The following is a 223099-nucleotide window of genomic DNA, read 5'->3' on the forward strand; positions in this document are numbered from 1 at the left end:
GCCCTTCCAGGCGCAGCCGCTGGCAGGCGACTACCCGCCGCGGCTGCAACGCGAAACCCGTTTGGCCCTGCGGGTGCTGGCGGCGCCTGGCGAAACGCCGGAAGACAGCAACCCGGTTTTGCTGAGATTGGAGGCCAAGCTGGATTTGGCGCTGGAGGTGTCGCTGCTGGAGCGCCATCCGGAACGGCCGCCTTGCTCCCCGTGCCGGCTGGGGCTGAACGCCGTGGCATGGCAAGACGACATGGCCTGGCAGCCAGGCCAGCCGCTGCTGCTGTCTCTGTATCCGAATCCGGACTCGGCGCTCAGCCTGTGCCTGCATGGACGGGTGATCGAATGCCATGCTCGGCAAGGACAGCCCAATCTGCTGAGCGCGGACATCCACGGCAGCTTCGATCTGGACACGCACCTGATGTGGGAAAAATGGGTGTTCCGGCGCCATCGCCGGGCGATACTGGAACGCTGACGCGCGCGCCCGCCGGCTAGCCGCCGGTCATCGACATGAAGCGGACCAGCTTCTGCGGCTGCTCGCGGAACTCATGCCGCTCCGGCTTCAACTCTATCGCCGCGCGCAGCGCCGCCTCCAGGCCGGCGTCGTCGATGCCGGCTCGCAGCAGCGGCCGCAGCTCCAGCTTCTCCTCCTGTCCCAGGCACATGTACAGCGTGCCGTCCACCGACAACCGCACCCGATTGCAGCTGGCGCAGAAGTGCTGCGAGATCGGCGTGATCATGCCCAGCGAGAAGCGGCCGTCGCGGCTGCTCCAGTAGCGGGCGGGTCCGCCGCCCAGCGTCTTGGCCTGCTCGACCAGATCGAACTGCTCGCACAGCCGCCGCAGCACCGGCTGCAGGTCCAGATAATGCGCGGCGCGGCCAGTGTCGCCCATCGGCATCGCCTCGATCAGGCGCAGAATGAAGCCATGCGCGATGCAGAAAGCGGTCATGGACTCGATATCCTGCTCGTTGACGCCGCGCATCGCCACCATATTGATCTTGATCGGCGCAAAGCCTGCGTCCTTGGCCGCCATCAGGCCTTCCAGCACCTTGGGCAGGCTGTCGCTGCCGGTGATGTCCTCCACGCAGTCGCGCCGCAGCGAATCCAGGCTCAAGTTGAGGCGCCGCACCCCCGCGGCGCGGAGCGCCTCCGCGTGCCGGCGCAGTTGGGTGCCGTTGGTGGTCAGCGACAAATCCTCCAGGCCGGGCAATGCCGCCAGCCTGGCGGCCAACTGCGGCAGATTGCGGCGCAGCAACGGCTCGCCGCCGGTCAGCCGCACCCGGCGAGTGCCCAGCCGAGCGAACATCGCCACCACGCGCTCGATTTCATCGAAGGTAAGCCAGTTGTCCGGCTCCTCGAAATGCTTGAAGCCCTTGGGCAGGCAGTAGCTGCAGCGCAGGTCGCAGCGGTCGGTGACGGACAGGCGCAGGTACTCGATGGCCCGGCCAAAACGATCAATCAGCATCCAACCTCCGCTACGCGCTGTCCATGTGTCTTTTAGTCGAATCCGCGCGGGCAATCTGACATCGTCCGTCGGGGCATTCGTCTCTCCATCTGCATTGTACTGCACCGTCCATGTTCCGACCGGATTGGCTGATCGATAGCCGCTGGAATCCAAACCAGCAGCCGCTCTCGCCTGCTGGTGTCAACCGCCTCTCCCATCTCTGGCGGCCCATCGCAACGCCGCCTCATCCGATTCAATTGCAAGCACTAGCTATTTCGATTCGCCGCCAATGCCGAAACATGACAAAAAGATGGAATTGACACACGCAACGTTACAAAAACGCTCAACCCGTCACATGAGGCGATCCCTATACTGGCCTTCCAATTATTCCGATTGGATATCCGGATGCCACCATCCGGACCGGAGCCGCAGCACAGAACCGCAGCCCGGAATCTACATATGGAGCAAACAATATGGCATTCAAGATGAAAATGCTGGCGGCCGCCCTGGCCGCCACCGCGGCTTCCGGTTCGATGGCCGCAAGCCCCCAGGATCTGGGTAAAGTGGAACAGGCCGCCCCGGCGCAAAAGCTGACGGTCACCATCGCGCTCAGCCTGCGCGACCGCGATGCCGCCGCGCGCTATCTGCAGGAAGCGCATACCCCATCCAGCCCCAATTACCATAAATTCCTGACGCCGTCGGAATTCCGCGCCCGCTTCGCGCCCAGCGAGGCCAGCATCGCCAAGGTAGCAGCCCGCATGCAGGTGGCCGGCCTCAGCGTGAAGCGCATCGGCAGCACGCTGCTGCAAGTCAGCGGGCCCGCCGCCACCGTGCAAAAAGCCTTCGGAGCCGAAGTGCATGTATTCCAGAACAAATCCGTTATCCAAGGTTCCGCGGCTCGCTACACCGCGCCCGTCCGCGCCTCGTCCCCCGGTGTCGACCTGAGCGACGTGCAGGCGGTGATAGGCCTGGACAGCCGCCCTCACTTCCGTCCCCATCTGCGCCAGTTGCCCAACCACTTGCAACCGGCGATGGACAAGAGCGCCGGCGGCGTGACCAGCGGCAATGCGCCAGGCAAGTGGACCGTGACCGACCTGGCCCGCCACTACAACATCACGCCGCTTTACAACAAAGGCATCCACGGCAAAGGCGCCACCATAGGCATCGTCACCCTGGCCAGTTTCACCCCGTCCGACGCCTTCCAATACTGGAGTTCGATCGGCCTCGCCGCCGATCCGAACCGCCTCACCGTGGTCGACATCGACGGCGGCCCCGGCGCGCCAGACGACGATGCCGGCTCCAGCGAAACCACCCTGGATGTCGAGCAGTCTGGCGGCATCGCGCCGGAAGCCAAGATCATCGTCTACCAGGCGCCCAACACTACTCAGGGCTTCGTCGACGCCTTCGCCAAGGCGATAGAGTCCAACGCCGCCGACACGCTGTCGGTCAGCTGGGGCGAATGGGAATGGTTCGATCAGCAGGCGCAGACGGTGAATCCGGTGGGAGGCAAGAGCGCCAATGTGCTGCAAACCTACCATGACCTGTTCCTGCAAGCCGCCCTGCAAGGCCAGACCATGTTCGCGGCCTCCGGCGATTCCGGCGCTTACGATGTGAACCGCGCCGCGCCGCTGCCGCAATACAACAAGGTGCTGTCGGTGGATAGCCCGGCCAATCAGCAATTCATCACCGCCGCAGGCGCCACCACCGTGCCGACCACGCTGACCTTCCACCCCAACGGCAAGGAAATGAAGGTCAAGATTCCGTCCGAACGCGCCTGGGGCTGGGACTACCTGAACGGCTTGTGCAAGGCGCTGGGCAAGGACCCGGTTGCCTGCGGCACGTTCCCAGTCGGAGACGGCGGCGGCGTCAGCAGCTTCATCAGCCGTCCGTTCTACCAGAACTGGCTGCCCGGCATGCGAAACAGCCCGGCTGGCCAGCAACTGGTGGACAGCAGCCAGAACCCGCCCCAGGTGGTCGCCACCCTGCCCGCCAATTTCCAGGGCCGCAATGTGCCGGACATCTCGATGAACGGCGACCCGGAAACCGGCTACGTGGTGTACTACACCTCCAGCAAGACGGGCTTCTCGATCCAAACCAATAACGGCGGCACCAGTTTCGTCGCGCCGCAATTGGCCGGCATCACCGCGCTGCTGAACCAGTCGCTGGGCGGCCGCCTGGGCCTGCTGAACTTCTCCTTGTACGGCTTGGCTGCCACTGGCCACGGCTATCATGGATTCGGCCGCCACGGCGCGCCGCTGCGCGACATCGTGGCCGGCAACAACTGGGGCTACAACTCGCATCGCGGGTATGATCAAGCCACCGGTGTCGGCGCGCCCGACGTGGCCAATCTCGACGCGGCGCTGAGACGCTACTTCTGGTTCTGATCCCGCGTCAATGGGAAACGGCCCTGTTCAGGGCCGTTTTCTTTATTCATCGCGAATGCTCGTGACCACGACGCCGACTACTGTTGCAGGTAGTCAAAGGCCACCGTTCCCAAATCCAGCGTCAGATCGCAGATGAAATGCCTGGCGGACAGCACCTCCAGCACCGGCAGCTCCGCCACCGGCGCCAAGGCATGCGGATGCAGCTCCAGCGCGCCCGGCGCGCTCCATGCGCCTTTGATCGTCACATCGGTGGTGTGATAGCGGACCAGCTCGCAAATGCGCGGCGTGCCGTCCACATGCGGAATGATCTTCAACAGGAAATTGGGCTCTGCCAGACTGGACAGCAAGGCCGTCCGGTCCAGCGACTGATACTTGTAGCCCATGGTGCCGGTAGCGATGCGCACCGGCCCGAAATCCAGGCTGCCCACCAGGGTATCCTGATGCACCTCCAGCCTGGGGCGTCCCGCCTTCTTCGGGAATCCCCACAATTCTCGCCCGCCGGCCAGCGGCGGCTGATCATCCAGAAACATGGAATGCACATAACTACCGCGTTCCCCGCGAAAACTCACCGGTATCACCTGCCCGCTTTCTGAATAATCGCCAAAACCGGTGGAGTCCGGCATGCGGATGAACTCATACTTCACCACCGGCTCCAGCGCCTGCAGCGGCTCCGGCAGTACGGCCTGGATGGCATCGGGATCCGTGCGGTAAGTGATGACCAAGTATTCCCGATTGACGAAGCGATACGGTCCAGGCGGAAAGGCCGGACTGGTCAAAGGCATGGCGAAAGCGCGGTGGCGGACTTCCTGCTGCTTCATGGCAAGCTCCTGATGTTGGGTGAGCTATGAACAGTCCGCAATATGAAACAGATACCGCGCTGCAACATTTTTCCCTGTCCATAGGATCAGGCCAGCTGCGGAAACTTAGCGAGGTTGACGCGCGCGGCGCACTGCCAGCATCATTGCCTATCCATTTGCGCCAACATCGCCTGCGCCAGGCAAGGACCCGCTATATGAACGCAGCCAAGAAGATTCGCCGTTTCATTGAGGAAGGCCACGATCCGCAACAAATGCAGGTGCTGAAGGAATTGGCAGCCGCGCTGGAGATGGGACGCTCCTTTGACCTGAGCCAGCTCTACGATATCGATATGCGGTATTTCGACGTCGCCATCGACTTGTTGAAAGATTGGCGCTTCGACCACCACATCAGTTCCCGCAGCAAGCTGCTGGAACAGCTGTTGACCGAAATCGCGCCCGAGCAGAAAGCGGCAACCAGCGCCGAGGCGGCCTCCGCTGCCCAGCAGAGCGGCGACAGCGGCAGCAAAAAGAAGAAAGGGTAAGCCTGCGAGCTCGCCTGCAGGCCAAAGAGTGACGGCGGCGACGTTCAGCTTGCCTGCGTCTGCAGGCCATCGGGCACGGGTTGCCAGCACTGCAGCATGGCGCTGCGCTTGCCCAGTTCCAGCAGGGACATCACCTGCCACGCCTCCTCGGCAGTCACCGGATTGCCTTTCCCGCTCAGAATCGCATCGCGGATGGCCGCGTAATAGCGGACATAGTCCCCCGCCGGACCAGTGAATGGCTGACTGACGCCATCCAGCAATACGCAGCCAGGCCGCGAGTCCCGCCCCCACCCCAGGCCGCCCGGCCGCTCTCCCGACTTCAGCGCGTCCTCCTGCGGGTCCAGGCCATGCTTGGTGAAACTGCCGCGGGTCCCGTGGATGGTGAAACGCGGCGCCGCGGCGGCTGCCAGCGCGCTGCCATGCAGAACGACCCTCTTATCCGGATAACGCAACATGGCATGAAACCAGTCATCGCTCTGCGCGTCATCGCGCAAAGCCGCCAACTCCAAACTGATCGCCTGCGGCAAGCCGAACAACTGCAATGTTTGATCAAGCAGATGCGGCCCCAGATCGAACCACAGCCCGGCCCCCGGCCCTGGCGATTCACGCCAGCGTTGTCGCACCTGCGGCCGGTAGCGATCAAAATGCGACTCGAAATGAACCACTCTTCCAAGCGAGTCGTCCTCCAGCAATTGCCGCACCGCCAGAAAATCGGCATCCCAGCGCCGGTTATGGAAAACCGACAACATCGTGCCGGCCAGGGCGGCCTCTTCGATCAACTGCCTTGCCTGCGCGGCATCCAAGGTGAATGGCTTGTCCACCACCACATGCTTGCCAGCGCGCAATGCCGCCTGCGCCAATGGAAAGTGGCTGTCGTTCGGCGTGGCGATCACGACCACATCGATATCGCTCTCATCCAGCAATGCCTCAGCGTTCGGCCAGACCCGAACTCCGGGCCAATCCTGCGCCACATGCTCCGGCTTGCTGGAAGAAACCGCGACCAATTCCAACCCCTCGGTCGCATTCAATAAAGGCGCATGAAAGGTCGCGCCAGCATAGCCATAACCCAACAATCCGGCTTTGAGTCGTCTCGTCATCTTGCATCCTCTCGAAGTCCACATGATACGGCCCCGGGAGCAGACACCCAACCCTATCAACAAAGCAAGCATGCCTAGGCGTTCGAAACGTAAGTCCTGCAGGATTGAGCGGACTGGCAGACCAGAAGGCGGAACAGGGGTTTGCCCCACGAAAAGGCCCGGCGGATGCCGGTCGCAGAAACAAGCGAACCAACACAAAAAAACCAGCTCATCGAGCTGGGGTGTGGGGTTCGCCTGAGAATCTTCGAGTCGCTCACCGGAGAGCGCAAAGCACAAAGCCCAGCTCGATAGAGCTGGGCTTGTGTATGAGGCGTCTGGCGGTGTCCTACTTTCACATGGCGAATGCCACACTATCATCGGCGCTAAGATGTTTCACGGTCCTGTTCGGGATGGGAAGGCGTGGGACCATCTCGCTATGGCCACCAGACATAAACTGGCACAAACTGAAAGAAGCCTGAATCAGAGCTTGTCTCTGATCCTGAATATTCGGTATCTGATCGTGTCGCACACACTCTATCTTCGTCACTTAGTTCTCTAAGTCACTCAAATGATAGGATCAAGCCTCACGAGCAATTAGTATCGGTTAGCTTCACGCCTCACAGCGCTTCCACACCCGACCTATCAACGTCCTGGTCTCGAACGACTCTTCAGGGAGGTCAAGCCTCCAGGGAAGTCTCATCTTCAGGCAAGTTTCCCGCTTAGATGCTTTCAGCGGTTATCTCTTCCGAACTTAGCTACCCGGCAATGCGACTGGCGTCACAACCGGTACACCAGAGGTTCGTCCACTCCGGTCCTCTCGTACTAGGAGCAGCCCCCGTCAAACTTCCAACGCCCACTGCAGATAGGGACCAAACTGTCTCACGACGTTTTGAACCCAGCTCACGTACCACTTTAAATGGCGAACAGCCATACCCTTGGGACCGGCTACAGCCCCAGGATGTGATGAGCCGACATCGAGGTGCCAAACACCGCCGTCGATGTGAACTCTTGGGCGGTATCAGCCTGTTATCCCCGGAGTACCTTTTATCCGTTGAGCGATGGCCCTTCCATTCAGAACCACCGGATCACTATGTCCTGCTTTCGCACCTGCTCGACTTGTCGGTCTCGCAGTTAAGCTACCTTTTGCCATTGCACTATCAGCACGATTTCCGACCGTACCTAGGTAACCTTCGAACTCCTCCGTTACACTTTGGGAGGAGACCGCCCCAGTCAAACTGCCTACCATGCACTGTCCCCAATCCGGATCACGGACCAAGGTTAGAACCTCAAACACACCAGGGTGGTATTTCAAGGACGGCTCCACCAGAACTAGCGTCCTGGCTTCAAAGCCTCCCACCTATCCTACACAAGTCTGTTCAAAGTCCAATGCAAAGCTACAGTAAAGGTTCACGGGGTCTTTCCGTCTAGCAGCGGGGAGATTGCATCTTCACAAACACTTCAACTTCGCTGAGTCTCAGGAGGAGACAGTGTGGCCATCGTTACGCCATTCGTGCGGGTCGGAACTTACCCGACAAGGAATTTCGCTACCTTAGGACCGTTATAGTTACGGCCGCCGTTTACCGGGGCTTCGATCAAGAGCTTGCACCCCATCACTTAACCTTCCGGCACCGGGCAGGCGTCACACCGTATACGTCCACTTTCGTGTTGGCACAGTGCTGTGTTTTTGTTAAACAGTCGCAGCCACCGATTCTCTGCGACCTGTCAAAGCTTCATCCGCAAGGGACTACACCTCAACAGGCATACCTTCTCCCGAAGTTACGGTATCAATTTGCCGAGTTCCTTCTCCTGAGTTCTCTCAAGCGCCTTAGAATTCTCATCCTGCCCACCTGTGTCGGTTTGCGGTACGGTTCTTGTGTAGCTGAAGCTTAGTGGCTTTTCCTGGAAGCGTGGTATCAGTCACTTCAGGTCCGTAGACCCTCGTCATCACTTCTCGGCGTTAAAGAAGAGCGGATTTGCCTACCCTTCACGCCTACCGGCTTAAACAGACTATTCCAACAGTCTGATGACCTAACCTTCTCCGTCCCCACATCGCACTACACAAAAGTACGGGAATTTTAACCCGTTTCCCATCGACTACGCTTTTCAGCCTCGCCTTAGGGGCCGACTCACCCTACGCCGATGAACGTTGCGTAGGAAACCTTGGGCTTTCGGCGAGCGGGCTTTTCACCCGCTTTATCGCTACTCATGTCAGCATTCGCACTTCTGATATCTCCAGCATCCCTTACGAGACACCTTCACAGACCTACAGAACGCTCCCCTACCACGCACAGTAAACTGTGCATCCGCAGCTTCGGTTATCAGTTTGAGCCCCGTTACATCTTCCGCGCAGGACGACTCGACCAGTGAGCTATTACGCTTTCTTTAAATGATGGCTGCTTCTAAGCCAACATCCTGGCTGTCTAGGCCTTCCCACTTCGTTTACCACTTAACTGATCATTTGGGACCTTAGCTGGCGGTCTGGGTTGTTTCCCTCTTGACAATGGACGTTAGCACCCACTGTCTGTCTGCCAAGCTCGCACTTTCCGGTATTCAGAGTTTGCCATGGTTTGGTAAATCGCAATGACCCCCTAGCCATAACAGTGCTTTACCCCCGGAAGTGATACTTGACGCACTACCTAAATAGTTTTCGGGGAGAACCAGCTATCTCCGAGTTTGTTTAGCCTTTCACCCCTATCCACAGCTCATCCCCTAGTTTTGCAACACTAGTGGGTTCGGACCTCCAGTGCGTGTTACCGCACCTTCATCCTGGCCATGGATAGATCACTCGGTTTCGGGTCTACGCCCAGCAACTAAAGCGCCCTATTCGGACTCGGTTTCCCTACGCCTCCCCTATTCGGTTAAGCTTGCTACTGAACGTAAGTCGCTGACCCATTATACAAAAGGTACGCAGTCACGGAACAAGTCCGCTCCCACTGTTTGTATGCATCCGGTTTCAGGTTCTATTTCACTCCCCTCCCGGGGTTCTTTTCGCCTTTCCCTCACGGTACTGGTTCACTATCGGTCGATCATGAGTATTTAGCCTTGGAGGATGGTCCCCCCATCTTCAGACAGGATTTCTCGTGTCCCGCCCTACTTGTCGACTGCCTAGTTCTTGCGATGCGTTTTCGTGTACGGGGCTATCACCCACTATGGCGGTCCTTTCCATGAACCTTCCACTAACGCAACTCATAACACAGTCAGGCTGTTCCGCGTTCGCTCGCCACTACTTACGGAATCTCGGTTGATTTCTTTTCCTTCAGCTACTTAGATGTTTCAGTTCGCTGAGTTCGCCTCCTCTGACCTATGGATTCAGTCAGGGATCTCCTTGCGGAGGGGTTTCCCCATTCGGACATCGCGGGATCAAAGCTCTATTGCCAGCTCCCCCGCGCTTTTCGCAGGCTTACACGTCCTTCATCGCCTATGATCGCCAAGGCATCCACCAGATGCACTTAGTCGCTTGACCCTATCATTTCAGTAACCTAAATTACCGCAACAACAGAGAGTGTTTGTGCGACGACTGCACCGCCCCTTTTGATATGGCGACGCAGCCTTAGATACAATCAAATACCCAAGATGACGATTCATTCAACATGCAGAATTAACTCCATGTCGTTTGTCTTGCCGTCTTTATATATTCGGCTTCTTCAGTTTGTTAAAGATCGGGCGTTTATACAACGCAAACAGAATCCAACTCTTCCGAATTCGATTTTGTTTGCGATGGTGGAGGATGACGGGATCGAACCGACGACCCCCTGCTTGCAAAGCAGGTGCTCTCCCAACTGAGCTAATCCCCCTCTTTTTGGGTGATGCTGCGTTGCTCAGTCGCTCATGTGCATAAGCACATGCCGCTCCTTCGCGCCTTGCCTGACCCAAAAAATACTGGTGGGTCTGGTAGGACTCGAACCTACGACCCCTGCGTTATCAACACAGTGCTCTAACCAGCTGAGCTACAAACCCAGTAGTCGTTTGATACCACATCCTTTTCGATCAAAATCCAGCAGATCCAAGCGAAAGCTGACGACGTGTACATCGAGTACACGAGGAAGCTTTCAACGCAGAGCTGCGCCGATTTTCATCGAAAATGCCCTTAACTTGAATAACCGATAGGCTGTAAGTACTTGGCAATCGCCATTCTCTAGAAAGGAGGTGATCCAGCCGCAGGTTCCCCTACGGCTACCTTGTTACGACTTCACCCCAGTCATGAATCCCACCGTGGTAAGCGGCCTCCTTACGGTTAGCCTACCCACTTCTGGTGAAACTCACTCCCATGGTGTGACGGGCGGTGTGTACAAGACCCGGGAACGTATTCACCGCAGCATGCTGATCTGCGATTACTAGCGATTCCGACTTCACGCACTCGAGTTGCAGAGTGCGATCCGGACTACGATCGGTTTTCTGAGATTAGCTCCACCTCGCGGCTTGGCAACCCTCTGTACCGACCATTGTATGACGTGTGAAGCCCTGCTCATAAGGGCCATGAGGACTTGACGTCATCCCCACCTTCCTCCGGTTTGTCACCGGCAGTCTCATTAGAGTGCCCAACTTAATGATGGCAACTAATGACAAGGGTTGCGCTCGTTGCGGGACTTAACCCAACATCTCACGACACGAGCTGACGACAGCCATGCAGCACCTGTGTTACGGCTCCCTTTCGGGCACCAAGATATCTCTACCAAGTTCCGTACATGTCAAGAGCAGGTAAGGTTTTTCGCGTTGCATCGAATTAATCCACATCATCCACCGCTTGTGCGGGTCCCCGTCAATTCCTTTGAGTTTTAACCTTGCGGCCGTACTCCCCAGGCGGTCAACTTCACGCGTTAGCTACGCTACCAAGGATTCAAACCCCCAACAGCTAGTTGACATCGTTTAGGGCGTGGACTACCAGGGTATCTAATCCTGTTTGCTCCCCACGCTTTCGTGCATGAGCGTCAGTGTCATCCCAGGGGGCTGCCTTCGCCATCGGTATTCCTCCACATCTCTACGCATTTCACTGCTACACGTGGAATTCTACCCCCCTCTGACGCACTCTAGTCGTGCAGTCTCCAATGCCGTTCCCAGGTTGAGCCCGGGGCTTTCACATCAGACTTGCACAACCGCCTGCGCACGCTTTACGCCCAGTAATTCCGATTAACGCTTGCACCCTACGTATTACCGCGGCTGCTGGCACGTAGTTAGCCGGTGCTTATTCTTCAGGTACTGTCATCCCCGCCAGGTATTAACCAGCGGGATTTCCTCCCTGACAAAAGTCCTTTACAACCCGAAGGCCTTCTTCAGACACGCGGCATGGCTGGATCAGGCTTGCGCCCATTGTCCAAAATTCCCCACTGCTGCCTCCCGTAGGAGTCTGGGCCGTGTCTCAGTCCCAGTGTGGCGGATCATCCTCTCAGACCCGCTACTGATCGTCGCCTTGGTGGGCTCTTACCCCACCAACTAGCTAATCAGACATCGGCTGCTCGTATAACGCGAGGTCTTTCGATCCCCCGCTTTCCCCCTCAGGGCGTATGCGGTATTAATCCGGCTTTCGCCGAGCTATCCCCCATTACACGGTACATTCCGATGCATTACTCACCCGTTCGCCACTCGCCACCAGGAGCAAGCTCCCGTGCTGCCGTTCGACTTGCATGTGTAAAGCATGCCGCCAGCGTTCAATCTGAGCCAGGATCAAACTCTTCAGTTCAATCTCAAGCAAATTTTCTGGCACGCAAGTTCAAAGAAATAAACAAGTATCTCTTGTCTCTTGCAGTGCAAGTATTTGGCTTTCACCAAGCACTTACACCTATCGGTTATTCGTTCTGTTAAAGAGCAGTGCTTTCGCTGCCTTCGTCACACCGGAGAACCGTTTCGTTCCCGCTGTTTCGTTCGCTGCGTCAGCTGAGGAGGCGAACTATACGCCCGGGCCCCGAACCCGTCAACACCTTTTGCGAGAAAAAACGAACTTTCTTCGACCCGCCCACGCAAGGCATTGATTTGCAAGAAAAGCGGCCGAAAGGGATATTCATGAAAACGCAAAACACCTACCCTTGGACCGTATCCAAGACGGTCTCCGTCAAACAAAAACCGGCTCGAATCATGGATTCGAGCCGGTTCGTTTATACCTATTAATATAGATAGCCGTTGACTACTCCTCGCCCGCGCGCTTCTTCACATTGCCACTGCCGCGCTTGCGCGCCGCCGGCTGCGTTTGCGATGGCTCTTGAGTCGGCGCGACCGCTGGCGGAACATCCTGGCTGCCCTTGGCCGCTTGCCGACGGACCGGCGGCTTGGCAGCAGCCGGAGAAGCCTTTGGAGCCGCAGCGCCAGCCGGCTTTTCTTCGCCCGGCTTCGCCGAACGGACTGCCCCCTTCGGCGCGGCCTGCGCGCCTCCAGGCTTGGAGACCGCCTCTACGGACTTTATTGCCGGAGCCTTGCTCTGCGCCGGTTTGGGCTTGGCTGTCTGCCGGACTGCGGGAGTGGGCGCCTTCCCTACCTCGCCGACAGCCGGCTTGGACGATCGGCCCCGTCCTTTCGGCGCGGCCGGCAGATCAGCAGGCTTGGCAGCCGGAATGCTGGCATCAGGCGCCACACTCTCGGCTTTTGAAGCCGGCGTCTTGCCTTCCGCAGGCTTGGCCGCCTGACCTGCCGCAGGCACCGAAGCCGCTCCGCTCCCTCCGGCCGACTGGGCGGGACGCCTGCGCCCCGACGGCGCCCGCGGCAAGCCTACCGGCTTCGTTTCAAGCTGCCCACTGCTCGCCGGGACCTCCGCAGGAACACGCGCCCCTACGCCTCCCTCGGTTTTTCCACCGCGACGGCGGCGGCTGGAGCGGCTGGCGCCCCGCTTCTCGGCAGCGCCCTCCGCAAGCTCTTGAGCTACCGGCGTGTCCTTGACCAATGCGAAGTCCACCTGCGAGCTTTCCAGATTGGCCGCCATCACCTTGACAGTCAAGACATCGCCCAAGCGGTATTGGATGCCGCTCTTCTCGCCGACGATGGCCTGCACATCCTTCTTGAAATGGAAGTAATCCTTCCCCAGCTCGGAGATATGCACCAGTCCTTCCGCGTATACCTCATCCAACAGCACGAATACGCCGAAGCTGGTAACCGCACTGATCTTGCCCTGGAATATCTCGCCTATCTTGTCGCGCATATAGTAGGTCTTGAGCCAGGACTCGACGTCGCGGCTGGCGTCATCGGCGCGCCGCTCGGTCATTGAGCAGTGCACGCCCAGCTGGGCCCACTTCCCGGGCTTGTACTTGCCGCCCTTCAATACCGCCTTGATCGCGCGATGGACCAACAGGTCCGGGTAGCGGCGGATCGGAGAGGTGAAGTGGGTATAGGCTTCGTACGCCAGGCCGAAGTGGCCGTGGTTGTCCGGCGTGTAGACCGCCTGCTGCATCGAACGCAGCAGCATGGTTTGCAACACCGGCGCATCCGGACGGCCATGAATCTGCTCGGCCAGCTTGCCGTAATCCTTGGCGCTGGGCTTGTCTCCCCCCCCCAGCGTCAGGCCGACCAGCCGAAGATAGGTGCGCAGGTTTTCCAGCTTTTCCTCGGTCGGCCCCTCATGGACGCGGTACAACGCCTTGTGGCCGTTCTTCTGCAGGAAATCGGCGGAGCAGACGTTGGCCGCCAGCATGCACTCCTCGATCAAGCGGTGCGCGTCGTTGCGCACAATGGGCACGATGCGCTCGATCTTGCCCTGGTCGTTGAAGATCATCTGCGTCTCCACCGAGTCGAACTCGATGGCGCCGCGCTTGGAGCGGGCGGCCAGCAGGATCTTGAACAGCGCGTACAGGTCCTTCACCTGCGGCAGCATGGCGTGATCGGTGCCGTTCTGCAGCCAGTCCCACACCTGGTTGTAGGTGAGGCGGGCCTTGGACTGCATCACCGCCGGATAGAACTTATACTTCTTGACCTCGCCCTTGGCATTGATCTGCATGTCGCAGACCATGCACATGCGCTCGACGTCGGGATTCAGCGAGCAGATGCCGTTAGATAATGCCTCCGGCAGCATCGGGATCACCCTGCGCGGGAAATAGACCGAAGTGCCTCGGTTCAGCGCCTCCGCATCCAGCGCGTCGCCCGGCTGCACATAAAAGCTGACGTCGGCGATCGCCACCACCAGACGATAGCCCTTGCCCTGTTTCTCGGCGTATACCGCGTCGTCGAAATCGCGCGCGGTCTCGCCGTCTATCGTCACCAGCGGCAGATCGCGCAGATCGACGCGGTCCTTGGTCCAGTCTTTCTTGCGCACTTTCTTCGGCGTTTCCTTGGCCTGAGCCAACGCCTCATCCGGGAAACGGTGCGGCAGCGCGTGCTTGCGCAGCGCGATCTCGATCTCCATGCCTGGATCGGCGTAGTTGCCCAGCACCTCGGCCACCTTGCCGACCGGCTGATGATGGGCGTCCGGCTGCTGCAGGATGTCCACCATCACCACCTGGCCATCGGTAGCGCCGGCTTCGCCGCCCGGTTCGATCAGGATGTCGTGGTTGATGCGGCGGTCTTCCGGCCGCACCACCCATACGCCGCGCTCGTGCTGGATGCGGCCGACCAGTTTGCTCACCGCGTGCTCCAGCACTTCGACGATCTTGCCCTCCTGCCGTCCGCGGCGGTCGACGCCGGACGGCCGCACCATCACGCGGTCGCCGTGCATCACTTTCCTCATTTCGCGCTCGGGCAGGAAGATGTCGACGCCGCCGCCCTCGCCCTCATCGGGCATGGCGAAACCGAAACCGTCGCGATGGCCGGATACCTTGCAGCGGATCAGATCGAGTTTCTGGGCGACGCAGACCGCGCCTTTGCGATTGATGATGATTTCGCCGTCGCGCTCCATCGCGCGCAACCGACGTTCAAAGAAAGCATGCTCGTCGCGGCGAATCGACAACATCTGGGCCAATTCATCCGGAAACAGCGGCACCCCCTGCTCGGCGAGAATCTGCATGATGAACTCGCGGCTGGGCAAGGGATTGGAATATTTGAGCTTTTCCCTCTCGAGGAACGGGTCCTGCTCGCGGAGGGAGGAGGTTTTTTGCTTTTTTGAGGTTTGAGCCATTGACACCCTCAGAATTATGTCTATAATTCGCTTCTCGTTGCAGCGATGCAACAGAATGATACCGCAAAGCGACGCCCAGGTGGCGGAATTGGTAGACGCACTAGGTTCAGGTCCTAGCGCCCGCAAGGGTGTGGAAGTTCGAGTCTTCTCTTGGGCACCAATCTTACTATTGTAAGCCCGTCGCTAAGCTGGCATCATGAAAATCTGGTTGGCCCAGGTGGCGGAATTGGTAGACGCACTAGGTTCAGGTCCTAGCGCCCGCAAGGGTGTGGAAGTTCGAGTCTTCTCTTGGGCACCAACGCAGATTATTTGAAGCATCGCATGACAGTTTGCCCAGGTGGCGGAATTGGTAGACGCACTAGGTTCAGGTCCTAGCGCCCGCAAGGGTGTGGAAGTTCGAGTCTTCTCCTGGGCACCAGATATATGAATCTGGCGCTTTCAGTTCCAGGTTTCGGCAGCATACAATTCAGAGTTTTGCCCAGGTGGCGGAATTGGTAGACGCACTAGGTTCAGGTCCTAGCGCCCGCAAGGGTGTGGAAGTTCGAGTCTTCTCTTGGGCACCAAATTCGACGAAAACCCCATTGCTCCGGCAATGGGGTTTTCGTTTTCACGCCGCCGGGAAACGCAATCCCACCTTCAACCCGCCTTCCTCTGCCCGCCCCAGCGACAAGCGCGCGCCATGCCGCCCTGCGATCTCCCTGACGATGGCCAGCCCCAGGCCACTCCCCTCCTGCCGTTCGCCAGCCAGCCGGTAGAACCGCAGCAATACCTTTTCCCGCTCCGCCTCGGGAATGCCAGGACCGCTGTCCCGGACTTCCAGACAAGGCTGCGGACCATCGATGGCGGCGACGGTCACCACGGCTCCGTCGCCAGCGTAACGCAAGGCATTGTCCAGCAAATTGTTCAGCAGTTCGCGCAATAGGGCCCGGTTGCCGCTGACCGGCATCGCCTCCGCCCCCTCATAACCCAGATCGGCGCCGCGCTCATGCGCTGCCGCGGCCCACTCCAGCGCCACCTCTCGCGCCAGCGCCGCCGCGTCCACTTTCTCCAGCGCGATGGGCTGGCCATTGTCCGGCTCCAGCCGCGACATCTGCAGCAACTGCGCGACCATGTGCCCGGCCTGGCGCATGCCGTCCAGCAATCGACGAAGTTGCCGCTGTTGTTCGGCTGGCGCCTCCTCGCGCAAAGCCAGTTCCGCTTGGCTCTGCATCACCGCCAGCGGCGTCTTCAACTGATGGGCGGCATCGTCGATGAAGCGGCGGCGGGCAGCGAACAAACGCTGCAGCCGCTCGCCGTGCAGATTGAGCGCATCCACCAGCGGCGTCAGCTCATTCGGCAGGCCTGCCGTGGGCAGAGGCGCCAGCTCTCCTTCCTTCCTGGACGCCACCTCGGCGGACAAGCGCCGCAAAGGCCGCAGGCCGCGGCTTACCGCCAGCCAGACGATCAACAGCAGCGTCGCCACCAGCAGGACCTCCTGCAGCAACGATCCCAGCAACAGGCCGCGCGCCAGCTCCTGTCTCGATTCCGGCGTTTCCGCCACCTGCACCCAGACATCTTGGTCCCGCAGCGTGAGCATGTCCCGCACCGTTTGCCGCAGGCTGACCAGGCGCACCTCCTCGCCCAGATAATCGGCGTCGGCAAACTGCAGCGCCGGCGCGTCGGCCCGCTTTATCGCCGGCGGCGGCAAGTCCTCATAACCGGTCAGCGCCTTGCCCCGCGCGTCGCTGACCCGGTAAAACACCTTGCCGGCGGCATTGCTCTCGAACATCTGCAAGGCGAAATACGGAATGTCCACCCGAACCTCGCCGCCATGGCTGCTGATGCCGTTGGCGATGGCGCGCGCCGAGGTGTGCAGCATGCGATCGAACGCCGCGTTGGCGCCGGCCAGGCTGCGTTGATAAGTCAGATAGGCGTCCAGCGACAGCAGCAGCAGCAAGGGCAGCGACAAGCCCCACAGCAAACGCAGCCTCAGGCTGTCCGGCCGCCGCCAGCTCTGGCGATCAGCCATCTCCGCCCTCCGTCCGCGCCAGCAGATAGCCCAGGCCGCGCAAGGTGACGATGCCGACGTCGCCGTGCGCCAGCTTCTTGCGCAGCCGGTGCACATAGATTTCCATGGAGTCGGCGCTGCCGGATTCGTCCAGGCCGAAAATGCGCTCGGACAGCGCGTCCTTGCTGATGGCCTTGCCGCCCTGCAGCATCAGCAGCTCCAGCACCGCGTGCTCGCGCGGCGTCAGCTTCAAGGCCTCTCCCGCCAGCGTGAACACGCGGCTGCCGCCATCATAGCTCAGCCCGCCCACCGCCAGCAGATTGTGGTCATGGCCGTGGCTGCGGCGTATCAGCGCCCTCACCCTGGCCTCCAGCTCGCCCAGGTCAAATGGCTTGGACAAGTAGTCGTCCGCCCCCATGTCCAGCCCCCGCACCCGGTCCTCCACCGATCCGTGCGCGGTCAGGATCAGCACCGGCACCGACTTGCGGCGGGCCCGCAGCCGCCTGAGCACCTCCCAGCCGTCCAGCCTGGGCAGCGCCAGGTCCAGGATCACCAACGCATAGTCCTGGGTATGCAACACATGGTCGGCGTCCTGGCCGTCGTGCATCGCGTCGACGGCGAAACCCGCCTGCGTCAGGGCTTTGAGCAGGGATTCGGCCAGGGCCGGATTGTCTTCCACCAGGAGAATGCGCATGACTTGCCGAGCTGAAAGCGGATTGAAAGGTTTACTCTAATACCATGCTTGCCAGACCGCAGCCAATAGAGCGGCGGAAACAAGACGAGCCCGGACAGGGCTCCTACAGGAGAAGGCATCATGCAAGGCAAGCTGAAACTATCCCTCTGCGCCGCGCTGCTCGGCGGCTCGGCCTGGGCCGCCCCGGCGCACTATCCGTCCAGCTATCAGAATCTGGAAACCGCCGCGGCCAAGGAAGGCAAGCTGATCATCTATTCCGCCACCGACAGCGCCATCGCCCGGCCGCTGCTCAAGGACTTCCAGTCGCTGTACCCGGCGGTGAAGGTGGAATACCACGACATGAACACCACCGAGATCTACAACCGCTTCATCAGCGAAAACGCGGCCAACAGCGCCAGCGCCGATCTGGTGTGGAGCTCGGCGATGGATCTGCAGGTGAAACTGGTCAACGACGGCTACGCAGCCAGCTATGCCTCGCCCGAGACGCCCAATCTGCCCAAATGGGCCCACTACCAGCAGCAAGCCTACGCCACCACCTACGAACCGGTGGCCATCGTCTACAACAAGCGCCTGCTCAAGCCTGAAGAAATCCCACAGACCCGCGCCGACCTGATCCGCATCCTGAAGGCCAATCCCTCGCGCTTCAAAGGCAAGGTCACCACCTACGACATCGAGCGCTCCGGCGTCGGCTTCAACTTCCTGACCCAGGACTACCGCTACAGCCAGCAAGGCGTATGGGACCTGGTGCGCGCGCTGGGCCGATCCGGCGTCAAGCTGCAAACGTCTACCGGCGCGATGATGGAGCGCATCTCCTCCGGCGAGAATCTGATCGGCTACAACATCCTCGGCTCCTACGCCTTCGCCAAGGCCAAGAAGGACCCGTCCATCGGCTACGTCTATCCCAAGGACTACACCCAGGTCGCCAGCCGGCTGGCCATCGTGTCCAAGAAAGCCAAGAATCCCAACGCCGCCCGCCTGTGGCTGGACTACCTGCTGTCCAAGCGCGGCCAGGACATTCTGGCCAACCAGGCCGACCTGTTCTCGCTGCGCGCCGACGTTGCCGGTCCGGCCACCCTGTCCGCGCTGAACCAGCAGCTGGGCAGCAGCATCAAACCCATCCAGATCGGCCCCGGCCTGCTGGTCTACCTCGACCAGGCCAAGCGGCTGGACTTCATGCGCAATTGGCAGCAGGCGCTGAAAAACTGAGCGCCGCCTCTCGTCCGGCGCGCCGCATCGCCTCCGCGCCGGACGCCCATACTCCGGAGTCCACGCAATGCACACTTCCTCCACCGCCGCGGCATCGCCGCCGGCGCCGCCAGCCGCGCCCGGCCGCCCGCTGACTCGCCACTTCCGCTGGCGCAACCTGACCATCGCCTGCGTCGCGCTGGCAGTCATGACGCCGCTGTCGCTGGTGCTGTACCAGAGCCTGCTCAATCAACCCTTTTTCATGGCGGACAAAAGCCTGGGGCTGGACGCCTACCGCTTCATTTTCGCCGACCCCGACTTCTGGTCCGCGCTGAAGAACTCGGTGGCCATCGCCGTCGGCATGGCGCTGATCGCCATCCCGCTGGGCGGCGTGCTCGCCTTCCTGATGGTCCGCACCGACCTGCCCGGCCGCCGCTGGCTAGAGCCGCTGCTGCTGACGCCGGTCTTCGTCTCGCCGATGGTGCTGGCCTTCGGCTACGTGGTGGCCGCCGGCCCGGTGGGTTTCTACTCGCTGTGGCTCAAACAGCTGTTCGGCTGGGACGAACTGCCGTGGAGCATCTATTCGCTGACCAGCATCGCCGTCATCGCCGGCCTCACCCACGTGCCGCACATCTATCTTTACGCCTCCGCCGCCCTGCGCAATCTGGGATCGGACGTGGAAGAAGCAGCGCGCGTGGCCGGGGCCAGCCCGTTCCGGGTGGCGCGCGATGTCAGCCTGCCGATGATCCTGCCCTCGCTGCTGTTTTCCGGCGTGCTGGTGCTGTTTCTCGGCTTTGAGATCTTCGGCCTGCCGCTGGTGCTGGGCGACCCGGAAGGCCATCTGGTGCTGGCCACCTACCTCTACAAACTCACCAACAAGCTGGGCATTCCCTCCTATCACCTGATGGCCGCGGTGGCGGTCTGCCTGATCGCCATCACCTTTCCGCTGGTGCTGCTGCAGCGGCGCCTGCTGCGCAGCGCCAACCGCTTCGTCACGGTGAAGGGCAAGGCCGGCCGCCAGCACGCGCTGTCGCTGGGCGCCTGGCGCTATCCCGCCGTCGCCATCGTGCTGCTGTGGCTGCTGCTGACCGTGGCGGTGCCCATTTCCGGCATCGCGCTGCGCTCGGTGGTCAGCCACTGGGGGGAAGGCGTATCCCTGGCCGAGGCGCTGACGCTGGAACACTTCTCGCTGCTGCTCGAGGAAGACAGCATCGTGCGCGCCATCGTCAACACCCTGGGCGTGGGCGTGATAGGCGGCGCGCTGGCGGTGGGCTTCTACACGCTGGTGGGCTTCGCCGGCCATCGCCGCCACGATTGGGGCACCCGCCTGCTGGACTATCTGGTGCTGCTGCCGCGCGCGGTGCCTGGCATCCTGGCCGGCCTCGCCTTTCTATGGGTGTTCTTGTTCGTCCCCGGCCTGCAGGGCGCGAAGAACAGCATGTTCTCGATCTGGCTGGCCTACACCGTGGTCTGGCTGGCATACGGCATGCGGCTGGTGCAAAGCGCGCTGCTGCAGGTGGGGCCGGAATTGGAAGAAGCCGCCCGCAGCGTCGGCGCCAGCCCGCGCCGCGCCAGCCTGGACGTCACCCTGCCGCTGATCCGCTTCGGCCTGATTTCCAGCTGGCTGCTGATCTTCATGATTTTCGAGCGCGAATACTCCACCGCCGTCTACCTGCTGTCCCCCGGCACTGAAGTCATCGGTTCGCTGCTGGTATCGCTGTGGGCCACAGGCGCGGTGGACCAGGTGGCCGCGCTGTCCGTGATCAATATTCTGATGGTGGGCGCCGGCTTGGCCGTGGCGCTGCGCCTGGGAGTGAAACTGCATGACTAAGCTCGTCGTCGACAATCTGTTTCTCAGTTATGACGCCACGCCCATCCTCAAAGGCGTGTCCTTCACCCTCAATGCCGGAGAAGTCGTCTCGCTGCTGGGCGCTTCCGGCAGCGGCAAGACCACGCTGCTGCGGGCCATCGCCGGACTGGAGCAGCCCTCCGCCGGCGCCATCCGCCTCAACGAGCAAACCCTGTACGACGGCGACGCCGGCCGCAACCTGCCGGTGGAGAACCGCTCGCTGGGCCTGGTGTTCCAGTCTTACGCGCTGTGGCCGCACCGCACGGTGGCGGAAAACGTCGGCTACGGCCTCAAGCTGCGCAAGACCGGGCAAAAAGAGATAGCCGACCGCGTGGGACAGGTGCTGGAACAATTGGGCCTGGGCGCGCTGGGCCAGCGCTACCCCCATCAGCTATCCGGCGGCCAGCAGCAGCGGGTGGCCATCGCCCGCGCCCTGGTGTACAACCCGCCGGTCATCCTGCTGGACGAGCCGCTGTCCAATCTGGACGCCAAGCTGCGCGAGGAAGCCCGCGCCTGGCTGCGCGAACTGATCATAGAGCTGAAACTGTCCGCGCTGTGCGTCACCCATGACCAGGGCGAGGCGATGGCGATGTCCGACCGCATCCTGCTGCTCAAGCACGGCCGCATCGAACAGGCCGGCACGCCGACCGAGCTCTATGCTCAACCCGCCAGCCTGTACGCCGCCCAGTTCATGGGCGCCAACAACACCCTGAGCGCGACGGTCGCCGCCAGCGAGGGCGACAGCGTCCTCCTCAACGGCGACGGCTGGCAATTGCGCGCCCAGGCCCGCCAGCCGCTGGCGGTGGGGGGAGCGGCGCAGGCGGTGATCCGGCTGGAGCGGCTGCGCGTGCGCGACGAGCCCGGCCACAACCGCCTGCCGGCCAGGCTGCTCGCCGCGATGTATCTGGGCGACCGCTGGGAATACCTGCTGCAACAGGGGGAAAGCCGGCTGCGCGCCTACGGCCAGGAACCCAGGGCCGCCGGCGCATGCTGGCTGGAATTCGGCGAGCGCGACACCTGGGCATTCGCCGATGAGGCATCCCGCCCGGCCTAGCCTCCGGCAAGCAGCCGCTCCGGGTGAGAATCCAGAACGGCTGTCCTCAATGCCCGGCCGACACCTGCTGCCCCGCGTCCCGCTCCAACCGCAGAAACAGCAGGCTGGACAGCATGGTCAGGCTGCCCATGATCAGGAAGGCATGGCCGAAGTCCATCGCCGTCAACTGCTCATGCCCCTGCCACCAGGCCACGCTTTGCAGCGCGAACGCCCCCACGGTCACGCCGAAGCCGGCGGCCAGTTGCTGAGCCACGCTGGACAAGCTGGTGGCATGGCTGAGCCTGTCCTTGTCGACATCCGCGAACGTGATCGCGTTCAGGCTGGTGAACTGCAGCGAACGCAGGCAGCCTCCCAGCACGAACACCAGCAGCAGCAGCCAATGCGGGGTATCCGCCCGGAACAGCGCGTACACCGCCACCGAGCAGCCGGCCAGAATGCTGTTCAACACCAGAATGCGGCGGAAGCCGTAGCGCTGCAGCACCTTGGCGACCACGGTCTTCATTCCTATCGCCCCCATCGCGGTGGAGCAGGTCAGCAGGCCAGACTCGAACGGCGAGAAGCCGAAGCCCAGCTGCAGCATCAAGGGCAGCAAAAAGGGGATGGTGCCGATGCCGACGCGGAACATGAATCCCCCGACCACGCCGGCGTTGAAAGTGGGCAGACGCAACAACGACAGATCCAGCAACGGGTGCGACTGCCGGCGGTAATGCCGCAGGTAGACCAGCAACAGCGCCGCGCCGACCAGGCTGAGCCAGATCGATGCCTCTGCCGACAGCATGTGCTTGCCTTCGGTGGCCAGGCCCAGCATCAACATGGACAAGCCCGCGCCGGTGAGCGCGAAGCCCCACCAATCCAGCCTGGGCACCTCGTCCTCTTTCAGATTGGCGATGAAGCGGCCGGCCAGGGCCAGGCCCAACAGGCCGATGGGGATATTGATCAGGAAAATCCAGCGCCAGTGGAAATAGGTGCTGATGAAGCCGCCCAGCGGCGGGCCGATCACCGGCCCCAGCAGCGCCGGCACGGTCAGATAGCTGAGCGCCCGCACCAGATCCGTCTTGTCTATGGTGCGCAGAATCACCAGCCGTCCCACCGGCACCATCATCGCCCCGCCTATGCCCTGCAGAAAGCGCGCCAGCACGAAGCCATGCAGGCTGCTTGTGGCCGCGCACAACAGCGAGCCCAGCATGAACACCAGGATGGCCGAACGGAAGATGCGGCGGGCGCCGAAGCGGTCGGCCATCCAGCCGCTGATGGGGATGAACACCGCCAGGCTGACCAGGTAGGAGGTCAGCGCCAGCTTCAGCGAGATCGGATCCACGCCCAGTTCCTGCGCGATGACCGGCAGCGAGGTGGAGATCACGGTGGCGTCCATGTTTTCCATGAACAGCGCCGTGGCGACGATGAGCGGCGTCAGCATGCCGGGATCGATTTTCAACTGCATGACAGGAAACTAAAACGGGGGAGCTCACCAGTGTACCACCGGCTCGCCCTCGATATGACGATTGTCATGAATGCTAACAAAAAGCCGCCCGGCGACGCGGGCGGCCCGTCTCAAGCCGAACGCGGGACTCAGCGGAACGTCAGCGCCGAAGCAAAATCGCCCATCGGCTTGCCGCCGTTCTTCACCAGCGCCGCGTCGCGCGCCGCCACCCCCGGCAATGCCTGCAGATCAAAGCGGCGGGTCAGGAAACGCAGGATGGACGCGGTATCGTACTGGGTATGGTCGACATAGCCCTTTTTCGCGAACGGCGAGATCAGGATGGCCGGGATGCGGGTGCCCGGCCCCCAGCGGTCGCCCTTGGGCACCGCCGCGTGGTCGTAGAAACCGCCGTTCTCGTCATAGGTCACCACCACCAGCATGTTCTTCCACTGCGGGCTCTGCTGCAGTTGGGCGATCACCGACGCGATGTGGGCGTCGCCGTCCGCCACGCTGGCGTAGCCGGCATGCTGGTTCAAGTTGCCCTGCGGCTTGTAGAACGCCACTTGCGGCAGCGCGCCGGCCGCGGCATCGGCCAGGAAGTCGCGGTCGAAGTCCTTCAGGTGCTGGCCGCGATAAGCCGCCTGCTTGGCCGGATCGAAACTGGCGAAATAGTTGAAGGGCTGATGGTGCGGCTGGAAATTGGGCACCGAGCCGTTGTAGATCTTCTTCGGGTCCGCCGCCACCGCGCTCCAGGCGCCGGCATACCAGGCCCAACTCACCTTCTTGGCGTCCAGCCGGTCGGCGATGGTGGCCTGGGTCTGGGCCGGCAAGGTGGTCGCCTTGGCCGGATCGGCGTACTGGCCAGAAGCGTCGCCGGCGGCCGGCGCGTTGCCGCTGGGCTGGAACGGCGGCTGCATGGTATTCACCGCGTAATACATGCCGGCGGCGTCCTTGGGCGTCAGGTTGCCGTCGTTCTGGTATACCGCCTTGCCGTTCAGCACCGAGGCCGGCGCGTTGGCCGCCGGCGTCAGCCGCAGGAAATTGCCCTGGCTGTCGACATCCACCGCCGAAATGCCGCCCTTGGCCGGCGAGCTGTCCGCGTTGGGATATTGCGGCGCGCAGGCGCAAATCAGGTATTGATGGTTGAGGAAGGAACCGCCGAAGGCGCCCATGAAGAAATTGTCCGCCAGCGTGTACTGCTGGGCCAGCTTCCACATCGCCATCTTGCTGCCGTCGTAATAGCCCATGGACAGGCCGCCGGCGTCGGAATAGGCGGCGAACTTGTCGTTGGCGCCGCCATGGATCTGCATCTGGTTGTTGTAGAAGCGGTGCACCAGGTCGCGGGTCACCACCGATTGCGGCACCACCACGCCGGTGCCGTTCAGACCGCTGGGATCGTCGATCTGGAACGGCTTGTTGGCGAAGCCCATGCTCTGCGCCTGGGTCAGCGTCACGCTCTGGCCGGCGGCGGTGAGCCCGCCCCAGGTCGGCGGCAGCGTCGGCAGCGTGGCGTTGTCGAAGTCCTTCTGCGCGACATAGCCGCCCTTGGAAGACGGATTGACGCCGGGCACGCCGTCGGCGCCGGGGAACAGGCCGTACAGATTGTCGAAACCGCGGTTTTCGGCGTAGATCACTACCACGTTCTGGATATCAGTCAGCGCCATCCGCTTGTGCAGGCTGCCCTTGACGTCGCCGCCCGCGCCCGCCTCCTTCACCGCGCCGGCGATGGCGTCGATGTTCTGGTTGATCGCCGCCTTCAACGCGGCTTTGACATCCGGGTCGCTTTCCTTGTTGTGGTCGGCCAGCAGCTTGTCCGCCGACACGCCCACGCGCGCGGCCACCGCGCTACGCGCGGCGGCGAGATCCATGCCGCCATCCATCAGGTCCGCCACTTCGGTGGACAGCGAACTAACCACGCCATTGGCGGCGGCCGGCGCGCGGAACACCAGCTGATCGGTCACTGGCGCGGCAGTCTTGGTGTCCGGGTCGTAGCGGACGGCGCCGGTGCCCACTTCCGCCACTACGTCGCCTTGGCCGCTCAGGCTGAAGGCGCCGTTGTCGTCGGTATAGGTCGAGAGTTCGGCGGCATCGCAGCGGCCATTGCCGTTGCGGTCCAGACAGACTTTGGCGTGGCGGAAATAACTGCCGGTCACCACCCCGCTGGTGGAGGCAGAGCCGCCGCCTCCGCAGGCGCTCAGCACGGCCGCGCCGACCAGGGTCAGCGCCAGCCCACAGGCCAATCTTTGCATCACGGATTTCCTTGCGATTTGACGGAAAACGCGCAGTATCGCGTTGACACGTTACATTGCATTTACATTCTGTATTTATTTTTGATGCCCACAGTTCATCACGCCGGATTCATTTTTCTGTCATGTCCACGCAGTAAAGTCCCGCCACCGCCATCACTGCCGTCGCCATGACACGTCCGCTTCTCCTGCTCACCCTGCTCGCCGCTTGCTCAGTCTTCGCCGCGCCGCCCGCCTATCAGGGGGCCAACTACGCGCCCGGTCTGCGTCCAGTCAGCGCCAAACAGCTGGAGGCGCTGGGCAGGCAGCTGTTCTTCGACCGTTCGCTGTCCGCCTCCGGCCAAGCGTCCTGCGCCAGTTGCCACAGTCCCGGCCATGCCTATGGTCCGCCCAACGCGCTCTCCGCCCAGATGGGCGGCAAAGATGGCAAGCAAATGGGCACCCGCGCGGCGCCTTCGCTGCGCTATCTGCAAAGCGTGCCGCCATTCAGCGAACACTTTCACGACAACGACGGCAACGACAGCGAGGACGCCGGCCCCACCGGCGGCTACACTTGGGACGGCCGGGCCGACTCAGCCCATGCCCAGGCCGCGCTGCCGCTGCTGGCGGCCAACGAAATGGCCAACGGCACGCCGGCCCTGGCGGCAAAGAGGCTCGGTGCCTCCGCCGCCGCCCCTCGATTCAGGGCTTTGTTCGGCCGAGACATCTTCGCCCATCCGGAGCAAGCCTTCGCCAAGGCCGCGCTGGCGCTGGAGGTGTTCCAGCAGAACCCGCGCGAATTCGCCCCCTACAACAGCAAATACGATGCCTACCTGCGCGGCCAGGCCACGCTCAGCGCCAAGGAAATGCGCGGGCTGAACGCGTTCAACGATCCGGCCAAAGGCAACTGCGCGTCCTGCCACATCAGCTAGCGCAGCGAAGGCGGCGCCTTCCCCGCCTTCACCGACTATGGACACATCGCCATCGGCGCGCCGCGCAATCTGGAACTGACAGCCAACCGCGACGGCCATTACTTCGACCTGGGCCTGTGCGGCCCGGCGCGCACCGATTTCAAGAACCGCGCCGACTACTGCGGCCTGTTCCGCACGCCGTCCCTACGCAACGTCGCCACCCGCAAGACGTTTTTCCATAACGGCGCCTTCCACGACCTGCGCCAAGTGCTGCGCTTCTACGCCGAGCGCGATACTCGCCCGGAAAAGTGGTATCCGAAAGGCAAGGATGGCAAAACGGCCAAGTTCGATGATCTCCCCATCCGCTACCAGGCCAACGTCAACATGGAGGCGCCGTTCGGCGGCAAGGCTGGCGGCAAACCCATGTTCAGCGAGCGCGACATCGATGACATGCTGGCCTTCCTGAAAACGCTGAGCGACGGCTACAAGCCGGCGGGCCGCGACAAAAGCTGAGCCGCGGCGACGGAGCTGCGGCTATGCTGAAGGGTCTATTCCATGCCGCTGGAGAGCTCGATGAAAGTGCAGCGCATCGTCGCCAATATCGCCGCCGCCGATCCCGCGGCAGTCGATGGTTTCTACCGTGACGTGCTCGGCCTGGAAATGGTGATGGACCATGGCTGGATCCGCATTTACGCCTCCGACGCCGCCATGCAGCCGCAGATCAGCTTCGCCCGCGCAGGCGGCGCCGGCACCCCGGTGCCGGCGCTGTCGGTGGAGGTGGACGATGTGGAACAGGCGCTCGCCAACGTCCGCGCCTCCGGCATCGCCGTCGAATACGGCCCCGTCAGCGAGCCTTGGGGCGTGCGCCGCTTCTTCGTCCGCGATCCGCTGGGCCATTTGATCAATATCCTCCAGCATCAAGACTGAACCTTCCCCGAAGCCAGCTCCGTACATCCACCTAATCCGATCAAACATCCTCCCGCCGCGTCCTCTCCCGGCATATGTTTCAAACACGGACGGACAATGCGCCATCCGGGCGAACCATAACGACAGCCATACCCACGCACCCGCAACAGGAAAGGGGCGGCGCGTCCGCGTCAGGCCCCAGGAGTTCTCATGAGCAAGCTCAGGCCCGCCCAGCTCGGCCCCATCGTCGGCCATGCCACCTCGACCAGCGCGCGCATCTGGATACGCGGCTCCGCCGGAGACGAAGGCCCCGACATCGACGGCGAATGCCGCACCATAGGCGTGATCGCAATCACCTGGGAAAACGGCCGCCGTCCGCGCCGCCGCCGCGTCTATTATTTTCGGCTGCGACGGGAGTACGACCGCACCGGCACCTTCACCCTGGGCGAGGAGTTGGGCCTGAAAGCAGTGGATAGCGCCCCGCTTCCCCTGCTTCCCGATACCGGCTATGTCGTCCGCGTCGGCACGCTGCTGCTGGACGACCCCTCGCCGGAGGACGACAGCCTGTCCCATGGCGAGCTGGCCAAGCGCCTGCCCGCCGCCGAAGTCTGGTTCGACGATCTGGAAGCGCTTCCCGCCGAGGAGTCCGAAGCCCGTTTTCGCACCTTCCCCGCCGAGGACGGCTCCGTCGGCCGCCTGAGCTTCATCGTCGGCTCTTGCCGCTATCCCGGCCTGTTGTGGAAGACCAAACAATCCGACGCCATCTTCGAGCCGCTGCTGCGCGAAGCCATGGGGCAGGATGGCCGCGATGCGGTGAGGCTGCTGCTGATGGTGGGTGACCAGATCTACGCCGACATGCTCAACCGCCACGTGCCGCTGGGACTGGCGGACACTTTCGAGGAGTTTCAGCAGCGTTACCACGCCGCCTTCGGCTCCCGCCACATGCGCCGGCTGCTGCGCCAATTGCCCGCCTACATGATCCTTGACGACCACGAAATTGAAGACAACTGGTGCCAGGACCGCGTCCGCCGCGCGGAAAGCCGGCGCGTGTTCAACCTGGCCATCTCCGCTTACCGCAGCTACCAATGGGTGCACGGTCCCGGCGGCTATGGCCAGCGGCTGTTCTACCGGTTCAACTGCGGACGCTACCCCTTCTTCGCGATGGATTCCCGCACTCAACGCTATATGGACGACGTGCCGGACTGCCTGGACGACAACCACCTGCTGGGCCGCCCCAGCCTGGCCGGCGAGGAACCCAGCCAGCTCGACCTGCTGCTGGCCTGGCTGGGAGAGTGCCAGCAGAAACTGGGCGATACGCCCAAATTCATCGTCAGCCCCAGCGTGTTCGCGCCGAATCCCATGGATGCCCGCAGCGGCCGACCGGGATCGGCGACCGACAGGGCCCGGCGTTGCGAAGCCTCCGATTCCTGGCCGGCCTTCCCCGCCACCCGCGCCTCCCTGCTACGCCATATCGTGGAAAGCCGCGTACAGAACGTGGTGTTCCTGTCCGGCGACATCCATTGCAGCAACGTCGCCGAACTGCTCTTCCGCGGTTCGGACGCGGCCAGCAAGCTGCGCGCCTTTTCGATCACTTCTTCGGCCTTTTATTGGCCTTTCCCCTTCGCCGACGGCGACCCGTCCGGCTTCGTCCACGATTCGCAAGCTCAAGGACAGGAAGACGGCTTTGATTTCTCCGCCGACAGCAAGCCGCACACAATGGACTATCTCGCCTGGAATTTCACTCAGGAAGACAATTTCTGCCGCGTGGACATCGACCCCGAGACCGCGAAACTGACCGTCACGGCCTTCGGCAGCCAGGGACAGGTGCTGGAGAGCGGCGGCTGGTTCGGCCAAAGCGGCAAACCGCTGCGCGCCGAGCTGGCGCTGGCGCCGTGGACTGAGACTTGAGTCGAGCGCATCCAGGCAAACAAAAAACCCACCGCGAACGGTGGGCTTTTCACTGGCAGAAACCGAAGGCTTAAAGGCCGAACGGGTGGCGCAGCACGATGGTTTCTTCGCGGTCCGGACCAGTGGAGACGATGTCGACCGGGGCGCCGCACACCTCTTCGATGCGCTTCAGGTAAGCCTGGGCGTTGGCCGGCAAGTCTTCCCAGCGCTTGGCGCCGACGGTGGAGTCGGTCCAGCCCGGCAAGGTTTCGTATACCGGCTCGCACTTGGTCACGGCATCCGAGCCGAACGGCAGGATGTCGACCTTTTCGCCGTTCAGCATGTAGCCGGTGCACAGCTGGATCTCTTCCAGGCCGTCCATCACGTCCAGCTTCATCACGCACAGGCCGGACACGCCGTTGATCTGGATGGAGCGCTTCAGCGCGGCGGCGTCGAACCAGCCGCAGCGGCGCGGACGGCCGGTGACGGAGCCGAACTCGTTGCCGCGCTTGGCCAGGAACATGCCGATTTCGTTTTCCTGTTCGGTCGGGAACGGGCCGGAACCCACGCGGGTGCAGTAGCCCTTCACGATGCCCAGCACATAGTTGAGCATCTGCGGCGGTACGCCCGCGCCCGGTGCGGCGGCGCCGGCCACGCAGTTGGACGAGGTGACGAAGGGATAGGTGCCGTGGTCGATGTCCAGAAGCGTGCCTTGCGCGCCTTCGAACAGGATGGGCACGTCGGCCTTGTCCAGATCGTACAAGGTGCGGGACACGTCGGCCACCATCGGCTTGATGCGCTCGGCCATCTTCATGGTGTCGGCCAGGATCGCGTCAAAGCTCACCGGCTCGGCCTTGAACAGATTGGTCAGCAGGAAGTTGTAGTAGTCTACGTTTTCCTTGAGCTTGGCGGCGAAGCGTTCCGGATTGAACAGGTCGATCACCTTCAGCGCGCGGCGAGCCACCTTGTCTTCGTAGCAGGGGCCGATGCCGCGGCCGGTGGTGCCGATCTTGCCGGCGCCCAGCGAGGCTTCGCGCGCCTGGTCCAGCGCGATGTGATACGGCAGGATCAGCGGGCAGCCTTCGGCGATCTTCAGACGGGCCGAGGCGTTGACGCCGGCGGCTTCCAGCTCGTCGATTTCCTTCAGCAGCGCCTCGGGCGACAGCACCACGCCGTTGCCGATGAAGCAGTCTACGTCCGGGCGCAGGATGCCGGACGGCACCAGGCGCACGATGGTTTTCTTGCCGTTGACCCACAGGGTGTGGCCAGCGTTGTGGCCACCCTGGAAGCGCACCACGGCGCGCGCGTGGTCGGTCAGCCAGTCAACGATTTTGCCCTTGCCTTCATCACCCCACTGGGTGCCGATCACGACAACATTCTTGGACATTGGAAAAAACCTCTTCGTCAGTCAGATTCAAACAAAAAAATCAGTTAAACGGCGCCAGCTGCCAACCATCGGCAGCGGGAGCCAGCTCTCGGTCGCAATTCAACGCGGCGGCGGATTCGCCCAGGTAATCCACCACCACCATCTCGCCTTCGGCGCGCAAGCGAGCCACTTCGGCGGCGGCAGCGGGCAAATGGCGGGCCGCCACACGGATGCCGCGGCTGGAGTCCCGCTGCGGCAGAATACGCAGCAAATCGCGCAAGTCCAGGCTGAAGCCGGTAGCCGGACGCGCGCGGCCGAAACGGCGGCCGACATTGTCGTAGCGGCCGCCGCGGGCGATGGCGTCGGACCAGCCCGGCGCGTAAGCCGCGAACATCAGACCAGTGTGGTAGAAATCGCCGCGCAGCTCGGCCAAATCGAAGCTCAACTCCACGCGGCCTTCCATCGCGCGGGCGATGGCCGACAGCTGCATCAGGCCCAGCTCCACCTCCGGCAGCGACGGCAAGCGGGTGCGCGCCTTGTCCAGCACGGCCGCCGGACCGTACAGCTCCGGCAACGCCAGGAAAGCGCTCCTGTAGGGCTCGGCCACGCCGGCCACCCGCGCGGCGATGCCGGCGGCGTCCTTGTTCTGCAGCAGGCTGAACAGCTCGCGGCTCACTTCGGGCGATAAGCCTGCCGCGGCCGCGAGGCCGCGGTAGATGGCGATATGGCCGACGTCCAGCCGCAGCTTCTTCACGCCGGTTTTCTCCAGCGTGGACAGCATCAGTTCGATGATCTCGAGGTCGGCCTCGATGCCGGCGTAGCCGTACAGCTCGGCGCCCACCTGCAGCGGCTCGCGCGAACTGGTCAGGCCGGACGGACGGCTGTGCACCACGCTGCCGGCGTAGCACAGGCGGGTGACGCCGGTGCGCTCGCCCAGCAAGTGGGCGTCTATGCGCGCCACCTGCGGCGTGATGTCGGCGCGCAGCCCCAGCTGGCGGCCGGACAGCTGGTCGTCCAGCTTGAAGGTTTTCAGGTCCAGCGTGTCGTCGCCCTCGCTGACCAGCGAGTCGATGTACTCGATCAGCGGCGGCAATACCAGCTCGTAACCTGCCACGCGAAAGCCTTCCAGCATCGCGGCCTTGGCCGACTCCACCTGGCGGGCGGTAGCCGGCAGGATGTCAGCGATATATTCGGGTAACAGCCAATTGCGCATTTCGTTTCAACAGAATAAAAGGCGGGGAAAGACCCGCCTTGTCATCAGCAAACTGGCCAGGTCGCCCCGGCCAGTCTTCTTTATATCAAATTGTCGATCACTTGCTCTTGCCCTGCCCCGCCTGCGGATTCTTCAAGTACTTGAAGAAGTCGCTGCTCGGGTCCAGCACCATCACGTCGCTCTTGCTCTTGAACGACTCTTTGTACGCGTCCATGCTGCGCCAGAAGGCGTAGAACTCCGGATTCTTGCCGTAGGCTTCGGAATAGATCGCCGCAGCCTTGGCGTCGCCCGCGCCCTTCAGCGTTTGAGCCTTGCGGTAAGCTTCGGCCAGGATCACGTCGCGCTGCTTGTCGGCGTCCGCCCGAATCCGCTCTGCGTCGGCCGAGCCTTCGCTTCGCAGCTGGCTGGCCACTGTGCGGCGCTCGGATTGCATGCGGTCGTAGACGGAACTGCTTATTTTATCCGGAAAATCGACTCTTTTTAAGCGCACGTCGAGAATTTCCACGCCTATTTTACGCGCATCCGCGTCCGCGCGCTTGCGAACCGTCTCCATCACTTGGTCGCGCTGGCCGGAAATGACGTCGGCGACGGTCTTCTGGCCGAACTCCGCGCGCAGGCCGTCATTGATGGTTTGCTTGAGACGAGCCACCGCGGCGGCCTCGGAGCCGACGCTCTTGTAGAACTGTGCCACATCTACCACACGCCATTTCACGAAGCTGTCCACCAGCACGTTTTTCTTCTCGCGGGTGTTGAACAGCTCCGGTGTCTCGGCGTCTATGGTCTGCACCCGGCGGTCGAAGTAACGGACATTCTGCAGCAGCGGAATCTTGAACTGGATGCCCGGCTCGGATATCACCTTCACCACTTCGCCGAACTGGAATACCAGCGCGTACTGGCGCTGATCTACGGTAAACAGCGACAGACTGGCGACGAACAGCGCGCCGACAACCGCCACCACGGTGGGAATCAGTCTTTCAGTCATCGCTCCGCTCCAAAGAAATCGCGACTACGCGACGAGTCGCGTCCGTTCTTGGCTGCCGGCGCGGCGGCCGGCTGAGCCGGGGCCGCGGGGGCCTGGCTCGCGGAGGGTGCCGCGGGAGCGGGCGCGGCGGCGCCCGGCGCCGTCATCTGCGTCAGCTTGTCCAGCGGCAGGTAGAGCAGGCTGTTGCCTCCCTTCTGATCCACCAACACCTTGCTGCTGTTGTTCATGATCTGCTGCATCATGTCCAGGTACATCCGGTCGCGGGTAACCTTGGGCGCCTTGTTGTATTCAGGCAACACCTGCTTGAAACGCTCGGCATCGCCCTGGGCGCGCTCCACCACCTGCTGCTGGTAGCCTTCCGCTTCCTGCACCAGGCGCGAGGCCATGCCCTTGGCCTTGGGCACCACCTCGTTGGCGTAAGCCATGCCCTCGTTGCGCAGCTTGTCTTTGTCCTGACCGGCTTTCACCGCGTCGTCGAAGGCGGCCAGCACCGGCTGCGGCGGCTGCACGTCGTTGATGTTGACCTTGGCGATGCGGATGCCTGCCTTGTAGCGGTCCAGGATGTCCTGAATCAGCTTGCGGGCGTCCGACGCGATCTGGGCGCGCCCCTCGTTCAACACGAAGTCCACTTTGTTGCGGCCCACCACCTCGCGGATCGCGGTCTCGGCGGCCTGCTTGACCAGGTCCTTGCCGTCGCGCTCGCGCGCGGCGTTGTTGAACAGGTAAGCGCGGGCGTCCTTGATGTCGTACTGCACCGACAGCTGCACGTCGATGATGTTCTGGTCCTCGGTCAGCATCAGCGACTCTTCCGGCACGCGGTTCTGCGCGCTGCCGCGATAGCCGACTTCGACGCTGCGCAGCTCGGTCAGGTTGACGATTTCCGCTCTCTCGAACGGATACGGCGCGTGCCATTGCAGGCCCGGCTCGGTCACGCGGTTGAAACTGCCCAGGCGCAGCACCACGCCCTCTTCGCGGGCGTCCACGATATACAAGCCGCTGGCCAGCCATAGGGCTGCCAGCACGCCGACCACGACGGCGGCGCCGCCCTTGTACGACGGCGGCGTGAACGACGCGCCGGGGCGACCGCCCTGGTTGCCGCCCTGGCCGCCGTTGTTAGGCTTGCCGCCCAGCAGGCGGGAGAGTTTTCGGTTCAGATCACGGAACACTTCATCGAGGTCCGGTGGCCCACTCTGGCCGTTGCGGCCACGGTTCGGGTCATTCTGCGACATGCTCGTATGGTTCTTTATGGTTGTTTGCGAAAGGTTGCACCCGTTCGGCAATCGCCTCGCGCAAGAGTTCCAGTCCCTCGCCTTTCAAGGCTGACACGCGCACCGCGACGATCTCGCCGTTTTCCCCGCGCTCGATCTCCGGCGGCAGCTCGCGCAGGTCGCATTTGTTCCATACGATCAGTTGCGGGATGCCGTCGGCGTCAATCTCGGCCAACACCTTGTTGACTTCATCGATCTGCGCGTCGCGCATCTCGTTGGCGCAATCCACCACATGCAGCAGCAGGTTGGCCTGCACCGTTTCCTCCAGCGTGGCGCGGAAGGCCGCCACCAGCGTGTGAGGCAGATCGCGGATGAAGCCGACTGTGTCGGACAGCACCACCGAGCACGCGTGATTGAGGAACAGCTTGCGGCTGGTGGTGTCCAGCGTGGCGAACAGTTGGTCGGCGGCGTAGATGTTGGCCTTGGTCAGCGCGTTGAACAGCGTGGACTTGCCGGCGTTGGTGTAGCCGACGATGGACACCGAGGCGACGCCGGCGCGGTTGCGGCTCTTGCGCTGGGTGTTGCGCTGCTTCTGCACCTGAGCCAGCCGATCCTTCAATGCCTTGACGCGGATGCCCAGCAAGCGGCGGTCGGTTTCCAGCTGGGTTTCGCCTGGGCCGCGCAGGCCAACACCGCCCTTCTGCCGCTCCAAATGGGTCCAGCCTCGCACCAGGCGGGTGGACAGATGGGACAACTGCGCCAGTTCCACCTGCAGCTTGCCTTCGTGGCTGCGCGCGCGCTGAGCGAAGATATCCAGGATCAAGCTGTTGCGGTCGATCACGCGGCACTGCAGCGCGCGCTCCAGGTTGCGTTCCTGGCCAGGCGACAGCGCGTGGTTGAAGATCACCACGTTGGCGCCGGTGGCGCGCGCCATGGAGGCGATCTCCTCCACTTTGCCCTTGCCGGCGAACAGCGCGGCGTCCGGGCGCTGGCGCTTGCCCTGCACCATGCCCAGGATTTCCACCTTGCTGCCTCGCACCAGCTCGGCGCACTCCGCGACACTTTCCTGGTAGTCGGCATCACCAAAATCCAGGCTGACCAGGATGGCCTGGTCGCCCAAGTCGGGACGGTCAAACATGCTTTAGCAATCTTTGCGGCGATAAATGACAAAGGCCGAATGGCCGCATCTGACGATGCGGCCAATCGGCCCGAACGGTTGCGGCAAAAGCGTCTCAGGCGTCCTGCGCCTGCTCTTGCTTCTGCGCCGGATGCTCGTGCGGAATATTGACCGGGCGGGCCGGAACCACGGTGGAGATGGCGTGCTTGTAAACCATCTGGGTCACCGTATTCTTCAGCAGAACGACGTATTGGTCGAAAGATTCAACCTGACCTTGCAATTTGATGCCGTTGACCAGATAAATGGAAACCGGCACGTGTTCCTTGCGCAGGATGTTCAGGAAGGGGTCTTGTAACATTTGCCCTTTAGAGCTCATTCGTTTTTCTCCGAATCGTTGATTGTTGTATTAACTGTCCAGCGAACAGCGCGGCGGCCTGCTTATTTTTAGCAGAAAACATTCCGCCGTACTATTTCTTGCTGTTTTTGCCGTATCGAACTTCTTTTTCCCTGCCCCGCATCTTGGACATCGGCTTGGGCTTGGCCCGCGGCTTGTCCTTTTCGTCGTTGTCGAACGGGTTCTCCGACGACTTGTACTGCACTCGCAACGGCGTGCCCTGCAACTTGAACACTTTACGGAAAGTGTGCTCGAGATAGCGGGTGTAACTGGCCGGAATGCTGTCCAGCGCGTTGCCGTGCACCACGATGATGGGCGGATTCTGCCCGCCCTGGTGCGCATAGCGCATCTTGGGACGGATCAGGCCGGAGCGCGGCGGCTGCTGACGCTCCAACGCCACCTGCAGCACACGGGTGAGCGTGGGCGTCGCCAGCTTGATCATCGCGGCGCGGTAAGCCTCGTCGATGGACTTGAACAAGTCTGCCACACCACGGCCTTCGATGGCCGAGATGTAATGAAACTTTGCGAAATCCAGGAAATTCAGCTTGCGGGCGATCTCACGGCGCACGTTTTCCTTCTGCTCGCCGTCCAGGTTGTCCCACTTGTTCACCGCCACCACCAGCGCGCGGCCCGCTTCCAGCGCGAAGCCGGCGATGGTGGCGTCCTGCTCGGAGATGTCCAGCTGCGCGTCCAGCACCAGCACCGCGACGTTGGCGTCCTCGATCGCCTTCATGGTCTTGATGACGGAAAACTTCTCCAGCATCTCGTTGACCTTGGCGCGGCGGCGCACGCCGGCAGTGTCGATGATGGTATAAGTATGGCCTTCGCGCTCAAAATCAATATAGATGCTGTCGCGCGTAGTCCCGGCCTGGTCGAAGGCGATGACCCGCTCTTCACCGAGAATGGCATTCACCAGCGTGGACTTGCCGACATTGGGACGGCCGATCACCGCGAACTTCGGATGGCGGCTGTCTTCTTCCTCCACCTCGTCGGGAAAGCCTTCCAGCACCAGCTCCATCAGCTCGCGCACGCCGTCGCCGTGGGCGGCGGAGATCACCAGCGGCTCGCCCAGCGCCAGTTCGTGGAACTCGGCGCCGGCGATGGCGTGCTTCATGCCCTCGGCCTTGTTGACCGCCAGGAACACCGGGCGGTCCAGCTGACGCAAGCGGTTGGCGATGATCTTGTCCTGCGGCGTCAGGCCGGAGCGGCCATCCACCAGAAAGACCACGGCGTCCGCCTCGTCGACGGCCTGCAGTGTTTGCTTGGCCATTTCGAACAGAATGCCTTCGTCCACCACCGGCTCGAAGCCGCCGGTATCGACCACCAGATACGGCTTCTCGCCCACCCGGCCTTGGCCGTAGTGGCGGTCACGCGTCAGGCCCGGCTGGTCGGCGACCAGCGCGTCGCGGCTGCGTGTCAGCCGATTGAAAAGGGTCGACTTGCCCACATTGGGGCGGCCGACCAGCGCTACGGTAGGTTTCATCTAAAACAGCTTATCCCAGATTCAGCATCGCCAGGCGGCCGTCACGTCCCTGTACCAGGGCGGAGGAGCCAAGCGACACCGGTTGATTGACCGGCCCGGTGGTGCCGATCTTGTTGCGTCCGACGATGCCTCCGCTCTCGTTGGACAGCAAATGGGCATAGCCCTCGCCATCCACCACCAGCACGAAGCGCCCGATCATCGCGGGACCGGACACGTCGCGGTATTTGAGGTCGTCGTTTTTCCAGACATTGCGGCCGCTCTGGCGATCATACGCCCAGATCGAGCCGTCCTCCGCCGTCACGTAGACATTGCGGGCATCCACCGCCACGCCGCGGCTGGAAGATACTTCCCGCGCCCACTGCAGGCTGCCGCTGCGAGCGTCGAAGCAGGCCACTCGGCCCTGGTAGGCCACCGCGCACACCTGGCCGCCGTCGAAAACCGGGCGGCTGGTGACGTCGGTGACGCGCTCCAGTTCGGTGGCACCGCGCGGCGTCGCCACCGCGCCTTGCCAGATGGTGTTGCCGGTGAGCGGATTGACGATGTCGACTCGGCCGCCGGCCTGCCCCACCATCACCGCTTCGCGGCCCACCGCGCGCATCGAACCATCGTTGCGCACAGTCAGTTGCGGCAGCACGTTGACTACCGACCATTGCTGCTTGCCGTCGGCCAGGCTGAAGCCGGTCAGACGCGCATCATTGGTGCGGACCACAGCGATGTCGCCGGCGATCTGCGGCGGCTCGAGCATCAGGCTGGTCAGCGGCTGCTCCCACAGCATCTTGCCGCTGACGCGGTCGACTGCCAGCAGTTTGGCGTCCTGGCTACCCACCAGCACGGTATCGCCACTGACGGCGACGCCGCTGCTCAGCCCGCGCTTCAGCGCCACATCGGCCTGCGCGCGTCCAGACAACGCGTCTACGCTGCGGATGCGGCCTTCGGCGTCGGCGGCCACCACATTGCCGTTGGCATAGACTGGCAGAAAGCTGGCGGCCGGCGCGGCCTGCTTCAATGTCCATTTGACGTCCAGCGCCTGCAATGGCTTGATGGCGGCGAGCGGCGTCGGCTGGAACTGGGTGGAGCCCTCGAACCAGCTGGCGCAGCCGGCCAGCAACAGAGAAGACATCAGGGCGGTAAGCAATAGTTGGCGGCGCATGCGGTCAGCCTCCCAACGCGTCAAGCTTGGTTTGCACCAACTGGCGGCTCGGGCTTTCCTCCCCCTGCTTGGCCAAGGCGGCCTTGTAGGCGTCGCGCGCCGCGCCGTTGTCGCCCTTGGCGACGAAGACGTCGCCCTTCAGCTCCAGATATTCAGCGTCGAACGCGGCCGGATGCGCCTGGTTCAGCTCTCCGATCGCGCCATCGTATTTCTTCTGGTCCAGCAACAGCGAGGCGAGACGGATGCGGGCGATGGCCTGCAACTCCTCGTCCTTGCCGTTCTTCAGTACCCATTCCAACTGGCTGCTCGCCAGCGCGGGATCATTCTTGTCGAAAGCGGCTTTGGCCAGCACCAGCGCCGCGCGGCTAGCGTAGATGGTACCGCCGAACTCGCCCTGCAGCTGCTGGGCGGCGGTCTTCAGCTTGGAAATGTCCTTGGCGGCCGCCGCGTTGTCGACAGCCTCGTACGCTGCGGCGGCTTTTTCCGCCTGCCCGCGCTCGTACATGCCGTAAGCCTTGTAGCCCAGGTAGCCCAGGCTGACCGCCAGCACCGCGCCGCCGATCAGCTTGCCCCACTGTTGCCAGAAGGCCTTCATCGAGTCGATCTGTTCCTGTTCCTGCAAGTCGAACGCCATCGCGTTCCCCTTTCTATCAAGCTTTCAGAGAGGCAAGGGTGGCCACAACCGCATCGGCCGCCACGGTCTGCTGGGCGACGTCGGCGCGCAGCGCCTTCACCACAGCCTGACCGGCCTGGATTTCGTTTTCGCCGACGATCAGCGCGAACTCCGCGCCGCTGGCGTCAGCCTTTTTCATTTGCGACTTGAAGCTGGCCTCGCCCAGATGCTGCACCACCGAGTAGCCGGCGGCGCGCAGGCTCTGCGCCAGTTTCATCGAATACAGCCCCGCGCCTTCGCCCTGGTTGACCAGAAACACGTCGACGCTGCGCTGCGCCGGCAGCAGGTCCTTGTCCTGCAGCAGCAGCAGCACGCGCTCCATGCCCATGCCGAAGCCGATGCCCGGCGCACCCTTGCCGCCCAGTTGCTCGATCAGGCCGTCGTAACGGCCGCCGGCGCAGATGGTGCCCTGGGCGCCCAGCTCGGTGGTCACCCATTCGAACACCGAGCGGTTGTAGTAGTCCAGGCCGCGCACCAGGCGCGGGTTCTCGATGTACTCGATGCCCAGCGCGGCGATCATAGTCTTCCAGCCCTCGTAGTGGGCGCGGGACTCCTCGCCCAGGTAGTCGGACAGCTTGGGCGCGGCGTTGGCCATTTCCTGCAGCGCCGGATTCTTGGTGTCCAGCACCCGCAACGGATTGCTGTGCATCCGGCGCTTGCCGTCTTCATCCAGGATGTCGACGTGGCGCTCCAGATAGGCGATCAGCGCCTCGCGGTGGGCGGCGCGCTCTTCTGCGTTGCCCAGCGAATTGATCTCCAGCTTCACGTACTGGCTGATGCCCAGGCGGCGCCACAGGTCGGCGGTCATCGCGATGATCTCGGCGTCGATGTCCGGACCGGCGAAGCCCAGCGCTTCCACGCCCACCTGGTGGAACTGGCGGTAACGCCCCTTCTGCGGCCGCTCATGGCGGTACATCGGGCCCATGTACCACACCTTCTGCGTGGCGTTGTACAGCAGGTTGTGCTCCACCACCGCGCGCAGCGTGCCGGCGGTGCCTTCCGGGCGCAGCGTCAGGCTGTCGCCGTTGAGGCTGTCGACGAAAGTGTACATTTCCTTTTCGACGATGTCGGTCACTTCGCCGATGGAGCGCACGAACAGCGGCGTGCCTTCGACGATGGGGGTGCGGATGTTCTGATAGCCGTAATCGGCCAGCAGCTTGCGCAGCGCCTCTTCAAAGTATTCCCACTGATAGGATTCGGCCGGCAGCACATCGTTCATGCCTTTGACCGCTTGGTATTTCTGAGCCATCGTTATCTTCTTGTATCAGCTGAATTAGGTTTCCGTCAGACCTTCACCGGCTGGATCGGAATGGTGCGGCTGGCGCTTTCGCGGCGCTTGGCCCCGCCCTCGCCGTAGCGGGTCTTGACGTACTCGTCGACGATGGCGGTAAACTCCGCCGGGATGTTGTCGCCCTTCAGCGTCACATCCTTCCGGCCATCCACGTACACTGGAGCCACCGGCACTTCGCCGGTGCCGGGCAGCGAGATGCCGATGTCGGCCAGCTTGGATTCGCCCGGCCCGTTGACCACGCAGCCCATCACCGCCACCTTCATGTCCTCGACTCCCGGATACTGCAGCCTCCATACCGGCATCTGCTCGCGCAGATAACTCTGGATATGGTCGGCCAGCTCCTGGAAAAAGGTGCTGGTGGTGCGGCCGCAGCCCGGACAGGCTGTGACCAGCGGCGTGAAGCTGCGCAGGCCCATGGTTTGCAGCAGCTCCTGCGCCACCACCACCTCTTTGGTGCGCGCCTCGCCCGGTTGCGGCGTCAGGGAGATGCGGATGGTGTCGCCTATGCCTTCCTGCAACAGCACCGCCAGCGCGGCGCTGGAGGCGACGATGCCCTTGCTGCCCATGCCGGCCTCGGTCAGGCCCAGGTGCAGCGGATAGTCGCAACGGCTGCCCAGTTCGCGGTAGACGCTGATCAGGTCCTGCACATTGCTGACCTTGCACGACAGAATGATGTTGTCCGGCGACAGGCCGATTTCCACCGCCTTCTCCGCCGACTCCAGCGCCGATACGATCAGCGCTTCCTGCATCAGCTTGGGCAGCGTCAAGGGATGCGCGGCCCGGCTGTTGGCATCCATCATCCGCGCCAGCAGTGCCTGGTCCAGACTGCCCCAGTTGACGCCGATGCGCACGGCCTTGTCGTGCTCCATCGCCTCCTGGATCATGAAGGCGAACTTGTCGTCGCCCTTGACGCCCTTGCCGACGTTGCCCGGATTGATCCGGTATTTGGCCAGCGCCTTCGCGCAATCCGGAAACTCCTTCAGCAGCCGGTCGCCGTTGAAGTGGAAATCGCCGACCAGCGGCACGTCGCAACCCAGATCGTCCAGCCGCTGGCGGATTTCCGCCACCCGAGCCGCCGCTTCCGGCGAGTTGACGGTGATGCGCACCACTTCGGAGCCGGCCTGCGCCAGCTGGTACACCTGCTCGGCCGTGCCCGCCGCGTCGGCGGTGTCGGTGTTGGTCATCGACTGCACCATCACCGGCGCGCTCGAACCCACCAAAACATGCCCCACCCGCACCAGGCGGGTGGGACGGCGCGCGATATTCACGCTATCCATTCGCTACCCTGCATCACTTGAGTTGAATCTTGGCGGTGGTGCCCTTGATCTTGTCGGACAAATCCACCGGCTTGCCGTTGTAGCTCAGCTCCACTTGGCTGGCGTTGCCTATCACCACTTTGAACGGCGCGCTGCCGGTCACTTCCGCCGGGTCGCCCGGCTGCATCACCTTGTATATCAGCCTGCGGCCGTCGGCGTCCTGCACCGACACCCAGGCCGCGTCCTTGACGTTGATGCTGACCTTGTCCGAGCCGGATGCCGCAGGCGCGCTGGCTTGGGACTTGGCCGCGGCCAGCTTGGCCACCACCGCCAATGCTGCCGACGCTGCGGGCTTGGCAGCGACCGGTACGCTGGCGGCCTGGGCCGCTTGCTTCGCTGCGGGCACGGAAGCCGCGCCCGCGGGCGAAGACGGCTGCTCGGTCAGCATCGGCGCCAATTCATTCGCCGCATGCTCGGACGGTTTTTCCGGCGAGCTCTCCCGATTGGCGTACCAGTATCCGCCGCCGGCCAGCGCCGCGGCCACCAGCAGCAAGGCCACCCACTTGCCCGCGCCGCCCTGCGCCGCGTCCTCAACCGTTTCCTCGGGCTCCGGCGCCAGCTCGCGCGCCGTCGTGCCCTTGACCAGATTGGCCACATCGTTGACCGCGGACGGGAAGTGCTGTTCCAGCGCCTTCATCAGCGGTTCGGGATCCACTTCCAGAAAGCGGGCGTAATTGCGGACGAAACCGCGGACGAAGGTGGCGCCGGGCAACGAGTCGAAATCGTCGCGCTCAATCGCATCCAGTTGCCTGAGCGACAGCTTCAATCTGTCCGCCACCTCTCCCAGGCCGAGGCCGGCCGCTTCGCGGGCGGCCTTCAGGGCGGCGCCGATGCCGCTGGGCTTCGGCGCGTCATGATATTCGTTCTTTTCTTCCATCCTCAGCTTCCACTCAACAGCAGTTGTGTTTCCCTAGAGTCCGGAAACCGGGTCTTTAGTTCATTCGCGCAGGCTTTTTCCTGCGCGCCGTCCCCGGTTTTGCGGGCGATCCTGGCGCCCAGCCACAGGTCGGCGGCGCTCATGCCATCCAGCCCGCCGCCTCCGCGCAAACGTTCGAAATAGAACGCCGCCAGCTTGGCGTTGCCCAGGCCCAGATGCATGTCGGCCAGCACGCTCAGCGCCGGCCCGTAATTGGGCGCGATCCGCAGCGCGCTCAGCAAATAATCATTGGCCTGATCGGTCCGCCCCAGCTTGGCGCTGCAGCGGCCCAGGTTCAAATAGGCCGATTGCGGCGAATCATACAACGGATTGGCCAGCGCCTTCTGGAACAGCGCCAGCGAGTCCTGCTCCCGTCCATGCTCGCACAGGAACAGTCCGTAATTGTTGTTGGCCTGCGGATTGGATGGCTCCAGCTTCAGAGCCTGCAGGTAATCTTGCTCCGCCCTCGCGTCCATCTGCAGCAGGCCCAGCACGTAGGCGCGGCCCAAATAGGCGGTCACGAAGGCCGGATCGGCCCGCACCGCCTGGTCGGCATTGTCCAGCGCCGCCTTGAGGTTGCCTATTCTCGCGTACTCGACCGACAGCTGGCTGCGTATCCTCGCCAGCTCATTCGGATTTCCATCCGCCGCGGCGGGGGCGATCATGCCAAATGCCAACAGCCATCCAGCCCATCTCCCCCGCCATGGCGTCATGATTTCCTGTCCTCTATGATCTGCGTCCACTTGGCCTGGCGCCGCGTCTTGTCCTGCACCTGGCCGGCCAGCTGGCCGCAGGCCGCGTCGATATCGTCGCCGCGGGTCTTGCGCACGGTCACCACGTATCCTTGTTCTTGCAGAATTTCACGGAAAATGCGAATCGCGTTGTTGCTGGAGCGATCATAACCCGAGTTCGGGAACGGGTTGAACGGGATCAGATTGAACTTGCAAGGCACGTCCCGCACCAGCTCCAGCAGCTGGCGAGCATGTTCCGGCCTATCGTTGACCCCGTCAAGCATCACATATTCAAAGGTGATGAAATCGCGCGGCGCCTTTTCCAGATAGCGGCTACAGGCGGCCATCAGCTCGGACAGCGGATATTTCTTGTTGATCGGCACGATCACGTCGCGGATCGCGTCGTTGGGCGCGTGCAGGGACACGGCCAGCGCCACCGGGCATTCCTCGCGCAGCCGGTCCATCTGCGGCACCAGGCCGGAGGTGGACAGCGTCACCCGGCGGCGCGACAGGCCGTAGCCATGGTCGTCCAGCATGATCTGCATCGCGCTGACCACGTTGTCGAAGTTGGCCAGCGGCTCGCCCATGCCCATCATCACCACGTTGGACACCACGCGCTCGTTCTTGGGCGTCACGCCCATCGCCTTGTTCGCCCACCACAGCTGGCCGATGATCTCGGCGGTGGACAAGTTGCGGTTGAATCCCTGGCGGCCGGTGGAGCAGAACGTGCACTCCAGCGCGCAACCCACCTGGGATGACACGCACAAGGTGCCGCGATCGTCTTCCGGAATGAACACGGTTTCCACACCGTTGCCGGTGCCGACATCGAGCAGCCACTTGCGGGTGCCATCACTGGACTCCTGCCCTGTCATCAGCGACGGCACGCCCACCTCGGCGCGCTCGTGCAGCTTGGCGCGCAGGCTCTTGGCGAGGTCGGTCATCGCGTCGAAATCGTCTTCGGCCATCTGGTGCATCCAGCGCATCACTTGCTTGGCGCGGAACGGCTTCTCGCCCATCTCGGCGAAATGCCGGGTAAGCTGGTCCAGATTGAAGTCGAGCAGGTTGGTTTTCATGCAATCCTCAGCAGGCAAAAGAGGCCGCCGGCAGCGGCGACCTCCGGTCATTCAACTACTTTTGAATCAGCGGGAGCTGATTTCGGAAGCGGCGAAGAAGTAAGCCACTTCGATGGCAGCGTTTTCCACGCTGTCGGAGCCGTGAACGGCGTTGGCGTCGATCGACTCGGCGAAATCGGCGCGGATGGTGCCGGCTTCAGCCTTCTTCGGATCGGTGGCGCCCATCAACTCGCGGTTCTTCAGCACGGCGTTCTCGCCCTCCAGCGCCTGGATCATCACCGGGCCGGAAACCATGAAGTCGACCAGATCCTTGAAGAACGGACGCTCTTTGTGCACGGCGTAGAAGCCTTCGGCTTCGGCGCGGGACAGTTGCTTCATCTTGGCGGCCACAATCTTCAGACCGGCGGATTCAAAGCGGTCGTAGATTTTGCCGATCACGTTTTTAGCGACGGCATCCGGCTTAACGATGGACAAGGTACGTTCGATTGCCATATAAATTCTCCCTAACGACAAGACAACTGGCTAAACTTAAGTATTATGACGCCAGTCGGGTTACCCAATTCTGACGAACCCGTTATTTTAGCAGCGTTTTCAATCACGTGCTGCACATTCCATTCAGGCACCATGCGCGAACAAAACCAACAGCAGACGCCGTATGACGGCGAAGACGAATCCAACCTCAACGGCAAGCTGAAAAAACGGCTATGGATCGCCGGCGGCCTGGTCGCTGTGGCACTGGCGGCCATCCCGCTGATGGACGCGCTGACCAAGCAAAAAGTGGAAATGAACAGCGACGCGCAAAGCCCGAGCTCCGGCAAGATCATCAAGCCGGCCTCCTCGCCGGAAACCGGGGCCATCATCCAGCCCAAACCCGCCAGCGCGCCGACCGAACAAAGCAGCGCGCCGATAACGGAAACCGCCAACAGCGCGCCGGCCGCGCCGGCGGAAAGCGCGCCCGCCACCCCCGACCTGAGCAAAACACCAGCCATCGCCAATCAGCAAGCGCCGCGACACGCGCCCTCGCAGGCCACCCCCCACCCCGCAGCAGGCCCGAAAAACGCCCCCGCCGCCGCGCGCGAGACGCCGCCGCCAGCCAAGGCGCCCACGCAGCACGCCGCCGCCCACTCCGAAAGCATCCCGACGCCACCCCCGCCGCAAAACGCGGCGCAGGCCGCGCAGGAACCCGCGGCCAAAGCCGCGGCGCCCGCCAAGGCCGAGCCCGCCGGCAGCTCAGTCGGCTACCAGGTCCAGCTGGGACTCTTCTCCAGCATCAACAACGCGCAAAAATTAGTGCGCGAGCTGCAAAAACACGGAATTTCCGCCCACACAGTCACCCGCGTCCAACTCGGCCCATTCAAAAACCGCGCCGAAGCGGAGGAGGCGATGAAAAAACTCAAGGAACTGGGTTACGCCCCCCTGCTGGCCGCCGGAAGCCAGTAAGAAACGCCCGCGGCAGCGGGCGTTTTCCCGCCCGCCGCGAACGCGCAGCGCAAAAAGCCCCAGGCATGCGCCTGGGGCTTTTTGCAGAATCTGGCAGGCAGTACAGGGCTCGAACCTGTGACCCTCGGAATCAAAATCCGATGCTCTACCAACTGAGCTAACTGCCAACACTTCCCGAAGCGCGCTGCGTTTCGAGAGAGAAGAACTATACCTGCGCCAAACCAATCTGACAAGCATTTTCGAAAAATTTTCGCCCGCCCCGCAGCCATGGCCATCGCCAAGCCGCTCCAGCCAAAGCCCAGCCATCCCCGGCAAGCGACCGTTCGTCACCCTCATGCCGAAGCGAAGCGTTTTCATTATGCTTTATGTCATAATAATCAGGACAATATTAATGACTATATCATACAATTGATTGCGCATTGAATGCCCGCTCATCTCCATGGCTGGCGCCCGAAGCCTGCTGCGGCAAATCACCGTCAGGCTCGTCCAGTCGCAATCGCATTCAGCGCCAATACGCGACGGCCGGCATCCGGCCATCGCAAAATATAAATGATTCCTGTTCATTTGATGAGCGGGAACGCGCCTTCGGAGTCGACACGCCATGCTGCTCAACAACCGCGTCCGTAAACTGGATTTCCAGGATTTGGTGATTTTCCAGCTGATCTACAAACACAGAAGCGTCACCGAGGTGGCGGAACAACTGAGCGTCAGCCAATCCACCATCAGCTACTGCCTGAAGCGCTTGCGCGACTGCTTCGACGACGAACTTTTCATCAACTCACGGCTCGGCATGAGTCCGACCCAGCGCGCGGAGGCCTTGACGCCTCGCATTCAAAGCATTCTGAACCAAATGGCGGAATGCGCGCAGGAGGATGCCGACTTCAACCCCAACGGCGAATCCTCATCCTTCACCATTTACGCTCCCGAATATTTCGAAATCCTGGTGATGCCGGAACTGATGAAAAGCATTCTGGAGGCCGGCTACAAAGTATCGATCAACATCAAGAAGCCGGAGAAGGACCTACCCTACGACGACATCGTCAGCGGACAGATAGACTTAGCCATCTTTTTTGGCCCGGGTTTCTATCGCACCTACCCCGGCCTCGCTACCCAAACGCTGTTTCGCGATCACCTGCTGGCGGCGTACGACGGCGATGATCAGCCCCAGGCGCTGGGCCTGGAAGAGATGATGCGCCGCCGGCACGTCTTCCCCACGCCCTGGGTCTCGGACAGCAATATGGTGGACGGCTGGCTGCGTTCGCAAGGCAAGCGCCGCACTATCGCAGCCAAGGCCAACAGCTATTACTCCGCGATAGAGCTGCTGGCCGGCAGCGACTTGCTGCTGATGCTGCCCAAACGCATCCATGAGCGGGTAAGGCGGCAACAGCCCAATATCGGCGCCCGGCCCGGCCCGGAGGGCCTGCCGGACTTCACCCTGGACATGGTGTGGAGCGCGGCACTGGCCAACAACCAAGCCAATGTCTGGCTGCGCCAGCAACTGATCCGCGCCTGCGCCAGCATCTAACGGCGCTCAAGCGCGTCCGGCTTGAACGGCGAAGTGCCTCGGATACTCGGCGGGGCGGAAGCGGACCACCATCCCCAGCATGCCGGCGGACACCAGCGCCAGCAGCAGCCAAGCCTGAGTGAAGCTGGAGGAAATGTCCTTGATGTAGCCGGCGATCAACGGCGACATCGCGGCGATCAGATAGCCCACCCCCTGCACGAAGGCAGTCAACTGGCCGGCGCGGCGCGGCGCATCCATATGGTCCATCGCCACGATCAGGCTCATCGGGAACAATCCGCCGATGCCGAAGCCCAGCAAGCCGGCCCAGACGATGGGATAGGCAATCGGCGCCAGGATCAACCCTGTGAAGCCCAGAATCACCGAAGCCAGCACCAGCAGCAATACCGGCCGCCGATCCAGGCTGCGGCTGGCCAGCGCCGGGGTCACCAACCCGGACACCACCTCCATGCTGGTCAAGTAAGCCAGCAGCAAGCCGGCGTGAGTGTCCTGCCAGCCTTGCTCCACATAAAAAGGCGGCAACCAGGCCAGCACGCAAGTATAGGAAGCGGTGCCAAGTCCGAAGAAAATGCCCAGCAGCCACGCGCGCGGCCGGCTGGAAAACGACTCGCTCGGCGCCCGCGCGGCCTGCTCACCGGCGGAGAAAGAGACGATGTCGCCGCGTATCGCGTACCAGGCGGCCAACGCTACCGCCGCCAGCGCCGCCCATGCCGCCAGCGCATGCTGCCAGCCGCCCAGCCAAGCGCCGATGAAGGGGGAAACCGAGGCCGACAGCGCCGCGCCGCCCATGATCGCGGTCACGTACACCCCCATCAGCAACGCCACCGCATCCGGGAAACGGCTCTTGATGATGCCCGGCATCACCGACTGGATCACCGCGATGCCCGCTCCAGCCACCACCGCGCTCAGGATCAGATCCAAAGCCGAGGATGCGCACAGCCGAGCCAGGCTGGCCAGGCCGATCACCAGCAGAGAAACCGCGATGGCGCGGTGCTCGCCCCAACGCGCCGCCAGTCGCGCGCCGCGGAACATCGCGAAGCCCATCGCAAGCACCGGCAGCATGGTCAGCAGCGAAACCAGCGTGTAGCTCAACGGAATGCTGCCCCGGATGGACGTCAGCAACGGGCCGATGGCGGCCATCGATGGCCGAAGATTGAGTCCCACCAGCACCAGCGCCAGGATCAGCGGCGCGCGGCTGGATGTTTGTGAGGTTCGGGTCATGTTCCCACTCCATGCATTTTGAAATGACTCGGTCATTTAATAGATCAAACCAATTGAGTGCAATTCAAAGTTTCGAATCCGCTATCGGTTTTTTTGCAATCCACCACCCAGCCCTCCGCCTACACTGCGTGGCGCATGCTTGGCATCTGTCAACGATGCTTGGCCAAGAATCCCCCCCCCGATTCTGCGTTGCGTCGATTGTTCGCACCGCCAGCGCCGGCTCGCCTTGCCTTGGATGCTTCGATGAGTTCGTCCGCGGCCAGAACCACCCGCCACGAAAACGCTATGCCTCACGCGAGGAGAGCATGCTCCCCGCGGATAATCCTTATTTAATACCTGAGCTGCCTAGCGATTTTAATCTTTGATTTTTTACATAAGAAATACATGTAAAAGAATATCTAACTTATTACTCAACTATTTAAAAGATTCGAGAATTTAAATGTGCAAATCTAATTAATACTGAATGACAATGTCACAAACAATCCATCATAAGCCCGTCCACACTTGGAAAACCAACGGGAGATGTGATGAAGATCCGAGTCGCAAAGCATGGAACTGCTTTATGGAATCTTGCCGCAACCGCCGTGCAAGAAAAGTATCAAAATGCGTACGAAGCTCAAGTTGAGCCCAATCCTGAAAATTTCGTCGTAGCAATGGACGACAATCAGAATACGCTGGCTTGCGCGGGCATTACATTCGCCGAGCACATATCATTATTCTCAGAACAGTACCTGGAAAAACCAATTGAATTATTGGTCAGAGAGATGTGGCAGCGCGAATACTATCGCAGCGATATCGCCGAGATCGGAAATCTGATTTCCAACGATAAGAATGCCTCGCTCAGCATCATAAAACTGGTGCCGCTGCTGGCCTGGTGCATGGGAGCCAAGGCGCTGCTGTGCACTGTCACCCCCAAAGTGGCCAGCTTGCTGAAAGCCTGCGACATCGAATTCGAACCGATCTGCGCCGCCGACCCGGCCAAAGTCGCCGGCGGCGCCAGAGCGTGGGGCAGCTACTACGACAGCCATCCCGTCACCGGACTGATCCATGTCGCCAATCACCGCGCCCTGTTCCACCGCCTGACCACATCCATGGACTTCGTCCGCAGCAACCACGCCAGCCAGCTGGAGACCGTGTCGTGAGCCTGAGCCATCAATTGCACCAGCAACTCCTCAGCCAGCCGGAACAAACCGCCTGCGTGGACCATGATGCGGACGGCGGCTTCCGCCGCCGCCTCAGCCGCGGCGAGTTGGCCGCGGCCGCCCATGGACTGGCTGACAGCCTACGCGCCGCACTGCCGCCCCAAAGCATCGCGCAGCGCCCGGTGGTGGGCATCGTGATACGCAACAGCGGCGATTGGGTGATCGCCGACCTCGCCTGCCTGTTCGCCAACCTGACCAGCCTGCCTTTGCCGCAAGCCTTCACCCGGGCCCAGGCCGAACACCTGGCGGCCAAGTGCGACTTCTTCCTGCTGGACGAAGCCGGCGAAGCCATACTGGAGCGGCGCTGGGGCATCCAACCCGCCGCCGGGCGCAAACTGCGGGTGGACCAATTGGCGCCCCCGTCAGACGCGGCGCCGGATGCGCCGCCATCCGCTCCCGATGGCGGCTGGATCTGCAAAACCATTCACACCTCAGGCACCACCAGCCGCCCCAAGGGCGTCTGCCTGAGCGAAAACGCCATCGCCGCCACGCTGGCCAGCCTACGCGAAGCGCTGCCAGCCCATTGCCACCGCAGCTACCTGTCCTTGGTGCCGCTGAGCCTGCTGCTGGAGCAAATCACCGCGGTCTACCTGCCGCTGCTGTCAGGCGGAGCGGTCCACTTCCTGCCGGAAAGCGTGCCGCTGCTGGGCGAGCCCGGCGGCAGCGCCGACCGGATGCTCGATTGGCTGGCGCGGGTCCGGCCCGGCGCCTGCACGGTTCCTCCGGTGGTGGCGAGCCGGCTGCTGGCCCGCTTGGAGCAAAACGACGCCGAACTGGCGGACTACCTGGCTTCCGACGCCGCCCCGCACATCACCTGCGGCGGAGCGGCGGTCAGCGCAGAAACGCTGAGCCGGCTGGCCGAGCGCGGGGTGCCCGTATTCCAGGGCTATGGCCTCAGCGAAAACGCCTCGGTCGTCAGCGTCAACACGCCCGCCGCCAACCGGCACGGCAGCGTCGGCCGCCCGCTGCCCCATGTCCGCGTGCGCATCGCCGCAGACGGCGGCATCCAGATCCGCAGCGCCTCCCTGTTCAGCCACTATTCCGGCGAGGACCCGAGCGCCTGCGCCCAAACCGCCGACGGCTGGCTGGATACCGGCGATCTGGGCGAACTGGACGCCGATGGCTATCTGTTCATCAGCGGCCGCAAAAAGAACGTGATCTGCCTGCCCAACGGCCGCAACGTCAGCCCAGAGCAAGTGGAGCTGGAGCTCCGCCAGTTGAGCGGCATCCACGACGCAGCAGTCTTCCTTGACGACGAAGATGGCCTGGTCGCGCTGCTGCACACCGCCGAAACGCCCGACCCCGCGCCATGGCTACGCTGGATGGCTGACAACCTGTCCGACATCGAGCGCCCTGCCCGGCTCTGGCTTCTGCCGCGCGGCAATGAATTGCTCAACCGCCTGTACACCGTCACCGGCCGCCCCCAGCGCGGCGATATCGCCCAAGCTTACGCCGCCCGTCGCGGCGCCCATTCCACCCATGAGGAGAATTCCAATGAACACGGCCGTCTTGTCGCAATCTGAAACCGTCGTCAAATATCTGTCGGCCACCGACATGCGCCAGCTCAACACCGAGGAACTGCTGACCGAGCTTGCGGAAACCGGAGTGCTGCTGTTCCGCCAAGGCGCGGAAACCGTCGATGAATTCTGCGATTTCGTCAAACGTCACAGCTCGCGGCTCAGCCTGGATCCGGCGCGGACCATGGAGGGCGGCGCCGCCCAACTGGTGGATGCCGGCACGGATGCCGTGGGCCTGCATTGCGAGAACGGCAACTCGCCATTCTGGCCGGACCTGACCTGGTTCTATTGCAAGGAAGCCCCGCGCATGGGCTCGCAAACCACCGCCTGCGACGGCGCAGCCGTACTGGAGCGCCTGTCCGAGCGCACCCGCGACTTCTTCCTGAGGAACGAAATCCGCTACTCGCGCAATGTGCAGGCAGACAAGTGGAAACGGCTGGTCGCCCACTACACGCCTGGCCTGGACAATCTCGATCAAGTGAGCTTCGAGCATCTGCAGCGCGTCATCGGCGACGACCCCAACACCCAGATCACCTACAACCCGGCCGACGAATCCATCGGCTACGACTTCACCGTGTCCGCGGTCCTGGTCTCCGCCATCAGCCGCCAGCCGGCCTTCGCCAACAGCATCCTCGGGCCCTCGTACAACTACGAGAAGCCGCGCATCACCGTCGCCGCCAGCGGCGAGCCGATTCCGGCGGCGATGATGGAAGAAGTCGTCCGCATCACCGACGCCGCCACCATCCCGATCAACTGGGACGACAACGACTTCGTGATGATAGACAACCGCCGCGTGATGCACGGCCGGCGCGCAATCATCGACACCCGGCGCAAGATCTTCAACGCGCTCAGCTACTTGTAAGGAGACAGCCATGACCGCACGCGATCCCTTGCCGGCCTTCGCCGGACAGATCATCAGCGCGCAGGGCGATACCCTGATCGACGCCAGCGGCCGCCGCATCGTCGACCTAGCCAGCGGCGGCCTGGGCTTCGGCCTGCCGGACATCATCGGCAAAGTCCGCGAACAAGCCTCGGTGATGGGGCTGTCCAACCGGGTAATGATGTCCGAACCGCTGCTCACACTGTGCCGCGAATTGGCCGGCATGCTGCCGCCCGCGCTGTCCAACGCCTATGTCTGCAGTTCCGGCGACGAAGCCTTCGAAGGCGCGCTGAAGCTGTGCAAGGGCCTGCGGCCGCAACTGCGGCGGCTGGCCCACATCCGCGGCAGCGAATTCGGCTCCCTCAGTTACGGCCGCTGCCTGGAGGAGCCGGAAGGCTACGGCCAGCTGCGCCGCTTCCTGGGGCTGGAGACGCTGACAGTGGAGCGCGACGGCGCGCTGCCGTCCATCGCCGAGCTGTCCCAGTGCTATGCGCTGTGCTACTCGCCGCTGGTCCGCCAGAACGACGGTTCGCTGGCCGCCCTGCCGCCGGAACGCCTGCTCGCCGTCGCGGCGCTGGCCCGCTCGGCCGGCGTGCCCCTGGTCTGCCAGGCCAGCGAAACCTGCCTGGGCGCCGCCGGAACGATGTTCGGCCACGAACTTTCCGGCGTGGTGCCCGACATTTTGGTGCTGGGCGGCGCATTGGGCGGCGGCGCAGTGCCGATAGGCTGCTACTTCACCTCGGCGGAGCGCGCCTACCAGGTGTACGGCTGCAGCTCCCCCGCCAAGCATGGCAGCACCACCGGCGGCAATCCGCTGTCCTGCACCGCCGCGCTGGCGGCGCTGGAGCACGCCGCGCGGCACAAGGCCCCTGAACGCTTCCAGGCGCTGGGCAAACAGATCGCCGGCGCGCTGCCGGAGTACGTGTCCGGCGTGGTCGGCGGCATCGCCAACCTGCGCCTGCCGGACGGACTGGACGCCGCCGGACTGCCCGACCGGCTGCTGGCCGCCGGCGTGCTGACCCGCCCGCCGCGCGGCCGCACACTCACCCTGCACCCCTCGGCCGCCACCCGCCCCCAGGCGCTGGATGCCGCTCTCGACATCATCAGGAGGACATTCGATGACCACCGCCGCCATTGACCGCCGGCAATTGCTGGATGACTGCGAAAAACACTGGGGCGCGTCCGCCGCCAAGCTGTACCGGATCGCCGGCAGCCAGGTGGAGGCGGAAGCCTCCGGCTGCGAGGTGCGCGACCATACCGGCCGCCGCTACCTGGACTTCGCCTGCAGCTACGGCGTCTTCATCGTCGGCCACCGCCACCCCGCCGTGCAGCGCCGCGTCGACGCCCAGCTGGCTCAGCTGGCCTGGACGCCGCGCGGCGCGGCCCACCCGGTCCAGCAGGAGCTGACCGAACGCCTGAAAGCGCTGGCGCCCGGCGACTGGGCCGACGTCCGCTACATGCTGTCCGGCGCCGAGGCGGTGGAGCACTCGCTGCGCTACGCGCTGGCCGCCAACGCGCCGCGCCGGCGCATCGTCATCACCGCCGGCGCCTACCACGGCAAGACGCTGGCGGCGATGAGCATACTCGGCCAGCGCCAGCACGAGGCCAGCTTCGGCAAGCTGTCGGCCGACGTGGTCATCGTGCCCTACGGCGACATGGCCGCGATGCGCGAGGCCGTCGGCGACGGCGCCTGCGCCGTCTACCTGGAGCCGATACTGGGCGGCGCCCACCTGCGCATGCCGCCACTGGGCTATATGGAAGACATCCGCGCGCTGTGCGACCGCACCGGCACCCTGCTGGTGGCCGACGAGATTCAAACCGCCTTCGGCCGTTGCGGCAAGATGTTCGCGGTGGAATACGCCAACATCGAGCCCGACATCCTGATCCTGTCCAAGGGACTGACCGGCGGTTACGCCTCCATCGCCTGCGCGATGTACCGCAAGCAAACGCTGGAGCGGCTGCCCGCCCCGCCGGACGACCACGACAGTTGCGGCGGCCATCCCTTCGCCTGCGCCGCCGCGCTGGCCGCGCTGGACGTGATCGAGGAGGAAAACCTGTTGCAGGCGTCGGTGGAGCGTGGCCAGCAACTGCGCCAGGGCCTGATGCAACTGGCCCGCCGCTTCCCCGACATCATCGAAGACGTGCCCGGCATCGGCCTGATGACCGGCCTGCGGCTGAAGGGCGCGGTGTACGAATCGCTGCTGTCGATGGAGCTAGGCAAGCGCAACGTGCACACCGGCCACTCGATGAACGAACGCGCCGAGCGCCCAGTGCTGCGTTACTACCCGCCGCTGACCGTCAGCGCCGAGACCATAGACGAGGCGCTGAAACGCACCCGCGAGGCGCTGGAAGCCGTGGCCGCCCTGCCGGCGTGGAAGATCTCGGTGATGCGCCGCGTCACCCGCTCCATGTACCGCCTGCCCAACGCGCTGTTGCGCAAGATGTGAGGATGCCATGACAGACATCGACACCCTGAGCCTGAGGGAGATGGCCGACCTGCAGCAGCGCGGCCGCTTGGCCAGCCGCGACCTGGCCGAGCACTACCTGGCGCGCATCGCCGAGCGCAATCCCCAGCTGAACGCAATCATCGAGCAGGCGCCCCCGCAACGCGTGCTGGCCGAGGCTGACGCCGCCGACGCCGCGCTGCGGCGCGGCCGCCCCCAGGGACCGTTGCACGGCGTGCCGCTCAGCTTGAAGGATGCCTGCCACGTCCGCGGCTTCCACCCCAGCCGCGGCGTGCGCGAGCTCCACGGCGCGGCCAGCGAAGCCAACGCCACCGTGGTCCAGCGATTATTCGACGCCGGCGCCATCGCCCTCGGCCTCAGCAATGTGCCGGAAATGTGCATGGCCTTCGATACCGACAACCTGCTGTACGGCCGCACGCTCAATCCGCACGATCCAGAGCGCTCCGCCGGCGGAAGCAGCGGCGGCGAGGCCTCGGCCATCGCCGCCGGCATGAGCCCGGGCGGGCTGGCGTCCGACGCCTGCGGCAGCGTGCGCGTGCCCGCCCACTTCAACGGCGTGTGCGGGCTGAAGCTGACGCAATGGCGCGCGCCGCTGACCGGCCAGTTCCCGCACGACCGCTCCGGCCTGTTCCACCTCAGCTCCTCGTTCGCGGTGATGGGGCGCGGCGTCGACGACATCGCGCTGCTGGGCCAGCTGATCAGCGGCCCGGACGGCAAGGACCCGGACACCGTGCCGGCGCCGTTCCGCGACTACCGCGAGCAGCCGCTGTCCGCGCTGCGCATCGGCGTCTGGCAGGAAAGCGCCGGCCCGGCCCGGCCCTCCGCGGCCACGTCCGCGCTGCTGCAGCATGCTGCGGCGCTGCTGGACGGCGCCGCAGCGTCAGTGGCTGAAGTCGTCCCGCCGATGGTTGACGAGGCTTTTGATGCTTTATGGAAAGTGCTGGTGCTGGGCGGCGACGGCGGCCGCGGCTGGAAGCAACTCTTCAGCCGGATGGGAAAAACCGCGTTCTCCGCGCCCATCGCCCAACTGCTGGAGTGGAGCGGCGAACTGGAAATGAGCGTGGACGAGCTGCGCGCGTCGCTGGTGATGCGGGACACGGTTCGCCACCGGCTGGCCATGATGTTCCGCGACATCGACGTGCTGATCTGCCCGGTCTATCCGGACATCGCCTTCCGCCACGGCGAATCGCTGCGCGAGCCGGGCGCCTACCGCTACGTCTTCCCGTTCAGCCTCAGCGGTTCGCCGGCGGCGGTGATTCCGGCCGGCCGCTGCCCGGACAGCGGCATGCCGATCGGGCTGCAACTGGTGGGACGCCATTGGGACGAGCACCAGTTGCTGGCCGCGGCGGCTCACCTGGAGCGACTGCTGCCGGCCTGGCGTCCGGTTTAGGCAAATCATTCCCGCCAATAAAACAACGGGCCCGTTTTGAATTCCAGATCCAATATCCGGCGATTCAAAATGGGCCCTGTTTATATTTGGGCAAAAAAGCGGGCAATAAAGAAAGGGCTTAGTCTTGCGACTAAGCCCTTGATCTTTATGGTGCCGGTAAGAGGAGTCGAACCCCCGACCTTCGCATTACGAATCACACGACCAAAACATAAGTATTTGTTTTTAATGCCGTTATTCGCATTCGCAATGCAGTTTCCGGCAAGAAATATCCCCCATTTGACACGGCTGCGGCACAGTGCGCGGCACAAATGCGTCACATCCACACAGCTTCATCGCCCTCCTCACCCCCAGACAGGCAACAGACTGTAGCCCAGACCATTGGCCAGCAGACTAGACCTATCCCCTGTGGCAACATCCTTAGATTGCCCTTCTCTCATCCCCGACAAATGAAACCAGTTATACGGATAGGCGATCCGACCGACCACGGCGGAAATGTTACCAGCGCATCCAGCACAACAACCGCATTCGGTAAGCCTATCGCGCTAGTTGGCGACAGCGTAAGCTGCCCCCGACAAGGACACACGAACTGCACAATCGTTGAAGGTGACTCGTCTTGGACCGTAAACGGCAAAGCCGTTGCCCTGGAAGGTCACGCAGTCAGTTGCGGAGCCAAGCTCATCAGCACGCTAGGGCAGGTCAAAAGCGGCTGATAGCACTTCACCTCTAGCAATGATGGGCATTGGGTACAAAGAATGTTCTAGCAAAATCACTAGCCTGAAAGTACATGTGAAAGCTCTCGCTAATTTGCTCATTGCCCTGGTGCTGAAGCAAGTAAATTTCCACAAACCGCGCCGCATAAAAATTAACCCACTTGGCAGGCGTAGAAAAACTTTCTTTGGCATTGATAGATGCGTTCAAACTACTTATTGCATTTGAAGAAACCGAAAAGAAATCGTAGTCCAGAGGAAAGAAAATTAGTAACTCTCCGGGAGTTACCTGCTCAACAGACTGGCTGCTGACGATGTAGAGCCTAGGACCATGCTCCGTTGGAGCAGACACGATCAACTGTGTAATATCAATCTGGTCACATCTACCTACCTCTCGCCGCCTAAACTCCTTTTCTTTTTCCAATAACGACGGAAGCAAGAGTATATCGATTCCATTGCGCAAATACTTCAGCATCCGATAGATAACGCAGTACTCACCGGTTCCAGTGAGTACCCCGCCATCCCAATAGTGAATTTTTTCGGCATGCACGCTTTTATCGAAAACATCTTGAGCGCTATTTGATATAAGTATCTTGTTATCAGCAGACACGACAACGCTATCACGGGCCTGCATTGCAATAAGGAAGGTCATATCAGCCAAGCCATAAAATGCATATATTGACAATCAATTTCAAAATAATCTAATCTTGGAGAGAAAAATGGCAGGTGGGGGCTACATAAGAATATCCGGCGGCAACATTGAAATACATTGCCCTGGAACAGTAAGCATTCGCGGGCAGAATATCGCACTCTCAGGCCCAGCGCAAATCGGAATGAATATGAACAAAATGCCATCCGCAGATTTGCACAGCCTTTCATTTGTTGTGCAGGATGCTAAAGGCAACATTCAAAAGAACATGCCCTACATCATTAAGGATGGGAAGGGAAAAACCCTCAAGGGTATTACCGACAAATACGGCCGAACGCAGCGAATACACACAAGCAATCCAAATGATCTATCAGTGCAGCTAGATCACGGCGCAATGGGAAATCATTTGGAAGATTAGTTATCATGGCACAACCAAAACAAACTACGGCAACAACAAAGCCGAAGGATAAGAATGCAACTGCGGAACATAAGGAGGATGTTTACGTTCTCGTTATTGGCTTTGAAGTCAATAATCCGCAAGTATACCGTGACGTTGACGTAGGCAAAGGGGTAAAACGGAAAGTCCATCATGTCCTTGAGGACCCAGGCCACACATTCATGTATCTGACGAAGAACTTAAAAATTACATTCTTCTACAGTCTTGGCCCTCAGCCCGGAGCATCGACAATGCAGCGCGCCTATGGAAAAGGAACTCCAGAGTATCACATTCCAGGAAAGACTCGCCTTTACAGGCTAATCATCAACGAGTCACAATATGAGAAAATGCTAGCAAAAGGAAAGGCATACCGCGCTGACGTATTAGCCGGAGACCGAAACTACAATATCCTTCTAAACTTCACCTGCGCACGCAGTGCTAGAGATATCATTGCCGTCGGGTGGTCTGGCGTTCCAAAAGGGGAAAGTCTTGTTGGAAAGAGTGCGACTTTGTCATTCGATGAAGTAGTAAATCCATATGCATTCTACGAAGACATTCACAACAAATATCCCGATGACGAAATTACATTAGAGCCAGACGAAGCTCAATGGCAAAAAATCATGGCCGATGGAAATAATCCATCAAAAGAAACGCCAGACCCGACACTTAATCCTTCATCCTTCAAGGGCAAATAAAGCAATGCTTAAAAGAAAAGCCATCCCGCTTTCACTGCTCGCGATTATCGCCATTATCATCTCTGGAGTTATCATCATGAACATAAATGATGAAGAAAAATCCCCCAAAACAAAAGACCACATCCTCGACAAAGATGGACTAATAACAAAATACGACAGCTTTATTAGCGAACGAATGAATAAAAAGAAACTAACACCAATAGACAAGACTCAGCTAGAGAGTTTTTTAAAGTTAAACTTGGACATTTTATCGGGATTAATCACACCAGAGGAAGTTGATCGAACCAATATTAATGTTGACGTAAAATTATGGGCACCCAAATTACTTACCGCACCAATCATCTCTGCCACCATGACCAACACCTATATCATTAAGGAGCCAACGTCATCGACAAAGGGTGTATATGGTGAATTTTCCAGCTCCATCTTAAGAAAAGATGATAAAGCCCCCTGGGAATATAGCAGCTTGTCCATGCTAAATCTGTACAAATTCCCGATACTTACCGACTTCGAGCCTACCGACTATGCAAAACTTAACTTAAAGCTAGTAGATAAATTTCTACTTTCCAATTTGGAAAATCAAGCCCAAAGAATCGACTTCTCTCCGACAAGCAATTACAAAGAGTTCGCATCATCAAATAGAAATGGACTGAATTATGCTTTTTACAAGTTCATTTCCACCAAGAGCGCGGTCCCTCTTACAGTTGTTTTTGGTGTGCAGGAAGATCAATACAATGAACACGAAATCTATCCCAAGAATTGGTATTACGTATACATGAAGCGAGGCAGTTAATCCTTTCTTGATGCCACCTAAATATGTGCTCAGGCATTGAGTTCAACGGGCAGGCTATCCGCTGGACCGACTCACAGCCACGCCTGCCAGTACTCATGCGCGACGGCTCCGTTGAATGGTGTCAGTGGGGCAGACCCGGCACCTCATGGACTCCAGACGCGCCCGGCGGTGGCCTCCTCCGGCTTGAGGGGCTTTGTTGCACAAATCAGCCGCAGGTCGAACTACCCCAATCCCCAGACGGATTTATCCCATGCGGACCGTTTGCGGCGTGCCCAGTGCTGTGAAGCGATTTAGAATCGCTGCACAGATTTGAAGCTCCGCCACCTGCCGGTCAAAGTCCCGTGACTTAACCCGGTCTGCCAGCAATTTGAAACAGTGCGTCTTCGTTTCGACCAGACTGCGGCGATGGTAGCCACTCCACTTTTCCCAGAGCGTGCGTCCCAGATACTTCACCGAGCGTAGCGACTCATTGCGAGCCTGATTGCCCCGTGAATTCCCTTGCCAGAATTGGCCGTTTCGATGTGGGGGAATGATGGCCGCAGCTCCGCGCTCCACAATCGCGGCATGACATAGACGGGTGTCGTACGCCCCATCCGTGGTCACTGTCACGAGTCCCTCTGTCGCCGGAATTTGCCGCCGGAATTTGCGATAGCCGCTCTGGCAGCATCGTGGCATCTCCAGTGCGATTGTCGGTCACTTCCATTGCCTGGATTTCCAGCGTTTGCGCATCAATTCCCAGATGCAGCTTGCGCCATTGGCGGCGGTAGTCAGCACCATACTTTTTCACCTTCCACTCGCCTTCACCCAACATCTTGATGCCGGTGCTATCCACCAAGAGATGCAGATAATCTTGCTTTTTCTGTACCGGGATGCGGACCTGCAGGTCTTTCTGCCTGCGGGAAAGCGTGCTGAAGTCGGGAACGGCCCAGTCAAGTCCAGCCAGGCGCAACATGCTTTCGACCATGCCTGTGGCTTGCCGTAGCGCCAGGCCAAACAGGCATTTGATGGTGAGACAAAACTGGATGGCAGCATCGGCGAAAGTGGACTGCCGTCCCCGTTTGCCGGTAGCCGGAGCCAACCAGTTCATGCCTTTGTCGAGCCAGAGAAGGAGCTGCCCTCGTTGCTTGAGGGACTGGTTGTAGGACTGCCAGTTGATGGTTTGGTACTTGGGAGGAAGGGGCTTGCTCATGCTGTCATTCTACCGGACGGACGCAAGCCCTGATTTGTGCAACAAAGCCCTACTTCACTTCCAAGGCTGGCCACTCGCCAAAATAACAGAGGAGGAAATTACACGCGCCGTCAGCAAGATGGAGAATCGCCGCCATCTGCTCAATTGGCAAAAAATGTGCAATCGGCTTATGAGGGAAGGCAAGCCAGTTCCTGAATATGAACCCAAGCCGGTAGCTGTTGCAACAAGAGCAACCCACCTTGCTTTTATTCGGGCATTGCTGAATGCAGCGCATGAATGGAAATGGCTTGAAACGGTTCCCAAAATAAGAACCCCCAAAGCTAAAAATAAGCGGATACGGTGGATTACAAAAGATGAAGCACAACGACTTATTGACGTGCTCGAAGACCCGCTAAAAAGCGTCGTAGTATTTTCCCTGGCAACAGGACTGCGCCGCTCAAATATTGTTCATCTGGAATGGTCACAGATCGACATGGCGCAAAAAATTGCATGGATACATCCAGAGGACGCCAAGGCCGGCAAAGCAATTGGCGTCGCTCTGAATGACACAGCTTGCAACATACTACGGAAACAAATCGGCAAACACCCGCGTTGGGTGTTTGTCTACACAACGGAGGCTACCAGATCAAACGGCACTCGGACAGAAAAAGTTCGGAAAATGCGCGTTGATGCAAATAAGGGCTTTAAAACTGCACTACGCGCGGCTGGGATCGAAAACTTTACGTTTCACGACCTCCGCCATACTCGGGCCTCTTGGCTTGTTCAAGCCGGCGTCCCTCTCCCCGTCCTAAAAGAAATGGGCGGATGGGAAACGCTCGAAATGGTGATGCGTTATGCGCACTTGGCACCGTCTCACCTCAGCGCCCACGCCAAGCAGATAGATATCATTCTGAACAGTCGTGACACAAATACGGCACAAATAGAAAAGGGGCTAGACGACATAGCCGCCTAACCCCTTGATTTCTATGGTGCCGGTAAGAGGAGTCGAACCCCCGACCTTCGCATTACGAATGCGCTGCTCTACCAACTGAGCTATACCGGCGAACCAATCTGTAAAAAAAGCCCTGATTCTCTGAATTTGAAAATCAAGGCTTTTTTTGAATCCTGGTCGGAGTGAGAGGATTCGAACCTCCGGCCTCTACGTCCCGAACGTAGCGCTCTACCAGGCTAAGCTACACTCCGATTCTACTGCTTTTCGACTTGCGTCGAGAGAAGCTACTTTACCTCAGACTTCATTTTCTGACAAGCAATTTGTTAACTGGTCGGAGTGAGAGGATTCGAACCTCCGGCCTCTACGTCCCGAACGTAGCGCTCTACCAGGCTAAGCTACACTCCGACGACCGCTTACAAACTGCTTGTCTGAAAAACTGCTGCTGCATCGCTTGCTGCGGTACAATCAGCGGCTTCAGAGGACGCGCATTATGGAACAAATATGTGGTTTAGGCAACTATCTTTTTATCGTTTGAGCGGCGAAAGCCTGGTGGACGCCGATAAGCTGTTGCAGGCATTGGAAAAACGTCCGTTTCAACCCTGCATGGGCCTGGATTGGTTCAGCGAAGGCTGGGTGCCGCCCGCCGGACACCTGGAAGCGCCGGTCTACGCCGCCCGCGGCAGCCTGATGGTTTCCATGCGCCGCGAAGACAAGGTTTTGCCGGCTTCGGTGATCCGCGACTTCGTCGAAATGAAGGTGCAGGAGATCGAAGACAAGGAGCTGCGCAAGGTCGGCCGCAAGGAAAAGCTGGCGCTGAAAGAGCAGATCACAGACGACCTGCTGCCGCGCGCCTTCGTGCGCAGCGGCCGCACCAGCGCCTACCTCGACATCGCCCGCGGCTGGCTGATGGTGGACTCCGGCTCGTCCAGCAAGGCCGAGGCGCTGGTCTCCAAGCTGCGCGAGGCGCTGCCGCCCTTCCCGGCCGCGCTGCCGCGCACCCAGATCGCGCCGCACACCGCGATGACCGACTGGCTGGCCGCCGGCGAGGCGCCGGGCGGCTTCGAGCTGGACGCCGATTGCGAACTGAAGGACGGCAGCGAAAACGGCGCGGTGGTGCGCTGCAGCCGCATCGACCTGACCAGCGACGAGATTCGCCAGCATATCGCCACCGGCAAGCAGGCCACCAAACTGGGCCTGATCTGGAACGAGAAAATCCGCTTCCAGCTGACCGATACCCTGCAACTGAAGCGCATCCAGTTCCTGGACATGCTGCAAGACGAAGCCAGCCAGGCCGGCGACGACCGCGAAAGCCTGTTCGAAGCCACCTTCATCCTGATGAGCGAAGAACTGGGCGAACTGGTGGAAGCGCTGGTGGAGGCGCTGGGCGGCGTGGAAGACAGCCAGGCGCAGCCGGCGGCCCCCGCGCCGGCGCAAGCGTCGCAACCGGCTCCCTCCGACGCGGGCGGCGCCGTCGACGTGCCCTGGGACTGATCCCTCATTCCCCCGCGAACAGCCCGGCCCCGCCGGGTTTTTTTGCGCCCGCGCGCGGCCCATTTTCCGTCATTAAGAAAAACTAACTATCAACTTAAAATAATTGATTTAACAAAACTATCAAACTTGCGGATACTGCGAGCGTCAACTATCGGGAGAGAGTCATGAAACAGAACTGGCGTCACACCTTGCTGGACATGTGGTCGGGCTTCGCCTGGCTGCAATGAGTCCTTCCCGAAGATTCCCCACTCAAGGAGAAAGCAGGATGAGCAAGCACAACCTCACCACCGCCGCCGGCGCCCCGGTCGTCGACAACCAGAACGCGCAGACCGCCGGCCCGCGCGGCCCAATGCTGCTGCAGGACGTGTGGTATCTGGAAAAACTGGCCCACTTCGACCGCGAAGTGATTCCGGAGCGGCGGATGCACGCCAAGGGTTCCGGCGCCTTCGGCACCTTCACCGTCACCCATGACATCAGCCGCTACACCCGCGCCGCGCTGTTCTCCGACATCGGCAAGAAGACCGACCTGTTCCTGCGCTTCTCCACCGTGGCCGGCGAGCGCGGCGCGGCCGACGCCGAGCGCGACATCCGCGGCTTCGCCGTCAAGTTCTACACCGAGGAAGGCAACTGGGACCTGGTGGGCAACAACACGCCGGTGTTCTTCCTGCGCGATCCGCTGAAATTCCCCGATCTCAACCGCGCGGTGAAGCGCAATCCGTACACCAATATGCGCGACGCCAACGCCAACTGGGACTTCTGGACCCTGCTGCCGGAAGCGCTGCACCAGGTCACCATCGTGATGAGCGACCGCGGCATCCCGGCCAGCTACCGCCACATGCACGGTTTCGGCAGCCACACCTTCAGCTTGATCAGCGCCAAGGGCGAGCGCCACTGGGTCAAGTTCCACTTCCACACCCAGCAGGGCATCCAGAACCTGAGCGACGCCGAGGCGGAAAAGCTGGTGGGCCAGGACCGAGAGAGCGCGCAGCGCGATCTGCTGGAAAGCATAGACCGCGGCGATTTCCCGCGCTGGACCCTGTACATCCAGGTGATGACCGAAGCCCAGGCCGACGCTTGTCCCTTCAATCCCTTCGACCTGACCAAGGTATGGTCGCACAAGGACTACCCGCTGATCGAGGTCGGCGTCCTGGAGCTGAACCGCAACCCGCAGAACTACTTCGCCGACGTGGAGCAGGCCGCGTTCAACCCCGCCAATGTGGTGCCTGGCATCGGCTTCTCGCCCGACCGCATGCTGCAAGGCCGCTTGTTCGCCTACGGCGACGCCGAGCGCTACCGGCTGGGCGTCAACCACCACCTGATCCCGGTCAACGCGCCGCGCTGCCCCTTCCACAACAGCTATCACCGCGACGGCGCGATGCGGGTGGACAGCAATGCCGGCGCGACCATCGGCTACGAGCCGAACAGCCAGGGCAAGTGGCAGCAGCAGCCGGCGTTCGACGAGCCGCCGCTCGCGCTGCAAGGCAACGCCTACCACTACGACTTCCGCGCAGACGATGACGACTACTACAGCCAGCCCGGCGCGCTGTTCCGGCTGATGACGCCAGCCCAGCAACAAGTGCTGTTCGACAACACCGCCCGCGCGATGGGCGGCGTCGACGAGGCGATCAAGCGCCGCCACATCGCCAACTGCGCCAAGGCCGATCCCGCCTACGGCGCCGGCGTGGCCAAGGCGCTCGGCCTGAAGATCTGACGCAGAGCTGAACGGCCGGCCGGGCGAAAGCTCCGCCGGCTTTTTCTTCCCTCTTGATTTAAATGATAATCATTATCATTATTGTGGAAAGCCATTCACGTGAGAACCGCCATGCAAACCGTCAGCCCCTTCCCATCCCGCCACAAGGCCAACAAACCCGCCCCTGCGCCGCGCCGCCGCTGGCGGCGTTGGCTGGGCCTGGCCATCTTCTGCGCCGGCTGCCTGCTGTGGCTGCAACACGGCGTAGCGCCAGCGCCGCGCCCCGCGGCGGCGTCTACCGCGCGTTGAGCCGATATTTATTGAACCAAAGTAAACAATTAAGTGAGAAAACCGGCGTTTTTTTAACCGCCACGCCGGCGTAAGCTGTTGCCATACCCTCATTGCAGGCAACAGATCATGACCACCCGACAACCCTCGCTGTTCATTTCCCACGGCGCGCCTACGCTGCCGATAGAAGACAGCCCCACCCGCCACTTCCTGGAACAATTGGGCCGCGACTGGCCGCGCCCGCGCGCCATCGTCATCGTGTCCGCCCACTGGGAGACGCGCGCCCTCACCGTCAATCTGCAGCCCAGGCCCGACACCCTGTACGACTTCGGCGGCTTTCCGCCGGTGCTGCGCACGCTGCGCTACCCGGCCGCCACCGACGCGGCGCTGGCCGAACGCGTGATCGGCCTGTTGGATGCTGCCGGCCTGCCGGTGGCCGCCACCGCCGAACGGCCGCTGGACCACGGCATGTGGACGCCGCTGCTGCTGATGTTCCCCCAGGCCGACATCCCGCTGGTGATGATCTCGCTGCACCACAAGGCAGGCGCCGCCGAGCATTATGCGCTGGGCCGGGCGCTCAAGCCGCTGCGCGACGAAAACGTGCTGGTGATGGGCAGCGGCAGCTACACGCATAATCTGTGGGAGCTCAGCCCGGAAGGCAGCGAACCCGCGCCCTGGGCGGCGGGCTTCGCCGACTGGATGGACCAGGCGCTGCTGGCAAACCGCCGCGACGACATCGTCCGCTGGCAACAGCGCGCGCCCTACCCGAACGAGAACCACCCCAGCGACGAGCACTTCCAGCCGCTATTGGTGGCGCTGGGCGCGTCGGACGACGACGCGGTTCCGGTCAAGCTGCACGACGACTGGCGGATGGGTTCGCTGTCGATGGCGTGCTGGCGCTTCGATTGAGGAAAACCGCCTACAGGGTGCGCAGCCTGCCGCGGAACGCGTCCAAGCTGCGGTAGCCCTTGGCGCGCATCAGCACCGCCAGTTCCGAGGAGATGCGGGCGAAGGCGCCCGGCCCCTCGTGATAGAGGCAAGTGCCCACCTGCACCGCGCGCGCGCCGGCCAGGATGTGCATGAAGGCTTCGCGGCCGCTCTTCACCCCGCCGCAGCCCACCACATCCTTGCCCGGCAGCAGCCGGTAAAACTCCCGCACATTGGCCAGCGCGGTCGGCAGCACGTAATCGCCGCCCAGCCCGCCCAAACCGTCCTTGGGCTTGATCACCACCGCCTCGCTGTCGATGTCCACCACCAGTCCGTTGCCTATCGAATTGATGCAAGTGACGAAGGCCAGCCGCGGGTGGCGATTCAATATCTCCGCCATCGCGGCGAAATGGGCGGGATCGAAATACGGCGGCAGCTTGACGCCGTACAAGCCGGGATAGGCGGCGTCGAAGGCGTCCAGCGCCTCCGCCGTCGCGGCGAAATCGTAGCCCAACTGCGGTTTGCCCGGCACGTTGGGACAGGACAGATTGACTTCCGGCACCGCCGGCAGGCCCTCCTCCGCCAACGCGCGCAACATCGCGCAATTGTCGTCCAGCGACAGGCCGGACAAGGACAGGAACAGCGGTTTGCCGCTGCCGTAGCGATAGCGGCGCGCATAATCCAGGTAGTAGTCGAAGCCGCGGTTGGGCAGGCCCATCGAGTTGATGCTGCCTAGCGGCGTCTGGCAGTAGCGCGGCTCGGGATTGCCGTCGCGCGGGGCCAGCGTGGCGCTCTTGCTGACCACCGCGGCGGCGGCGGAGGCGCGCACCGCCTCCAGCTCCTCCTCTTCCCGGCACCACACGCCCGAGGCGTTGTACAGGCAGCCCGGCATGGCCTGGCCCAGCCAGGTGACGGAGAGGTCGATCGCGTAATCGTCGGACATCGGAAACTTTCTTCGCTGAGTGCTGGAGATGTCCTTGATTTTGCTGGAGATCGAAAACCGGCGCGCTGAGCGGGGTCAAACACCGCGGCGGCCGGACAAAGAAAATGCCCGGCCAAGGCCGGGCATGCCGTCGAACGCGGCGAACGCTTACATCTGCGCCTGCTGGTAGTTCTCCACGCCCATCAGCTCGATCAGCTTCAGTTGCTGCTCCAGCCAGTGCGCGTGGTCGTTTTCGGTTTCTTCCAGCAGCACCATCAGCGCGTCGCGGGTCACGTAGTCGCGCACGCTCTCGCAGTGGGCGATCACCTCCTTCAGCAAGGCGCCGACTCGGTACTCCACTTCCAGGTCGGCCTTCAGCATCGCCGGCACGTCCTCGCCCACCTTGATCGGCACGCGGCGGGCCACGTCGGGGCGGCCCTGCAAGAACAGGGTGCGGGCGATCAGCGTGCGCGCATGCTCCAGTTCATCCTCGCGCTCGTGGTCGATGCGCTCGAACAGCTTGTTCAGCCCCATGTCCTTGTACATCTCGGCATGGATGAAATACTGGTCGGCGGCGGACAGCTCTTCGGCCAGCAGATCGTTGAGCAGCGCTATGGTCTTGGAATCGCCCTTCATGTTCTTGTCCTGTCTTTCTGGGTCATGCAAACCGTCATTCTAGGCTTTCAGCGCAGCAGATGCACGCCTTGGTAGAAGACGAAGGACAGCGTCCAGGCCAGCAGCACCGACCAGGCCACCGACATCGCGGCGAAGCGCCAGCTCTTGGATTCGCGGTGCATCGCCGCCACCGTGGACAGGCAGGGCACGTACACCAGCGTGAAGATCAGGAAGCTCATCGCCGACACCCAGTCCAGATGCTGGACCAGCACGCCGCCCAGCCCCGCCTCGGACACGCCGTAGATCACCGCCAGGCTGCCCAGCAGGATCTCCTTGGCGATGAAGCCGAACAGCAGCGCCACCGCCAGCTCGGCGCGTATGCCTATCGGGTTCAGCACCGGCGACATGGCCTCGCCCAGCGCGTAGGCCAGCGTTTTGCCGCCGCCCGCCGGGATATGGGTCAGCAGCCACACCATCACCACCCCGGCCAGGATGAAGGTGGAGGCGAGGCGCAGAAAGGCGCTCACCTCTCCCGCCGCCCGCGTCAGCATGTGGCGCGCGCCGGGCAAGCGGTACGGCGGCACCTCCAGCAGAAAGGCCTCGTCGCCGCGATAGCGATGCTTGAACACCCAGGCGGTGATGATGGCGGCGACGAAGGTCATCAGATAAAGGCCGGACACCACCCACGGCGCCTGCGTCTTGCTGAACAGGATGCCGGCGAAGAACACCACCACCTGCAACCGCGCCGAGCACAGCGAGAACGGGATCACCAGCATGGTCAGCAGCCGCTGCTTGCGCTCGCGCATCACCCGCGTGCCCATGATGGCCGGCACATTGCAGCCGAATCCCATCAGCTGCATCACGAAGCCGCGGCCATCCAGCCCCAGCCGCGCCATCATCGCGTCGGTGAGGAAGGCCGCGCGCGCCAGGTAGCCGCTGTCTTCCACCATCGCCATCAGCACGAAAAACACGAACAGAATCGGCGCGAAGGTCAGCACCGTGGCCACGCCCTGCCACACGCCGTCCAGCAACAAACTTTGCAGAATGGCGGGCAAGGACGCTATCGCCGGCGCCAGCGCGCCATCCTTCACCCAGTCGAGCAAGCCGCCCACCGCCTCCTGCAGCGGCGTGCCGATCTGGTAAGTCAGATTGAACAGCAGCGCCATGAAGGCGAAGAACAGCGGCAAACCCAGCCACGGGTGCAGCAGCCAGCGGTCCACCTTCTCGGTCAGCAGCGTCGGCAGCACCGGCGGCAAGCGCCAGCAGCCTTCCAGCTTGCGGCGGGACAGGTCGATCGCCCGCTGCGACTCCGGCACCTTCTCCAGCTGCGCGTGCGCGGCCGGCCCGGCGCCAGCAGCCAGCCGATTCAAGCCGTCCATCAGCCTGGGCCAGCCCTCCATCCGCTTGGCGGACGCCAGCACAACCGGCGTCCGCAGCCGCTCGGCCAACCCGTCTACATCCACGGTCACGCCGAGCAGCTTGGCCTCGTCGGCCATGTTCAGCACCACCAGGCTGGGCAGCCCGCTGGCGATCACCTGCAGCGCCAGCGGCAACTGGCGGTCCAGCTGGCTGGCGTTGAGCACCAGCACCGCGCCGTCGAACGGCGTGGACAGCAGCACGTCCCGCACCACCGCCTCGTCATCGCTGTAGCCGGTGAGGTCGTTGACGCCGGGCAGATCGATCAGCTCCACCATCTTGCCGCCCAAGAGCAGACGCGAGCTGATCAGCTCCACGGTCAGGCCGGGCCAGTTGCCCACCCGCTGCGACATGCCGGTCAGGCGGTTGAACAGGGTGGACTTGCCGGTATTGGGCAGGCCTATCAGGGCGAAGCGCTTCATGCCGCGGCCCTCACCTGGATCTTGCGCGCCAGGCTGCGGCGCAGCAGGAAGCGGGTGGCGCCCACCTCCAGCAGCAGCGGCCCGCCCAGCGGCGCGGCGCGGCGCAGATGAAAACGGCTGCCCGGCACCAGGCCGAAGGCAGCCACGCGGCGAAACGCCTCGTCGCTCAGATCCAGCCGGTCCACCACGCCGTGGGCGCCGGCCGGGAAGCCATCCAGTGACTGCATAGGAAATCCCGATGTAATGCGAATAGTTTGCATTAGTATATCGAAGGCCAATCGCGCCGGATGCGGCATATTGCCGCAATCCCGCGAGCGCTTGACTTCGGTCAAGCCCGCCATGATGCCGCAAACCGGCCCTTCAGGCGACCCTCCATGCCGGCGGCGCGGATTTCAGCCACCCGACATGGCGCGAAGCGGGTAAAATCGGCAGCCATCGCATACATCGACACAACGGGCCCACGACTATGAGCATCAAATCGGACAAGTGGATACGCCGGATGGCCGCCGAGCACGGCATGATCGAGCCGTTCGAGGCCAACCAGGTGAAAGCGGCCGCCGACGGCCAGAAGCTGATTTCCTACGGCACCTCCAGCTACGGCTACGATATCCGCTGCGCCGACGAATTCAAGGTGTTCACCAACATCAACAGCACCATCGTCGACCCGAAGAGCTTCGACCCCAACTCCTTCGTCGAAGTCTCCGGCAAGGGCTATTGCATCATCCCGCCCAACAGCTTCGCGCTGGCCCGCACGGTGGAATACTTCCGCATCCCGCGCTCGGTGCTGACCGTCTGCCTGGGCAAATCCACCTACGCCCGCTGCGGCATCATCGTCAACGTCACCCCGTTCGAGCCGGAATGGGAAGGCTACGTGACGCTGGAGTTCTCCAACACCACGCCGCTGCCGGCCAAGATCTACGCCAACGAGGGCGTGGCGCAGGTGCTGTTCTTCGAATCCGACGAAGTCTGCGACGTGTCCTACAAAGACCGCGCCGGCAAGTATCAGGGCCAGGTGGGCGTCACGCTGCCGCGTCCGTAAGCGCCGCGATTTTCGCGACAAGGGATGGCCAGGCGGCCATCCCTTTTTCTTTGCCCCGCGCGCAAAAGCCGCTCGCATTTTTCGGCATCTGTTCTAGGCTAAACAAAGGGTTAGCTGACATCCCGGTTGTGCCGACCCTTTGCACAGCAAGCTGTTTCTTCTTGGGGCGTCGCGGTTCCCCCTTGCCGCTGCGCCCCCTTTTTATGCCTTCGCGCTTGCCAGGCCGCCGCCGCGCCGCCATCATCTTTTTTTGTCCCCATTTTCTCCGCGCATGAGCATCTACGATTACGCCTTCCGCCGGCTGGACGGCGGCGAACAGCCGCTGGCCGCCTACCGCGGCCGCGTGCTGCTGCTGGTCAATACCGCCAGCCGCTGCGGCTTCACGCCGCAATACGATGGCCTGCAAAAACTGCACGCAGCCTACTCGGAGCAGGGCCTGACGGTGATAGGCTTTCCCTGCAACCAGTTCGGCGCGCAGGAACCCGGCTCCGCCGGCGACATCGCCTCCTTTTGCCGGAAAAACTATGGCGTGGATTTCCTGATGGCGGACAAGGTGGACGTCAACGGCGCCGGCGCCCATCCGCTGTGGCAATACCTGAAGCGGCAGAAGCGCGGCTTGCTGGGACGGCCTGTCCGCTGGAACTTCAGCAAATTCCTGGTGGACCGCGACGGCCGGGTGGTCGCGCGCTTCGCCCCGTTCACCCGGCCGGACAAGTTGGCCGCCAGAATTGAAGCGCTGCTGGCATGAAAAGAGCCGGGCAAGGCCCGGCTCTGTCGCCGCCTTCTTGGCGGCCCTGCGGGGACGCGCCCCGCTCACGCGCATGAGTCGATATTGCGCCTGGCGCTCATCGCCAACAGGTCCAAGTCGTCGTCCAGATGCTCCTGGATGTCGACCAAGGCCGCTCGCAACACCGCGGCGGCCAGCACGGTTTGGTCGCCGTTGAACACATGGGCCAGCACTCTCAATTCGCGACACGCGGTGATGTCCAACGGCACCTCCAGACTGCGCACCGTCGTCAGCGTCACCTCCGCCATCGCGTCGGGTCTGCCCGCCCGCTGCGCCTCCAGCTCCGCCAACAAGGTTTTCAAGGCCAGTCCCATCTCTGCCTCCCTGCTCTCGTTTTCCCACGCCGGGCGTGGCCCGGCCCCCGCGGCCTGTCTCATCCCGCGCCCGCCGGCCGCCAGCCGGGCGTGGTCATCGCCGTTTCGTCAGTCGTCTCCGTCCAACAGCCGCCGGCAAGCCCGGGTGGCGCGCAGCATCTGGCCATCGTCCAGCGCCTCCCAAGCGTCGGCTATCGCCGCGCCCAGCAGCTTGCCCGCCATATCCTCGCTGCTGCTCCCGAACGCCGCAGCCAACGCCCGCAACTCCAGCGCCAGCTCGCCCGGCAACGCGGCCTCCAACCGCCGCGCGGCCTCAGGAGCGCCCGGCCACGCGCCAGACTCGCCCAAGCCGGAGACCAGCCTCTCCATGCTATTGCCCATCGCCCTTCTCCGTTTCCGCTTCCGCGCCAGCGGCACCCGCCGTCCTGGCGGCGAAAGACTCTTTGAACATAGGTCAGCACAGCTCAAAAATCTGTATCAGCCCCGCGCCTCGAAGCCCGCCAGCACATTGACGACATGGGTGCCGACCGGCTCCACCGCGTAGCCGCCCTCCAGGCAGAACAGGGTCGGCAGTTTCAGCCCCGCCAGTCGCGCGCCCAGTGTGACGAAGTCGGGGGAGTCGAGCTGGAAGCGCGAGATCGGATCGCCCTGATAGGTGTCCACGCCCAGCGACACCACCAACGCCTCGGCGCCGAAGCGGGCGATCTGCTCCAACGCGCAATCCAGCGCCACGAACCAAGTGCTGACGCAGGAGCCGGCCGGCAACGGAAAGTTGAAGTTGTAGCCCAGACCCTCGCCCTCCCCCTTCTCGTCGGCGAAGCCGAGGAAAAACGGGTACTCGGTGCGGGGGTCGCCGTGTATGGACAGGAACAGCACGTCGGCGCGCGGATAAAAGATGTCCTGAGTGCCGTTGCCGTGGTGATAATCGACGTCCAGCACTGCCACCTTGCGCAGGCCGCGGTCGCGCAGCGACTGGGCGGCGATGGCGGCGTTGTTGAAGAAGCAATAGCCGCCGCAGTAGTCGCGCGCCGCGTGGTGGCCGGGCGGCCGGGTCAGCGCGAATACCGCCCGTTCGCCGCCCATCAGCCGGTCGGCAGCGGTCAGCGCGGTGTCGGCGGCGGCGGTCGCCGCCTGCCAGGTGCCGGCGGTGATCGGCGTGCCGCAATCCATCGAGTAATAGCAGAGCTGGCCTTCCACATGCTCGGGAACAGCCTCGCGCAGGCGGCGGACCTGCCACATCTTGGGCAGCGCGTCGTAGTCGCGGCCCAGCGCGCTCCAGCGCGGCCAGGCGGTTTCCAGGAAACGGACGTAGCCGGCGTCATGCACGCGCAGGATAGGGTCCGCGCCGTGGCGGCTCGGGTGGATGACATCGCCCAGCTCTCGCTCGCGCACGGCGGCCAACACCATGTCGGCGCGGGACGGGGTTTCAAAACAGGGCTTGAGAGTGCCGTCTATCAGCTCGGCCTGGCCATGCTGCAGACGGTGGGAATCGGAATAGACGGTGAGCATGATGTTTTCCAGCACGGAAAACCTTATGCTCCCGCCATCCTCTCATCGGGGTCAAACAGAGATGGGCGCAAACTTGCGCCAGGACAAGCGCGGGTCAGGCCAGTTGGCCGGAAACGTAATACCAGCGGCCATCCTCACGCACGAAGCGGCTGGCCTCATGCATGCGCTCGGCCTTGCCGCCCACCTTGCAGCGGGCGACGAACTCCACCACGCCTTCGCTGTCGCCTTCCCGTCCCGCTTCGCAGCGAAGGATTTCCAGGGCGATCCATTTCACTACGCCGGCGTCTTCTTCCAGGCCCAGCGTTTCCGGCCGGGTAGAAGAGTGCCAGGTCGCGAGCAGATAGTCCTCCAGCCCCAGCGCGAAAGCGCTGTAGCGCGAGCGCATCAGGGCTTCGGCGGTCGGGGCAGGCGGCGCGCCGGGAGGATGGTAACGGCCGCAACAGGCGGCCAGGCTCTCTCCGCCGCAAGGACAGGCGGCGGCTTGTTTCTTCGGCTTCATCAGTATCCCAGCGGCGGCAAACCGTATAGCTTGAGCAGGAAATTGGTGAACGCCGGGTCGGCAGGCTTGGGGGAATACTTGGGCCAGCGGCGCATCCATTCGCGCAGATGCGCCTCCAGCTTGGCGCGGAAGGCGTCGGAGTCGATGCGGCCGTTGTCGCGGTCGGCAGTCAGCTGGCGGTAAACGGCGAAGTTGTCGTTGTCCACCGCGTTGGCGCCGGCGATGCGCAGCCGGGCGGCGCCCAGCTGATCGGCCGCGGCGGTGCGGGTCAGTTCGCCGGACTTGACCTTGTCGGCCAGCCGGTTGGCCTCGGCCAGCAGCAGGTCAACCTTGCCGGTTGCGCGCGGCGGCGCGGATTGCGCGGGTCGGGACGCGCCGCCGGCGCCGGAATGGATGGGCGCGCCGAGCTGCTGCAGCGCGCTGCACGCAGTCAGCGAGCCCAGCAGGGAGAAAGCGAAGAGCTGTCTTTTCATGGCGGCCATTGTAGCCCGCCCTGCCCGCGCGCCGTCAACGGCAAACGTATTGCGATCGTTTGCGCGAACGCCGAGGCCCGCGCGCCGAACGCCGCGATCAGCCCAGATGCTCGAACAGCGCGGTGGACAGATAACGCTCGCCGAAGGACGGAATCACCACCACGATCAGCTTGCCGGCGTTTTCCGGACGCTTGGCCAGTTGCAGCGCCGACCATACCGCCGCGCCCGAGGAAATGCCCACCAGGATGCCCTCCTGGGTGGCTACATCGCGCGCGGTTTGCAGCGCATCCTCGTTTTTGACGCGGATGATCTCGTCGTAGATGCCGGTATTGAGGATGGCCGGCACGAAGCCCGCGCCGATGCCCTGGATGGGGTGCGGCCCCTTGGCCCCGCCCGACAGCACCGGCGACGCGTCCGGCTCCACCGCCACGACTTGCACGCCGGGCTTGCGCGCCTTCAGCACTTCGCCGACGCCGGTGATGGTGCCGCCGGTGCCCACGCCGGCCACGAAGATGTCCACTTGGCCGTCGGTATCGTTCCACACCTCTTCCGCGGTGGTGTGGCGGTGGATCTCGGGATTGGCCGGATTTTCGAATTGCTGCGGCATGAAGTAGGTGTCCGGGTACTCGTCGACCAGCGCCTTGGCTTTGGCGATGGCGCCGCCCATGCCATCCGGCCCCGGCGTCAGGATCAGCTCCGCGCCGTAGGCTTTCAGCAACTGGCGGCGCTCCTTGCTCATCGTTTCCGGCATGGTGATCACCAGCTTGTAGCCGCGGGCGGCGCACACCATGGCCAGCCCGATGCCGGTGTTGCCGGAGGTGGGCTCCACGATCACGGTGTCAGGCTGGATCTTGCCGGCCTTCTCCGCCGCGTCCAGCATCGCCACCGCGATGCGGTCCTTGACGCTGTGAGCCGGATTGTAGAATTCCAGCTTGGCGACGACGGTGGCGCCCGCGCCCTCGGCGACGCGGTTGAGCCTGACCAGCGGAGTGTTGCCGATCAAATCGGTGATGGTATTGGCGATGCGCATGATCTTATTCCTCATCCTGCTAAAATGACGATGCCGATATTCCACGGCATCATAATCAATCCGGCGCGGCCGCCCTAATATTGTTTGCTTCTATCCAGCAAACCAAACTCGGGCGGCCCCCTCTAAACCGCTTTGTTATAGTCAATGCAAACACAGGCAAGGTTCATATGCCCACACAGGAAACCCTGATCCCGCTGTCCGGCTGGCGCCGCAAGCTCTATATCATCATCTACGAGGCCGATACCCGCGCCGGACGGATTTTCGACATGGCGCTGATCATCGCCATCCTGATCTCCGTCGCCTGCGTGATGCTGGAAAGCGTGTCGTCGATACGCCAGCGCTACGGCACGCTGCTGACCGCGCTGGACTGGACCTTCACCATCCTGTTCACCATCGAATACGCGCTGCGGCTGATCTGCGTGCACAAGCCGTTGCGGTACGTGAAAAGCTTCTTCGGCATCATCGACCTGCTGTCCATCCTGCCGCTGTACCTAGGCCTGTTCATCCCGGAAAGCCGCTTCCTGGCCGACGTCCGCATCCTGCGGCTGCTCAGGATGTTCCGCATCCTCAAGCTCAGCCGCCATCTGGGCGAAGCCGCGCAGCTGCAGAAAGCCTTGATGGCCAGCCGCCGGAAAATCACCGTGTTTCTGGTCACCGTGGTGCTGCTGGTCATCATCCAGGGCACCCTGATGTATGTGATAGAAGGCCCCGAGCACGGCTTCACCAGCATTCCGGTCAGCATCTACTGGGCCATCGTCACCCTGACCACCGTCGGCTTCGGCGACATCACGCCCAAAACGCCGATGGGCCAGGCGCTGGCCAGCCTGGTGATGATCACCGGCTACGGCATCATCGCGGTGCCCACCGGCATCGTCAGCGCCGAGATCGCCCGCAGCACCGCGAACGAGCCTTCCGACAACCGCTCCGCCACCCGGCTGTGCCCGCACTGCTTCAGCGAGGGCCATGACTGGGACGCGCGCCACTGCAAGCACTGCGGCGGCCAGCTGCCGCGGCCCGCCAAAGGCGAGGTCAGCTGAGCGCCCGGCGGTACGCCGCCAGCGCCCGCGCGTCGTAGGCCACCAGCCACGCCTCGCGCAGCGAATGGCCGCCGCCGGCCAGCCAGCCGCGCAGCTCGCGCACCGCCAGCGCGCAGGCCTCTTCCAGCGGATAGCCATATACGCCGCAGCTGATCGCCGGAAAGGCGATGCTCTCCACCCCGTGGCGCGCGGCCAGCTCCAGACTGCTGCGGTAGCAGGCCGCCAGCAAGGCCGGCTCGCCCCGCTGCCCGCCCTGCCATATCGGCCCAACGGTATGGATCACATAGCGGGCCGGCAGGGCGAAACCCGGCGTCAGCCTCGCCTCCCCGGTCGGGCAGCCGCCTATGCCGCGGCAAGCCTCCAGCAGCGCCGGCCCCGCCGCGCGGTGGATCGCGCCGTCCACTCCTCCCCCGCCCAACAAGCTGCTGTTGGCGGCGTTCACGATGGCGTCCACCGCCAGCGTGGTGATGTCGTCCAGCCTGCACTTGAGCAAATCGTCCATGATGCCTCCTCCGCGTCCAGCTTACGCCCGATGCCGGGCCGGCAGAAGCCTAGCGGTGATATCATGACGAACCGGCGCGAAACGGCGGCGCTCGGCATGCCTCCAGCATCGCTGCGGCGCAGCGGACACCGCCGCAATGCCGCACATAGCAAGCGATTACTCAAGCGATGCCGCAGGCGCAACATGCCGACGTCAATTCCATTCGGTTAATCCTGCCTGCAGGCGGCTCTCGGCCGCGCCGCCAGCCCGCCTGTGGATAACTTTGTTGACAAGTCTGTGCGCAGATCGCGTAAACCCTTGTCCAAGCAGGCTTGCGGCGATTTTTCACGCCGGGGATTGATTTTTGCAAACCATTGATTTCATTGCGTTTAGATTCAGATATCGAACGCTACGCAAGCGGAGCCTCGACTGCGCCGCTCGAATCTTTGCTCTAGCGAGACACTGTGGATCACTTGACAAGACAAAATTTCCCTGATCGCCAGGACGTGATCAGCGTTTCCTCGCTGAACCGGATGGCCCGCGATCTGCTGGAAGCCGGCATTCCGCCGGCATGGATAGGCGGGGAGATTTCCAACCTGACGCTGGCGGCCTCCGGCCACGCTTATTTCTCGCTGAAGGATGGCGGCGCCCAGGTGCGCTGCGTGATGTTCCGCCATAAATTGTCCATGTTGCCTTTCCGGCCGCAGGAAGGGATGCAAGTGGAGCTGCGCGGCCAGGTGACCCTGTACGAGGCGCGCGGCGAGTTTCAGATCAGCGTCGGCGAAATGCGCTCGGCCGGCCTGGGCAGATTGTACGAAGCCTTCGAGCGACTGAAGGCCAAGCTGCAGGCCGAAGGTCTGTTCGACAATGCGCGCAAGCGCGAACTGCCTGCCCATCCGGCAGCCATCGGCATCGTCACCTCCCCCGCCGCCGCCGCGCTGCGCGACGTGGTCAGCACGCTGCGCCGCCGCATGCCCGGCATTCCGGTGGTGCTCTATCCCGCGCAAGTCCAGGGCGAAAGCTCCGCCAAGCAAATCGCCGAGGCCATCCGCGCCGCCGGCGAGCGCAAAGAGGTCGACGCGCTGATCATCTGCCGAGGCGGCGGCAGCATCGAGGACTTGTGGTCGTTCAACGAGGAAATCGTCGCCCGCGCGGTGGCGGACTGCCCCATTCCCACCATCAGCGGGGTCGGCCACGAAACCGATTTCACCATCTGCGACTTCGTCGCCGACCGCCGCGCGCCGACGCCGACCGCCGCCGCGGAGCTGGTATCGCCCAACCGCGAGCATCTGGCCCTCCAGCTGGAACAAACCAAACGCGCGCTGGAACGGGCGCTGGGCCGTCTGTTGATGGACAAGACCCAACAGTTGGACTTTCTCGGCCGCCGCCTGCTCCATCCCGGCGCCAAGCTGCGCGCCCAAAGCGAGCGGCTGGGCGCGCTATCGCAGACGCTGAGGCAACGCGTGCAAACTGCCTTCGAACAAGGCCGCTGGCGGCTGCAGCTGGCCGGCACCCGCCTGGCCCGCCACCAGCCAGACCTGGCCGGACAGCGCCAGTCGCTGCAGCAAAGACAGGCCGCGTTGCTGCGCGCGCGCGACCGGCTGCTGGAGCGGCGCGCCCAGCGCCTGGCGCAACTGGCGTCCACGCTGACCGCGCTCAACCCGGAAGCGGTGCTGGCCCGAGGCTACGCCATCGTGCAAAAGCAGGATGGCCGCGCGGTGAAAAATCCGGCCGAGCTCGCCGACCATGAAAAGGTGACGCTGACGCTGGCTGAAGGCCGCGCCGAAGCCCGCATCGAACGCCCGCAAGGCGCACAGGCGCAGTTGCCGTTTTAAGCGCCGTCAAGCGGCATCTTCCGGCGCGGCTTTTACGCCCCCGCCTCGGCTCCGGGGCGGGAACCCATTCTTCGCGCCAAGACCCGACAGGCCCCGCTCCGTCCAGCCCGCCGCAAAGTAGCCGTATCCGCCCGCAGTCCTCGTCCCTCCTCTCCGCCTTGTACGCATTTTTTGATGCCCGCGGGAATACGCCATCCTCCGCCATTCCATATCAAGGCCCGGCGTTTTCATTGCATCTATTCAATATCAACTTATTTCCATAAAAATAATCATATTCAATCCAATTTAAATTCAGGATTTATTTCCGTTCGGCATTTTCTTTTTCGCGCCGCTTTTTTACTAAAACACTCGATTATTGACCTGGGTTAAGACTTCCAGATTGACGTTGTCATCACTCTTTGCCATCATTCGCAGCGACAAAATAAATTAAAAATTGCCAAAAATTTTAATTTTCTAGCATTAATTTATTGAACTTAGGCCGGAATGAAAATGTTTTATACAAAACAGCAGGCTGCAAACCGTCCACGCCCGACTTTGCCGCTTCCCGTTTCGCCATCAAATACAGCAGTTTATAAAACATCAAACCAGGAGCATGAAAAATGAAACCGCATAACATTCACGCCATCGCCGAATTTGAAAAACAGCTGCAAGAAAGCTTGGAGTTGGCTCAAATCATCAAACTGAGCGCCGAGGAAATTGAAACCGTCAGCGGCGGCTCGCAAGAAAACCCTCCGCGCCTGACAGGGAAAATCGTGCTGCCGCCGGCAGGAAAATAAGCGCTCGCATCATTTCACCCGACAACCGTTCGCTTATTTGAATATCCGGCAGGCACATCATGAAACACGATCAATCCAAACTTTGTCCCAGCTCTACTTTCGAAGGCGAAGGCAATATGGTGTTCGGCATCGTAGGCGGCAGCGCGCAAAACCGCCGCGTGATCTATCTGAAACAGATGATGCCTGCCGCGCAAGTCGACAGAGCCCGCCTGGGCGACATCGCGCCCGAGGAAATATTCCGCACCGCCGGCCCCTGCGCGCAAACCGAATGCGCCCACCACGACAACGCCGGCTCGCGCTGCACGCTGGCCCAGCGCGTGGTGGCCCAAACCGCCGAAGTGGTGGACAAGCTGGCTTACTGCGCGATACGCCCTCGCTGCATGTGGTGGAGCCAGCATGGCCAGGATGCCTGCGCCCGCTGCCCGCAAGTGGTGTCGATGGACCGGCTTCCGAGCGACGCCATCGCCCAAGCCCGCATTCCCCCGCAACCCGCCGCCGCGGGCTGCTGAATCTGACATTCAACGTTTAAAAGGAAATCGCCATGAAAAGCCAGACCATCCAAACCTCGGAATGGGATAGCCAACTGGAGCAAAGCCTGGAGATCGCGCAGATGGTGCGCCTGAGCAGCGAAGAGATAGAATGCGTGTCCGGCGGGCAAGCCAACAACGGCCCCACCACCGGCTTCGTGCCGCGCAAGCCGCCGGTCACCGGCTTCGTGCCGCAGCCATGATGCGCCGATGGCGCGGACCATGAAAAAGGCCGCTCTCTCGAGCGGCCTCGCCGTTTCCGCGGCAAGCGGCGTCAGGCTTGCGGACGCAGCGCCGGCGGCAACGCGAACACCGTGCTCTCCTCCACGCCGGGCAGCTCGGTCACCTGGGTGACATCGAAAGCCTTGATGCGGTCGATCACCGCCTGCACCAGCACCTCCGGCGCGCTGGCGCCGGCGGTGACGCCGACGCGGCGTTTGCCGGCAAACCATTCCGGCTCCAGCAGGCTGGCATTGTCCACCATGTAAGCGTCCACACCCTTCAGCGCCGCCACTTCGCGCAGGCGGTTGGAATTCGAGCTGTTGGGCGAGCCTACCACCACCACGATGTCGCACTGGTCGGCCAACTGCTTCACCGCGTCCTGGCGGTTTTGCGTGGCGTAACAGATGTCGTCCTTCTTCGGACTGTGGATGCTTGGGAAGCGGGCCTTCAGCGCGGCAATGATGTCTCGGGTCTCGTCCACCGACAGCGTGGTCTGGCTGACGTAGGACAGCGCATCCTCGCGCTTGACCTGCAGCGCGGCGACATCTTCGACCGTTTGCACCAGATACATGCCGGAATCCACCTGGCCCATCGTGCCTTCCACTTCCGGATGGCCGGCATGGCCGATCATGATGATTTCCATCTCGGCCTTGTGCATCCGCTTCACTTCGACATGCACCTTGGTCACCAGCGGACAGGTGGCGTCGAACACCGTCAGCCCCAGCGCCTCGGCCTCCGCCCGCACCGACAGCGGCACGCCGTGGGCGGAATAGATCAGCGTGCTGCCCGGCGGCACGTCCTTCAATTCCTCGATGAACACCGCGCCCTTGCTCCGCAGATCATCCACCACGAAACGGTTGTGCACCACCTCGTGGCGCACGTAGATGGGCGCGCCGTAGAGCTCGATCGCGCGCTCGACGATGGCGATGGCCCGGTCCACCCCGGCGCAGAACCCGCGCGGGTTGGCGAGCATGATGGTCTTCGTCATCCGTATGTCCTCAATCAGGCCAGGGTCTTGCCCGGCGAATGCGCGAATGGCCCGCGCCGCGGGCCATCGCTTCGATCAATCGCCGCCTCGCTTAGCGCGACGGCTTCTTCATGCTGTCCAGCACCATCAGCGCCGCGCCGACGCAGATGAAGGAGTCGGCCAGGTTGAACGCCGGGTAGTACCACTGGTTGTAGTAGTGGATCATGATGAAATCGATCACGTGGCCGTAGGCCAGGCGGTCGATCACATTGCCCAGCGCGCCGCCCATGATGAGGGCCGCCGCCAAATTCATCATGCCGGAGAAACGCCGTTTGACGATGTTCCAGCCCAACCAGCCGGATACGGAAAAAGCGAGCGCGGTGAACAGATATTTCTGCCAGCCGCCGGCGTCGTGCAGAAAACTGAATGCCGCGCCGGGATTGTAGACCAGAGTAAAGTTGAAGAAACCTTCCACTACCGGCCGGATTTCACCGTACTGGAAACGGCTGTTGAAATACAGCTTGCTGATCTGGTCCAGTACGATCACCAGGGCCGCCAGCGCGAACCACTTGGGCCAGCTGCGGGCGCCAGGCATAGTCATTGCGGAATCCATCTGTCGGTATCCATGGGCAGGCGGGGCCGCCTGGGCGGCCCCGTCGGATGATCAGGCGTGGCGACGCGGCTCGCCTTGGCCATCCAGGTTGTCGACGCAACGGCCGCAGACGGCGCCGTGCCCGGCGTGGCTGCCCACGTCGGCGCGGTAATGCCAGCAGCGGTCGCACTTGTCGTGCGCGGACGGCGTGACCCGGATCGCCAGTTCGCCCGCTTCGCGCACATTCGCCTTGGACACGATCAATACGAACTTGAGTTCCTCGCCCAGGCTGGCCAAATGGCGGGCCAGCTCTGCCGGCGCGTCGATTTCCACTTCAGCCTGCAGCGAGGAGCCCAGCTTGTCGGCGCTGCGCAGCGCCTCGATCTCCTTGTTGACCACCGCGCGCAGCTCGCGGATGGACTGCCACTTGGCGGACAGCGCGGCCTCGCGCTCTGCCGCCTGGGCCGGGAACTCGTGCCAGATATGGTACAGCGTGGATTCTTCCTCGCTGTCCACCAACACGTTCCAAGCCTCGTCGGCGGTGAAGCACAGAATCGGCGCCACCATCAGCAGCAGGCTGCGGGTGATGTGGTACAAGGCGGTCTGCGCGCTGCGGCGGGCGTGGCTGTCGGCCTGAGTGGTGTACAAGCGGTCCTTGATCACGTCCAGGTAGAACGCGCCCAGATCTTCCGAACAGTAGCCAACCACTTCCTGCACCACGTGGTGGAAGGCATAACGCGAGTACAGCTCGCCCACCACTTTTTCCTGCACCTCGCGCGCGCGCAGCAGCGCGTACTGATCCATTTCCACCATGGCGCCCAGCGGCATGGCGTTTTCCAACGGATCGAAGTCCGACAGGTTGGACAGCAGGAAGCGAATGGTGTTGCGCAGGCGGCGGTAGCTTTCCGTGGTGCGCTTCAGAATCTCCTGCGACAGCGACATGTCGCCGGAGTAGTCGGCGCTGGCCACCCACAGCCGCAGGATGTCAGCGCCCAGGGTGCCGCAGATCTCTTCCGGCGCGATGCCGTTGCCCTTGGACTTGGACATCTTGTAACCCTTGTCGTCCACGGTGAAGCCGTGGGTCAAGAGCTGCTTGTACGGCGCGCGGCCGATGGTGGCGCAGCCGGTCTTCAGCGACGACTGGAACCAGCCGCGGTGCTGGTCGGAGCCTTCCAGGTACAGGTCGGCCGGCCAGGCCAGCTCCGGGCGCTGCTTCAGCACCGCGAAATGGGTGGCGCCGGAGTCGAACCACACATCCAGCGTGTCGGTCAGCTTGCGGTATTGCTCGGCCTCGTCGCCCAGCAATTCCTTGGCGTCCAGGCTGAACCAGGCTTCGATGCCCTGCTGCTCGATGCGCAGCGCCACTTCCTCCAACAGCTGGGCGGAACGCGGATGCAGCTCGCCCGACTCCTTGTGGATGAAGAAGGTCATCGGCACGCCCCAGTTGCGCTGGCGCGACACGCACCAGTCGGGGCTGTTCTTGATCATCGCGTCCAGACGCGCGCGGCCCCAGGCAGGGAAGAACTCGGTGGCGTCGACGGCGCGCTGGCTGATCTCGCGCAGCGTCTCGCCGCCATTAGCCTGGCGGTCCATGCTGATGAACCATTGCGGCGTGGCGCGGAAGATGATCGGCGTCTTGTGGCGCCAGCAGTGCGGGTAGCTATGCTCCAGCTTGGCCTTGTGCACCAGCGCGCCATGCGCTTCCAACGTCTCGATCACGCGCGGATTGGCGTCCCATACCAGCATGCCGGCGAACAGCTCGGTGGTGCTCTTGTAGCGGCCGTCGTCGGCAACCGGATTGGCGATGGGCAGCTTGTACTGCAGGCCGGCCTGGAAGTCTTCCAGGCCATGGGCCGGCGCGGTATGCACCAAGCCGGTGCCGGCATCGGTGGTGACGTGGTCGCCCAGAATCACCGGCACCTGGCGGTCATAGAAAGGGTGTTGCAGCAGGATCAGGTCCAGCGCCTCGCCCTTGGACTCGCCCAGCACGCGATATTCTTCCACGCCGTAGCGCTTCATCGCCGACTCGACCAGATCCTTGCCCAGAATCAGCTTGCCCTTGGGGGTATCGATCAGCTGGTAATCCAGATTGGGGCCGGCGGCGACGGCCTGGTTGGCCGGCAGCGTCCACGGCGTGGTGGTCCAGATCACGGCCATGGCGCCGGAGGCGTCGGCGTCGAAGACGGCGGAGGCCTTGTCGGCGTCGACCACCTTGAAGCCGACGTCGATCGCCGGCGACACCTTGTCTTCGTATTCCACTTCGGCTTCGGCCAGCGACGAGCCGCACTCGATGCACCAGTGCACCGGCTTCTCGCCCTTGGTCAGGTAGCCGTTTTCATGGATCTTGCCGAGCGTGCGGACGATGTCGGCCTCGGTCTTGAAATCCATGGTCAGATAGGGATTGTCCCAATCGCCCAGCACGCCCAGGCGGATGAAGCCCTTTTTCTGGCGCGCCACCTGCTCCTTGGCGTATTCGCGGCACAGCTCTCGGAACTTGGCGGCGGGAATGTCCTTGCCGTGCAGCTTTTCCACCATCAGCTCGATAGGCAGGCCGTGGCAGTCCCAGCCCGGAACATAGGGCGCGTCGAAGCCGGCCAGGGTCTTGGAGCGGACGATGATGTCCTTCAGCACCTTGTTGACCGCGTGGCCCAGGTGAATGTCGTTGTTGGCGTACGGCGGGCCGTCATGCAGGATGAACTTGGGACGGCCGGCCGCCAGCTTGCGCAGCTTGTCGTAGCGCCTCTCTTCTTGCCAGCGCTTGACCCAGGCCGGTTCACGTTTCGCCAGATCCCCGCGCATGGCGAAGGGTGTATCCAGCAGGTTTACGGTTTTACGATAATCGATGCTCATGCCTGCTCTCGCTGCAAACTTGTCAAATAGGTCTTGGCGCTGGCCGCGTCGCGCTCGATCTGGGCCACCAAAGTCGCCAGATCATCATAGCGCGCTTCGTCGCGCAGTTTCTTCAGGAAGCGTACCGTCAGCCGCTGGCCGTACAGATCGCCCGAGAAATCGAACAGATGCACTTCCAGCTTGTAATCCGGGGTGTCGCTGACCGTCGGGTTCAGGCCCAGGCTGGCCACCCCGCCCAAACGGCCATGCGGCGTATCCGCCTCGACCACGAACACGCCCTGCAAGGCCGGCTTCAGGTGCGGCAGATGAATGTTGGCGGTGGGAAAGCCTATCGTTCGCCCCAGCTTCTTGCCATGCATCACCTTGCCTGAAATCCGGTACACCTCGCCCAGCAGCGCGTTGGCCGAGTCCAGATCGCCGGCCCCAAGGCGCTCGCGCACCAACGTGCTGGATGCCCTCTCGCCCTTGATCAGCACCGACGGCATCGCCTCGGTGGCGAAATGCGGACAGGAGGCCAGCAATTCGAAATTGCCCTGGCGGCCGGAGCCGAACTGGAAATCGTCGCCTATCAACAGATAACGGGTCTTCAACTCGCTGACCAGCACCTGATCGACAAAGTCCTTGCCCGTCATGTTGGAAAAGCTGTGATTGAAACGGTAGACGAACACGTAATCGACCAGGCCGAGCTCTTCCAGCAAAGCAAACTTGTCCCTCAGCGTGGATAAACGGGCCGGCGGATTGGCGCGGGCGAAAAACTCGCGCGGATGCGGCTCGAAAGTCAGCAAAGCCGTAGGCAATTCGCGGGCGCGGGCTTCCGCGCGCAAACGTTCGAGCATGCGCCGATGCCCCTGGTGCACGCCATCGAAATTGCCGATGGTCAACGCGCATCCTGGCAGGGCGAAACGACGCGGATCCCCCAGAAATACCTGCATTCGCTGTCTTTACATACGTCCCGAAACCTTCGATTGTAGCCGCCAGTCATCGAAAGCGTCCAGCCATGATCCATTTCCGAGAAAAACAAAAAGCCCCGCATGCGGCGGGGCTTTTCGATTCTGGCGAGAGAATTACTTGCCAGTTTTTTCTACCACGGACTCTTTAACAGCGTCGATGGTCACTTCTACGCGGCGATCAGACTCGATGCAAGCCTTAATTTCAGCGTTTTGCTTCTTGTTCTTCGCGTATTTCGGGAACTTGGCCTTGCACTCTTCCGTCATTTTGGCTTCAGCCTTGCCCTTGCCTACGGCTGCAACCTTCTCGGCCGGCACGCCGGCGTTCACGAAGTAAGCCTTGACTGCGTCGGCGCGATGCTGGGACAGAGCGTTGTTCAGCTTGTCGGAGCCCATGAAGTCGGTGTAACCATCGATTTCAACACCGTTCAGGTAACCCTTGCCAGCGTGAGCCTTCAGCTTGGCGACCAGCGGATCCAGTTCGTTCTTGGCGTCGGCGCGCAGGGTGGACTTGTTGAAGTCGAACAGCACCTTGGCGGACAGGGTCACTTTTTCCTTCATGGAAACCATGGTCGGCTTCGGAGCTTCAGCTACCGGCTTGGCGGCTTCGCGGTCGCCGCATTCAACCAGACCGTCCTTGGCCTTGTCGAAAGAGGAGGTGCGCCAGCATTCGCCGTAGCTGTTGCGAGTCACAGAGTCGGTAGCCTGGTCAACGGCGTAACCCGGTTTAGCGGCGAAAGCGCTAGCAGAAACCAACAGGGCGGCAACCAGTGCGCTCAGTTTCAGCTGTTTAGTCATGTTATTCCCTCTTTAATCTATAAAATGGGTAGCAATGCGGGCTGACGCAAAGACCACGCGAACTAAGTTGACTGCAAACATCAGGGATGGCTACATGCTGTGTTGATGCAGTTAACCCGCACTATAGGAATGCTGCAACCCCATGTCAACACAGCGCCGGGCGCATATTCGCGGCAGCGTTGCATAAATGCATCACTTTTGACTGATTATACCCCAACCTGTCGCCGCCATGCGACACATTACTGTCTTGTGACGCGTCGGCGAAACAGTGGCAGCGGTTGCCTGTAATTCACTTGATAGCTATCGCTGAAAGTATTGTAATAGTCAACATCATCCAACACCTTGCCGTCCTTGATCAGGAAGGCATCGAAGCCCACTTGCCACAGCGGCCGGATCAAATCCGCCCACACGTCGCCAATCGCCCGCAACTCACCGGCATAATCATAGCGCTCGCGCAGCAGCCTGGCGAGGCTGTAACCCCGCCCGTCGGTGAAGGCGGGGAAATCCACCGCCACAAGGGCCAGTTCGGCAAGATATGGCTGCAACAGCGACGGGTCATCGTCCGGCGACAGATAGACTCCGACAGCGCCGGAACGCATGCGCCACCCCTCCACGCCGGCAAGCCAGCTCGCCAGAGGCACGATCACGCTCTGGCCTTCCGCCACGCCGGGCAGGGGCAAAGCACCGCTTTCATCCGGACGCAGCAGCAGCCAGCTATCGGCCTGCAGCCGGCCATCCTTAATGAACTGGGGCATACACCCTCTCCTTGAACGGTTCCGCGCCGATGCGGCGCAGGGTTTCGATGAAGCGCTCGCCGTCCTGCCGTTTTTCCACATAAACCTGCATGATTTTGGCGAAGGCGGTCGGCACGTCGGCCTGGGCGAACGATGGCCCTATCACCTTGCCGATGGCGGTATCGCTGCCCTGGCTGCCGCCCAACGTGATCTGGTACCACTCCTCGCCGTTCTTGTCGACGCCGAGTATGCCGATGTTGCCGATATGGTGGTGGCCGCAGGCGTTCATGCAGCCGGAGAAATTACAGGCGATCTCGCCTAGGTCGTACAAGTAGTCCAGATCGTCGAAGGTCTGCTGGATCGCCTTGGCCACCGGGATGGAACGGGCATTGGCCAGCGAGCAGAAATCGCCGCCCGGGCAACTGATGATGTCGGTCAGCAGGCCGATGTTCGGCGTCGCCATCCGCAGTTGCCGCGCCTCGAGCCATAGCGTGTACAGATCCTTCTGTTCGACGTCCGGCAACACCAGATTCTGCTCGTGGGCGACGCGCAGCTCGCCGAAGCCGAAACGCTCGGCCCAATCGGCGGCAGCCTCCATCTGCTCAGCCGTGATGTCTCCCGGCGGCGCGCCGGTTTCCTTCAACGACAGCACCACCGAGCGGTAACCGGACAAGCGGTGGCCACGCGTGTTGCGCTCATACCAGCGGGCGAAGGCCTTGTCCTCGGCCAGCGGTCCGGCAAGCTCGGCCGGGTTGTCTGCCAACATCTTATACGCCGGATCGCCGAAGAAGCTGGCGTAATGGACGACATCCTCATCGCGCAGGGTGGCCGGGCCATCCTTCAGGTGGCGCCATTCGTCTTCCACCTTGGCGGCGAAGCCGTCCCGTGTCAGCGCCTTGACCAAGATCTTGATGCGGGCCTTGTACTTGTTGTCGCGGCGGCCAAAACGGTTGTACACCCGCAGCACCGCGTCCAGATACGTCAACAAATGCTGGCGCGGCAGAAACTCGCGCACCACCTCGCCCACCATCGGCGTGCGCCCCAGGCCGCCGCCGACTATCACCTTGAACCCCGCCTCGCCGGCCTCGTTGCGGCTGACATGCAAGCCGATGTCGTGGACCATGGTCGCGGCTCGATCCTCCACGCTGCCGGAAACGGCGATCTTGAACTTGCGCGGCAGAAAGCTGAACTCCGGGTGCATCGTGCTCCACTGCCGGATGATCTCGCAGTAAGGCCGCGGGTCGAACAACTCGTCGTCGGCCACGCCGGCGAAGGCGTCGGTGGTGGTGTTGCGCACGCAGTTGCCTGAAGTCTGGATCGCATGCATTTCCACAGTGGACAGCTCTTCCAGAATGTCGGGCACGCTCTCCAGCGCCGGCCAGTTGAACTGGATGTTTTGCCGGGTGGTGAAGTGGCCGTAGCCCTTGTCGTAGCGGCGGGCGATGTCGGCCAGCTTGCGCATTTGCTCGCTGCGAAGATGGCCATAGGGAATGGCGACCCGAAGCATCGGCGCATGGCGCTGGACATAGAGCCCGTTCATCAGGCGCAAGGGCCGGAATTCGTCCTCGGACAGCTCGCCAGCCAAGAAGCGGCGGGTCTGGTCGCGGAACTGTGCCACTCGCTCTCGCACCAGGCGATGATCTACTTCATCGTATCGATACATGTTTGGATTCCAGCGGGAAATGCCGATGCCTGCAGGCCGGCGGTGTCAGACGGGGCGCTTCAGCGGGCTGGCTTTCGCGTGCAGCCCGCACTCCTTGGTTTCCGGGTTTTCCCACCACCATCGGCCGGCGCGGATATCTTCGCCCACGCTGATGGCGCGGGTACAGGGCGCGCAGCCTATCGACGGATAGTGCCTGTCGTGCAGCGCGTTGTAGGGCACCTGGTTTTCCTTCAGATACTGCCAGACCTCGGCCTCGGTCCAATCCAGCAGCGGGCTGAACTTCAACAAGCCGTTGTCGGCGTCGAACGCCTTGTCGACCAGATCCTGCCGCGTCGGCGACTGCTGTCGGCGCAGGCCGGTGATCCAGGCTGAACGGCCGTCCAGCGCGCGCCGGAGAGGCTCTAGCTTGCGGACCGCGCAACAGGATTTGCGCAGTTCCACGCTTTGGTAAAAGCCATTGACGCCATGGAGATTCACGTATTGCTCGGTGGCGGCGGTGTCGGGGAAGTACACCTTGACCGGATGGCCAGGATAGCGCTCCGCCACCTGCTGCATCAGTTCATAAGTCTCTGCGGGCAAACGTCCGGTATCCAGGCTGAAGCTGGCGAGCGGCAGGCCGAGCCGGGCGATCAGATCGGTCAGCACCATGTCTTCGGCGCCGTAGCTATTGGCCAGCACCGCGTCCGGGTGCTCGGCGGCAATCGTTTGCAACAGGGCCGAGGTGGCGGCCAGTTTGGACTCCAGGCTCATCTAGCGCTCCGAGAATGGTTCGAGGCTATCCTAACCAAAGCGCTTATAAACCTAAAAGAATATTGTGTTAGTATTTAATGACTACAGGTTGTATAGAGGATAGACTGACCCAATGAAACTACAACAATTGCGCTATCTGGTAGAAGTGGCGAAACAGGGCCTTAACGTTTCCGAGGCCGCGGAGAAGCTGCATACCTCGCAACCGGGCATTTCCAAACAGATCCGGCTGCTGGAGGACGAACTGGGCATCCAGGTGTTCATCCGCAATGGCAAGCGCGTAGTATCGGTGTCCGAGCCGGGCAAGGAAGTGCTGCGCATCTCCGAGCGCATCCTGCGCGAAGCGCAGAACCTGAAACGCGTCGGCGACGAATTCTCCCGCGAATCGGAAGGCGCGCTGACCATCGCCACCACCCACACCCAGGCCCGTTACGCGCTGCCGCAGGCCATCGCCGAATTCGTCCGCCGCTACCCCAAGGTGCGGCTGTCGCTGAAGCAGGGCAGCCCGACGCAGATCTGCGACATGGTGGTGTCCGGCGAAGCCGACCTCGCCGTCGCCACCGAAGGCATCGCGCTGTACAAGGAGCTGGCCACGCTGCCCTGTTACGAATGGAACCGCTCGCTGGTGGTGCCAAAGGACCACCCGCTGGCCGCGCTGGAGCGCGCGATCACGCTGGCCGACATCGCCCAGCATCCCATCGTCACTTACGATTTCGCCTTCGCCGGGCGCTCCAAGATCAACAAGTCTTTCGCCGACCAAGGCCTGACGCCCAACGTGGTGCTGACCGCGATCGACACCGACGTGATCAAGACCTACGTCTCGCTGGGCCTGGGCATCGGCATCATCGCCACCATGGCCTACGAGCCGGAGCGCGACGCCAACCTGGTGGCGATAGACGCCAGCCACCTGTTCGAACCGTCCACCACCAAGATAGGCATCCGCAAGGACGCCTACCTGCGCGGCTTCGCCTACACCTTCATCGAGCTGTTCGCGCCGCACCTGCACCGCCGCGAAGTGGATTCGGCGTTGCTGGCGCACGACGTCGACCATGACGACGAATGAGCTCCTCTAACGACAACGCCCCGGTCCTGCCGGGGCGTTTTCTTTGGGGAGAGGGGCTCGCGCTTACAGCGTCAGGCCGCCGGTCACCTCGATGGCTGCGCCATTGATGTAGCTGGCCTCGTCCGACGCCAGGAAGGCGTAGACGTTGGCGATCTCGGCCGGATCGGCCATGCGGCGCATCGGCACTTTCTCTTCCATCGCCTGCAACACCTTTTCCGGCATCGCCTTCAGAATCGGCGTGGCGACGAAGCCCGGACATACGGCGTTGGCGCGGATGCCCTTCTTGCCCAGCTCCTTGGCCCAGGTCTTGACGAATCCGATCACGCCGAACTTGGCCGCCGCGTAGTTGGTCTGGCCGAAGTTGCCGTACACGCCGACCACCGACGATGCGTTCAGGATCACGCCGCCGCCCTGCTCCACCATGGTGTCCACCACGGCGCGGGCGCAGTTGTAGACGCCCTTCAGGTTGATGTCGATGACACGGTCGAACTGTTCTTCCGTCATCTTGATCAGCTGCGCGTCCTGCACGATGCCGGCGTTGTTCACCAGCACGTCGATGCGGCCGCACCGGTTTTTCAGATCGGCGACCATCTCGGCGATCTGCCCCTTGTTGGTCACATCCACCTTGTAGCCGTAGGCCTCGCCGCCCAACGCCTTCAGTTCGTCGACGACGGCATTGACCGCCTCCAGGTTCAGATCGCACACCGCGACGATGGCGCCCTCCTTGACGAACTTCTCTGCGGTAGCCTTGCCGATGCCGCTGGCGGAACCGGTGATGATGGATACTTTCCCTTTCAAACGCATGATATTTCCTTCTATTTCTCTGGCTTGCAGATATCATCGGGCCGCCAGGACGGAAAGCCCCCGGATGTCTCCTGCACCGGCCCTCCAGGCCTCGTCCCCGATTATTGTTGTCGCGCCGCGAGCGGCGGATATGAAAAACGGGAGTTTGTGCGCTGCAATATAGCGCACGCCCTCCCGTCGGTAAAGCTACGGCCTGTGACAGGCCGTAACCGTATTATTCCAGGCCCTTGCTGGCCAGGTAATCCTCGTAGTTGCCTGCGTAGTAGTCGTAGCCGCCCTTGCCGTCCAGCTCCAGCACGTGGGTAGCCAGCGAGCTGACGAACTGGCGGTCGTGCGACACGAAGATCAGCGTGCCCTTGTACTTCTCCAGCGCCATGTTCAGCGACTCGATCGACTCCATGTCCATGTGGTTGGTCGGCTCGTCCATGATCATCACGTTCGGCTTTTGCAGGATCAGCTTGCCGTACAGCATCCGGCCCTTCTCGCCGCCGGACAACACGCGCACCGGCTTGCCCACTTCGTCGCCGCCGAACAAGAGGCGGCCCAGCGTGCCGCGGATCACCTGCTCGTCGTCGCCTTCCTGGCCCCACTCGCGCATCCACTCGGTCAGGGTCCAATCGCTGTCGAAGTCGGCTTCATGATCCTGGGCGAAGTAGCCGATCTGGGCTTTCTCAGCCCACTTGATCGAACCGCGGTCGGCGGTCAGGCCTTCGGCGTAAGCGCTCTGGAACGCGCCGGCCAGCAATTTGACCAGCGAGGTCTTGCCCGCGCCGTTGGGACCGATGATGGCCAGACGGGCGCCGGCTTCCAGAATCAGGTTCAGATCCTTGAACAGCACCTTGTTGTCGTAGGCTTTGTTCAGGCCTTCCACTTCCACCGCCTGGCGGTGCAGCTTGAACTTGTCGTCCATTTCGAAGCGGATGAACGGGTTCTGGCGGCTGGACGGCTTCACTTCCACCATCTCGGACTTCAGCTTGTCCACCTGCTTCAGGCGGGAAGTCGCCTGACGGGCCTTGGACTTGTTGGCGGAGAAGCGGGCCACGAACTCCTGCAGTTCCTGGATGCGCTCCTTGGCCTTGCTGTTCGACGACAGCTGGCGTTCGCGAGCCTGGGCCGACGCGATCATGTAATCGTCGTAGTTGCCCGGGTAGATGCGGATGGTGTTGTAGTCCAGATCTGCCATGTGGGTGCAGACCGAGTTCAGGAAGTGGCGGTCGTGCGAGATGATGATCATGGTGGCGTTGCGCTCGTTCAGCACATGCTCCAGCCAGCGGATGGTGTTGATGTCCAGGTTGTTGGTCGGTTCGTCTAGCAGCAGGATGTCCGGGTTGGAGAACAGCGCCTGCGCCAGCAGCACCCGCAGCTTCCAGCCCGGGGCCACTTCGCTCATCGGGCCGAAGTGCTGTTCGACCGGAATGCCCACGCCCATCAGCAGCTCGCCGGCGCGCGCCTCGGCGGTGTAGCCGTCGTACTCGGCGAACTTGGCTTCCAGATCGGCCGCGCGCATGTAATCGTCTTCGGTGGCTTCCAGATTGGCGTAGATGGCGTCGCGTTCGCTCATCGCCGCCCACATCTCGGTGTGGCCCATCATCACCACGTCGATCACGCGCTGGTCTTCATAGCCGAACTGGTCCTGACGCAGCTTGCCCAGACGCAGGCCGTTCTCGATGGCGACCTCGCCCGCGGTCTGCTCCAGATCGCCGCCCAGGATTTTCATGAAGGTGGACTTGCCGGAGCCGTTGGCGCCGATCAGGCCGTAACGGTTGCCTTCGCCGAATTTGACGGTAACCTTCTCGAACAGAGGTTTCACGCCAAACTGCATCGTAATATTGCTTGTGGTAATCACGCTTGAAGATCCTTCAGCCAGAGCCGTAAGTATCGGAAAAACGTAGGATTCTATCACAGCGCAGACCATTCACCGAAACCTCGCGCGCGCCGGTTTCATGAACTTTTGCCAGCCAGACGAATTCCGATACAATCGTAAACCTTGTAAATCCTTATTCCAGATAGGCAAAACTATGCTTACCGGCAGCTTGGTAGCGCTCGTAACACCGATGTCGAACGATGGGGCGGTGGACTTTGCGGCGTTGCAACGATTGGTTGAGTTCCACATCGAAAACGGCACCGCCGGCATCGTCGCCGTCGGCACCACCGGAGAATCGGCCACCCTGTCGGTGGAAGAGCACATCGCGGTGGTGAAAGCGGTCGTCGAGTACGCCAAGGGCCGGGTCAAAGTGATAGCGGGCGCCGGCGGCAACGCCACCAGCGAGGCGATCGAACTGGGCAGCCTGTCGGCCAAAGTCGGCGCCGACATGGTGCTGTCGGTGGTCCCCTACTATAACAAGCCCACCCAGGAAGGCATCTATCAGCACTTCAAGGCCATCGCCGACGCCAGCCCGCTGCCTGTCATCCTCTACAACGTTCCCGGCCGCACCGTGGCCGACATGAGCAACGATACCGCGCTGCGCCTGGCTTCCCATCCGAATATCGTCGGCCTGAAAGACGCCACCGGCGACATCGGCCGCGCCTGCGACCTGGCGCTGCGCGCGCCGGAAGGCTTCGCGCTGTACTCCGGCGACGACGCCACCGGCATGGCATTCATGCTCTGCGGCGGCCACGGCGTGATCTCGGTCACCGCCAACATCGCGCCACGGCAGATGAGCGAACTGTGCAAGGCCGCCATCGCCGGCGACGCCCGCCGGGCCCGCTCGCTCAACGACAAACTGCAAGGCCTGCACAAGCAGCTGTTCATCGAACCCAACCCTATCCCGGCCAAGTGGGCGCTGGAGAGGATGCAACGCATCCCCGCCGGCATCCGCCTGCCGCTGACGCCGCTGAGCGCTTCCGCCCAGCCGGCCGTCGAGGCGGCGCTGCAACAGGCCGAGGTCATTTGATTCACCCCCGAAAGATGGGAGTAAGCATGAAACGAAGCGCGACCGTCGCGATTCTGCTGGCAAGCGGCGTTCTGGCAGCCTGCAGCACTCAGCAACCGCTCAGCAAGCCGCTGGACTACAAGTCCGACGCCCCCAAGACCAGCAACAGCCTGGAAGTGCCGCCGGACTTGACCACGCCGCAAGTCCAGAACAAATACAATCTGCCCGGCGGCGCCACCGCTGCCAATGTCGACGCCGGCGAGCCGACGGTAGGCTCCCCGGTCGCCGTCAACCAGCTGGACAACATCAAGATGGAACGCGCCGGCACCCAACGCTGGCTGCTGGTCGGCAACAAGAAGGCCGCCGAGCTGTGGCCGGTGCTGAAGGCGTTCTGGCAGGAAAACGGCTTCGTGATCAAGTCCGAAGATCCGAGCCTGGGCATCATGGAGACCGACTGGGCCGAGAACCGCGCCAAACTGCCGAACGATGGCCTGCGCAAACTGCTGGAAACCGTCGGTCTGGGCAGCGTGTACTCCACCGGCGAGCGCGACAAGTTCCGCATCCGCCTGGAAAACACGCCGCAGGGCACCGAGGTATATTTCTCGCACCGCGGCATGGAAGAGGTCTACGCCGACAATAGCAAGACCAATACCGTGTGGCAGCCCCGCGCCACCGATCCCAACCTGGAGGCGGAACTGCTGGGCCGCTTCATGATGCGACTGGGCATGAATGAGGATAAGGCGCGGGATCAGGTCAAACAGACGCTGGCCAAGCCGGCCAAGCCGCAGGACCCCATCGTAGACGGCCAGCTCCAGCTGTCCGACGGCTTCGACCGCTCCTGGCGCCGTGTCGGCCTGGCTCTGGACCGCGTCGGCCTGGTGGTCACCGACCGCGACCGCTCCCAAGGCCTGTACTATGTGAAGCCAGCCAAGAGCGATACCGACAGCAAAGATGGCTCCGGCGGCTTCTGGTCCAGCCTGGCATTCTGGAAGAGCAAGGATGGACAGGCGCTCAAGCCGAGCGAGCCCGAGTATCGGATCAAACTCCTCGAGCAGAACGGCACCACCACCACCTTGCAGATTCAGGACAAACAGGGCAAGCCGCTGTCCGACGATTTCGTCAAGGCGGCGCTGGGCAAGCTGCAAACCGAGCTGCAATAAAGCGACAGACTCCACCAGAAACACAACAGCCCGCGAAAGCGGGCTTTTTTCATGTCATATTCATTTAATTGCCAAAGGCTCCGACTGTAAATCTTAGGAAAACCCTTTAAACGATAATCGCCGCAATATGTAACGCTTTGTATTCAACAGCAATAACTGTGGTTTTTCCACCAAACATTTACAAATTACGCTAGCAACCGCCAAACCGCGGGCACAAAAAAACCGGCCGAAGCCGGTTTTCTTGGTGTTGCTCGCCGCTGAATTACTTGGCAGCGGAAGCAGCCGGAGCGGAAGCTTCAGCAGCCGGAGCGGAAGCGGCCGGAGCGGAAGCCTCAGCAGCCGGAGCGGAAGCGGCCGGAGCGGAAGCCTCAACTGCCGGAGCGGAGGTTTCAGCGGTGGCTTCTTTCTTACCGCAAGCGGACAGGGCTACGGCCAGCAGGGCAGCAACGAGGAGCGACTGTTTCATTTTTTCTTTACCTTTGAGGATAAGTTGAACAAGACGTCAGTTATCGCACGGTCTCAACAATAAGCCGGGCGACTGAAAATCCATCAGTGAGCAAATTGTATCACGAAAAAAATAGCTGTATAGAGGGCAAAAATCTAAAAAAACAACGGGAGCCGGCGTAACTCGGCATGCCTGCTCTCTGGCACTAAAACGGGCGTTTGCCCTCAAAACTCCCCCATCCATCGCGTTGTTTTCACGATACAAGCAAGAAAACTGTTGTTATTCTGCGACATCCATCGAAAAATGCCAATAACCTGACAGATAACCTTCGTACAGCGCGTCCATCATATCGGCCGAATACTCGCCCGCCGCGAGCTTGCGCTGGTTGCCGAAACCGCGCCAATCGGCAAAATCACCATCCGCGGCCGCCAGTTTTTCCCCATTGCAGTAGACGCAAGCGTCGCAAAACAATATCTGGCTCTTGCGGTCCAGCTCCAACGAGCAGGATGACAGGGCCTCGGCGAACTCATCCTCGTCCAGCTCGTTCTCGGGCGCGTCGTAGAACACGTGCGCCTTGGGCTCGGTCAGGTAGTGGCCGAGGAAGTCGCACACCGTGCTCTTGTCCCAATGGATGCCGGACAGCAGCCGGGACACCTGCTCCACCATCTCGCCGCCAATCCGCGCCGGATCGGCTTGCAGTTTCAGGTCGGGGTCGGCGTACACGCCCTCCAGGCAGACGCGGTCCTGCAGATACACCAGGAATTGCGTGGCCAGCTCCTGGGCCGGCGGCGCGCGGAAACCGATCGAGTAGGTCATGCCCGGCTCCAGCGCCACGCCGTAATGCGCGCAATGCGGCGGCAGGTAGAGCATGTCGCCGTGCTCCAGCACGAACTCCTGCTCCATGCGGAAATCCTTCAGCACCCGGATGGGAGCATCCTCGATGAAATCGTCATCGCGTTGCGACGAAATCTGCCAACGCTTCCTGCCGCCCACTTGCAGCAGGAACACATCGTAGGCGTCGAAGTGCGGCCCCACCGTGCCGCCAGGGGGAGCATAGCTGATCATCAGATCGTCCAGCCTGGCATAAGGGATGAAATTGAAGCGCCACAGGATGTCGTCGATATGCGGCAAGTGGTGATTGACGCCTTGCACCAGCAAGGTCCAGTCGGCGTCCGCCAGCCGGCGGAAGCGCGAGGCGCGGAACGGGCCGCGCTCCAGATGCCATTTGCCCTTTTTGTATTCGATCAGCCGCGACTCGGCCTCTTCGCGCTGCGCCAGCTCCGACAGCACGGCAAAATCGACATGCGGACCGACATCAGTCAGCGCGCCTTTGATCAGCAGCGGCTTCTTGTGCCAGTACTCGGCCAGGAATTGTTCGGGCGGCATGCCGCCCAGCAAGTTTTTGGTATTCATCGGTTTTTCGCGGGCCGGAACGCCCGTCTATGGTTTACAATACGCGCCAGACGCTGGAGCGTCCTATCTTGCGGTGGAAGGAACACCCTCGGGACCGTCCCTGTCAAGTTTTTTCACCATCCATCCACGGATATCCAACTCATGCAAATCGCCAAAAACACCATCGTCACCATCCACTACGAAATGTTCGATGTCGACAACAATCTGCTCGACAAGACTGAAGAGCCGATCAGCTACCTGCACGGTGGCTACGACGGCATCTTCCCGTTGGTGGAAGAGGCTCTGGAAGGCAAGAACGTGGGCGATTCCGTCGACGTCAAGCTGACCGCCGACGACGCTTTCGGCGATCCGGAAGAAGAGCTGGTCCGCGTGGAAGATCTGGAAGTCTTCCCGGCCGACGTGGAAGTCGGCATGGTCTTCGAGGCCGACGATCCGGAAACCGGCGAACTGCTGCTGTTCCGCGTCACCGACATCGCTGACGGCAAAGCCGTGGTCGACGCCAACCACCCGCTGGCCGGCATGAGCCTGCGCTTCTCCGCCAAGGTGGTGGAAGTGCGCGAAGCCAGCGCCGACGAGATCAGCCACGGCCACGCCCACGGCGAGCACGGCCACCACCACTGATCCGGCGACGGCGGCGACGGCCGCCCCTGCCAGCGAAGGGCGGCTCCTGGAGCCGCCCTTTTGCTTTGTCCTCAGCGCCCGCTGCGGGCGACGCGCCAAAATCCCGTCGCCAGCACGGCGGAGGCGATCGCGACGCGCAGCCAGTATTCGGCGAATAGTCCATTGCGGCCCAGCAGCCAGGCCAGGGAACCGGCCAGCCCTACTAGCAGAATCAGCTCGGCGGTGCGGGCGACGTCTCGCGGCCAGCCATCCGGCCAGGCCCATGCCAACGCCAGCCTCATCGTCCCCCAGCCCAGCAGAGAGCCCGCGGCCAGATCCAAGGGCCAATGCACGCCAATGGCGATCCGGGACAGCATCACCAGTCCGACCAGCGGCAGCCACGCGCCCGCCTTGCCCCAGCCTATGCCGCGCCAGGCGAACGTCGCCAGCGCGGCCGAAGCCATCGCGTGCCCGGATGGAAAGGAGCCGTTGCCCGGCAAGCGGTCCAGCAAATCCACCACGCCATGCGGCAACACCAGCGGCGGCCTGGGCACGGCGAAGCCCGCTTTCAACAGCACCGCCAGCGCGATGGCGGCCGCGCCGCCGACGATCAGCGCCGGCAAACGCCGCGGCTCGCGCCAGCACAGCGCCAGCATCAGGGCGAGAACCGTCGGCCAATCGCCGAACACGCTGAAAAAGCGCCACCATGGCGCCGGCAGATGATGCAGCAGCGGGTGCAGGAACACAAACAACTGGCGGTTCGCCTGCGGCCAGGCGATCAGCGCCGCGCCCAGCGCCGCCAGCAGGACGGCCGGCCAGAATCGTCGAAGCCAGGCCATCGCTCAGCCCGCCTTGCGCCCGACTGTGACGCGGTCCTGGCCAGCCAGGTCGCGGATGGTTTCCACCTGGCCCAAGCCGGCGACGGAAAACAGCCCTCTCACCGCCTCGCCCTGATCATAGCCATGCTCGACCATCAGCCAGCCGCCGGCGGCCAGCCTCGCCGGCGCGCCGGCGGCGATTTCTCGCAGACAAGCCAGGCCATCCGCCTCGTCGGTCAATGCGCCGCGCGGCTCGAAGCGCAGATCGCCTTCGGACAAGTGGCGATCGCCGCGCTCGATGTACGGCGGGTTGGACGCGATCAACTGATAACGGGCCACCTCGTCCAGCGGATCGAACCAGCTGCCCTGGCGGAAATCCACCGTCGCGCCCAGACGCCGGGCATTGTCGGCGGCCACCGCCAGCGCGGCGGCGGACACGTCCACCGCGGCGACGCGCCATTGCGGAGCCTCCAGCGCCAGGGTAACGGCGATGATGCCGCTGCCAGTGCCCAAATCCACAATATCCGCCGGCGCCAGGCGATCGACGCGCGACAGCGCCAGCTCCACCAGATGCTCGGTTTCGGGCCGCGGGATCAGCACCGCCGGGCTGACCCGGAAATCTCGGCCATAGAACTCGCGCTCACCCAGCAGATAGGCGATCGGCTCGCCGGCCAGCCGCCGCGCGGCCAGCGCGCCGAAAGCTGCAGCGGCGTCGTCGGGCAGCTCGCGCTCAGGATGGCCGATGATGGCGGCGTGGGTCAGGCCGGGCCAGGCCTGCATCAGCAGCATTCTGGCTTCCAGGCGGGGCAGTTCGTGGCGGCGCAGCGCCTGTTCAATGGTGAGCATGATTCTTTACAGCAGAAACAGGGTGGCCAGCCCCAGAAAAATGAAAAAACCGCCGGAATCGGTGCAGGCGGTGATCAACACGCTGGAACCCAGCGCTGGGTCCTTGCCCAGCTTCTGCATCAGCGTCGGGATCATCACTCCCATGGTGGCGGCCAGCATCAGGTTCAGCGTCATCGCCGCCAGCATCACCAGGCCCAGCGACATGCTGCCGTACAGCAGCCAGGCGATGGAGCCGATCACCCCGCCCCAGACCATGCCGTTGATGATGCTGACGCCTAGCTCCTTGCGCCACAGCCGGCCGGCCTGGCCAAGCTGCATCTGGCCCATGGCCAGCGCGCGGACAATCATGGTGATGGTCTGATTGCCTGAGTTGCCGCCGATGCCGGCGACGATGGGCATCAGCGTGGCCAGCGCCACCAGTTGGGCGATGGAGTGCTCGAAAGCGCCGATCACGCGGGAGGCGAAAAAAGCGGTGCACAGATTGATGGCCAGCCAGGACCAGCGGTTCTTCACCGAGTCGATCACCGGCGCGAACAGGTCTTCCTCTTCCTTCAGGCCGGCCAGGTTCAGCACCTCGCTGTCCGACTCCTCCCGGATCACGTCCACCATCGCGTCCACCGTCAGCCTGCCCAGCAGCGCGCCGCGCTCGTCCACCACCGGCGCGCTGACCAGGTCATAGCGCTCGAAGGCCTGGGCGGCGTCCAGCGCCGGCTCGTCCGGATGGAAACTGACCACTTCGGTGGCCATCACGTCGACCACCTCCGCCTCCGGATCGGACACCAGCAGCTTGCGCACCGACAGCACGCCCTTGAGCAGGCCGGCTTCGTCGGTGACGAAAATCTTGTCGGTCTGGCTGGGCAGCTCGTCAAAGCGGCGCAAATAGCGCAATACCACCTCGCAGCTGACGTCGGCGCGGATTTTCACCAGTTCGAAATCCATCAGCGCGCCGACGCGGTCGTCGTCGTAAGACAGCACCGACTGCAGTTGGCCGCGCTCTTCCTCGTCCAGCCGGCCCATCGCCTCGTACACCACCTGCCGCGGCAGATCCGGCGCGAGTTCGGCCAGCTCGTCCGCGTCCAGCTCGTCCAGCGACGCCAGCAGCTCGTCGTGGCCCATCACTTCGATCAGCGATTCGCGGACCGCGTCGGACACCTCCAGCAGCACCGCGCCGTCGCGCGTGGGGTCGGTCAGGTCCCAGGCCAGCAGCCGGTCTTCCAGCGGCAGCGCCTCCAGCACATGGGCGATGTCGGCCGGGTGAAGCTGGCCCAATTTCTGGCCCAGCTCCTGCAAATTGTGCTGCGCCGCCAGCGGATCGGCGGCGGCATCGCTCGCCTCCGGGCGGGTAGCAAGATGTTCGAGCTGGCGCTGGCGCTCTATCAGGCGCTGCACCAGGCCCAGGCTTTCCTGCAGACGATCGGCGGATTGTTGCTTGAAGGCAACCGTCATGCACGTCTCCTTCCGCCCACAGGGCGCGCGCGAAGGGCCGACGGTGTGAGGCGGGACTTTATAGAATGATACGGGATTGGATTAAGGGGTAACTGGGTAAGTCCATTGCGTGGGCCGCGGCTTGCCCGCGGCGCGCGAAAAGAAAGTCGCGATTGTAACATACCGTCACAAGCGGCTTCCAGCCGGCGACGCGCATCGCCGCCGGCAAAGGGACGCGCTCAGGGCAACTCGACGTAGCCCATCCGGCGCTGGATGATGCGGGTCTTGCGCGCCAGGCCCGGCGCGTTGCGGTGCTCGTCGTAATAGCGAGGATTGGGCACCATCGCGGCCAGCTTGGCGGCCTGGAACGACGACAGGCGCGCCGCGCCGGTGCGGAAGTAATAACGGGAGGCGGCCTCGGCGCCGAATACGCCGTTGCCCCACTCGATCACGTTGAGATAGATCTCGTAGATGCGGCGCTTGTCCAGCACCGCCTCCAGCATCACCGTGATCAGCGCCTCCTCCAGCTTGCGCCACGGCGTCTTGCCGCTGGACAGGAACAGATTCTTGGCCAATTGCTGGCTGATGGTGGAGCCGCCGGCGACGATCTTGCCCTTCTGCAGGTTTTTTTCGAACGCCGCCTCGATGCCGTCCCAGTCGAAGCCCTCGTGGTCGACGAACTTGGCGTCCTCGGACGCGATCAGCGCCCGCTTCAGATTGGGCGAGATCTTGTCATACGACACCCATTTGTGGCGCAACTCGGCCTCGGGGTCATCCTGCTGCAGCTTGGCCAGTTGTTCGTTCATGAACGAGCTGGCCCCTGGGTCGTGGTCGCGCCAGTAGACGATATGGCCGAGCACCCACAGGTTATACAGCAGAAAGGCGGCCACCAGGGCCGCCAGAATCTTGAAGAGTATGCGAGACATGCTCAGGCCAGCACTTCCCTCAGCATATTGGTCACCTTGCGCGTTTCCGGCTGCACTCCGCGCCAAATGGAGAACGACTCCGCCGCCTGCTCCACCAGCATGCCCAGGCCGTCTGCCAGCATGCCGGCGTTTTCGCCCTGGGCGCGTTGCAGGAACGGCGTCAGGCCGGCGCTGTACACCATGTCGTAGGCCAGCGTGCGCGGCGTGAACACGCCGCGCGGCAGCGGCGGCATCTCGTTGTTCAGGCTGGTGGACGTCGCGTTGATGATGATGTCGAAGCTGCGGCCCTCCAGCGCGTCGTAGCCTACCGCCTCCACCTTGCCGTAAGCCGCGAAATGGTGGGCCAGCGCCTCGGCCTTGATCACGGTGCGATTGACGATGGTCAGGCTGGCCGGCTTTTGCTCCAGAATGGGCTCCAGCACGCCGCGCACCGCGCCGCCGGCGCCCAGAATCAGCACGCGTTGGCCTTGAATCGGATAGTCCAGGTTCTCGACGATGTCGCGCACCAGGCCGACGCCGTCGGTGTTGTCGCCATACACCTTGCCGTCGCGGAAGGTCAGCGTATTGACCGCCTCTGCCGCGCGGGCGCGCTCGGTCAGCTCGGAGGCGTAGCGGAAGGCGTCGCCTTTGAACGGCAGCGTGATGTTCAGGCCCTTGCCGCCGGCGGCGACGAACTCGCCCACCACCTCGTTGAAGCGGCCGATATCGGCGAACAGGCGCTCGTAGCCGATGTCTTGCCCGGTGGCGCGGGCAAATTCCTCGTGGATGAACGGCGACTGGCTGTGGGAGATCGGGTTGCCGATGACGGCGTAACGGTCGGTCATGTCCGGTTTTCCAAAATGCGATATGTTTTCTGCGTTCCTTGGCCGCCGGCGAAGACCATGGCTTTCCGGCGGATTCGGGCAACGGGTTCATCCCCCACTTTGCCGCGTAACGCCGCAAACATCAACCACCGCGGCGATCCGCTAGCCCTGCACCCACGGCAGGCCGCGCCAGCGCCAGCCGCCGACCGAGTTGCGATGGCCGTCGGCGTCGCGGTCGCCCTCGAAGCCTTCCAGCACGTTGTAGACCTCGCTGTAGCCGTGGGCCGCGGCCAGCCGCGCCACCTGGTCGGAGCGGGCGCCGGAGCGGCAGATCACCAGCAGCACGGCCTCCGGGTCCACCTGATGGGTCAGCTGGGCCAGGAAATGGGGATTCGGCTCCATGCCCGGATAGCTGCGCCATTCGATGTTGACCGCCTCCGGCACCGTGCCGACGAACTGCCATTCGGCGTGGCTGCGCACATCCAGCAGCACCGCCTTGGGCAGGCCCTGCATCAGTTCGTAGGCCTCATCGGGCAGCACCGCCCCGCTATAGGGCAGGCTCAATTGCTCGGCGCGCTGGTGCGCGGCCTGCAGAATCTGGCTGACTTTGCTCATGATGTTTTTCTCCTGCAACACGCTTGGCTTATGTTGCCGATTATCGACCCGCCCGGCATGGCTGGCAAATAGCACCATCATGGTGCATGCCATGGATCAAGGCACCAGATTGGTTCAAACCCAATCATTCCAGCCGGCTGGATATGCCAAAGCGCCTATGACACAATGCAGCAGCAGCGATTTTGGAGCTGGCACGCTTCCTGCTTACCGGGGACGTACCAAAATTTTCACGCACTTGCCCTTGGGTGCACGTTGCCTTTCAGGAGATAAAACATGGCAGTAGCCGACGTAGTCAAACTGATCCAAGAAAACGACGTCAAATTTGTCGATCTGCGCTTCACCGACACCCGCGGCAAAGAGCAGCACGTCTCCATCCCGGCCCACGTGCTGCTGGAAGACGCCGACGAATGGTTCGAGCGCGGCCACGCCTTCGACGGCTCCTCCATCGCCGGCTGGAAAGGCATCCAGGCTTCCGACATGCTGCTGATGGCCGACCCGGCCACCGCCCGCATCGACCCGTTCTTCGACGAGCCGACCGTGTTCATGCACTGCGACGTGATCGATCCGGCCGACGGCAAGGGCTACGACCGCGACCCGCGCTCCATCGCCAAGCGCGCCGAAGCCTACCTGAAGGCGTCCGGCCTGGGCGACACCGCCTACTTCGGCCCGGAGCCGGAATTCTTCATCTTCGACGGCGTGACATGGGGCACCGACATGTCCGGCTGCTTCGTCAAGATCAAGGCCGAAGAAGCGGCCTGGGCGTCGGCCGAAGAGTTCGAAGGCGGCAATATGGGCCACCGTCCAGGCATCAAGGGCGGCTATTTCCCGGTGCCGCCGGTAGATTCCTCGCAGGACATCCGCTCCGCGATGGTGCTGCTGCTGGAAGAGCTGGGCGTGCCGGTTGAGGTGCACCACCATGAAGTGGCCACCGCCGGCCAGAACGAGATCGGCACCAAGTTCAGCACGCTGACCCAGCGCGCCGACTGGACCCAGATCCTGAAGTACGTGGTGCACAACGTGGCCCACAGCTACGGCAAGACCGCCACCTTCATGCCTAAGCCCATCGTCGGCGACAACGGCTCCGGCATGCACGTCCACCAGTCCATCTGGAAAGACGGCAAGAACCTGTTCGCGGGCGAAGGCTACGCCGGCCTGTCCGACACCGCGTTGTACTACATCGGCGGCATCATCAAGCACGCCAAGGCGCTGAACGCGATCACCAACCCGGGCACCAACTCCTACAAGCGCCTGGTGCCGCACTACGAAGCGCCGGTGAAGCTGGCCTACTCCGCCAAGAACCGCTCGGCCTCCATCCGCATTCCGCACGTGGCCAGCCAGAAGGGCCGCCGCATCGAAGCCCGCTTCCCGGATCCGCTGGCCAACCCGTACCTGTGCTTCTCCGCGCTGCTGATGGCCGGCCTGGACGGCATCCAGAACAAGATCCACCCGGGCGACGCCGCGGACAAGAACCTGTACGACCTGCCGCCGGAAGAAGACAAGCTGATCCCGACCGTATGCGCCAGCCTGGATGAAGCCCTGGCCGCGCTGGACAAGGACCGCGAGTTCCTGACCCGCGGCGGCGTGTTCTCCAACGAGTGGATCGACGCCTACATCGAGCTGAAGATGCAGGAAGTGAACCTGACCCGCATGACCACCCACCCGGTGGAATTCGCGATGTACTACTCGCTGTGATCGCCGGAAACGGTTGAACAGCGCCGTCCCCGCTCCGGCGGGGATGGTTTTTGCCCGATGAGAAAAGCGGCCCTGCGGCCGCTTTTCTCATGCCTGCGCGCCAGGGCCTCCGAATCAGGCCGCCTCTCGCTTGCGCATCATGATCTGCAGAATCTGGACATCCGTCTGCGCCATGCCCTGGGTGGCCAGCCGGCCCAGGTTGGCGATGGAGGCGTCCACGCCGCGCTCGACGATGCCCTCGTCGCCGCTGACGCAGGCGCCGTCCAGCGCCATCAGCACCGCCTTGTACGCGGCCGCTGCCGAGGTCGACACTTTCATCGCGCAGCTGTTGGAGGCGCCGTCGCAGATCATCCCCGCCACGTCGCCTATCATGCTGGAGATCGCCATGCCGGCGGCCTTGTAGCCGCCGCCCAGCAGCAACGCCATCCCCGCCGCCGCGCCCATCGACGCGGTGGTCACCGCGCACAGCGCGGACAGCTTGGGCAGCCGGGAGTGGATGTACACCGCCATCAGATGCGACAACATCAGCGCCCGCGTCAATTGCTCGCGGCTGGCGTGGACGTGGCCGGCCACCACCACGACCGGCATGGTGGCGGCGATGCCCTGGTTGCCGGAGCCGGAGTTGCTCATCGCCGGCAGCGTCGCGCCGCCCATCCGGGCGTCGGACGCGGCGGCGGTGCGGGTGAGGATGCGGGTGAGCAGACCGTCGGACAATAGCCCGGCGCGCATTTGCCGCTCAAGCGTCGCGCCGATGTGCAAGCCGTACTCGCCGCGCATTCCCTCCCGCGACAGCGCCTCGTTGAGCGTGGCGGCCTCGTGGATGAAGTCCAGCTTCTCCAGCGGCGCCTGGGTGGCGAAGTCGTAGATGTCGCGCGCCGAGGCGTCGGCGAAATCGTAATCGCCGCCCTCCTCGCCCGCCGACGGGCTGCCGGCGTGGAAAACAGTTTCGCCGTTGCGTTCGATCAGGACCACGTTGGCGTGCGCGTCGGCGATGCAGACTCGGGCCTGCTCGCCGCCGGCAAAAACCCGCGCTTCCGAGTACAGGATGTTGGGCACGTCGGCGATGGCCAGCGCCACCCGCCGCTCGGCGACCATGCGCTTGCCGGCCGCCACCGCCTCGCCGCTCAAGCCTTTGAGCACTTCCAGCTTGCCATCCGGATCGCCGCCCAGCGCGCCGACAGCGGCGGCGATCCGCAATCCTACGGCGCCGGTGCCGGGCACGGTGACGCCCATGCCGTTCTTCATCAGGTTGGCCGATACCCGCGCCTCGATGCGTTCCGGCGCGCGGCCCAGCTCGCGGACAGCGATGGCTGCCGCCAGCGCCAGCGAGATGGGCTCGGTACAGCCCAGCGCCGGCACGACTTCCTTGCGCGCCGCCTTGACGAAACCGGGCCACAGGCCGATTTTAGGATGGGATTGAGTCATGGGATTCCACACTTTCATTCACGCCCGCCGGCAAGCGGCGCGGCTGGGTACCGGTTTCTCGCCGGCGACGGTCAGGAAAAGGCCAGGAACGGCGATACGCACAGCAATGCGCCTGTGGCGATGATGATCTTCAGCGCCGCTCCCTTGTACTGGTGCAGGAAAGGAACGCGGTAGACCAGGTAGGCCGGGATCAGACACCCCACCAGGCCGAACACCGGGCTGCAGATGGAGGTGAAGCTCAGCACCGGCGCATTCAGCACGATGGCGCCCCAGGACAGCAGCACGGTGAACAGCATGATGCCCTTGCCCACCCAGTCCGGCCGGATGCGCTCCTCCGGCAGCACCCGGCGCAACAGGTTCATCGCCAGCCCCTGACAGGCCTCTCTGAACCCCAGGTACACGCCGAAATAGGCTGTCATCACCGCGAAGATATTGAGGATCAGGCTGAACAGCTTCACCATGTCGCCCGGCATGCTGCTGGCCACCATCGCCAGCGCCGAGATGTTTTCCCGCGAAGCCCGCACCGCCTGTTCATGCCCCATCGCCAGCGTGAACGACACCGCGTAGAAGAAAACCGTGACGAATAGGATGCCGAAGGCGATGTTCATCGCCCGCATCGCCTTGAAGCGCGCCACCTCGCGCGATTGCTCCCGCGCCCGGTAGGAAATCACCATCGGGCTCAGACTCTGGATGAACAGGATGGAGGTCAGCGTGAACGGCAGCATGATCACCGCGTCCCGCAGCAGATGGCCCAGCGATGGAAACGCGCCCACATTCACCAGATTCCACTCCGACACCATGGACAGGCCCAGCACCGCCACGACGCCCAGCTTGGTCAGCACCATGCCGGTGGAGATGCGGAACAGCACTCTCTCCCCGCGCGAGGCCAGCGCCACCAGCAAGCACATCAGCGCCAGCCCGTAAAACGGATTGGCCGACAGCAAGCCTTGGGTCACGCCGAAGCTGTGCAGGAAGGAGGCGCTGTCGTTGGTGATGGCCGTGGAATAGACGAAGACCCAGATCACCAGCATGACGAAGTACAGCGCGCCCAGCAAAATGCCCCAGTTCCGGCCCAGATAGCCGCTGATCACGCTGGGGTAGTCCTTGCATTCCGGCGATGCGGCCAAGGTGTTGATGAACAGCCGCTGAAACAGATACATCGCCGGATAGCCGATGATGGACGACAGCAGAAACACCCACAGCCCCATCAGCCCCACCTGCACCGGCAGGAAGACGATGCCGGCGCCGATGGCCATGCCTATGCTCATGATGACCCAACCGCGGTCCGTGCTGTCGAAACGTATGGCCTGCCGCCATTCCTCTTCGCTCATTCCCGCGCGCTGGGCTGCGCTCTCTCTGGGCTGGACGCCCGCCAGGCTGATGCTCATACCGAGTTCCCCTCTAATGATTTCACATGTCGAATCATGATTCCCGCCCCCAGCCGGGGGCGCGGCTTCTCCGCCCGCGCCGTGCTTGCGGCCCGCGCTTTGTTTCCTGGCGTCCTCAGTCCGCCCTCATTCCCGGCACTGCTTCAGGTAGCGGTAAAGCGTGGGCTCCGAGATATCCAGCGCCAGCGCCGCCTTGCCGATGAAGCCCTTGATCGAGAACAACCCCCGCTTGTCCAGTTCGCGCACCGCCAGCATCTTCTCCTCGCCCGACAAGCGCGCCGGGTCCAGCGGGTACTGGCCCAGCACGCTGCGCATGATTTCCTCGCCGACCTCGTCCACGCCCGCCGACAACACCTCCTGGTGTTGCTCGTCGGACAAATCCGCGGGCAGCAGGGACAGGAACGCCTCCTTGGCTCGCTGATAGCGGCTGTCGTCCGAATTGACGCAGAACATCGCCACCGCACGGCCCTCATCGTCCTTCAGCACCAGCGTGGACGAGCGCAGCAAAGCACCGTTCCGCGTCTTGCTGCGGTAGTTGAGACGGAAGTTTTCCCGGTTCTTGCCCGAGCATTCCTGCGCCATGCGCAGGGCCAGGTCCGTCGCCGGCGCGCCGACGCTGCGGCCGGACAGATGCCCGTTGCGGATGACCTTGAGGGAAGCGTTCAGATCGGACAGGTCGTGCACGGCCACCTCGCTGTCCGGCCCCAGCAGGGCCGCCACGAAGTCGGCGAGGATGTCGGCGTCGATATGCAGTTTCATAGGCGTGATAAAAAATTATTTTTCGGAGAGTCTATCTATCACGCTTCGGCCATGTCACTTGCAACCACGGCGGCGATTGATGCATGTCAATACCATTCTTATCGTCCGCCCATCGCGCGCCAGCCCGAAAAAGCCCCGCCGGCATCCGGCTGTGACGGCGGCAACAGATTTGCTTATCATTCACGAGCCTCCTCTGAATTCCATCGGCCATGAAAACACTCGCGTTCAGTCTTTTATTCGCCTGCGGCCTCGCCCAGGCGGCCACGATCTACAAATACGTGGACCCGCAAGGCAACGTCACCTACACCAACGTGCCCATCCGCGGCGCGCAACCCATCAAGCTGAACCCGCTATCGTCCTATCCCGGCCAAAAAGCCAAGCCGCGCGGCGGCTCCGCCTCCGCCGACAAGCCGGCCGCGTCCGGCGGCTACCCCAGCGTGGACGCCGATACCCAGAAGCAGCGCGATGGCGGCCGCAAGAAAATCCTGGAGCAGGAGCTGGCCAACGAGGCCAAGGCTCTGGACGCCGCGAAGAAGGCGCTGGCCGACGGCAAGGCGGTGCGGCTGGGAGACGAGGCCCGCAACTACCAGAAATACCTGGACCGGGTGCAGAAGCTGCAGAACGAAGTCACTGACCGCGAGAAGAATGTCGCCGCGCTGAAGAAGGAATTGGGTCTGCCATAGCCATTTGCACCAGATTGGTGCAAACTGATATCGATACTCGCGTCCCGCCCCCGGCCGAACGGCCCGGCGGCTGGCGCGTTTATTGCTGAGACCTGCCCGACGCCACCACCAAGCCCCTACCCATGACGATACCCAGCTTTGCCGGCCTGGAGCTGCTGGACACCCCGGTGCTGATCTGCGACGCCGACGCGGCGCTGCGCTTCGTCAATCCCGCCTGCGAAAATCTGCTGGCCCTGGGCAGCCGCGAGCTGCTGCGCCACGCGCTGCCGGATCTGTTCCAGCCCTGCCCGGCGCTGAGCCAGGCGCTCGCCACCGCGCTCGGCCAGGGCGCCAGCTACATCGAGCACGACCTGGAGCTGAAGCCGCTGCACAACGACGCCGCGCTGCACGTGATGCTGTCGATCACGCCGATAGACGCGGAGGGCTGCCAGGCGCTGATCGAGCTCAGGCCGCTGGACCAGCAGCTGAAGATCGCCAACGAGGAGCGCTCGCTGCTGCAGCACCAGGCCAACCGCGAGCTGATCCGCAACCTGGCGCACGAGATCAAGAACCCGCTGGGCGGCATCCGCGGCGCGGCGCAGTTGCTGGAGCACGAACTGGCCGACCGGCCGGAGCTGAAGGAATACACCGAGGTCATCACCGAAGAGGCCTTGCGGCTGCAGACGCTGGTGGACCGGCTGCTGGCCCCGCACCGCAGCCACAATCGCAGCCAGGTCAACATCCACGAGGTGCTGGAGCGGGTGCGCAGCATCGCGCTGGCCCAATATCCGCAGGGCCTCGCCATCGTCCGCGACTACGACACCAGCCTGCCGCTGCTGACCGCGGACAAGGAGCAGTTGATCCAGGTGGCGCTCAACATCGTCAACAACGCGGTGCAGGCGCTGCGCGGCCAAGGCCGGGTCACGCTGCGCACCAGGGTGGCCCGGCAGATCACGCTGGCGCGCAAACGCCACCAGCTGGCATTGAAATTGCAAATCGTCGACGACGGTCCCGGCATACCCGACGACATCCGCGACCATATTTTCTACCCGCTGGTCACCGGCCGCGCCGAAGGCACCGGCCTGGGGCTGACGCTGGCCCAGGCCTTCGTCCACCAGCACGGCGGCAGCATAGAATTCGAGTCGCGCCCCGGCCAGACCTGCTTCACCGTGCTGCTGCCCTTCGGCAACGACGCGGGATAACGACAAAAGAACACGAGGAGAACGCCATGGCCAAGCCGGTCTGGATCATTGACGACGACAAGGCGATACGCTGGGTGCTGGAAAAGGCGCTGACCCGCGCCGGCATCGCCTACGACAGCTTCGCCAGCGCCGACGACGCGCTCAACGCGCTGTACGACGACAGGCCGCAAGCCATCATTTCCGACATCCGCATGCCCGGCACCGACGGCCTGAAGTTCCTGGCCAAAGTGAAGAGCGACCACCCACAGCTGCCGGTGATCATCATGACCGCGCACTCGGATCTGGATTCGGCGGTGTCGGCTTTCCAGGGCGGCGCCTTCGAATACCTGCCCAAGCCCTTCGACATCGACCAGGCGGTGCTGCTGATCGAGCGCGCGCTGGCGGAAAGCCAGGCCCAAGGCGTGGGCGCCGACAGTCCGGAAGCGATGCCGGTGCTGCTGGGCCAGGCGCCGGCGATGCAGGACGTGTTCCGCGCCATCGGCCGTCTGGCCCAATCCCACGTCACCGTGCTGATCACCGGCGAATCCGGCACCGGCAAGGAGCGGGTGGCGGAAGCGCTGCACCGCCACTCCATCCGCGCCGGCAAGCCCTTCATCGCGCTCAACACCGCGGCGATACCGAAAGACCTGCTGGAGTCCGAGCTGTTTGGCCATGAAAAAGGCGCCTTCACCGGCGCGCTGGCCACCCGCCGCGGCCGTTTCGAAGAGGCCGAGGGCGGCACGCTGTTCCTGGACGAGATCGGCGACATGCCGACCGAGCTGCAAACCCGCCTGCTGCGGGTGCTGTCCGACGGCCATTTCTACCGCGTCGGCGGCCACACGCCGATCAAGGCCAATGTGCGGGTGATCGCCGCCACCCACCAGAACCTGGAGCAGCGCGTGCGCGACGGCCTGTTCCGCGAAGACCTTTACCACCGTCTCAACGTGATCCGGCTGCGGCTGCCCCCGCTGCGGGAACGGCGCGAGGACATCCCGCTCTTGGCCCGCCATTTCCTCGCCAAGAGCGCGTCCCAGCTGGGCGTGGAGCCCAAGCGGCTGTCCGAGGCGGCGATGGCCTTGATCCAGCGCAGCGCCTTCAGCGGCAACGTTCGGGAGCTGGAAAACCTGTGCCAGTGGATTTGCGTGATGGCGCCGGGCCAGACCGTGGAGATCGCCGATCTGCCGCCGGAACTGCGCGAGCCGCCGACCGAGGGCGGCGGGACCGCCAGCGGCGAATGGGACCGGATGCTGGAAGAAGAGATCCGCCGCCGCCTGCGCGCCGGCGACGTCGGCATCGTCGACGAGCTGACCCGCCGCTTCGAAACCACCTGCATCCGCGCCAGCCTGGGCCATACCGGCGGCCGGCGGGTGGAGGCGGCCCATCTGCTGGGCTGGGGCCGCAATACGCTGACCCGCAAGATCCAGGAACTAGGGCTAGAACAGGATAGTCACCATCAATGACTATTAAATAAATAACAAAAATTACCGGCTTATTTTCAATAATATTTGATAGGATAGGCAAACTTTTCCCCGCCCGAATATCCGATGTCCCGTCTGCCCATCCTGCTGGCCTGCCTGTGTCCGCTGCCCTCGCTGGCAGCGGAACCTCTGCGGATAGGCGTCAGCGACGCGCTGACCCGCCCCTATGTGATAGAAGACCCATCCACCGGCAATCCGCCGCGCGGCCGCGCGATAGCGCTGGCCCAGTCCGCGCTGCGCGCCTGCGGCCTGCACGGCCATTTTCAGCGCTTGCCCGGCAAGCGCCTGGTGCAGAATCTGGCGCTGGACCGGCTGGACGGCGCGCTGCTGCTTTCCTATCAGCATTCGCGCCGCGACAAGATGGCCTATCCCGTGCGCGACGGCCTGGCCGACGCATCGCGCCGCATGGCCACCTTTCAATACGTTTTCTACGTGCGCGACGACAGCGCGCTGCGCTGGGACGGCTCGCGGTTGCTCGGGCTGAACGGCGCGGTCGGCGTCAACCGCGGCTGGTCGATAGGACACGACTTAATGGCGCATGGCATCTCGGTGGAGAACGGCGGCAACATCGCCGACAACTTCTCCAAGCTGACCGCCGGCCGTATCGAGGCCTACGCCTTGCATCGCCAGGCCGGCGACCTATACCTTCTCAGCCACCCCGACCTGAAAGTCCGCCGGCTTTCGCCGCCCTTTCTCAGCAAGACTTACCACTGGGTTTTCAGCCGCGGCTACGCGCGCCGCCACGCGCGCGAAACGGCCTGCGTATGGCGTCAGTTGCCGTCTCTGCGGGCGCGCTATCTGCCGGACAGCCGCTAGGCCTCAGCCGAAACGCGCCAGTTCCTTGTCCCAATCCAGCCTGCCGTCGCCGGATGCGTCCGCGTTTCCCGCCGGCGGAAACCAGCACACCTCGAACAGCAGCCCGTCTGGATCGTGGCCGTAGACGCTCTTGTGCGCGCCATGGTCCTCTTCCATGCCCAGCTTGCCGATCTCGGCCAGTTGGTCGCGTATCCGCTTCAGTTCGTGGATGGTGTCCACCTCCCAAGCCAAATGGTAAAGCCCGGCGGCCGGCTGGCGCGGGTCCGGGGTCTCGCCGCGCGGGCTGAACGGGCCCGAGCGCTGCTGGCCCAGATTGCGCTGGAACAGCGCCAGATCGTGGTCGTTGTCTGAGTGCGCGGCCTGCGCGAACACCGCGCGTTCCGATACGGCGCCGCCCTTGGGGCGGAAGCCCAGCACGTCGCGGTAGAAAGCGGCGCTGCCGGCCACATCGCTGACGTAGAGCACGGCATGATTGAGTCGTTTGATGCCCATCGAGATTCCTGTTTTAACGAAAACGGCGCCGGTCTCCGCCCGGCGCCATCGCAGCCTGCCATTCTTTCGTCATTTTTCCAAGCATCTCGATCAGGGCAAGACCTCGCGGACTTCGGCCAGCAAACGGCCATCCTCTCCCAGCATCCGGTGCCCGCGGCCGTAATGGTCGCCGCAACAGCGTCGATAGGCGAGCATCCCCGACCATGGAAACAGCCTCGGCAACCGGAAGTAGCGGCGGTCGGCGAAGGCGGGCCGGATTCCTGCCTGCTCGAGGATGGCGCCGAAAGGCAAGTCCGACTCCACCAGCCGCCGCTTCCATCTGGGCTCGAACGCCAACAACTCTATCCGTATCCAGGCGGCGACATGGGAACGCTGCCCTTCATCGAGCAGCAGGATCAGCCTCTCCAGCCGGCGGGCGTCATGGCGCTGCCACAGCCGGCGTATCCGCAAGCGGCAATGACGGCTGCGCTGCAGCGCGCCAGTCATATAACCCTGATGAACCAGCGCGTCCCGGCTGCAAACGCAAATGGCCTCAGGCGCCACCGGCTCCGCCTCCCGCCAGGGGATGTCGATCGCCCCGGCCTGGGGATCATCCGCCAGCCACTGCGGCGGGAAAACCCGCCGCGCGGCGCCGCTGTCCAGCCTCACAGGCTGGTGACCATATGGGAGGAGCAGACCGCGACGATGTCGCCGGCCACGCCCCGCGCGCGCAACATCCTCGCGGCGGCGATGGCGGCGCCGGACGATGGCCCGACCGGCTCGCCGCAGACAGCCAGCGCTTCGCGCGCCGTGGTCCAGGCCAGCTCCGACGCCACCGGCACGATGCCGGCCACCGCCTCGCGCCGGAACAGCCTCGTCGGCGCCGGCGGCGCCAGGCCGGGAATATTGTGCGGCCGCCATGGCTCGCCCGACAGCACCGCCGCCTCCGCCGGCTCCGCCGCGTAGACCGCCACCCCCGCCGGCGCCAGCGCCTCGGCGATGCCCATCAGCGACGCGCAGGTGCCGGCGGCCACCGTCACCGCCGCCGCGCCCGGCGCCTGGCGCAGCAGTTCTTCGCCCACCGCCCGGTAATGGACGATCAGTTCCGGATCGCTCAGCTGTTCCACCACATGGCTGCCCGGCATGGCGCGATGGGCGTCCAGCAATTCCTGCAATTGCGGATGCGGCCGGCGCTCCACATCCGCGCCCAGCCAGCGGGCATAGTTGACCACGCTGTCCGGCGCGCCTTCAGGCATCAGCAGCAGCGCCTTGCAGCCTATCTGGCTCGCCGCCCAGGCGACGCTGACGCCGGCGCTGCCGGCGGTCATGATCACCAGCGTCGTGTCACGGCCTATCCGACCGGCCTCCGCGCGGGCCAGGAGCGTCATCGGCAGCGACCGGTGCTTGATCGACAGCGAAGGGTTCTGGTATTCGAGCTTCAGGCTCAGGCCGGGCAGCAGCGCCGGCGCATTCAGCAATGGCGTCATCGCGGTTCCTTACAGATAGGCATGGACAGGCAGCGGCAACTCGATGAAGCGCGGCACCTTGACGCCGTTGCCGCTGGCCATCTTGTCGCGCTTCAGCTTCTGGATCAGCTCGGCCGGAACCAGGCGCAACGGCGGCGCCACCGCCAGCCGCTGCAACATCTGCTCTCCGGCCCGGCGGACGATGTCCGCGCCGTCGCCGGATGCCGCCGCCAGCCATACTTCCACCTTCTGGCCCCCGTGTTCGTCCGGGTAGCGGACCACCAGTTCGTCCGCCATCCCTCCCACTCGCCCCAATACGTCGAAAATCAAATCCGGATATACCGTCTGGCCCTGGATTTTCAGCTGGTGGTCCACCCGGCCGATGATGGCGCCTAGCCGCGGGCTGCGCCGGCCGCAATCGCACGGGCCGTCGTCCAGCCAACTGGCGATGTCTCCGGTGGCGTAGCGCACGGCGATGAAGCCCCGCGGCAGGGTCAGCGAGGTGACAACCACCTCGCCCGGCCGCCCCGGCGCGGCCGGCAGCCCGGTCTCGGGATCGATCAGCTCGACATGGACCGCGTCGTCATTGATGTGGAAGCCGCGGTGCTGCAGACATTCGTGGCCGACCGAGCCCAGCTCGCTGCAGCCGTATTCGTTGAGCGCGTCCTTCAACCCCCACAGCTCCACCACCTTCTGCGCCACCGGCGTCGGCCGGCAGTCGGCGTCGAATGAGCCGCACGCGCCGAAATAGGCGTAATCCGGCAAGCATTCCGGCGCGGGAAAATCCGCGCCCATGGTCTGCGCCAATTCCAGCATCACCACCGGATTGCCCACCACGAAGGCCGGCTGATGGTAATGCACCACATCCAGGATGCGCCGGGTCCGCTGCGGCGAACAGCGAAGCGGACCCAGGCCTACTTTTTTGGCCGCCTGCAACACCAGCGGTCCCAAGGTGAACATGTCGTTGTTGCTCAACAGATGCAACATGCGGTCGCCCGGCTTGGCGCCCAGCTCCGTCAACACCCGAGCCACGCAATCCACCCACACCATTTCCTGCAGCCGATGCACCGGCAGCTCCACCGGGCGCCCGGTGGTGCCGGAAGAACTGACCACGTCGGTGAAATCGCCGTACTCCATCAGCTCGTCCCAATAGTTGGACAGCTCCTGCTTGCGGATCGCCGGCAGCCGGTGATACTCGCCGTCTTTCAGCCACTGCATGATTTGCGACGGCTCCACGCCCCAATGGCGCGGATAAAACGGACGCAGCGAAGCCTGCTCGACGACGCGAGCAATCCTTGCGACAGGCAACATGCTTGTTTTCCTCGTTAAACGATGATGAAGCGCCGGCGGAACGCCGGCCGCGGAACCGCGTCGGCCGCTACGTCATGGCGGGCCCCAGGCGGCTGTTCAGATAGCGCTCGCTGGCGCGGCGCAACGGTCCGGGCACGCAGCCCAGCCACTGGTTGAAATGGATGCCCAACAAGGTATTGTTGCCGGCTCGGCTGGCCACCGCCGCCGCCAGCGTGGGGAATTGCGGATTGTCAGCGCGGAGGTCCCCAGGCTCAGCCTGTGAGAAAGCGTCCGAACGGCCTGCCCACTCGCAGCCCGCGCCTCTTCCCAGCCCATAGCCCCGCTCCAGCCCGGATGCGCGCAGGCGCCGCTGCTGCTGTCGGAAGCCAGGACGATCGAAAATATAGCTGTCGATATGAAAACAACGGCCATCGAGCTGGACCCGAGTCACGGCGTGAAACAGCCTGGACGGCAGGCATAACAGCACCGGTGCCGGCACCGCGTGCCGCAGGATGCGCTTGTCCAGCGCCACGAAGCGCAAGCCGGCGTCGAAGCCGGCGCCTCGCAACAAGGCGCACAGCAAATCGGCCTGGGCGTTGCAATGGCCTCGCGCCATGGCCAGGGTCTGTTCCGGCGTCACCCCTTCGAAGCCGGTGGTGAAGCCGAACCTCACGCGGTCCCGCACATAGTCGTGCAGGGCCACGACATATTCGCGGTCGTCCGCCGGCAGCGATTGGCGCCGCACCGTTTCCAGCACGTTTCCGATCGTTTCCGCTTTCATGCCCATGCCCTCCCAGGCTGCGCGACAGCGCGGCGCTTGAGCAACAACGCCGCCGCTGCCAGCAGCGCCGGCAGCGACAACAAGGCGAAGAACCAGGGCAGACTCAATTGCTGCTTCAGCAAAACCGCGCCCAGCATCGCCCCTGCGATGCCGCCGAAACGGCCTATGCCCATCATCCAGGCGACGCCGCTGGCCCGGCCGGCCGTAGGATAGTATCCGGCCGCCAGCGAAGGCATCGACGCCTGCGCCCCGTTCATCGCGATGCCGGCGAGGCAGATGGCCAACGCCAGCCATCCATGGCTGGCCAGCGACTGGCCGATGGCGAACACCAGCAGGCCGGTCAGCAGATACGCCGCCGCCAGCACGCGGTGGCCGTCATAGCGATCCATCAGCCAACCGGTCAAGGTGCTGCCCAGCAAACCGCCGAACGGGAACAATGCGGTCAGCAGCGCGGCGCGGCTAAGATCCATGCCGCTGTCGCTGATCAGAATCGGCAGCCAGCTGGTCAACAGATAGAAAATCAGCAGGCCCATGAAATAAGCCGCGGCCAACAGCAGCGTGCCCGTTCGGTAGCTGGCGGACCAGACCAGGCGCAGTCCCCGCGACTTGTCGCCTTCCCGCAGCACCAGGCTGTCGCCGTCGCGCAGGGAAACGCCAGGCAGCAACCGCAGCAGAATGCGGCGAGCCGCCGCCTCGCCGCCCTCGCGCAACAACAGGAAGCGCAACGATTCCGGCAGCAGCAGCCACATCGCCGGCAACAGCAGCAGCGGCGCGACGCCGCCCACCAGCAGCACGCTGCGCCAGCCGGCATGCGGCACCAGCCAGGAAGCCAGCAAGCCTCCGCAAGCCGCGCCCAGCGGGAAGCCGCAGAACATCGCGCTGACAATGAAAGCCCGCCGCGGCTCAGGCGAATACTCGGACATCAGCGTCACCGCGTTGGCCATCGCCGCGCCCAGCCCCAAGCCCGTGGCGAAGCGCAGCCAGGCCAGCGCCGAGAGGTCCGGCGCCCGGCTCGCGGCCAGGCTCATCGCGCCGAACAGCAACACAGCGCCCATCAACACCCGCTTGCGGCCGACGCGGTCGGCCAGCGGGCCGGCCAGCATCGCCCCCGCCGCCAGCCCCCATAGCGCGGCGCTCATCACCGGCCCCAGTTGGGAACGCGCCACGCCCCAATCGCGGATCACGGCCGGCGCGATATAGCCGATGGCGGCGGTATCGAAGCCATCGCACAACACGATCAGGAAGCAGAGGATCAGGATGCGCCACTGCGGGGCGGAAAAACGCTGACGATTGATCAGATCGCCGACATCCAGTTGCCTTCCCGGCATCGACATCTCCCAAATAGAATTTGAATTTATAAAAATATATTGATTTCGAATATATGGTGCGCAACAATGCCGGCCAAAGTCAAATAAAATATTCGTTTTGGAAATATTTAATTCAAATAAATTGGCATATCATTTTGAGCGGTCTGGATATTCAACCTGCCGCGTGCGTTCGCCATGACTTTGCCATGTCGCGGTCATGAAACAGACCATTTGAGAACCACCCTGACGACATGACGCTTCTCACATCCCGGCGCGGCGAACTGAGGCCCGTCATCCTGATCCGGGACGGAGAATGGCTGGCGCGCAGCCTGGACCATGCCCGCCACCCGCTGTTCTCCTGGATCGCCGGCCAACGGCAATGCGGCTGGCTGCTGGAGTCGCAACTGCCTGAAATCCGTCTGCTGGCGACGCTGCTGGCCGCCCGCCGCCATCAGCCCAGCCCGACGCCCTCCCGCCTGAGCGACGAGGCCGACTGGCTCGCCGCGCGCATCTACCTGCTGCGGCTGGAACAGGTGGAAATGGCGGAGACGGAAAACGGCACGCTGGCGCAAGCCAACGCCCGCCTGCGCGAGCTGTGCGGCCCTTCCGCCCCGCTCGCCGCCGCCATTGCGCCCGCCTCCGCGCAACCCGCATGGCTGCAGACCGGCTGGGCCCCGATCCTGCAGCCGGTGCGCGACGTCGGCGGCGCGGCCGCGATGGCCGCCAACAGCCGCAGGATGCGCCCGCAATGCCAGTCGCGGCTGGCGTCCCTCATATCCTCGCTGCGCTCAGGCATCCAGGCGCGATAGGCCCGGCAGCGTCGCGAAGCTGGAATCGCGCACCGTCTGCGCGAAGTCCTGGATATAAGCCCGCTCTGCGTCCGACTCCCGCAGCGCCGCGTACAACTGGCTGTACAAGCCCTCTTGCCCCACTCGCCTCGCCACCACGTAGCCGCGCTCCAGATAGGGCTGCACCGCCCAATAGGGCAAGGCCGCCACGCCGCGGCGGCTGGCCACCAGCTGGATGATGGCGATGGTCAGCTCGGCGGTGCGGCGCGCCGGATTCACGCCGGCCGGGGCCAGCACCTTGCGCAACAGGTCCAGCATCTCGTCGGCCACCGGGTAGTGGATCAACGTCTCGCCGGCGAAGTCCCCGGCCTGCCATGCCGGCTTGCTCGCCAGCGCATGCTCGCGCGCGGCGATGCCCACCATTTCATAGGCGAACAGAGGCAGATGAATCACGCCGGCCTGCGGCTCGGCCTCGGACACGATGGCGAGATCGGCCCGGTCGCTCAACAGCAGGCCGACCGGGTCGGCATGAAAGCCGGACACGATGTCCAGCTCCACCGCCGGCCAGTGCTGGCGGAATTGATCCATCGCCGGCATCAGCCAGTCGAAGCAGGTATGGCACTCCACCGCCACCCGGATCTCACCCGCCTCGCCCTGGCGGATGCGCGCCAGATCGCGCTCGGCCGCCGCCACCTTGGCCGTCAGCTCGCGCGCCAGCGCCAGCAGCCGCTCTCCCCCGGGCGTGAAGCGCAAGGGCTGCGTCTTGCGCTCGAACAGCGTCAGTCCATATGCCGCCTCCAGCTGCTTCAACTGGTGCGACAAGGCCGACTGCGTCAGATACACCCGTTGCGCCGCCTGCGACACGCTGCCGGTTTCCGCCAGCGCCAGCAGGCTTTTCAGATGCCTCAGCTCCAGCACGCTCATCAGTAATTCCATTCATGTTGAACAGCAAAATAATGAGTTTGAATCATACACCGCAATGACAGATGCTTGTTCCATCCCGACAAGAAACAGAAAGCAAGCCATGAGCCACATCACGCACCTGCTAGGTTTTCCGCGCATCGGCGCCAAGCGAGAACTGAAAATCCTGCTGGAAAGCCATTGGAAAAACGAGCTGGACGAGGCCGCCTTGCAGCAGGGCGCGAAAGAGCTGCGCCAGAAACACTGGCTATTGCAAAAAGGGGCCGGCGTGGCGCTGAGCCCGGTGGGCGACTTCTCGCTGTACGATCACGTGCTGGACGCTCAGCTGCTGGTGGGCGCCATCCCTCCGCGCTTCGGTTTCGACGCCGCGGCGCTGACCACCGCTCAATACTTCGAACTGGCGCGCGGCAACCGCGAGCAGCCGGCGCTGGAAATGACCAAGTGGTTCGATACCAACTACCACTATCTGGTGCCGGAGTGGCAGGCCGACACCGCCTTCACCGCCCAGCCGCAGCGGCTGCTGGCGCAAGTGCGCGAGGCGCGCGCGCTGGGCGTGGCCGCCAAACCCGTGCTGCTGGGGCCGCTCAGCCTCTTGTGGCTGGGCAAGGCCAAAGGCGAGGCTTTCGACAAGCTAACGCTGCTGCCCGGCCTGGTCGCCGCCTACCGCGAATTGCTGGCCGCGCTGCGCGCCGAGGGCGCGGAGTGGACTCAGCTGGACGAACCCATCCTGGCGCTGGACCTGGAGCCGGCATGGCGGGACGCCTTCGCCCCGGCTTATGCCGAACTGAGTCCGCACGCGCCCAAGCTGCTGCTGGCGACTTACTTCGGCGGCGTGGCCGAACACGCGGCCTGGCTGAAGGCGCTGCCGGTGGCCGGCCTGCACCTGGATCTGGTGCGCGCGCCGGAGCAAATAGACGCCTTCGCCGCCGACTATCCGGCCGACAAGGTTCTGTCCGCCGGCATCATCGACGGCCGCAACATCTGGCGCGCCGATCTGTCCGCGCTACAGGACCAACTGGCGCCGCTTGCCGAACGCCTGGGCGAACGGCTGTGGCTGGCGCCCAGCTGCTCGCTGCTGCACAGCCCCTTCGACGCCGCCGCCGAGACCGCGCTCGACCCTGAGCTGAAAAGCTGGCTGGCCTTCGCCGTGCAGAAGCTGAACGAGTTGAAGACGCTGCGGCGAGGCCTGGAACAGGGACGCGCCGCCATCGCCGACGAACTGGCCGGCAGCGACTTCGCCCGCGAGCAGCGCCGCGCCAGCCCCCGCATCCACAACCCCGCCGTCGCCCGGCGGCTGGCCGGGCTGCCGGAGAACGCCGACCGCCGCGCCAGCGCCTATCCGGTCCGCGCCGAAAAGCAGCAGAGCTGGCTGAAGCTGCCGCCGCTGCCCGCCACCACCATAGGCTCCTTCCCGCAGACGCCGGCCATCCGCGCCAGCCGCGCCGCGTTCAAGAAGGGCGAACTGGCCGCCGCCGACTACCAGGCGGCGATGGAGAAGGAAATCGAACTGGCCATCCGCCGCCAGGAGGCCCTGGGGCTGGATGTGCTGGTGCACGGCGAGGCCGAGCGCAACGACATGGTGGAATACTTCGGCGAGCAGCTGGCCGGTTTCGCCTTCACCCAAGGCGGCTGGGTGCAAAGCTATGGCAGCCGCTGCGTCAAGCCGCCGGTCATCTACGGCGACGTCAGCCGGCCCGCAGCCATGACCGTGGACTGGGCGCGCTACGCGCAGAGCCTGTCCGCCAAACCGGTGAAGGGCATGCTGACCGGTCCGGTCACCATCCTGCAGTGGAGCTTCGTCCGCGATGACCTGCCCAGAGGCGAGGTGTGCCGCCAGATCGCGCTGGCGCTGAACGACGAGGTGCGGGACCTGGAGGCCGCCGGCATCCGCGTGATCCAGATCGATGAGCCCGCCATCCGCGAAGGCCTGCCGTTGAAGCGGCATCAGCGCGACGGCTACCTGGCCTGGGCCGGCGAGGCCTTCCGCCTGTCCAGCCATGGCGTGGACGACGCCACGCAGATCCACACCCATATGTGCTACTCGGAATTCGGCGACATCCTGCCGGCCATCGCCGCGCTGGACGCCGACGTGATCACCATCGAAACCTCTCGTTCGGACATGGAGCTGCTGGCGGATTTCGGCCGCTTCCATTACCCCAACGCCATCGGCCCCGGCGTCTACGACATCCACAGCCCGCGCGTGCCCACTGTCGCCGAAATCCGCGCGTTGCTGAAGAAGGCGCTGCAGGTGATCCCCGCCGAGCGGCTGTGGATCAACCCGGACTGCGGACTGAAGACGCGCGGCTGGCCGGAGGTGGAGGCCGCGCTGGCGGCGATGGTGGCCGTTGGCCGCGAGTTGCGCGCGGAGCTGGCGCACACCGCCTGAGCCGGAAACGGCGACGCCCCGGAAAACCGGGGCGTCGAACAGGGACTGGGGGAAGGTTCCGGGCTCACGGCGCCAGCATCCCCGGCGTCAGCATCAGCTTCAGCCTGACCTGCTCGTAGCCGTGGCGCTCGCGGCGGTTCAACCACCACACCGAGCCCTTCTTCACGCTCCACATCTGCTGCTGCTCGGACATCAGCCTGGCCGCCAGCCAACCCAGGTAAGGCTGATGGCCGACCAGCACCACCGGCCGTTCCGCCTCGGGCCAAGCAACCGCGCCCAACACCTCGTCCACCCCCGCGCCGGGATTCAATTCCGGCAACACTTCATAGCTCTTGGCCAGGTAGGCGGCGGTCTGCTGGGAGCGGCGGGCCTCGGAGGCCAGCAGCAAATAATCGTCCGGCAGCCGCTGCCGCAGCCAGGACGCCATCAGGCTGGCATGCTGCTGCCCGCGCCGAGTCAGCGCGCGCGCCAGGTCGTCGATGCCATCCTCGGCCTCGGCGTGGCGCCACAAAATCAGATCCATATCGTTCTCCTTATGCGATGGCGCGGCGGCGTGCCTTGACCCCGAAACCGCCGCTCCCCCGCATGCTAACCGAGCGCGAGCCAGCGCACCAGCCAGGGCAGCGCCAACGCGGTGAACACGCCGTTCAGCCCCATCGCCAGCCCGGCGAAAGCCCCGGCCGTCTCCGACAACTGAAACAGCCGCGCGGTGCCGATGCCGTGCGCGGTTACCCCGGTGGCCACGCCCAGCAGCATGTCGTCGCTCCAGCCCAGCAAGCGGAACAGCGGCGGCGCCATTACCGCCCCGACGATGCCGGACACGATGACGAACATCGCCGCCAGCTCGGGCGAGCCGCCCAGGCCGCCGGCCAGGCTCATCGCGATCGGCGTGGTCACCGCCCGGGTGGACAGCGCCACCAGCACCGGCTGGTCGAAGCCCAGCCACCAGCCCAGTCCCGCCGCGCTGGCCATGCCCACCAGGCCGCCGGCGGCGATGCTGGCCAGCAGCGGAATCGCCGCCTTCTTCAGCCGCGCCAGATTGCCGTACAAAGGCACCGCCAGCGCCACCGTCGCCGGTCCCAGCAGCAACTGGATGAAGCGGGCGCCGTTCATGTATTGCTGATACGTGCTGCCGCTCAGCCACAACCAGGCCAACACCATCAATACGCCCAGCAGCACCGGATTGGCCAGCGGATGGCCATGGCAGCGCTTGTGCCCGGCCAGCGCCAGCCGGTAGGCCAGCAAGGTGACGAAAACGCCGGTCAGCGGCGAATCCAGCCAGGCCGCCGTCAATGCCGCCTCCCGCGCAGCAGCAGCTTCAGGACCAACCCGGACGCCAACAGCGTGGCCAGCGTGGAGCCCAGCAGGATCAGCGCCAGCTGCCAGCCATTCGAGCGCAACAAAGGCGAGTAGGCCATCAGCGCGCCGCCGGCCGGAATGAACAACAAGGACATGTGGCCGAGAAATCGCGGCGTCTCGCGCTGCAGCGCGGCCGGCGCCGACCGCCGCAGCCATAGCGTGGCGAACAGCAGCAGCAAGCCCAGCACCGGCCCAGGCATCGGCCAGCCCAGCCAGCGCACCAGCGCCTCGCCCGCCAATTGATAGCCCAGCAGCCACAACAACAAGTCCAGCATACGCCCCCCGTCTCCCAATGCTCATCGCATGATAACGTCAAGCCACCGTTCCGGGTACCGCCGCAGGCGACAAGCGTCGCCGGCTTTTGGCATAATGCGCGCCATGGTGAATGAAGTTTTGTGGCGCGAAGCGCCTCCCGTCCTGCCCGCCTCCATTCTGGATTGCCTGACCGAACCCGCCTCGCTGAGCTTGCGGCTGCAAGCCGGCGGCCGCCGTTTCGCGGTGACCGTGCTCAGCCAGGGCGAAGACCGCGTCCAGGCCGACGAAGCCGAAGCGCTGGATCTGGCCGAGGGCGAGCCGGTGCACGCGCGCCATGTCTTGCTGACTCTGGATGGCACGCCGGTGGTCTACGCTCGCAGCGCAGTGGCGCCGTCCTGTCCCTCTTGGCTGCCGGTGCTGGCGCGCGGCAGCCGCTCGCTGGGGCTGACGTTGTTCGGCGAGCTGCCGGCGCTGCGGCGCGAACCGCTGCGCTACGGCCTGCTGGCCAACGGCCACCCGCTGGCCGCCGCCGCCGCCCGCGTCGAACCGGCCGCGTCTTATCCGGCGCGCCGCTGCCGCTTTCTGTTGGACGGCTCGCCGTTGCTGTTGACCGAGCTGTTCCTGCCTGCCTTGAAGGATTTGCTGTGATTCCACTCGCCACCGTCCGCGACCGTTACGAGAACTACCGCCAGCTGATGCGCTGGGACAAGCCCATCGGCACCCTGCTGCTGCTGTGGCCGACGCTGTGGGCGCTGTGGATAGCCACCCATGGCGCGCCGCATCTGCCGATCATCGCCATCTTCTGCCTGGGCACCTTCCTGATGCGCTCGGCCGGCTGCGTGATCAACGACTACGCCGACCGCGACTTCGACGCCCACGTCGCCCGCACCAGCCAGCGCCCGTTCGCGCGCGGCGCGGTCAGCAAGAAGGAGGCGCTGCTGCTGGCGGCCGCTCTGGCCCTGCTGTCCTTCCTGCTGGTGCTGCCGCTGAACAATCTGACCAAGCTTCTGTGCGTGCCGGCGGTGCTGATCGCCGCCAGCTACCCGTTCACCAAGCGCTTCTTCCCGATGCCGCAGGCCTATCTGGGCGTCGCGTTTTCCTTCGGCATCCCGATGGGCTTCGCCGCCGAAACCGGCGAAGTGCCGCTGCTCGCCTGGCTGCTGCTGCTGGCCAACCTGTTCTGGGTGGTGGCCTACGACACCGCCTACGCGATGGCGGACAAGCCGGACGATCTGAAAATCGGCATCAAGACCTCGGCCATCACCATGGGCGACTACGACGTCGCTGGGGTGATGCTGTGCCATGCGGCCTTCCTGGCGCTGATGTGCGGCATCGGCGTCCATCTGGAGCTGGCCTGGCCCTACTATCTGGGACTGGCGATCGCCGTCGCGCTGATGGGACTGCAATATCTGGACATCCGCCATCGCGACCGCGCCAAATGCTTCAAGGCCTTCCTCGACAACAACCGGGTCGGCGCGGCGATATTCGCCGGCGTGGTGTTCAGCTACTGGCAGGGCTGAGACTGGCCGATATGCCATTTACAACGAAATCAGCATTGGGCAGCATGCCCGGATGAACTTCGCCAGCCGGCGCGGCTCATAGCAAGGCCGGGCATGGGCCCGGCATGGCAAGCTTGGCTTTCCAATACCAATAAGCGTCTTTCTGGAAGGTAAATCTCATGAAAAAACTGCTGACCGCCCTGATCGCTGCCGCTTTCGCCACCTCCGCCTTCGCCGCTCCGGCCGCCTCGGCTCCGGCCGGCGAGAAGAAGATGGAACACAAGGCCGAGCACAAGAAGCATCACAAGAAGAAAGCGCACAAGAAACACGCCTCCGGCGCCGCGCATCAGAAGCACAAAATGGCCTCTGCCGCCAAGTAAGCGCCTGACGCAGAAAAAGCTCCCGCCAGGGAGCTTTTTTCATGGCCGGCCGCGCGCGCCGCTCAGCGCACGCTGAACCGCAGCCGATACGCTTCCTTGCCCAGCCTGAGCTCCACCTGCCAGTCGCGGCTGCCGCTGACGCACATCGGCAGAATCACCCGAGCCTTCCAACCATCGCCATCGCGGATGAAGGTATAGCGGTTGAATCCCATGTCCATGCCCGGCATCGTGAAGTCGGCGGTCGGGGCAGCATCCGCCGCCACGCCGTCCAGCCGGATCTCGAAAGGCTGGCCGTGGGACGGCCGGGCGGAAAAGCGCAGCGCGCCGCCGCCAGGCAAAGCGCAAGCGCCGCCAGCCACATCGCAGGACAGCGTCCGCGCAGCAGGCTCGGCCGGCTTGTTGTGCAGATACCAGAAAATCAACCCGGCCTTCAGCGCGGCGAACAGCAACAGCGCCACGCCCAGCAGCAGCAGCTTGCGCTGCTTGCCGGTCATCGCCATGCTCCCCGCATCAGCGCCACGCCATGCGCGCCATGCCGGCGGGCGACGTCCAGATCGTCCGCCTTCAGCCCGCCCAGCGCGTACACGGGCAACGGAACGCCATCCTTGAGGCAGCCGGCGAAGCCATCCCAGCCCAGCAGCGCCGCGCCGGGATGGGTGGCGGTGGGTGCCACCGGGCTCAACAGCGCATAATCCAGCCCCAGTTGACCTGCGCGCGCCAACTCATGCGCATTGTGCACCGACGCGCCCACCCACTCGAAGTCCGGCCTCGCCTCCAGCGCCGCCAGCCGCGCGCCGTTCAGGTGCACGCCGTCCACCGGCCAGCCTTCCAGCCAGGCCGGATCGGCGTTGACCACCAGCCTGCCGCCGCGCGGACGGACGATGGCGGCGGCGCGGGCGACGAAATCGGCCAGCTCCGCTCGGCCCATCCCCCGCTCGCGCACCTGCACCATGCCCCATTCCCGCTCGGTCAGCCGCGCCAGTTGCGCCTCCACGCCGATCTCCTCGGCGCAGGTGATCGCGTAATGGGAAGGCAGCCGCAACGATTTCAATATCGGTCCGTTGGCCGGCAGCATCGGCTCCACTGTCAATTGGCCCGGCCGCTGCCAGGCGAAGTCCTGGCCCTCGCGCGGCTGCGGCTCGCCTTGCCAGTCCCAGATGCGGAAGAAGCGCAGATGCACCGAGGCATGCTCGTAATGATGGACCTTGGTCAGCCACGGCGTGGCGGCGGTGACGACGATGCCCATTTCCTCGTGGAACTCGCGCTTCAACGCCTCCAGCGGCGTCTCGCCCGCCTCCACCTTGCCGCCGGGAAACTCCCAGTAACCGGCGTAGGGCTTGCCCTCCGGGCGGCTGCCCAGCATGAAACTGCCGTCCGGCCGCATCAGCGCGCCGGCTACCACGTCTATGATCTTGTCGCTCGTCATGTCTTCAATCTGTGTATGGGCGCATGCCGCCCGGGTCATTTCCTGCCGGTCTTCTTGGCCAGTTTCTGGCTGCCCGCCCAGTGGCAGGCGAACTGCCAGGCCACCCGGCCGGAGCGGCTGCCGCGCGACAGGCTCCACTGCAGCGCCGCGCGCTCGGCCTTGTCGCCGCACTTCAGGCCGAAATGGCCCAGCCATGCCTTGACCGCCGCCAGGTAGGCGTCCTGGTCGAACGGATAGAACGACAGCCACAGGCCGAAGCGGTCGGACAACGACACCTTCTCCTCCACCGCCTCGCCGGGATGGATTTCGCCGTCATGCAGCCAGCCCTCGCGGTTCTCGCTCATCTGCTCCGGCAGCAAGTGGCGGCGGTTGGATGTCGCATACACCAGCAGATTGTCGCAGCGGCGCGAGAGGCCGCCGTCCAGCGCGCTCTTCAGCGCCTTGTAGCCGGCGTCGCCGTGCTCGAACGACAAATCGTCGCAGAACAGGATGAAACGCTCCCGCCGTCCGACCAGCAGCTCCACCAGTTGCGGCAGATCGGCCAGATGCTCGCGGTCGATTTCGATCAGCCTCAAGCCATCGCGGCCGAACTGGGGCAGCAGCGCTTTCACCAGCGACGACTTGCCGGTGCCGCGGGCGCCGGTCAACAGCGCGTTGTTGGCCGGCAGGCCTTCGACGAACTGGCGGGTGTTGGCCAGCAGCCGCTCGCGCTGCTCGTCAATGCAGGCCAGCCGGCCCATTTCCACCGAGTGCGGCTCATGCACCGCCTCCAGCCAGCCGGCCAGGCCCTGGCGCCGCCAGCGGAGGGCCCAGACGCTCCAGTCCGGCTCTCGCCGCGGCGGCGGCAGCAGGGGCTCCAGCCGGGACAGCGCAGCCTCGGCGCGGCGCAGGAAATCCTGCAGGGCTTCCATGATGCGTTCCTTTCAGATAGCAAAACAGCCTGCTGCAAAGCACAGGCTGCGGGAACCGACTCAGCGTTCAAGCGGCGGACAAGGCGCGCCGCCCGCAGGCAGTGCGCATCGTTCGGCAAAGCGGCGCAACGCGGCATCCGGCGTCTAGTTCGACGCGGTCAGTCCCTTAAAGAGATAACCGGCCAGCCATGCGCCTCGGCATAGGTCCGCAGCTTGTCGTCCGCGTCCACCGCCACCGGATTGTCCACCCGCTTCATCAGCGGCAGGTCGTTGTGCGAATCGCTGTAGAAGAAACTCTCGCCGTAGCTGTCCCAGCTTTCGCCGCGCTCCGCCAGCCACTGCTCGATGCGGGTGATCTTGCCTTCCTTGAAGCTCAACACGCCGGTCGGGCGGCCTGTGAAATTGCCGTCGCCATCCTCTTCAAGCTCGATGGCGATCAGATGCTCCACGCCCAACTCTCGGGCGATCGGCCCGGTGATGAAGCGGTTGGTCGCGGTGATGATCACGATCTCGTCGCCCTCGGCGCGGTGGGCGGCCAACCGCTCGCGCGCCTTGCTCGGAATCAGCGGCTTGATGTGGTTTTCCAGATAATCGGCATGCAGTTGGTCCAACTCGTGGCGCGAAAAACGGGTCAACGGCGCCAGGATGAAGGCCAGATATTCGTGCATGTCCAGCGTGCCGCTCTGGTACTGGCGGTAAAAGTAGCTGTTGCGCTCGTCGTACTGGGCGGCATCCAGAATGCCGCGCTTGATCAGGAAGCGCGGCCATTCGAAATCCGAATCGCCGGCGATCAGGGTGTGGTCGAGGTCGAACAGGGCGAGCCTGCGTTTGGCGGGAGTGGCTGTCGTCATGATTCCGGTGTGGCGGTTTGCAAAACGTTTTTCACCAGCGGCACGGTGATGGGCCGGCGCAGCGCCAGCGAATAGCGGTCCAGCATGTCTATCATCGAGATCAGGCTGCTCAGATCGCGCCGCCAGTGGGTAAGCAGGTAGCGGTACACATCGTCGGGTATCGACAGCTGGCGGCTGGCGGCGTGGCTGCGCAAGGCGGCCAGCTTGTCGTCATCGGACAGCGCCTTCACCTCCAGCACCAGTCCCCAGCCCAGCCGCGTGCGCAGGTCGTCGCGCACGGCCAGCGCCACCGGCGGCTGGCGGCCGGCCATCAGCAAGCGGCCCTCGCCGCCCTCCTTCAAGGAGTTGTAGAAGGAGAACAGCATGATCTGGTCGTCCGGCGCCAGGTCGTCGACATGGTCCACCGCGATGAAGCTGGCCTCGCGCGCGAAATCCGGCAGGTGGTCCCCCTTGCCGTCCAGATAGATGGCGGCGCGGCCCAGCCGCTCGGCGTGGGCGATCCAGGCCTGCAATAGATGGGTTTTGCCGCAACCGGGCTCGCCCCATAGATAGATGAAGCGTTCGCCTTCGGTGGCGGTCAGTGCGGTGATCACTTCGCGATTGCGCTCGGCCAGGAAATTATCGAAGGCCGGCAGCGGCGTAGGCGTGAGATCGAGTACGAGCTGGTCCAAGAGTGCTAGATTTTGGCTGTGTTTAAGGCGTCAGTTGCCCATTTTACGCTGATAAAAGCGCGTGTTGAAATATCGGCGCGCCGCGAAGCGCCCCAATACCAGCGCCATCGCCGCCAGCGGCAGCGCCAGCAGCACGCCGACGAAGCCCATCAGCTCGCCGAAGGCCATCAGCGCGAAGATCACCGCCATCGGCGAAAGGCCGATGCGCTCCCCCACCAGATAAGGCGTCACCAGGAAGCTTTCAAGGGTCTGGCCGACCGCGAAAACGCCCCACACCAGCAACAGGCCGCTCAGCCCGTCGTACTGCAGCAGCGCCGCCAGCGTGGCCAGCAACAGGCCGGTGAAGGCGCCGAGATACGGGATGAACACCAGAAGCCCGGCCACCATGCCGATGGCGAATCCCGAGTCCAGCCCCACCAGCGCCAGGCCGCCCCCGTAAACCAGAGCCATGATCAGCATCACCGACAGCTGCCCGCGCAGAAACTCGCCCAGCACCCGGTCCAGTTCCAGCGCCACTTCGCTGACCGCGCCTATCCAGCGGCGCGGCACCGCCGTCGCCAGCGACCGCGTCATCTTGTTCCAGTCCAGCAGGAAGTAGTACTGCAGCAAGGGCAGCAGCGCCAAAACCGTCAGGAAGTGCGCCAGCAGCACGCCGCCCTGGCTCAGCCGCGGCAACAGGCTGGCCAGCGTCTTCTTCAACGCGCCGGCGTTGGCCGTCAGCTCCTGCCGCCAGGCGGCGGCGTTCAGCTCCAGCTTGAGCCCGGCGTTCGCCTCCAGCCACGGCAGCGCCCGGCTGTGCAGGAAGTCGACGAACACCGGCAAGCGCTCGGCCAGCGCCTGCCCCTGGGAGATCAGCATCGGCGCGATGATCAGGATCAGCGCGAAGATCAGCGAAATGCCCGCGACGGTGACCACGCCGGCGGCCAGCGCGCGCGGCAGGCCCCAGCGCTCCAGCCGGCACGCCAGCGGGTTCAGGACATAGGCCAGCACCGCCGCGGTGACAAACGGCGCCAGCACATTGGAGAGCTGCGAAATCAGGCTGCCCAGCAGCCAAAGCAGCGCCGCGGCGAGGATCCAGGGCCACCAGTGGGAATGAGAGCGTTTCATTGAAAATTCAGTTAAAATACAGTGCTTTCGCACCGGCGAAAGCTTGATGTAAAAATATTTCAAGTTTGCAGAAAGCGAGTTTATCTTGAATACCACGTCCCTCAGTTACCGCGATGCCGGCGTAGACATTGACGCCGGCGACGCGCTGGTCGAAAACATCAAGCCTTTTGCCAAGCGCACCATGCGCCCGGAAGTGCTCGGCGGCATCGGCGGTTTCGGCGCACTGGTGGAAATCTCCAAGAAATACCGGGAGCCGGTGCTGGTATCCGGCACCGACGGGGTCGGCACCAAGCTGAAACTGGCCTTCGACTGGAATCGCCACGATACAGTGGGGATAGACCTGGTGGCAATGAGCGTCAATGACATTCTGGTGCAAGGCGCCGAGCCGCTGTTCTTCCTCGACTATTTCGCCTGCGGCAAACTGGACGTGGCCCAGGCCACCGAAGTGATCAAAGGCATCGCCGCCGGCTGCGAGCAAGCGGGCTGCGCGCTGACCGGCGGCGAAACCGCCGAGATGCCGGGCATGTATGTGCCGGGCGAATACGACCTGGCGGGCTTCGCCGTCGGCGTGGTGGAGAAGAGCAAGGTCATCTCCGGCCGCGACATCGTCGCCGGCGACGTGGTGCTGGGCTTGGCCTCCAACGGCGCCCACTCCAACGGCTACAGCCTGGTGCGCAAGATCATCGACCGCGCCCAGCCGGACCTGGACGCGCCGTTCGACGGCGACAAGACGCTGCGCGAGGCGGTGATCGCGCCCACCCGCATCTACGTCAAGCCGCTGCTCAAGCTGATGGAAACGCTGCCGGTCAAGGGCATGGCCCACATCACCGGCGGCGGCATCACCGAGAACACGCCGCGGGTGCTGCCCGACAACGCCGTGGCCCAGCTCGACGCCGCCAGCTGGCAGTTGCCCAAGCTGTTCCAGTGGCTGCAGCGCGAAGGCAATGTGGACATCCAGGAGATGTACCGCACCTTCAACTGCGGCATCGGCATGGTCGTCGTCGTCGCGCCGGAGCACGCCGAATCGGCGATGGCCCTGCTGCGCGAGGCCGGCGAGACGGTCTATCGCCTGGGCCAGGTGCGCGAGCGCCGGGGCGACGAGCACCAGACCCAGATCGGCTAAGGCGAAACCCGCCGCCACACCGCGCCGCTGGCTCCGCCGGCGGCGCTTGTCTTTTATCGCCGGGCGGACGGAACCAAGCCGGCGCAATCGCAACGAACGGGAATGGCGCGCCATTCCAGACATGAGCCATGAAAAACATCGTCATCCTGATTTCCGGCCGCGGCTCCAATATGCAGGCCATCGTCGACGCCCGCATTCCCGGCGCCCGCGTCGCGGCGGTGATCTCCAACCGCCCGGACGCGGCCGGCCTCGCCTGGGCGGCGGAGCGCGGCATCGCCGCCCAGGCGCTGGACCACAAGGCCTACGCCAGCCGCGAAGCTTTCGACGCCGCGCTGGCCGAGGCGATTGACGCGCATCAGCCCGACCTGGTGGTGCTGGCAGGCTTCATGCGCATCCTGACCGAGGGCTTCACCCGCCGCTACGAAGGCCGGATGCTCAACATCCACCCGTCGCTGCTGCCGGCCTTCCCCGGCCTGCACACCCACGAGCGCGCGCTGGAAATGGGCTGCAAACTGGCCGGATGCACGGTACACTTCGTCACCGCCGAGCTCGATCACGGCCCTATCGTCGCCCAGGGAGCGGTCAACGTGCTGGACGGCGACACGCCGGACAGCCTGGCCGCCCGCGTATTGACACTGGAACACCAGCTGTACCCGGAAGCGGTGCGCCGCTTCGTCGCCGGCGACATCGCCGTGGTGGCCGGCAAGGTGGCGGCCGGCCCGGGAATCGCCGCCAGCCTGCTGTCCCCCACACCTCCAAGCAAGGCCTAAATGACCCGACGCCGTCTGCTGCTGATCGCACTCGTCCTGTCGCTGCTGCTGCATCTCGCGCTGCTCGGCTCCGACCTGCTGCCTGCGATCAGCGCGCCGCCGGCGGAGGCGCCCAAACTGGAGAAGATAGACGTCAAGATGCAGGCGATGAGGATGGACGATCCGCCGCCGGCGCGCGATCCGCAATCGGCCGGCGTCAGCCTGAGGCCGGCCGAGCCGGCCAAGCCCAAGCCGAAACCCAAGCCGGCGCGCAAGCGCGAAGCCTCGCGTCCGGCCGATGTGGCCAAGCCGCAAGCCTCCGCCCCTGCCCAGCGGATCGCCGCCGCGCCCCAAGCCAGCTCAGCGCCGGCCGCGGACGCGCCGCCGGCGCCTGTTCCGCAACCGGAAGCCGCCCAACCCGCCAGCGCGCCGGCAACGGAAAAGCCGCCGCGGGAAGCGCCGCCGGATCTGGCCGGCATCATCCATCCGGACACGCCGCTGCGTCAATTTCCGGCCAGCGCGAAAATCCGCTATCAAGGCTATTGGAACAGCGCCATGGTCGGCTTCGGCGACCTGGATTGGCAGCGCGGCCAAGGCCATTACCGACTGGACATTTCGGTCAATCCGTTCATCGGCCCCAAGCTGCGCTATCTTGCACAGGGAACGATAGGAAAATCGGGACTGCGTCCGGACAGCATGCAGTCGTTCCGCGGCGGGGACCTGAAGGAAGCGGCCCGCTTCGATTACGAAGCCGGCCTGCTGCGCTACGGCAGCAACGAGGACAAGCAGCTGCCGCTGAAGCCAGGCGCGCAGGACGCGTTCAGCCTGGCTTTCCAGCTGGCGCTGAAAGGCGGCGATCTGGGGCATGCGCCGATACAGATCACCACCGCCAAGAAAGTATACGAATACCCGATGGCGCCGAACGGCGCCTTCGACTACGACACCGGCGCCGGCAAGATGCGCGTGATCGTGTTCCGCGCCCAGGGCGACGGAGACTTCACCGAGTTCTGGCTGGCCCCGGATTTCGCCAACCTGCCGCTGCGCATCCTGCGCGCCGACAAGGACAAGCGGATCGAGCTGAAGGCGATCCGCATTGAAGTAAACGGCAAGCGGCAGTGGGAATTGCCGCCGCAACCGACGATACGGAACAAAAATGCACATTAGCCATAGCCAACTGAAACACCTGGAAACCGTCATCGGCCAGATGACCCGCTTCGACCGCCCCGCCGACGCGGTGCTGTCCGCCTATTTCCGCGAGCACAACAAGCTGGGCGGCGCCGATCGCCACCTGATCGCGGAAACCGCGTTCGGCGCGCTGCGCCGGCTGATCCAGCTGCGCGCGCTGATCGCGCCGGAAAAAGCCACCCCGCGACGCCTGGCGCTGGTGGCCTTGATGAAATTCAACAAAATGAACGTCAAGGAATTGACTGAAGCGACCAGCGCCGGCGAACGCGAGTGGCTGGGCTCGGTCAAGGGCAAGACGCTGGAAGACAGCCTGGAAATCCGCGCCGAGCTGCCGCAGTGGGTGATCGAGCGCCTGGGCGACCAAACGCCGGAAGCGGTGGAGGCGCTGGGCCAGGGCCTGATGTCGATGGCGCCGCTGGACCTGCGCGTCAACACGCTGAAAATGAAGCGCGAAGAGTTGCTGGACCGCCTGAACGCCGAAGGCATTCCCTGCGCGCCGACGCCGTACTCGCCGCTGGGCATCCGCTTGAAGGAGAAGCCGGCGCTGTCGAAACACGAGCTGTTCAAGGCCGGCGCGTTTGAAGTGCAGGACGAAGGCAGCCAGCTCTTGGGCCTGATCACCGGCGCGCGCCGCGGCGAGATGGTGGTGGACTTCTGCGCCGGCGCCGGCGGCAAAACCTTGTTGCTGGGCGCGCAGATGTCATCCAGCGGCCGCCTGTACGCGTTTGACGTATCGGAGAAGCGCCTCGCCAACTTCAAGCCGCGCCAGGCCCGCTCCGGCCTGTCCAACGTGCACCCGCAGTTGCTGGCGCACGAGAACGACGCCAAGGTGAAGCGCCTGGCCGGCAAAGCCGACCGCGTGCTGGTGGACGCGCCCTGCTCCGGCCTGGGCACGCTGCGCCGCAATCCGGACCTGAAGTTCCGCCAGAGCCCGGACAGCGTGGCCGAACTGAACGCCAAGCAGGCCTCAATCCTCGCCTCCGCCGCGCGGCTGGTGAAACAGGGCGGCCGGCTGGTGTACGCCACCTGCAGCCTGCTGCCGCAGGAAAACCAGGCCATCGTCGAGGCCTTCCTGGCCGAGCATGCCGATTTTCGCCTGGTGAAGATGGACGAGGTGCTGGCCGAACAGAAGATTCCGCTGCAATGCGGCGACTACCTGGAGCTGAAGCCCCACCTGCACAATACCGACGGTTTCTTCGCCGCGGTGCTGGAAAGGACTGGCCAATAAGCCCACTCGGATGCCATCATATAAAATAAGAAATCGATGATGGACATCCGAACCTCGTCCTTAAAGGGTAAAATGGTCGTTGCGCCTCATTGGATCGGACTTTATTTTCAATTGACATTTCATTGAACCGCAATGACCCGTAATTTACTGCTGCTGCAATTGCGCGCCCAGTTGAACAAGCTGTCCGGCAAAACCCGGATGACCCTGGTGCTGTGGAGCGGCGCCGCCCTGGTCGGCGTCATCGCCGTGATGCTGGCCAAAATGGCCGACTGGTTTTTCGCCGGCTTCCACACCCTGACCGAGCGCTGGTTCTGGTGGCCTCTGCTGTCGCTGCCGCTGGGCGCGGTGCTGATCCGCTGGCTGATGGTCCGCATCGGCCAGGGCAGCGAGGGCAGCGGCATCCCGCAGGCGCTGGCCGCGCTGCAGCAAACCGAACAGGCGGACTCGGCCGAGCGCCTGCTGTCCTTCCGCATCGTGCTGGCCAAGTTTCTGGGCATCGTGCTCGGCGTCGGCAGCGGTTTCGTGCTGGGCCGCGAGGGGCCTACCGTGCAGATCGGCGCGGCGCTGATGTATTCGATGCGCAAGCTGGTGCCGCTGCACACCGCCGCCTTCCGCCGCCACCTGATCCTGGCCGGCGGCGCAGCCGGCATCGCCGCGGCGTTCAACACGCCGCTGGCCGGCATCGTATTCGCTTTCGAAGAGCTGTCCCGCTCGATCGAAAACACCACCAGCGGCCGCACCATCGGCGCGGTGATCCTGGCCGGCATGATTTCGCTGGCGCTGCTGGGCAATTACACTTATTTCGGCCGCATCCACGTACCTACTTTCTCTTTCACGGTCTTGATTCCCATGGTGCTGATCGCCGGCGTAGCCGGCGTCATCGGCGGCCTGTTTTCCTGGATGTGCGTGAACCAGCGGCGCTGGCTGCCAGGCAATGTCATCCGGCTGCGCAGCCAGTACCCCTACCGCTTCGTCGCGCTGTGCGGACTCGCCGTCGCGCTGTGCGGCCTGGTGGCGCCGATTTACGGCAGCGGCGCGCTGGAGACCAGCCAGGTGATCTCCGGCCACGGCGACATGGGCCTGATGTATCTGCCGATGAAATTCATCGGCCTGACCGCCACCTTCCTGACCGGCCTGCCCGGCGGCATCTTCGCGCCCTCGCTGTCTCTGGGCGCCGGCCTCGGCAGCTGGTTCGTGCCGCTGTTCCCGGCCGACCTGAACATCAAGATCGTCGCGCTGGGCATGGTGGCGATGCTGGCCGCCGTCACCCGCGCGCCCATCACCTCGGCCATCATCATGATAGAAATGACCGATGGCCACGTGATGGTGATCTCCATGCTGGGCGCAGCGATGATCGCCTCCGGCGTCGCCAGCATGTTCCGCACCCACTTGTATCAGGACCTGGCCAAGCAGTTCCTGCCGAAATGAGCCGCAGCCGGGCAAATTGACCAGCCCGCGGCCCGCACGTAGAATAACCTATTGAAAAGATCAGGTATTTCCGGCGGCGAATCCGCCGGTCAACAGCAAGGATTCAATTCATGTCGATTCAACAAGATATCCAGCAGACCGTCGCCGACAACGCCGTGGTGCTGTTCATGAAGGGCTCCGCCCAATTCCCGCAGTGCGGCTTCTCCTCGCGCGCGGTGCAGATTCTGAAGGCCTGCGGCGTGGACGATTTCCTGACCGTGGACGTGCTGCGCGACCCGGACATCCGCCAGGGCATCAAGGACTTCTCCAATTGGCCGACCATCCCGCAACTGTACGTGAAGGGCGAGTTCGTCGGCGGTTCGGACATCATGTACGAGATGTTCCAGAACGGCGAACTGCAGGAAATGCTGAAGGCGCTGTAAGCCCTCCCGCCGACCCGGCCCCCGCCGGGTTTTGCGTTTTGGCGGCCATCCGCGTTAGAATGATGCCCCATACCACCCACGGCAGCCTTGCGGCTGCCGCTGTCATATGTATTCAAAAGCTGTTTGCCGCCGCCGGCAAGCAGCTTTTTGCCAAGGTAGGGAACCGAAATGCACATCACCATCGTTGATCACCCGCTGGTACAACACAAGCTGGGCCTGCTGCGCGAAGCGGACACCAGCACCATGAAGTTCCGCCAGCTGACCCAGGAGCTGGCCCGCCTGCTCGCCTACGAAGCCACCCGCGATTTCGAACTGGAAGCCGTCACCATCGACGGCTGGTGCGGCAAGATCGACGTCAAGCAGATCAAGGGCAAGAAAGTCACCGTGGTGCCCATCCTGCGCGCCGGCATCGGCATGCTGGACGGCGTGCTGGACCTGGTGCCGTCGGCCAAGATCAGCGTGGTGGGCCTGGCCCGCAACGAGGAAACGCTGGAGCCGGTGTCCTATTTCGAGAAGTTCGTCGGCAATCTGGACGAGCGCATCGCCATCATCATCGACCCGATGCTGGCCACCGGCGGCTCGCTGGTCGCCACCATCGACCTTCTGAAGCGCAATGGCTGCAAAACCATCAAGGCCGTGGTGATGGTGGCCGCGCCTGAAGGCGTGAAAATCGTCAACGACGCCCACCCGGACGTGCAGATCTACGCTGCCTCGCTCGACAGCCATCTGAACGAGCATGGCTACATCATCCCCGGCCTCGGCGACGCCGGCGACAAGATCTTCGGCACCAAGCAGGCCTGAGCGCCATGCCATTGAACCAGCCGCCCGTTGCCTCCGCAGCCGGCGGCTTTTTTGCAAACTCAAGGACACGCCCATGCTGATACGCAAAGCCGAGGCGCAAGATCTGGACGCCGTGCGCCGCCTCGCGGCTCAAATCAACCGCCAGCACCATCAGGCCATGCCGGAGTGGTTTCGCGCCGAAGTGGAGAGTGAAGCCGATTGCGTCTACTGGCTGGAGCGCATGACGGGAGAAGACCGCGCCATACTGCTGGCGGAGCAGGCCGGCGAAGTGAAGGCCTTCGCCACCGTGATGACCCAAGCCATGCCGCCCGCGCCCTTTCTGCAGGCGCGCCGCGTCTGCCGCATCGGCACCATCGTGGTGGATGAGGCGCATCAGGGACAAGGCATCGGCTCCCGGCTGCTCGCCGCCGCGGAAGACTGGGGACACGCGCAAGGCGCTGACGAAGTCCGTCTGGAAGTGATGCAGTTCAATCGTTCGGCTCAGGATTTCTATGCCCGGCATGGCCTGGTGCCGCAGTCGCAAATTCTCAGCAAGCCGCTGCGCTTGGAGCAAGGAGCCGCCCGATGATGGACCGCTACGCCGCGATAGACGCCGACTTTCTCGCTCGCTTCCCGGGCGGCTTCCAGGATCCGGACTGGCAGGCGCTGGCGCGAAAACACAAAACCTACGCCAAGGCCGAGACGCTGTGCCAGAGCGAGCTGACCCGCGACAAGCTGGACGCGGCGCTGGCCAGCGGCAAGCTGGCCGACGCCACCCACGCCTGCCGCCAGATCATCTCGCTGGCCACCACCGTCAGCACCTTCGAGAAGATCGCCTTCCGCAACTACATGGACAACCGCGACCTGAACCTGCCCTTCATCCAGGCCTTGCGCGATGCGCTGCATGATTTCGGCCCGGACAGCTTCGCCGCCTACGTGGACACGCTGGCGATGGCGCGGATGGATGCCAAGGCCAATGCCGCCAAATGGCCCATCGTCAGCTGCTTTCTGGCCTGTTTCGATCCGCAGCGCCACGTCTGCATCAAGCCGACCACGGTGAAGAAAGTGGCGGCGCGGCTGGGCGTGGAGCTGCATTATCAGCCCCGACCCAATTACGAGTGCTACCGCGCGGTGCAGGACATGGTGCTGGACTTCCGCCGCCACAGCAGCGTGGCGGCGGAAGTGGACAACACGCTGGCGCAGGCTGTGATGTATTGCGCCGTGTGAAACCGACAAGATTACAAAACCAAAACAAGGAAGAATGATGATGCAACAACTCAAGCTGGCGGTGTCCGGCGCCCAGATCCTGTTCGTCGCCTTCGGCGCGCTGGTTCTGGTGCCGCTGCTCACCGGCCTGAACCCGGCCATGGCGCTGTTGGGCGCCGGCCTCGGCACCCTGCTGTTCCAGGCCTGCACCGGCCGCCAGGTGCCGATTTTCCTCGGCTCCTCCTTCGCCTTCATCGGCCCCATCATCTACTCGATGCATACCTGGGGGCCGGGCGCGACCATGTTCGGCCTGTTCGCCGCCGGCTTCATGTACTTCGTGTTCGCCGCCATCGTGCGCTGGCGCGGCATGGCGCTGGTCAACAAGCTGCTGCCGCCGGTGGTGATCGGTCCGGTGATCATGATCATCGGCCTGTCCGTCGCCACCGCCGCGTCGGGCATGGCCATGGGCCTGGCAGGCGGCAAGCAGGTGCTGCCGTACGAAACCTCACTGCTGCTGGCCGCCATCTCGCTGGCCACCACCATAGTGGTTTCCATCTACGCCCGCGGCATGTTCAAGCTGGTGCCCATCCTGGCCGGCGTCGTCGTCGGCTATATCGCCGCCGCCTTCCTCGGCGCGGTGGATTTCGCCAAGCTGGCCGCCGCGCCATGGTTCGCCGCGCCCGCCTTCCACAGCCCGGAAGTCAACTGGGCAGCCGCGGCCTTCATGCTGCCGGTGGCCATCGCCCCGGCCATCGAGCACATCGGCGGCGTGATGGCCATCGGCGGCGTCACCGGCAAGGATTACACCAAGACGCCGGGCCTGCACCGCACGCTGGCCGGTGACGGCCTCGGCGTGTGCGTGGCCGGCCTGATCGGTGGCCCGCCGGTCACCACCTACGCCGAAGTGACCGGCGCGGTGATGATCACCCGCAACTTCAACCCGGTGACCATGACCTGGGCCGCGGTGTTCGCCATCTGCATGGCCTTCTTCGGCAAGTTCAACGCGCTGCTGCAATCCATCCCGATGCCGGTGATGGGCGGCATCATGGTGCTGTTGTTCGGCACCATCGCCTCCATCGGCCTGAAGACGCTGATCGAGGCCAAGGTGGACCTGATGGAGCCGCGCAACCTGGTGATCATCTCGGTGGTGCTGACCGCCGGCATCGGCGGCTTGACGCTGAAGCTGGGCGACTTCGCCTTGTCCGGCGTCGGCCTGTGCTCGCTGCTGGCCATCATCCTCAATCTGATCCTGCCTAGCCGCGCCGCCAGCCACGACGGCATCGTCGAGGGCCAGGACATCTAGCGCCGCCTCAGAACGAAAACATAAACTATTGAATTTAAAAATCTTTCACAACTGATCACACGTCAACATTACTGACAAGGTCTACACTGACAATCAGCGCCGCGGCTTGATGCCGCGGCGCCTTAGACCGAAGCCAAACTGCTGCCCAAACCGGCAACGCTTGCCCACAGCGGCTTGACGCGGCCTGATTCCAAGCCAGCAACAAGGAAGAAAGCCATGTTGAAAACTCTGATTGTCAGCGCGCTCACCCTTTTGACGCTCTCCAGTTCCGCGATGGCCGGCGAAGGCCTGTCGGTGATGTGGGCGATGCGCGGGCGCATGGATGCCCAACTGCACGGCCAGCCGGCGCCGATGATTCCGCAGAACAACTCCATTTCGTCCAACGGTTGACGCCTCCGCGCCGGGACGAAAAGCCGTCCCGGCGGCCACTTCGCCTCGATCCGCTAGATGCGCAGCTCCTTGCGCGCCACCGCCAGTTCCAGCCGCTGGATGAACCACTGCAGCGCGCGCCCCGGCTGCTCCCGTTTCCAGGCGAAGCACATCGGCGGGAAGCTGCCGCTCTCCTCCTCCGCCTTCTCGACCAGTTCGCCGCTATCCAGATGCGCCCGCACTTTGGATCGCGGCAAGTGGCCGCTGCCCAGCCCGGCCAGAATCGCCTTCAGCTTGGCCTGGCTGCTGTGCACGGTCAGCACCTGCTGGCCCTCCAGCAAGCCGCCGGTGCGGGCCGGCAGCCGGCGCGAGGTATCGCCGACCGCCACCGCTCGATGCTGGCGCAGCACATGCGGCGGCACCGGCTCCGGCGCGGCGGCCAGCGGGTGTCCCGATGCCGTCACCAGCACGAAATCGTAGTCGCCGATGTTGCGGGTGAAGTAATCGCCAGGCGGCGGCTGGTTGGGCGCGCCGATCACCAAGTCGGCGCGGTCGTCGTACAAGGCGTCCCAGATGCCGCCGAAGCTCTCGCGGATGAAGTACAGCCGAGTCGCCGACTGGTTGTGGTCGAAATCGGCGATGGCCGGCAGCAATTGGTCGAAATCGATCAGATCGCCCACCACGATGCGCAGCGTGTCTTCCCAGCCTTGCGCCTGCTTGCTGACGCGCAGCTCCAGCTGCCTCGCCGCGTCCAGCAGATGGCGGCCGTCCTTCAACAGCCGCTCGCCGGCCGGCGTCAATTTGGCGCGATGCCCGCTGCGGTCGTAAATCGCCACCCCCAGGCCCTGTTCCAGCTTCTGCACGGTATATGTCAGCGCCGACGGCACCTTGAACAAGGCCTCCGCCGCCGCGGCGAAACTGCCGTGTTGCTCGATCGCGTCCAGCACTTGCAAAGCTTCCAGAGTCAGCTTCATGTTCTCGCCTAATTCAATTTTTTTGAATGCTTTGTTCGGTTCTTTCCGATTTTATCCCTGATCCGTCCGCAATAGAATGGTCTCCGTAGCAAGAAGCCAGCGACAACCGAAGCAAGACATCAATATTTTTGATGCATAAGCAGACGCTGGCCATTCACACATCAAAAAGGAAACCACCATGCTGAAGCAAACCGCCATCGCCGCCCTGTCCCTGATCGTCCTGTCTGGCGCCGCCATCGCCGGCGACGGCAACGACAACATGAAGTCCATGCGCGATCGCATGGATGCTCAGCTGCAAGGCCAGTCCCAGCAAGTACAGCAACAAGCACCGGCTCAGAAGTAAGCCCGGCAGCCATGAAAAACGCGCCGCGGGCCTGATGGCCCGCGGCGCGTTTTTTCTTGCCTCGTCAAACCCTGCCGCCGCGCAAGCGCCCCATCAGCAACACATCGCGGTATGCGCCATCGCGCAAGGAATGCGCGCGCAGCCTAGCTTCTTCGACAAAACCAAACCGTCGATACAGCGCCAGCGCCGGCCGGTTGTCCGGATACGCCGTCAGCTCGATCCGCTCCAGGCTTAGCCAGCCGTCGGCCCCATCCATCAAGGCCGCCGTCAGCAGCTTGCCGACGCCTCGCCCCTGCCAATCGCGATGCACATTGATGCCGAAGCCTGCGGCATGGGCCAGTCTCGCCTCGTCGAACCGCCACAGCCCCCCGCTCCCGATCACCTTGCCCGCCGCGTTTTCACAAACCAGCTGGCAACGCCCCGCAGCCAGCATCTTGTCCATGCGCGCGGCCATGGTTGCCGAAGAGGGGAAGGGCAGCTGCAAGGTATTGCCGTACACAGAAGCGCCTGAAGCCAGCTCGCACAGATCGGCCGCATCGCCCGCTTCCAGATGGCGGATGCTGAATTCGCTCACTGCCAGCCTCCTTCCCTCAGCCGCGCCATCGCCAGCACATCGTGATACGCGCCGTCGCGCAAGGCGTAGGCGCGCAGCCGCGCCTCCTCGGCAAAACCGAACTTGCGATACAAATCCTGCGCGCGGACATTGTCGGCGAACACGGTCAACTCGATGCGGCGCAGGCCCAGCCAGTTGTCCGCCAGGTCCAGCGCCGACGCCAGCAGCAGCGAGCCTATGCCCTGGCCATGCAGGCGCGCGTCCACCCCCAAGCCCAGCTCTGCCGCGCGCTGCAGCCGCGCTCGCCCAGACGACAACAATGCTGCCCATCCCACCGCGCGGTCCGCCTCATCCACCGCGGCCAACAAGGTCCGACCCGGCGCATCGTTCAACAACCACTCGCGGCGCTTGCTCAGCGCGGGATAAGGCAGCCCCAGCATATTGCCGAACACCGAGGGGGCGCTGAACATTTCATTCAAGGCCTCCGCATCGGAAACCTCCACATGCCGTATGCGATAGCGGTTCATGACTCCGCCCTCCGCGGCCAGTTCAGCCGCCCCATCACCAGCACGTCCTCCAGCTTGCCGGCCCGCAGTTGCTCCTGGCGCATCCGCCCCTCGTACTCGAAACCGAACTTCTCGTACAGGGCGATGGCGCGGGCGTTGTCATGCACCACTTTCAGCTCGATGCGGATCAGCCCCAGCCAGTTGTCGGCCAAGTCCAGCAACGCCCGCATCAGCGCGCCGCCCACGCCCTTGCCCTGCCAGTCGTCGCGCACCACCAGGAACAGATCGGCGCTATGGCGCACCCGCATGCCCTCGTTGACGATCAGGCCGGCTGCCCCCACCACCTCGTCCTCGGCGCAAGCCACCAAGTGATGGATGTTGGCCGGACGCTCGTTCAGCTGCTTCTCAGTGATGGACAGCGGCTGATACGGTTGCTGCAAGGTATCGGGATAGACGCCCGGGGACGTCTTGATGCGATGGATGGCGGCGGCATCCGACGGCTCGGCGGAACGGATCAGATAAGACTGGGACATGATGGTCTCCTGAGTTGGTGGGCGCAGGCGGGATCGCCGCCAGGCCCGGCAGACCATCATGCCAAATAACTATTGTGCATAGCAATATGATTTTCGCGCCGACCAATCCGCCGCCTGGCCAACAAAATGACGAAATCATCGGCAGCCGGCCGCGCTTGGCGTTAAGCTCTGGTTTCGATTCGACTGGAGCGGAACATGCTGATGCAAAGACAGGACGCCGGACTCTTGGTGGTGGACATCCAGGACAAGCTGCTGCCGGCGGTGCAGGATGCGGATGGACTGCTGGCGCGCAGCCGCTGGCTGGTGGGCGCCGCGCGCGACAACGGCCTGCCCATCGTGTTTTCCGAACAATATCCCAAGGGGCTGGGCGGCACCGTGGCCACGCTGCGGGACACCGCGCCGGATGCCCAGACGGTGGACAAACTGCATTTCTCCTGCGTCGAGGCCGGCTGCCTGCCGCCCGCGCTGTTGCAGAAAAGACAGATCATCGTCTGCGGCATGGAGGCCCATGTCTGCGTGCTGCAAACGGTAATGGGCTTGCTGGCGATAAACAAGGAGGTCTACGTGACCGCCGACGCCATCTCCAGCCGCAAGCCTCAGGACATCGAGCTGGCCATCGCCCGGATGCGCGCGGCGGGCGCCGCCATCGTCAGCCGCGAGATGGTCTTGTTCGAGCTGCTGGAAAAGTCCGGCGGCGACCACTTCAAGGCGATGAGCCAACGCTACCTGCTGGGTGAACAGCCCTAGCGCGCCATGCCCGCCAGCCGCACGGCGAACGGGCCGACGCTGGAAATGAACTGGGGTTGTCGAAGCTTACCTCTTCGACAACCCCATTCAAAGGCGGCTTTGCCGCTCTCATCCTCCCCTTTGCAGACTGGCGCGCGAGCCTCGCGGCCCTGCTCACAGCTCGGATGACATATAGCAAAGCGCGTGCCAGCCCGACAGGCCGCGCCAGATGATTTTTCCGCCAAGACGTCGCGACGACCGCACCAAATTAGTGCACAACCAGCCATTCAGGCACCAACATGAAACATTTATTAACACCTGAAGCCTGATTCATGAAATACACCCACTAGAACTGTCATCTTTAGCCCTTATCCTAGACCGACAGGCAACACACATAACAAGGAAAATGACCATGACCCTATTCCAGGACCTGCTGCCAACCCTGCCAGCCATAGACGGCATTGAGGCCATCGTGCTGCTGAGCGCGGAAGGCGATGCGCTGCACCGGCTGGAAAATCGCCCGGGCACCGCCGGCTCGCTGCGCGTCTACCACGCGCTGGTCAAGCGCCACGGCCATATCGACCGCAAGGCTGCGCGCGAGGGGCTGGAGCTGTTCGCCGAACACACCGCCTCCGCCCGCGCCCACCCTGGCAGCCACCCCAATATCGACCGCCTGCTGGCCATCGCCGAGCAAGGCGCGCCAGGGCTGCGCGCCCGTCTCGTGCTGAGCGCGGAAAACTGAATCAACGCAACGCCGTCAAGGCGAAACCCGCGCCGATCGACACCGCCGTGCTGACCAAGCCTGGCAGCATGAAGCTGTGATTGAAAATCCACCGGCCTATCTTCGTGGTGCCTGTGTAGTCCATCTCCACCGCGGCGATGATGCTGGGGTAGCTCGGCAACACGTACACGCCCACCACCGCCGGATAGATGGCGATCAACACCGGCGCGGAGATTCCAAGCGATACGCCCAGCGGCATCATCACCTTGGTCGTCGCGCCCTGGCTGAACAGGATGACGGCCATCGTGAACACGGCGAAGGCGAATAGCCACGGCGCCGCTTCGATGATGCTGACGATGTTGTGCTTGAACAGCGGCAAGTTGGCCTGAATGAAGGTATCGCTCATCCATGCCGCGCCCAGGATGGTGACGGCGGCCACCGCGCCGGAACGGAACATGCTGCCTGACACCATGCCTTGCAGATCCGCCTTGCACACCAGCACCGCCAACGCGGAATAGCCCAGCATGCACATTTGGATCACATCCACCATCGCCACCGGCTCCATGCCCTTGGGGCCGGGCCAGGCCGGACGCAGCTGCGGCACCGCCGCCAGCAGCACAATCAGCGCCACCGTCAGCAGAAAGCCATAGACCGACCAAGCCGCGGTGCGCGGCAAGACCTCATCCGCCGCGCTTTGCGGACGGCGGATGCCTCCCTCGGCCAGCCTGCGCTGGTATGCCGGATCGTCGGCCAGCTCGCGCCCGTAGCGCAGCATCACCGCCCCGCCGGCCAAGGCCCCCAGCAAAGTCGCCGGGATGCTGACCATGATGATGTCGGTCAGCGCGATGCCATGCGGCGCCAACACCGTGGCCAGGGCCACCGTTGCGGCGGATACCGGGCAGGCGACGATGGCGTTCTGCGAAGCCACGGTCAGCCCGGCCAGCGGCCGCTCCGGCCGGATGCCGGTTTTCTCGGCCACTTCCACCACGATGGGCATCAGCGCCAGCGCGATGAAGCCGGTGCCGGCCAGAAAGGTGGACAGCCAGCCCACCAGCGGCGCCAGCAGCACGATGTGGCGCGGATTGCGCCGCAGCAGCCTGGCCGCGACGCCCACCATGTAATCCAGACCGCGCGCCGATTGCAGCGCCGCCGAGGCGGTGATGACCGAGATGATGATCAGGATCACGTCTATCGGCGCGTGGCCGGGCTTGAGGCCGAAGACAAAGGTGAGAATGAACAGGCCGGCCCCGCCGGTGACGCCCAGCCCGATGCCGCCCATGCGCACGCCAAGGAAGATCAGCCCCAGCACCACCAGGAGTTGCAGGTATACCATGATGCGACTTTCCGCGTTGTCAGGCGCTCATTGTCTCAATTGCGCAACTTTTGCGGATTGTCCAAGATCAGGACATGCCGACGCGCTCACAAGCCGCGCGCCATCGCGATCTCGCAAGCGCCGTGGCCGGTGTCGCCCCAATGTCCATCCAGGCGAACAAAGCCTTCCGCCTGGTACAGCGCCGCCGCCTCCGCCAGCGCGGCGGTCGTCTCCAGGTAGCATTGGCGGAAGCCCAGCGCCCGCGCCTCGTCCAGCAACCGCCGCAACAGCCGCCGCCCCAGTCCGCGGCCGCGCAGCGCCGCGTCGAAATACATCTTCTGCAGCTCGCATACTCCAGCCTCGCCACCGGCCAGCGGCGCGATGCCGCCGCCGCCGAGCAACCGGCCATCCGGTCCGATCACCGCCAGGTAGCGCGAATCCGGCCGGTCATAAACCTGGAACATCGCGTCCAGCTGCGGATCGAGAAAGCTGCAGCCCTCGCCCAGGCCGTATTCGGTTGATACCCGCCGGATCAGCGCCGCCAGTTCGCCGTTGTCGGCCGCCGCCAGCGGCCGGATCAGAAACCCCTGCTGGCGCTCCGCCTGCCGCAGCGCGCGCCGGTAGAGCCGCAGGCCATCCTCCAGCCGCGCCCGCTCCGCCTCGTCCAGCTGCGCCAGCACCCGCTCCATGTCGGCGTCCATCGCCGCGTGCAGCTTGCCCAGCCAATCGCGCCCGGCTTCCGTCAGCGCCGCCAGCTTGCTGCGGCCATCCGAGACGGCGTCAAGCCAGGCGATCAGCCCCCGCTCCGCCAGCCGCCTCAGCGGCCGGCTGCTGTTGGACTTGTCCACCCGCAGCCTGTCGGCCAGTTGCTGGTTGCTGGCCGGCCCCGCCTCCAGCTCGATCAAGAGATGCGCTTCCACCGGGCTCAGTTCCACCTCGCCGCAGCGGCCCGCCTGCATGCCCAGCCCCCGCACCACATCGCGCGACAGCGCGCGCAACGCCCGTTCGTCCATTGCCCGTCCAATAATAGTTGCGAATCGCAACCATAAAATATTTGGTTGCGATTCGCAACTACATTTCTCTCAGACGCAAAAAAGCCCGCCGAAGCGGGCTTTTTTTGAAGATTCCCGAAACGGGAATTAAGCTTCGCCGACCACAACGATCTTGATCGGGGCAACCACGTCGTGGTGCAGGGCGATCTCGATGTCGTACTCGCCGATGGCCTTGAACGGGCCGTTCGGCAGGCGAACTTCATGACGCTTCACTTGCACGCCGAAAGCGGTAACGGCTTCGGCGACGTCAACGTTGGTCACGGAGCCGAACAGACGGCCGTCCACGCCAGCCTTCTGGGCGATGGTGATCACGGCTTCGTTCAGTTTTTCAGCGCGAACCTTGGCGTCGGCCAGGATTTCGGCTTGCTTGGCTTCCAGATCGGCGCGACGAGCTTCGAACTCTTTCAGGTTCGCTTCGGTAGCGCGCTTGGCCTTGCCTTGCGGGATCAAGAAGTTACGGGCGAAACCGTTCTTCACGTTCACCACGTCACCCAGTTGACCCAGGTTGGCAACTTTTTCGAGCAGGATGATTTGCATCTCTTAAGTTCCTTTCCCGGCTTAGTGCTGGTCGGTGTACGGCAGGAAGGCCAGGAAGCGAGCACGCTTGATAGCGGTGGTCAGCTGACGCTGGTAGCGGGCCTTGGTGCCGGTGATGCGAGCCGGGATGATTTTGCCGTTTTCGGCGATGAAATCCTTCAGGAGATCAACGGATTTGTAGTCGATTTCCTTGATGCCTTCTGCCGTGAAGCGGCAGAACTTCTTGCGCTTGAAGAGTTGACGAGCCATTTTGACTAACCTTTTACAAATTCAACGTATTCGATATTGAGTACCAACCGCGGATTGCGCAGGCTGCGTTGGCTGAGAAAACCGGTGACGTTCATCACCTGCCCCGCCAGTTTCCCGGCGCGTTTCTTGGCTTCCTCTCCCACCCACACTGCCTGTATGTCGCAGGCCACATCGCGCTCGAACCCGCCGGCGCTTTGCCGGGACTGGTGCTTCAGCCACATTTCCACTACCGGCAAGCCGGCGGGCGTGTACCTCAGCGCATCTTCGCGATCAACCGTGACGGTCAGTACCAGGCGATTCTGCAAGATCTAAGCTCCGGCCCGAATTAGGCGGAAGCTTCAACCTCGGCAGCCGGCTGGGCGTCCAGCAGGTTCTTAGCCTTTTCGTCCTTCATCATCGGGGACGCGTCGGTGATCGCGCGGTCCATCTTGATGGTCAGGTGGCGCAGAACGGCGTCGTTGAACTTGAAGGCGTGCTCGATCTCGGCCAGAGTTTCCGCTTGGCACTCGACGTTCATCAGAACGTAGTGAGCCTTGTGCAGCTTCTGGATCGGGTAGGCCAGTTGACGACGGCCCCAGTCTTCCAGACGGTGGATCTTGCCTTCGGCGGCCAGAACCATACCCTTGTAGCGTTCGATCATGGCCGGGACCTGTTCGGACTGGTCCGGGTGCACGATGAACACGATTTCGTAATGGCGCATGTGAACTCCTTTTGGCTATTCGTAGCCTTCCGCCATGCGATTGCGAAAGGCAAGGTAGTAAACCGCAGCATTCTACGCACTTTGCCGCGGCCAGGCAAATTTTAAGCGCGATTATTCAGAAACTTCCGCGCGGCGCGACGAAAAAACGCGGCGGATTTACAACTTCTTGTCGCGCTTGATATCCACCACCACGCCGTCCCGCAGCGTGACGATGGTGGTGTAGGGAATCTGGCCATTGGCCAGCCACGACAGCTGGCGGGTGGTGGACACGGTGGTCACGCCGCTGGCGAGCTTGCCCTGGCGGCTGTCGCTGCCGTAATCCGGCGCGCCGGCCATGGACACCACTTCGGCTTCCAGCATGCCGTTGTGCAGCTTGATGTAGGTTTCGAACGGGATCGGCGCCGCATGGGCGGCGCCGGCGAACAGCAAGGCGAGGCATACTGATTTTTTCATTTCAGACTCCCTAAATAAAGCGAAACCCGCCATTGCGGGCCTCCCGAAATGGCGGCTCAGCGCACTTTCTTCACCACGTCGATCAACTCGGTCACCATGCCGGTGGCGTCGCCTTGCTGCAAGGCGCGGGCGACGCAGCCCTTCATGTGGTTTTCCAGCAGTTGCAGCGCCACCGCGTCCATCGCCGACTTCACCGCCGCCACCTGGGTCAGCACGTCCACGCAGTAGCGGTCGGACTCGATCATGCCGCCGATGCCGCGCACCTGGCCCTCGATCCGCGCCAGTCGCTTCAGCAGCGCGGCCTTGCCCGGCTGCACCACGCTGCGCTCGGCCTGCGCCGCCTCATGGCAGCACTCCTGGGGAGAATGTGTATCGCCCATGACGGTTCCTGGATTTTTCATGTCGGCATTATCGCCCATCCCACCGCGCTAGGCACGAACATCCAGCATGCCCATCATGCCGGCGTCCTCGTGCTCCAAGATGTGGCAGTGGAACATCCGCGGCCCCGGCATGTCCTGACGGAAGCGCAGCCTCACCTTCTGCCCCGGCGGCACGTTGACCACGTCCAGCCAGGCGAGATAGGGCTCGCGCCGCCAGCCCTTGCCGTCATGGCGCTCGGTCACCTGGAACTGGGTGCCATGCAGGTGGAAGGGGTGGTCCATATCGGCCTGATTGTCGATTTCCCACTCCTCCACCGCGCCCACCTTGCCGGTGAAGTCCATCCTGTCCATGTCGAAGGTTCTGCCGTTGATCAGGAACATCGCCGCGGGATTGGCCATGTTCTCGCTGAAAACCACGCTGCGCTTCACCGCCGGTCGCGGCAGCGCATCAATGCGCCGCAGCTTGGCCGGCAGCGGCGCAGTCGCCACCGCCTCTCCGGCGTCGACCTCCGCCAGCGACAGCGCCTTGTCCTGCTCCGGCCCCATCATCTTGCCCCGCGCGTAGGGCAAGGCCAGCAACCCTGCCGGCAAGCCCGGCGCGAAGCGGCCGGTCACCGCCAGTTCCACTCTGCCTCCGGGCGGCACCAGCAAGTTTTCCACCCGCCGCGGCCGCTCCAGCAGGCCGCCATCCGTGCCCACCAGCCAGACTTCGTGCGCCGGCAGCGCCAGCTTCAACACCCTGGCGCTGGTCGCGTTCCAGATCCGCCAACGCTGCCGCTCGCCCACGCCCAGCGTCAGCCTGGGCTGCCAGGCGCCGTTGGCCAGCACGAACTGCCCTTCGCGGCCGTCCATTCTGTCCGCGTCGCTGCTTGCCGCGATGCCGCCATCGTCATCCAGCTTCAAGTCGGATAGCACCAGCCAGCGCTCCGGCAGATGGGCCAGCGGATCGTTGCGGCTCCTCACCACGAACACCCCCGCCAAGCCTCGGTATACCTGTTCGGAGGTGTGGCCGTGCGGATGCGGGTGATACCAATAGCTGCCGGCGCAACCGGCCGGCAAGGTGAAACGATAATCTCGGCCTTGGCCTGGCGCCACCGGATCCTGCGGGTTGCCGTCCTGATCTGCCGGGATCGGCAGGCCGTGCCAATGCACGGTGGTAGGCTGCGGCAGGCGGTTGTCGAAACGCAGGTTGAGCGTCTCGCCCTCGCTCAGCTCGATGGCCGGACCCGGCACGCTGTCGTTGTAAGCCCAGAACTCGGTCGCCGGCCTCCCCGACAGCAGGGGCAGCCTCACCGCCGCCGCGGTCAAGCACCCCTGCAGCGCGCCGTCCTTGCGTTCCAGCGGCAAGCGCATGAGCGCGGGCAGCGGCAAGCCGCTGGCCAAACCCAGCTTTCCGGCGGCGGGCATGACGCCGACGTCCATTGATCCATGTTCCCGATGGCCGGCCGCGGCCAGCGCCGGCCTCGCCAACCAAGGCGTCAACGCCAGCGCGGCGCCCCACCTCATCACATCGCGTCTTCGCATGTCGCGCTCCATTCAAATACCCCCACAAGGTATATTGGGACTAGAGCCGGGAAAAAGACAACAGTTCCGCGCGCTGTGCGCAAAAAAAAACGGCAGACCGGATGGTCTGCCGTTTTCGATGCGGGTGCCGCTTACTTGGAAACGTGGGGCGCCAACAGCTGCAGCAACTGCGCCAACACTTTCGGGCTGCCGGCGACGATGTCGCCGGACTCGAACCAGCCCTGCTCTCCGGTGAAGTCGGTGACGATGCCGCCCGCTTCCTGCACGATCAGGCTGCCGGCCGCGATGTCCCAGGGTTTCAGGTTCAGTTCGAAGAAGCCTTCGGTGCGGCCGCAGGCGACGTTGCACAGATCCAGCGAGGCCGCGCCTTCGCGGCGCACGCCGGCGGTCTTGCCGATCACGTCCTTCAGCATGCCCAGATATTGATCGATGTAGCTCTGGTCGGAAACCGGGAAGCCGGTGCCGATCAGGCACTCGTTCATCATGAAGCGCTTGGATACCCGGATGCGGCGGTCGTTGAGAAAGGCGCCCACGCCTCGGGAGGCGGTGAACAGATCGTTGCGGCTCGGGTCGTAGACCACGGCCTGCTGAATCTGGCCCTTGTGCGCCATGGCGATGGAAATGCCGTATTGCGGATGGCCATGCAAGAAGTTGGTGGTGCCGTCGATGGGATCGATGATCCATTCGTATTCGGAGGAGCCGATGCCTTTGGCGCCGGACTCTTCTGCTAGAATCGCGTGCTTCGGATAGGCTTCGAGAATGACGTTGATGATCGCGTCCTCGGCGGCGCGGTCCGCCTCGGTCACAAAGTCATTGTGCTTTTTCTTCTCTACGCGAATGGTATCGAGGTTAAGCGACGCGCGCTGGATAACACTGCCTGCGCGGCGAGCGGCTTTAACCGCGACATTGAGCATCGGATGCATTGACGGCCTCTACACTTTAACGATGAGCGGATGTCCGTCTGATGACGCGACACCCGCTGGTAACAATCTGGGTTAAGGAACAAAAAAACCCGACGCCTGGGCGCGGGCTTTTGGTATATGCCCGCTATTTTAATGTGAAAACGCCAATGAATAAACCCCAAGTACCTGATTTTCTGCAAAACATCCGCGTGGTGCTGGCCCGCCCCAACCATCCGGGCAATATCGGCTCGGCCGCGCGCGCCATGAAAACCATGGGTTTGAGCCGGCTCTACCTGGTGGAACCCAAAGTGTTTCCCAGCGACGAAGCCAATACGCTGGCTTCGGGCGCGGTGGACCTGCTGGAGCGCGCCGTCGTGGTCGGTTCGCTGCGGGAAGCCTTGTCCGACGTCACCGTGGCCTGCGCGCTGACCAGCCGCCGCCGCGAGCTGACCACGCCGCTGTCCACCCCGCGCCAGACTACGCCAGAGCTGATCGCCCGCGCCCGCGGCGGCGAACAAGTGGCCCTGGTGTTCGGCAACGAAACCTTCGGGCTATCCATCGAAGAAGTGGAACAATGCAATCGGCTGGTGACCATCCCCGGCAACCCCGATTATTTCTCGCTGAACCTGGCGATGGCAGTGCAGGTGATGACTTACGAGCTGTTCAGCCACACCGAGGTGGACGTGGAATACCTTCGCGCCGACGGCGAAGCGGCGACCCAGAGCGAGGTGGACGGCATGTGCGGCCATCTGGGGCAGGCAATGGACGAGATCGGCTACTTCCAGCGCCGCAACAGCGAGCGGCTGATGCGCCGCATGCGCACCATGTTCCATCGCGCCGGGATGCTCCGCGAGGAGATCGACATCCTGCGCGGCTTCTACAAACAAGTGCAACGCGCGGCCGGCAAAGCCTCCGGCGATGCGGACTGAGCCAAGCTGCGATCTGCCCTACGCGCATCCCGCAGTGCGCGATCTCGCTTTTCTGCTGACCTTCCCCTCCCCTTGGAGATGCGACGCCGATCTTCCGCCGGAACGGCCGCCGGGCAGCTGACGGCGCCGCCAGGCTGGACCGCTCGCCCGGCGAGCTGGCGGCATAACTGGCCGCTCATCCAGCCACGCGGCCGGCAATCCATGCCGAACGGTTTTTTTCTTTCTGATTTCGCCATGCGCCGCACATCCACCTCGCGGCGAAAAATCTCAAAGTCATAAACAGAGAGCGGCGAACGGTAGGCGAATTCGACTGCCTGCTCTGGATGGACGGTGAGCCCTGGCACCAGGAAACCGCCAGCAAGCTCTACCCGCGACTGGACGACACGCCCGAAAAACGGGTCGGTCCCGGCCTCAATGACGCCTGGCGGCTGAAGGCGACCAAAACCGCAACACAGCTGCAGCGAGCCCTCCATCCCGACGCCGCCGGCGTCCTGCCTGACGGCCTCGAGCGTTGCCACGCCCCCTCCTCCGATCAGCTCCAAGGCTGGCACGCGCCGCGTGACGCCGCCTGGCCGCGGCGATGCGGCGGCTCGCGCTGGGGCTGGCTCCCGCTTGGCTGGAAGCGGAATGCTCGTATGGCGAGGACGCGCTGCGCGCGCGGCTGAGCGACGCCCAAACACCGCAACGGGTGGCGGAACTGCAGCCGGACGGCGGCGGACGCTGGCGCGGAGTCGCGCGCGGTTTCGCCACTGCGCCCGGCAGGCCCGAGCCGGAGCGGCTTGGGGTACTGCTTCGGCGCATCGCCCGGACATGAAAAAAGGCAGGCTCGAGCCTGCCTTTCCGATCCGGCGCCATGCCTGGCGGCCGTTTAGTGGCCGTTAGCGTGCATGCAGCCCGAGATCAAATCCTTCAGCGAATCCAACTGCACCAGCTGGATATGCTTGTGATCGACAGTGATCCAGCCCTGCTGCTGGAACTTGGACAGCGTACGGCTGACCGTTTCCAGCTTCAGGCCCAAGAAGCTGCCGATCTCTTCGCGGCTCATGCGCAGGATGAAATCGTTGGCGGCGAAACCTCGGGTGGACAACCGCTGCGACAAGTTCAGCAGGAAAGCGGCGATGCGCTCTTCCGCCTTCATGTTGCCGAGCAGCAGCATCACGTTCTGGTCGCGCACGATTTCGCGGCTCATCAGCCGGTAGAAATGATGCTGCAGGCTGGGGATATCGCGGCTCAGCGACTCCATGCGGCCGAACGGCAGCTCGCAGACTTCGCTGTCCTCCAGCGCCACCGCGTCGCAGCTGTGGTTGCTTGAGGAAATGCCGTCCAGACCCATCAGTTCGCCGGACATCAGGAAGCCCGTCACCTGCTCGCGGCCATCCTGGCTGGCGACACAGGTCTTGAAGAAGCCCGTACGGATAGCGTACAGCGACTTGAAGGACTCCCCGCTGCGGAACAGATACTCGCCTCGCTTCAAGCGGCGGCTCTGGCGGATCACCGTGTCCAGCTGGCTCATTTCCTCGCGATTGAGGCCGACCGGCAGGCACAGCTCGCGCAGACTGCAGCTGGAGCAGGAGATTTTCAGGGTTTGCAACGTGGTGTGGTTATGTTCAGACATGCTGTGTTTGCTACAAGCCGGGGAAGCTTGACCCTTATCAAGGCGGAATTCACAAGTTTTTCGCAAATTTACCAGTCCTCCAGAAGTTTTACCATCCGAATACGACATGAAAACTACCCACCCCTTCTCTCCCGCCCATTTCGTCTTCGATCGCGAGCTGATCGAGAGGCTGGATGGCGCGGGGCCAAGATACACCTCTTATCCGACAGCTGATCGCTTTACATCAAAGTTTTCGGAAGAAGATTATCTGAACAAACTGCGGCAGCGTCAGATTGGCGCCAACCGCAGACCTTTATCATTGTACGCTCATATACCGTTTTGCAACACAATTTGTTATTACTGCGCCTGCAACAAGATCATCACCAAAGACAGCGCCAAAGCGGATCAGTATTTGGATTACCTGGAGAAAGAAATCCGGTTGGTGAGCGAAGCGCTGGGCATCCGTGAAAAAGTGATACAGCTTCACTTTGGCGGCGGCACTCCGACCTTCTTGTCCGATGCGCAACTTGAACGGCTGATGGGCATACTCGGCACGCACTTTGAATTCCTAAGCGACGGAGAGTATTCCATAGAGATAGACCCGCGCAAGGTAAAACGCGAAACCATGCTCAAGCTGGCAGGATATGGCTTCAATCGCGTCAGCGTGGGGATACAAGATTTCGACCCGGCAGTACAGAAAGCGGTCAACCGGGTGCAAAGCGAGGAGGAAACCCGGGCGGTGATCGAGGCGGCGCGCGAAGGCGGCTTCAAATCGGTCAGCCTGGACCTGATCTACGGCCTACCGCTGCAAACTCGCGAAACGATGCGCGACACGCTGCAAAAGGCGCTGGCGCTCGACCCGGACCGCTTGTCGCTGTACAACTACGCCCACCTGCCCAGCGTGTTCATGCCGCAGCGCCGCATCCACGAGGCCGACCTGCCGGGAGCGGCGGTCAAGCTGGACATCTTGCAAGACGCGGTGAAGACCTTGACCGACGCCGGCTACGTGTTCATCGGCATGGACCATTTCGCCAAGCCCGACGACGAACTGGCCGTGGCCCTGCGCCAGGGCCGGCTGCAGCGCAACTTCCAGGGCTACTCCACCCACGCCGACTGCGACATGCTGGCCTTCGGCGTATCCGCCATCGGCAAGGTGGGCTCCTGTTACAGCCAGAACGACAAGTCGCTGGAGGGTTACTACGCGGCGCTCGACCAGGGCCGGCTGCCGGTGGTACGCGGACTGACGCTGAACAACGACGACATCCTGCGCCGCACCATCATCCAGGGGCTGATGTGCCGATTCGCCTTGTCGGTGGAAGCGATAGAGGAAATCCACGGCATCAATTTCGCCCAGTACTTCGCCGAGGAAATGCCCCGCATCCGCGAATTCCAGCAGCAAGGCCTGCTGTCCTTCGACGGTGACTTCCTGATGGTGGAGCCCCAGGGCCGCTTCCTGATCCGCAACATCGCCATGATCTTCGACCGCCACCTGCGCGAGCGCGAAACCCACGCCCGCTACTCCAAAACCATCTGATCCCCGCCTCACGGGCGTCCTCGCGGCGCCCGTTCGATTTTTCGTCGCCTTGGTGACTGCCCCTTAGTCGAGTTGCGCTTATTTTTTCCTATGTAATAAGCAAAATCACTTATACAAAGGGTATGCAAGCACGCCGGGACGCAAGCGCCCGGCCGCCCGCGTTCGCGAGGAGCCGTCCCATGTCCACCCCCATTGTCAGGCTGATGCAGCGCCTGAGCTACCCGCAGCGCTTCGCCGTGATCGGCGTGCTGTTCGCGGCGGCGCTGCTTTACCTGGTCTACGGCCTGTTCCGCAGCAACCAGGACAATATCGAATCCACCGCCAAGGAAAAAGTCGGCGTCGTCTACATGCAGCCGCTGACGGCGATGTTGGCGCAAGCGCAGCAAAGCCAGGAGACGGCGGTGCGCGCCTCGCTAGGCGACGCCCAGGCCAAGAACGACTTGCCGGCGGCCACACAGCAACTGCAAGCCAAATGGCAGGCGCTGCAGGCGGCCAACGACCAGGTCGGCCCGCAATTGGCCAGCGATGCCGCCTGGAAGGACGCGGCCGCCGCCTGGGACAAGCTCAAAGCCACCCAGGCCGCCCAGCCATCACAATGGATAGCGGCCTACGGCGGGTTCAGCGACAAACTGAACAACCTGATCGGCGTCATCAGCGACAATTCCAACCTGACGCTGGACCCCGACATCGATACTTATTACCTGATGGACGCCTCCACCGCCAAGCTGACCACGCTGATCAGCCATCTAGGCGAGGCCAACGCCATCGCCGCGCTGGCCGAGGCCAACCATCCGCTGGAGGCGGCGCAGCGCGACCGCCTGGTGGAATTGCGCCCGCTGATCGGCGAGGTCAACGACGGCTTGGCCAGCGACATAGGCAAAGCCGTCGCCTACAACGCCAGCCTGAAGCCGGAAATGTCGTCCCAAGCCGACAAGCTGGCGGCGACGCTGAAGAGCCAGTTGCCGACGATAGACGACGCGGTGGGCGGCAAGACCGGCGCCAGCAGCCTGAAAGTGGCCGGACACAGCGCAGACGGCGCCCAGGCCGTCTCCGCCTACATCGCCAGCGGCCTGCAGCAGTTGGACCAATTGCTGCAGGCGCGGATAGACCGCACCGCCAGCCAGCGCAATACCTACATCATCATCGGCGTGGCCGCGATGCTGCTGGCCATTTTCCTGTTCCACCAGCTCTATCTGTCCATCACGCTGCAACTGGGCGGGGAGCCGATGTACGTGCAGCAGGTGGTGGAGCAACTGGCATCGGGCCGGCTGGACACCCGCATTCATCTGCGCGACCGCGATGAAACCAGCCTGTTGGCCGCCATCCGGCGGATGCGCAACCAGCTGCGCGAAACGGTGTCGCAACTGCTGGAAACCTCGCGCGAGGTAAATCATGCGGCATCGGCCATGGCGGAAAGCGCGCAAAGCATCACCGCCAGCAGCAACCAGCAAAACGAGGCCGCCGCCAGCATGGCCGCCGCGATCGAAGAGCTCAGCACCAGCCTGTCGGTGTGCGCCGAGCAATCGGAACAGGCCGACCGCCTGTCCAACGACGCCGCCACCCGATCGTCGGACGGCAACCGGGTGATCGCCGCCACCACCAGCAGCATGGACGGCATCGTCCGCGACGTGTCCTCGGTGTCGGAAACCATCACCGACCTGGGCAAGCAGTCCGAATCCATAGTGGGCATCGTCGACGTGATCCGGGACGTGGCGGACCAGACCAATCTGCTGGCGCTGAACGCTGCCATCGAAGCCGCCCGCGCCGGCGAAATGGGCCGCGGTTTCGCCGTGGTGGCCGACGAAGTGCGCAAGCTGGCCGAGCGCACCGCGCTGTCCACCACCGAGATCAGCAACATCGTCAACCAGATCCAGAACACCGCGCAAAAGGGCAACGACAACATGCAGCAAGGCATGAAGGCCATCATGGATGGCCAGCAACGCGCGCGCGAAGCCGGCTCCAGCATGGACAACATCCGCCACTGCGTCGACGACGTGCTGGACAGCATCCACCGGATCACCTCCTCGCTGCGCGAGCAGAGCAGCGCCAGCCAATCGCTGGCGATGAATGTGGAGCAGGTGTCCCGCATGTCGGAACAGAACAGCATGGCGGTCAAGGCCAGCGCCGAAACCGCCGGCGAACTGCAGGCGATCTCCCAGCGGCTGATCGGCCTGGCCGGACGCTTCACCGTCTGAACCGCGCTCAGCCCAAACAAAAGCCCGCCGGAAACGGCGGGCTTTGTCGCACGGCGGGAGCGGACTTACCAGATGCCCTTCTCCACCTTGGCGGCAAGTTCCGGGTACTGGTCCACCTTGAACACCGGCGCGGCCACACCGGCCGTCAACTGGCGCTGGTAATCGCCCAGCACCGTGAAGAAGTAGCGCGACAGCAGCACGATGGCCACCAGGTTGATCAGCGCCATCAAGCCCATCGCCATGTCGGCCATATCCCATACCAGCGGCAGGCTGGCCAGCGCGCCGAACATCACCATGGCCAGCACGATCAGGCGAAAACCCAGCAGCGCGGCCTTGTTGTTGCGGATGAACTCGACATTGCCTTCGGCGTAGGCGTAGTTGCCCAGGATGGACGAGAACGCGAACAAGAACATCGCCACCGCCAGGAAGGAGACGCCTATCGGGCCGAACTGCGACGCAATGGCTTTCTGCGTCAGCGCCACGCCGCTCAGTCCCGGCTCGTTCACGCCGGACAGCAGGATGATGGCCGCGGTGGCGGTGCACACCACCATGGTGTCGATGAACACGCCGAACATCTGGATCGCGCCCTGGCTGGCCGGATGCTTGGAGGTGGCGGTGGCGGCGGCGTTGGGCGCCGAGCCCATGCCCGCCTCGTTGGAGAACAGGCCGCGCTTGATGCCCAGCATCATCGCCTGGCTGACCGCGTAGCCGGCCACGCCGCCGGCCGCCTGCTCCAGGCCCAGCGCGCTCTTGACGATCAATGCCACTAGGCCCGGCAGCTCGGCCGCATGGATGGCCAGCACGTAGAAGGCCATCAGCAGGTAGATCAGCGCCATCACCGGCACCAGCCATTCGGCCACCCGCGCCACCGAGCGCACGCCGCCGAAGATCACCGGCGCGGTCAACAGCACCAGGCCGATGCCCACCGCGTAGCGATTCCAGCCCCATGCGCCCTCCGTCGCGGCGACGATGGAGTTGGCCTGCACCGCGTTGAACACCAGGCCGAAAGCCAAAATCAGACACAGCGCGAACACCACGCCCAGCCAGCGCTGGCCCAGGCCCTTCTGGATGTAATAAGCGGGACCGCCGCGGAAAGTGTCGTCGTGGTGGCTGGTCTTGAACAGCTGGGCCAGCGTCGACTCGACAAAGGCGCTGGACATGCCGAGCAAGGCGGTCAACCACATCCAGAACACCGCGCCGGGTCCGCCGGCGGCGATGGCGATGGCCACGCCGGCGATGTTGCCGGTGCCCACGCGGCTGGCGAGGCCGGTGGCGAAAGCCTGGAACGGCGAAATGTCATTCTTGCTGACATGGCCGCCGCGGCCCCCCATCATCTCGCGCCAGCCCCGCGGGAACAGCCGCAGCTGCAACAGGCCCGAGCGCAGCGTGAAATACAGGCCCACCGCCAACAGCAGGGCGATCAGCACCTTGCCCCACAGCACGTCGTTGACGGCATTGATCAAAGAATGAAGCAACTCCATGGTTCTCCTTGTTGTCCTGAGCGTATCGATGTCCGCGGCGAGTCGCCTGCGGAACGGCATCCCGGTCTGCTGCCGGGTGAAATCATAGCGAGCGGGCGCAAGGCCCCCGTTGCATGCTGCTCCTAACGGGATGGAAGGACAGGCTGGCGACCGACGGGTCGCGTCTGGAACGGCTCGAGTGAAGAGGAAATCGCACTGGCAGGATTGTTAGCCACAGATCGCGACGAATGGCGCGAATCCGAAAAAATCTAACAAGAAAGTTCCCATGCTGACAATCGAAATTAAGTAAACAGATTGCAAACAAAGTGTAAAAACCGCGCCATCTTACGAACGAGGAGCCGCCATGTCCAGATGCTAAGCTGAAGAAATGCCATTGAATCTTGCCTGAGAACCTGTTCAGGCTCCGGCTTACCGCTGCGAAACCTATCCGGCGGCTCGGAGCATCGAAACCAATCATTCCGGGCAGCAAACGGACGCCTAACGGGAGTATTCTCGCCGATGAGATCCTTGCTCTGGTGTTTATGGCTGTGCGCCGCATGCGCCCAGGCCGCCGACAAGCTGCCATGGCTACTGGTGGCGGACGCCAACTTCGAACCCTATAGCTACCTGTCGGGAAACGATCCGACGCCCAAAGGCTTGGACGTGGAGCTGGTAGACGCCGTGATGCGGGAAACCGGCCAGCCTTTCCATATCGCCCTGCTGCCCTGGGAGCGGGTGAAGCAGCAATTGGCGCTGAAAAACGCCGTGGCGGGTTTTGTCTTCACCGGCACCGCCGAGCGGCGCGCGCAATACGACCTAGCCGGCCCGCTGCGCAAAGGCGAAACCGTCTTCATCACGCTAAAGCGCTGCGCGCTGCGCGGCTGGCGCAGCCTGGACGATCTCAAGCCTTACCAGATAGGCCAGGTTCGCGGCTACGCCTACGACACCGAATTCGACAAGGCGCCGCTCAACCGCGACCAGAACGCCGGCTCGCCCGGCCAACTGGTGGCCATGCTGCTGGCAGGCAGGGTGGACGTCATCGTCGGCGACAAGGTGCAGCTGCTGTACTTCATCCAGCAACGCGGCGCGGGGGCCCTGGTCAGAGTGCTGGACAAGCCGCTGGTGGTCATGCCGCGCTACGTGGCCTTCGCCAAGGATGACCCGCGCGCGCGGCAGTTCGAGGCGGCGCTGAAAAGGCTGCAGCAGAACGGCGCGCTGCAGCCTATCTTCCAGCGCTGGCCCCAATAAGGGCCGCAACCCGAACCCAGGCGCGCCGACGCTGGCCACGCCCGCCGCACGACAAGAAGGCGCGACGCGGGATCAAGGGTTTTGTCAGCGGCGCCAAAGACTCAGCGCGCCGGCAGCAGGTCCAGCCTGTCGGTGCACAGGCTGTCCACGCCCCAGGCCAGCAGACGGCCTGCGTCGGCCGGATCGTTGACCGTGTAGCACAACAGCTGGTAGCCGGCGGCCTTGATGTCGCGGGCCAGCGTCTCGGTCAGGGCCTTGTGGTCGCAATGCAGCGCCACGCCATCCAGCTCCGCCAGGATGTCGCGCCAGTTCGCCGGAATCTCCTCGCACAGAAAGGCGCGCGGCAGCGCCGGCTCGGCGGCTTTCGCCGCGCGCAAGGCGTCGATCTCGAACGAGGACAGCAAGGGCGGCACCGCCGCGCCGGCCCACAGCCTAGCGGCCTCTTGCGCCACCAGCCGGCCGGTTTCCTCGAAGCGCCCCGGGCAGGGCTTGATCTCGATGTTCAGCAGCATGCGCTGCGCCAGGCAGTAAGCCGCCACATTGGCCAGCGTCGGCAGCGCCTCGCCGGCGAAGGCCGCGCCCTTCCAGCCGCCGGCGTCCAGCTGCGACAGCTCGGCCATGGTCTTGGCCCGGGCAGCGCCCTCGCCGTTGCTGGTGCGGTCCACGGTATCGTCGTGCAGCAAGAAGCAGACGTTGTCAGCCGACAGCTTCACGTCGCACTCCGCCGCGCGATAGCCGTAGCGGATGCCCTCGCGGAAGCCGGCTACGGTGTTTTCCGGCGCCAGCGTGCCGCCGCCGCGGTGGGCGACGACCTCAGGATACGGCCAGGCTTGCTTGGGATGCTGCGGCATGCTCGATTCTCCTCTGTGTTTCCGAGTCGAACAGGTGCAGCGCTTCGGCGCGCACCGTCACCTCCAGCCGGCTGCCCGGCTCCGGCCGGTGGCCGTGGGCCAGCCGCGCCACCACGTTCTGCCCAGCCAAAAGGCCGTACACGTAATTGTCGGCGCCCAGCATCTCCACGCTGTCCACCCGCAGGCTCAGCGCCTGGCCGCCGTCGCCGGCCGCGGGCAGGTGCTCGGGCCGGAGGCCGACCGTCAGCTTGCGTCCCGCAAGCGCCGGGTTGGCCGCCGGCAGGGACAGCGACACGCCGTCGCCCAGCAGCAGCCGCTCGCCGCGCTCGTCCGCCTGCGCGTCGAACAGATTCATCCCCGGCGAGCCCATGAAGGCGGCGACGAAGGTGGTGGCCGGCCGGTCGTAGATCTCGTCCGGCGCGCCGATCTGCTCGATATGGCCCTTGTTCAGCACGATCACGCGGTCGGCCAGCGTCATCGCCTCAACCTGATCGTGGGTGACGTACAGGCTGGTGGTGGCCAGCCGGCGATGCAGCCGCTGGATTTCCAGCCGCATTTGGCCGCGCAGCTTGGCGTCCAGGTTGGACAGCGGCTCGTCGAACAGGAACACCGCCGGCTCGCGCACGATGGCGCGGCCCATCGCCACCCGCTGGCGCTGGCCGCCGGACAGCTCGCGCGGCTTGCGCTGCAACAGCTGCTCCAGCTCCAGCACCGCCGCCACCTTCAGCACCCGTTCCATCACTTCGGCCTTTTTCAGGCCCTTGAGCTTGAGCGCGTAACCCATGTTCTCCGCCACCGTCATGTGCGGGTACAACGCGTAGTTCTGGAACACCATCGCGATGTCGCGGTCCTTGGGCTCCAGTTGGTTGACCAGGCGCTCGCCGATGCGTATCTCGCCGTCCTCGGTGCTTTCCAGCCCGGCCACCATCCGCAGCAAGGTCGACTTGCCGCAACCGGACGGCCCGACGATGACCACGAACTCGCCGTCGGCGATCTCCACCGAAATCTCTTCCAGCACCCGGCGCTCGGCGCCGGGATAGCGCTTGGCGATATTCTTCAGACTCAGTTTTGCCATTTGGCGCTCTTTCTCATTTCTCGTTGTCCACCAGGCCCTTGACGAACCAGCGCTGCATGCCGATCACCACCACCAGCGGCGGCAGCAAGGTCAGCAACGCGGACGCCATCACCAGGTGCCACTGCACCGCGCCCTCGCCCAGCATGCCCTTGATCGCGATCACCGAGGTAGACATCGCCGGATCATGGGTGACCAAGAGCGGCCACAGATACTGGTTCCAGCCGTAGATGAAGGTGATCACGAACAAGGCCGCGATATTGGTGCGCGACAAGGGCAACACCACGTCCACCATGAAGCGGATCGGCCCCGCGCCGTCCACCCGCGCCGCCTCCATCAATTCCTTGGGCAGCGTCATGAAGAACTGCCGCAGCAGGAAGGTGGCAGTGGCGGACGCGATCAAGGGCAACGTCAGGCCAGCATAGCTGTTGATCAGCCCCATCTGGGTCACCACTTCCACCGTCGGGAAGATGCGGACCTCCACCGGCAGCATCAACGTGGCGAAGATCAGCGCGAAGCCGGTCTTGCGAAACGGGAAGCGGAAATAGACGATGGCGTAGGCCGACAGGAAGGAAATCACGATCTTGCCGACGGCGATCAGCATCGCCATCACGAAGCTGTTCCACAGCGTGCGCGCCAGCGGCACCGCCAACCCGCCGCTGCCGCTCCACAGCACGGTGGAGAGGTTGGCCCACAGCTGGCTGCCGGGCAGCAGCGACAGCGGCACCCGCGTCACCTGATCGGCGTCCTGGCTGGCCGCGGCGAACATCAGATACAAGGGAAAGGCCACCACCAGCATGCCCGCGATCAGCATCGCGTGGCAAAACAGGTCCAGCCCTTTGCGATTCTCCACCATCAGTACTGCACCTTTCTTTCCACGTAACGGAACTGGATCAGCGTCAACAGGCCGACCACCGCCATCAGCACCACCGATTGCGCGGCCGAGCTGCCCAGATCCAGGCCCTTGAAGCCTTCCAGGTATACCTTGAGGATCATGGTCTCGGTCGACTTGCCCGGCCCGCCGCCGGTGGCCGCGTCGATCACCGCGAAGGTGTCGAAGAAGGCGTACACCAGGTTGACCACCAGCAGGAAGAAGCTGGTCGGCGACAACAGCGGGAACACCAGGTCGCGGAAGCGGCGCAAGGGGCCGGCGCCGTCTATCGCGGCCGCCTCGATCAAGGATGCCGGTATCGCCTGCAGGCCGGCGTAGAAGAACAGGAAGTTGTAGCTGATCTGCTTCCAGGCCGAGGCCAGCACCACCAAGAGCAGCGCCTGTCCGCCGTTGAGCGCGTGGTTCCACTCGTAGCCTGCCTCGCGCAGCAGATAGCTGATCCAGCCCAGGCTGGGGTTGAACAGGAACAGCCACAGCACGGCCACCACCGACGGCGCGATGGCGTAAGGCGCGATCAGCACGGTCTGGTAGACGCGCTTGCCGCGGGCGATCTGGTTGGCCATCACCGCCAGGATCAATGCGCTGCCGGTGCCCAGCAGCGTCACCAGCGCGCTGAACAGCAGCGTGGTCTGGATGGTGCCCAGGTACAACGGGTCATGGAACAGCTGGCTGAAATTGTCCAGGCCGACAAACTGGCTATCCAGGCCGAACGGGTCCTGCTGCAGCGCCGATTGCCACAGCGCCTCGCCGGCCGGCCACAGGAAGAAGATCAAGGTGATCGCCAGCTGCGGCGCCATCAAGGCGAAGCCCAGCCAGCGGTTGGAGAAATGAATGCGATTGTGCATGCGTGGACTCTGCGGGAAAAACGGGCGGCCTTGCGGCGCGCCCGTTTCCGGATGGATCAGTTGGCGGTTTTCTCGAAGCGGCGCAGCAGTTCGTTGCCGCGCAGCACCGCGTTGTCCAGCGCTTGCTTGGCGGTTTTCTTGCCGGTCCACACGCCCTCCAGTTCCTCGTCCATCACGCCGCGGATCTGCGGCATGTATCCCAGGCGCAGGCCGCGAGTGTAGGACTTGGGCGGCTTGTTCTGCATCTGGCGGGTGGCGATGTCCGCGCCCGGATTCTGTTCATAGAAACCCTGCTTGCGCGACAGCTCGTAAGCGGCGGTCACTACCGGCAGGTAGCCGGTGTCCTGATGCCACTTGGCCATCACCTCGGGCGAGGTCAGCAGCTTGAAGAACTTGGCCACGCCCTTGTACTCGGCCGGGCTCTTGCCGCCCATCACCCACAGGCTGGCGCCGCCGATCAGCGCGTTCTGCGGCGCGCCCTTCACCGCCGGGTCGTAGGGCATCATGCCCATGCCGAAGGCGAACTTGGCGTTTTTGCGGATATTGGCCAGCGAGCCGGAGCTGCCGGTCATGATGCCGCACTCGCCGCTGTAGAACTTCAGCGTGGCTTCGTCCTTGCGGCCGGCGTAGCTGAAGGCGCCGTCCTTGGCCATCTTGGCCAGAAAATCTATGTGCTTGACTTGACTCGGGCCATTGAATTGCAGCACCGCGCCGGCGCCGCCGAAGCCGTTGTCCAGGCTGGCGAACGGCAGGCTGTGCCAGGCGCTGTAGTTCTCCAGCTGCACCCAGCCTTGCCAGCCGGTGCTGTAGCCGCAGCGCATGCCGGAAGCCTTGAGCTTGGCGGCGGCAGCGGCGAGCTCTGGCCAGGTTTTGGGCGGCGCGTCCGGCAGGCCGGCCTTCTTGAACGCGTCTTTGTTGTAGTACAGCACCGGGGTGGAGCTATTGAAAGGCAAGGACAGCAGATGGCCGGTCTTGGCGTCGCTGTAATAGCTGGCCACCGCCGGGATGAATGCCTTCTCGTCCAGCTTCTCGCCGGCGTCCGCCATCACCTGATACACCGGCTTGACCGCTTTTTTGGCCTGGATCATGGTGGCGGTGCCCACCTCGAACACCTGCACGATGGCCGGCGCATTGCCGCTTCGGTAGGCCGCGATGGCCGCGGCCAGCGATTCGTCGTACTGGCCCTTGTACACCGGCACGATCTTGTAGTCCTTCTGGCTGGCGTTGAACTGGGCGGCGATGGCGTTGACGCGGTCGCCGAGGGCGCCTTCCATCGAATGCCAGAACTGGATGTCCGTGGCGGCCTGGGCCTGCAGAGACAGGGCCAGCGGCGCGAGCGCAGCGGCGCGGAGGAAGGTTCGGGACAGGACTGGGGACATCGGCTTCTCCGTTTATCGTTATGGCGACTGCCACTTACGCGGCGGATTGTGGCCGGGCAAAATGACAGTATCGTTACGATAATATGACATTAAATTTGCATCAAGAAGCAGAAATGGAATACAGGCGCAAAAAAAGCGCGCCTGACCGACGCGCTTTTTTGTGTTTCCCCAGCGTTCTTACTGATAGCTGAGGCGATCGGCCTTGCCCCAGAACACCCGGTAAGCGAAAGCGGTGTAGCCGATGATGCATGGCAGCACCACAATGGCGCCCCACAGTATCACCCACAGCGCCTCCGGATCTGCCGCGCCTTGCCAGATGGTCATCCGGCCCAGCACGATCTCAGGGAACACGCTGTAAGCCAACCCCCAGAACGACAGCAGCACGATGCCGACGCTGGCGGCGAACGGCAGCCAGCAGAAGGCGTCGTTGCCGGCCGCCTGCCGGCGCGCCAGTTGCGGCAGGCTGAGCATCAGCAGCGCGAACAACGCCAGCGTGCCCAGCGGCAGCGGCAACAGCAGCAGGAACTGCGGCAACCCGAACCATTTGGCGGCGATGGCCGGATTGGCCAGCGGCGTCACCAGCGATACCGCCGCCACCGCGGCGCCGGCGCCGTACAGGCTCAGCTGCGCCCAGCGCACAGCCTTGGCCTGCAGCGCGCCGCGCGTCTTCATCACCAGCCAGCAAGCGCCCAGCAGCGCATAGGCCAGGGCCAGGCCGACGCCGACCACCAGCGAGAACAGCCAGGCAGTGGACGTGTCGGCGAAGCCGGTCAGATAGCGGCCCAGCATCACGCCCTGGGCCAGCGCCGCCAGCAGCGAGCCGCCGGCGAATGCCGCGTTCCACCACGGCTTGTGCGGGTCCTGCGCCTTGACGCGGAAGTCGAAGGCGACGCCGCGCAGAATCAACCCCACCAACATGGCCAGCACCGGCAAATACAGCGCGCCGAACACGATGCCGTGCGCCATCGGAAACGCCACCAGCAACAAGCCGGCGCCCAGCACCAGCCAGGTTTCATTGGCGTCCCAGAACGGGCCGATGGAGCCTATCATCAGGTCCTTCTCTTCATCCTCCGCCAAGGGCAGCAGCATGCCGACGCCCAGATCGAAGCCATCCAGAATCACGTACACCAGCATCGCCAGCGCCATCAGCCCGGCGAAGATCGCCGGCAGGTAGTAAGCCTCGGTCATGCCAGTTTCTCCTTCAGTTGGGCGGCGGCCGCCAATTCAGGCGCGCCGGCCTTGCGCGCCAGGTGGAACAACACCGAGATGTAGGCCGCCAGCAGTAATGCGTAAAGCGCGAGATAGGTGCCTAGCGAGGTGAACAGCATCGGCGCGGTGGCCGCCCCCGCCGCCTGCGCGGTGGTGAGGATGCCGGTCACCAGCCAGGGCTGGCGGCCGATCTCGGTGACGAACCAGCCGGCCAGCGTGGCGATCCAGCCGGAAAAGGTCATCCACACCAGCAGCCTCGCCAGGCCGCGCGACACGTCGCCGCGCCTCTTCAATTGCCAGGCGCCCAGCCAGGAGGCCAGCAACATCAGCATGCCCATACCCACCATCACGCGGAAACTCCAAAACACCTTGGCCACCGGCGGATGCTGTTCAAACTCGTTAAGCCCCTTGATCTCGCCGCCCCAGGTATGGGTGAGAATCAGGCTGCCCAGCTGCGGCACCCCGATGGCGTAATCATTGCTGCGGGTTTCGGCATTCGGCAGCGCGAACAACAACAACGGCACGTCCTTCTCTGTGTGCCAAATGCCTTCGATCGCGGCCAGCTTGGCCGGCTGGTGCTTCAGCGTGTTGAGGCCATGCATGTCGCCGACGAAAATCTGCAGCGGTATCAACAGCGCGGCCAGGAATACCCCGGTCTTCAAGGCCGCCATCACGCCGCGGCCGCGCTCGCCGCGCAGGTAGCGGTAGGCGGACAGGCCGGCGATCAGGAAGGCCACGGTCAGGCAGGAGGCGATCAGCATATGGGTCAGCCGATACGGCATGGACGGGTTGAAGATCACCTCCCACCAGCTCAGCACGAAGGCGCGGCCGTCGCGCATCACGTGGCCGGTCGGCGTCTGCATCCACGAATTGAGCGCGATGATCCAGAAAGCCGACACGGTATTGCCGAAGGCCACCAGGAAGGTCGCCAGGGTATGCACTTTTTCCGGCACCCGGCTCCGCCCGAACAGCATGATGCCGAGAAAGCCGGCCTCCAGGAAAAACGCGGTCAGGATTTCATAAGCGAGCAAGGGCCCGGCGATATTGCCCACCGTCTGCATATAACCCGGCCAGTTGGTGCCGAACTGGAAGCTCATCGTCACGCCGGACACCACGCCCAACGCGAACGACAGCGCGAAGATCTTCACCCAGAAGCCGTAGGCATCCATCCAGCCCTGGTCGCCGGTCTGGCGGAAGCGCATCTTGAAGAACAGCAGCACCCAGGCCATCGCGATATTGATGGTGGGAAACAGGATGTGAAAGCTGATATTGGTGGCGAACTGAATGCGCGCCAGCGTGACGGGGTCGAGTTCGGTCATCATTCGGCATGCTCCCGGTCTTGATCGCGATTGCCCAGGCGGGACAAGGATTGGGTGAATTGCAGCACCTTCTGCACCTGGGAGCCCAGCTTCATCAGCCGCTGCAGGGTTTCCACGTCCATGTGCTGGATGTCGGAAAACCAGGTGGTGACCAGCTCGATCAGCTGGTACATCTCCTTCATCCTGGCCTGCGCGTGCTGCTCGGCCTCACTGGCCGGGCTTTCCATCATCGCGCCGCGCAGCATGGTCAGCGTCGGCTCCACCTCGCGCTTTTTGCGCTCCTCGGCCAGGGTTTTGAAGATCAGCCAGACATCTTCCGGCGTGGAGAAATACTCCCGCCTATCGCCCGGGAAGTGCTGCAGCTTGACCAGGCGCCAAGACTGCAGCTCCTTCAGCCCCATGCTGACATTGGAGCGGGAACAGCCTATCGCCTCGCCGATCTCATCGGCGTTCAGCGGTTTTTCCGATACGTACAGCAAGGCGTAGATCTGGCCGACGGTGCGGTTGATGCCCCAGCGGCTGCCCATCTCGCCGAAGTGCAGCACGAAGGCCTGCACCAGAGGTGGAGTATTCATGACGTTCTCAACTTTCAGGAATTTCTGAAACTTTGATATGAATCATAATTGCCATGAAATGTCCGGGTCAAGATGAACAAAATCTGATCTACAGGCTTGACCGCATAACCACGTCATGAATCAAACGCAAAAAAGCCATGCGCAGCATGGCCGTGAGCGCGGAACAATGCCCGGTTCAGGACAACAGGATGGCGCGAAAATCGTTGACGTTGGTATAGGTGGGGCCGGTGAGCAGCAAATCGTCCAGCGCGGCGAAGAAACCGTAGCCATCGTTGTCCGCCAGCCTCTCCCCGGCATCCATGCCCAGCGCCGCAGCGCGCGCCAGGGTGTCCGGCGAAATCCAGGCGCCGGCATTGTCCTCGCTGCCGTCGATGCCGTCGGTGTCCGCCGCCAGCGCGTGAACGCCGGGCAAGCCATTCAGCGCGATGGCCAGCGACAGCAGGAATTCGCTGTTGCGTCCGCCCCTGCCCTTTCCCCGCAGCGTCACCGTGGTTTCGCCGCCGGACAGAATCACGGCCGGCCGCGCAACAGGGCTGTCGCGCATGGCGATCTGCCTGGCGATGCCGGCATGGACCTTGGCCGCCTCGCGCGCCTCGCCCTCTATGCTGTCGCCCAACAGCAGCACGTCGTAGCCCAGCCGACGCGCCTCGGCCTCCGCCGCGAGCAGCGCCAATTGCGGCGTAGCGATCAGCTGATATTCCGCATGCGCGAGCCGCACGTCGCCCGGCTTGGGCGTCTCGTCCGGCTCCGCCGCCAGATGCGCGCTCACCGATGGCGGCAGAATCAGGCCATACTTGGCGATCACGGCTCGCGCGTCGGCGTAAGTCGTCGGGTCCGCGACGGTGGGACCGGAAGCGATCACTGCCGGATCGTCGCCCACCACGTCGGAAATCGCCAAGGTCGCCAACCGGGCCGGCGCGCAGGCTAGCGCCAGCCGGCCGCCCTTGATCGCGGACAGGTGCTTGCGCACGGCGTTCATTTCGTCGATGCCAGCTCCGCAGGCCAACAGCTGCCGGCTGACGTCCTGCTTGTCCGCCAGGCTGACGCCCTCCGCCGGCAGCGTCAGCAAGGCTGATCCGCCGCCGGACAGCAGGCAGATCACCAAATCGTCCGCCGTCAGCCCCCGCACCGCGCCCATGATCCGCCGCGCGGCCGCGCAGCCCGCCGCGTCCGGCACCGGATGCGAGGCCTCCAGCACATCGATGCGCCGCGTCGGCGCCGCATGGCCGTAACGCGTCGCCACCACGCCGGACAACTCGCCCGGCCACACGCTCTCCAATATCCGCGCCATCTCAGCGGCGGCCTTGCCCGCGCCCACCACCACGGTGCGGCCCCTGGGCGGCGGCGGCAGGTGGTCGAGCAGGCGCTCCGGCTTGACGCTGGCGACGGCGACATCGAACAGCCGGCGCAGCACTTCCCGCGGCGATAGTCTGGACATGGCGTTTCCTCCTTATGTTTATGCATTCATTGTGCCCCAGGCCAACGCGGCTGACACCCCCGTCCGCTCGCGTTAAAATGCGCATGATTTCAACGCCCCGGCTCCCGGGGCGTTACGCATTTATCCCGTACAGACCAAGAGCAGAGCCCGATACCCGATGAGCACGCCCCAGCACACCCCGATGATGCAGCAATACCTGTCCCTGAAGCGCGAACACGCCGACAAGCTGCTGTTCTACCGCATGGGCGACTTTTACGAGCTGTTCTACGAGGATGCGGAAAAGGCTTCGCGGCTGTTGGACATCACGCTGACCGCGCGCGGCGCCAGCGCGGGCAACCCGATCAAGATGGCCGGCATTCCTTACCACGCCGCCGAGGGCTATCTGGCGCGGCTGGTGAAGATGGGCGAATCGGTGGCCATCGCCGAGCAGATCGGCGACCCGGCCCTGGCCAAGGGCCCGGTGGAACGCAAGGTGGTGCGCATCGTCACCCCCGGCACGCTGACCGACGCGGCCCTGCTGGACGACAAGCGCGACAACCTGGTGCTGGCGGTCAATATGGTGAAGGGCGTGCTGGGCCTGGCCTGGCTGTCGCTCGCCAGCGGCGAATTCAAGGTGATGCAGGCCGGCGTGGAAGATTTGTCCAGCGAGCTGGAGCGGCTGAAGCCGGCCGAGCTGGTGATCCCGGACGACACCGGCCTGGCGGCTTTCGAAGGCATCTCGATGCCGAAGAAAAAACTGCCGCCGTGGCAGTTCGACATCGAATCGTCCAAGCTGGCGCTGACCCGCCACTTCGGCACCCGGGACCTGGCCGGCTTCGGCGCCGACACGCTGCCGGTGGCCGTCGGCGCGGCCGGCGCCCTGCTGGAGTACGTGAAGTCCACCCAGGGCGTCAATCCGGCCCACATCGCCGCGCTGTCGGTGGAGGAAGCCGGCGAGCTGATCCGCATGGACGCCGCCACCCGCCGCAACCTGGAGCTGACCGAAACCATACGCGGCGAGGCCTCGCCGACGCTGGCCTCCCTGCTGGACACCTGCGCCACCAGCATGGGCAGCCGCCTGCTCGGCCATTGGCTGCACCACCCGATGCGCAACCATAGAAAACTCGCCCGCCGCCACGGCGCGGTGCGCGCGCTGCTCTCGCGCCATCAGGATATCCACGCCGAGCTGGACCAGGTATCGGACATCGAACGCATCACCTCGCGCGTGGCGCTGCGCTCGGCCCGCCCGCGCGACCTGTCGGCGCTGCGCGATTCCTTGACGGCGCTCTCCGGCGTCAAGGCGCTGGCCGCCTCGCTCGACTCCGGGCTGCTGAACGAGCTGGCCGGCGTGCTGCCGGTCGATTCTCCGGTGCAAAAGATGCTGGCCGCCGCCATCCTGCCGGAGCCCGCCACCTTCCTGCGCGACGGCGGCGTGATCAACGACGGCTTCAGCCCGACGCTGGACGAGCTGCGCGCCATCCAGACCGACTGCGGCGATTTCCTGCTGAAGCTGGAAGCGCGCGAGAAGGAACGCACCGGCATCACCACGCTGAAGGTGGAATTCAACCGCGTGCACGGCTTCTACATCGAGGTATCCAAGGCGCAGTCGGACAAGGTGCCGGACGATTACCGCCGCCGCCAGACGCTGAAGAACGCCGAGCGCTACATCACGCCGGAACTGAAGGAATTCGAGGATAAGGCGCTGACCGCGCAGGACCGCGCGCTGGCGCTGGAAAAGCAGCTGTACGAGACGCTGCTGGACGAGTTGGCGCCGCACATCGCCGAGTTGAAGCTGATCGCCCAGGCCGTCGCCGCGCTGGACGTGCTGTCCGCCTTCGCCCAGCGCGCCGCCATCGGCAACTACGCCGAGCCGCAGTTCGTGCCCGAGCCCAAGCTCGACATCGTCGCCGGCCGCCACCCGGTGGTGGAGGCCGAGGTCGAGCGCTTCATCGCCAACGACACCAAGCTGTCGACCGAACGCAAGCTGTTGCTGATCACCGGCCCGAACATGGGCGGTAAATCCACCTATATGCGGCAAAACGCGCTGATCACCCTGCTGGCCCACGTCGGCAGCTTCGTGCCGGCCGACAGCGCCGTGATCGGCCCGATCGACCGCATCTTCACCCGCATCGGCGCGTCGGACGACCTGGCCGGCGGCCGCTCCACCTTCATGGTAGAAATGACCGAAACCGCCAACATCCTCAACAATGCCAGCGAGCACTCGCTGGTGCTGATGGACGAGGTGGGCCGCGGGACGTCCACTTTCGACGGCCTGGCGCTGGCCTGGGCCATCGCCCGCGCGCTGATCGAGAAAAACCGCGCGTATACCTTGTTCGCCACCCACTATTTCGAACTGACCACGCTGGCCGGCGAATACCCGGCGGTGGCCAACGTGCATCTGTCGGCGGTGGAGCACAAGGACCGCATCGTGTTCCTGCACCATGTGGAAGACGGCCCGGCCAGCCAGAGCTACGGCCTGGCGGTGGCGCAGCTGGCCGGGGTGCCGGGCAAGGTGATACGCGAAGCGCGCCGACACCTGGCCGACCTGGAAAACCAGTCCGCCGCGCGCGCGCAGCCGGATCTGTTCGCCGCGCCGGCCCCCGCATCGGAGCCGGAACTTAATCCTGCGGTAGACCGTCTACAGGAGATCGATCCCAACGAGTTGAGCCCGCGCCAGGCACTGGAAATTTTGTACGAACTCAAGAAACTGGCCGAATGACCAGCCCGCTCGCGAATCGTTTCCTATTATTACTAAATGGTAACGTTCAGAAGAGGAGCAAGTGATGTCGTTTGAAACCGCCTCCGCCATTCCCAGCCTTGGCAAGCTGCTCGGCCAAATCGGGGACGACGGGTCTATTGCCCTTTCCGATATCCGGGAAAAGGCCAACCATGAACTGTCCAGCTTCGCGGAGCTGGCGCAGAAGGAAATGAGCCAGTTCGACATCAGCATGCCGCCCGCCATCAGCCTGATCAGCGGCGATGGTTTCCAGTTGGAGCTGGAAAACCACCATCCCCATGCGGACGAAGTCCGCAATTGGCTGAACGGCAATCTGATCCTGGCGCGCAAGTTCAAGGAAGTGGAAGTGCTGTTCGAATTCGTGCGGGCCGCAGAAAGTGCCGGCGAAGTATTTTCGGAAAGCTCTAACTTCCACATTGGTCTGACCAGCGCGGGCCCGATCGCCTATTTCGAGGATCATCACAACCAATAAGCGGATTTCCGTGACCCAAGATCGGCGCACTGGCAATTGCACCGCAAACCCAGCGGGAAAGCGTCAGCTTTCCCGCGCTGCTTTTCAGGCTACCCGCGCGTTCCTGTCCACAGCGACAGGATGGCTCCACGCCGGGCGATGCCTCAGTCCGATCGCTGCCGCTTGCGCGCGAAACGAGAGTCCGGCTTCCTGCCCTCCAACCCGGGCGGATTCTTCCGCCGCTCGTCATGCTTTCCGCCGCGACCGCCCGGCGCAGACCGCGGCAAATCCTCAAGCCGCACGTCCAATGCGCGCATCTGTCCCGGCAGCAGGCCATCCAGCCGCCACGGCCCTATCGCCACGCGCACCAGCCTCAGCGTGGGCAACCCGGCCTTGGCCGTCATCCGCCGCACCTGGCGGTTCTTGCCCTCGCTGATGATGATTTCCAGCCAGCAGTCCGGCACGGTCTTGCGGAAGCGCACCGGCGGATTGCGCGGCCACAACTCTGGCGTGTCGATGCGCCGCGCTTCGGCCGGCCGGGTGACGAAATCGCCCAGGTCCACGCCAGCGCGCAGCATTTCCAGCTGCGCCTCTTTCGGATCGCCCTCCACCTGCACCCAGTAAGTCTTGGGCAACTTCCAGCGCGGATCGGCGATGCGGTGCTGCAACGCGCCGTCGCCAGTGAGCAGCAGCAGGCCTTCGCTGTCTGTGTCCAGCCGGCCGGCAGGATAGATGCCCGGCTGCGGCACGCAGGACTTCAACGTGGGATGCGTGGGGTGGTCGGAAAACTGGCAAATCACGCCATAGGGTTTATTGAGCAAAATAAGCTGGGACATGCGCAAAACAAGGCTGAGTGAATTAGGCGAATGATAGCAAGGCCAGCGCGCGGCGTAAGCGATATCGCGCGTCAAACTCTCCTGCGCCCCCATCCCATTGTTCGAACAAGCGTTTTATTCGCATCCGAACCTCTGCCATGCAATTATCGGGCATAAAAGTTTCAGTTGCGCCGCCAACCAAGCCGATGAGAAGGGGTATAATTCGCTTTTGAAAATTGCCCAAGAGCCTCCAGGCGTTCGCGCCCGGCTGGCCCTGCGCTCCGGCATGCCGCAAAAATGTCGTCCGAGCCATGAACTCTTCGCGCAATCGTTCTGTCGTCACAAGATCAACATGGAGATAGAGTAATGCCAGCAGAACAATCGAAAATCATCTATACCCTCACCGACGAAGCGCCGGCGCTGGCCACCAGTTCCTTTCTGCCCATCGTCCAGGCCTTCGCGGGTTCCGCCGGCATCCAGGTCGACACCGCAGACATCTCCGTAGCCGCCCGCGTGCTGGCCGAATTCCCGGATCATCTGACCGACTCGCAAAAAGTGCCGAACACCCTGGCCGAGCTGGGCAAACTGACGCTGCAGCCCGACGCCAACATCATCAAGCTGCCCAATATCAGCGCCTCGGTGGCCCAGCTGATCGCCTGCGTCAAGGAACTGCAGTCCAAGGGCTACAACATTCCGGACTACCCGGAAAACCCGGCCAGCGACGAAGAGAAAGCGATCAGGGACCGTTACGCCAAATGCCTGGGTTCCGCTGTGAACCCGGTGCTGCGGGAAGGCAACTCCGACCGCCGCGCGCCGCTGGCGGTGAAGAATTACGCGAAGAAGCACCCGCACTCGATGGGCGAATGGAAACAGTGGTCGCAGACCCACGTCTCCCACATGCACCATGGCGACTTCTACCACGGCGAAAAGTCCATCACCCTGGACAAGGCCCGCGACGTCAAAATGGAACTGGTGACCAAGAGCGGCCAGACCATCGTGCTGAAACCCAAGGTGGCGCTGCAAGCCGGCGAAATCATCGACTCGATGTTCATGAGCAAAAAGGCGCTGTGCGACTTCTACGAGCGCGAAATGGAAGACTGCCGCGAGTCCGGCATCCTGTTTTCCTTGCACGTGAAGGCCACCATGATGAAGGTGTCCCATCCCATCGTGTTCGGCCACTGCGTCAAGATCTACTACAAGGACGCGTTCGAGAAGCACGGCAAGCTGTTCGACGAGCTGGGCGTCAACGTCAACAACGGCATGGCCACGCTGTACGAGAAGATCGAAACCCTGCCGGCCTCCAAGCGCGAGGAAATCATCCGCGACCTGCACGCCTGCCAGGAGCACCGTCCGCGCCTGGCGATGGTGGACTCCGCCAAGGGCATCACCAACTTCCACTCGCCGAACGACATCATTGTGGACGCGTCCATGCCGGCGATGATCCGCGCCGGCGGCAAGATGTGGGGCGCCGACGGCAAGCCGTACGACGCCAAGGCGGTGATGCCGGAATCGACCTTCGCCCGCATTTACCAGGAGATGATCAACTTCTGCAAATGGCACGGCAACTTCGACCCGCGCACCATGGGCACCGTGCCCAACGTCGGCCTGATGGCGCAAAAAGCCGAAGAATACGGCTCGCACGACAAGACCTATGAAATCCAGGAAGACGGCGTCGCCAACATCGTCGACCTCGCCACCGGCGAAGTGCTGCTGAGCCAAAACGTGGAAGCCGGCGACATCTGGCGCATGTGCCAGGTCAAGGACGCGCCTATCCGCGACTGGGTGAAGCTGGCCGTGACCCGCGCCCGCAACTCCGGCATGCCGGCAGTGTTCTGGCTGGACCCGTACCGCCCGCACGAGAACGAGCTGATCAAGAAGGTAAACACCTACCTGAAGGATCACGACACCAGCGGCCTGGACATCCACATCATGTCGCAAGTGCGCGCGATGCGTTACACGCTGGAGCGCGTGGCCCGCGGCCTGGACACCATCTCGGTCACCGGCAACATCCTGCGCGACTACCTGACCGACCTGTTCCCGATCATGGAACTGGGCACATCGGCCAAGATGCTGTCCATCGTGCCGCTGATGGCCGGCGGCGGCATGTACGAAACCGGCGCCGGCGGCTCGGCTCCGAAACACGTGCAGCAGCTGCTGGAAGAAAACCACCTGCGCTGGGATAGCCTGGGCGAGTTCCTGGCGCTGGCGGTGTCGCTGGAGGACCTGGGCATCAAGACCGGCAACGCCAAGGCCAAGATCCTGGCCAAGACGCTGGACCTGGCCACCGGCAAGCTGCTGGACGAGAACAAGTCCCCGTCGCGCCGCACCGGCGAGCTGGACAACCGCGGCAGCCAGTTCTACCTGTCCATGTACTGGGCGCAGGCGCTGGCCGAGCAGTCCGAGGACAAGGAGCTGCAAGCCCGCTTCGCGCCCGTCGCCAAGCAGTTGGCCGACAACGAGCAAACCATCCTGGCCGAACTGAAGGCCGTGCAAGGCAAACCGGCCGACATCGGCGGCTACTACCTGCCGGACGCCGCCAAATGCAGCGCGGTGATGCGCCCGAGCGCCGCCTTCAACGCCGCCATCGCCGCGGTGCGCGCATAAGCGCCGTCTCTCGCCTCAAACAAGCCCCCGGATCAAGACCGGGGGCTTTTTTCATGCCTCCACGCCATCCGTCACCGCCAGTCCCGCGCCAGCTCCCGCGCAGCCGCCAACACCCGCTCCCTGGCATCATTCCGCCGCTTGCCGCCGCGCCAGGCCATCATGACCCGCCAACGCCCCGGCGCCGGCTCATCCAGTTTCAGCTCCCGCAGCACGCCCCGCGCCAACTCCTCCCTCACCGCCAGACGCGGCACAAAGGCGACATAGCCATGCCATAAGGCCAGATCTCGCGCGGCGGTCGCCGGCTGTAGCAAATGTATGGGTTTGGCGGTCTCGCGCAGGCTGCGCAGCCGGCTCGCCAACTCGTCCGCTCCCTCGCCCCAGCTTTGCGGCGCCAGCGGGTATTGTGCCAACTGGCGCAGCGGCAGGGGCGCGGCGGACTGCGCCAGCGGATGCGCCGCGGCGGCCACTGCCGTCACCGGCGAATCGCACAAGGTCTCTAGCTCCAAGCCGGAGCCCGCCGGCCGCTGCAACACGAAGCCGACATCCAGTTCCCCTGCCAGCAGTTGCTGGATGATCCGCGGCGAATGATCGGTATCGCAACTCGCCTCCAACGGCGCATCGGCCAGCTTGTCCAGCAGAGGGCCGAACACCACGCCGGCCAACGATGGCAAGCAAGCCATTCTGATCCGCGGCAACCCCGCTTTCCCCGACAGCCGGTTCCGCCCCTCGGCCAAAGCGTCCAACGCCGCCCGCGCGGCGGGCATAAAGGCCAGGCAAGCTGCCGTCGGCTCCGCGCCGCGCCTATGCCGGTCGAACAACTTAGCGCCCAGCGCCGACTCCAGCGCGGCGATGCGCTGGCTGGCTTGCGGCTGCGACCATCCCCGGCGCGCCGCGGCCTGGCTGAAACTGCCCAGTTCCGCGGCATCCAGCAGCAATTCGAGATCATCCAAACTGATAGACATAATGAAAATCCATGGCAAACATTTCAGATAAACCATTACATGATATCTAGAACCCATACACAATGACCGTCACCATTTGGATGGACACGCCGACATGAGATTGATCCGAACCGAACGCCTGCTGCTGCGCGCCGTCGACGCCGCCGACGCCGATGCCCTGTACGCCATTTATGGAGATCCTGAAACCAACCGATACAATCCTCACGGCCCCTATCCCTCTCTGGCGCATGCCAGACGCAAGCTCGCCGCGTGGATGGAGGGATGGGATCGATACGGTTTTGGCTGCTGGGCCGCGGCACTGACGGAAACGCCTGGCCATGTGCTGGGTTTCGGGGGGCTCAGCTGCGAAGACTACGGCGGCATCGACAGACTCAATCTTGGCTATCGCTTCGCGCCGGCGGCATGGGGGCAGGGCCTCGCCAGCGAAATGGGCGAACAGGCCTTGCGCTGCGCGTTTGGAGACTTGTCCGCGCCAACCGTCTACGCCAGGGTCAGACCCGCCAATCTGCCCTCCATCCGCGTCTTGCTGCGGCTGGGTTTCGGCCACCACGGCATGCTGCGCGACATCCCCGCCGCGCCAGCCTCTCTGGTCTACGCGCGCCATGCGCCTTCGCCGCGCTGACGCCGCCGCCCAAATGAAAAGCCCGCCATAGGCGGGCTTTGAAATATGCCTTGCAGCCCACCGCGCGGCGGGGCTGAATCCGAAAACGACTTAAGCGCCGACGTTCTGGATATTGGACGCTTGCTTACCCTTCGGGCCGGACACCACCTCAAAGCTTACGCGCTGACCCTCTTTCAGGGTCTTGAAGCCTTGCATGTTGATGGCCGAGAAATGGGCGAACAAATCCTCGCCACCTTCGTCCGGGGTAATAAAGCCGAAGCCTTTCGCGTCATTGAACCACTTCACGGTACCAAATGCCATTTAACTTCCTTGCAAAAAAAAGGCTGGTGAAGCCGACCAACTTAGAGCTTAATAGAGTTTGACAAAATGCTGTGCCGCAAAATGCCAAACAGTTAAGCCAAGCACCAGCTGCATTTCTACGCAAGCGCGGGAGCGGCGTCAAGTCATAGCGGCCTTGCGCGCCCCCTTGAAAAAAAGTCTGGGGGAACCAAAATTGAAGTGAGGCACCGTTTCCATGAAAGTCGACATGTCCACCTCGGTCAAAGACGATGCCCAGCTTGAGGCGTCACGGGTTAGGGAAAACCCACCCCCGATGTATAAGGTGTTGTTATTGAACGATGATTTTACCCCGATGGACTTCGTGGTGCAGGTTCTCCAGCAGTTCTTCCACATGAACAGAGAGAAGGCCACCCACATCATGCTGCAAGTCCACACGCAAGGTCACGGCGTGTGTGGCGTTTATACCAAAGACGTGGCTGCAACGAAGGTCGAGCAGGTGTTGCAATATGCGAAAGCGCATCAGCATCCGCTTCAGTGCGTAATGGAGGAAAACTGATGATTGCCCAGGAGCTAGAAGTAAGCCTGCATATGGCGTTCATGGACGCACGGCGCAAGCGCCACGAGTTCATCAGCGTGGAGCATCTGCTGCTCGCGATGACCGACAACCCCTCGGCCGCAGAAGTGCTGCGGGCCTGCGGCGCGAATATCGACCAACTGAAAAAGCAGCTGACCGACTTCATCGACGAGCACACTCCCACCGTGCCCGGCGAAGCTGAAGTCGAAACCCAGCCTACCCTAGGTTTTCAGCGCGTGATTCAACGCGCCATCCTCCACGTGCAGTCGTCGGGCAAGAAGGAAGTGTCCGGCGCCAACATCCTGGTCGCCATTTTCGGCGAAAAGGATTCGCACGCGGTGTACTACCTGCACCAGCAAGGCATCTCGCGGCTGGACGTCGTCAACTTCATCTCGCACGGCATCACCAAGCAGCGGTCGCAACAGCCGCCGCAGGAGCCGCGCGACAACGGCAACAACGACGCGGACGGCGAAGAGCAGGCCACCGGTCCCGGCGGGGCCCTGGAGAACTACACCCAGAACCTCAACCAGATGGCGCGCGACGGCAAGATCGACCCCTTGATCGGCCGCGAGCACGAGCTGGAGCGGACGGTGCAGATTCTATGCCGCCGCCGCAAGAACAACCCGCTGCTGGTGGGCGAGGCCGGCGTCGGCAAGACCGCCATCGCCGAAGGCCTGGCGCGGCGCATCGTGGGTGGCGAGGTGCCTGAGATCCTGTCCAAGTCCACCGTCTACGCGCTGGACATGGGCGCCCTCTTGGCCGGCACCAAGTACCGCGGCGACTTCGAACAGCGCCTGAAGGCGGTGATCAAGCAATTGACCGACGACAGCAACGCCATCCTGTTCATTGACGAGATCCACACGCTGATCGGCGCCGGCGCGGCATCGGGCGGCACCCTGGACGCGTCCAACCTGCTGAAACCTGCCCTTTCGAACGGCAGCCTGCGTTGCATCGGCGCCACCACCTACAACGAGTACCGCGGCATCTTCGAGAAGGACAACGCGCTATCCCGCCGCTTCCAGAAGATAGATGTCACCGAGCCGACGGTGCAGCAGACAGTGGAGATCCTGAAAGGACTGAAGTCCCGCTTCGAGGCACACCACGGCGTCAAGTACACGCAGTCTGCGCTGTCCACCGCGGCGGAGCTGTCGGCGCGCTACATCAACGACCGCCACTTGCCGGACAAAGCCATCGACGTGATCGACGAAGCCGGCGCGGCGCAGAAGATCCTGCCCAAGTCCCGGCAGAAGAAGGTGATCAACAAGTCGGAGATCGAAGAGATCGTCGCCAAGATCGCCCGCATTCCTCCGAAAACAGTCTCCAGCGACGACAAGAACGTGTTGAAGAACCTCGAACGCGATCTCAAGAACGTGGTGTTCGGCCAGGAAAAGGCGATCGAAGGCCTGGCCAGCGCGATCAAGATGACGCGTTCCGGCCTGGGCAACCCGCAGAAGCCTATCGGATCGTTCCTGTTCTCCGGCCCCACCGGCGTCGGCAAGACCGAGCTGGCGCGCCAGCTGGCCTATATCCTCGGCGTCGAGCTGATCCGCTTCGACATGTCCGAGTACATGGAGCGCCACGCAGTGTCGCGGCTGATCGGCGCGCCTCCGGGCTATGTCGGCTTCGAGCAGGGCGGCCAGCTGACTGAGGCAATCAACAAGCATCCGTACGCCGTGCTGCTGCTGGATGAGATCGAAAAGGCCCATCCGGACATTTTCAACGTGCTGCTTCAGGTGATGGACCACGGCACGCTGACCGACAACAACGGTCGCAAGGCGGATTTCCGCAACGTGGTGCTGATCATGACCACCAACGCGGGCGCGGAATCGCTGTCCAAACCGTCTCTGGGCTTCACCCAGACCAAGGCGGCGGGCGACGAAATGGCCGACATCAAGAAAATGTTCAGCCCCGAGTTCCGCAACCGGCTGGACGCCACCATCCCGTTCGGCATGCTGGACGAGCAGATCATCCTGCAGGTGGTGGACAAGTTCCTGATGCAGCTGGAGCAACAGCTGGCGGAGAAGCACGTCGACATCCACTTTACCGACGAGCTGCGCCATCACCTGGCCAAGAATGGCTTCGATCCGCTGATGGGCGCCCGTCCGATGGCACGCCTGATCCAGGACACCCTGCGCAAGGCGCTGGCGGACGAGTTGCTGTTTGGCCGCCTGGTCTCCGGCGGCGAGGTGACCGTGACGGTGACCGACGACAAGGTGGAGCTGAAGTTCGACCAGGATGCGCTGGCACCCGAACCGGTGTAAGCCGCATCAGCCCAAACGCCCGCGCAAGCGGGCGTTTTCGTTTCCGGGCTCAGCCGCGCGGATGGTGGCGCGCGTGCAGCTTCTTCAGCCGCTCGCGCGCGACGTGGGTGTAGATCTGGGTGGTGGAGATGTCGGCATGGCCCAACAGCAACTGCACTACCCGCAGGTCCGCGCCATGATTGACCAGATGGGTGGCGAAGGCGTGGCGCAGCACGTGCGGGCTGACCTTGGCCAGGCCCTGCCGGCCAGCGTACTGGGTGATCAGATGCCAGGCCATCTGCCGCGTCATCCCGGCTTTGCGCTGGGTGACAAATACCGCGTCGCACGGCAGCCCGGCCAACAGCAATGGCCGCGCCTCCTTCAAGTAGCGCAGCAGCCAGTCCTGGGCGATCTCGCCCAGCGGCACCAGCCGCTCCTTGCTGCCCTTGCCCATGGTCTTCACCACGCCGTCCAGCAGGTTCAGCTGGTTCAGCGTCATGCCCACCAATTCCGACACCCGCAAGCCGCTGGCGTACAGCGTTTCCAGCATCGCCCGGTCGCGCAGGCCCAGCGGCGTGCCGGTGTCCGGCGCGGCCAGCAGCGCCTCCACATCCACCTCGGACAAGGACTTGGGCAGGCGCTGCCCCTGCTTGGGGCTGGCCAGCCCAGCGCTGGGGTCGTCCTTGCGCGCCCCGTTGCGCGACAAATGCTGGTAATAGCGGCGCAGGGCCGAGGTCAGGCGCGCGCGGGTGGCCGGCTTCTCGCTGGCCACGCCGGCCAGCAATGCTCTCTCCAGCTCAGCCGGAACGGCCGTTTCCAAAGCCGCTCCATCCTCTTTCAACCTGGCCGCCAGCTTGGACAAGTCGCGGCGGTAGGCTGCCAGCGTGTTCTGCGACAACCCATCCTCCAGCCACAGCTGGTCGAGGAAGGCGTCGATGCTGTCTTTAGACGAGCTCATGCCGCAACAGCCATTTCTTGATGTCCAGCGTCTCATCGCCGGTGGACTGGTTGAAGCCGCCCAGGCCAGCGCTCGCCACCACCCGGTGGCAAGGCACGATGATGGGGATGGGATTGCGGCCGCAGGCGCCGCCGACGGCGCGCGGCGATGATGACAAGTCTCGGGACAGGTCCTGATAGCGCCGCGTCTCGCCGCAGGGAATCGCCGCAATCCGCTCCCAAACCCGCAGCTGGTACGGCGTGCCGGCCAGCCGCCGCGGCACGGTGAAGACATGGCGCGGATCGGCGTAATAAGCGTCCAGCTGCCGCGCCACTTCCGCCTCCAGACTACCCGGCTCGGGAGGGCGCAACGCCGCGCCCGCCGGCAGAAATCGCAGTTCGCGCAATTCGCCGGCTTCGCAGCGCATGCCTAAGCGCCCGAACGGCGCGGCGATCACCACCCGATAGTCCATTCCCTTCCCCCAATGAAAAAAGCGCAAGGCCAAGCCTTGCGCTTTGATGATAGCGGCTGTCGCCGGCAGGATTAACCCTGCTTGCGGGCCGGCAGCTTTTCCTTGATGCGTGCGGACTTGCCGGTACGACCACGCAGGTAGTACAGCTTGGCGCGACGCACGTCGCCGCGGCGCTTCACTTCAACGGAAGCCACCAGCGGGGAGTAGGTCTGGAAGGTACGCTCAACGCCTTCGCCGGCGGACATCTTGCGCACGGTGAACGCGCTGTTCAGGCCGCGGTTACGCTTGGCGATCACAACGCCTTCGTAAGCCTGCAGACGCTCGCGGTTGCCTTCCTTTACCTTGACTTGAACCACGACGGTATCGCCCGGGGCGAATTCCGGCAGGGTCTTGCCCAGGCGTGCGATTTCTTCTTGCTCGAGTTTCTGGATCAGATCCATGTTTTACTCCGGTTTTTTGCGGATATCTTGTTCCTGCTGGTACTCCGCCAGCAGCCGAGATTCCTGTTTTGTCAAAACGCGGTCTTGCAGCAGCTCGGGGCGACGTTGCCACGTGCGCCCCAGCGACTGCTTGAGCCGCCATTTGGCGATCAGGGCATGATTACCGGACAACAGCACGTCCGGCACCCGCATGCCTCGATACTCTTCGGGTCGGGTGTAATGCGGGCAGTCCAGCAGACCGTCCACAAATGAGTCTTCGTACGCCGATTGGGCGTCGTTCAATACGCCCGGCAGCAGCCGGACCACCGCGTCGGCCAGCACCATCGCCGGCAATTCGCCGCCCGACAGCACGTAATCGCCGATCGAGATTTCCTCATCGACCTGGGTGGCGATCAGCCGCTCGTCTATGCCTTCGTAGCGGCCGCACAGCAGGATCAGGCCTTGCCGCTGCGATAGCTCCGCCGCCTTGGCGTGGCTGAGCCTGACGCCTTGCGGCGACAGGTAGACCACGTGACTGGCTTCGACGCCGGCCTCGCGCTGGCGCGCGCGCGCGGCGTCTATCGCCTGCTCCAGCGGTTCGATCTGCATCACCATGCCGGGACCGCCGCCATAAGGCCGGTCGTCCACCCGACGATAATTGTCGTGGGTGAAGTCGCGCGGATTCCAGGCTTTGAAATGCCAGAGACCCAAGTCAAGCGCCCGCTGGCTGACGCCAAAGCGGGCAATCGAATCGAACATCTCCGGGAACAGCGTCACCGCGTCGATCTGCATCAGTAATCCAGACCCCAGTCCACCAGGATGCGGCCTTCGGCCGGCACCACGTCCAGCACATACTGTTCCACGAACGGAATCAGCCGCTGCTGGCCATCGTCGCCCTTCACCACCAGCACGTCGTTGGCGCCGGTTTCGAGCAGATTGTCCACCTTGCCAAGCGTTTCGCCCTGCTGATTGACCACGGTCAGACCCATCAGGTCGTTCCAGTAGTACTCGTCATCAGCGGGAGCCGGCAGTTCGCTGCGCGGAACCGCGATCTGCGAACCGCGCAACAACTCGGCGGCATCTCTGCCTTCGACGCCTTCCAGCTTGGCGGCGAGCGCCTTGGGCTGGACTGCGCCGTTCTCAAATGTATACGGCTTCCAGCTGCCGTTCTTGCCCAGCCACCAGACCGGGTAATCGAACAGGCCGTCAGCGTATTCGGTATCGGCGTGGATTTTCACCCAGCCTTTGATACCGAAGGCGCCGCGCACAAAGCCCATTACTACGAGATCTTCGTCGCGCATGCGCCCAATTCCGTCTTGTTGTCGGATAGCCGGATTAAGCGGCTACGACTTTCTGCTCTTTCAGCAGCTTGGCAACGGAGTCGGACAGCTGTGCGCCAACGCCGACCCAGTAGTTCAGACGGTCCATGGTGAAACGGACGCGCTCTTGCTTCTCGTTGGCTACCGGGTTGTAGAAGCCAACGCGCTCGATGAAGCGACCGTCACGACGGTTGCGGGAATCGGTCACCACGATGTTGTAGAACGGACGGTTCTTGGCGCCGCCGCGGGCCAGACGAATCACTACCATTGTCGATTGTCCTTGAAAAAAACTGGATATAGAAAAGCCCACGATTTTATGGCAGATTTCCCTTATCTTGCAAGCGCTTAATGCAAGACCGTCCAGAAGCGTCCGCTTACAGCGTCTTCAGCACCAGCGTCAACGCCCTGTCCTCGGGGTGCGGCTCGACGCTAAATCCCAGTTTATGCATCAGTTTCAGCATGCCCTTGTTGCCGGCCAGCACTTCTCCGCGCATCAGTTTCAACCCCTGCTCGCGCGCCGCGTCGAACAAGGCCTGCAGCAGCAAGGTGCCGATGCCGCGTCCCTGCCAGTCGTCAGCCACCTCCAGCGCGAACTCGCAGGCCTCATTGTCCGGATCGGTGATGAAGCGCGCGACCGCCAGCATCTCCTCGCCGCCATCGCCTTCGCGCGTCATCGCCAGCGCCATCTCGCGGTCGTAGTCGAGCTGGGTGAAGCGGACCAGCATGCTTTGCGACAACTGCTTGATGCTGGAAAGGTAGCGGTTGTAGCGGCTTTCTTCCGACAGATTGCGGACGAAGGCCTGCTGCATGTCCGCGTCTTCGGGCCGAATCGGCCGTATCATCACCGGCGTGCCGTCTCGCAGCTTGGCGCACACCACCATATGTGTGGGATAAGGCATGATGGCCATGTGGCCGTAGCGCTTCTGGTCCGCGCGCGCGGGGCCGACGAAGATGCGCGCGTCCAGCGCGATCACCCCCTGCTCGTCCGCCACCAGCGGATTGATGTCCATCTCCCTCAACTGCGGCAGCTCGCACACCATTTCCGATACCTGCAGCAGCACGTGGCGCAATTCGTCCACATCCACCGGCGGCAGGTTCTTGAACGGGCCCAGCAATTGGCCGATGCGGGTCTGGCCTATCATGCTGTCCACCAAATAATCATTCAGCGGCGGCAAAGACAGCGCCAGATCGCGCATCACCTCCACCGCGATGCCGCCGGCGCCGAAGGCGATCACCGGACCGAGGCCGGCGTCGCGCGCCACGCCCACCATCAGCTCGCGCGCGAAGCGGCGCTTGCGCATCGGCTGCACCGACACGCCGTCGACGCGGGCATCCGGCCGCGCCTGGCGGGTGCGGGCGATGATGGCGTCGAAGGCGGCGCGCAGCGTCTCCTCGTTGCTGATATTGAGCTCCACGCCGCCGACGTCGGACTTGTAGATGATGTCCGGCGAGTCGATCTTCAGCACCACCGGATAGCCTATCTTGGCCGCCTGCTTGACCGCCTGGTCGGCGGTGCGGGCCAGCGTGGTCGGATTGACCGGAATATGGAAGGCCGCCAGCACCTGCTTGGATTCGCGCTCCGACAGCACGGTGCGGCCTTCGGCCAGCGCCGCGTCCAGCACCTTGCGCGCGGTGGCCACGTCCGGATCCCGGTGGCCGCTTTCCAGCGGGCCCGGCGTCTGCAGCAGCAGCTGCTGGTTATGCTGGTAGGCGGCCAGGTGGCGGAATACCTCGATGCCGTACTCCGGCGCGCGGAAGTGGGCGCACTTGGCCTTGGAGAACAATTCGCGGCTTTCCGATACCTTGGCGTCGCCCAGCCAGGACAGGAACAGCGGCTTGGACGTCTCCCGCTGCAAACCTATCATCAGCTGCGCGGTGGTCAGGTGGTCGGTGCCCGCCTGCGGCGTGAAGATCACCATCACGCCGTCGACGTTGCGGTCGTCGACGCAGGCCTTGACCGCGGTGCGAAAACGCATCGGACTGGCGTCGCCGATGATGTCCAGCGGATTGCCGCGCGACCAGTTGCGCGGCAGCACGCTGTCCAGCAGCTTGATCGTGCCCTCGCTCAGCTTAGCCAGCTCCACGCCGTAATCGATGGCGCTGTCGGCCGCCAGCATGCCGGGGCCGAAGCCGTTGGTGACGATGGCCAGCCGCTTGCCGCCCACCCTATAGTTGGCCGCCAGCACCTTGGCGGCGGTGAACAGCTGGGCGATGGAGGACACCCTGAGCACGCCGGCGCGCGCCAGCGCGGCGTCGAAGGCGTCGCCGCTGGCCACCAGATTGCTGGCGTGGGTCAAGCCGCTGGCGTCGTTTTCGAAGCGGCCGGACTTGATCACCACCACCGGTTTGGTGCGGGCGGCGGCGCGAAGCGCCGACATGAAGCGGCGCGCGTCGTGAATGTGGTGAACATGCAACAGGATGCCCTGGGTGGCGTTGTCCGCCACCAGGTAATCGAGAATCTCGCCGAAGCTGACATCCAGCGCGCCGCCCAGCGAGATCACGCTGGAAAAACCGATTTCCTTGCTATCCGCCCAGTCCAGCATCGCCGCGCACAAGGCCGACGATTCCGACACCAGCGCCAGATTGCCCGGCCGCACCTTGCCGCTGTAATTGCTGGCGTTGAAGCCAGCCACCGGCCGCATCAACCCCAACACGTTGGGCCCCAGCAGGCGGATGCCGAAATGGCGGGCGATGGACAGCGCTTCGTTGATCAGTTCCTGCTCCAGTTGCTCGCTGTCTGAAAACTCCTTGGCCAGCAATACCGCCTTGACGCCCTTCTTGCCGCAATCCTTGATCACGGCCGGCAGCGAGCGGATCGCCGTCACCACCACCGCAAGGTCCACCGGCTCCTCGATCTGCCGCACCGAGGCCACCGCCGGCATGCCGCCCACCACCTTGTGATTGAGGTTGACAGGGAACAGCTTGCCCTGGAAGGAACTGGCCAGCAGATTGGCGAACACCGCCTGGCCGATCGAGCCCGGCCGGTCGCTGGCGCCGACCACGGCCACAGTGCGCGGGGAGAACAGCGGGGTCAGGTAATGCGGCCTCATGGATGCTTATCCTCGGAAATGATGTCTATTGGTACCGGCTTGCCGGCGGGCGCGGACGCCGGCCATTCCGCCTGCAAGGTTACGTGATCTATGCAAAATTCGCGCGACAGCATCAGCTGGCAGGCGGCCAGGATGCGCGGCCAGTCCTGCGGCGCGGCGATCCGCAAATGCGCCGACAGCGCCGCCCGCTCGGCCGACATCGTCCACACGTGCAGGTCATGCACCGAGCTGACGCCGGCGATGCCGGACAAGGCTTCGCCTATGCGGTTGTAGTCCAGATGCGGCGGCACCGCCTCCATCAGCACCCACACCGCCTGGCGCACCAGCCTCCAAGCCGCGGCCAGCAGCAGCATGGATACCAGGATGGACAACAGCGGATCCACCGCCATCCAGCCAGTGAGCCAGATCACCGCGCCGGACGCGATGGCCGCCACCGAGCCGAACAGATCGCCCAGCACATGCCACAGCGCCGCCCGGCTGTTCAGCGAATGCGCGCCCCGGCTGAGCACCCAGGCCGCCGCCACGTTGACGACCAGGCCGATCGCGGCGATCAGCAGCACGCCGCCTCCGTTCACCGGATGCGGCAGCAGCAGCCGCGCCGCCGCCTCGTACACGATGAAGGCGGACAGGCCGAACAGCAGCACGCTGTTCAACAGCGCGCCCAACACCTCCGCCCGGCCATGGCCGAAAGACAGCCGGTCGGTGGCCGGCCGGCTGCCGATGCGCGCGGCCCACAGCGCCATCAGCAAAGACAGCGAATCGATCAGCATGTGGCCGGCGTCGGACAACAAGGCCAGCGAGCCGCTCCACCAGCCGCCCACGGCCTCCACCAGCGCGAAACCGCAAGTCAGCGCCAACACCTGGGCCAGCGCGCGGCTGCTCAGCCGCCTGCCGTCCCCACCCTCCGGACCGCCATGGCGGTGAAGATGGAGATGGTTGGCATCGTGATCATCGTCATGGGCATGATCCACGCCGACTTCATCATGCAGATGGAAACTGGGCGTCATTTTGACCTCCGACAAACTGACTACAGATGCGTTTCAGCCACGGCCGCCTGCAAAAATCAGCCATAGCCATACCCAGCCAGTGGCGCAGGCTTTACAATATTGCTAACCTTTACAGTTTCGCAACAAACGTTTATTGCGCCGCAGCATGCAACCGGCCGGGCTAGCACCCGGCCAGGCAGGAGCCGACACACCATGACGAAACGCGTCGTCACCCTCGCTCATTATTACACCCAGCCGGAAATCCAGCAGATGGCCGACAAGGTGGGAGACAGCCTGGAGCTGTCGCTGTACGCCAAGGAAGCCCAGGCCGACATCATCGTGTTCGCCGGCGTGCGCTTCATGGCCGAGACCGCGAAGATCCTCAACCCGGAAGCCACGGTCATCCTGCCCGACGCAGGCTCCACTTGCTCGCTGGTCACCCAGACCGACGTCGCCGAGCTGGCCCTGTGGCGCAAGCGCTACCCGGACCACGTCCACGTGTCCTACATCAACTCCAGCGCCGAGCACAAAGCCGTCTCCGACTGGATCGTCACCAGCCGCAACGTCGACGACATCATCGCCCACCTGTACGCCGAGGGTAAGAAGGTGATCTTCTCGCCCGACCGCAATATGGGCGGCTACCTCAACGACCTGTACGGCTACGACATGCCCTTGTGGTCCGCCGTGTGCGAAGTCCACGACAAATTCAACGAGGCGGCGCTGGCCGAAGCCTTCGAGGCGGTGCCCGGCGCCAAATTCCTGATCGCCCACCCGGAAAGCCCGCTGCCGGTGCTGAAGAAGGCCGACTACGTCGGCTCCACCTCCGGCATGCTGAACTGGGTCAAGGCCTATCAGGGCGACGCCAAGGCGGTGATCTTCGTCGCCACCGAGGACGGCATCCTCTACAACATGGGCTTGGCCCGCCCCGACCTCGACCTGCGCCAGGCGCCGATCTACGCCGGCTGCCAGTGCAACTCCTGTCCTTACATGAAGATGAATACCATCGAGGCGGTGAAGCGCGCGCAACAGGGCGAGGGCCTGGCCATCGACTACCTGACGCCCGAGCAAATGGACGCCGCGCGCGTGCCCATTGAGCGCATGCTGGAGTTCAGCAAACGCTACTACGCCTGACCCAGGCCGAAAAACCCGCCCACAGCGGGTTTTTTTACGGTCCCCGCGCCCGCTGCGCGCTATCCTCCGTCATGCTGGCGGCGCTACAATCGGGCGATACACACGGAAAGACAGTATGAAGTTTCTGCTCAGCAACGACGACGGTTATTTCGCGCCGGGCCTGGCCATGCTGGCCCAAACCCTGCGGCGCTACGGCGAAGTGGCGGTGGTCGCGCCCGAGCGCGACCGCAGCGGCGCCAGCAACTCGCTGACGCTGGACCGCCCGCTGACGGTGCGCAAGGCCGCCAACGGCTTCCACTACGTCAACGGCACGCCCACCGACTGCGTCCACCTCGCGGTCACCGGTTTCCTCGACTTCAAGCCGGACATGATCTTCACCGGCATCAACCACGGCCCCAATATGGGCGACGACACGCTGTATTCCGGCACCGTGGCCGCCGCCACCGAGGGCTTCATGCTGGGCATCCCCTCCATCGCCGTCTCGATGGCAGGCCACAGCGGCAAGCATTTCGCCAGCGCCGGCAAGGTGGTTGAGCAACTGGTGGAGCGCTGCCAGGCCGATCCGTTCCAGCAGCCGGTGCTGCTCAACGTCAACGTGCCGGATGTCCCGCCGGACGAGCTGGGCCCCCTCCAGGTGACCAGATTGGGACGCCGCCATTGCGCGCAACCGGTGATCAAATCTCAGAATCCCCGCGGCGAGACGATATACTGGGTAGGACCGGTCGGCGCGGTGCAGGATGCCGGCGCCGGCACCGACTTCGGCTGCGTCGCGGCTAAGCAGGTGTCCGTCACGCCGCTGATGCTGGATCTGACCGCCTACGGGCAATTGGACAGGATTTCCACATGGCTGCACCGCTGACCCCGAACGCACACGCCTACGGCATGTTGTCCGAGCGCACGCGCCGCCGCATGAGCGATCGGTTGCGCCAGCACGGCATAGGAGATGAACGCGTGCTGTCCGCGATGCACGAGGTGCCGCGCCATCTGTTCGTCGACCAGGCGCTGGCCACCCGAGCTTACGACGACGTGTCGCTGCCCATCGGCCACGGCCAAACCATCTCGCAGCCGCTGACCGTGGCGCGGATGACGGAGCTGCTGATCCAGGGCCGGCAACCCGGCAAGATTCTCGAAGTGGGCACCGGCTGCGGCTACCAGACCGCGGTGCTGCTGAAAACCGGCGCCGAGGTGTACTCGATTGAACGACTGGGCGCGATTCTGGACCAAGCAAGACGCAACCTGCGCGCCGCCAAGCTGGTCCACGCCCGGTTGGTCCATGGCGATGGCAACGCCGGCCTGCCCGAGGCCGCGCCGTTCGACGGCATCATCATCACCGCGGCCGCGCGCGCGGTGCCCGCGCCGCTGGTGGACCAACTGGCCGACGGCGGTCGCATGGTGTTGCCGCTGGGCGAGAACGAGCAGCATTTGTGGCTGCTGGAGAAAACCGCCCAGGGTTTGCAGAAGACTCGGCTGGACCCGGTCAAGTTCGTCCCTTTGCTTAACGGACGCGGTTAAAACTGCAAAAACGCAACACTTGAGCTGTCAGACAATCAAGCAAAACTCTTATTCAACATTTGAACAAAAAAAACATGCTAAAAATGCATTGCAGGTATGCGCATATATTAGTCGCCGCTGCGCTGGCCGGTTTGGCCGGCTGCAGCAGCATGGTGCAACAGGCCGCGCCGGTGGAAAGCGCCCAGGCAGCCAGGCTTCCGGCGGCGGCTCCGGCCAAGGCGGAAACGCCTTCGGCACAGCACGATGCCTCGGTGGCGACGCCATACCAGGAGCCGGGCAGTCTGAAAGTCCAGCCGGTGGCCGGTGACGCGGCGCCGGAAAACGGCAACACTTACGTGGTGAAGCCCGGAGACAACCTGTTCCGGATTTCGCTGAACCACGGCTTGAAATACAAGGATGTGGCCGCTTGGAACAATCTGCCCGACAACAGCATCAAGGTCGGCCAGGTGCTGCGGTTGTCGCCACCGAACGGCGGCGCGTCGAACGCGGCCACCCCGCAAGCCTCGGCCGCGCCGGTAGTGGCCGCGACGACGGCCGGCGACACCGGCGGCGGAGCGGTGAAGGCTTACCCGAAAGCGCTGAAGCTGCCGTACAGCAGCGAAGCGGTGAAGAATCTGCCGGCCCAGAGCGAGGGGCGCGCGGCCAACAACAATAACGCTCAGGCATCCTCTCCCGCACCAATCGCGCCGCCGGTCAAAAAGCCGGAAGCCAGCGCCGCGACGCAGGCCCCCTCGCCCGCCAAGGAGGCCAGCGCCCCCAGCGCCAAGCAGGAGGAGGATGCCGTAGCCTGGTCCTGGCCCACCGAGGGCAAGATGACCAAGGGCTTTTCCGATAGCAACAAGGGCATCGAGATCAATGGCCGCATGGGCCAGCCGGTGCTCGCCGCCGGAGACGGCAAAGTGGTGTACAGCGGCGCCGGATTGAGGGGCTACGGCAAGCTGATCATCATCAAACATAACAAGACCTTCCTGTCCGCATACGCGCACAACAGCCAGTTGCTGGTCAAGGAAGGACAGTCTGTCAAGAAAGGGCAGAAGATTGCCGAGATGGGCAATTCCGATGCCGACCAAGTCAAACTGCATTTCGAGATCCGCCGCTACGGCAAGCCGGTGGACCCGATGCAGTACCTTGAACACAAGTCCTGACCGGGGATGCTCCGCCACCCCCGCCGGGACAAGACAGCGACGGGGGTAGAGAGATGAGCAACGAAATAGACATCCTGGACGAGGATGACATTCTCGACGAAGACAACGGCGAAGAAGCTTCCGCCGAGGCCGAAGCCGAGGAAAGCAACGACAGCACCTCGGTCTTCGAAGACGTGGTCGCCGACGTCACCCAGATTTATCTGAACGACATCGGCAACAACGCGCTCTTGACGCCGCAGGAGGAACTGGCTCTCGCCAGGCGGGTGGTGGCCGGCGAGTTCGAAGCCCGCCAGAAGATGATCGAGCACAACCTTCGGCTGGTGGTGAACATCGCCAAACACTACATCAACCGCGGTCTGGCCCTGCTCGATCTGATCGAAGAGGGCAATATCGGCCTGATGCACGCGCTGGAAAAGTTCGACCCGGAGCGCGGCTTCCGCTTCTCCACCTATGCCACCTGGTGGATACGCCAGAGCATCGAGCGGGCGATCATGAACCAGTCGCGCACCATTCGGCTGCCGGTTCACGTGATCAAGGAGTTGAACGTGTATCTGCGGGCCTCGCGCCATCTGGAAAGCCAGATCGGCCGCGAGCCCAGCGTCGAGGAGATCGCCCATCTGGTCGGCAAGCCGGTGGACGACGTGCGCAAGGTGCTGAACCTGAACGAACGCATGGCCTCGCTGGACGCGCCGCTGGACATCGATCCGATGCTGTCCATCGGCGAGTCCATCCCGGACGAGCAGCACGAGGAGCCGGAACTGCAGCTGCACAACAGCCAGCTTGAAACCTTCGTCCACGACTGGCTGAGCCAGTTGAACGAGAAGCAGCGACTGGTAATCGAGCGGCGCTACGGCCTCAACGGCTACGAAATCTGTACGCTGGAAGAGCTGGCAGCCTCCCTGAGCCTAACCCGCGAGCGGGTGCGCCAGATCCAGATCGAGGGTCTGGAACAACTGCGCCGCATCCTGCGCCGCAAGGGCATTTCGCGCGATTTCCTGCTCTGACGCCGCGAAAGCGCCCGCCATCGGCCCGGCCTCGCCGGGCTTTGTCATTTCCAGCGCCGCGCCCGCCTCTGCCAGCGCTTGGCGCCAGCCTCATCCTCGCCGCTTCGCCGATAGCGCAGCGCCACGTACTCCTCCACCAACGCCCTCAATCGGCGATAATCCGACCGCGGCAAGCTCCGCGACGCCCTCAGCAACTCCAATGGCCCCTGCGCCGCGGACACCTCTATGCCTCGCCGCGCCAAGCGCCTCCGCAACAACGCCCATCCCGCGGGCAAGGGCTCGCCCGCTGCCCGCCGGCGCCACCACCAGGCCAGCGGCGCCATGGCCAAGGCCAGGCCGACGGCGAAGGCGCGCAGCACGCTGCCGCCGTCCACTCGCTCGCCCAGCCCCAGCCGCCGGAACAGGCCGCGCTGCCGTTCCGCGTCATAGCCCACCACCCACTGCTGCCAGACGAAACTGGCCGCCTGCCACTGCTGCCGCGCCCGCCTAAGCCATTGCGGCGGCAAAGTCGCTGCGACGCCGCTTTCCGCCCTCAATGCAGGCAACGCCTGCTCCGCTCCGCGCTCCACCCTTCCCGGGGCGACTGCGGCGGTAGGATCCACGCGCCGCCATTCGCCATCCAGCCACAGCTCGGTCCAAGCATGGGCGTCGGAGGAACGCACCAGCCAGAATCGCCCCGCCGGATTGTACTCTCCGCCAAGGTAGCCGACCGCCACCCGCGCAGGAATGCCCGCAGCCCGGGCCAGGAAAGCGAAAGCCGACGCGTAATGCTCGCAGAAACCCTGCCGACTGCCGAACAGGAAACCATCTATCGCCTGCCCATCCAGACGCGGCGGCGCCAGGGTATAGAGAAAACCGCCCCGACTCAGGAAGTCGAGCGCCGCGCTCGGAAAGTCCTGCGCGCCGCCTGCCGCCAGCCGCAAGGCTAACTGCCGGCTCCTGGAGTTTCCGGGCGGCAGGCGAAGGTAGAATGCCTTCCGCTCCGGCGTCAGCTCCGCCGGAAAAGTCGCCGCCAAGCGGCTCTCCAGCGCGTAACGGGCCAGCTCCTCGCCGCGGCGATCCTGCCGCAGCAAGCCGCCATCCTCCAGATGGCTGCCATCTCCCGCCCGCAGCGCCCGCTCCAGCACCGGCACGCGCCCCCTTTCCGGATTGAGCGTCAGTTGGTAGCGCAGCGCCCTGCCTTTTCCCTCCCCGGCGCGCTCGCCCCGTTGCCCGTCAAACCCTTGCCAGCGCCGGCCATCGAAGCTGTCCAACAACATCACCCGCCAGTACAACTGATCCTGCCTCGGCGGCTGTCCATCGAAAACGACTGAAAAAGCCGGCGCCCGATTCAGAATCAGGCGGCTGATGCTGCCTGGCTCCATCTCGTCGCCAAGGCCACTGGCGGACAGCCGGGACTCGCTGGGCATGCTCCACAGCGGCTGCGACAGGCGCGGCATCGCCACGAACAGCGCCAGCATCAGCGGCAGCGACAACGCCAGCGCCAGTCCCGCCTGCCGCCAACTGCCGCGCGGCGGCTCGCCGGCCAGACGAGCGGCGGCCCAAGTCAGCGACAGCAGCGACAACGCTAGCCAAACCGCCATCAGCGGCGACTGGTCGAACAACAGCGGCATCGCCGCCAGGAAGAAACCCAGGGCCAGCAGCACCCGCCAGTCGCGCAGCGAGCGGGTTTCGAAGGCTTTGAAGGCGATCAGCGCGGTCAACAACGCGACGCCGCCCTCGCGCCCGACCAGGGTCCCCAGACTCAGCCACAGCCCTGTCGCAGCCAGCGGCAGCGCCGGAAGCAATAGCCAGCGCGGCGGCAGGCGCCGCGATGCCCCACGCAGCAAAAGAGCCAGCGCGCAAACCGCCATCAGCCACGGCGGCAAATGCCAAACCAGCGGCGACATCGTCCACAGCAAGGCCAGCAGCACCGGCCACCCCTGAGCCTCGATTTCGTTCACTTCCGGCTCCCGAACAAGGCCAGCGCGCCCAGCGCCAGCTCCCGCTGCCGCGGTTGCGGGCCGATTTCGCCGTCGGGCAGGCACAAGCGATAGCGCAGGCGCCGCCGCTCGCACTGCTCCACCCGCCAAACCAGCCGCGATAGCCGGCGCTCCGCGCCGGTCTCGCCGTCATAATCATCCCAGCCCAGCCGCAGCAGCCCTTCGCCGGCCTCCGCGGAAAAGCGCTTGCTGGCCAGCGCGTCGCGGCGGGCCAGCACTTTCCAGGCGATCTGCCGCGGCGCGTCGCCAATGCGATAAAGATCAAGATGGGAAAAGTCCTCGTCGCCCCCGCGCTCGCCGCCGCCTCGCCCAGGCTCCGCGTCCCTGCGTCCCCTAGCCGTGTCGGGCAAGGGCGCAGGGTAGACCAGCACCCGGGCCCGCAACTTCAACACCGCCCAGGCCCGCACCAGGCCGAACGGCGCGTCGCTTTCCAGCACGCAGGCCGGCAACGGCAGCCAGCCCCGCCTCGCGGCGGTCAATGCCAGCGCCAGACGCGCCTCGCCGACCGCTTCCAGCGCCCCCTCGACACGATCGCCCCCCGCTGTCGACACCCCCACCCGCCGTCCCGCCGGCGATGGATTCTCCAGCCGCAGGAAAAACCGCGCGTCCTCTCCGGCGAACACCGCCGCGCCTCCCTCGGCGCTGACCCGCAAGCCAGCCAGCTGGCGGTAGGCCATCAGCACCGCGACCAGCAGCAGGCCGGCGATCCAGAATGCCAGCGCGTAAGCCAGGCTGACTTGGTAATTGAGCGCGCCCAGCCACACCGCGAGCGCCGCCGCGATCAGCAGCAAGCCGAAGCGGGTTGGCAGCAGATAGATGCGCCGCTGCGACAGCTCGCAAACATCCTCCAGCGGCAGCCTCGACCACCACCAGCGCCGCAGCCGCTCACGGAATGGCCACATGGGAAAGCAATCTGTCCAGTTCCTGCTCCACCGGCGCGCCGGTGGCGGATTGCAGCCGATGCGCCGCCACCGGCAGGAAAATCGCCTTGACGTCTTCCGGCAGCAGATAGTCGCGGCCGGCCAGCAACGCCCAGCCGCGCGCGGCCGCCGCCAGCGCCAGCAGCGTCTCCGGCGCCATCACCGGCCGCAACCGCGCCAGCATGGCCCGCCGGTCCTCCCCCATCAGCAACGCGCGCTCCGCCTCGCGCGGCGGGTAGCCCAGGGAGATGCGCATCAGAAAGCGGTCCAACTGCGACTCCGGCAAGGGGAAGGTGCCCATTTGCTCGCCCGGATTCTGAGTGGCGACCACGAAGAAAGGCGCCGGCAGCGGATGGGTCTGGCCGTCGATCGACGCCTGCCTTTCCTCCATCGCCTCCAGCAAAGCCGACTGCACCTTGGGCGAGGCGCGGTTGATTTCATCGGCCAGCAGCAACTGGGCGAACACCGGCCCCTTGTGCAGCTCGAAACGGCTGCTGTCGCGCTGGTAAATGCTGACGCCCAGGATATCGGCCGGCAGCAGGTCGCTGGTGAATTGCACCCGCCGGTAATCCAGCCCCAATGATGCGGCCAGCCCGTGGGCCAGCGTGGTCTTGCCGACCCCGGGCACATCGTCGATCAACAAGTGGCCGCGCGCGATCAGGCAGGCCAGAGCCAGCCGGATGGCCTGCGGTTTGCCCAGAATCAAGGTATTCAATTGCCGATAGGCAAGGGAGAGTGATTGCATTTGACCCCGCTTGCGCGCAGTATTTATCAAAATCACATATTCGCCATCCCATTGTAAGCACGCAGGAGCATTCGTGTTCACTTGGCTGAAAAACCGCCTGCAGCGCAACGGCCTGACCGCCTACGTCACCCATCCGGATTGCCTGCGACACAATATGGGGGTGGGCCACCCCGAATGCCCGGAGCGCCTGACCGCCATCCGGGACCAGTTGATGGCCTCGCAAATCTTCGACAGCCTGCAGGAGGTCGAAGCCCCGGAAGTCAGCTACGAGCAATTGGCTCGGGTGCATCCCCCGCGCTACGTCGAATATCTGGAGGCCTGCGCCCCCAGCGTCGGCACCTTCCGCATGGACCCGGACACCGCGATGTCGCCCGGCACGCTGATGGCCGCGCGCCGCGCCGCCGGCGCGGTGGTGAAGGCGGTGGAGCTGGTGGCAGAGGACAAGGCGCCCAATGCCTTCTGCGCGGTGCGCCCCCCCGGCCACCATGCCGAAAGCAACAAGGCGATGGGCTTCTGCTTCTTCAACAACATAGCAGTCGGCGTCACCCACGCGCTGGCGCATTACAAGTTCGAACGGGTCGCGGTGGTGGATTTCGACGTCCACCACGGCAACGGCACCGAGGAAATCCTGCACGACGACCCGCGGGTGCTGATGGTGTCCATCTTCCAGCACCCGTTCTACCCCTATTGCGGCGATGAGGCGATGGGGCCGAACATGCACAATGTCCCGCTGAAGGCCGGCAGCGGAGGGCGGGAGTTTCGCGAGACGGTGGAAAATGTCTGGTTGCCGCTGCTGCACGCGTTCCAGCCGCAGATGCTGTTCATCTCCGCCGGCTTCGACGCGCACAGAGAAGACGACATGGGTTCGCTGGGCCTGACGGAATCGGACTACGAGTGGGTGACCCGCCATCTGCTGCAGATAGCCGATCAATACTGCGCCGGCCGAGTGGTGTCGGTGCTGGAGGGAGGTTACGACCTGTCGGCGCTGGGCCGCAGCGTGGCCGCCCACATCCGCGTGCTGTCGGACGGTTGAGAAGCCATTCCACAACAAAAAAGCCGCCCGGCGTGGGCGGCTTTGGCTTCGCAGGGCTAACCAGCTTCAGCCGGCGTCGCCCTTGCCGCCTATCTTGTCTTCCTGCCCGGTCATCAGCTTGATCAGGTTGGACTTGTGGCGATGGACCACCACGATGGCGATGATGATGCAGGTTCCGAAAAATACGCTTTGCGGCCCCAGGATGAAGAAAGCGTATACCGGCACCAGCACGCAGGCGATGATGGCGGACAGCGAAGAGATCTTCACCACGAAAGCCATGAACAACCAAGTTGCCAGCGCCGCCAGCGCCAGCCAGGCATTGATGCCGAACAGGATGCCCACCGCGGTGGCCACGCCCTTGCCGCCCTTGAAGCCGAAGAATACCGGCCACATGTGGCCGAACAGCACCGCCAGAGCGCACAGCGCGATGCCCTGCTCGCCCAGGCCGTAACGCGGCCCAAGCCAACTGGCGAGCGCCACCGCCACCCAGCCCTTGGCCCCGTCGCCCAGCAGCGTCAGCGCCGCGGCCAGCTTCTTGCCGCTGCGCAGCACATTGGTGGCGCCAGGATTGCCGGAGCCGTAGTTGCGCGGGTCATCCATGCCCATCGCCTTGCTGACGATCACGGCGAAAGACAGCGATCCGATCAAATAGGCCGCCAGGACAAAGGCAAATGCAGTCGTGGTCATGGTGGAGCGTTATCCGTTGCATTAGAATAGAGAGCTTCGGATTTTACGGTATCAGGCGCCAAAGCCCAACCACCTGACTGACAGATGGACATCATATTCCTGCGCGAAGTGCGCGCCGACACCGTGATCGGCGTGTACGACTGGGAGCGCAAAGCCGCCCAGACCATAGAAATCGATCTGGAAATCGGCATTCCCAGCGACACGCCCTGCCATAGCGACGACATCGGCGACACCATTCATTACGGCGTGGTGGTGGAACGGCTGCGCCAATCGCTGGCCGAACAGCATTTCCTGCTGATCGAAGCGCTGGCGGAGCATATCGCCAAAATGGTGCGGGAAGAGTTCGGCGCGCCCTGGGTGAAAGTGGCGGTCACCAAACTGGGGATATTGCCTGGCGTAAAACGCGTCGGCGTTCAGATAGAGCGAGGCCACCGGCCCAACTGAGCCCCGGCGTCAGTCAGTGTTGAATTTCAGTCTCAGGCCGACATCCTTGCGATGGATGCGCACAGACAGATGAGTGCGTTTGCCCAAATCCACCACCGGATTCAACTTGAGCACCTGGCTGCCGGGATCACGCTCCAGCCGCAATGGCCCGATTTGCACGACCTGCTCCTCGTATAGATCCGGCCGCTTGACCTCCTGATCGCGCGGCGACGCGCACATCATCGCCTGGGGCAGGCAACCGGCAAAGGCCGCCTTTCCTCCCAGTCCGATGGCGAGCAGCAGCAACAGTCGGCGGCCCATGACCTGGCTCCACGAGTGGATACTTTAATCATGGACAAAGCGGGACCAACTTCAAGAATCACTTGAAAGCGAGACAAGCAAGCGCCGCCGTCAGCGGTTGCGCATGAAGTCCGCGGTGTTATAAAACGCCTCCAGCAGCTTGTCCTTCAGCCAGTCCTCCGCCACCAGTTCCCCCACCGCCTTGCGCATGCAGAACATCCACTGGTCGCGCGCGGCTTCGTCGACGGCGAAAGGCATGTGGCGCATCCGCAACCTGGGATGGCCGAAGGCTTCCATATACAGCGAAGGCCCGCCCAGCCATCCAGACAGAAACATGAACAGCTTCTGGCTTGAACCGGCCAGGTCCGCCGGATGCATGTCGCGCAGCGGCTTCACTTCAGGCTCGCTGTCCATGATGTCGTAAAACCGGTCAGCCAACCAACGGACCACCCCTTCGCCGCCCAGCAACTGGTACGGCGTCATTTCCTGCACTTCGTTCAACTCATGCTCCATCCGCCGGCGCGCTGCGGGCCGGCTCTGACTTTCAAGAATGAATGACGCGGCCTCACAAGCCGCAAAACGCGAACGCCAGCTTGGGCTGGCGGCCGCTGACGATTTCCGCCAGCGCCCTGCCCGACCCCGCGCCCTCGGTCCAGCCCAGCGTGCCGTGGCCGGTGTTCAGGAACAGGCGTCCGATGCGGCTCTTGCCTATCAGCGGCACATTGCCCGGCGTAGCCGGCCGCAAGCCGCTCCAGAAGCGCGCGCGCTCCCAATCTCCGGCGGCGGGAAACAGCGCCCTTGCCCGCGACAGCAAAGCCTCGCAACGAATCGGATCCAGGCTGGACGAATAACCGGACAACTCGGCGGTGCCGGCAATGCGCAACTCGTCGCCGAGCCGGCTGAACACCAGTTTGCTCGCCTCGTCGGTCAGGCTTACCATGGGCGCGGCGATCAGACTCCTTACCGGCACCGTCGCGGAGTACCCCTTGGCCGGATAGATCGGCAGCCGCAAGCCCAACGGCGCGGCCAACAGCGGCGAGTGGCTGCCCAGCGCCAGCACGTAGGCGTCGGCGACGACTCTGTCGTAAGCGCCGTCCGGCCGGGTCACCGACACCCCGCTCAGCTCTCCGTTCGCCATCTCCAGCGCGTTGATCCGCGTATTGTAGCGGAACTCCACCCCCAGGCCTGCGGCGGACTCAGCCAAGCCGCGGGTGAAAAGGTGGACGTCTCCCGACTCGTCGTCAGGACACCAGCTGGCGCCGCTGAGCATGGGCAAGGCCGGCTCCAGCGCCGGCTCCAGCGCCAGCGCCTGCATCGGACTGAGCACTCGCTTGTCCACACCCAGCGCCTGCAGCCGAGAGGCGGAGCGGCGCGCGTGGCGCAACTGGCAAGCGTCGTAATGCAAACTCAGAATCCCGCGCGACAAGCGGCGGTAGGTGATGCCGGTCTCCTCGCGCAGCTGGCGCATCGCATCGCGGCTGTACAGCCCCAGCGCCACCATCTGCCGGGTATTTCGCAGTTGCTGGCCCGGCAGGCACTCCGCCAGGAAGCCCGCCAGCCAGCGCCACTGCGCCGGATCTAGCCGGGGGCGGAACAGCAGCGGGGAGTCGTCGCGCCACAGCCAGCGCAAGATCTGCCATGGCGCGCCCGGATGGGCCCAAGGCTCGGACTGACTGACCGACAGCTGGCCGCCATTGGCGAAGCTGGTTTCCCGCGCCGCGCCGCAAGCGCGCTCCAGCACCACCACCTCATGCCCCATCCTGGCCAGGAACCAGGCGGAGGACACGCCCACCACGCCAGCCCCGAGAACCGCCACTCGCATACCGCCTCCATGCTAAAGATAACGGGCACGACTGGCTTGCCCGTAAGAGACGAATGGTAATGGCAATCGCGGCGGGCCGCGACTGTTTTGTCGGACAAATGCCTATTTTTTCGCGTGTTCGTAGACGGTCTTGCCGCGCAAATGGAAATAATCGGACGCGAAGTAGAAATTCTCCGAATGGCCGACAAACAGCAAGCCGTCCGGCTTCAGCAGCGGCGCGAAGCGCTTGAGCACGCCGAACTGGGTATCGCGGTCAAAATAGATCATCACGTTGCGACAGAAGATGGCGTCGAACTGCTTGCGCACGCTCCAGTTTCCCTCCACCAGATTCAGCCGCTGGAAAGTGATCATATTGCGCAACGCCTGCTTGGCCTGATAGCTGCCGTCCGGCTGCTTGTCGAAATACTTGACCGCGTGCCCCGGCGGCAGGCGCGCGATCTTGTCGGCAGGATAAATCCCCTTGCGCCCCGTCTCCAGCACGCTGGTATCGAGGTCGGTGGCCAACACCGTGACATTGGGCCGGGAGGCTCCTGGAAACGCTTCCAGCGCGGTGATCGCCAGCGAGTACGGCTCCTCGCCGGTAGAGGCCGCAGCGCACCAGATCGACAGCTCTCCGCCGGCCGCGGCCTTCTTCTTCAGATGCTCGGCCAGAATCGGAAAGTGATGCTCTTCCCGGAAGAAGAAGGTCAGATTGGTGGTCAGCGCATTGACGAACTGCTCGAACTCGCGCTTGCCGCCGATCGACTCCAGGAAATCGACGTAGGCGGCGAATCCCGGCAGCTTCAGCTCGCGGATGCGGCGCACCAGCCGGCCGTACACCATATCCTTCTTCGACGGGTTCAGCGAGATACCCGCCTCCTTGTAGATCAACTTGCGGATGCGCTCGAAATCGGCGTCCGTAAAAGAGAATTCGCGATTGAATTCGATCTTGGGCAATACCACCGGCGGCAGCTTGTTCATGTCCTGGATTCCACAGCAAAAAGGCCCGGGGCAAGGGCCCGGGCCTGGTTCTTACCTGCGTTCAGTATCACACCGAGAACGAAGAACCACAACCGCAAGTGGTGGTGGCGTTCGGGTTGCGGATCACGAACTGCGAGCCTTCCAGGCTTTCCTGATAATCGATCTCGGCGCCGACCAGGTACTGGTAGCTCATCGGATCGACCAGAAAGGTCACCCCCTGGCGCTCGATCGCCGTATCGTCCTCATTGGCGATCTCGTCGAACGTGAAGCCGTACTGGAAGCCGGAACAGCCGCCGCCGGTGACGAACACGCGCAGTTTCAGATCGGGATTGCCCTCTTCAGCGATCAGATCCTGCACCTTGGCGCAGGCGCTGTCGGTGAAGTTGATCGGGCTCGGCATTTCGGTAGCAGCTTCTGTCATGTGTAACCTCGCAATTCAATCGGGCCGGTCGCGGCCATTCACCCACTATTTTAGTCGGATATCGGGGCGAATGGCGAGCGTTCAAGTCCCGCCCGCTCAAGGCAGCAACGGCACCACGTCCAGACCCGCGCCCTCCTGCAGGCCGAACATCAGGTTCATGTTCTGCACCGCCTGGCCGGCAGCGCCCTTGACCAGATTGTCGATCACCGACAACACCACCACAGTGTCGCCCCCCTGCGGCCGGTGCGCCGCGATGCGGCACAGATTGGCGCCGCGCACCGAACGCGTTTCCGGATGACTGCCGGCAGGCAAGACATCGACGAAGGCTTCGCCGGCGTAGCGCTGCTCGAACAGGCGCTGCAGGTCGACATCCTTGGTCAACCTCGCGTACAACGTCGCGTGGATGCCGCGTATCATCGGCGTCAGATGCGGCACGAAGGTCAACCCCACCGGTTTGCCATTCGCCCTGGCCAGTCCCTGGCGGATTTCAGGCAAATGGCGGTGGCCCGACACGCCATAGGCCTTGAACGAGTCGCCGGCCTCGGCGAGCAGCGCGCCGATCTCGCCCTTGCGGCCCGCGCCGGACACGCCCGATTTGCAATCGGCGATCAGGCTGGACGCATCAATCGCGCCCGCCTCGATCAGCGGCAGAAAACCCAGCTGCACCGCAGTCGGATAGCAGCCCGGATTCGCCACCAGCCGGGCGCTGCGGATCGCCTCCCGGTTCGCTTCCGGCAGGCCGTAGACGGCATCAGCCACCAAATGCGGCGCGGCATGCTTGACGCCATACCACTTCTCCCACTCGAACACGTCCTTGATGCGGAAGTCGGCGGCCAGATCCACCACCCGCACCCCAGCGTCCAGCAGCGCCGCTGCCTCCTGCATCGCGATGCCATTGGGCGTAGCGAAGAACACCACGTCGCAATCCAGCAGCCTGGCTTCGTCCGGCGTGGTGAAGGCCAGATCAATGCGACCGCGCAGGCTGGGAAACATTTCATCGACGCGAATGCCCGCGTCCTTGCGCGAAGTCACCGCCGCCACGCTGGCGTCAGGGTGCCTGGCCAACAAACGCAATAGCTCGACGCCGGTGTACCCGGTGCCTCCGACGATCCCAACCTTGATCATGGCCAGCCTTTATGTAAAAAAATGTCGCAAAGGCGACATTTTAGACAGGCCGCGCTGTAGCGGCAAGCATACAAATAGAAAAAACCGCCAGGCAAGCCAGGCGGTTCTTTCTTTGCAGAATCCTTGCGATTAACGCTTGGAGAACTGCTTGGCGCGGCGTGCTTTGCGCAGACCGACCTTTTTACGCTCAACTTCGCGAGCGTCGCGGGTTACGTAACCAGCGGCGGACAGCGCGGCCTTCAGGGCTGCGTCGAAGTCGATCAGAGCGCGGGTGATGCCGTGGCGGATCGCGCCGGCTTGGCCGGTTTCGCCACCGCCAACCACGTTTACCTTGATGTCGAAGGATTCGACGTTCTCGGTCAGAACCAGCGGCTGGCGGATAACCATGCGACCGGTTTCGCGGGCGAAATACTCGTCAACCGGCTTGCCGTTAACGATGATTTGGCCGGAACCCTTTTGCATGAACACGCGAGCCACGGAGCTCTTGCGACGGCCAGTGCCGTAGTAGTATTTACCGTTCATTGTTAAGCCTTAAAATCAGATTTCCAGCACTTTGGGCTGTTGGGCGGCATGCGGGTGCTCGGCACCGGAGTACACCTTGAGCTTCTTGATCATGGCGTAGCCCAGCGGACCCTTAGGCAGCATGCCTTTCACGGCCTTTTCCAGAACGCGTTCCGGGAACTGGTTTTGCAGCTCGGTGAAAGTGCGCTCGTAGATACCGCCCGGGTAACCGGAGTGACGGTAGTACTTCTTGTCTTGAGCCTTGGTACCGGTCACGCGCAGCTTCTCGACGTTCACCACGACGATGAAATCGCCGGTATCGACGTGCGGAGTGAATTCCGGCTTGTGTTTGCCACGCAGGCGGCGGGCGATTTCGGCAGCCAGGCGACCCAGCACCTTATCGGCGGCGTCGACCACGTACCATTCGCGCTTTACCTCATGCGGCTTGGCAGAAAAGGTCTTCATGGAACTCTTCCATCGTAATTCTTGAAAGTTACGGATTCTAGTGCAGTGGCCGCCCTGCTGTCAAACCCTTGTGCGGCAACAGATTTCCATACGGCGGCAAACGGCGGAAATCGACCCGAAAACGGGCCAAAAAAAAAGCGCAACGCTGATGCGTGTTGCGCCAAGTTCCACCTAAGAAGGAGGATGGAGGAGACAACACCAGGAACGCCACAGTGCGTAACGCCCTGATGCAATACCGATTATCGGTATCCCATCGGGATTAGGCAAGCACTTTTTGTGCAGTGCACGATAAGCGATGTGCGCAGATGAGACACCCCAACCCTGCAAGCGAAAACGGACGCCTGCCGGCGTCCGTTTTTCAAAGGCTTTCAGTGATTTACAGCTTGATCGCGGCGTCCAGCGCCACTTCCATCATGTCGCGGAAGGACGTCTGGCGCTCCTCGGCGCTGGTGGCCTCGCCAGTCGGGATGATGTCGGACACGGTCAGAATGCCGGCCGCGCGCGCGCCGTACTGGGCAGCCACGGCGTAGATGCCAGCCAGCTCCATCTCGATCACGTTCACCTGCATCCTGGAGAGCACGTCCAGCATGTTGGGCTGCACGCCGTAGAACAGGTCGGCGGAGAATACGTTGCCCACCGTCACCTTCTTGCCCTGCTCGGCGGCGGTGTCCACCAGGGTGCGCAACAAGGTGTAGTCGGCGATGGCGGCGTAGTCGTGATCGTTGAAGCGCATGCGGTTCACCTTGCTGTCGGTGGACGCGCCCATGGCGATGAACAGCTCGCGCAGCTTGATGTCCGGCGTCACCGCGCCGCAGGAGCCGATGCGGATGATGTTCTTGACGCCGTAGTCCTTGATCAGCTCGGTGGTGTAGATGCTGGCCGACGGAATGCCCATGCCGTGCGCCATCACCGACAGACGCTTGCCCTTGTAGGTGCCGGTGTAGCCGAACACATTGCGCACGTTGGTGACCCGCTCGGCGCCTTCCAGGAAGGTTTCGGCGATCAGCTGGGCGCGCAGCGGGTCGCCCGGCATCAGTACGGTTTCGGCGAAGGCGCCGTCTTTGGCGTTGATATGCGGGGTAGCCATTGAAGGTCTCCTCTTTTTAGATGTTTGGGCCGTCCGGCATCGGCGGACGGGAAATGCGGCGCCGGGCCGCATGCGGCCCGGCTAAACGACGTCAGCCCAGGAAGGACGTGCCGTAGTCCATCTTGGGCAGGCCCAGATGGCTGGCCACGCTCTGTCCGATGTCGGCGAAAGTGGCGCGCTCGCCTATCGGCCCTGCCTTGACCTTCTTGCCGTAGCACAGCACCGGGATATGCTCGCGGGTATGGTCGGTGCCCGGCCAGGTCGGATCGCAGCCATGATCCGCGGATAGGATCAAAATGTCGTCGTCGCCCAAGGCGTTCATCACTTCCGGCAAACGAGCGTCGAATTCTTCCAGCGCCGCGGCGTAGCCGGCGGTATTACGGCGGTGGCCGTAGCTGGAGTCGAAATCGACGAAGTTGGCCATGATGATGGCGGGCTTGTCCTGATGCTGGCGCATGGCGGTCAGCGTGGCGTCCCACAACTGGTCAAAGCCGGTGGCCTTGTGCTTGTGGGTAATGCCGACGTGGGCGTAGATGTCGGCGATCTTGCCGATCGACACCACGTCGCCGCCGGCGTCGGCCAGCTTCTTCAGCACCGTGGCCGCCGGCGGCTCCACCGCCAGGTCCTTGCGGTTGCCGGTGCGGGCGAACTTGCCCTTGCCTTCGCCGACGAAGGGCCGCGCGATCACGCGGCCGATATTGTACGGCTCCAGCAGCTCGCGGGTGATCTTGCACAGCTCGTAAAGCTTGTCCAGGCCGTAGGTCTCTTCGTGGCAAGCGATCTGGAATACCGAATCGGCCGAGGTGTAGAAGATCGGCTTGCCGGTCTGCATGTGCTCCTCGCCCAGACGGTCCAGGATCTCGGTGCCGGAAGCGTGGCAATTGCCCAGATAGCCGGGCAAGCCCGCCTTCTCGACGATGGCGTCCAGCAGTTCCTGCGGGAAGCTGTGGTCATGCTCGCTGAAATAGCCCCAGTCGAACAGCACCGGCACCCCGGCGATCTCCCAGTGGCCGGACGGCGTGTCCTTGCCGCTGGAGATTTCGCGGGCGTAGCCGTAGGCCGCCAGCGGCGCGGCCGGGTCCATCCCTTCCGGGAAGTAGCCGGACGACAGCTGACAAGCGTGGGCCAGGCCCATCCTGGACAGATTGGGCAGCTTGAGCGGACCGCTGCGGCTGATGTCAGCGCGGCCGGCGGCCGCCTCCATCGCGATGTGGCCCAGCGTGTTGCTGCCGGCGTCGCCGAACTTCGGCGCGTCGGCTGCCGCGCCGATGCCCAGCGAGTCCAGTATGATGATGATTGCGCGTTTCATATTGCCTCCCCGGCCTTATTCGCCGCGGATGATCTGGTAAACCTGCGGCAGCGCGGCGGGCGCCGCCTCGTCGATGCGGATGGCGGCCTTGACCCGACGCGCCGCGTCTTCGAAGCTCGCCTCGTCGGCGGCGTGGACCATCATCAGCGGGGTGTCTTTGCCGATATTCTGTCCCAGTTCCACAAACCGCGACAGTCCCACGCGGAAGTCCAGCACGTCGGTAGCCAGGCGGCGTCCGCCGCCCAGCGCGCATACCGCCATGCCGATGCCGCGGGTGTCCATCGCGCCGATGTAGCCGGCGCGGTCGGCGTAAACCGGGCGCACGATGGGCGCCGGCGCCAAGTGGCGGTCGTAGTTCTCCATGAAGTCGGCCGGACCGCCCAGCGCGGTCACCATGCGGCCGAAGATCTCGGCGGCGCGGCCGGAGTCCAGGCCCGCTTGCAGCTTGGCGCGGGCATCTGCCTCGTCGCTGGCCAGCTTGCCGCCGATCAGCATTTGCGCGCACAGCGCCATGGTCACTTCGTGCAGGCGCGGGTTGCGCTCGTCGCCCTTCAGGTAACGCACCGCCTCGCGGGTTTCGATGCTGTTGCCGGCGGTGGACGCCAGCGGCTGGCTCATTTCGGTGATCAGCGCGGTGGTGGCCACGCCGGCGCCGTTGCCCACCTTGACGATGCGTTCGGCCAGTTCGATGGACTTCTGCATGGTCGGCATGAAGGCGCCGCTGCCGGCCTTCACGTCCATCACCAGCACGTCCAGGCCCGCCGCCAGCTTCTTGGACAGGATGGAGGCGGTGATCAGCGCGATCGACTCCACCGTGGCGGTGACATCGCGGGTGGCGTAGAAGCGGCGGTCGGCCGGGGCGAGGTCCGACGTCTGGCCGATGATGGCCACGCCGACTTCCTTCACCACCTTGCGGAACAGCTCCGGGTCCGGGAACGGGTTATAGCCGGGCACCGCGGACAGCTTGTCCAGCGTGCCGCCGGTATGGCCCAGGCCGCGGCCGGAAATCATCGGCACGAAGCCGCCGCAGGCGGCGACCATCGGCCCGAGCATCAGCGACACCACGTCGCCGACGCCGCCGGTGGAGTGCTTGTCCACGATGGGGCCCGGCAGGTTCAGGTCTTTCCAGTGCATGCGGCGGCCGGAGTCGCGCATGGCCAATGCCAGATGCACGTTCTCTTCCAGCTCCATGCCATTGAAGTAGATGGCCATCGCCAAGGCGGCGATCTGGCTGTCGGCCACGCTGTTGTCGGTGATGCCGGCGACGAATTGCTGAATGTCCTGTTGCGACAGCGTCACGTTGTCGCGTTTCTTGCGAATGATTTCCTGCGGCAAAAACATGGCATTCTCCTGCCTGATACCCATCGCGCTGCAGAATGAAACGGCGATGGGCGGTGCGGCCGGGAAATCGCCCGGCCAGAGTGCGGTACCCCCGCGAATTCCTGATATCCGATCAATAGCCGCTGGTCGGCTTGGCGACGCCGCCGGCGATCTCGATCTGCAGATTGGCCAGCAGGCTGGACGCGCCAAAGCGGAAATGGCGGGCGCTCACCCAGTCCTCGCCCAACAGGCGCGCGGCCAAAGCCAGGTACTCGGCTGCCTCGGTGGCGCTCTTCACGCCGCCGGCCGCCTTGAAGCCGCACTGGCCGCCTTGCTCCTTGATCACGCTCAGCATCGCCTCCGCCGCTTCCAGCGTGGCGTTGACCGGCACCTTGCCGGTGGAGGTCTTGATGAAATCCGCGCCGGCGCGGATGGAGATCTCGCTGGCTTCGCGGATCAACGCCGGGTCTTTCAGCTCGCCGCTCTCGATGATCACCTTCAGCAGCTTGCCGCCGCAGGCTTCCTTGCAAGCCTTGACCAGTTCGAAGCCGATGTCGCGGTTGCCGGCCATCAGCGCGCGGTACGGGAACACCACGTCCACTTCGTCGGCGCCGTAGGCGATGGCAGCGCGGGTCTCGGCCACCGCGATGGAGATGTCGTCATTGCCATGCGGGAAGTTGGTGACGGTGGCCACCTGCACCTCCGGGCAGCCGGCTTCGCGCAGCGTCTTCTTGGCGATGGGCACGAAGCGCGGGAACACGCAGACCGCAGCGACGATGCCGTCCTGGCTCTTGGCCTTGCGGCACAACGCGGCCACCTTCTCGTCGGTATCGTCGTCGTTGAGGGTGGTCAGGTCCATCAGGGACAGCGCGCGGCGCGCGGCTTCAATCAGTGCAGACATGTCTATCTCTCTCGTATGCGTCCAAGGGGCGCAAACCGCATGACATCGGTTTGCCCATGGCAGTGCCTGTGATTATGAAAATTTCTTCACATGAAAGCAAATCGCGAATCGCGGCGACTTGCTTAAACGCAAACCGGCCGGCCCCTCCTAGCCGCCCCCGCAAAAACGGAACCGGCCAAAATGCCCGCCCCGCGGACATTTCAGCCGGCTTTCCAGTTCGTCAGACCCGGCGCGCTTCCTGCACGCCGGACAGCTCCATCAAGCGCGACAAGACGCGGCTGATGTCCTGAACCTGGCGCACTTCCACCGTCAGCCGCAAGCGGCTCTTCTGCTCGCGCGCCAGCGTGTTGACGCCTATCAGGTTCAGCTTCTCGCGCGACAGCACATCGGAGATGTCGCGCAGCAGGCCAGGCCGATCCTGCGACATCACCTCGATGTCGATCGGGAACACGCTGTTTTTCTGCTCGCCCCACTCGGCGGCGATCAGCCGCTCCGGCACTTCCTGCGACAGCTTTTTCAGGGTCAGGCAGCTGCTGCGGTGGATGGAGATGCCGCGGCCCTTGGTGACGAAGCCCATCACCTGGTCCGGCGGAGCCGGCTTGCAGCACTTGGCCAGCACCGTCATCAGATTGTCCACGCCCTCGATCAGCACGCCGCCGGCGTCATGGCCGCCCTTGCTGGCGCGGATCAGGCTTTCCGGCTGCACCTCCACCGCCGGCGGCGGCGCGAAGCTGGTGATGGCGTTGCTGACCGCGCGTATGGTCAGCTCGCCGTGGCCCAGCGCGCCGTAAACTTCATCCAGCTTGTCGTAGCCCAGCTTCTCCGCCAGTTGCTGCAAATTAGGATGGATGTGCGGCCGCCGCGCCAGCTCGCGCTCGAACAGCGCCTTGCCGGTCTCGCGCACGGTGTCGGCGTTCTGCAGCCTGATGTACTGGCGGATCTTGGAAATGGCCCGGTGGCTCTTCACCCAGCCGTCGTGCAGCCAGTTGACCGACGGGCCGCCTTCCTTGGCCACCAGCACTTCCACCCGCTGGCCGTTCTGCAGCGGCGTTGACAACGGCACGATCTGCCCCTCCACCTTGGCGCCGCGGCAGCGGTTGCCGAGGCCGGAATGGATGGCGTAGGCGAAGTCGATCGGCGTCGCGCCCTGCGGCAGCGCCAATACCTTGCCCTGCGGCGTCAGCACGTAGATGGTGTCGGCGAACAGTTCGGTCTTGAACGCTTCGGCCAGGCCTTCGCGGTCGGACATTTCCTCGCGCCAATCCAACAGCTGGCGCAGCCAGGAAATCTTTTCCTCGTAAGCCGCGTCGCCCTTGCTGCCTTCCTTATAGCGCCAGTGCGCGGCGACGCCGAATTCGGCGTGCTCGTGCATCTCGAAGGTGCGGATCTGCACCTCCAGCGCCTTGTCCTCCGGCCCCACCACCGCGGTATGCAGGCTGCGGTAGTTGTTGGCCTTGGGATGGGAGATGTAGTCGTCGAACTCGCCGCGGATCGGCTGCCACATGCCGTGGATGATGCCCAGCGCGGTGTAGCAGTCCGGCAGCTTGTCCACCAGGATGCGCACGGCGCGGATGTCGTAAAGCTCGGTGAAATCGAGCTTTTTCTTCTTCATCTTCTTCCAGATGGAATAGATGTGCTTGGGCCGGCCGGCCACCTCGGCCCTGACGCCGGCTTTCTTCAACTCTTCGCGCAGGATGTCCAGCACCCGCTCGATATAGTCGATCCGCTCCAGCCGGCGCTCGTCCAGCAGCTTGGCGATTTTCTTGTAGGTGTCCGGCTCGGTGTGCCTGAGGCCCAGGTCCTCCAGCTCCCACTTGATCTGCCACACGCCCAGACGGTTGGCCAGCGGCGCGAACAGCTCCAGCGTCTCGCCGGCGATGCGGCGGCGCGTCGTCTCATCCTGCACGTTGGCCAGGTAGTGCATGGTCTGGGTGCGCCAGGCCAGCTTGATCAGCACCACGCGGATGTCCGCCACCATCGCCAGCAGCATCTTGCGCATGGTCTCGGCCTGGCGCGCGCAGTCTTCCGGCGTGGCCATCCTGTCGATGCGGGCGAACTCGGTGATGCGGCGCACGCCGCCAACGCCGTCCACCAGCATCGCCACGGTCGGGTTGAAGGCCTCGGTCAGCCAGGCCTGCCATTCCGGCTGATAGTCCGGTGCCGAGAACAGCAGCGTGGCGACGATGGCGTCGGGCAGCAGATTCAGATCGGCGACGACCGCGGCGGCGGCCACTGCGTGGGTGAACAGGTCTTCCCCGGTGGAGGGAACGGTCTTGCCGGCGTACAGCTCGCGCGCGGCATGAAAGGCGCGCGCCAGCAGCTCGCCTTCCTCATGGGGAAAGACGGCGGACATGCGCTCCAGCCAGCGCGCCGGGTCGGCGGCGTCGGCCAGGGTATCGGCAACGGTGCGGACTACGGAAACCATATCTGTCTATCTGGACGGACGAGCCGTCTTTAAACCGCGTCCGGGCGATCCCGGCCAACGGATGGGCCACGCGGGCAGGACAGGCCTGCCCCCTTCAATCGTTCGCCGCCAGCCTCAGCAGCAGGCGGCGCACCGGCGCCGGCACGCCGGCGTCCACCGCCTGATCGATGTCCAGCCACTGGCCGTCGGCCTCGGCGACTCCCGCCGCGGCCAGGCGGTCGATCCGGACCGGCTGCGGCGTGATGATCAGGCGAAAATGGGTGAATACATGTTCCAGCTCCGGCCAGGCGGGCAGCATGTCGCCATCGCCCCTGCCGATCAGCCAGTCTTCCATCTCGAGCGTGGTGCCGAACTCCGGCAGCGACAACAATCCGCCCCAGATGCCGGTCGGCGGCCGGCGCTCAAGCCATACCTTGTTTTCGTGCCGCGCCAACAGCATCGCCGTGTGGCGCGTCGGCACCGTCTTTTTCGGCCGCGGCGTCGGCAGCTCGCCGGTGCGGCCCTCGCGCGCCGCCACGCAGCCATCCACCATCGGACAGACAGTACAGGCCGGCTTGCCTCGGCTGCACACCGTCGCGCCCAGGTCCATCAAACCCTGCACATAGGGGCCGATGTCGCCGGCGTCGGCCGGCAGGATCTGCTCGGCCAGCGTCCACATCCTCTTCTCGATCGCCTTGTCGCCGGGAAAACCGTCGATGCCGAAGCAGCGCGCCAGCACTCGTTTGACATTGCCATCCAGGATGGTTTCGCGGCGGCCGAAGGCGAAAGCCGAAACCGCGGCGGCGGTGGATCGTCCAACGCCCGGCAAGCGCTCCAACTGCTCGCGCTCGGCCGGAAACGCGCCGCCGAACTCGTCCATCACCATCCGCGCCGCCTTGTGCAGATTGCGCGCGCGGCTGTAGTAGCCCAGGCCGCTCCACTGCGCCAGCACATCATCCGCCGGCGCGGCGGCCAATGCCGCCACGTCCGGGAAACGGGCCAAGAAGCGCGGATAATAATCGAGCACGCTCTTCACTTGAGTCTGCTGCAGCATGATCTCCGACAGCCATACCCGGTATGGGTCCTTCACCTGCCAGGGCAGGTCGTGGCGGCCGTGCCGCCGTTGCCAGGCCACCAGCCGGGAGGCGAAACTGCTGTGCAACATCGCAATCCAATATCGAACCGAACCGGTTATGGTAGCGGAAAGCCGCAGCGTCACCAAGCAGGCGGCGGCCAAATACGTTAAAATTAAAGGATTACTTATTTTAGCTTGCCCATTCGAGGTCGTTTCATGTCCAGTTTCCGCTCCCGCCAACGCGCCAGCCAGCGCCGCGATCAAACCAGCCGCGAACGCGCGGCCAACTCGCCGGCAGGCGGAAACCCGAACGCCCCGGATCGGCAACCGCAGGATGGCAAGCCGCGCGCACCCTACTCCGGTCAACGCCCCGGTCCGGGCAAGCCTGACTGGAAAGCCGGCCAGGAACCGCGCCAATTCGACAAGCGTCCGCAAGGCGAAGGCCAGCAAAAACGCTTCCACCGCGACGGCGACAAGCCGGCCTGGCAGCCGCGCCAGGACGACCGCCGCTTCGACAAGCGCGACGACCGCGGCGAGGGCCAGCAGAAACGCTTCCATCGCGACGGCGACAAACCAGCCTGGCAGCCGCGCCAGGACGACCGCCGCTTCGACAAACGCGACGACCGCGGCGAGGGCCAGCAGAAACGCTTCCATCGCGACGGCGACAAACCAGCCTGGCAGCCGCGCCAGGACGACCGCCGCTTCGACAAGCGCGACGATCGCGGCGAAGGCCAGCAGAAACGCTTCCATCGCGACGGCGACAAGCCGGCCTGGCAGCCGCGCCAGGACGACCGCCGCTACGACCGCGACCGTGGCCCCTCCAATCGCAAGCCGCTGCCGGAGGGCGTGGAACGCGCTTCCGAATTCCGCCGCGACGGCGCGCCGCAGGACAAGCGCTACAGCCGCGACCGCGGCCCCTCCGGCCGCAAGCCGCTGCACACCGACGATGCGCCGCCGCGCCCGTTCAAGCCGCGCGCGGAAGGCGATGACCGCCGCGACGACAAGCCGCAGTGGCAGCCGCGCGAGGATCGCGCCCCGCGCCAGGACGGCGACGCGCCGCGCAAGCTGTTCGCCAAACGCGAAGACGGCGAACGCGACAACCGCTTCCGCCACGACGACAAGCCGCAATGGCAGCCGCGCGAGGACCGCGCCCCGCGCCAGGACGGCGACGCGCCGCGCAAGCCATTCGCCAAACGCGAAGACGGCGAGCGCGACAACCGCTTCCGCCGCGACGACAAGCCGCAATGGCAGCTGCGCGAGGACCGCGCCCCGCGCCAGGACGGCGACGCGCCGCGCAAGCTGTTCGCCAAACGCGAAGACGGCGAGCGCGACAACCGCTTCCGCCGCGACGACAAGCCGCAATGGCAGCCGCGCGAGGACCGCGCCCCGCGCCAGGACGGCGACGCGCCGCGCAAGCCATTCGCCAAACGCGAAGACGGCGAGCGCGACAACCGCTTCCGCCGCGACGACAAGCCGCAATGGCAGCCGCGCGAGGACCGCGCCCCGCGCCATGACGGCGACGCGCCGCGCAAGCTGTTCGCCAAACGCGAAGACGGTGAGCGCGACAACCGCTTCCGCCGCGACGACAAGCCGCAGTGGCAGCCGCGCGAAGAGCGCGCCCCCCGCCATGACCGGGGCGAACACCGCCCGCGCGGCCTGCAACCGTTCAGCGACGCCCATCGCGTCGACCAGCCGCGCCGCGCATTCGAGCAGCGTCCGCATGACGGCGGCCATGGCCGCGCGCCGGCCCCCCGCGCCGAAAACGTGATCACCAACCGCCTGGACAGCCGGCTGGCCCTGTTCGCGCCCTGCCCGCGCGGCCTGGAGCAAATCCTGGCCGACGAGCTGCTGGCGCTGGGCGCCGGCGACATCGCGCCGGCGGACGGCGGCGTAGCCTTCGCCGGCGACGCCAGGCTGATGATGGCGGTCAACCTGCATTCGCGCACCGCCAGCCGCGTGCTGCTGCGCCTGGCCCACGGCGGCTACCACGCCGAACAAGACATCTACCGGCTGGCGATGAGCGTGGACTGGCCGCGCTGGTTCGACGTGTCGCGCACCATCAAACTGAAGGCAGACGGCATCGCCGCCCGCGTCAAGAGCCTGGACTACATCGCGCTGACGGTGAAGGACGCGATCTGCGACCGCTTCCGCCAAGCGCACCAGGGCCGCCCCAGCGTGGACACCCGCCGCCCGGACGTGCGCGTCAACGTATTCCTGACCGCCGACGAGGCGACCATTTATCTGGACACCAGCGGAGAGCCGCTGTTCAAGCGCGGCTGGCGCGAGGAAACCGGCGAGGCGCCGCTGCGCGAAAACCTGGCCGCCGGCATCCTGCTGCTGGCCGGCTATGACGGCAGTCAACCGCTGCTGGACCCGATGTGCGGCAGCGGCACCTTCCTGGTGGAAGCCGCCGACATCGCGCTGAACCGCGCGCCGGGCCGCTCCCGCGGCTTCGGCTTCGAAGCGCTGGCCGGCTTCGATTCCGCGTCGTGGGAAAAACTGCAGCTGGACGCGCGCAAGGCTGAGCAAACGACCGCCTCGCTGGCCATCCGCGGCTCGGACCGCTCGCAGGCCATGATCAACATCGCCCGCGCCAATCTGGAGCGCGCCGGCCTGGCCGACCTGATCGAGCTCTCCGCCGCCGACGTGGCCGACACCCGCCCGCACGCCGAGCACGGCCTGATCGTCAGCAACCCGCCTTACGGCGTGCGGCTGGAAGAGCAGGAACAGCTGGCCGAGTGGTACCCGGAGCTGGGCGACTGGCTGAAAGCCCACTTCGCCGGCTGGACCGCCTGCCTGTTCAGCGGCGACTTGCGCCTGGGCAAGCTGATCCGCCTGGCGCCGAAGCGCCGCACGCCGCTGTTCAACGGCTCGCTGCAATGCCGCCTGTTCGTCATCAATATGGTGGAAGGCAGCGCGCGCAAGCAAAAGGACGGCGACGAAGGCGAAATCGAAGCCGAGGACGGCGAGCAGTAAGCCCCCTCGCTCCCGCGGCATGCCGCCCCGCCAATGGCCGGGCGGCATTTTCATGGTGTTCGCATAAAGTCGCGAGAACGGTTAATGCCCTGGCGCATCCCCGCTCGCCGCCATTCGGGCGGCATGCGATAATCGCCGCCAAACCCACCCTAGCCTCGCATCATGCAAACCTCGTTTCTATCCGCCACCATTCTATTGATCCTGATCACCGACCCGCTGGGCAACATCCCGCTGTTCATCGCCGCGCTGAAGCAAGTGAAGCCGGAGCGCCGCCGCCGCGTGGTCTACCGCGAATGCCTGATCGCCTTCCTGGTGTTGACCATCTTCATGCTGTTCGGCCGCAACTTTCTGGACCTGATGCACCTGACCGACGAATCCATGCGCATCGCCGGCGGCGTGATCCTGTTCCTGATCGCCATCAAGATGATCTTCCCCGGCGAGGGCAGCGTGTTCGGCGGCGACAAGATGAGCGGCGAGCCCTTCATCGTGCCGATCGCCATTCCGCTGATCGCCGGTCCGTCGGCGATGGCCACCGTGCTCTTGCTGTCCACCCGCGAGCCGGGGCGCATGCTGGAGTGGATGGGCGCGCTGACCATCTGCATGCTGGTCACCACCGTGGTATTCCTGTTCTCCAGCCGCTTGCAAAAGTTGCTGGGCGAACAAGCCATCACCGCGCTGGAGCGGCTGATGGGCCTGGTGCTGACCGCGATCTCGATCGAAATGCTGCTGAGCGGCGTGGCGTCCTACATCAAGCAATTTCATTAAGCGCCCAGCCCCGGCGCCAAGCTATCGCCAAGAACGGATAGCCCCGGCGTTAACGGTAACGCTTGCGCAACGCGTCGACGGCGCCGTCGCGCTGCATGCCGACAAGCGTCTTGTTGAGTTTCTGAACGATGCGCTCATCCACCCTCGGATTACAGGCAAGATACATCTGCACCGTATTGAAGCTGAACAGCAACCGGATGGGCAGATGGTTGGCGGCGGCGATATAGCCGCCGCTGAACTCGCCGCTGGCCCAAAAGTCGATATGTCCGGCAACCAGCTTCCTGGCGTTCAACTCGTCCGCTCTGGCCAGTTCCAGTTTGTAGCCCAGATCGGCCAAATACTGCGACATGCCAGATCCCTTATAGCTGCCGATGGTGTAAGCGCGCGCATCCTCCAGAACGGCCACGCCCTCAGGACTGTGAGGACCCGCGAACAGGCTCCAGGAGTTGCTGACCAACGGTCCCACCCATTTGAACTGGGCTTCCCGGCCAGGCGTCCGCGTGGTCGAATACACACAACTGTTGTCTTCCTGCTGCGCGATGGCATACGCGCGCAGCCAGGGCAGCAATTCCATGCTGTATGAAATGCCCGCCCGCAAAAACAGTTCGCGCAGGATATCGGTGCACAGGCCGCCCAGCTTGCCTCCCTCCTGCGGCATATTGAACGGCGGGTAATCCTCGGTAAGCAAACGCATGCGGGGAGAGGCCGCCTCCGCCCGCGCGCAGCCGGAAAGCGCGCCGAGCAACAACGCGGCGCAGACAAGTGCGAGCTTCATGCCGACAAGCCTCCGAGAAACGCTGACCATGCGTCTTCCAAGCATAGAGGCTGGCCGCACAGGCGCAATCCTGCCCCCGCGCCGCGGCCGGCTGCTGCTGGGGTTATCCCGTATAGGGATATCGGCAATTCGTCTCCGCGCGTCCTCTTGCTAGCATCCGGTCCCATAAGCCGACAAGAGCTTGCCTTCGACTGCATAAACGACTTCGGCATGCAGGAGTGCAGCCGAAATCAGACAACGCTACAGGGACCACGATGCAAACCAAAACCCCGCTTTACCAACGCCTATATTTCCAGGTACTGCTGGCCATTTTCCTCGGCGTGATGCTTGGCGCCTTCGCTCCCGACCTGGGCGCCAAGATGAAGCCGCTGGGCGACGCCTTCATCAAGCTGATCAAGATGATGATCGCGCCCATCATCTTCGCCACTGTCGTGGTCGGCATCGCCAAGATGGGCGACATGAAGGAAGTAGGCCGCGTCGGCATCAAGGCGCTGTTCTACTTTGAAGCCGTCACCACGCTGGCGCTGGTGATCGGCCTGGTGGTGGTCAACCTGCTGCAGCCGGGCGCAGGCCTCAACATCGACCCGCACACGCTGCACGCCAAGGACATCGCAAAATACACCGCCGGCGCAAAGGAAATGAGCACGGTGGACTTCCTGCTGCACATCATTCCGGACACTGTGGTGGGCGCTTTCGCCAGCGGCGAGATTCTGCAAGTGCTGACCTTCTCGGTGCTGCTGGGCCTGGCGCTGACCAAGATGGGCGACAACGGCAAGACCATCGTCCACATCCTGGACGAGTTCTCGCACGCGCTGTTCGGCGTGATCAACATGCTGATGAAGCTGGCCCCGATCGGCGCTTTCGGCGCGATGGCCTTCACCATCGGCAAGTACGGCATCGGCTCCTTGAAGCAGCTGGGCTTTTTGATGGCCTGCGTCTATCTCACCTGCTTCGCCTTCGTCTTCATCGTGCTGGGTACCATCGCCCGCTTCTCCGGCTTCAGCCTGTGGCGCTTCCTGGTTTACATCAAGGAAGAAATCCTGCTGGTGCTGGGCACATCCTCGTCCGAATCGGCGCTGCCGGGCATCATGAAGAAGCTGGAGAATCTGGGCTGCTCCAAGCCGGTAGTCGGCATGGTGGTGCCCACCGGCTACTCGTTCAATCTGGACGGCACCTCCATCTACCTGACCATGGCGGCGATCTTCATCGCCCAGGCCACCAATGTGAACCTGACGCTGGGCGAGGAGCTGGCCATCATCGGCGTGCTGCTGTTGACCTCCAAGGGCGCGGCGGCGGTGACCGGCGGCGGCTTCATCACGCTGGCGGCGACGCTGGCCACGCTGGGCGGCAAACTGCCGGTGGAAGGCCTGGCGCTGTTGATCGGCATCGACCGCTTCATGTCCGAAGCCCGCGCCATCACCAACCTGATCGGCAACGGCGTCGCCACCGTGGTGATCGCCAAGTGGGAAAAGGCGCTGGACGTCGAACGCATGCGCCAGGTGCTGGAAGGCGCCGAGCCGCCGGCCCCGCCCAAAACCCGCGAGACCATGCCGGAGCCGGCGCTGCAGTCGCGCTGAGCTCGCCGCGCCAAACCGCCATTCCGCATGCCCCTCTATCCGAGGGGCATTTTTTATCCATCATGAAAAACCTGGGCAGCTCCGCTTCCTCCGCCTGGCCGCCGCCGCCGGCATTGCGCTACAATGCCCGCTTGCCGTGCCCGGCTTGGGCACATTGTTCTTTACTCTCACGCGAGACCGCGCGCCATGCCTGATTTCAATGCATTCACATCCACGTTTATCGACCGACGCTCCGCGACGCAGCAACGCCTGCGCGACGAACAGCAGGCGTTATTCGCCATTCTGATCGAACGGGAACAGGAATTTGGTTTCAACCCCGACATCGTCGTCGAATATCCCGAACCGCTGGACGCGCTGCTAGCCGACCCCGCTGCTTATCTGGATGCGCGCATCCGCGCGGCCGAGTCCGCCCGCGGACGCCCTTTCGCCCGCGCCGCCATCCTCACCACCTATAGCGATATCCTTGGCGGCCCGCTCGTCGTCGCCGGCTATCGGGAAGAAGCGATGGACATGCCCGCCGGCCCCGACAACACGCGCTGGTACGCGCGCGGATTGCAGGAAGAAGGCGCAGGCGTCTTCTACCTGGAAGCCGTCAATGAGATGGACGAAAAAATCCAGCCCAGCTTCGTTTTCAAGCTGAACGGCGCGCAAGGCGAGCTGATCGCCGGCATGTCGGGCTCGGTGTGGGAACAGAACGGCGAACGCTGCGCCTATATCGCCACCGTGGTCGCCCGCGACGACGCGCCCGCCGGCGCCGGCAGCCAAGTGGCCGCCGCAGTCTGGGCCTACTTGCGCGAGCAAGGCGTTGCGCGCGTCAATCTGGGCACACAGACGGCGGACCGCTTCTACGAGCGCCAGGGGTTTCGCGTCATCCACACCATCGTGCCGCGCCTGCGGTATCGGACCGGGGCCGATGGTAACCGCGTGTGGCATGACTTGGTGATCATGCGCAAGGATCTATAGCGCCGCGACGGCGGGCACGGCGGGCGAATGCCCGCGGAAACACCGAAAATAAGCGGGAAAATCCCGGCGACTCAAGCCGCCGCATTTCACGCCGATGAATTGTGCGCCATCAAGGCATCAGTCCTGATGGCGTTTTTCGTTTCATTTAGGACTAAATCCTTGATTTCACAGCCTGCTCGTCCACGATGAAAATGCAAGGAGGAGTGGAAATGGAAGACTTTTGGGTACAGTACGGCGACGAAATGCTGCCCGTCATCGGCGATTTCCCGCGCAAAGGCAGCTATCTGCCCAGTTTCATGCTGGTGGACGACCAAAAACGCGACGCCGCGCTGGAAAGCTTCGCCCATACGCCCAAGCTGATCGTCACCCTGCTGTCGGTGGATGAGGACGAACACGCCGGCATTCTGCTGCTGCGGGAAACCCGCCGCTTTCTGGACAGCTGGCCGCATCTGAAGCTGATCGTCATCACCGTGGATTCGCCGTCGTCGCTGGCCCGCGCCCGCCATGAACATGGCCTGCCCAATATCGCGCTGCTGTCCACCTTGCGCGGTCGCGACTTCCACAAGCGCTACGGCGTGCTGATCACCGAGTTCCCCCTCAGCGGCTACACCTCGCCGTCCATCATCCTGGCCGACGCCGCCAATGTGGTCCATTACTCGGAGCGGCTGGCCAATACCCGCGACTTCTTCGATTTCGACGCCATCGAGGCCCTGCTGCAGGAGGGCGAGCAGCAGGCGATCGAAGCCGAGCGCGAGGCCGAGGAAAGCCGGCAGCAGCAATTGGCGGAGCGGGAGAAAGGCACCGAGCGGCTGCTGGAAAAAGCCAAGCTGATCCAGGACCAGCTGGACAAGGACGGCAATCCAGGCCGCTGACGCAGCCCCGCACGCAAAGAAAAACCGCCCGGCTACGCGGGCGGTTTCGTTTTGGCCATGGAGGCCGACAGCCTTAGCGGTTCAGTTCCTTGGCCAGATAGAGCCAGGTTTCCACCACGGTGTCCGGGTTCAGCGACACGGTTTCGATGCCCTCTTCCACCAGCCACTTGGCGAAGTCCGGGTGATCGGACGGGCCTTGGCCGCAGATGCCGACATACTTGCCATGCTTGCGGCAGGCCTGGATGGCCATGTGCAGCATCGCCTTCACCGCCTCGTTGCGCTCGTCGAAGGTGGAGGCGATCGGGCCGCCGGAGTCGCGGTCCACGCCCAGCGTCAACTGAGTCATGTCGTTGGAGCCGATCGAGAAGCCGTCGAAGTGCTGCAGGAACTTGTCGGCCAGCACCGCGTTGGTCGGCAGCTCGCACATCATGATCAGGCGCAGACCGTTTTCTCCGCGCTTCAGGCCATTGGCGGCCAGAATCTCGACCACTTTCTCGGCTTCGGCCAGGGTGCGGACGAACGGGATCATCACCTCCACGTTGGTCAGGCCCATCACGTCGCGCACCTTCTTGATGGCGCGGCATTCCAGCTCGAAACAATCGCGGAACGATTCAGCCACGTAGCGCGCTGCGCCGCGGAAGCCGATCATCGGGTTTTCTTCATGCGGCTCGTACAGCTGGCCGCCGATCAGGTTGGCGTACTCGTTGGACTTGAAGTCCGACATGCGCACGATGACCTTTTTCGGGTAGAACGCAGCGGCCAAGGTGGACACGCCTTCCGCGATCTTGTCGACGTAGAAGTCAATCGGGCTGGCGTAGCCGGCGATGCGTTCGGCGATGGTTTCCTTCAGTTCCGGCTTCAGCTTGTCGAATTCGATCAAAGCCTTCGGATGGATGCCGATCTGGCGGTTGATGACGAACTCCATCCGCGCCAGGCCCACGCCCTCGTTCGGCAGCTGGGCGAAGTCGAAAGCCAGTTCCGGATTGCCGACGTTCATCATGATCTTGACCGGGGCCTTGGGCATCTTGTCCAGTTCCAGGTCGATGATTTCCACGTCCAGCAAGCCGTCGTAGATGTTGCCGGTGTCGCCCTCGGCGCAGGACACGGTGACCTGCATGCCTTCCTTCAGCACGTCGGTGGCGTCGCCGCAGCCGACCACGGCCGGAATGCCCAGCTCGCGGGCGATGATGGCCGCGTGGCAGGTGCGGCCGCCGCGGTTGGTGACGATGGCGGCGGCGCGCTTCATCACCGGTTCCCAGTCCGGGTCGGTCATGTCGGTCACCAGCACGTCGCCCGGCTTGACGCGATCCATCTCGGACGCGTCCTTGATGGTGCGCACCACGCCCTGGCCGATCTTCTGGCCGATGGCGCGGCCTTCGCACAGGATGTCGGACTTGCTGTTCAGGCGATAGCGGCGCAGGGTGTCCTTGCGGTCTTCCTGTGACTTAACGGTTTCCGGACGCGCCTGCAGGATGTACAGCTTGCCGTCCAGGCCGTCGCGGCCCCACTCGATGTCCATCGGGCGGCCGTAGTGTTTTTCGATGATCAGCGCGTACTGGGCCAGTTCGGCCACTTCGGCGTCGCTGATCGAGAATTGCTTGCGCAGTTCCGGCGCCACATCCACGGTCTTGACCGAACGGCCGGCTTGCGACGCGTCGGTGAATTCCATCTTGATCAGCTTGGAGCCCATGGTCTTGCGCAGAATGGCGGGGCGGCCGGCCTTCAGCGTCGGCTTGTGCACGTAGAACTCGTCCGGGTTCACGGCGCCTTGCACCACGGTTTCGCCCAGGCCGTAGGAAGCGGTGATGAACACCACGTCTTCAAAGCCGGATTCGGTATCGATGGTGAACATCACGCCGGCGGCGCCCTCGTCGGAACGCACCATGCGCTGCACGCCGGCAGACAAGGCCACCACGTCGTGGGCGAAGCCCTTGTGCACGCGGTAGGAAATGGCGCGGTCGTTGTAGAGGGAGGCGAAAACGTGTTTCATCGCATCCTTGACATTGTCAAGGCCGCGGATATTCAGGAAGGTTTCTTGCTGGCCTGCGAACGAGGCATCGGGGAGGTCTTCCGCGGTCGCGGAAGAACGGACTGCGACGGAAATGTCGGCGCCGCCGGCATCGCCCACCATCTTGTCCCAGGCTTCCTTGATGTCGGCATCAAGCTTGGCCGGGAACGGGGTGTCGATGATCCACTGGCGGATCTCCTTGCCCACGCGGGCCAGTTCGCTGACGTCGTCGATATCGAGCTTGGCCAGCGCGGCATTGATCTTGTCGGCCAGGCCATTGTGCTGCAGGAAATCCCGGTACGCCTGGGCGGTGGTGGCAAAGCCGCCGGGAACACGAACGCCGGAACCCGCCAGCTGACTGATCATTTCACCAAGGGAGGCGTTCTTGCCGCCTACCTCTTCCACGTCGGTCATGCGCAGCTTCTCGAACCAGATGACGTAGTTGTCTGCCATCACTTCACTTCCTGTGTTGGGATTGGGACGATGGGCCGCATTCTAGCCGAATTACGTGCGAATTGCGTAGCATCTTTTGCGCTGCACAAGACTTTTTGCGACAGCACGATCGACAAAATCAATACAATCAAACAGTTGTTTTGAAAATGATCATTCTTATTAGTTAATTGTCATGTAATTTTATGATTACATGAAGAAAACGAACCG

213 protein-coding genes, 9 tRNA genes, 3 rRNA genes and 1 pseudogene (1 of these 226 cut by a window edge) are annotated in these 223099 nt (G+C 63.8%); 89 read left to right on the forward strand and 137 right to left on the reverse strand.

The genetic code is table 11. The annotated features are described in order from the left end of the window. A protein-coding gene (locus tag DK842_RS02510; protein WP_114059948.1) for a hypothetical protein crosses the window boundary here: on the forward strand, nt 1-463 show its 3' portion. Its footprint begins 62 nt before the window's first position; the window shows 463 of its 525 coding nt (coding positions 63-525); the start codon falls outside the window, past its left edge; it ends in the stop codon at nt 461-463. Nucleotides 464-479: 16 nt separating this feature from the next. Here the strand turns inward: DK842_RS02510 and moaA are convergent, their stop codons facing one another. Then, complete coding sequence (moaA, locus tag DK842_RS02515) at nt 480-1454, reverse strand: GTP 3',8-cyclase MoaA (RefSeq protein ID WP_114059949.1); 975 nt, start codon at nt 1452-1454, stop codon at nt 480-482. 452 nt (nt 1455-1906) lie between these two features. Here moaA and DK842_RS02520 point away from each other — a divergent pair, with 452 nt between their 5' ends. After that, entirely contained in the window at nt 1907-3817 is a 1911-nt protein-coding gene (locus DK842_RS02520; RefSeq protein WP_114059950.1) for a S53 family peptidase, read from the forward strand. Nucleotides 3818-3894: 77 nt separating this feature from the next. On the opposite strand, the gene DK842_RS02525 is transcribed toward DK842_RS02520, so the two are convergent. After that, complete coding sequence (locus DK842_RS02525; RefSeq protein WP_114059951.1) at nt 3895-4635, reverse strand: acetoacetate decarboxylase; 741 nt, start codon at nt 4633-4635, stop codon at nt 3895-3897. A gap of 26 nt (nt 4636-4661) precedes the next feature. On the opposite strand from DK842_RS02525, the gene DK842_RS23540 reads away from it, so the two are divergent. Further along, on the forward strand, nt 4662-5156 hold the full coding sequence (locus DK842_RS23540) for a hypothetical protein (RefSeq protein WP_198414622.1): 495 nt from the start codon (nt 4662-4664) through the stop codon (nt 5154-5156). A 44-nt stretch (nt 5157-5200) separates the two neighbouring features. On the opposite strand, the gene DK842_RS02535 is transcribed toward DK842_RS23540, so the two are convergent. The 7 genes from DK842_RS02535 to rnr form a co-directional block, all read right to left on the reverse strand. After that, nucleotides 5201-6325: an oxidoreductase gene (locus tag DK842_RS02535; RefSeq protein WP_232538575.1), complete on the reverse strand. Its 1125-nt coding sequence runs from the start codon at nt 6323-6325 to the stop codon at nt 5201-5203. A gap of 240 nt (nt 6326-6565) precedes the next feature. Then, nucleotides 6566-6680, reverse strand: a 5S ribosomal RNA gene (gene rrf / locus DK842_RS02540). A gap of 125 nt (nt 6681-6805) precedes the next feature. Further along, nucleotides 6806-9695 (reverse strand): 23S ribosomal RNA (locus DK842_RS02545). Between the two features lie 255 nt (nt 9696-9950). Next, nucleotides 9951-10026: transfer RNA gene (locus tag DK842_RS02550), tRNA-Ala, on the reverse strand. An 86-nt stretch (nt 10027-10112) separates the two neighbouring features. After that, a tRNA-Ile gene (locus DK842_RS02555) sits at nt 10113-10189 on the reverse strand. Between the two features lie 182 nt (nt 10190-10371). Further along, nucleotides 10372-11909, reverse strand: a 16S ribosomal RNA gene (locus tag DK842_RS02560). Together the 16S, 23S and 5S rRNA genes with 2 tRNA genes alongside form the textbook arrangement of a ribosomal RNA operon. 441 nt (nt 11910-12350) lie before the next feature. Next, a complete protein-coding gene (rnr, locus tag DK842_RS02565; protein WP_114059953.1) occupies nt 12351-15260 on the reverse strand; it encodes a ribonuclease R in 2910 nt (969 codons plus the stop codon). A 73-nt stretch (nt 15261-15333) separates the two neighbouring features. Between rnr and DK842_RS02570 the strand changes: the two genes are divergently transcribed. The 4 genes from DK842_RS02570 (at nt 15334) to DK842_RS02585 (ending at nt 15823) form a co-directional block, all read left to right on the forward strand. After that, a tRNA-Leu gene (locus DK842_RS02570) sits at nt 15334-15420 on the forward strand. A gap of 51 nt (nt 15421-15471) precedes the next feature. Next, nucleotides 15472-15558, forward strand: a tRNA-Leu gene (locus tag DK842_RS02575). Nucleotides 15559-15591: 33 nt separating this feature from the next. Continuing rightward, nucleotides 15592-15678, forward strand: a tRNA-Leu gene (locus DK842_RS02580). 58 nt (nt 15679-15736) lie between these two features. Then, nucleotides 15737-15823, forward strand: a tRNA-Leu gene (locus DK842_RS02585). A gap of 44 nt (nt 15824-15867) precedes the next feature. On the opposite strand, the gene DK842_RS02590 is transcribed toward DK842_RS02585, so the two are convergent. Together DK842_RS02590 and DK842_RS02595 are read right to left on the reverse strand one after the other, a co-directional pair. Next, a complete protein-coding gene (locus DK842_RS02590; protein ID WP_114059954.1) occupies nt 15868-17268 on the reverse strand; it encodes a sensor histidine kinase in 1401 nt (466 codons plus the stop codon). After that, complete coding sequence (locus tag DK842_RS02595; RefSeq protein WP_114059955.1) at nt 17261-17941, reverse strand: response regulator; 681 nt, start codon at nt 17939-17941, stop codon at nt 17261-17263. The genes DK842_RS02590 and DK842_RS02595 overlap by 8 nt, the downstream gene beginning before the upstream one ends. 120 nt (nt 17942-18061) lie before the next feature. Here DK842_RS02595 and DK842_RS02600 point away from each other — a divergent pair, with 120 nt between their 5' ends. The 3 genes from DK842_RS02600 (at nt 18062) to DK842_RS02610 (ending at nt 22029) form a co-directional block, all read left to right on the forward strand. Further along, nucleotides 18062-19147, forward strand: coding sequence for an ABC transporter substrate-binding protein (locus DK842_RS02600; RefSeq protein WP_114059956.1), 1086 nt, complete (start codon nt 18062-18064; stop codon nt 19145-19147). A gap of 67 nt (nt 19148-19214) precedes the next feature. Next, nucleotides 19215-20957, forward strand: coding sequence for an ABC transporter permease (locus DK842_RS02605; protein WP_114059957.1), 1743 nt, complete (start codon nt 19215-19217; stop codon nt 20955-20957). Beyond that, nucleotides 20950-22029, forward strand: a complete 1080-nt coding sequence (locus tag DK842_RS02610; RefSeq protein WP_114059958.1) for an ABC transporter ATP-binding protein — start codon at nt 20950-20952, stop codon at nt 22027-22029. The genes DK842_RS02605 and DK842_RS02610 overlap by 8 nt, the downstream gene beginning before the upstream one ends. Before the next feature lie 46 nt (nt 22030-22075). Here the strand turns inward: DK842_RS02610 and DK842_RS02615 are convergent, their stop codons facing one another. After that, a complete protein-coding gene (locus tag DK842_RS02615) occupies nt 22076-23470 on the reverse strand; it encodes a DHA2 family efflux MFS transporter permease subunit (RefSeq protein ID WP_232538577.1) in 1395 nt (464 codons plus the stop codon). Between the two features lie 128 nt (nt 23471-23598). Next, nucleotides 23599-25698, reverse strand: a complete 2100-nt coding sequence (locus DK842_RS02620) for an acid phosphatase (RefSeq protein WP_114059959.1) — start codon at nt 25696-25698, stop codon at nt 23599-23601. Nucleotides 25699-25865: 167 nt separating this feature from the next. Between DK842_RS02620 and DK842_RS23545 the strand changes: the two genes are divergently transcribed. The 4 genes from DK842_RS23545 (at nt 25866) to DK842_RS02635 (ending at nt 29399) form a co-directional block, all read left to right on the forward strand. After that, nucleotides 25866-26606 carry a cytochrome-c peroxidase gene (locus DK842_RS23545; RefSeq protein ID WP_198414623.1) on the forward strand — a complete coding sequence of 247 codons (741 nt, stop codon included), beginning with the start codon at nt 25866-25868 and terminating at the stop codon, nt 26604-26606. 246 nt (nt 26607-26852) lie between these two features. Then, nucleotides 26853-27098 carry a hypothetical protein gene (locus DK842_RS23550; protein ID WP_198414624.1) on the forward strand — a complete coding sequence of 82 codons (246 nt, stop codon included), beginning with the start codon at nt 26853-26855 and terminating at the stop codon, nt 27096-27098. A 60-nt stretch (nt 27099-27158) separates the two neighbouring features. Then, on the forward strand, nt 27159-27512 hold the full coding sequence (locus DK842_RS02630) for a VOC family protein (protein ID WP_114059960.1): 354 nt from the start codon (nt 27159-27161) through the stop codon (nt 27510-27512). Nucleotides 27513-27701: 189 nt separating this feature from the next. After that, the gene (locus DK842_RS02635) at nt 27702-29399 is read left to right on the forward strand and encodes an alkaline phosphatase D family protein (protein ID WP_114059961.1); all 1698 of its coding nucleotides are present in this window, start codon (nt 27702-27704) and stop codon (nt 29397-29399) included. A 70-nt stretch (nt 29400-29469) separates the two neighbouring features. On the opposite strand, the gene DK842_RS02640 is transcribed toward DK842_RS02635, so the two are convergent. From DK842_RS02640 to ndk, 15 genes are all read right to left on the reverse strand, one after another. Then, complete coding sequence (locus tag DK842_RS02640; protein WP_114059962.1) at nt 29470-30765, reverse strand: adenylosuccinate synthase; 1296 nt, start codon at nt 30763-30765, stop codon at nt 29470-29472. Nucleotides 30766-30805: 40 nt separating this feature from the next. Further along, on the reverse strand, nt 30806-31957 hold the full coding sequence (locus DK842_RS02645; protein WP_114059963.1) for an ATP phosphoribosyltransferase regulatory subunit: 1152 nt from the start codon (nt 31955-31957) through the stop codon (nt 30806-30808). Nucleotides 31958-32054: 97 nt separating this feature from the next. Further along, nucleotides 32055-32939, reverse strand: coding sequence for a protease modulator HflC (hflC, locus tag DK842_RS02650; RefSeq protein WP_114059964.1), 885 nt, complete (start codon nt 32937-32939; stop codon nt 32055-32057). Next, complete coding sequence (hflK, locus tag DK842_RS02655; protein ID WP_114059965.1) at nt 32936-34168, reverse strand: FtsH protease activity modulator HflK; 1233 nt, start codon at nt 34166-34168, stop codon at nt 32936-32938. The genes hflC and hflK overlap by 4 nt, the downstream gene beginning before the upstream one ends. Then, complete coding sequence (gene hflX / locus DK842_RS02660) at nt 34155-35285, reverse strand: ribosome rescue GTPase HflX (RefSeq protein ID WP_114059966.1); 1131 nt, start codon at nt 35283-35285, stop codon at nt 34155-34157. Before hflX ends, hflK begins: the two co-directional genes overlap by 14 nt. Nucleotides 35286-35379: 94 nt before the next feature. Then, nucleotides 35380-35640 (reverse strand): RNA chaperone Hfq, encoded by a 261-nt coding sequence (hfq, locus tag DK842_RS02665; protein WP_011137080.1) that lies wholly within the window; start codon nt 35638-35640, stop codon nt 35380-35382. A gap of 91 nt (nt 35641-35731) precedes the next feature. Next, nucleotides 35732-37141 carry a ribosome biogenesis GTPase Der gene (der, locus tag DK842_RS02670; RefSeq protein ID WP_114059967.1) on the reverse strand — a complete coding sequence of 470 codons (1410 nt, stop codon included), beginning with the start codon at nt 37139-37141 and terminating at the stop codon, nt 35732-35734. 10 nt (nt 37142-37151) lie between these two features. Then, nucleotides 37152-38291, reverse strand: a complete 1140-nt coding sequence (bamB, locus tag DK842_RS02675; protein WP_114059968.1) for an outer membrane protein assembly factor BamB — start codon at nt 38289-38291, stop codon at nt 37152-37154. 4 nt (nt 38292-38295) lie between these two features. Continuing rightward, complete coding sequence (locus DK842_RS02680; protein ID WP_114059969.1) at nt 38296-38925, reverse strand: YfgM family protein; 630 nt, start codon at nt 38923-38925, stop codon at nt 38296-38298. 16 nt (nt 38926-38941) lie between these two features. Next, nucleotides 38942-40213: a histidine--tRNA ligase gene (gene hisS / locus DK842_RS02685; protein ID WP_114059970.1), complete on the reverse strand. Its 1272-nt coding sequence runs from the start codon at nt 40211-40213 to the stop codon at nt 38942-38944. A 35-nt stretch (nt 40214-40248) separates the two neighbouring features. After that, nucleotides 40249-41532 carry a flavodoxin-dependent (E)-4-hydroxy-3-methylbut-2-enyl-diphosphate synthase gene (gene ispG, locus DK842_RS02690; protein WP_114059971.1) on the reverse strand — a complete coding sequence of 428 codons (1284 nt, stop codon included), beginning with the start codon at nt 41530-41532 and terminating at the stop codon, nt 40249-40251. A gap of 13 nt (nt 41533-41545) precedes the next feature. After that, nucleotides 41546-42448 carry a helix-turn-helix domain-containing protein gene (locus DK842_RS02695; RefSeq protein WP_114059972.1) on the reverse strand — a complete coding sequence of 301 codons (903 nt, stop codon included), beginning with the start codon at nt 42446-42448 and terminating at the stop codon, nt 41546-41548. A 2-nt stretch (nt 42449-42450) separates the two neighbouring features. Further along, a complete protein-coding gene (gene pilW, locus DK842_RS02700; protein ID WP_232538578.1) occupies nt 42451-43152 on the reverse strand; it encodes a type IV pilus biogenesis/stability protein PilW in 702 nt (233 codons plus the stop codon). 44 nt (nt 43153-43196) lie between these two features. After that, nucleotides 43197-44291: a 23S rRNA (adenine(2503)-C(2))-methyltransferase RlmN gene (gene rlmN, locus DK842_RS02705; RefSeq protein WP_114059974.1), complete on the reverse strand. Its 1095-nt coding sequence runs from the start codon at nt 44289-44291 to the stop codon at nt 43197-43199. A 66-nt stretch (nt 44292-44357) separates the two neighbouring features. After that, entirely contained in the window at nt 44358-44783 is a 426-nt protein-coding gene (gene ndk / locus DK842_RS02710) for a nucleoside-diphosphate kinase (RefSeq protein ID WP_011137089.1), read from the reverse strand. 132 nt (nt 44784-44915) lie between these two features. On the opposite strand from ndk, the gene DK842_RS02715 reads away from it, so the two are divergent. Next, complete coding sequence (locus tag DK842_RS02715) at nt 44916-45731, forward strand: SPOR domain-containing protein (protein ID WP_114059975.1); 816 nt, start codon at nt 44916-44918, stop codon at nt 45729-45731. Nucleotides 45732-46332: 601 nt separating this feature from the next. Further along, nucleotides 46333-47256 carry a LysR family transcriptional regulator gene (locus tag DK842_RS02725; RefSeq protein WP_114059976.1) on the forward strand — a complete coding sequence of 308 codons (924 nt, stop codon included), beginning with the start codon at nt 46333-46335 and terminating at the stop codon, nt 47254-47256. A gap of 6 nt (nt 47257-47262) precedes the next feature. Here the strand turns inward: DK842_RS02725 and DK842_RS02730 are convergent, their stop codons facing one another. Then, nucleotides 47263-48474, reverse strand: a complete 1212-nt coding sequence (locus DK842_RS02730; protein ID WP_114059977.1) for a cyanate transporter — start codon at nt 48472-48474, stop codon at nt 47263-47265. 527 nt (nt 48475-49001) lie between these two features. Between DK842_RS02730 and DK842_RS02735 the strand changes: the two genes are divergently transcribed. The 7 genes from DK842_RS02735 to DK842_RS02765 all read left to right on the forward strand — a co-directional run bounded on the left by DK842_RS02735 (nt 49002) and on the right by DK842_RS02765 (nt 56638). Further along, the gene (locus DK842_RS02735) at nt 49002-49616 is read left to right on the forward strand and encodes a thermostable hemolysin (protein WP_114059978.1); all 615 of its coding nucleotides are present in this window, start codon (nt 49002-49004) and stop codon (nt 49614-49616) included. Next, nucleotides 49613-51199 (forward strand): AMP-binding protein, encoded by a 1587-nt coding sequence (locus DK842_RS02740; RefSeq protein ID WP_114059979.1) that lies wholly within the window; start codon nt 49613-49615, stop codon nt 51197-51199. Before DK842_RS02735 ends, DK842_RS02740 begins: the two co-directional genes overlap by 4 nt. Then, nucleotides 51171-52055, forward strand: coding sequence for a TauD/TfdA family dioxygenase (locus tag DK842_RS02745; protein ID WP_114059980.1), 885 nt, complete (start codon nt 51171-51173; stop codon nt 52053-52055). Before DK842_RS02740 ends, DK842_RS02745 begins: the two co-directional genes overlap by 29 nt. 10 nt (nt 52056-52065) lie before the next feature. Beyond that, the gene (locus tag DK842_RS02750) at nt 52066-53211 is read left to right on the forward strand and encodes an aminotransferase class III-fold pyridoxal phosphate-dependent enzyme (RefSeq protein ID WP_114059981.1); all 1146 of its coding nucleotides are present in this window, start codon (nt 52066-52068) and stop codon (nt 53209-53211) included. Beyond that, nucleotides 53192-54520, forward strand: coding sequence for an aspartate aminotransferase family protein (locus DK842_RS02755; protein WP_114059982.1), 1329 nt, complete (start codon nt 53192-53194; stop codon nt 54518-54520). Before DK842_RS02750 ends, DK842_RS02755 begins: the two co-directional genes overlap by 20 nt. 7 nt (nt 54521-54527) lie before the next feature. After that, nucleotides 54528-55928, forward strand: coding sequence for an amidase (locus DK842_RS02760; protein WP_114059983.1), 1401 nt, complete (start codon nt 54528-54530; stop codon nt 55926-55928). A gap of 446 nt (nt 55929-56374) precedes the next feature. Continuing rightward, nucleotides 56375-56638, forward strand: a complete 264-nt coding sequence (locus DK842_RS02765) for a PAAR domain-containing protein (protein WP_114059984.1) — start codon at nt 56375-56377, stop codon at nt 56636-56638. A 13-nt stretch (nt 56639-56651) separates the two neighbouring features. Here the strand turns inward: DK842_RS02765 and DK842_RS02770 are convergent, their stop codons facing one another. Beyond that, complete coding sequence (locus DK842_RS02770) at nt 56652-57296, reverse strand: hypothetical protein (RefSeq protein WP_145963958.1); 645 nt, start codon at nt 57294-57296, stop codon at nt 56652-56654. Between the two features lie 58 nt (nt 57297-57354). Here DK842_RS02770 and DK842_RS02775 point away from each other — a divergent pair, with 58 nt between their 5' ends. The 3 genes from DK842_RS02775 to DK842_RS02785 are packed head-to-tail and all read left to right on the forward strand — an operon-like array spanning nt 57355 to nt 59208. Further along, on the forward strand, nt 57355-57702 hold the full coding sequence (locus DK842_RS02775; protein WP_114059986.1) for a DUF2345 domain-containing protein: 348 nt from the start codon (nt 57355-57357) through the stop codon (nt 57700-57702). A 5-nt stretch (nt 57703-57707) separates the two neighbouring features. Continuing rightward, nucleotides 57708-58415, forward strand: coding sequence for a hypothetical protein (locus DK842_RS22870; protein WP_145963959.1), 708 nt, complete (start codon nt 57708-57710; stop codon nt 58413-58415). Continuing rightward, nucleotides 58348-59208, forward strand: a complete 861-nt coding sequence (locus tag DK842_RS02785; protein WP_145963960.1) for a hypothetical protein — start codon at nt 58348-58350, stop codon at nt 59206-59208. Before DK842_RS22870 ends, DK842_RS02785 begins: the two co-directional genes overlap by 68 nt. 243 nt (nt 59209-59451) lie before the next feature. Here the strand turns inward: DK842_RS02785 and DK842_RS02790 are convergent. Then, nucleotides 59452-60397: pseudogene (locus DK842_RS02790) on the reverse strand (IS5 family transposase). On the opposite strand from DK842_RS02790, the gene DK842_RS02795 reads away from it, so the two are divergent. Next, nucleotides 60396-61349, forward strand: coding sequence for a site-specific integrase (locus DK842_RS02795; protein ID WP_114059989.1), 954 nt, complete (start codon nt 60396-60398; stop codon nt 61347-61349). The pseudogene DK842_RS02790 and the gene DK842_RS02795 overlap by 2 nt on opposite strands. A 14-nt stretch (nt 61350-61363) precedes the next feature. Here DK842_RS02795 and DK842_RS02800 read toward each other — a convergent pair. From DK842_RS02800 to DK842_RS02810, 3 genes are all read right to left on the reverse strand, one after another. Further along, a tRNA-Thr gene (locus DK842_RS02800) sits at nt 61364-61439 on the reverse strand. Between the two features lie 63 nt (nt 61440-61502). After that, a tRNA-Pro gene (locus DK842_RS02805) sits at nt 61503-61579 on the reverse strand. 77 nt (nt 61580-61656) lie between these two features. Further along, nucleotides 61657-61733: transfer RNA gene (locus DK842_RS02810), tRNA-Pro, on the reverse strand. 96 nt (nt 61734-61829) lie between these two features. On the opposite strand from DK842_RS02810, the gene DK842_RS02815 reads away from it, so the two are divergent. The 4 genes from DK842_RS02815 to DK842_RS02825 all read left to right on the forward strand — a co-directional run bounded on the left by DK842_RS02815 (nt 61830) and on the right by DK842_RS02825 (nt 65706). Next, complete coding sequence (locus DK842_RS02815; protein ID WP_114059990.1) at nt 61830-62819, forward strand: recombination-associated protein RdgC; 990 nt, start codon at nt 61830-61832, stop codon at nt 62817-62819. 265 nt (nt 62820-63084) lie between these two features. Continuing rightward, nucleotides 63085-64530, forward strand: a complete 1446-nt coding sequence (locus DK842_RS02820; RefSeq protein ID WP_114059991.1) for a catalase — start codon at nt 63085-63087, stop codon at nt 64528-64530. A 111-nt stretch (nt 64531-64641) separates the two neighbouring features. Next, a complete protein-coding gene (locus DK842_RS23290) occupies nt 64642-64818 on the forward strand; it encodes a hypothetical protein (protein ID WP_168194806.1) in 177 nt (58 codons plus the stop codon). Nucleotides 64819-64926: 108 nt separating this feature from the next. After that, nucleotides 64927-65706: a DODA-type extradiol aromatic ring-opening family dioxygenase gene (locus DK842_RS02825; protein ID WP_114059992.1), complete on the forward strand. Its 780-nt coding sequence runs from the start codon at nt 64927-64929 to the stop codon at nt 65704-65706. Between the two features lie 10 nt (nt 65707-65716). Here the strand turns inward: DK842_RS02825 and DK842_RS02830 are convergent, their stop codons facing one another. The 4 genes from DK842_RS02830 to DK842_RS02845 all read right to left on the reverse strand — a co-directional run bounded on the left by DK842_RS02830 (nt 65717) and on the right by DK842_RS02845 (nt 69326). Continuing rightward, the gene (locus tag DK842_RS02830; protein ID WP_114059993.1) at nt 65717-66667 is read right to left on the reverse strand and encodes a dihydroorotate oxidase; all 951 of its coding nucleotides are present in this window, start codon (nt 66665-66667) and stop codon (nt 65717-65719) included. Between the two features lie 147 nt (nt 66668-66814). Beyond that, nucleotides 66815-67282 (reverse strand): bacterioferritin, encoded by a 468-nt coding sequence (bfr, locus tag DK842_RS02835; RefSeq protein WP_114059994.1) that lies wholly within the window; start codon nt 67280-67282, stop codon nt 66815-66817. Between the two features lie 47 nt (nt 67283-67329). Next, nucleotides 67330-69099, reverse strand: coding sequence for a ferrous iron transport protein B (gene feoB, locus DK842_RS02840; protein ID WP_114059995.1), 1770 nt, complete (start codon nt 69097-69099; stop codon nt 67330-67332). Further along, complete coding sequence (locus DK842_RS02845) at nt 69096-69326, reverse strand: FeoA family protein (RefSeq protein ID WP_168191786.1); 231 nt, start codon at nt 69324-69326, stop codon at nt 69096-69098. The genes feoB and DK842_RS02845 overlap by 4 nt, the downstream gene beginning before the upstream one ends. Nucleotides 69327-69565: 239 nt before the next feature. Here DK842_RS02845 and dcd point away from each other — a divergent pair, with 239 nt between their 5' ends. After that, on the forward strand, nt 69566-70138 hold the full coding sequence (gene dcd / locus DK842_RS02850; protein ID WP_114059997.1) for a dCTP deaminase: 573 nt from the start codon (nt 69566-69568) through the stop codon (nt 70136-70138). Nucleotides 70139-70409: 271 nt separating this feature from the next. Then, on the forward strand, nt 70410-70886 hold the full coding sequence (locus tag DK842_RS02855; protein WP_114059998.1) for a glutathione peroxidase: 477 nt from the start codon (nt 70410-70412) through the stop codon (nt 70884-70886). Nucleotides 70887-70951: 65 nt separating this feature from the next. Here DK842_RS02855 and DK842_RS02860 read toward each other — a convergent pair whose 3' ends face one another. The 6 genes from DK842_RS02860 to cysK all read right to left on the reverse strand — a co-directional run bounded on the left by DK842_RS02860 (nt 70952) and on the right by cysK (nt 74750). Further along, entirely contained in the window at nt 70952-71239 is a 288-nt protein-coding gene (locus DK842_RS02860; RefSeq protein ID WP_114059999.1) for a hypothetical protein, read from the reverse strand. 108 nt (nt 71240-71347) lie between these two features. Continuing rightward, nucleotides 71348-71620: a hypothetical protein gene (locus DK842_RS02865; RefSeq protein WP_114060000.1), complete on the reverse strand. Its 273-nt coding sequence runs from the start codon at nt 71618-71620 to the stop codon at nt 71348-71350. A 96-nt stretch (nt 71621-71716) separates the two neighbouring features. Beyond that, entirely contained in the window at nt 71717-72748 is a 1032-nt protein-coding gene (locus DK842_RS02870; RefSeq protein ID WP_114063580.1) for a histone deacetylase family protein, read from the reverse strand. A 94-nt stretch (nt 72749-72842) separates the two neighbouring features. Beyond that, entirely contained in the window at nt 72843-73247 is a 405-nt protein-coding gene (locus tag DK842_RS02875; protein ID WP_114060001.1) for a YchJ family protein, read from the reverse strand. Then, complete coding sequence (locus DK842_RS02880) at nt 73247-73720, reverse strand: hypothetical protein (protein WP_232538579.1); 474 nt, start codon at nt 73718-73720, stop codon at nt 73247-73249. Before DK842_RS02880 ends, DK842_RS02875 begins: the two co-directional genes overlap by 1 nt. 97 nt (nt 73721-73817) lie before the next feature. Beyond that, nucleotides 73818-74750 (reverse strand): cysteine synthase A, encoded by a 933-nt coding sequence (cysK, locus tag DK842_RS02885; protein ID WP_114060003.1) that lies wholly within the window; start codon nt 74748-74750, stop codon nt 73818-73820. A 167-nt stretch (nt 74751-74917) separates the two neighbouring features. Here cysK and DK842_RS02890 point away from each other — a divergent pair, with 167 nt between their 5' ends. After that, nucleotides 74918-75787 carry an ion transporter gene (locus DK842_RS02890; RefSeq protein ID WP_114060004.1) on the forward strand — a complete coding sequence of 290 codons (870 nt, stop codon included), beginning with the start codon at nt 74918-74920 and terminating at the stop codon, nt 75785-75787. Here DK842_RS02890 and DK842_RS02895 read toward each other — a convergent pair. Beyond that, nucleotides 75780-76289, reverse strand: coding sequence for an O-acetyl-ADP-ribose deacetylase (locus DK842_RS02895; protein ID WP_114060005.1), 510 nt, complete (start codon nt 76287-76289; stop codon nt 75780-75782). The two genes, DK842_RS02890 and DK842_RS02895, sit on opposite strands and share 8 nt — an antisense overlap. 452 nt (nt 76290-76741) lie before the next feature. On the opposite strand from DK842_RS02895, the gene xseA reads away from it, so the two are divergent. The 4 genes from xseA (at nt 76742) to DK842_RS02910 (ending at nt 79609) form a co-directional block, all read left to right on the forward strand. After that, entirely contained in the window at nt 76742-78103 is a 1362-nt protein-coding gene (xseA, locus tag DK842_RS02900; RefSeq protein WP_114060006.1) for an exodeoxyribonuclease VII large subunit, read from the forward strand. A 599-nt stretch (nt 78104-78702) separates the two neighbouring features. Beyond that, on the forward strand, nt 78703-78879 hold the full coding sequence (locus DK842_RS23295) for a hypothetical protein (protein WP_168191787.1): 177 nt from the start codon (nt 78703-78705) through the stop codon (nt 78877-78879). Nucleotides 78880-78938: 59 nt separating this feature from the next. Continuing rightward, nucleotides 78939-79388 carry a nitrogen fixation protein gene (locus tag DK842_RS02905; protein WP_114060007.1) on the forward strand — a complete coding sequence of 150 codons (450 nt, stop codon included), beginning with the start codon at nt 78939-78941 and terminating at the stop codon, nt 79386-79388. A 32-nt stretch (nt 79389-79420) separates the two neighbouring features. After that, nucleotides 79421-79609 (forward strand): hypothetical protein, encoded by a 189-nt coding sequence (locus DK842_RS02910; protein WP_114060008.1) that lies wholly within the window; start codon nt 79421-79423, stop codon nt 79607-79609. 71 nt (nt 79610-79680) lie between these two features. On the opposite strand, the gene ispH is transcribed toward DK842_RS02910, so the two are convergent. The 8 genes from ispH to DK842_RS02950 all read right to left on the reverse strand — a co-directional run bounded on the left by ispH (nt 79681) and on the right by DK842_RS02950 (nt 88929). Further along, nucleotides 79681-80616, reverse strand: coding sequence for a 4-hydroxy-3-methylbut-2-enyl diphosphate reductase (gene ispH, locus DK842_RS02915; RefSeq protein ID WP_114060009.1), 936 nt, complete (start codon nt 80614-80616; stop codon nt 79681-79683). A 91-nt stretch (nt 80617-80707) separates the two neighbouring features. Beyond that, nucleotides 80708-81190, reverse strand: coding sequence for a signal peptidase II (gene lspA, locus DK842_RS02920; protein WP_406850469.1), 483 nt, complete (start codon nt 81188-81190; stop codon nt 80708-80710). Between the two features lie 69 nt (nt 81191-81259). Beyond that, on the reverse strand, nt 81260-84037 hold the full coding sequence (gene ileS, locus DK842_RS02925; protein WP_114060011.1) for an isoleucine--tRNA ligase: 2778 nt from the start codon (nt 84035-84037) through the stop codon (nt 81260-81262). Continuing rightward, on the reverse strand, nt 84034-84969 hold the full coding sequence (locus DK842_RS02930; protein ID WP_114060012.1) for a bifunctional riboflavin kinase/FAD synthetase: 936 nt from the start codon (nt 84967-84969) through the stop codon (nt 84034-84036). Before DK842_RS02930 ends, ileS begins: the two co-directional genes overlap by 4 nt. Nucleotides 84970-85101: 132 nt before the next feature. Further along, a complete protein-coding gene (locus tag DK842_RS02935; protein ID WP_114060013.1) occupies nt 85102-85782 on the reverse strand; it encodes an OmpA family protein in 681 nt (226 codons plus the stop codon). 239 nt (nt 85783-86021) lie between these two features. Continuing rightward, nucleotides 86022-86537, reverse strand: coding sequence for a DUF934 domain-containing protein (locus DK842_RS02940; protein WP_114060014.1), 516 nt, complete (start codon nt 86535-86537; stop codon nt 86022-86024). Then, on the reverse strand, nt 86521-88179 hold the full coding sequence (locus tag DK842_RS02945; RefSeq protein WP_114060015.1) for a nitrite/sulfite reductase: 1659 nt from the start codon (nt 88177-88179) through the stop codon (nt 86521-86523). The genes DK842_RS02940 and DK842_RS02945 overlap by 17 nt, the downstream gene beginning before the upstream one ends. A 45-nt stretch (nt 88180-88224) precedes the next feature. Further along, on the reverse strand, nt 88225-88929 hold the full coding sequence (locus DK842_RS02950) for a phosphoadenylyl-sulfate reductase (protein WP_114060016.1): 705 nt from the start codon (nt 88927-88929) through the stop codon (nt 88225-88227). Nucleotides 88930-89041: 112 nt separating this feature from the next. Here DK842_RS02950 and cysB point away from each other — a divergent pair, with 112 nt between their 5' ends. After that, on the forward strand, nt 89042-89989 hold the full coding sequence (cysB, locus tag DK842_RS02955) for an HTH-type transcriptional regulator CysB (protein ID WP_114060017.1): 948 nt from the start codon (nt 89042-89044) through the stop codon (nt 89987-89989). Nucleotides 89990-90052: 63 nt separating this feature from the next. Here cysB and fabG read toward each other — a convergent pair whose 3' ends face one another. Continuing rightward, entirely contained in the window at nt 90053-90793 is a 741-nt protein-coding gene (gene fabG / locus DK842_RS02960) for a 3-oxoacyl-ACP reductase FabG (protein ID WP_114060018.1), read from the reverse strand. Between the two features lie 214 nt (nt 90794-91007). Continuing rightward, entirely contained in the window at nt 91008-92639 is a 1632-nt protein-coding gene (locus DK842_RS02965; protein WP_114060019.1) for an ABC-F family ATPase, read from the reverse strand. Nucleotides 92640-92811: 172 nt separating this feature from the next. Between DK842_RS02965 and dapA the strand changes: the two genes are divergently transcribed. Together dapA and bamC are read left to right on the forward strand one after the other, a co-directional pair. Continuing rightward, complete coding sequence (gene dapA, locus DK842_RS02970; RefSeq protein WP_114060020.1) at nt 92812-93687, forward strand: 4-hydroxy-tetrahydrodipicolinate synthase; 876 nt, start codon at nt 92812-92814, stop codon at nt 93685-93687. A 26-nt stretch (nt 93688-93713) separates the two neighbouring features. After that, nucleotides 93714-94826 (forward strand): outer membrane protein assembly factor BamC, encoded by a 1113-nt coding sequence (bamC, locus tag DK842_RS02975; RefSeq protein ID WP_114060021.1) that lies wholly within the window; start codon nt 93714-93716, stop codon nt 94824-94826. Nucleotides 94827-95550: 724 nt separating this feature from the next. Here the strand turns inward: bamC and DK842_RS02985 are convergent. Continuing rightward, on the reverse strand, nt 95551-96684 hold the full coding sequence (locus DK842_RS02985) for a ribosomal protein uL16 3-hydroxylase (protein WP_114060023.1): 1134 nt from the start codon (nt 96682-96684) through the stop codon (nt 95551-95553). A 141-nt stretch (nt 96685-96825) separates the two neighbouring features. Here DK842_RS02985 and DK842_RS02990 point away from each other — a divergent pair, with 141 nt between their 5' ends. After that, nucleotides 96826-97305 (forward strand): FKBP-type peptidyl-prolyl cis-trans isomerase, encoded by a 480-nt coding sequence (locus tag DK842_RS02990; RefSeq protein WP_114060024.1) that lies wholly within the window; start codon nt 96826-96828, stop codon nt 97303-97305. Nucleotides 97306-97376: 71 nt separating this feature from the next. On the opposite strand, the gene DK842_RS02995 is transcribed toward DK842_RS02990, so the two are convergent. The 6 genes from DK842_RS02995 to DK842_RS03020 all read right to left on the reverse strand — a co-directional run bounded on the left by DK842_RS02995 (nt 97377) and on the right by DK842_RS03020 (nt 102717). Beyond that, nucleotides 97377-98123: a phosphatase PAP2 family protein gene (locus DK842_RS02995; protein ID WP_114060025.1), complete on the reverse strand. Its 747-nt coding sequence runs from the start codon at nt 98121-98123 to the stop codon at nt 97377-97379. A gap of 3 nt (nt 98124-98126) precedes the next feature. Beyond that, nucleotides 98127-98948, reverse strand: a complete 822-nt coding sequence (gene prmC, locus DK842_RS03000; RefSeq protein WP_114060026.1) for a peptide chain release factor N(5)-glutamine methyltransferase — start codon at nt 98946-98948, stop codon at nt 98127-98129. 6 nt (nt 98949-98954) lie between these two features. After that, nucleotides 98955-100394, reverse strand: coding sequence for a magnesium transporter (gene mgtE, locus DK842_RS03005; protein ID WP_114060027.1), 1440 nt, complete (start codon nt 100392-100394; stop codon nt 98955-98957). A gap of 218 nt (nt 100395-100612) precedes the next feature. Next, a complete protein-coding gene (gene mtgA, locus DK842_RS03010; protein ID WP_114060028.1) occupies nt 100613-101299 on the reverse strand; it encodes a monofunctional biosynthetic peptidoglycan transglycosylase in 687 nt (228 codons plus the stop codon). Nucleotides 101300-101301: 2 nt separating this feature from the next. Beyond that, nucleotides 101302-102123 (reverse strand): shikimate dehydrogenase, encoded by an 822-nt coding sequence (gene aroE, locus DK842_RS03015; protein ID WP_114060029.1) that lies wholly within the window; start codon nt 102121-102123, stop codon nt 101302-101304. Nucleotides 102124-102264: 141 nt separating this feature from the next. Further along, entirely contained in the window at nt 102265-102717 is a 453-nt protein-coding gene (locus tag DK842_RS03020; protein WP_114063581.1) for a rhodanese-like domain-containing protein, read from the reverse strand. A 273-nt stretch (nt 102718-102990) separates the two neighbouring features. Here DK842_RS03020 and glnA point away from each other — a divergent pair, with 273 nt between their 5' ends. Further along, nucleotides 102991-104409, forward strand: a complete 1419-nt coding sequence (glnA, locus tag DK842_RS03025; RefSeq protein ID WP_114060030.1) for a type I glutamate--ammonia ligase — start codon at nt 102991-102993, stop codon at nt 104407-104409. A 114-nt stretch (nt 104410-104523) separates the two neighbouring features. Here glnA and DK842_RS03030 read toward each other — a convergent pair whose 3' ends face one another. From DK842_RS03030 to DK842_RS03040, 3 genes are all read right to left on the reverse strand, one after another. Beyond that, nucleotides 104524-105834: an L-cysteine desulfidase family protein gene (locus tag DK842_RS03030; protein WP_198414625.1), complete on the reverse strand. Its 1311-nt coding sequence runs from the start codon at nt 105832-105834 to the stop codon at nt 104524-104526. 71 nt (nt 105835-105905) lie between these two features. Next, nucleotides 105906-107222 carry an SLC5/6 family protein gene (locus tag DK842_RS03035; protein WP_168191788.1) on the reverse strand — a complete coding sequence of 439 codons (1317 nt, stop codon included), beginning with the start codon at nt 107220-107222 and terminating at the stop codon, nt 105906-105908. Nucleotides 107223-107348: 126 nt separating this feature from the next. Next, nucleotides 107349-107981: a helix-turn-helix transcriptional regulator gene (locus DK842_RS03040; RefSeq protein ID WP_114060032.1), complete on the reverse strand. Its 633-nt coding sequence runs from the start codon at nt 107979-107981 to the stop codon at nt 107349-107351. Between the two features lie 209 nt (nt 107982-108190). Between DK842_RS03040 and DK842_RS03045 the strand changes: the two genes are divergently transcribed. The 4 genes from DK842_RS03045 (at nt 108191) to DK842_RS03060 (ending at nt 112118) form a co-directional block, all read left to right on the forward strand. Then, the gene (locus tag DK842_RS03045) at nt 108191-108664 is read left to right on the forward strand and encodes a DUF4124 domain-containing protein (RefSeq protein WP_114060033.1); all 474 of its coding nucleotides are present in this window, start codon (nt 108191-108193) and stop codon (nt 108662-108664) included. Nucleotides 108665-108786: 122 nt separating this feature from the next. Continuing rightward, entirely contained in the window at nt 108787-109845 is a 1059-nt protein-coding gene (gene glnL, locus DK842_RS03050) for a nitrogen regulation protein NR(II) (protein WP_114060034.1), read from the forward strand. Nucleotides 109846-109871: 26 nt separating this feature from the next. After that, nucleotides 109872-111284 (forward strand): nitrogen regulation protein NR(I), encoded by a 1413-nt coding sequence (gene ntrC, locus DK842_RS03055; protein ID WP_114060035.1) that lies wholly within the window; start codon nt 109872-109874, stop codon nt 111282-111284. 84 nt (nt 111285-111368) lie between these two features. After that, on the forward strand, nt 111369-112118 hold the full coding sequence (locus DK842_RS03060; RefSeq protein WP_114060036.1) for a substrate-binding periplasmic protein: 750 nt from the start codon (nt 111369-111371) through the stop codon (nt 112116-112118). Nucleotides 112119-112121: 3 nt separating this feature from the next. On the opposite strand, the gene DK842_RS03065 is transcribed toward DK842_RS03060, so the two are convergent. The 6 genes from DK842_RS03065 to DK842_RS03090 form a co-directional block, all read right to left on the reverse strand. Next, nucleotides 112122-112610 carry a VOC family protein gene (locus DK842_RS03065; protein WP_114060037.1) on the reverse strand — a complete coding sequence of 163 codons (489 nt, stop codon included), beginning with the start codon at nt 112608-112610 and terminating at the stop codon, nt 112122-112124. A 90-nt stretch (nt 112611-112700) separates the two neighbouring features. Continuing rightward, nucleotides 112701-113258 carry a hypothetical protein gene (locus DK842_RS03070; protein WP_114060038.1) on the reverse strand — a complete coding sequence of 186 codons (558 nt, stop codon included), beginning with the start codon at nt 113256-113258 and terminating at the stop codon, nt 112701-112703. Beyond that, nucleotides 113255-114076 carry a pyridoxal-phosphate dependent enzyme gene (locus DK842_RS03075; protein ID WP_114060039.1) on the reverse strand — a complete coding sequence of 274 codons (822 nt, stop codon included), beginning with the start codon at nt 114074-114076 and terminating at the stop codon, nt 113255-113257. Before DK842_RS03075 ends, DK842_RS03070 begins: the two co-directional genes overlap by 4 nt. 9 nt (nt 114077-114085) lie before the next feature. Continuing rightward, on the reverse strand, nt 114086-115366 hold the full coding sequence (locus DK842_RS03080; RefSeq protein ID WP_114060040.1) for a phenylacetate--CoA ligase family protein: 1281 nt from the start codon (nt 115364-115366) through the stop codon (nt 114086-114088). Between the two features lie 67 nt (nt 115367-115433). After that, nucleotides 115434-116126 (reverse strand): transglutaminase-like domain-containing protein, encoded by a 693-nt coding sequence (locus DK842_RS03085; RefSeq protein WP_168191789.1) that lies wholly within the window; start codon nt 116124-116126, stop codon nt 115434-115436. Beyond that, nucleotides 116123-117454, reverse strand: coding sequence for an MFS transporter (locus tag DK842_RS03090; protein ID WP_114060042.1), 1332 nt, complete (start codon nt 117452-117454; stop codon nt 116123-116125). Before DK842_RS03090 ends, DK842_RS03085 begins: the two co-directional genes overlap by 4 nt. Before the next feature lie 230 nt (nt 117455-117684). On the opposite strand from DK842_RS03090, the gene DK842_RS03095 reads away from it, so the two are divergent. Further along, nucleotides 117685-118242 (forward strand): hypothetical protein, encoded by a 558-nt coding sequence (locus tag DK842_RS03095; protein ID WP_114060043.1) that lies wholly within the window; start codon nt 117685-117687, stop codon nt 118240-118242. On the opposite strand, the gene DK842_RS03100 is transcribed toward DK842_RS03095, so the two are convergent. Beyond that, nucleotides 118222-119148, reverse strand: a complete 927-nt coding sequence (locus tag DK842_RS03100; protein WP_269779799.1) for a LysR family transcriptional regulator — start codon at nt 119146-119148, stop codon at nt 118222-118224. The two genes, DK842_RS03095 and DK842_RS03100, sit on opposite strands and share 21 nt — an antisense overlap. A gap of 97 nt (nt 119149-119245) precedes the next feature. On the opposite strand from DK842_RS03100, the gene metE reads away from it, so the two are divergent. Then, nucleotides 119246-121528: a 5-methyltetrahydropteroyltriglutamate--homocysteine S-methyltransferase gene (metE, locus tag DK842_RS03105; RefSeq protein WP_114060045.1), complete on the forward strand. Its 2283-nt coding sequence runs from the start codon at nt 119246-119248 to the stop codon at nt 121526-121528. Nucleotides 121529-121592: 64 nt separating this feature from the next. On the opposite strand, the gene DK842_RS03110 is transcribed toward metE, so the two are convergent. The 3 genes from DK842_RS03110 to DK842_RS03120 all read right to left on the reverse strand — a co-directional run bounded on the left by DK842_RS03110 (nt 121593) and on the right by DK842_RS03120 (nt 123162). Then, complete coding sequence (locus DK842_RS03110; protein ID WP_114060046.1) at nt 121593-122051, reverse strand: SixA phosphatase family protein; 459 nt, start codon at nt 122049-122051, stop codon at nt 121593-121595. A 65-nt stretch (nt 122052-122116) separates the two neighbouring features. Beyond that, nucleotides 122117-122821 (reverse strand): LrgB family protein, encoded by a 705-nt coding sequence (locus tag DK842_RS03115; protein WP_114060047.1) that lies wholly within the window; start codon nt 122819-122821, stop codon nt 122117-122119. Then, entirely contained in the window at nt 122818-123162 is a 345-nt protein-coding gene (locus tag DK842_RS03120; RefSeq protein ID WP_114060048.1) for a CidA/LrgA family protein, read from the reverse strand. Before DK842_RS03120 ends, DK842_RS03115 begins: the two co-directional genes overlap by 4 nt. A gap of 103 nt (nt 123163-123265) precedes the next feature. Between DK842_RS03120 and DK842_RS03125 the strand changes: the two genes are divergently transcribed. From DK842_RS03125 to DK842_RS03135, 3 genes are all read left to right on the forward strand, one after another. Continuing rightward, nucleotides 123266-123790, forward strand: a complete 525-nt coding sequence (locus DK842_RS03125) for a chorismate--pyruvate lyase family protein (RefSeq protein WP_232538581.1) — start codon at nt 123266-123268, stop codon at nt 123788-123790. Further along, nucleotides 123787-124662 (forward strand): 4-hydroxybenzoate octaprenyltransferase, encoded by an 876-nt coding sequence (gene ubiA / locus DK842_RS03130; protein WP_114060050.1) that lies wholly within the window; start codon nt 123787-123789, stop codon nt 124660-124662. The genes DK842_RS03125 and ubiA overlap by 4 nt, the downstream gene beginning before the upstream one ends. Before the next feature lie 158 nt (nt 124663-124820). Continuing rightward, nucleotides 124821-125021 carry a hypothetical protein gene (locus DK842_RS03135; RefSeq protein ID WP_114060051.1) on the forward strand — a complete coding sequence of 67 codons (201 nt, stop codon included), beginning with the start codon at nt 124821-124823 and terminating at the stop codon, nt 125019-125021. A gap of 62 nt (nt 125022-125083) precedes the next feature. Here the strand turns inward: DK842_RS03135 and DK842_RS03140 are convergent, their stop codons facing one another. From DK842_RS03140 to DK842_RS03165, 6 genes are all read right to left on the reverse strand, one after another. After that, nucleotides 125084-125515, reverse strand: coding sequence for a hypothetical protein (locus DK842_RS03140; protein WP_114063583.1), 432 nt, complete (start codon nt 125513-125515; stop codon nt 125084-125086). Then, a complete protein-coding gene (locus tag DK842_RS03145) occupies nt 125512-126447 on the reverse strand; it encodes a Nudix family hydrolase (protein WP_114060052.1) in 936 nt (311 codons plus the stop codon). The genes DK842_RS03140 and DK842_RS03145 overlap by 4 nt, the downstream gene beginning before the upstream one ends. 35 nt (nt 126448-126482) lie before the next feature. Continuing rightward, on the reverse strand, nt 126483-127358 hold the full coding sequence (locus tag DK842_RS03150; RefSeq protein WP_114060053.1) for an ATP-binding protein: 876 nt from the start codon (nt 127356-127358) through the stop codon (nt 126483-126485). A gap of 158 nt (nt 127359-127516) precedes the next feature. Then, complete coding sequence (locus tag DK842_RS03155; protein ID WP_114060054.1) at nt 127517-128209, reverse strand: histidinol-phosphatase; 693 nt, start codon at nt 128207-128209, stop codon at nt 127517-127519. After that, nucleotides 128206-128880, reverse strand: a complete 675-nt coding sequence (gene hda, locus DK842_RS03160) for a DnaA regulatory inactivator Hda (RefSeq protein ID WP_114060055.1) — start codon at nt 128878-128880, stop codon at nt 128206-128208. The genes DK842_RS03155 and hda overlap by 4 nt, the downstream gene beginning before the upstream one ends. Nucleotides 128881-128910: 30 nt before the next feature. Continuing rightward, a complete protein-coding gene (locus DK842_RS03165) occupies nt 128911-129987 on the reverse strand; it encodes an AI-2E family transporter (RefSeq protein WP_114060056.1) in 1077 nt (358 codons plus the stop codon). Between the two features lie 85 nt (nt 129988-130072). Between DK842_RS03165 and purM the strand changes: the two genes are divergently transcribed. The 11 genes from purM to DK842_RS23300 all read left to right on the forward strand — a co-directional run bounded on the left by purM (nt 130073) and on the right by DK842_RS23300 (nt 139801). Beyond that, a complete protein-coding gene (gene purM, locus DK842_RS03170; protein WP_114060057.1) occupies nt 130073-131110 on the forward strand; it encodes a phosphoribosylformylglycinamidine cyclo-ligase in 1038 nt (345 codons plus the stop codon). A gap of 128 nt (nt 131111-131238) precedes the next feature. Next, nucleotides 131239-131880, forward strand: a complete 642-nt coding sequence (gene purN, locus DK842_RS03175) for a phosphoribosylglycinamide formyltransferase (protein ID WP_114060058.1) — start codon at nt 131239-131241, stop codon at nt 131878-131880. After that, complete coding sequence (locus DK842_RS03180; protein WP_114060059.1) at nt 131881-133023, forward strand: DUF3108 domain-containing protein; 1143 nt, start codon at nt 131881-131883, stop codon at nt 133021-133023. It begins immediately after the preceding gene. After that, on the forward strand, nt 133019-134272 hold the full coding sequence (locus DK842_RS03185) for an RsmB/NOP family class I SAM-dependent RNA methyltransferase (protein WP_198414681.1): 1254 nt from the start codon (nt 133019-133021) through the stop codon (nt 134270-134272). The genes DK842_RS03180 and DK842_RS03185 overlap by 5 nt, the downstream gene beginning before the upstream one ends. Nucleotides 134273-134404: 132 nt before the next feature. After that, nucleotides 134405-135700, forward strand: coding sequence for a chloride channel protein (locus DK842_RS03190; protein ID WP_114060061.1), 1296 nt, complete (start codon nt 134405-134407; stop codon nt 135698-135700). Between the two features lie 110 nt (nt 135701-135810). Continuing rightward, on the forward strand, nt 135811-136122 hold the full coding sequence (gene grxD / locus DK842_RS03195; protein ID WP_114060062.1) for a Grx4 family monothiol glutaredoxin: 312 nt from the start codon (nt 135811-135813) through the stop codon (nt 136120-136122). 168 nt (nt 136123-136290) lie between these two features. After that, on the forward strand, nt 136291-136923 hold the full coding sequence (upp, locus tag DK842_RS03200; RefSeq protein ID WP_114060063.1) for a uracil phosphoribosyltransferase: 633 nt from the start codon (nt 136291-136293) through the stop codon (nt 136921-136923). A 73-nt stretch (nt 136924-136996) separates the two neighbouring features. Then, complete coding sequence (locus DK842_RS03205; protein WP_114073052.1) at nt 136997-137491, forward strand: GNAT family N-acetyltransferase; 495 nt, start codon at nt 136997-136999, stop codon at nt 137489-137491. Then, nucleotides 137488-138129, forward strand: a complete 642-nt coding sequence (locus DK842_RS03210; protein ID WP_114060065.1) for a hypothetical protein — start codon at nt 137488-137490, stop codon at nt 138127-138129. The genes DK842_RS03205 and DK842_RS03210 overlap by 4 nt, the downstream gene beginning before the upstream one ends. Before the next feature lie 40 nt (nt 138130-138169). Next, nucleotides 138170-139411, forward strand: a complete 1242-nt coding sequence (locus tag DK842_RS03215) for a uracil-xanthine permease family protein (protein WP_114063584.1) — start codon at nt 138170-138172, stop codon at nt 139409-139411. A gap of 216 nt (nt 139412-139627) precedes the next feature. After that, nucleotides 139628-139801, forward strand: a complete 174-nt coding sequence (locus tag DK842_RS23300; protein WP_168191791.1) for a hypothetical protein — start codon at nt 139628-139630, stop codon at nt 139799-139801. 53 nt (nt 139802-139854) lie between these two features. On the opposite strand, the gene DK842_RS03220 is transcribed toward DK842_RS23300, so the two are convergent. Continuing rightward, complete coding sequence (locus tag DK842_RS03220) at nt 139855-140754, reverse strand: LysR family transcriptional regulator (RefSeq protein WP_114060066.1); 900 nt, start codon at nt 140752-140754, stop codon at nt 139855-139857. 178 nt (nt 140755-140932) lie between these two features. Between DK842_RS03220 and DK842_RS23305 the strand changes: the two genes are divergently transcribed. Next, complete coding sequence (locus DK842_RS23305; protein WP_168191792.1) at nt 140933-141097, forward strand: hypothetical protein; 165 nt, start codon at nt 140933-140935, stop codon at nt 141095-141097. A 64-nt stretch (nt 141098-141161) separates the two neighbouring features. On the opposite strand, the gene DK842_RS03225 is transcribed toward DK842_RS23305, so the two are convergent. From DK842_RS03225 to DK842_RS03235, 3 genes are read right to left on the reverse strand one after another with little or no spacing between them, the layout of a single operon-like run. Continuing rightward, entirely contained in the window at nt 141162-141671 is a 510-nt protein-coding gene (locus tag DK842_RS03225) for a GNAT family N-acetyltransferase (RefSeq protein WP_168194809.1), read from the reverse strand. Beyond that, nucleotides 141668-142177, reverse strand: coding sequence for a GNAT family N-acetyltransferase (locus tag DK842_RS03230; protein ID WP_114060067.1), 510 nt, complete (start codon nt 142175-142177; stop codon nt 141668-141670). Before DK842_RS03230 ends, DK842_RS03225 begins: the two co-directional genes overlap by 4 nt. After that, nucleotides 142174-142689, reverse strand: coding sequence for a GNAT family N-acetyltransferase (locus DK842_RS03235; RefSeq protein ID WP_114060068.1), 516 nt, complete (start codon nt 142687-142689; stop codon nt 142174-142176). The genes DK842_RS03230 and DK842_RS03235 overlap by 4 nt, the downstream gene beginning before the upstream one ends. Before the next feature lie 195 nt (nt 142690-142884). On the opposite strand from DK842_RS03235, the gene DK842_RS03240 reads away from it, so the two are divergent. Both DK842_RS03240 and DK842_RS03245 read left to right on the forward strand, forming a co-directional pair. Beyond that, entirely contained in the window at nt 142885-143436 is a 552-nt protein-coding gene (locus DK842_RS03240) for a hydrolase (protein ID WP_114060069.1), read from the forward strand. A gap of 391 nt (nt 143437-143827) precedes the next feature. Then, entirely contained in the window at nt 143828-144157 is a 330-nt protein-coding gene (locus DK842_RS03245; protein WP_114060070.1) for a DUF2322 family protein, read from the forward strand. A 1-nt stretch (nt 144158) separates the two neighbouring features. On the opposite strand, the gene DK842_RS03250 is transcribed toward DK842_RS03245, so the two are convergent. The 10 genes from DK842_RS03250 to DK842_RS03295 form a co-directional block, all read right to left on the reverse strand. Continuing rightward, entirely contained in the window at nt 144159-145469 is a 1311-nt protein-coding gene (locus DK842_RS03250; protein ID WP_114060071.1) for an anaerobic C4-dicarboxylate transporter family protein, read from the reverse strand. Between the two features lie 86 nt (nt 145470-145555). Then, on the reverse strand, nt 145556-146461 hold the full coding sequence (locus DK842_RS03255) for a MarR family winged helix-turn-helix transcriptional regulator (protein ID WP_114060072.1): 906 nt from the start codon (nt 146459-146461) through the stop codon (nt 145556-145558). A 126-nt stretch (nt 146462-146587) separates the two neighbouring features. Further along, complete coding sequence (rplI, locus tag DK842_RS03260; RefSeq protein ID WP_114060073.1) at nt 146588-147037, reverse strand: 50S ribosomal protein L9; 450 nt, start codon at nt 147035-147037, stop codon at nt 146588-146590. A gap of 21 nt (nt 147038-147058) precedes the next feature. Then, on the reverse strand, nt 147059-147286 hold the full coding sequence (rpsR, locus tag DK842_RS03265) for a 30S ribosomal protein S18 (protein WP_011137185.1): 228 nt from the start codon (nt 147284-147286) through the stop codon (nt 147059-147061). A 5-nt stretch (nt 147287-147291) separates the two neighbouring features. Then, on the reverse strand, nt 147292-147591 hold the full coding sequence (gene priB / locus DK842_RS03270) for a primosomal replication protein N (protein WP_114060074.1): 300 nt from the start codon (nt 147589-147591) through the stop codon (nt 147292-147294). 20 nt (nt 147592-147611) lie between these two features. Then, nucleotides 147612-147986 (reverse strand): 30S ribosomal protein S6, encoded by a 375-nt coding sequence (rpsF, locus tag DK842_RS03275; RefSeq protein ID WP_114060075.1) that lies wholly within the window; start codon nt 147984-147986, stop codon nt 147612-147614. Between the two features lie 156 nt (nt 147987-148142). Next, the gene (locus tag DK842_RS03280; RefSeq protein WP_145963962.1) at nt 148143-148439 is read right to left on the reverse strand and encodes a hypothetical protein; all 297 of its coding nucleotides are present in this window, start codon (nt 148437-148439) and stop codon (nt 148143-148145) included. Nucleotides 148440-148495: 56 nt separating this feature from the next. Beyond that, nucleotides 148496-148819 carry a metal-sensitive transcriptional regulator gene (locus tag DK842_RS03285; RefSeq protein ID WP_114060077.1) on the reverse strand — a complete coding sequence of 108 codons (324 nt, stop codon included), beginning with the start codon at nt 148817-148819 and terminating at the stop codon, nt 148496-148498. A gap of 48 nt (nt 148820-148867) precedes the next feature. Continuing rightward, on the reverse strand, nt 148868-150343 hold the full coding sequence (locus DK842_RS03290) for a multicopper oxidase family protein (RefSeq protein WP_114060078.1): 1476 nt from the start codon (nt 150341-150343) through the stop codon (nt 148868-148870). Nucleotides 150344-150474: 131 nt separating this feature from the next. Further along, complete coding sequence (locus DK842_RS03295; protein ID WP_114060079.1) at nt 150475-151266, reverse strand: inositol monophosphatase family protein; 792 nt, start codon at nt 151264-151266, stop codon at nt 150475-150477. Nucleotides 151267-151412: 146 nt separating this feature from the next. Between DK842_RS03295 and DK842_RS03300 the strand changes: the two genes are divergently transcribed. Both DK842_RS03300 and DK842_RS24220 read left to right on the forward strand, forming a co-directional pair. After that, nucleotides 151413-152174, forward strand: coding sequence for an RNA methyltransferase (locus DK842_RS03300; protein WP_114060080.1), 762 nt, complete (start codon nt 151413-151415; stop codon nt 152172-152174). Nucleotides 152175-152449: 275 nt separating this feature from the next. Beyond that, on the forward strand, nt 152450-152839 hold the full coding sequence (locus DK842_RS24220; RefSeq protein ID WP_236250821.1) for a DUF1853 family protein: 390 nt from the start codon (nt 152450-152452) through the stop codon (nt 152837-152839). A 203-nt stretch (nt 152840-153042) separates the two neighbouring features. Here DK842_RS24220 and fnr read toward each other — a convergent pair whose 3' ends face one another. After that, nucleotides 153043-153789, reverse strand: coding sequence for a fumarate/nitrate reduction transcriptional regulator Fnr (gene fnr / locus DK842_RS03310; protein ID WP_114060082.1), 747 nt, complete (start codon nt 153787-153789; stop codon nt 153043-153045). Nucleotides 153790-153895: 106 nt separating this feature from the next. Here fnr and hemN point away from each other — a divergent pair, with 106 nt between their 5' ends. After that, nucleotides 153896-155302, forward strand: a complete 1407-nt coding sequence (hemN, locus tag DK842_RS03315; protein WP_114060083.1) for an oxygen-independent coproporphyrinogen III oxidase — start codon at nt 153896-153898, stop codon at nt 155300-155302. Between the two features lie 179 nt (nt 155303-155481). Continuing rightward, nucleotides 155482-157497: a methyl-accepting chemotaxis protein gene (locus DK842_RS03320; RefSeq protein ID WP_168194810.1), complete on the forward strand. Its 2016-nt coding sequence runs from the start codon at nt 155482-155484 to the stop codon at nt 157495-157497. A 65-nt stretch (nt 157498-157562) separates the two neighbouring features. On the opposite strand, the gene DK842_RS03325 is transcribed toward DK842_RS03320, so the two are convergent. Then, nucleotides 157563-158978, reverse strand: a complete 1416-nt coding sequence (locus DK842_RS03325; RefSeq protein ID WP_114060085.1) for an alanine/glycine:cation symporter family protein — start codon at nt 158976-158978, stop codon at nt 157563-157565. Between the two features lie 498 nt (nt 158979-159476). Here DK842_RS03325 and DK842_RS03330 point away from each other — a divergent pair, with 498 nt between their 5' ends. Beyond that, nucleotides 159477-160205: a substrate-binding periplasmic protein gene (locus DK842_RS03330; protein ID WP_114060086.1), complete on the forward strand. Its 729-nt coding sequence runs from the start codon at nt 159477-159479 to the stop codon at nt 160203-160205. A gap of 101 nt (nt 160206-160306) precedes the next feature. Here the strand turns inward: DK842_RS03330 and ugpQ are convergent, their stop codons facing one another. From ugpQ to DK842_RS03375, 9 genes are all read right to left on the reverse strand, one after another. Beyond that, entirely contained in the window at nt 160307-161056 is a 750-nt protein-coding gene (ugpQ, locus tag DK842_RS03335; RefSeq protein WP_114060087.1) for a glycerophosphodiester phosphodiesterase, read from the reverse strand. Then, complete coding sequence (locus tag DK842_RS03340; protein WP_114060088.1) at nt 161019-162131, reverse strand: sn-glycerol-3-phosphate import ATP-binding protein UgpC; 1113 nt, start codon at nt 162129-162131, stop codon at nt 161019-161021. Before DK842_RS03340 ends, ugpQ begins: the two co-directional genes overlap by 38 nt. 13 nt (nt 162132-162144) lie before the next feature. Continuing rightward, the gene (gene ugpE, locus DK842_RS03345) at nt 162145-162984 is read right to left on the reverse strand and encodes a sn-glycerol-3-phosphate ABC transporter permease UgpE (RefSeq protein ID WP_114060089.1); all 840 of its coding nucleotides are present in this window, start codon (nt 162982-162984) and stop codon (nt 162145-162147) included. Beyond that, nucleotides 162984-163865, reverse strand: coding sequence for a sn-glycerol-3-phosphate ABC transporter permease UgpA (gene ugpA, locus DK842_RS03350; protein ID WP_114060090.1), 882 nt, complete (start codon nt 163863-163865; stop codon nt 162984-162986). The genes ugpE and ugpA overlap by 1 nt, the downstream gene beginning before the upstream one ends. Nucleotides 163866-163921: 56 nt before the next feature. After that, entirely contained in the window at nt 163922-165244 is a 1323-nt protein-coding gene (gene ugpB / locus DK842_RS03355) for a sn-glycerol-3-phosphate ABC transporter substrate-binding protein UgpB (RefSeq protein ID WP_114060091.1), read from the reverse strand. Nucleotides 165245-165421: 177 nt separating this feature from the next. Further along, a complete protein-coding gene (locus DK842_RS03360; protein WP_114060092.1) occupies nt 165422-166432 on the reverse strand; it encodes a cytochrome d ubiquinol oxidase subunit II in 1011 nt (336 codons plus the stop codon). Next, complete coding sequence (locus DK842_RS03365; RefSeq protein WP_114060093.1) at nt 166429-167775, reverse strand: cytochrome ubiquinol oxidase subunit I; 1347 nt, start codon at nt 167773-167775, stop codon at nt 166429-166431. Before DK842_RS03365 ends, DK842_RS03360 begins: the two co-directional genes overlap by 4 nt. Beyond that, entirely contained in the window at nt 167772-168347 is a 576-nt protein-coding gene (locus DK842_RS03370; RefSeq protein ID WP_114060094.1) for a GbsR/MarR family transcriptional regulator, read from the reverse strand. Before DK842_RS03370 ends, DK842_RS03365 begins: the two co-directional genes overlap by 4 nt. A gap of 175 nt (nt 168348-168522) precedes the next feature. Then, a complete protein-coding gene (locus DK842_RS03375) occupies nt 168523-169785 on the reverse strand; it encodes a glycerate kinase type-2 family protein (RefSeq protein ID WP_114060095.1) in 1263 nt (420 codons plus the stop codon). Between the two features lie 157 nt (nt 169786-169942). On the opposite strand from DK842_RS03375, the gene mutS reads away from it, so the two are divergent. Continuing rightward, the gene (mutS, locus tag DK842_RS03380) at nt 169943-172483 is read left to right on the forward strand and encodes a DNA mismatch repair protein MutS (RefSeq protein ID WP_114060096.1); all 2541 of its coding nucleotides are present in this window, start codon (nt 169943-169945) and stop codon (nt 172481-172483) included. Nucleotides 172484-172547: 64 nt separating this feature from the next. Further along, entirely contained in the window at nt 172548-172973 is a 426-nt protein-coding gene (locus DK842_RS03385) for a hypothetical protein (protein WP_114060097.1), read from the forward strand. Nucleotides 172974-173116: 143 nt separating this feature from the next. On the opposite strand, the gene DK842_RS03390 is transcribed toward DK842_RS03385, so the two are convergent. Then, a complete protein-coding gene (locus tag DK842_RS03390; RefSeq protein ID WP_114060098.1) occupies nt 173117-173788 on the reverse strand; it encodes a pseudouridine synthase in 672 nt (223 codons plus the stop codon). Nucleotides 173789-174133: 345 nt separating this feature from the next. Here DK842_RS03390 and DK842_RS03395 point away from each other — a divergent pair, with 345 nt between their 5' ends. Then, nucleotides 174134-176371: an NADP-dependent isocitrate dehydrogenase gene (locus tag DK842_RS03395; RefSeq protein WP_114060099.1), complete on the forward strand. Its 2238-nt coding sequence runs from the start codon at nt 174134-174136 to the stop codon at nt 176369-176371. Nucleotides 176372-176442: 71 nt separating this feature from the next. On the opposite strand, the gene DK842_RS03400 is transcribed toward DK842_RS03395, so the two are convergent. Next, nucleotides 176443-177333 carry a LysR family transcriptional regulator gene (locus DK842_RS03400; RefSeq protein ID WP_114060100.1) on the reverse strand — a complete coding sequence of 297 codons (891 nt, stop codon included), beginning with the start codon at nt 177331-177333 and terminating at the stop codon, nt 176443-176445. Nucleotides 177334-177427: 94 nt separating this feature from the next. On the opposite strand from DK842_RS03400, the gene DK842_RS03405 reads away from it, so the two are divergent. After that, entirely contained in the window at nt 177428-177955 is a 528-nt protein-coding gene (locus tag DK842_RS03405; protein WP_114060101.1) for a GNAT family N-acetyltransferase, read from the forward strand. Nucleotides 177956-178045: 90 nt separating this feature from the next. On the opposite strand, the gene DK842_RS03410 is transcribed toward DK842_RS03405, so the two are convergent. After that, complete coding sequence (locus DK842_RS03410; protein ID WP_114060102.1) at nt 178046-178255, reverse strand: cold-shock protein; 210 nt, start codon at nt 178253-178255, stop codon at nt 178046-178048. A 214-nt stretch (nt 178256-178469) separates the two neighbouring features. Between DK842_RS03410 and clpS the strand changes: the two genes are divergently transcribed. After that, entirely contained in the window at nt 178470-178790 is a 321-nt protein-coding gene (gene clpS / locus DK842_RS03415; protein ID WP_011137215.1) for an ATP-dependent Clp protease adapter ClpS, read from the forward strand. Next, entirely contained in the window at nt 178790-181069 is a 2280-nt protein-coding gene (gene clpA / locus DK842_RS03420; RefSeq protein ID WP_114060103.1) for an ATP-dependent Clp protease ATP-binding subunit ClpA, read from the forward strand. Before clpS ends, clpA begins: the two co-directional genes overlap by 1 nt. Before the next feature lie 49 nt (nt 181070-181118). On the opposite strand, the gene xerD is transcribed toward clpA, so the two are convergent. The 8 genes from xerD to DK842_RS03460 form a co-directional block, all read right to left on the reverse strand. Continuing rightward, nucleotides 181119-182006, reverse strand: coding sequence for a site-specific tyrosine recombinase XerD (gene xerD / locus DK842_RS03425; protein ID WP_114060104.1), 888 nt, complete (start codon nt 182004-182006; stop codon nt 181119-181121). Next, nucleotides 181993-182457, reverse strand: coding sequence for a methylated-DNA--[protein]-cysteine S-methyltransferase (locus DK842_RS03430; RefSeq protein ID WP_114060105.1), 465 nt, complete (start codon nt 182455-182457; stop codon nt 181993-181995). Before DK842_RS03430 ends, xerD begins: the two co-directional genes overlap by 14 nt. A gap of 71 nt (nt 182458-182528) precedes the next feature. Next, a complete protein-coding gene (gene rplS, locus DK842_RS03435) occupies nt 182529-182897 on the reverse strand; it encodes a 50S ribosomal protein L19 (RefSeq protein WP_011137219.1) in 369 nt (122 codons plus the stop codon). Between the two features lie 3 nt (nt 182898-182900). Then, nucleotides 182901-183668, reverse strand: a complete 768-nt coding sequence (gene trmD / locus DK842_RS03440) for a tRNA (guanosine(37)-N1)-methyltransferase TrmD (protein ID WP_114060106.1) — start codon at nt 183666-183668, stop codon at nt 182901-182903. After that, nucleotides 183668-184177 (reverse strand): ribosome maturation factor RimM, encoded by a 510-nt coding sequence (gene rimM / locus DK842_RS03445; RefSeq protein WP_103902154.1) that lies wholly within the window; start codon nt 184175-184177, stop codon nt 183668-183670. The genes trmD and rimM overlap by 1 nt, the downstream gene beginning before the upstream one ends. Before the next feature lie 34 nt (nt 184178-184211). Beyond that, nucleotides 184212-184463, reverse strand: a complete 252-nt coding sequence (gene rpsP / locus DK842_RS03450) for a 30S ribosomal protein S16 (RefSeq protein ID WP_011137222.1) — start codon at nt 184461-184463, stop codon at nt 184212-184214. Between the two features lie 106 nt (nt 184464-184569). Further along, nucleotides 184570-187245 (reverse strand): bifunctional acetate--CoA ligase family protein/GNAT family N-acetyltransferase, encoded by a 2676-nt coding sequence (locus DK842_RS03455; RefSeq protein WP_114060107.1) that lies wholly within the window; start codon nt 187243-187245, stop codon nt 184570-184572. Next, nucleotides 187242-188252, reverse strand: coding sequence for a cation diffusion facilitator family transporter (locus DK842_RS03460; RefSeq protein WP_114060108.1), 1011 nt, complete (start codon nt 188250-188252; stop codon nt 187242-187244). The genes DK842_RS03455 and DK842_RS03460 overlap by 4 nt, the downstream gene beginning before the upstream one ends. 192 nt (nt 188253-188444) lie before the next feature. Here DK842_RS03460 and nadA point away from each other — a divergent pair, with 192 nt between their 5' ends. The 5 genes from nadA (at nt 188445) to rpoS (ending at nt 193023) form a co-directional block, all read left to right on the forward strand. Next, complete coding sequence (gene nadA, locus DK842_RS03465; protein ID WP_114060109.1) at nt 188445-189362, forward strand: quinolinate synthase NadA; 918 nt, start codon at nt 188445-188447, stop codon at nt 189360-189362. A gap of 115 nt (nt 189363-189477) precedes the next feature. Further along, on the forward strand, nt 189478-190221 hold the full coding sequence (surE, locus tag DK842_RS03470) for a 5'/3'-nucleotidase SurE (protein ID WP_114060110.1): 744 nt from the start codon (nt 189478-189480) through the stop codon (nt 190219-190221). Beyond that, a complete protein-coding gene (locus DK842_RS03475; RefSeq protein WP_114060111.1) occupies nt 190206-190874 on the forward strand; it encodes a protein-L-isoaspartate(D-aspartate) O-methyltransferase in 669 nt (222 codons plus the stop codon). The genes surE and DK842_RS03475 overlap by 16 nt, the downstream gene beginning before the upstream one ends. A 149-nt stretch (nt 190875-191023) precedes the next feature. Then, a complete protein-coding gene (locus tag DK842_RS03480; protein ID WP_114063586.1) occupies nt 191024-192019 on the forward strand; it encodes a peptidoglycan DD-metalloendopeptidase family protein in 996 nt (331 codons plus the stop codon). A 53-nt stretch (nt 192020-192072) separates the two neighbouring features. Then, complete coding sequence (gene rpoS, locus DK842_RS03485; protein ID WP_114060112.1) at nt 192073-193023, forward strand: RNA polymerase sigma factor RpoS; 951 nt, start codon at nt 192073-192075, stop codon at nt 193021-193023. A 44-nt stretch (nt 193024-193067) separates the two neighbouring features. On the opposite strand, the gene DK842_RS03490 is transcribed toward rpoS, so the two are convergent. From DK842_RS03490 to DK842_RS03500, 3 genes are read right to left on the reverse strand one after another with little or no spacing between them, the layout of a single operon-like run. Beyond that, entirely contained in the window at nt 193068-194966 is a 1899-nt protein-coding gene (locus DK842_RS03490; protein ID WP_114060113.1) for a DUF3488 and transglutaminase-like domain-containing protein, read from the reverse strand. Beyond that, complete coding sequence (locus tag DK842_RS03495) at nt 194963-195907, reverse strand: DUF58 domain-containing protein (protein WP_114060114.1); 945 nt, start codon at nt 195905-195907, stop codon at nt 194963-194965. The genes DK842_RS03490 and DK842_RS03495 overlap by 4 nt, the downstream gene beginning before the upstream one ends. Beyond that, entirely contained in the window at nt 195891-196670 is a 780-nt protein-coding gene (locus DK842_RS03500) for an AAA family ATPase (RefSeq protein WP_114060115.1), read from the reverse strand. Before DK842_RS03500 ends, DK842_RS03495 begins: the two co-directional genes overlap by 17 nt. A 73-nt stretch (nt 196671-196743) precedes the next feature. Between DK842_RS03500 and DK842_RS03505 the strand changes: the two genes are divergently transcribed. Next, complete coding sequence (locus DK842_RS03505; protein WP_114060116.1) at nt 196744-197703, forward strand: histone deacetylase family protein; 960 nt, start codon at nt 196744-196746, stop codon at nt 197701-197703. A 66-nt stretch (nt 197704-197769) separates the two neighbouring features. Here the strand turns inward: DK842_RS03505 and plsY are convergent, their stop codons facing one another. Then, the gene (plsY, locus tag DK842_RS03510; RefSeq protein ID WP_114060117.1) at nt 197770-198390 is read right to left on the reverse strand and encodes a glycerol-3-phosphate 1-O-acyltransferase PlsY; all 621 of its coding nucleotides are present in this window, start codon (nt 198388-198390) and stop codon (nt 197770-197772) included. A gap of 84 nt (nt 198391-198474) precedes the next feature. On the opposite strand from plsY, the gene folB reads away from it, so the two are divergent. After that, complete coding sequence (gene folB / locus DK842_RS03515) at nt 198475-198834, forward strand: dihydroneopterin aldolase (protein WP_114060118.1); 360 nt, start codon at nt 198475-198477, stop codon at nt 198832-198834. A 9-nt stretch (nt 198835-198843) separates the two neighbouring features. Here folB and DK842_RS03520 read toward each other — a convergent pair whose 3' ends face one another. From DK842_RS03520 to mutY, 14 genes are all read right to left on the reverse strand, one after another. Next, nucleotides 198844-199134: a hypothetical protein gene (locus tag DK842_RS03520; protein ID WP_114060119.1), complete on the reverse strand. Its 291-nt coding sequence runs from the start codon at nt 199132-199134 to the stop codon at nt 198844-198846. A 90-nt stretch (nt 199135-199224) separates the two neighbouring features. Beyond that, nucleotides 199225-199605, reverse strand: coding sequence for a group II truncated hemoglobin (locus DK842_RS03525; RefSeq protein WP_114063587.1), 381 nt, complete (start codon nt 199603-199605; stop codon nt 199225-199227). Between the two features lie 73 nt (nt 199606-199678). Then, the gene (locus tag DK842_RS03530; protein WP_114060120.1) at nt 199679-200935 is read right to left on the reverse strand and encodes a D-amino acid dehydrogenase; all 1257 of its coding nucleotides are present in this window, start codon (nt 200933-200935) and stop codon (nt 199679-199681) included. A 102-nt stretch (nt 200936-201037) separates the two neighbouring features. After that, a complete protein-coding gene (locus tag DK842_RS03535; RefSeq protein WP_114060121.1) occupies nt 201038-201895 on the reverse strand; it encodes a CheR family methyltransferase in 858 nt (285 codons plus the stop codon). A gap of 67 nt (nt 201896-201962) precedes the next feature. Next, entirely contained in the window at nt 201963-202295 is a 333-nt protein-coding gene (gene erpA, locus DK842_RS03540) for an iron-sulfur cluster insertion protein ErpA (RefSeq protein WP_406850323.1), read from the reverse strand. A gap of 117 nt (nt 202296-202412) precedes the next feature. Continuing rightward, on the reverse strand, nt 202413-203441 hold the full coding sequence (argC, locus tag DK842_RS03545; protein WP_114060123.1) for an N-acetyl-gamma-glutamyl-phosphate reductase: 1029 nt from the start codon (nt 203439-203441) through the stop codon (nt 202413-202415). 129 nt (nt 203442-203570) lie between these two features. Then, nucleotides 203571-203963: a 30S ribosomal protein S9 gene (gene rpsI / locus DK842_RS03550; protein ID WP_114060124.1), complete on the reverse strand. Its 393-nt coding sequence runs from the start codon at nt 203961-203963 to the stop codon at nt 203571-203573. A gap of 15 nt (nt 203964-203978) precedes the next feature. Continuing rightward, the gene (gene rplM, locus DK842_RS03555; RefSeq protein ID WP_076225664.1) at nt 203979-204407 is read right to left on the reverse strand and encodes a 50S ribosomal protein L13; all 429 of its coding nucleotides are present in this window, start codon (nt 204405-204407) and stop codon (nt 203979-203981) included. Nucleotides 204408-204783: 376 nt separating this feature from the next. Next, the gene (deoD, locus tag DK842_RS03560) at nt 204784-205494 is read right to left on the reverse strand and encodes a purine-nucleoside phosphorylase (RefSeq protein ID WP_076225665.1); all 711 of its coding nucleotides are present in this window, start codon (nt 205492-205494) and stop codon (nt 204784-204786) included. Nucleotides 205495-205585: 91 nt separating this feature from the next. Next, the gene (locus DK842_RS03565; RefSeq protein ID WP_114060125.1) at nt 205586-206803 is read right to left on the reverse strand and encodes a phosphopentomutase; all 1218 of its coding nucleotides are present in this window, start codon (nt 206801-206803) and stop codon (nt 205586-205588) included. A 15-nt stretch (nt 206804-206818) separates the two neighbouring features. Continuing rightward, entirely contained in the window at nt 206819-208144 is a 1326-nt protein-coding gene (gene deoA / locus DK842_RS03570) for a thymidine phosphorylase (protein ID WP_114060126.1), read from the reverse strand. Nucleotides 208145-208256: 112 nt separating this feature from the next. Further along, nucleotides 208257-209024 (reverse strand): deoxyribose-phosphate aldolase, encoded by a 768-nt coding sequence (gene deoC / locus DK842_RS03575; RefSeq protein ID WP_114060127.1) that lies wholly within the window; start codon nt 209022-209024, stop codon nt 208257-208259. A gap of 220 nt (nt 209025-209244) precedes the next feature. Then, complete coding sequence (locus DK842_RS03580; protein WP_114060128.1) at nt 209245-211449, reverse strand: RelA/SpoT family protein; 2205 nt, start codon at nt 211447-211449, stop codon at nt 209245-209247. A gap of 94 nt (nt 211450-211543) precedes the next feature. Beyond that, nucleotides 211544-212590 carry an A/G-specific adenine glycosylase gene (gene mutY / locus DK842_RS03585; RefSeq protein ID WP_114063588.1) on the reverse strand — a complete coding sequence of 349 codons (1047 nt, stop codon included), beginning with the start codon at nt 212588-212590 and terminating at the stop codon, nt 211544-211546. A 129-nt stretch (nt 212591-212719) separates the two neighbouring features. Between mutY and DK842_RS24190 the strand changes: the two genes are divergently transcribed. Together DK842_RS24190 and DK842_RS03595 are read left to right on the forward strand one after the other, a co-directional pair. Then, nucleotides 212720-215479: a THUMP domain-containing protein gene (locus tag DK842_RS24190; RefSeq protein ID WP_114060129.1), complete on the forward strand. Its 2760-nt coding sequence runs from the start codon at nt 212720-212722 to the stop codon at nt 215477-215479. Nucleotides 215480-215641: 162 nt separating this feature from the next. Continuing rightward, the gene (locus DK842_RS03595) at nt 215642-216244 is read left to right on the forward strand and encodes a MarC family protein (protein ID WP_114060130.1); all 603 of its coding nucleotides are present in this window, start codon (nt 215642-215644) and stop codon (nt 216242-216244) included. Nucleotides 216245-216293: 49 nt separating this feature from the next. Here the strand turns inward: DK842_RS03595 and DK842_RS03600 are convergent, their stop codons facing one another. Further along, nucleotides 216294-217019 carry a substrate-binding periplasmic protein gene (locus DK842_RS03600; RefSeq protein ID WP_114060131.1) on the reverse strand — a complete coding sequence of 242 codons (726 nt, stop codon included), beginning with the start codon at nt 217017-217019 and terminating at the stop codon, nt 216294-216296. Between the two features lie 254 nt (nt 217020-217273). On the opposite strand from DK842_RS03600, the gene DK842_RS03605 reads away from it, so the two are divergent. The 3 genes from DK842_RS03605 to DK842_RS03615 all read left to right on the forward strand — a co-directional run bounded on the left by DK842_RS03605 (nt 217274) and on the right by DK842_RS03615 (nt 220431). Further along, nucleotides 217274-218596 carry a dicarboxylate/amino acid:cation symporter gene (locus tag DK842_RS03605; protein WP_114060132.1) on the forward strand — a complete coding sequence of 441 codons (1323 nt, stop codon included), beginning with the start codon at nt 217274-217276 and terminating at the stop codon, nt 218594-218596. Nucleotides 218597-218782: 186 nt separating this feature from the next. Then, entirely contained in the window at nt 218783-219559 is a 777-nt protein-coding gene (locus DK842_RS03610) for a GNAT family N-acetyltransferase (RefSeq protein WP_114060133.1), read from the forward strand. A 209-nt stretch (nt 219560-219768) separates the two neighbouring features. Beyond that, nucleotides 219769-220431 (forward strand): redoxin family protein, encoded by a 663-nt coding sequence (locus DK842_RS03615; protein ID WP_114060134.1) that lies wholly within the window; start codon nt 219769-219771, stop codon nt 220429-220431. 73 nt (nt 220432-220504) lie between these two features. Here DK842_RS03615 and ppsA read toward each other — a convergent pair whose 3' ends face one another. Then, nucleotides 220505-222892 (reverse strand): phosphoenolpyruvate synthase, encoded by a 2388-nt coding sequence (gene ppsA / locus DK842_RS03620; RefSeq protein WP_114060135.1) that lies wholly within the window; start codon nt 222890-222892, stop codon nt 220505-220507. Nucleotides 222893-223099 lie beyond the last annotated feature (207 nt).

Source organism: Chromobacterium phragmitis (assembly GCF_003325475.1).
Taxonomy (GTDB): domain Bacteria; phylum Pseudomonadota; class Gammaproteobacteria; order Burkholderiales; family Chromobacteriaceae; genus Chromobacterium; species Chromobacterium phragmitis.

What these genes read in the sequence shown, in the direction of transcription:
- clpA (WP_114060103.1), top strand. Translation starts at nt 178,790, where the DNA reads ATGATTGCCCAGGAGCTAGAAGTAAGCCTGCATATGGCGTTCATGGAC.
- DK842_RS03600 (WP_114060131.1), bottom strand. Translation starts at nt 217,019, where the DNA reads ATGAAGCTCGCACTTGTCTGCGCCGCGTTGTTGCTCGGCGCGCTTTCC.
- DK842_RS03605 (WP_114060132.1), top strand. Translation starts at nt 217,274, where the DNA reads ATGCAAACCAAAACCCCGCTTTACCAACGCCTATATTTCCAGGTACTG.
- DK842_RS02905 (WP_114060007.1), top strand. Translation starts at nt 78,939, where the DNA reads ATGAAACACGATCAATCCAAACTTTGTCCCAGCTCTACTTTCGAAGGC.
- DK842_RS02615 (WP_232538577.1), bottom strand. Translation starts at nt 23,470, where the DNA reads ATGCAGTTGAAAATCGATCCCGGCATGCTGACGCCGCTCATCGTCGCC.
- dapA (WP_114060020.1), top strand. Translation starts at nt 92,812, where the DNA reads ATGCTTACCGGCAGCTTGGTAGCGCTCGTAACACCGATGTCGAACGAT.
- DK842_RS23305 (WP_168191792.1), top strand. Translation starts at nt 140,933, where the DNA reads ATGCTGAAGCAAACCGCCATCGCCGCCCTGTCCCTGATCGTCCTGTCT.
- DK842_RS02535 (WP_232538575.1), bottom strand. Translation starts at nt 6,325, where the DNA reads ATGCTTGCTTTGTTGATAGGGTTGGGTGTCTGCTCCCGGGGCCGTATC.
- hfq (WP_011137080.1), bottom strand. Translation starts at nt 35,640, where the DNA reads ATGAGCTCTAAAGGGCAAATGTTACAAGACCCCTTCCTGAACATCCTG.
- DK842_RS03145 (WP_114060052.1), bottom strand. Translation starts at nt 126,447, where the DNA reads ATGACGAGCGACAAGATCATAGACGTGGTAGCCGGCGCGCTGATGCGG.
- DK842_RS03325 (WP_114060085.1), bottom strand. Translation starts at nt 158,978, where the DNA reads ATGGAGTTGCTTCATTCTTTGATCAATGCCGTCAACGACGTGCTGTGG.
- DK842_RS03125 (WP_232538581.1), top strand. Translation starts at nt 123,266, where the DNA reads ATGGTGAATGAAGTTTTGTGGCGCGAAGCGCCTCCCGTCCTGCCCGCC.
- dcd (WP_114059997.1), top strand. Translation starts at nt 69,566, where the DNA reads ATGAGCATCAAATCGGACAAGTGGATACGCCGGATGGCCGCCGAGCAC.
- DK842_RS03370 (WP_114060094.1), bottom strand. Translation starts at nt 168,347, where the DNA reads ATGAATACTCCACCTCTGGTGCAGGCCTTCGTGCTGCACTTCGGCGAG.
- rpsR (WP_011137185.1), bottom strand. Translation starts at nt 147,286, where the DNA reads ATGGCTCGTCAACTCTTCAAGCGCAAGAAGTTCTGCCGCTTCACGGCA.
- ppsA (WP_114060135.1), bottom strand. Translation starts at nt 222,892, where the DNA reads ATGGCAGACAACTACGTCATCTGGTTCGAGAAGCTGCGCATGACCGAC.
- cysK (WP_114060003.1), bottom strand. Translation starts at nt 74,750, where the DNA reads ATGCGCATCGCCAATACCATCACCGATTTGATCGGCAACACTCCGCTG.
- DK842_RS02765 (WP_114059984.1), top strand. Translation starts at nt 56,375, where the DNA reads ATGAAACCAGTTATACGGATAGGCGATCCGACCGACCACGGCGGAAAT.
- rplI (WP_114060073.1), bottom strand. Translation starts at nt 147,037, where the DNA reads ATGCAAATCATCCTGCTCGAAAAAGTTGCCAACCTGGGTCAACTGGGT.
- DK842_RS02870 (WP_114063580.1), bottom strand. Translation starts at nt 72,748, where the DNA reads ATGCTCACCGTCTATTCCGATTCCCACCGTCTGCAGCATGGCCAGGCC.
- DK842_RS03390 (WP_114060098.1), bottom strand. Translation starts at nt 173,788, where the DNA reads ATGTCCCAGCTTATTTTGCTCAATAAACCCTATGGCGTGATTTGCCAG.
- DK842_RS03060 (WP_114060036.1), top strand. Translation starts at nt 111,369, where the DNA reads ATGTCCCGTCTGCCCATCCTGCTGGCCTGCCTGTGTCCGCTGCCCTCG.
- DK842_RS23290 (WP_168194806.1), top strand. Translation starts at nt 64,642, where the DNA reads ATGCAAACCGTCAGCCCCTTCCCATCCCGCCACAAGGCCAACAAACCC.
- DK842_RS03300 (WP_114060080.1), top strand. Translation starts at nt 151,413, where the DNA reads ATGAATAAACCCCAAGTACCTGATTTTCTGCAAAACATCCGCGTGGTG.
- DK842_RS03280 (WP_145963962.1), bottom strand. Translation starts at nt 148,439, where the DNA reads ATGAAAAAATCAGTATGCCTCGCCTTGCTGTTCGCCGGCGCCGCCCAT.
- erpA (WP_406850323.1), bottom strand. Translation starts at nt 202,295, where the DNA reads ATGCCGAGCCCGATCAACTTCACCGACAGCGCCTGCGCCAAGGTGCAG.
- ndk (WP_011137089.1), bottom strand. Translation starts at nt 44,783, where the DNA reads ATGGCAATCGAACGTACCTTGTCCATCGTTAAGCCGGATGCCGTCGCT.
- fnr (WP_114060082.1), bottom strand. Translation starts at nt 153,789, where the DNA reads ATGTCTGAACATAACCACACCACGTTGCAAACCCTGAAAATCTCCTGC.
- DK842_RS02595 (WP_114059955.1), bottom strand. Translation starts at nt 17,941, where the DNA reads ATGCGCATTCTCCTGGTGGAAGACAATCCGGCCCTGGCCGAATCCCTG.
- DK842_RS02890 (WP_114060004.1), top strand. Translation starts at nt 74,918, where the DNA reads ATGCCCACACAGGAAACCCTGATCCCGCTGTCCGGCTGGCGCCGCAAG.
- DK842_RS02950 (WP_114060016.1), bottom strand. Translation starts at nt 88,929, where the DNA reads ATGAGCCTGGAGTCCAAACTGGCCGCCACCTCGGCCCTGTTGCAAACG.
- DK842_RS03235 (WP_114060068.1), bottom strand. Translation starts at nt 142,689, where the DNA reads ATGTCCCAGTCTTATCTGATCCGTTCCGCCGAGCCGTCGGATGCCGCC.
- DK842_RS03065 (WP_114060037.1), bottom strand. Translation starts at nt 112,610, where the DNA reads ATGGGCATCAAACGACTCAATCATGCCGTGCTCTACGTCAGCGATGTG.
- DK842_RS03535 (WP_114060121.1), bottom strand. Translation starts at nt 201,895, where the DNA reads ATGAACAAGCTGCCGCCGGTGGTATTGCCCAAGATCGAATTCAATCGC.
- DK842_RS02935 (WP_114060013.1), bottom strand. Translation starts at nt 85,782, where the DNA reads ATGACTAAACAGCTGAAACTGAGCGCACTGGTTGCCGCCCTGTTGGTT.
- DK842_RS02785 (WP_145963960.1), top strand. Translation starts at nt 58,348, where the DNA reads ATGGAAATAATCCATCAAAAGAAACGCCAGACCCGACACTTAATCCTT.
- rplS (WP_011137219.1), bottom strand. Translation starts at nt 182,897, where the DNA reads ATGGATCTGATCCAGAAACTCGAGCAAGAAGAAATCGCACGCCTGGGC.
- grxD (WP_114060062.1), top strand. Translation starts at nt 135,811, where the DNA reads ATGTCGATTCAACAAGATATCCAGCAGACCGTCGCCGACAACGCCGTG.
- rlmN (WP_114059974.1), bottom strand. Translation starts at nt 44,291, where the DNA reads ATGAAAACCAACCTGCTCGACTTCAATCTGGACCAGCTTACCCGGCAT.
- DK842_RS03340 (WP_114060088.1), bottom strand. Translation starts at nt 162,131, where the DNA reads ATGGCAAAACTGAGTCTGAAGAATATCGCCAAGCGCTATCCCGGCGCC.
- rpsP (WP_011137222.1), bottom strand. Translation starts at nt 184,463, where the DNA reads ATGGTAGTGATTCGTCTGGCCCGCGGCGGCGCCAAGAACCGTCCGTTC.
- DK842_RS02895 (WP_114060005.1), bottom strand. Translation starts at nt 76,289, where the DNA reads ATGGACGATTTGCTCAAGTGCAGGCTGGACGACATCACCACGCTGGCG.
- DK842_RS02745 (WP_114059980.1), top strand. Translation starts at nt 51,171, where the DNA reads ATGAACACGGCCGTCTTGTCGCAATCTGAAACCGTCGTCAAATATCTG.
- hflC (WP_114059964.1), bottom strand. Translation starts at nt 32,939, where the DNA reads ATGACTGAAAGACTGATTCCCACCGTGGTGGCGGTTGTCGGCGCGCTG.
- DK842_RS02930 (WP_114060012.1), bottom strand. Translation starts at nt 84,969, where the DNA reads ATGCAGGTATTTCTGGGGGATCCGCGTCGTTTCGCCCTGCCAGGATGC.
- hisS (WP_114059970.1), bottom strand. Translation starts at nt 40,213, where the DNA reads ATGGCTCAGAAATACCAAGCGGTCAAAGGCATGAACGATGTGCTGCCG.
- DK842_RS03210 (WP_114060065.1), top strand. Translation starts at nt 137,488, where the DNA reads ATGATGGACCGCTACGCCGCGATAGACGCCGACTTTCTCGCTCGCTTC.
- plsY (WP_114060117.1), bottom strand. Translation starts at nt 198,390, where the DNA reads ATGACCACGACTGCATTTGCCTTTGTCCTGGCGGCCTATTTGATCGGA.
- mutS (WP_114060096.1), top strand. Translation starts at nt 169,943, where the DNA reads ATGAGCACGCCCCAGCACACCCCGATGATGCAGCAATACCTGTCCCTG.
- DK842_RS03610 (WP_114060133.1), top strand. Translation starts at nt 218,783, where the DNA reads ATGCCTGATTTCAATGCATTCACATCCACGTTTATCGACCGACGCTCC.
- mgtE (WP_114060027.1), bottom strand. Translation starts at nt 100,394, where the DNA reads ATGACGGTTGCCTTCAAGCAACAATCCGCCGATCGTCTGCAGGAAAGC.
- DK842_RS03075 (WP_114060039.1), bottom strand. Translation starts at nt 114,076, where the DNA reads ATGACGCCATTGCTGAATGCGCCGGCGCTGCTGCCCGGCCTGAGCCTG.
- glnL (WP_114060034.1), top strand. Translation starts at nt 108,787, where the DNA reads ATGACGATACCCAGCTTTGCCGGCCTGGAGCTGCTGGACACCCCGGTG.
- DK842_RS23545 (WP_198414623.1), top strand. Translation starts at nt 25,866, where the DNA reads ATGACACGTCCGCTTCTCCTGCTCACCCTGCTCGCCGCTTGCTCAGTC.
- DK842_RS02715 (WP_114059975.1), top strand. Translation starts at nt 44,916, where the DNA reads ATGCGCGAACAAAACCAACAGCAGACGCCGTATGACGGCGAAGACGAA.
- upp (WP_114060063.1), top strand. Translation starts at nt 136,291, where the DNA reads ATGCACATCACCATCGTTGATCACCCGCTGGTACAACACAAGCTGGGC.
- DK842_RS02520 (WP_114059950.1), top strand. Translation starts at nt 1,907, where the DNA reads ATGGCATTCAAGATGAAAATGCTGGCGGCCGCCCTGGCCGCCACCGCG.
- cysB (WP_114060017.1), top strand. Translation starts at nt 89,042, where the DNA reads ATGAAACTACAACAATTGCGCTATCTGGTAGAAGTGGCGAAACAGGGC.
- DK842_RS03455 (WP_114060107.1), bottom strand. Translation starts at nt 187,245, where the DNA reads ATGAGGCCGCATTACCTGACCCCGCTGTTCTCCCCGCGCACTGTGGCC.
- DK842_RS03595 (WP_114060130.1), top strand. Translation starts at nt 215,642, where the DNA reads ATGCAAACCTCGTTTCTATCCGCCACCATTCTATTGATCCTGATCACC.
- DK842_RS03250 (WP_114060071.1), bottom strand. Translation starts at nt 145,469, where the DNA reads ATGGTATACCTGCAACTCCTGGTGGTGCTGGGGCTGATCTTCCTTGGC.
- DK842_RS03565 (WP_114060125.1), bottom strand. Translation starts at nt 206,803, where the DNA reads ATGAAACGCGCAATCATCATCATACTGGACTCGCTGGGCATCGGCGCG.
- DK842_RS02590 (WP_114059954.1), bottom strand. Translation starts at nt 17,268, where the DNA reads ATGGCTGATCGCCAGAGCTGGCGGCGGCCGGACAGCCTGAGGCTGCGT.
- DK842_RS03240 (WP_114060069.1), top strand. Translation starts at nt 142,885, where the DNA reads ATGCTGATGCAAAGACAGGACGCCGGACTCTTGGTGGTGGACATCCAG.
- DK842_RS02620 (WP_114059959.1), bottom strand. Translation starts at nt 25,698, where the DNA reads ATGCAAAGATTGGCCTGTGGGCTGGCGCTGACCCTGGTCGGCGCGGCC.
- clpS (WP_011137215.1), top strand. Translation starts at nt 178,470, where the DNA reads ATGAAAGTCGACATGTCCACCTCGGTCAAAGACGATGCCCAGCTTGAG.
- DK842_RS03165 (WP_114060056.1), bottom strand. Translation starts at nt 129,987, where the DNA reads ATGAAACGCTCTCATTCCCACTGGTGGCCCTGGATCCTCGCCGCGGCG.
- DK842_RS03095 (WP_114060043.1), top strand. Translation starts at nt 117,685, where the DNA reads ATGACGCTTCTCACATCCCGGCGCGGCGAACTGAGGCCCGTCATCCTG.
- DK842_RS02845 (WP_168191786.1), bottom strand. Translation starts at nt 69,326, where the DNA reads ATGCAGTCACTGGATGGCTTCCCGGCCGGCGCCCACGGCGTGGTGGAC.
- nadA (WP_114060109.1), top strand. Translation starts at nt 188,445, where the DNA reads ATGACGAAACGCGTCGTCACCCTCGCTCATTATTACACCCAGCCGGAA.
- DK842_RS03205 (WP_114073052.1), top strand. Translation starts at nt 136,997, where the DNA reads ATGCTGATACGCAAAGCCGAGGCGCAAGATCTGGACGCCGTGCGCCGC.
- DK842_RS03460 (WP_114060108.1), bottom strand. Translation starts at nt 188,252, where the DNA reads ATGACGCCCAGTTTCCATCTGCATGATGAAGTCGGCGTGGATCATGCC.
- DK842_RS02795 (WP_114059989.1), top strand. Translation starts at nt 60,396, where the DNA reads ATGCTGTCATTCTACCGGACGGACGCAAGCCCTGATTTGTGCAACAAA.
- DK842_RS02645 (WP_114059963.1), bottom strand. Translation starts at nt 31,957, where the DNA reads ATGCGCAATTGGCTGTTACCCGAATATATCGCTGACATCCTGCCGGCT.
- DK842_RS03530 (WP_114060120.1), bottom strand. Translation starts at nt 200,935, where the DNA reads ATGCGAGTGGCGGTTCTCGGGGCTGGCGTGGTGGGCGTGTCCTCCGCC.
- DK842_RS03180 (WP_114060059.1), top strand. Translation starts at nt 131,881, where the DNA reads ATGACCCGACGCCGTCTGCTGCTGATCGCACTCGTCCTGTCGCTGCTG.
- DK842_RS03140 (WP_114063583.1), bottom strand. Translation starts at nt 125,515, where the DNA reads ATGACCGGCAAGCAGCGCAAGCTGCTGCTGCTGGGCGTGGCGCTGTTG.
- ileS (WP_114060011.1), bottom strand. Translation starts at nt 84,037, where the DNA reads ATGAGCATCGATTATCGTAAAACCGTAAACCTGCTGGATACACCCTTC.
- DK842_RS03365 (WP_114060093.1), bottom strand. Translation starts at nt 167,775, where the DNA reads ATGATGACCGAACTCGACCCCGTCACGCTGGCGCGCATTCAGTTCGCC.
- moaA (WP_114059949.1), bottom strand. Translation starts at nt 1,454, where the DNA reads ATGCTGATTGATCGTTTTGGCCGGGCCATCGAGTACCTGCGCCTGTCC.
- DK842_RS03320 (WP_168194810.1), top strand. Translation starts at nt 155,482, where the DNA reads ATGTCCACCCCCATTGTCAGGCTGATGCAGCGCCTGAGCTACCCGCAG.
- DK842_RS03120 (WP_114060048.1), bottom strand. Translation starts at nt 123,162, where the DNA reads ATGCTGGACTTGTTGTTGTGGCTGCTGGGCTATCAATTGGCGGGCGAG.
- bamB (WP_114059968.1), bottom strand. Translation starts at nt 38,291, where the DNA reads ATGCGCCGCCAACTATTGCTTACCGCCCTGATGTCTTCTCTGTTGCTG.
- DK842_RS02860 (WP_114059999.1), bottom strand. Translation starts at nt 71,239, where the DNA reads ATGGGACTGGCCTTGAAAACCTTGTTGGCGGAGCTGGAGGCGCAGCGG.
- ispG (WP_114059971.1), bottom strand. Translation starts at nt 41,532, where the DNA reads ATGGATAGCGTGAATATCGCGCGCCGTCCCACCCGCCTGGTGCGGGTG.
- folB (WP_114060118.1), top strand. Translation starts at nt 198,475, where the DNA reads ATGGACATCATATTCCTGCGCGAAGTGCGCGCCGACACCGTGATCGGC.
- DK842_RS03290 (WP_114060078.1), bottom strand. Translation starts at nt 150,343, where the DNA reads ATGCGAAGACGCGATGTGATGAGGTGGGGCGCCGCGCTGGCGTTGACG.
- DK842_RS03045 (WP_114060033.1), top strand. Translation starts at nt 108,191, where the DNA reads ATGAAAACACTCGCGTTCAGTCTTTTATTCGCCTGCGGCCTCGCCCAG.
- hemN (WP_114060083.1), top strand. Translation starts at nt 153,896, where the DNA reads ATGAAAACTACCCACCCCTTCTCTCCCGCCCATTTCGTCTTCGATCGC.
- DK842_RS03520 (WP_114060119.1), bottom strand. Translation starts at nt 199,134, where the DNA reads ATGGGCCGCCGACTGTTGCTGCTGCTCGCCATCGGACTGGGAGGAAAG.
- DK842_RS03430 (WP_114060105.1), bottom strand. Translation starts at nt 182,457, where the DNA reads ATGGACTATCGGGTGGTGATCGCCGCGCCGTTCGGGCGCTTAGGCATG.
- DK842_RS03255 (WP_114060072.1), bottom strand. Translation starts at nt 146,461, where the DNA reads ATGGACGAACGGGCGTTGCGCGCGCTGTCGCGCGATGTGGTGCGGGGG.
- DK842_RS02855 (WP_114059998.1), top strand. Translation starts at nt 70,410, where the DNA reads ATGAGCATCTACGATTACGCCTTCCGCCGGCTGGACGGCGGCGAACAG.
- DK842_RS03090 (WP_114060042.1), bottom strand. Translation starts at nt 117,454, where the DNA reads ATGCCGGGAAGGCAACTGGATGTCGGCGATCTGATCAATCGTCAGCGT.
- DK842_RS03215 (WP_114063584.1), top strand. Translation starts at nt 138,170, where the DNA reads ATGCAACAACTCAAGCTGGCGGTGTCCGGCGCCCAGATCCTGTTCGTC.
- DK842_RS02725 (WP_114059976.1), top strand. Translation starts at nt 46,333, where the DNA reads ATGCTGCTCAACAACCGCGTCCGTAAACTGGATTTCCAGGATTTGGTG.
- DK842_RS02825 (WP_114059992.1), top strand. Translation starts at nt 64,927, where the DNA reads ATGACCACCCGACAACCCTCGCTGTTCATTTCCCACGGCGCGCCTACG.
- DK842_RS02995 (WP_114060025.1), bottom strand. Translation starts at nt 98,123, where the DNA reads ATGGCCTGGCTTCGACGATTCTGGCCGGCCGTCCTGCTGGCGGCGCTG.
- DK842_RS03360 (WP_114060092.1), bottom strand. Translation starts at nt 166,432, where the DNA reads ATGACCGAGGCTTACTACCTGCCGGCGATCTTCGCCGGGCTGATGGCG.
- DK842_RS02525 (WP_114059951.1), bottom strand. Translation starts at nt 4,635, where the DNA reads ATGAAGCAGCAGGAAGTCCGCCACCGCGCTTTCGCCATGCCTTTGACC.
- DK842_RS03495 (WP_114060114.1), bottom strand. Translation starts at nt 195,907, where the DNA reads ATGTGGCCATTCCGTGAGCGGCTGCGGCGCTGGTGGTGGTCGAGGCTG.
- DK842_RS03475 (WP_114060111.1), top strand. Translation starts at nt 190,206, where the DNA reads ATGGCTGCACCGCTGACCCCGAACGCACACGCCTACGGCATGTTGTCC.
- DK842_RS03615 (WP_114060134.1), top strand. Translation starts at nt 219,769, where the DNA reads ATGGAAGACTTTTGGGTACAGTACGGCGACGAAATGCTGCCCGTCATC.
- DK842_RS02750 (WP_114059981.1), top strand. Translation starts at nt 52,066, where the DNA reads ATGACCGCACGCGATCCCTTGCCGGCCTTCGCCGGACAGATCATCAGC.
- rpsF (WP_114060075.1), bottom strand. Translation starts at nt 147,986, where the DNA reads ATGCGCCATTACGAAATCGTGTTCATCGTGCACCCGGACCAGTCCGAA.
- DK842_RS03330 (WP_114060086.1), top strand. Translation starts at nt 159,477, where the DNA reads ATGAGATCCTTGCTCTGGTGTTTATGGCTGTGCGCCGCATGCGCCCAG.
- mtgA (WP_114060028.1), bottom strand. Translation starts at nt 101,299, where the DNA reads ATGTCTCGCATACTCTTCAAGATTCTGGCGGCCCTGGTGGCCGCCTTT.
- DK842_RS03040 (WP_114060032.1), bottom strand. Translation starts at nt 107,981, where the DNA reads ATGAAACTGCATATCGACGCCGACATCCTCGCCGACTTCGTGGCGGCC.
- DK842_RS03410 (WP_114060102.1), bottom strand. Translation starts at nt 178,255, where the DNA reads ATGGCATTTGGTACCGTGAAGTGGTTCAATGACGCGAAAGGCTTCGGC.
- DK842_RS03385 (WP_114060097.1), top strand. Translation starts at nt 172,548, where the DNA reads ATGTCGTTTGAAACCGCCTCCGCCATTCCCAGCCTTGGCAAGCTGCTC.
- DK842_RS03295 (WP_114060079.1), bottom strand. Translation starts at nt 151,266, where the DNA reads ATGCATCCGATGCTCAATGTCGCGGTTAAAGCCGCTCGCCGCGCAGGC.
- DK842_RS02875 (WP_114060001.1), bottom strand. Translation starts at nt 73,247, where the DNA reads ATGAAGCCGAAGAAACAAGCCGCCGCCTGTCCTTGCGGCGGAGAGAGC.
- DK842_RS02695 (WP_114059972.1), bottom strand. Translation starts at nt 42,448, where the DNA reads ATGGAAGAAAAGAACGAATATCATGACGCGCCGAAGCCCAGCGGCATC.
- DK842_RS02880 (WP_232538579.1), bottom strand. Translation starts at nt 73,720, where the DNA reads ATGAAAAGACAGCTCTTCGCTTTCTCCCTGCTGGGCTCGCTGACTGCG.
- ugpA (WP_114060090.1), bottom strand. Translation starts at nt 163,865, where the DNA reads ATGCACAATCGCATTCATTTCTCCAACCGCTGGCTGGGCTTCGCCTTG.
- DK842_RS03035 (WP_168191788.1), bottom strand. Translation starts at nt 107,222, where the DNA reads ATGAGCATCAGCCTGGCGGGCGTCCAGCCCAGAGAGAGCGCAGCCCAG.
- DK842_RS03230 (WP_114060067.1), bottom strand. Translation starts at nt 142,177, where the DNA reads ATGAACCGCTATCGCATACGGCATGTGGAGGTTTCCGATGCGGAGGCC.
- DK842_RS02605 (WP_114059957.1), top strand. Translation starts at nt 19,215, where the DNA reads ATGCACACTTCCTCCACCGCCGCGGCATCGCCGCCGGCGCCGCCAGCC.
- DK842_RS03220 (WP_114060066.1), bottom strand. Translation starts at nt 140,754, where the DNA reads ATGAAGCTGACTCTGGAAGCTTTGCAAGTGCTGGACGCGATCGAGCAA.
- rpoS (WP_114060112.1), top strand. Translation starts at nt 192,073, where the DNA reads ATGAGCAACGAAATAGACATCCTGGACGAGGATGACATTCTCGACGAA.
- glnA (WP_114060030.1), top strand. Translation starts at nt 102,991, where the DNA reads ATGGCAGTAGCCGACGTAGTCAAACTGATCCAAGAAAACGACGTCAAA.
- DK842_RS02990 (WP_114060024.1), top strand. Translation starts at nt 96,826, where the DNA reads ATGCAAATCGCCAAAAACACCATCGTCACCATCCACTACGAAATGTTC.
- DK842_RS02910 (WP_114060008.1), top strand. Translation starts at nt 79,421, where the DNA reads ATGAAAAGCCAGACCATCCAAACCTCGGAATGGGATAGCCAACTGGAG.
- DK842_RS03375 (WP_114060095.1), bottom strand. Translation starts at nt 169,785, where the DNA reads ATGTCCAGACTATCGCCGCGGGAAGTGCTGCGCCGGCTGTTCGATGTC.
- DK842_RS03020 (WP_114063581.1), bottom strand. Translation starts at nt 102,717, where the DNA reads ATGAGCAAAGTCAGCCAGATTCTGCAGGCCGCGCACCAGCGCGCCGAG.
- DK842_RS03155 (WP_114060054.1), bottom strand. Translation starts at nt 128,209, where the DNA reads ATGACGACAGCCACTCCCGCCAAACGCAGGCTCGCCCTGTTCGACCTC.
- DK842_RS03580 (WP_114060128.1), bottom strand. Translation starts at nt 211,449, where the DNA reads ATGGTTTCCGTAGTCCGCACCGTTGCCGATACCCTGGCCGACGCCGCC.
- ntrC (WP_114060035.1), top strand. Translation starts at nt 109,872, where the DNA reads ATGGCCAAGCCGGTCTGGATCATTGACGACGACAAGGCGATACGCTGG.
- deoA (WP_114060126.1), bottom strand. Translation starts at nt 208,144, where the DNA reads ATGTTTTTGCCGCAGGAAATCATTCGCAAGAAACGCGACAACGTGACG.
- DK842_RS23295 (WP_168191787.1), top strand. Translation starts at nt 78,703, where the DNA reads ATGAAACCGCATAACATTCACGCCATCGCCGAATTTGAAAAACAGCTG.
- xerD (WP_114060104.1), bottom strand. Translation starts at nt 182,006, where the DNA reads ATGAGCTCGTCTAAAGACAGCATCGACGCCTTCCTCGACCAGCTGTGG.
- pilW (WP_232538578.1), bottom strand. Translation starts at nt 43,152, where the DNA reads ATGATCGCCCCCGCCGCGGCGGATGGAAATCCGAATGAGCTGGCGAGG.
- DK842_RS02945 (WP_114060015.1), bottom strand. Translation starts at nt 88,179, where the DNA reads ATGTATCGATACGATGAAGTAGATCATCGCCTGGTGCGAGAGCGAGTG.
- hflK (WP_114059965.1), bottom strand. Translation starts at nt 34,168, where the DNA reads ATGTCGCAGAATGACCCGAACCGTGGCCGCAACGGCCAGAGTGGGCCA.
- rplM (WP_076225664.1), bottom strand. Translation starts at nt 204,407, where the DNA reads ATGAAGACCTTTTCTGCCAAGCCGCATGAGGTAAAGCGCGAATGGTAC.
- DK842_RS03285 (WP_114060077.1), bottom strand. Translation starts at nt 148,819, where the DNA reads ATGGGCGATACACATTCTCCCCAGGAGTGCTGCCATGAGGCGGCGCAG.
- DK842_RS03480 (WP_114063586.1), top strand. Translation starts at nt 191,024, where the DNA reads ATGGTGCAACAGGCCGCGCCGGTGGAAAGCGCCCAGGCAGCCAGGCTT.
- rpsI (WP_114060124.1), bottom strand. Translation starts at nt 203,963, where the DNA reads ATGAACGGTAAATACTACTACGGCACTGGCCGTCGCAAGAGCTCCGTG.
- rimM (WP_103902154.1), bottom strand. Translation starts at nt 184,177, where the DNA reads ATGCGCGACGAAGATCTCGTAGTAATGGGCTTTGTGCGCGGCGCCTTC.
- DK842_RS03245 (WP_114060070.1), top strand. Translation starts at nt 143,828, where the DNA reads ATGACCCTATTCCAGGACCTGCTGCCAACCCTGCCAGCCATAGACGGC.
- rnr (WP_114059953.1), bottom strand. Translation starts at nt 15,260, where the DNA reads ATGGCTCAAACCTCAAAAAAGCAAAAAACCTCCTCCCTCCGCGAGCAG.
- DK842_RS24190 (WP_114060129.1), top strand. Translation starts at nt 212,720, where the DNA reads ATGTCCAGTTTCCGCTCCCGCCAACGCGCCAGCCAGCGCCGCGATCAA.
- DK842_RS22870 (WP_145963959.1), top strand. Translation starts at nt 57,708, where the DNA reads ATGGCACAACCAAAACAAACTACGGCAACAACAAAGCCGAAGGATAAG.
- DK842_RS02760 (WP_114059983.1), top strand. Translation starts at nt 54,528, where the DNA reads ATGACAGACATCGACACCCTGAGCCTGAGGGAGATGGCCGACCTGCAG.
- DK842_RS02820 (WP_114059991.1), top strand. Translation starts at nt 63,085, where the DNA reads ATGAGCAAGCACAACCTCACCACCGCCGCCGGCGCCCCGGTCGTCGAC.
- bfr (WP_114059994.1), bottom strand. Translation starts at nt 67,282, where the DNA reads ATGAAGGGCGATTCCAAGACCATAGCGCTGCTCAACGATCTGCTGGCC.
- DK842_RS03030 (WP_198414625.1), bottom strand. Translation starts at nt 105,834, where the DNA reads ATGACTCAATCCCATCCTAAAATCGGCCTGTGGCCCGGTTTCGTCAAG.
- DK842_RS03150 (WP_114060053.1), bottom strand. Translation starts at nt 127,358, where the DNA reads ATGGAAGCCCTGCAGGATTTCCTGCGCCGCGCCGAGGCTGCGCTGTCC.
- DK842_RS02600 (WP_114059956.1), top strand. Translation starts at nt 18,062, where the DNA reads ATGCAAGGCAAGCTGAAACTATCCCTCTGCGCCGCGCTGCTCGGCGGC.
- DK842_RS02775 (WP_114059986.1), top strand. Translation starts at nt 57,355, where the DNA reads ATGGCAGGTGGGGGCTACATAAGAATATCCGGCGGCAACATTGAAATA.
- DK842_RS02680 (WP_114059969.1), bottom strand. Translation starts at nt 38,925, where the DNA reads ATGGCGTTCGACTTGCAGGAACAGGAACAGATCGACTCGATGAAGGCC.
- surE (WP_114060110.1), top strand. Translation starts at nt 189,478, where the DNA reads ATGAAGTTTCTGCTCAGCAACGACGACGGTTATTTCGCGCCGGGCCTG.
- der (WP_114059967.1), bottom strand. Translation starts at nt 37,141, where the DNA reads ATGAAACCTACCGTAGCGCTGGTCGGCCGCCCCAATGTGGGCAAGTCG.
- deoC (WP_114060127.1), bottom strand. Translation starts at nt 209,024, where the DNA reads ATGTCTGCACTGATTGAAGCCGCGCGCCGCGCGCTGTCCCTGATGGAC.
- ugpQ (WP_114060087.1), bottom strand. Translation starts at nt 161,056, where the DNA reads ATGCCGCAGCATCCCAAGCAAGCCTGGCCGTATCCTGAGGTCGTCGCC.
- feoB (WP_114059995.1), bottom strand. Translation starts at nt 69,099, where the DNA reads ATGAAGCGCTTCGCCCTGATAGGCCTGCCCAATACCGGCAAGTCCACC.
- DK842_RS03400 (WP_114060100.1), bottom strand. Translation starts at nt 177,333, where the DNA reads ATGTCTATCAGTTTGGATGATCTCGAATTGCTGCTGGATGCCGCGGAA.
- DK842_RS02865 (WP_114060000.1), bottom strand. Translation starts at nt 71,620, where the DNA reads ATGGGCAATAGCATGGAGAGGCTGGTCTCCGGCTTGGGCGAGTCTGGC.
- DK842_RS02735 (WP_114059978.1), top strand. Translation starts at nt 49,002, where the DNA reads ATGAAGATCCGAGTCGCAAAGCATGGAACTGCTTTATGGAATCTTGCC.
- DK842_RS02640 (WP_114059962.1), bottom strand. Translation starts at nt 30,765, where the DNA reads ATGTCCAAGAATGTTGTCGTGATCGGCACCCAGTGGGGTGATGAAGGC.
- DK842_RS03080 (WP_114060040.1), bottom strand. Translation starts at nt 115,366, where the DNA reads ATGTTGCCTGTCGCAAGGATTGCTCGCGTCGTCGAGCAGGCTTCGCTG.
- DK842_RS03135 (WP_114060051.1), top strand. Translation starts at nt 124,821, where the DNA reads ATGAAAAAACTGCTGACCGCCCTGATCGCTGCCGCTTTCGCCACCTCC.
- DK842_RS02610 (WP_114059958.1), top strand. Translation starts at nt 20,950, where the DNA reads ATGACTAAGCTCGTCGTCGACAATCTGTTTCTCAGTTATGACGCCACG.
- metE (WP_114060045.1), top strand. Translation starts at nt 119,246, where the DNA reads ATGAGCCACATCACGCACCTGCTAGGTTTTCCGCGCATCGGCGCCAAG.
- DK842_RS03500 (WP_114060115.1), bottom strand. Translation starts at nt 196,670, where the DNA reads ATGCAATCACTCTCCCTTGCCTATCGGCAATTGAATACCTTGATTCTG.
- bamC (WP_114060021.1), top strand. Translation starts at nt 93,714, where the DNA reads ATGAAACGAAGCGCGACCGTCGCGATTCTGCTGGCAAGCGGCGTTCTG.
- argC (WP_114060123.1), bottom strand. Translation starts at nt 203,441, where the DNA reads ATGATCAAGGTTGGGATCGTCGGAGGCACCGGGTACACCGGCGTCGAG.
- DK842_RS03190 (WP_114060061.1), top strand. Translation starts at nt 134,405, where the DNA reads ATGACCCGTAATTTACTGCTGCTGCAATTGCGCGCCCAGTTGAACAAG.
- hflX (WP_114059966.1), bottom strand. Translation starts at nt 35,285, where the DNA reads ATGTTTGACCGTCCCGACTTGGGCGACCAGGCCATCCTGGTCAGCCTG.
- fabG (WP_114060018.1), bottom strand. Translation starts at nt 90,793, where the DNA reads ATGCGTTTGAAAGGGAAAGTATCCATCATCACCGGTTCCGCCAGCGGC.
- DK842_RS02940 (WP_114060014.1), bottom strand. Translation starts at nt 86,537, where the DNA reads ATGCCCCAGTTCATTAAGGATGGCCGGCTGCAGGCCGATAGCTGGCTG.
- DK842_RS23300 (WP_168191791.1), top strand. Translation starts at nt 139,628, where the DNA reads ATGTTGAAAACTCTGATTGTCAGCGCGCTCACCCTTTTGACGCTCTCC.
- DK842_RS23540 (WP_198414622.1), top strand. Translation starts at nt 4,662, where the DNA reads ATGAACAGTCCGCAATATGAAACAGATACCGCGCTGCAACATTTTTCC.
- trmD (WP_114060106.1), bottom strand. Translation starts at nt 183,668, where the DNA reads ATGCAGATCGACGCGGTGACGCTGTTCCCGGAGATGTTCGATTCGATT.
- DK842_RS02755 (WP_114059982.1), top strand. Translation starts at nt 53,192, where the DNA reads ATGACCACCGCCGCCATTGACCGCCGGCAATTGCTGGATGACTGCGAA.
- prmC (WP_114060026.1), bottom strand. Translation starts at nt 98,948, where the DNA reads ATGCTCACCATTGAACAGGCGCTGCGCCGCCACGAACTGCCCCGCCTG.
- DK842_RS02730 (WP_114059977.1), bottom strand. Translation starts at nt 48,474, where the DNA reads ATGACCCGAACCTCACAAACATCCAGCCGCGCGCCGCTGATCCTGGCG.
- ispH (WP_114060009.1), bottom strand. Translation starts at nt 80,616, where the DNA reads ATGACGAAGACCATCATGCTCGCCAACCCGCGCGGGTTCTGCGCCGGG.
- DK842_RS03085 (WP_168191789.1), bottom strand. Translation starts at nt 116,126, where the DNA reads ATGAAAGCGGAAACGATCGGAAACGTGCTGGAAACGGTGCGGCGCCAA.
- ugpB (WP_114060091.1), bottom strand. Translation starts at nt 165,244, where the DNA reads ATGTCCCCAGTCCTGTCCCGAACCTTCCTCCGCGCCGCTGCGCTCGCG.
- lspA (WP_406850469.1), bottom strand. Translation starts at nt 81,190, where the DNA reads ATGCCTGGCGCCCGCAGCTGGCCCAAGTGGTTCGCGCTGGCGGCCCTG.
- aroE (WP_114060029.1), bottom strand. Translation starts at nt 102,123, where the DNA reads ATGACCGACCGTTACGCCGTCATCGGCAACCCGATCTCCCACAGCCAG.
- deoD (WP_076225665.1), bottom strand. Translation starts at nt 205,494, where the DNA reads ATGGCTACCCCGCATATCAACGCCAAAGACGGCGCCTTCGCCGAAACC.
- DK842_RS02985 (WP_114060023.1), bottom strand. Translation starts at nt 96,684, where the DNA reads ATGAATACCAAAAACTTGCTGGGCGGCATGCCGCCCGAACAATTCCTG.
- DK842_RS03110 (WP_114060046.1), bottom strand. Translation starts at nt 122,051, where the DNA reads ATGGATCTGATTTTGTGGCGCCACGCCGAGGCCGAGGATGGCATCGAC.
- purN (WP_114060058.1), top strand. Translation starts at nt 131,239, where the DNA reads ATGAAAAACATCGTCATCCTGATTTCCGGCCGCGGCTCCAATATGCAG.
- DK842_RS02635 (WP_114059961.1), top strand. Translation starts at nt 27,702, where the DNA reads ATGAGCAAGCTCAGGCCCGCCCAGCTCGGCCCCATCGTCGGCCATGCC.
- DK842_RS02815 (WP_114059990.1), top strand. Translation starts at nt 61,830, where the DNA reads ATGTGGTTTAGGCAACTATCTTTTTATCGTTTGAGCGGCGAAAGCCTG.
- DK842_RS02830 (WP_114059993.1), bottom strand. Translation starts at nt 66,667, where the DNA reads ATGTCCGACGATTACGCGATCGACCTCTCCGTCACCTGGCTGGGCCAG.
- DK842_RS03405 (WP_114060101.1), top strand. Translation starts at nt 177,428, where the DNA reads ATGAGATTGATCCGAACCGAACGCCTGCTGCTGCGCGCCGTCGACGCC.
- DK842_RS03395 (WP_114060099.1), top strand. Translation starts at nt 174,134, where the DNA reads ATGCCAGCAGAACAATCGAAAATCATCTATACCCTCACCGACGAAGCG.
- DK842_RS02630 (WP_114059960.1), top strand. Translation starts at nt 27,159, where the DNA reads ATGAAAGTGCAGCGCATCGTCGCCAATATCGCCGCCGCCGATCCCGCG.
- ugpE (WP_114060089.1), bottom strand. Translation starts at nt 162,984, where the DNA reads ATGGTGGAGAATCGCAAAGGGCTGGACCTGTTTTGCCACGCGATGCTG.